Source organism: Streptococcaceae bacterium ESL0729 (assembly GCA_029391995.1).
GTDB lineage: Bacteria > Bacillota > Bacilli > Lactobacillales > Streptococcaceae > Floricoccus.
Window position 1 is genome coordinate 926,374 of sequence record CP113924.1, and the last position, 230,686, is coordinate 1,157,059.

Below are 230,686 nucleotides of genomic sequence, written 5' to 3' on the forward strand. Positions count from 1 at the left end.
ACCACCTTTAAGGTAAGGGGCAAGAAGGTCGATAACTTTGATACCAGTTTCTAGGATATCATTTGAAGTTGATAGTTCATCGAAGGCTGGTGCTTTTTTATGGATTGGATTTCTCTTAACGTCTGAAAGGTCAGCTTCAAGGTCAATTGTATCACCTAGGACATTGAAAACACGCCCTAAAGTTTCAGTACCAACTGGCACGCTGATTGGTTTACCAGTATCTACTACTTCTAAACCACGTGTAAGTCCATCTGTTGATTCCATAGCAATGGTCCTTACAACGTTATCTCCAAGTTCCAAAGCAACTTCAAGAACTATTTTTTGTTTTTCGCCGTTATTGTCACGGTAGACAACTAAGGCACTATTAATATCAGGTAGGGCTTGTGTTGACGCAAACTCAACGTCAACGACCGGTCCAATTACCTGAGAAATTTTCCCAGAACTCATTTATTTCCTCCTATTGATTATTTGGAGTTTGGATAATAATGTTAATCTAAAGCAGCTGCTCCAGTAACAACCTCAATAATCTCTTGAGTTATTCTTCCTTGGCGGGCCCTATTATATTGAATAGTAAGGTCACCAATTACATTTTTAGCATTGTCGGTTGCAGTCTTCATGGCACTCATCCCCGCAGCATGTTCAGCTGTTTTAGCATCAATAATTGATCCATAAATCATGCTTTCAGCGTACTGGGGTAAAAGTGTCTCTAAAATAGCATCGCGGTCTGGCTCAAGCTCAAACTGCTTGTGGTGAGCCTGGGCTTCATTACTATCAATATCACTAATTGGTAGCATTTTTTCCACCCGAACCTGACTTGTAATACTATTTATATGGTGGGTATAACATACATAGAGCTCATCAAAAATTTCATTTTGATACATGCCGACAGCTGTAGACACAATGCTTCTAACCTCATCAAATGATGGTTGGTCTGAAAGACCACGAAGCTCGTAAGCCACATCAATCCCACGTGCCTTGAAAAAGTCAGCTCCTGTTCCACCTAAGGCTAAAATTGAATATTCATTTTGGCTATCGTGATCATCATTTAGCATCTGCATTACTGTTTTAAGGATGGTTGAATTATAACCTCCAACAAGACCCTTATCACTGGTAATTACAATATATCCTGTACTTTTAACAGGACGACTAATCAACATTGGATTTTGACTGTCACTTATATGCTCACCAGCCAGTAAATCGGTAGTGATTGAGCGGACTTTTTGAGCATATATCTGGAAGTTTTTAGCACTTTCTTCTGACTTTGAAAGCTTGGCAGCTGATACCATCTGCATGGCACCAGTTATCTGGCTAGTCTTTTTTGTTGATTCAATTTTTGTTTTTATCTCATTAAGAGAAGCACCCATTGTCTGCCCTCCTATTTAAAGCTTGTAGTATTTTTAAATTCTTCAATTGCTCCATCAAGCAAGGCTTGATCTGGTAAATCTTTTGTTTCAACAATTGTTTGTAAAAGATCTGCATGCTTGGTATCAAAGAAATCAAATAATTGATCTTGGAATTCTAGAATGTTATCCACTGGGATGCTGTCTAAGAAACCATGAGTTAAAGCATAAAGAACTAAAACTTCTTTTTCAACTGGTAGTGGCTCATGAAGTGGTTGCTTCAAGATTTCAATTGTGCGGCGTCCACGGCTTAATTTAGCCTGAGTTGCAGCATCGAGGTCACTACCAAACTGAGTGAAGGCCTCTAACTCCCTGTAACTTGCAAGGTCAAGACGTAAGGTACCTGATACCTTCTTCATTGCCTTAATTTGGGCACTACCACCAACACGAGATACAGAAGATCCTGCATCAATGGCTGGACGAATACCTGAGTAGAATAAATCTGTTTCTAGGAAGATTTGTCCATCAGTGATTGAGATTACGTTTGTCGCAATATATCCTGAAATGTCCCCTGCTTGAGTTTCAATAAATGGAAGGGCAGTCATTGAACCACCACCAAGTTCATCAGAAAGTTGAGCAGCACGCTCTAAAAGACGTGAATGCAAGTAGAATACATCCCCTGGGTAGGCCTCACGACCTGGAGGACGGCGAAGAAGAAGTGACAATTCACGGTAGGCAACGGCTTGTTTTGTTAAGTCATCATAAACGATTAAAACATGTTTTCCGTTGTACATGAATTCCTCACCCATAGCAGCTCCAGAGTAAGGAGCTAGATATAGAAGGGGAGCTGGTTGACTAGCACCAGCTGTCATTACGATTGTGTAATCCATAGCACCGTATTTTTTAAGGGTCTCAACCTGGTTACGGACAGTTGATTCTTTTTGACCGATGGCTACGTAGATACAAATCATATCCTTACCTTTTTGGTTAAGGATTGTATCGATTGCGATACTTGTTTTACCAGTTTGACGGTCACCAATGATAAGTTCACGTTGACCACGTCCAATTGGAACAAGGGCATCAATCGCCTTGATACCAGTTTGAAGTGGTTGGTTAACTGATTTACGTTGCATTACACCCGGTGCTGGGTATTCAACGGGACGAGATTTATCAGTCTTAATATCACCAAGACCATCGATTGGTTGTCCAAGTGGATTTACAACACGTCCAATCAGTGCTTCTCCAACTGGAACTTCCATGATTTTACCAGTTCTTTTGACAGTATCACCCTCACGAATAGAGCTGTAATCACCAAGGATAATGATACCGATATCAGTTGACTCCAAATTTTGAGCCATTCCGTAAGAACCATTTGAAAACTCAAGAAGTTCTCCACTCATCGCATTTTCAAGACCATGCGCACGAGCAATACCATCCCCAATATATGTGATTATACCTGTCTCAGCAACTGAAAAATCTGGAGTAAAATTTTCAATTTGCTCTTTTAAGAGCGAGCTGATTTCATTAGCATTAATAGCCAAATTTTTCACCGCCTCCTACATTATTTCCTGTGTTAATTTTAATAATTGTGCCTTAATACTTGAATCAATTATCTTACCACGGCTTTTTAAAACCATGCCACCGATAATCTTTTGATCCAAGCTATTAACAATTTCGACATCTTTTAAGTTGAATTTTTTAATGGCAATAGCCCTTACTTTTTCAAGCTGCCCACTTGTTAGTGGCACGGCTGAAATAACTTCAACTTCTGCAATTCCCTTAAGATCATCAATTTTTAAAAGGGTCTGTTTTAAAATTTCTTCTAATGAAGAGATTCTTTTATTTACTATTAATAGTTTAAGAAAATTAGCTAATTCCTTAGAAAAATTCTCACCAAGGCTATTAATAAGTGCTTCCTTTTTCGATTGTGCATATGAATTATCGAGGATGAAGGTCATTAGATTTGTTTGATCAATGATCTCAATTAAAGCTTCTACTTCCTCGGTAAGTTCATCAATTTTTCCAGCATCAGCAAAAGCTTCCAGCAAGGCCTTACTGTACCTATTTGATACAATTAAACTCATAAGCTCTCCTACTCATTGCCTAGTTTTTCAAGGTAGGCATCAATCAATCCTGATTGTGACTTCTCATCAAGTGAATTCCCAATTAATTTTTCAGCAAGTTTAACTGAAATATCAGCAATCTCACCTTTAACATTTAAGAGGGCTTCATCATGTTCTCTTGAAATTTCCTCTGCCGCACGTTTTTTAAGGATAATAGCTTCCTCACGTGCTTCTGTAATTATTTTATCACTACTTGTATTTGCAGTAGCTGTCGCGTCCTTTAAAATTTGACTAGCTTCTTTACGGCTAGTTGAAAGTTCAGCTTCACGACGCTTAGCAAGCTCTTCAGCCTTTGCTCTAGCTGCTTCTGCACCATCAATATCATCTGATATTTTTTTAGCCCTTTGCTCAAAGATGTTTGTAATTGCACCCCAAGCAAACTTCTTAATAAGGACCATCAAGATTAAGACAGCCCCAGTAGCTACAAAGATATCTCCAAGCATGGTGCTTTTTTCAGTAGCTTCCAACATTATAAACATTTTACCTACCCCTTAATCTTTTAGCTCTATTTTATGTGAAATGTAAACCATTGTTAGCGTTACAAAGATGTATGCCTGCAAGCATGAAATAAAGATTGAAAAAGCAGTCCATAGAACTTCCAAAACAAGGGCAAGTCCTAACATGATTGGGTTTCCGTGTCCCATGCTGGTTAAGAGTCCAAGTAAAATTTCACCCGCAAAGATATTACCATATAGACGCAATCCAAGGGTTAAGAAATTTGTGAATTCTTCTAAGACATTAAAAGGTGATGTAACAATCGGAGTTAGGAAACTGTTTTTAATATATTTCTTAAATCCAAAATGCTCAACACCCATAAAGTTACTTAAAAGAACAACCATCAAAGCTAGACCTAGGGTAATACCTGGGTCAGCTGTTGGGCTCTTCCAAAGAGAAATTCCATCTTTTGTAACTAATTTTGTGACCAAACCAATGTTATTTGCGACCAACAAGAAGGTAAAAAGAACAAAAGCCAGGGGACCAAATTTATTAATTTCGCCAGCTCCAGCATTATCTCTTACTATCTTATTAGTGAAATCAACAACCCATTCAAGGACATTTTGCTTGCCCTTGGGCTTGATTTGCATGTTGCGGCTGGCCCAAAAGACCAAACCAAATACAATTGTACATGCCAAGACGGTCATCAAAAGAACGGTACCATCAAAATAAATAGGGCCAATATTAAAGACGAGGTCTTTTTCGTCACCCATTATTGTACCTCCAGTTATACTTGACTACTAAAATTTACCTAGAAGTAAGAATGCAATAACGATTGCAATGATTGCAAGTCCTTCAACAAGGGCTGCTCCAATAAACATTGCTCCACGAAGCTTATCTTCCATTTCTGGTTGACGCGCTGCTGATTGTATAAAGCTTGATGCAATCAATCCATTCCCAATAGCTGCTCCAAGAGCTGCAAGTCCAGCAACTAAGCCGACACCAATTCCTACCATGTGTAAAAACCTCTTTCTTTTATTTTTGATATAAGCGTAAGATATCAATTGAACAATGAAATTCTAGTCCTTTTTTTCCCTTTTGTCAAATAGTTTTCGAGCTTTTATTGAAAATAATTCGGCACTTGCTGAAAGTTATTTTTTTAGCCCATAATCCCCTTTATTTCATCTTTTTAATGGAAAAATGCTTCCCCTGTCCCTTAATTATTATCTGCCCATCTAAATCTGTCCTAAATGTAGCTATACCATTTTTTTCAAACCTGTCCAAGGTCTCCTGATTGGGATGTTTGTAGATATTTTTTTGCCCACAAGATATAAGGGCAATTTGAGGATTGATATGCTTTAAGAAGGCTTCTGAGGAGCTAGTTTTACTACCATGATGACCAGCCTTTAGTACATCAACAGGGAGTTTGGGATAGGTTGCCATCAAAAGCTCCTCCCCTTCTTCTTCTAAATCCCCCGTAAATAAGAAATTCTTGGTAAAAAGTTGCCCGTAAAGGACTAGGGAGTCATTATTGGTCCCAAACTCCTTTGCCAGTCCTTCCTTGGGTGGTGAAAGAACCTGTAATTTAGAATTAAATATTTTCAGCTCCTCACCCGGTCTTGCTAAATGAATTTTTGTTTTTCCATCAATTTTCCTTAATTTTTCAAGTAAGACATTATTCTTCAAAGCTCCTTTAGTTAACCAAATCTCCTTAAGCTTAAAGTTTTTTGCAAGCTCCAAAAGGTCTCCCATATGATCTTCGTGGGCATGGGTTATAACTAAGGTATCAATCTTTCCAACTCCCTTACTCTTTAAATAAGGAATTAAGGTTCTTTTAGCATTTGCCTGCTTTTTTCGATTAGACCACTTTTCCTTGGAAGGTAAAGCAAGACTCCCTCCAAGATCAATTAGGACATTATTTTGGTTGTATTTGTCCCTTAAAAAGATACTATCCCCTTGACCAACATCGACAAGTGACAGGTAGGTAGCTTGCGAAAATTTATTTAAAAATAGGAGGGCAAGTAAGAGCGGAGCTAAGATAATCATTCTTTTTTTGCTAAAATTATCTATTAAATAAAAGAGACCCAAGAAAACTAAGATGAGGATAAAAAGTGCTGGTTTTCCAAAAACTATGGCTTTGATTGACCTGCTATCAAGCCCTGTAGCCAAAGCTTCTAGGTAGATAAAAAGATGGTTACAGGGAGCTAAAAGAATAGGAAAAATAAAGCTTACAAGAAGACAAAAAACAAGGACTGGAAGCAAGAGACTGGTAAAAAGAAAACCAAAAATAGGGGTTAAGACAATGGTCAGGGGTTGAAAACTATAGAAAAAGTAAATCGTCAGGGGAGCTGCTAGCAGGGAGAGGACGGCTGACTTTACAAGTTGATCCCACATTTTACTTTGAAGATTTATTTTTTGGCCCACAAGACTTATGGCAAATGACAGGAAGAAGGACAGGACACCAGCTTCAGTCAAAAGAAAACTGGGCCTTACAAGGAGGAAAACCATAAGGGTTAAGGAAAAATTTTCCAGGCCCTTTACTCCATAATTTGATAGATTTTTTTGCAGTAAGCTCCGGCTAACAGATATGGAAAAGCCAGCTAGGCCACCATATATTATGGATAAGAGCAAAAGAGCGATATTACTTACCTGGGTACTTAGACCAAGCCTTAAAAAGAGCCATCTTAGCTTTTTGAGAAAAAAATTAACATGGACACCACTTAGGGCAAAAAGATGGACTATGCCAAGACCCGTATATAAATCACGCACCTCGGAAAATTCCCGGCTGTAAAAACCTAAAATCAGGCTCAGCATATACTTATCCATGGGCTTTGGTATTACCTGTTCAATATAGTCAATTAATCTTTTCCTTAAAGACTCCAGTAATTTCAAAGGATTAACGGTCCTTTGAACCCTTACCTGCCTTATCTCTTCTATATTAAGGAGCTGATAGATTCCCCTTGTTGCCAGATACTTTCGGTAGTCAAAACCATTTTCATTTCGCCTTTTTTCAGGCCGACTAAGGCTTGCTGAAACGTCAAAAATAAGATTAGCTTGCAGGCCCTTTAGCTTTTTTTGCTCCTCCTTCGATTTAATTTTATAAAAGGATTGGTAGTTACCCGCCTTATTTCGCCCAATAAATGATAGTTGATCACCATTAATATCGATACTATCAACCTTGACAGTCAAACTACTTACAGGGCTATCACTAAGTTTAATTCGTCTTTCCTGCCACAAATTAACCAGGAAAAAATAGGCCAGAAAGAACAGAACAATTAAAGGATAGCGATAATCAAAATTTTTAAAAAGCAGGATGAAGGCAATAAGTAAGAAGCTTAAATTTAAGAAATTAAAGCAAAAAACACTATAGTAGGCTAAAACTAGGGGACAAATTAGGTACATTTTTTTCATAGGCTATCTCTTATTCTTATCTCTTATTCTTATTTAATAAGAATGCTATCTTTTAATTTTTCAAGGGATTTACTGCCAAAACCGCCAACCTTCTTTAGATCATCTGCACTTTTAAAATTGCCATTTTCCTGGCGGTAGCTAAGAATATCTTGGGCTTTTTTAAGGCCTACGCCAGGCAAAGTCTGAAGTTCTGCCAAATCAGCTGTATTAATGTTTACCTTATTGACTTGGTCTTCCTTACTAGAAGCAAGGTTTGGTTGATTTTTTTCACTGCCTGTAGGAGCTGATTCATCACCAATTTTCGCCACATAAACAACCATCTCATCGCTCAATTTTTGGGCTAGATTGATAGATTTGGGATCACCATCCTGGCTGATACCACCTGCAAGTTTTAGGGCATCGTCAACCCTTGAATCAAGCTTTAGCTTGTAAATCCCAGGATTCATAACTTCACCCTTGACATCAACCATTAAAAATTCTTGCCTTCCTTTACTACCATCATCACTATCAGCTTCTTGATTTTCTTGTTCCTTTTGTTCAAATTCCTTTAAAAGGCTACTACTGTCCATCTCCTGGTCTTTTCTACTTACTCCTTTTTCATTTACTAGTAGGAAGGCAAAAATACTTAAACTTAGAACGACGACTGCCAGTGAGCCTGATAAAAAATATTTATTTTTCCTTAATGTCTTGAGATAATCTTTCATTTCCATCTTACATAACTCCTTTATAAGTCTATACGAAAAAATCCCCAATTTTACTCGGGGATTTTAGTTTATCGGTTTTTAAAATTGTTTATTAGCTGGCGAATAATCTTATCATCGCTATAACTTAAGACATTTCTAGCATATATTTTTTCAGCTCCCTTGGTAACCAAAAAGACAGTAAAAATTTCAATTACAAGGGCAATAATCGCTTCCTTCATGCTAGCATACTGAATGGCAAGCCTTGTTGGCATGAGGGATTGCGAGATAAAGGGCACATAGGACAGGATTTTGATAATTAAGTTTCCAGGAGAGCCAGAAACTCCAAATCCAATGAGGTATCCGACCATTGAAAGATAGGTAACTGGAGCTACAGCTTGCTGAACTTGACTTTGATCATTAACTAAAGAGGCCACAATTGATGCTAGAACCAAATAACCAAAGAGGGCAACTAGTACCATAACAATTGTAATGGCTATAAAAGATAGGTCGACACCTGAAATAAAGGATAGACCAATGGCCACCAGCTCATTTTTCCTAAGGAAGAAATAGGCTACTAGACCACTAGCAAGGTAAATCAGTATCTGAGTGCAGGCTAGGGCAAAGATACCAAATAGTTTTCCGTAGTACTGGACTTTAGCACTAGTTGCTGCTAGAAGAATTTCCATGATTCTTGAAGATTTTTCATTGGCGATTTCCTGGGCAATCATTCCCACATAGATGGTTAAAAGGGTAAAGATAAAAATACCTGTAATGGTACTTACCAAGGAATTAGCCGCATTAGCTACGACTCCTCCCACCTTGTCATCACCTTTTTTATCAACACTTTTAACGGTCAGATCAGCATTTTTTTCAAGGGCTGCAATTTGATCACTGGTCAAATTGAGTTTTTGAGCCTGGGCTAAAAATTGATATTGGTTTAAAATTTTCCTGATTGAACTTTCATCTACCTTGGCATTGGCTTGACTTGAAACGATTAGACTATATTTGCCATCTGTATCCTCAAGGTAGCCGTCAATCTCTTCCTTATCAAGTTGCTCTTGAGCAGCCTGGGCATTTGCCACATCTGAAAGCTCAAGCTTTTGAGCACCTTCACCTTCAATGAACTTACTTAGGGCAGGTTCATTGACAATGGCTAGTTTTGGAGCACCTGAATCTTGAAGATTCATAAATAAGAAGGTTAGACCAATCCCAATTAGGGCAACTGTCAAAGGAGATAAAACAATGCCCCAGTAACCAATGGACTTAATTCTTGACTTGTAGACCTGTCTTGCGACAATAAATGTTTCTCTAATCATTTACAGCAACCTCCCTTCTGAAAATTTCATCAAGACTTGGAGGTGACTGGACAAAGGACTGAACATAGCCATTTCGACTAACATAGCTAAAGACCCCATGCCCTGCTTCAGCATCCCTAAGCTTCAAAAGTCGTCCTTGACCGCTTTTATTAAGGCTTAAAACTCCATCAAGAGCTAGGAGGCTCTCATCAGAATCTGGAGATTCCAAGTAAATTTCTGTCCGGCCGAATTGATTTCTAATGTGGCCGATATCTCCTTGAAGGACAGCCCGCCCCTGCTTCAGCATGGTTAGATTATCTGATAGTCGCTCGACCCCATCCATATTATGACTTGAAAAAATAATGGCTGCTCCCTTATCCTTTAGACGGTTAATCTCCTGCATCATAAGGGCAGTATTGACGGGATCAAGACCTGTAAAGGGCTCGTCTAATATTAAAAATTCAGGTTCATGAATAATTGTTGCAATCAACTGGATTTTTTGGGCATTCCCCTTGGAAAGGCTTTGAACCTTGTCGGTAACCTTACCTACAACCTCAAGGGTGTCCATCCACTTTAATAATTTTTCCTTGGCGTCAGCTCTCTTCATCCCATGAAGTTCTGCAAAATAGATAATTTGATCTTCCACAGTTACCTTCTGATAAAGACCACGCTCCTCTGGTAAAAATCCAATCTTCTTTTTAAGACTTCCTGTGATTTTTTGACCCTGCCAGCTGATTTTTGAACCCTTGTCAGCATTTATAAAATCTAAAATCATCCTAAAGGTAGTCGTCTTACCGGCTCCATTTTGTCCAATCAGCCCCATGACCTCACCAGGCCTTACTGTCATATTTAAATTATCAACAGCTTTTTTGGTGCCAAAGGTCTTGCTGACATTTTCTAACTCTAAAGTCATTAATACTCCTCTCTTGGTTTAATTTTCCTTAGTTTAACTTCTTTTCTTATTCATTTTCCTACAAATTACAAAGATTTTTTAGCTTAGGTTTTGGCCCAAGCTTTGGGTTATTGTAACATATAATATAAAAAAAAGAACACCCTAAAGTGTTTTAGGTGTGTTCTTTAAAAATTATTATTTATCAACTTCTTCGAAGTCACCATCAACTACATCATCATTTGATGAAGCTTGTGATGCATCTCCACTAGCCGCTTGTTGCTCAGCTGCTGCTTGTTCATAAAGTTTCACAGAAAGCTCTTGGACAACTTCATTAAGGCTAGCTGTCTTAGCTTTGATATCTTCAATATTATCACCTTCGAGGGCTTTGGTTAGTTCTTCACGAGCATCTTCTGCTTTCTTAACAAGAGCTTCGTCAAGTTTACCCTCAAGGTCTTGAAGAGTTTTACCAACTTGGAAGACAAGTGAATCTGCTTCATTACGAGCATCTACTTCTTCCTTACGTTTAGCATCAGCTTCAGCATTAGCTTCAGCTTCCTTCATCATCTTATCGATTTCTTCATCAGTAAGTCCTGAATTAGATTGGATAACGATTGTTTGCTCTTTTTCAGTTCCTAAATCTTTAGCCTTAACTGATACGATACCATTTTTATCAATATCAAATGTTACTTCGATTTGTGGGATACCACGAGGAGCTGCTGGAATGTCTGTAAGCTGGAAACGACCTAAAGTTTTATTGTCAGCTGCCATTGGACGTTCACCTTGAAGTACGTGAATATCTACTGCTGGTTGGTTGTCAGCTGCAGTTGAGAACACTTGTGACTTACTTGTTGGGATAGTAGTGTTACGATCAATAAGTTTAGTCATAACTCCACCCATTGTTTCAATACCAAGTGAAAGTGGTGTTACATCAAGAAGAACTACGTCTTTAACATCACCTGTGATGACTCCACCTTGGATAGCAGCACCCATAGCTACCACTTCATCAGGGTTAACAGATTTGTTTGGTTCTTTACCAGTTTCTTTCTTAACAGCTTCAACTACCGCAGGAATACGAGTTGATCCACCAACTAGGATAACTTCATCGATATCTGAAGCCTTAAGTCCAGCGTCAGAAAGGGCACGGCGAACAGGTTCTTTAGTACGTTCTACTAAATCACTTGTAAGTTCATCGAATTTAGCACGAGTAAGAGTTAACTCTAAGTGAAGAGGTCCAGCTTCTCCTGCAGTGATGAATGGTAGGCTGATTTGAGTTGAGCTTACACCTGATAAATCTTTTTTAGCCTTTTCAGCTGAATCTTTCAGACGTTGCATAGCCATTTTATCTTTAGAAAGGTCAATTCCGTTTTCTTTCTTGAATTCAGCAACCATCCAGTCGATAATCTTGTTATCAAAGTCATCCCCACCTAGGTGGTTGTCTCCAGCTGTTGAAAGTACGTCGAATACTCCGTCTCCAAGTTCAAGGATAGATACGTCAAATGTACCACCACCAAGGTCAAATACAAGAACTTTTTCGTCAGTATCTTCTGCCTTATCAAGACCGTAAGCAAGGGCTGCTGCTGTTGGTTCATTTACGATACGTTCCACTTCAAGACCTGCAATTTTACCAGCATCTTTAGTAGCTTGACGCTGAGCATCATTGAAGTAAGCTGGTACTGTAATTACCGCTTTATCAACTTTTTCTCCAAGGTAGTCTTCAGCAAAACCTTTAAGGTATTGAAGAATCATAGCTGAGATTTCTTGTGGAGTGTAAGATTTACCATTTGCTTCAACCTTGTAATCTTCACCCATGTGACGTTTGATTGATGCAATTGTATCTGGATTTGTTACAGCTTGACGTTTAGCAACTTCACCAACTTGGATTTCTCCGTTTTTGAAGGCTACAACTGATGGAGTTGTACGGTTTCCTTCTGGATTTGGAATAATTTTAGCGTCGCCACCTTCAAGGACTGCTACTGCTGAGTTTGTTGTTCCAAGGTCAATACCAATAATTTTAGACATATTACTTTCCCCTTTTTTATTTTTACTTTTATTATTTTATTTCGTTTTTATTTTATAGTTTAAAGACATTTCAGTCAAAAATTTTGTTGATTACTGAGCTACTACAACCATGCTTGGTCTTAAAACTCGGTCATGAAGTTTGTAACCCTTTTGGAAGACTTGCACAATTGTATCAGCCGGATGTTCATCATCTGCTGGAACAGTCTGGACTGCCATATGGAAGTTAGGATCAAAAGCTCCTTCAGTTGAAATTTCTTCAACTCCCTCTTCTTTTAGGGCATTTGATAGGCTCTCTTGAACCATCTCAATTCCTTTTTTAACTGACTCATCCATTCCTTCGACAAGGAGAGCACGCTCTAAGTTATCAAGACTTGGGATAATTTTTTTAGCCAAATCCTGTGAACGATACTTTTGGATACTTTGGCGTTCTTCAACTCCGCGACGCTGAATGTTTTGCATTTCAGCTGCCGTACGAAGGTACTTATCTTCAAGCTCATCAGCCTTCTTCTGAAGAAGTTCAAGCTCACTTAACTCTTCGACAAGCTCCTTGGCTTCTTCAACCAAATTTTCTTCAACTTCTTCTGCTCGTTCTTCTTTTTTTAAATCTTCCTTAGACACATTTTTCTCCTTATCTTTTCAACTACTTTTGGACCTCGTAGTGATTACCATCTAGGTACCTATAGTAGTCAGCCAGCTTCATTGATAGAATTTTTGCTATCAAATCAACGAGACCAACCACCCGGTCATAATCTATATCAATCGGTGCTATAACAAGGGCCGTACCAATCCCCCGATAGGGGATAATAAACCTCTGAGCTATGAGGGTCAAATCCTTAAAAAGATCATCCTCCCCTAGCTTAATGGTTCGTGCATTATTAGCATCAACCATCCCCCTAAGATTTTGAGCCAACTCATCTCGGTCACTCAATAAGCGGTACAAGTAATCATTATGCTGGGCATAGTCAAGCAACCTGTATTCATCAACCATCTGAATATCTTCCTCGTACAAGACTGAAAAAATATAATCAAAAAGTTCAGATACATCAATTGTTACTTGAAAGAACTTAGCCAGAATCTGAGGAATCTCAGTCCTTAAAGCATAGTGGATATCAAGAACCCTCTTACCGACCAGCCTAGACTTAACAAGAGCCGAAATTTTCTCAACATCATCAACTGCCATACTACTTGGTAGGATAAACTGATTGGTCTTAACACTTCCGGTACTTAAGGTCATAACAGCAAGGGCTGAATGACTGTCAAGAATTACAATATCAAAATTTGTTAGCCTCTGCTCAAGCGGCGGAATACCCAAGACAAAACTTGTGAGCCCCGTCCTACTTGCAAGTAAGCCAGCTGCTGTTTCAAAAATATCATTCAACCTATAAAAATCATGGTCAAACGAGTTCATAATCTCAAAGATTGCATCCCGGTCCAACTGACTGGGCTGTAAAAAGTTATCGACAAAGTACTTGTAGCCATCGATTGATGGTACCCGACCACTAGAAAGATGCTCCTTCTTTAAAAAACCAGCATCCTCAAGCACCTTCATATCATTTCTGATGGTGGCACTTGATGCCTTGATTGAATCCATTAAAACTTTGGAACCAACAGGTATGTGAGTTGATCCGTACCTAATTACAATCAGGCTCAAAATATCTTCTTGTCTTTTTGTTAACATTAGCACTCACACCTCCTGACTGCTAACTATATGTACATGATACACCCTATTTTATATAAAGTCAAGAAAAAAGCATAAAAATTAGCACTTGATTTATTCAAGTGCTAATTAAAGAAATTAATTGTCATATTGATATAATTTATACTGCTCGATTAACTCAATTAACTTACTGGCATAGGTAGGATCAGTTGCATAGCCTGCATCTTGAATGGCCTGGGCCGCTTCCTTGTAGTCACCTGCGGCAACAACAGCTGCATACTTGCTCTTGTCCCAATCAACTCCCTCACGCATAAGCCTTGCATGGGCTATGATTGAATCCCTCCAAGAGTCATACCAGGCAAAATCACCAGTAGCTGTAATCCACTCTCCGTCCAGGTATTCCTTGGTTTCAAGTTTAATATGTTTCCCGCTACTATCTGCCTTTACGCCAAATAAGTTTTTATACTTGCTGGCAAGTTCACTCTGGCCAAAGTTTGATTCAAGACTTGCCTGAGCTATGATTAAAGAAGCTCTTATTCCGTAGGCTTCTTGAACCTCCTCAGCAGCAGGAGCTATCTCTTTGATAAACTCCTTACGATCAATTTTTACTATCGTTTCCTCAAGCTTACTTGAACTTTGGTCGGTATGCTCCAGGGAAAAGTTACCAATAAAGAGAGTTACCAAAAGCTCAATTAAGATAAAAAAGATAAAAAATGGTAGCTTTAACTTTCGTCTCACCCGTATCCTCCGTGACTAATCTTCTTTCAACTCCTAAAATTTATGTTAAGTCATCCATCAATTTTCGACCCGTCATCCTGTAAGACATGTCACCAACTGCTTCAACCTTAAATTCACCGTCATAGGTAAGCTCAGTAACACTTCCATTGTCAAGCTCTTGAACTCTTGGTTGGTCTGGGTTAATTAAGTGGATAAAAGTTGCAATAGTTAATCCGTGGCTAACGATTACAATATTTTTGGCACCCGTGTCAACGGCCTCCCTTGCTATATCCTCAAAACCTGTTAGGATTCGGTCCCTCAAAACTTCCCAAGGTTCAGCCCAACCTGCTGTATCAACTTCCATGATACCACGGGCCATGTCCTCATAGCTTAATTTTTCAATATCCTGCCCCTTATAGGCATCAGTCCTTGGTAGAACACCACCAAATAACTCACCATCATAGGCCCCGTCCATAGATCCAAAACACCATTCACGGATTCTTGGATCCATGGTATAAGGAATGTCTTGATTGTCAGACTGACTCAAGATTAAATTCATGGTCTGAAGGGTTCTCCCGCTGTCTGATGAGTAGGCCCTGTCAAACTTAAGCCCCCTATCCTTAAAACCAAGTCCAAGTTCAATAATACCAATTTCTCCTGTCTTAGTTAGGGGAGTATCTGACCAACCTTGAGCCCGACCAATTGTATTAAACATGGTTTTACCATGCCTTACCAAGTAAATTTTAACCATTATCTATCTTCCTTTCATAAAACCACAATTTAAACGCTTTATTTGAGCCATTATAGCATATTTTTAAGGTCTTGTTAATTTGACGCTTGTTCCACTAAAAAAAGCATCCAAAAGGATGCCTTCTTAAAACCAACTCATAAATCGTACAAGGTATAAATTAATCCTTACCTCCCAAGCATAGAAGATGTTACCGCCATTGACGTATAACTTTCCACCATTAAAAAAGAAGGAAATAGGTGTTAGATGCTTGTAAGTAGCCGCATCCTCATTGCCCAAAGACTTGGCAAGAACATCTGCTGAGTAACTTTCACTAAGCTTGAGGGTATTTTTCTTCCCCCTTTGGGCCACGTAATCAATGTAGGCCTCACCAAAATTATAGGCCTGAACTCCTGTCCAAATATCAACACCTGCTAAAGATGCCGCCTGAAGTCGTTCTGATAGGGTAATGATACCCTGCTTTATGCTATCTTCCTGACTGGAAATAGCATTAGGCTCATAACCCAAGCTTTCGCTAGACTGCATGACGTCAGCTGCCTGACCCTTAGTTTCTGTATAAATTATGGCCAAGGCAAGCTCGGTGTCATTATTACCTGCCACCCCGTGATTCTTCAAGCTTTCCTCAATATAAGGCTTGTAGGACAAGACTTGCTTGACATTTTTATGGACATTAAAAAGATACAAACCTGCAAAAAGCAAGGCAGCAAGGATAATTAACCTTCGAATTAGTTTAAACATATATCACCTGCCCTCTAATTAGCAGTTTTACCACTTATTTTTTATTTCTTCAATATTTTTAATCAAAATCGAATAGCTCCCGTCCTCTTCCTGGATGAATTCGACAGAATCAACATCATCGTAGAGGCTTTGGGGCACCATGAGTTCAATCCCGTTTGAGAGGGAAAGTTTTTGATTGGATAATTTCTTTTCAAGTCCCTGACTGGAAATCTCTGAAAAATCCACCTTCTGGGGTAAAAGTTCCTTAAGATTATCCTTGAATTCAAGGCGGGCAGTCAGATTATCTGAGAAGAATTGATCAGCCAGGCTATCTGGATCAAGGGACTGATGTTCTTCAATCGATGCATGGACAATATTTTGAACCTTGGAAGAAAATTCAAAATCATCCCTATTAAAGTCACCAGCAACTGACTCGGCAGTCTTTTTGATGGCCTTCACAGCATGGTCAATTGACATATGGGGCTTATGAGCCAGAATATTTTCTGACAGGTAGTTATAAGTTTTTCCATTATGTTTGATTCTCTTTTCGATTAAATGATAGCTCCCTGACATCATGTTGATAACAAGAGCCTCATCGGCTGGACTACCTGCACCAGGTAGACTCTTTTGAGTTCTTTTAATCGTAATTGATTGATTTTCAACCAGGTGGGAAAAATTTTCCCGCAAAGCCATCCTCATAAAGGCAAAATGGCTGACTGCATCTTTTTCAAATTCAACAAAGAGTAGGTCACTTAGTTTGGGACTTTCAGCTAGGCAATATTCTTTTTGCCAAAGCCTTGCAATCTCCTTACTTGTTGCAAGAAAATCAGGCCCAATAAGGGCTAGAAAATTATTTTCAGCAGATAATTCACCCCTTTTGGCCTTGTCGGTGTAGACTTTTTCAAGCTTTTTACTGACATAGTCTAAAAGAGCAGGACTCAAATCAAGTAGATTTTCTGAAAAATCCAATTCTTCTTGGCCTGGGTCAAAAGAGTGAATGATTGCTTTTTTTACATATATGTCTAACATTTACTTATTATTTATACAGGGGGAACTTATCAGTTAGGTTTTTAACCTCAACCTTTACTTGATCAAGAACTTGAGGATTATTCTTATTCTTGAAAGCCTTAATGATAAGTCTTGCGACCTCCCTTGATTCTTCTTCCTTAAAACCGCGGCTAGTGATAGCTGGAGTTCCAATCCTTACACCACTTGTAATAAAAGGGCTTAGGGGTTCAAAGGGAATTGAATTTTTATTGAGGGTAATGCTCACCTCATCTAAAAGATTTTGAGCTTCCTTACCATTGATATCAAGACCTGTAACATCCAGCATGAATAAGTGATTGTCGGTACCACCACTTATGACACGAAGACCTTCTTCTTGGTCAAAAACCTCAACCATAGCCTGGGCATTTTTAATTACCTGACTTTGATAGTCAATAAAGTCTTGCCCCATCGCTTCTTTAAAGGCAACAGCCTTGGCTGCGATGACATGCTCTAAAGGTCCCCCTTGAATACCTGGAAAGATGCTGCTATTTATCTTCTTGGCTAAATCCTCATCATTGGTAAGAATCATTCCTCCGCGAGGTCCCCTTAGGGTTTTATGGGTTGTAGTTGTTACAAGGTCAGCATATTCCATAGGATTTTGGTGGAGACCAGCTGCTACAAGACCTGCGATGTGAGCCATATCGACCATCAGTTTTGCCCCAACCTCATCAGCGATTTTACGAAATTCGGCAAAATCAATGGCTTTTGAGTAGGCTGATGCTCCAGCTACGATAAGTTTAGGTTGAACCTCACGGGCCAAGTCTAAAATAGCCTCATAGTCAAGCTCTTCTGTTGTTGAATCAACTCCGTAAGGTGTAAAATCATAGGTCTTTCCTGAGAAGCTTACTGCTGCCCCGTGGGTTAAGTGTCCTCCAGCTGCAAGGTCCATTCCCATTACCTTGTCACCTGGTTGAATCAAGCTCATATAAGCTGCCTGGTTGGCCTGGCTACCTGAATGAGGCTGAACATTTGCAAACTTAGCTCCAAAAAGTTCCTTGGCCCTTTCAATGGCTAAATTTTCAACCACATCGACAGCCTCAGTTCCGCCGTAATAACGACGTCCTGGATATCCTTCAGCATATTTATTTGTTAAAAGACTTCCTTGAGCAGCCATTACAGCAGGACTGGCCACATTTTCACTGGCAATTAACTCGATGTTTTGTTGCTGGCGATTTTCTTCTGCACGCACAGCTGCCCATAATTCAGGGTCTTGTAAGATGTAATCTTCTTCCTTAAAAATCATAATAGCTCCTCAATACTTTCTAATTTCACTGCCCCCTGCCTTAAAATACGCGGGTTTCCCTTTGAAAAATCGACAATGGTTGAATCAAGTCCGCTGATACTTTGATCATCCTCCTTAAGGGCCCTAATCTTGCCTTTAAAATCTTGCAAAACTTGGATAGCCTTTCTTGGACTGGCTTGACCCGTAAGATTGGCACTTGGTCCCACAAGAACCCCTACTTTTTTTATAACCTCTAAGGTAAAGGCATTGTCTGGCATCCTAAAGCCTACAGTATCCTTTCCTTGATTAATGTAGGGCGGAACCAAATCACTTGCCTCAAGAATAATTGTTAGAGGACCCGGCCAAAATTTTTCAATTACCTGCTCAAGATTTGCAGGCTGATTTTTAGAGTACTTGTAAAGATCAGAAAGACCTGAAATATTCAGATTTAATGCATGATCAAGATTTCTTCCTTTTACAGCAAACACCTGTCTGACAGCTGCTTCATTAAGAGCATCCGCAAATAATCCGTAGACTGTTTCAGTTGGCATGGCGACGAGCTCCCCTTCTTTTAAGAAGTTTGCCGCTAAATCAAGTTGATTATCTGCTAAAATTTCAGTTTTCATCTACTGCCACCATCCTATCAAGTCCAGCCAAGTCCTTAAAAACTCTAATTCTTTTAGCTGGAAAGGCTTTTAAAAATATTCCCTCAACCTGGCTGGCCTGCTTGAAACCGATTTCCAAATAAATCTTTCCCTGCTCCCTTAAAAATTGAGGGGCACCCTGGGCGATTTTTTCATAAATCAAAAGACCTGAGTTTTCAGCATAAAGGGCCAAATCTGGCTCATACTTAATGACCGACTCATCCATATATACTTCTTCATCAAAGGAAATATAAGGTGGGTTGGACACAATTATATCAAAATTTCCCCAAAGATTCGAATAGACGTCACTTTGGACAAAGTCCACCTGGAGCCCTTTATCAAGGGCATTTTTTGAGGCCAAATCAAGGGCGTCTTGGGAGATGTCAGCAAGAACCAAGTCCCAGTCTGGGCGGGCTTTTTTAAGAGATAAGCCAATGGCTCCAGAACCTGTACCCAAATCAAGCACCCGGAGCTTGGTCTCTTGATTTTCTTTGAGGATTAAATCAACTAATTCTTCCGTTTCAGGTCGGGGAATTAAAACCCTTTGATCGACCTCTAAATTTAGGTCATAAAAATCAGTATTACCCACTATATACTGAGCAGGCTCCATCTTTTCAAGCCGCTGTGATATTTCTTCTAAAAGAAGGAGGTTATCTTCTGTAACCTCCTCATTAAGCAATTTTACATAATCCAAGGTATCAAGTTTTTTGAGATGGCGAAAAACATAGGCCAGGTCCTCCTGATTACTTGCTTCGATTAATTTTTGTTCAAAGAATTCCCTATATTTCATCCTTACTTCCTTAGACTATCTAGCCCTCTTACATCCTTTTATTTATTCAGCTCTTCTAGTTTTTGAGTTTGGTCATAAATCACTAGAGCGTCAACAACCTCATCAAGCTTACCAGCAATAATCTGGTCAAGTTTTTGAACAGTAAGACCAATACGGTGGTCAGTCACGCGGTTTTGCGGGAAGTTGTAGGTTCTGATACGCTCAGAACGATCCCCTGTACCGACTGCTGACTTACGGGTAGCGTCATACTCGCTTTGGGCCTCTTGGGCATAGTGGTCGTAAACGCGGGCACGGATAATTTTCATGGCCTTTTCCCGGTTCTTTTGTTGGCTACGCTCATCCTGCATTTCAACCTTGATACCAGTTGGAAGGTGGACAATACGGACTGCTGAGGCAGTCTTGTTGACGTGCTGACCTCCGGCACCTGACGCGTGGTAGATGTCTGTACGTAAATCTGAATCTGGGATGTCGATTTGCACATCTTCAGCCTCTGGTAGGACTACTACTGTGGCAGTTGAAGTGTGGACACGTCCTTGGGATTCCGTTGAAGGGATACGCTGCACACGGTGGGCACCTGACTCATACTTAAGTTTTGAGTAAACAGAGTCACCTGAAACCATGGCGATAACTTCCTTATATCCCCCAACTCCAGTGATGTTTGCTTCCATGACTTCAAACTTCCAACCTTGACCTTCAGCATAGCGTTGGTACATGTTTAGAAGGTCTCCTGCAAAGAGGGCCGCTTCGTCACCACCTGCTGCTCCTCGGATTTCCATGATGATGTTTTTATCATCGTTAGGGTCTTTTGGTAGGAGAAGAATCTTGATTTCTTCTTCTAGTTCTTCCTTGTGGGCCTTGGCTTCTTTAAGCTCTTCTTTGGCAAGTTCAACCATTTCATCGTCAAGACCGCTTTCTCCCAGTAATTCCTCACTGTCAGAGATTGTCTCAAGGGTTTTCTTGTAGTCGCGGTAGGCTGCGACAGTTTGGCGGATGCTTGCCTCCTCCTTAGAAAGAGCCATAAAGCGTTTGGTATCACTTACTACTTCTGGGTCACTTAAAAGCTCTCCAAGTTCTTCGTAGCGGTCTTCTACCGCCTGAAGTTGATCATACATTAGTTGTTCTCCTTAATATCTGGTTTAAAATAGTGCTTGCGGCAAACCGGAAGATAAGACTCATTGCCTCCAATTTGGATGGGTTCTCCTTCATAGATAGGACTTCCATCTACAAAATGGAGAATCATGATTGCCTTTTTACTACAGTACCAGCAGATTGTTTTTATTTCTTCAATTTTATCAGCCAAGAGTAGAAGATGTTTTGATCCCTCAAACATTTCATTTCTAAAGTCATTTTTTAGGCCAAAGGCCATGACTGGTACATTCAAATCATCTACAATTTTTGCTAAGTCATAAACATTTTTCTTACTCAGGAATTGACATTCATCAACAAGAATACAGTAAGGTTTTTCTTCCATCTGATTGATATAAGCAAAAAGATCCATATCATCCGTTACTGGAAGGGCTGGACGACTCATGCCAATCCGTGATGAAATTACCCCCACACCGTCCCGGGTATCTAGGGCACTGGTCATCAGAACCACTTTTTTTCCTTGCTCCTCATAATTATGAGCAACCTTTAAAATTTCAATCGTTTTGCCGGCATTCATTGAACCGTAGCGAAAAAATAACTGTGCCATTTGTTAAAAACATCCTTCCCAATCATTCAAAGCCCTCAAAGGCTAAATGAATTCCTAAATGATTTTACCATAGAAGGGACTTTTTTTCTAGCCAGGCTTTTTTCAATTTCTAAGCTAACTTTCACTATTTTCAGAAATATGTTATAATTTTTTTAAAAATTTGAGGAGAATCTTATGCCCTTTGTCCGTATTGACCTTTTTGAAGGCCGCACTGAAGAACAAAAAATAAATTTAGCCCGTGAAATTACAGAAGTTGTCACCAAAAATACCGGTGCTCCAGCTGAAGCCATCCACGTTTTTATTAATGATATGCCTGAAGGTACTTACTACCCACATGGCCAAATGAAGAAAAAGTAATATGACCTTGGGTCATATTACTTTTTTTAATGTATATAGGAGGAAAGATGTCACTTTTACTACAAGTTTTAATCATTTTATCAAGCCTTTTTCTAGCAAGTTTGTTGGCCCAAAGATTAGGGATACCAGTTGTTGTTGGCCAACTTTTAATGGCCCTGATTATAGGTCCTGTCCTAGGACTCATTAAAGAGGGAGAGGTTTTGGACTTTTTAGCTGAGATTGGGGTTATTTTCCTAATGTTTCTGGCGGGATTTGAAGCCAATCTTACCCTCCTCAAAAAATACATCAGACCAAGTATATTAGTGGCCATTTTGGGAGTTATCTTCCCAGTCATTATTTTTTCAGGCTACGGGGCAGGCCTTTTAGGACTTAATGCTCAAAAATCGCTATTTCTAGGTCTTATTTTTGCTGCAACAAGTGTCTCCATTACCATTGAAGTCCTGCAAGAATATAAGAAGATGCATACTCGATTTGCTGCCATAATCCTTGGAGCTGCCATCCTCGATGACATCCTGGCTGTCCTCTCTCTAAGCCTACTTTCACCAGGCAATCAGATCAATCTCTACCAACAGATGCTTGGTCCCCTTTTATTTGTTGCTCTTCTCTACCCCCTAGCCACCTATCTTTTGCCCTTAATTTTTAAATTAGGTCAAAACAAGCAATTTTTTGCTGGTGACCTGACCCTATCTCTGATTACCTGTCTGGCTCTTGCTGCTTTAGCTCAAACCCTTGGCATGTCAGACGTTCTTGGTGCCTTCTTTGCAGGCCTTATCCTGGGTCAAAAAAGGGATCTTTTCTATAGTGATGCCCATCTGGTTGAAAGTCAAATGGCAAGTATGGCCCAAAGTTTTTTCATTCCCATTTTTTTAAGCTCCATTGCAACACCCCTAATATTTGCGGGTCTTGGCCAAAAGATCATGGCAATTTTGATTCTTACAGGCCTTGCCCTTGTATCAAAAATCTTGCCAGCCTATGTAGCCGCAAGAAGCTTTAGAATCACAAGGGTTGAGTCCCTAATAATTGGTACAGGAATGGTCAGTCGGGGGGAAATGGCCCTAATCATTGCAAAAATCGGCCTAACGAATGGCCTTCTGGCAGCTAGTTTTTATTCCCAAGTGGTCTTGGTCATTATTGCTACAACAATTTTAGCTCCCCTCATGCTCAGGCTTCTCTTTAAGTTTTCTCGTGCAGGTGCTTGAAATAATTTAGCTTAATTGCTAATTTAGCAAATTTTTAATATAATTGGCTGACATCATCACAAGTTACAAGTTAAAGGAGATTTTGATGAGAGTTCTCATTACATCAGGTGGCACTACAGAAAACATAGACCAGGTTAGGGGGATTACAAACTTTGCAAGCGGAAGTCTTGGCAAAATACTTTGTGAAAAATTTTTAGATGAATCCTGGCAGGTTATTCTTCTGGCTGGTAAAAATGCCGTCCTGCCCCCAGATCACGACAATCTTCAAATAATTACCATCACTGACACTTACAATCTTGATCAGCATATGAAAAAATTAGTTCCCACAGTCCAGGCCGTAATCCATACCATGGCCGTAAGCGACTACAAACCTCTTTATATGACTGATTTTTACGAACTTGAAGAGGCTAGCAATCTTGCTGATTTTCTGGACCTTAAAAATACTGACAAAAAAATCTCATCTAGCTCTGACTATCAGGTTCTTTTTCTCAAGAAAAACCCTAAAATAATCAGTAAAATCAAGGATTATAAGGAGGATGTCATCCTAATTGGCTTCAAGCTTCTTGTTGGTGTCTCCAAGGAAGAACTCCTAAGAGTCGCTCGGATGAGTCTTAAAAAAAATCGGGCCAACTATATTTTTGCTAATGACCTGGACCATATTTACGGAGATAGGCACATGGGTTACCTCCTTGATGACAAGAATGAATATCCAGCTACTAGTAAAAAGGAAATCGCAGACCTCATCTTTGATAAGGTAAGTGACCAAGTAAGGCAACTTGTGAAAGGAGACCATAAATAATGGCGAATATAACCCTTGCTGTGACAGGTAGTATCTCGGCCTATAAGGCTGCTGATTTGATTTCCTCCCTGAAAAAGGCGGGTCATGATATTACCGTTCTTATGACCCAAAGTGCCCAGCAGTTTATCACTCCTTTGACCCTACAAGTCCTTTCTAAAAATGCTGTTCACACGGATATTATGAATGAAGAGTCACCTAGTGTGGTAAATCATATCGAGCTTGCTAAAAGGTGTGACCTCTTTGTTGTAGTCCCTGCTAGTGCTGACACCATAAGCCGTCTGTCCCAAGGACGAGCCCAAGATATTGTAAGCTCTGTTGCCCTGGCCCTTGATGGTTCAGTCAAAAAGTTACTTGCCCCAGCCATGAATACAAAAATGTATGAAAATCCTTTGACCCAAAGAAATATGGATATCTTAAGGTCGGTCGATTTTGAAATTATAGAACCCAAGGTCTCTTTACTAGCCTGTGGGGATTACGGTAGGGGGGCACTTGCTGACCTATCTGACATTGAAAATAAAATTAAGGAGTTGTTAACTGATGAAAAAAAATAAGGCTTCCGATATAGCAATTTTATCCATCCTACTAGCTGCCATGCTGGTAATTAATGTCCTAGCTCAGGTAATTTTTACCCTTTGGCCTTTTCCTATCAGACCTACCCTGGTTCATATCCCAGTTATCGTCGGCTCAATTATCCTAGGCCCTAAAAAAGGAGCCTTCCTAGGATTTTCCATGGGAGTGATGAGTAGTCTGACCATGACCCTTCTTACAAGTCCCACAAGCTTCTTATTCACCCCTCTACAGCCCCTACCAGGTACCAACCATGGTGACTTACGCTCCCTTCTAATTGCCTTTGTCCCAAGAATTTTAATTGGGATTATCCCCTACTATGTCTTTAAGGCCCTTAAGTCATATCCCAGAATTGGAGCAGGCCTTGCAGGTCTTGCAGGGAGTCTGACTAATACTATTTTAGTCCTTTCAGCTATTTACTTTATTTTTGGGGATGTTCTTGGTTGGTCCCTTAAAACAGTTCTTACTACAATTGTGGGCACCAACTCAATTGCTGAAGCCATTTGCTCAACCGTCCTTGTGGCAGCAATTATCCCCATCTTAATAAAAATCAAAGATTGAAGATAAAGCGTGTAAAAACGCTTTTTTTATGCTAGAATGTAAATGTTTACATACAGTCTGTAAAAAGGAAAAGGAGAATTACATGAGTTACAAGGACACCTATCAAGTATGGCTAAATAATGAAGAGCTTGATTCACATTTGAAGAAGGAATTAAAAAATCTTACTGATGAACAAATTGAAGACGCTTTTTATACCAACCTTGAGTTTGGTACTGCGGGGCAACGTGGTCTGATTGGAGTTGGGACCAATAGGATGAATATCTACACAGTCCGCTTGACTACTGAAGGACTAGCTCGTCTAATGGACAGTAAGGGTGAGGCTGAGAAAAAACGTGGAGTAGCTATCGCCTACGATTCACGTCATTTTTCATCTGAATTTGCCATGGAGGCAGCAAGTGTTTTGGCTTCACACGGCATTCCTTCATATGTTTTTGAATCCCTAAGACCAACACCTGAGCTATCTTTTGCCGTGCGTGACCTTAACGCCTTAAATGGAATCATGATTACAGCTAGCCACAATCCTGCACCATATAATGGTTACAAGGTTTACGGTGAGGACGGTGGACAAATGCCTCCACATGATGCCGATGCCTTAACTAAATATGTTGATGAAATTGATGATATCTTCTCTATCAATCCAGGTAACACTAATGACTACCTAAGGGAGGGACTAATTACAATCATCGGAAAAAACATCGATGACAAATACCTAGCAAACCTTAAGTCAGTTACCATCAATCAAAAGCTAATTGATGACTTTGGACGTGACCTTAATATCGTATTCACACCACTTCACGGGACTGGTGAGATGCTTGGTCGTGCAGGTCTTGCTCAGGCTGGTTTTGATAAGATTGCGGTCGTTGAAGAGCAGGCCATTCCTGATGGCGACTTCCCAACTGTTAAATCACCAAACCCAGAAAGCCAAGCAGCATTCGCTCTTTCTGAAGAGTTGGGCCGCGAAGTGGGAGCTGAGATGCTTGTAGCAACTGACCCAGATGCTGACCGTATCGGAGTTGAGGTTCTTCTTCCAAACGGAAACTACCAACCACTTTCAGGAAATCAAATCGGTGCTATCTTAGCCAAATACATCCTTGAAGCTCATAAGCAGGCTGGCACTCTACCAGAAAATGCTGCTGTCCTAAAATCAATCGTCTCAACTGACCTTGTTGCCCGCATTGCTGAAAGCTACGGGGTTGAGATGATGAACGTCCTTACAGGATTCAAATTTATCGCTGAAAAAATCCAAGAATTTGAAGATACTCACAGCCATACCTACATGTTTGGTTTTGAAGAAAGCTTTGGTTATCTAATTAAACCTTTCGTTCGTGACAAGGATGCCATCCAAGCTCTTGTGCTCATTTGTGAGGTTGCAGCCTACTATAAATCTCTTGGTAAGACCCTCTACGATGGTATTCAAGATATTTACGCTGAATATGGCTACTTCATGGAAAAAACAATCTCTGTAACCCTTGAAGGAATCAACGGAAGCGAGCAAATCAAAGAAATCATGACCAAGTTCCGCACATCTGCTCCAAAAGAATTTGACGGAATGAGCGTTGTCTTGACTGAAGACTTCAAGGAACTTACTGCCACTTCTAAGGACGGAGCGGTTGAAAAACTTACAACTCCACCAAGTGATGTTCTTAAATACCACCTTGAAGATGGTAGCTGGATTGCTGTTCGCCCAAGTGGAACTGAGCCAAAAATTAAATTCTACCTGGCTGTTGTTGCTGATACTGAAGCTGCTGCCCAAGCAAAACTTAACAACATTGAAACAGAAATCAACAACTTTCTAGCATAAAAATAACCCCCTACTAACCTAGGGGGCTTTATTTAGATGGTAAAACAGGAAAACCACCCGAGACTGGGTGGTTTTTACTTACTTATAAAATAGCTGACAAAGCTGCTCCAAGAGCTCCTGCAAGGGTTAAGATAAGCATAATCCATGCCACAGCTATTACCATTTTTTGAAAGGGAGTTTTCCCCTTACTACGTTCCTGATATGCCATAACTACCTCATTTCTTGGCTAGTTTATCAAAATTTTTCCCCTTTTGCAAGTTGACCTAAATGGCTAGGTTCAAAAAGCAATCTTAGGCTTCAAGTTCCTTAACAATGGCAAGAATTTGATCCTTAGTATGAACACCTGCAACCTGCTTAACAACTTCACCGTCTTTTTTGAAAAGAAGGGTAGGAATACTCATAACACCAAATTGTGAAGGTGTAGTAGGATTTTCATCTACATCCATCTTAACGATTTTAAGTTCACTTTCATCGATTTCATCTGAAAGTTGATCAAGGATAGGACCTTGCATACGACATGGACCACACCAAGTTGCCCAAAAATCAACAAGGACTAAACCTTCTTTTGTTTCTTCTACGAAATCTTTATCTGTAACTGCTACTACCATTTTAATTTCCTCCTGTTTACTTTTCTTTGTGTTTATGGATAGCTTTCCATCTGCTTTTATTCTACTAAATTTTCTTAAAAATTGCTTGCTATAAGGCTTACTTTAAGATAGCAATGGTTGCACCACTTCCGCCAGCATTTTGCGGAGCATAGTCATAGGACTTGATATGAGGATTTCTTCTCAAATACTTCTGCACCATCTCCCGAATAACTCCTGTACCGATACCATGGACAATGGTAATTTGCCCCATATTGTTTAAGAGGGCTTGGTCGATGTATTCTTCAAGGTCACGCTCAGCCTCCTCATAACGCATTCCCCTTAGATCAAGTTGACCCTTGAGGGTTTTACCCTGACTCCTTTTAACAACGTTAACCTTCTTCGAAGCCTTCTGCTCCTCTTTTTTGATGGGTTCAAATTCGTCTTCCCCTAGGCGGGTGTTAATAAGTCCCATCTGTACCTGCCAGCGGCCATCTTTTTCAAGCTTAACAAGGGTTGCCTTTTGGCCGTATTCATTAACAATAACCTCAGCTCCAGGCTTAAGACCACGAGCCTTCTTGGCCTTCTTAAGTACCTTATTTTTTGACAAATCGACTGTTTGTGGGGCAAGTTTTGAAAGTTCAGCCTTGGCATTTATAATCTCATGTGGCTTAAGTTGTGACCTTTCATTTAGATCCTTAAGGATTAAATCAGCTTCTTCTGTTGCAAGCTTGATAATATCTTGAGCTTCAACCCGTGCCTTATTTAGCTCCTGCTCCCTATCCCTATTAAAGGCCTTATACATCTTGCTTAAATCATTGTGGAGCTTCAGGTTTTCAGCTTCAAGCTTTTTGATGTTGGTCAGGCTTTCACTCAGGGAATAATTTTTTTCTTCAAGATTTGCAATCATAAGGTTTACATCTTGATCATTTTGGTCAATCAAAGACTCTGCCTGCTCAATAATCTTATCAAAAAGTCCCAGGCGTTTTGAAATTTCAAGGGCATTAGACCGCCCCGGAACGCCCATAATTAGACGGTAGGTTGGTCTAAAATTATCCAGGTCAAACTCCATGCTGGCATTGATTACACCAGGATTTTCGACCCCGTAAGCCTTAAGTTCAGGATAGTGGGTGGTGGCCATGGTTTTGGTCTTAGACAGGCGGAGGAAATCAAGAATGGAAATGGCAAGGACTGCCCCCTCCTTGGGATCGGTACCAGCTCCTAACTCATCTAAAAGAACCAAACTATCCTTGTCTACATGATTTAGAATATCAATGATATTTGTCATGTGACTTGAAAATGTCGACAGGCTTTGTTCAACAGATTGTCCGTCACCAATGTCTGCAAAAATTTCGTTAAAGATACCAATCCTACTTCCCTCTTCAGCAAGAATAGGAAGCCCTGATTGCCCCATAAGTTGGGCTAGACCAAGGGTTTTTAAGCTGATGGTCTTCCCACCAGTATTTGGACCTGTAATAACGATGGTATTAATGCTTGCATCAAATTTTAAGGTATTAGGAACAGACATGGAATCATCGATTAGGGGATGGCGGACCTCATACAGGCTAATATCCTTATCAAGACTTAGCTCAGGAATCACGCCCTTTCTTTCAAGCTTGTAGCCATACTTGGCATTGATTAAGTCAAAGTGACCTAAAAGCCAGTTATTCTGCCTTAAATCCTGGCTGTGAGGTCTTAGGGCATCAGATACCAGACTTAAGATTCTTTCAATCTCATTTCGTTCTTCAAGCTTGTTTTGAGAAAGTTTATTATTTAAAGACAGGGCTTGCTTGGGCTCAATGTAGACCGTCTGGCCACTTGCACTCATGTCATGAACCACTCCAGGTACCTTGTTTTTGCTTTCAACCTTGACAGGTAGAACTTGGCGATCATTTCTGATGGTGATGATTGACTCACTTAGATTGCTGGCATTTTTAGATAGACTTTCCTGCATGATTTGTCTGATATCTGCCTCAAGTTTCTTAGAAGACATCCTAAGCTCAAAAAGCCTATCACTTGCTGTATCAAGAATGTGGCCTGTTTCATCAACAATTTGCAAGAGACCATTTAACTTTGGTAGGTCCTTAAACTTATCAAGGAGATTTTTTAGGCTATCAAAGGTTACATTTTGGCAGTCATAAAAATAATTTAAGAGCTCACTTACGACTCTAGTGACCCGCTTAATCTTAGCAAGCTCAACCCCATTCAGATTGGCTTCAAGATCAAGCCTTCTTAAAATATCGGTTAAATTTTCAGTTTGGCCAATTTTTAAGGGACCATTTTCTTGGATGGCACTTGTAAGCTCAGAAAGCTCCTTAAACCACTCTAAGATTTTGTCCTCCCTGGTCGTGGGTAGAAGGTTTGCGAGCTCCTCTAGCCCCTGGGCTGTATTTAAAAAGGGGATAAATTGCTCCTTAACCTTTTGAAATTCAAGGGTTGTTAGTATTTTTTTATTCATTAGTTCTCCTGCTATCTAAAAAAGGGCATAGGCCCTATTTAATTGGATTCAAATGGATGATATTTTCAAAGAAACTGGTTAGTAAAAATTTTGAAAAAATCGGAGTATCAGTAATCATAAATTTTACCAAGCCACTTGAAAATAACTTGTCCTGAATACTATTGATGGGCATCATGGCAAGAATGGTAAGGCCTGTTTCCAGCATAAAGTAGGTAGTTAAAAGGGCTAGAAAGCCTGATATGATAGACCCTGCTAGACCAAGGGGCTGGGAATTTGATAAAAAGCCCAAAAAGACACCAACTAGTCTTGCTGCAAGGTAAGCTCCCACTAAAATTATTAAAAAGGCGATTCCTGCATAGTAGGTCTTATCAAGTTGGAAGATTATATCCTGATTAAAAAATTTAAGTTTACTGTCTACACCTGCATTGGCAAAGGGAATCCACATAGAAATCTTTGCTGCAAGGGTTTGATAATTTTTTAGGGCAAAGGCTCCTGCCACAAGTATAGCCAGGCTGTAAAATAGCTGAAGGTACAAGCCCCTCAAATACCCCACATAAAAGGCCCAAGCCAAAAGTATCATAATTATAATTGAAATCATAGTATACTCATTTCCTATAGTTTAAGTGACCAGCACTTCTAGTCCATTATATCGCAAAACTTGTTTTTTTTAAACTTTTGTTAATTTATGATAAAATTAAGACCATGAATATAGTTATCAAATCAAATCCTAAGGAAATAAGTGCTATCAAGGATCACTATAAAAAGTATCTTGTCCCCCCAAAAAATCCCTATGTTAGCTTTATGGCCAAGATGCCAGGGCTTGTAGTTACAGCTTACACATCCCATAAGCTTATGTTCCAAGGTAGTCTGGCAGACCAGGCTGTCACATCCCTTGGCCTTCACAAGACAACAGGAGCTAAGGCAGTAAAATCAAGTGGAGGAGCTGTTCGGCCTAAGTCTAACACCCAAGCTCACAGTCAGGCCAATATAATTGGAACAGACGAGGTTGGTAACGGGAGCTACTTTGGTGGCCTTGCTGTTGTGGCAAGCTATGTGGCTGAAAGGGATGTTCCTGAGCTTAAAAGGCTTGGAGTTGATGACTCTAAAAACCTTAAGGACCAGCAGATTTTAAGGCTTGCTCCCATCCTTGAGGGCATGCTCAAACACACATCCATCCTGCTAAGTCCAAGCAAGTACAACCAAGCCATTGATGCAGGTTATAATGCTGTAAGCATCAAGGTCCACCTGCACAATCAGGCCATCTTCCTTCTGGAGAAGAAACTAGCTGATGATGACCACATCAACCAACTGGTGATTGATGCCTTTACCACCCCCAACAACTACCAAAAATATGCTAGAAAGGAAAGAAATCATCCCCAGACCGAGCCCAGCCTTATTCAAAAGGCCGAGGGCCAATTCCTAGCTGTTGCTGCAAGTTCTATTATCGCTAGAAGCCTTTTTCTAAAAAATCTTCGCGACCTATCAGATGATCTGTCCCTTGGACTTCCTAGCGGAGCCGGTAGTAAAAGTGATTTGGTGGCAGCACAAATCATTACCCAAAAAGGCATGGCCACTCTTGAAAAAACGGCCAAAATGCACTTTAAAAATACGGAAAAGGCCAAAAAGCTTGCTGGCTTAAAATAATAATAAAGGAGCACAATTATGAAATTTATACGAGAATGGGGATTTGTAATCTTTATAGGACTTGTTATGCTACTATCAAGAATCTATCTGTGGGCACCAGTAAGTGTCTCGGGGCATTCAATGGACCCAACCCTTGCTGACAAGCAGTATCTGATTATGATTCGCTCAAAGGATTTTAAACGCTCAGATATCGTTGTTGCCAAAGAAACAGATAATGGCGAGACCAAGGATATCATCAAGCGAGTTATCGGTCTTCCTGGAGATAAGGTTGTCTTTAAGGACGATGTCTTAACCATCAACGGAGAAGTCATCAAGGAAGACTATCTTGATGACTACAAGGCCAAGTTTAAGGAAGACAAACTTCAAGCAACCTATGCCTTTGACTCTTTCTTCCAGGAGCGAGCTGCAAATTCTAAGGCCTTTACAGTTGACGCTCAGGGAAATCCCGACTTTGAAATCGATTTGGCTGACGACCAGTATCTTCTTCTAGGAGACAATAGGATTGTCTCAAAAGATAGTCGCCAGGTAGGAAGCTTTACCAAGGAAGAAATCCTAGGCAAGGCTAAATTTAGACTTTTCCCCCTAAAAACACTTGGACCAATTAAATAAAATAAAAACTCTAATAGTAACTATTAGAGTTTTTTTCTTATATTTTAAGGAATTTCCTCATTGAGATGACAGACCCAAGTGAGCCGATAACGGCACCTGTTGCTACCATGAGAATTATAATCTGTGGGATAAAGGCGTCAGCCTTTAGCATGCTTAGTCCCTGAGAGATAAGAGATGGTGTGAAGCTCTTATAGACTATCCTATAAAGGTAGTGGATAAGCACACTTGGTAGAATTGCCCCAAGCATTCCCACCCAAGCTCCTTCTAGGAAGAAGGGCCAGCGGATGTAGGATTTTTTAGCTCCAACCAAACTCATGATTTGGATTTCCCGGCTCCTTGACATGATTGTAATCCTGATTGTGTTTGAAATCAAGAAGACAGCTACAAATAGGAGGAGGGCTGCTCCACCAAAGCCCCAAGTCCTGATTGTACTTGCAAGCTTAAAGATACGGTCTGTATTTATTCCACCGTACTCGGTCTTTTCAACCCCGTCAATCTCCTTGATTGTTGTAGCTAGTTCCTTAACGTTTTCTGGCTTGTCAGCTTCGACAATGTAAACATCATAAAGGGGATTTGCATCACCTTGGAATAATTTCCATGTGTCTCCTAGAGTATCAGTCAACTTGGCCAGTTGATCTTCCTTACTTGAAAATGTTATCCCATCAACATGTCCAAGGGCAGAAATCTGATTGTAGATTTGATGGTAGTTGGTATTTTCAATCATCTTGGTCTTGTCTTGCGGGTCAGCATATTCCTTGTCATTGTCATGACGGTCAAGTTTAACATAGGTCATGACACGGACATTGTTTTCAATATCAGTCGCAAGTTTTGCCGTATTCATAATGACCGATAAAAAGATACCAAGTAGGGTTAGGGTAATGGTTACAGAACTTACCGCTGCAATCGTCATCCATCCATTACGGCGAAGATTTTTGATGGAATCAAGAAGGTGCCTAAAGAAATTTCTAATCATCATAGCCATATTCTCCTTCCTGTTGGTCCCTTACAATTCGTCCATTTTCAATGGCAATAACCCTGTGTCTAAGGGTATTTACAATCTGACTATTGTGGGTGGCCATAAGGATTGTTGTCCCTTGAAGATTAATCTTTTCTAAAAGATTCATAATTCCCCAAGAATTTTCAGGGTCAAGGTTTCCTGTCGGCTCATCAGCGATTAAAACCTTGGGTGAGTTGGCAATAGATCTTGCAATGGCAACCCGCTGCTGCTCCCCTCCTGATAATTCATTAGGAAATGATCTAACCTTGTGCTTTAGTCCGACTAGGTCTAAAACTTCCATGACACGTTTTTTAATCTCCCGGGGCGGGCGACCGACTACCTGCATGGCATAGGCTACATTTTCATATACATTCTTCTTAGGTAAAAGTTTGTAGTCCTGAAAAACGACCCCAACTGACCTACGAAGCATGGGAACATCATGTCCCTTAATTTTTCCTAGGCTAAAGCCTGCAACACGGGCTTCACCTGCATCAATCCCAATCTCCCGGTAAAGAAGTCTGATAAAGGTTGATTTTCCAGCTCCAGAAGGTCCAACGATATAGGCAAATTCCCCTGCTTCAACGCTTAGGGAAACATTTCTAAGAGCTGTCGTTCCATTGCTGTATTTCTTGGTAACATTTTTTAATTCAATTATACTCATAAATGTGCTCTGTATGGACAGATACTCCTTTCATTCATTTCGATTATAACATTTTGATATCTAGTAATTATTATCCTCTTTTACAAATAATTACAATTTGATGATATTAACTTACTTTTTCATGATAAATTATAGACATTTACATGCTCCATTTGAGGTAGCTGTCGATAAAACCATCCAAATCTCCATCCATAACTGCCTGAATGGCACCTGTTTCATAGTTGGTCCTGTGGTCTTTGACCATATTATAGGGGTGGAAGACGTAAGAACGAATCTGACTACCCCAGGCAATTTCCTTCTGGTCTCCCTTAAGCTCATCAACCTCCGCCTGCTTCTTCTGCATTTCAAGGGCGTAAAGTTTAGATTTAAGCATGCCCATGGCTTCTTCCCTATTCTTAAGCTGGCTTCTTTGGGTTTGACTGGCTACGACAACTCCTGTAGGAAGGTGGGTAATCCGGACAGCTGACTCGGTCTTATTAATGTGCTGACCACCAGCACCACTGGCTCTATAGGTATCAATCCTTAAGTCATCTGAGTTAATCTCAAGCTCCACTGTTCCGTCAAGTTCAGGTAGAACCTCGACTGAGCAAAATGATGTATGACGACGCTTGGCTGAATCAAAGGGCGAAATACGCACCAAACGGTGAACCCCCATCTCACTTCTTAAGAAACCGTAAGCATTGTGGCCTGAAAACTTAAAGGTAACACTCTTAATTCCAGCCTCATCCCCTGCCTGGTAGTCGAGAATCTCCACCTTAAAATCATGGGCATTCCCCCAGCGTTCATACATTCGCATGAGCATGTTGCCCCAGTCTTGGGACTCAGTTCCTCCAGCTCCTGGATGAATCTCAAGGATGGCATTCATGTGGTCATAGGGTTGATTTAAGAGCATCTCAAGCTCATAGGTCTGCATGCGGGCATTAAGAGCAGTAAGTCCCTCCTCAAGTTCTTCCTTCATCATGGCATCATCTTCTTCTGCAAGCATCTCAAGCATGACACAAAGTTCATCAAAGAGATTTTGAATACTCATAAAGTCATCATACTTGGCCTTGAGGGCATTACTTTCATTGATGACCTTTTGGGCTGCTACATTATCATCCCAAAAACCAGGGGCTGCCATATCATTTTCAAACATAGCAATCTCTTCTTCCAGTCTTTCTAGGTCAAGATTGGCACGAAAACTATCAATCTTGGTCTGGTTGTCATCCACTTGTTTTTTTATTTCAAATAGTTCCATTTTTTACCTTTTACTCCTTAGCTTATCTACCTAACTATACCATATTTCAAGGAGTTTTTCACGTTCGCTCGCACTGGCCTCATTGGTCAACTTCCTTTTAGAAACAAGGTTTACCATCTCCTGATTGGGCTCCTTAACAAGCTTACCCAGGCTCCAGAAGGCTGAGGCTACAAAAATTTCATTTTGACTTTTTTCAATAATTTCTAAAAGCTTAGGAATGCTTGATTTATCTCTTGCATTAGCTAGGGCGTAGATGGCATTTCTTTGAAGAACATTCCTACCTCGCCAGCTACCGGCAAGTGTGCCGAATTTTTCCTTAAATTCCTTGTTGGTCAAATCCAAAAAGGGTAAAAGTTCTGGTTGAACGAGTTCTGGATTTCCTTCCATCTGAGGATGGAAGTGAGAATCTATCCCCTTATTGTAGGGACAAACCATCTGGCAGATATCACAGCCATAGATAACTGTCTTCATCTTCTCCCTGTATTCTTCAAGCAAAATCCCCTTATTTTGAGTCTGAAAGGACAGGCACCTTTGGGCATTCATCCGGCCATCACCCAAAAGAGCCTTGGTTGGACAAAAGTCCAGGCAGCGGGTGCAGTCCCCGCAACCATAATCCACCGGACTATCTGGAGCTAACTCAAGATCTGTTATAATTTCGCCCAAATAAACATAGCTGCCATATTCACGGGTGACTAAAAGCCCATTTTTTCCAATAAAACCAAGGCCTGCCCGAGCAGCCACAGCGACATCTATTAAGGGACCTGTATCCACGAAGGCCTTGTAGTCAAGGCCACTTATCAAGTCCTTTATGCCCGTAATAAGTAGGTCAAGCTTGCCCTGCATGATTGTGTGGTAGTCAATGCCCCAACTGGCTCTGGCAAAAGAACCCCTACGGTAGTTGGTCTTTTCAGGTTTTTCAAGGAGCTTGTTGGGATAGGCCAAGGCAACTGAGATAATGGTTCTCGCTCCCTTTAGGGTCAAATCTGGATTTAGTCTTTCATCTAAATTTTTGTGTTCAAAACCAGATGTATGCCCCTTGGCCTTTTGCTCCTCAAGACTTGCCCTCATCGTTTCAAAGTTATCAGCCCTTGCAAAGCCAATTTTTTGAATGTTTAAATCATTAGCCAATCTGATTATTTCCTTTTTTAAGTCCATTTTACTAGCACCTGCCTTTATTTCTTAGGTCTATTATACCCTATTTGCTCCCCAAGTTTTTTCATAATTGGTACAGACAATTTTATAACGGTATGGTATAATGTAAAGCGAGATCTTTGAATTTTAGAAAGTTGGTATTACTATGAAAGCTCTACGAGAGGGCGACTTTATTACGATTCAAAGCTATAAACATGACGGAAGCTTGCATCGTACTTGGCGTGATACGATGGTGCTAAAAACAAATGAAAATTCTATAATCGGAGTTAACGATCATACCCTTGTTACTGAGGCTGATGAAAGACGATGGGTTACCCGTGAGCCTGCTATCGTCTACTTTCACAAGAAATATTGGTTTAATATCATCGCCATGATTCGTGACAATGGTGTTTCCTACTACTGCAATCTAGCCAGTCCCTATACTCTGGATGATGAAGCCCTAAAGTATATTGACTACGACTTAGATATAAAGGTATTTCCTGATGGCGAAAAGCGTCTCCTTGATGTTGAGGAGTATGAACGCCATAAAAAACAAATGGGGTATTCCCCTCAAATTGACTATGTTCTTAAGGAAAATGTCAAGATTTTAGTTGATTGGATAAAAAATGAGCGTGGTCCCTTCTCTGAAGAATACATTAAAATTTGGTACGATCGCTACAACCAATTAAGGCAGTAATCCTGCCTTTTTCTTTTGGAATCATGCCCCAGGTATTCTTTAATTTCCAAGTCCCCTAAAAAAGCAAAGCAAAAAAACTATCACCTAGTGATAGTTTTTTTGTTTCCTACATGATGGCAAGAATTCCGAAGTTAGCAATGAATAGTGCTACAACAATCCAAACAATTGGATGGATTTCAGAGAATTTACCACGGATAATTTTAATAAGGGTGAACATGATGAATCCTGCTGCAATCCCGTATGAGATGCTGTAGGCTAGACCCATGAAAACACTTGTGAAGAAGGCAGGAATGGCCTCATCAAGGTCTGTCCAGTCAATGTCAGTAAAGCTTGAGAGCATCATCATCCCAACAATGATTAAAACAGGTGCTGTTGCTTGGGTAGGTACAATGGCAAGGATTGGTGAGAAAAGGCTTGATACCATGAATAAGATGGCAACAACTACAGCTGTAAGACCTGTACGTCCACCAGCACCAATACCAGCTGCTGATTCCACGTAGGTAGTTGTATTTGAAGTACCAAATACTGCACCAATTGATGTTGCTACAGCATCAGAGATAAGGGCACGGTCCATCTTAGATGAAACACCACTTCCTTCTTCAAGGGCTTTTTCATCCTCTTCAGAGAAGATACCAGTTTTGCGTCCTGTACCAATAAAGGTTCCAAGGGTATCAAAGGTATCAGATAGACTGAAAGCAAGAATTGTCATCAAGACCTGAGGAATTTTTGAGCTGTCAGAGAAAAGTGAACCCATTCCCTCATGCCCAAAGGCTGCACCAAAGGTTGTACCAAGTTCCTTAAAGGCTACACCAATGTTGTTTTCCTTAAGCAGGGTTGATAGATCAACTTTAACAACTCCTGTTACAATAGCAAGAACTGTCGTTACAAGGATTGAAAGAAGAACTCCTCCCTTGATATTTTTTAGGACAAAGAACATGGTGATAACAATACCAGCTAGAGCTAGAAGAACCGCTGGATTATTGAATTTAACAAGTTCAGGCACAATTCCGCTGTTTGAGATAATACTTGCCTTACCCTCGTCAGCTCCTTTACCAAGAACTGTATAGGTACCTGGGTCACTTAAAAATTGCAGAAGGCCTGCATTTTTAATCCCAACATAGGCAATGAAGATTCCGATACCACCACCAATGGCATGTTGGAGGCTGATTGGGATAGCTTTCATGATGGCCTTACGGATACGGGTTACTGTGATTATAATATTTACCAGTCCACAGATGAAAACCATGGCTAGGGCTTGTTGCCAGCTGTAGCCTAGGGCTGAAACAACGGTAAAGGTAAAGAAGGCATTAAGTCCCATTCCTGGTGCTTGAGCGTAAGGTAGGTTGGCATAAAGACCCATGATTAAGGTCCCAATGACACTTGCAATAATTGTTGCTAAGAATACTGCCTGGGTCGGCATGCCTGTTTGCCCTAGAACGCTAGGGTTAACAAAGAGGATATAACTCATGGCAAAGAAGGTTGTCATCCCAGCCATAACTTCAGTACCAACAGTGGTACCATTTTCTTTTAGCTTGAAAAATTTTTCTAACATAGGTCTCCTTAAAAATAAACATTTATAAACTATAATATTCATTTTACGTTATTTTTTATAAATTTCAAGATATTTCTTAAAATTAACCTATATTTTTTTGAGTATTGTTCGCCTTTTACCAGTTGATATTTATAAATACCAGCTAATATGGTATAATTACCGATAAAAATTAATAATATAATAGGAGTTAGGCATGAATAAAAAATTAATCGCCATCGACTTAGATGGTACCACCTTAAAATCTGATAATACCATTAGCGACTATACCAAGGATGTTTTTAAAAGAGTCCAAGATGCAGGACATGACATCGTTATTGCTACGGGACGCCCCTACAGGATGGCAATCGATATCTATAGGGAGCTTGAACTTACAACTCCCATGATTAACTTCAATGGATCAATGACCATCAAACCTAATGATAAAAACTGGAAGTACAAGAAGGAAAGCCAGATTGAAAAAGGTATCGTCCACAGCATCCTTGAAAATCAAAAGAGCTTCCAGCTGGATTTTTTAGCGACTGAATACCGTAAAAAATTCTTTGTCAACAGCTTTGAAGCAGTAACACCTGAACTTTTTGGGATTGAAAAATTCTATCCCTACCACAAGCTAGAAATAAGCAAGCTTACCAACAATCCCAATGCCCTTCTTTTACAAACAACAGCTGAGGACAAGGAGGAGGTAGCCCGTGAAATCAATGATTTTTATGACAACCAAATCAGCGTGGCTGCCTGGGGTGGACCCAATTCCATCCTTGAGATTGTTCCCAAGGGAATTAGCAAGGCAAGTGGTCTTAAGCACCTTCTTGAGGTCTATAATACAGATAAAAAAGACCTTATGGCCTTTGGTGATGAGCAAAATGATGTTGAAATGTTCAAGCTGGCAGGAGATAGCTATGCCATGAAGAATGCCAATCCCCTCCTCTTAGAATACGCTAGAAATCAGACGGAGTGGACCAATAATGAGGACGGTGTAGCTCGAACTCTTGAAAAAATTCTTTTATAAAATATTGATAAAAATAAAAAACCAGGGATAAACATCCTTGGTTTTTATTTGCTTTTAAGCTGTAAGCTTGCGAGCCTTAACTTCGATAAAGTTTACCACATCGTCAATTGACATACCCGTTGTATCCAGGTAGATGGCATCTTCTGCTTGAACAAGTGGTGAAGTTTTTCTGGTACTATCCTTGTAGTCACGCTCAGATATCTCAATTTTCAAGCTTTCAAGGTCTGATGGAATCCCCATCTCAAGGTTTTGCTTGTGACGACGCTCTGCCCTTTCATCAACACTTGCCACCAAAAAGATTTTAAGCTCAGAATCAGGTAGAACAACGGTCCCAATGTCACGACCATCCATGACAATCCCTCCGTGGCTGGCAATAAACCTTTGGGCTTCAACCAGGTACTTGCGAATTTCTGGCATGGCCGCAATTTTTGAGACAGATGCTGTAACATCTTTTTGCCTGATGGCATCAGTCACATCGACCTCACCCAAATAAACCAGCTGCTGGTCAGAGCCATCACTTCCAAAACTTATGGGATTTTCTTCTAGCAGGCGGATGATTTGATCGACATCTTCTGTCTGATTATTTAAGGCTAGATAGGTGGCAGCCCTGTACATGGCTCCTGTATCTAGGTAAATCAGACCAAGCTTGCGGCCAATAATCTTTGCGACAGTGCTTTTACCACTTGAGGCAGGGCCATCAATGGCAATTCGTATATCTCTCATTGTTACTTGTTACTCCTATTTAAGCTTGATTACTTGACCTGGGTAGGCAAACCAACTATCCACTGTCATCCCGTTTGCAGCAGCAATTTGACTTGCTGGTACACCTGTACGGGCTGCAATCTGGTTAATCCCTTCACCAGCTACAACCTCTGTTGTATTGCCACTTGCGACTTCACTTGAGCTTGAGGTCACCTCAGTATCAGTCGATTCTGCTGGTTGGGCTGAGCTTGGTGTGGCTTGACTTTCAGCTGTGCTTGAAGCTTGAGGCTCTTCTGCAGGAGCTTGACTTGACTCAACTGTCGTTGATGGTGCCTGTTGTGAGCTTGCGACCAATTCACTTGAGTCACTGGTATAGAAGGAATTTGAAATTTTTGAGTTATCAGTTACCTGATTACTCCATAAAAGAGTTGCAATGATTATCCCAATAATCATAAAGAGACCAATTACCAAGAAGGTAAGGAATCTAGTACTTGCTGTTTTCTTTGAGCCAGTTTTTGCTCCCTTTCCTCCTCTTTGTCCCCTTTCTTCCTTGTCATTTTGATACACTTTTTTGTTCCATGGTTCTTTGTTGTCAGCCATTATGCCCATCCTCTCTTTGATTTGACTTTTTACATCATTACTATTACTATTCTTATATTATGAAAATTAAAATACTACCCGATAAGTGCATAGCTTGTGGCCTCTGCCACAGCCTAGCTCCTACCATTTTTGACTACCATGATAATGGCATTGTTAAATTTTATGAAAGCGAGGCAGACCTTATTGACCTGCAAAAAGGGTCTGAAGAAAGCGAGGCTAAAGCAGCCATCAAAGAATGCCCAACTCATGCAATCATTAGGCCTTAGGGCCTTTTTTTTTGGCAATTCTTGCCTCTTCATCCTTATAAGCCGTAAAATAATCCCGAGCATCCCCAATTAAGTAAGCTTCACCCTTAAAAAATGGATTAGAAACCAAGGCATCTAAAAAATATTTTTTGGTCCACTTTCTCATGTAGAAAACTCGCCCGCTGGGCCAACGACCACAATATATTTTTATCCGGTGCTTAGAGACTGCAATCTTTGAAATGCTCGTAATCCTAATCCTCTTAGGCAGACCAGGAATGCTTGAAAAAATCAAGAGCTCATCCTTACCATCCACAATCTCAAAATACCTATGAAGGCCTGCTACAATCAAAATCAAAAAGGCCAGGAAAAATAAGAGGGAAGGCTCAGCACTTGTCGTATCCTCATAGAGGAGGGCCATACTCAAAAAGACTGGGATAAAGGCCAGGCTCCAGTAGATAATTAAAAGGCTTAGTTCAGGTTGCCAGTGGTACCTTAATTTTCCAAAAATTTTTATCATTAATAAATAAAATCTCCTAAACTTATAATTAAGTTTATAATAACACAAAGTTTATCCTCAGGTTATTATAAACTTTAATTATTCAGCATTTAATTTTGCAATCTCAACGATGGTCGCAACTGCTTGCTCCATGGTTTCAAGACTAACAAATTCAAAACGCCCATGCATGTTTTCCCCACCAGCAAAGATATTTGGTGTTGGAATTCCCATGAAGGAGATTTTACTGCCATCAGTTCCGCCGCGGACTGCTTCAATCAAAGGCTTAATTCCAAGATTTTCCATGGCCCTTTGAGCCAGCTCAATAATTGACATATCTTGTTCAATGATTTCAGCCATATTGTAGTACTGGTCACTTAGCTCAACAGAAACACGAGGTGTCTCATAGACTTCATTCATCTTCTCAGCCAGATCAAGCATCTCTTGCTTCATATTTTCAAAAGTTTTACGGTCGTGATCACGGATGATGTAGACGCTAGTTGCTTCCTCGGGTGCACCAGACATATCTGCTAGGTGGAAGAAACCTTCACGCCCTTCTGTAAGTTCAGGACGAGCTCCTTTTGGTAGGGCATTGTGAAAGTCAATGGCCAGCTGAAGGGCATTAACCATTTGATTTTTGGCAGTTCCTGGGTGGACATTTTTACCTTGGAAGTGAACCTTTGCTCCTGCAGCATTGAAGGTTTCATATTGGAGTTCTCCAAGAGGTCCCCCGTCAATGGTATATGCAAAATCAACATCAAAATCAGCCACATCAAATTTATTAGCCCCAATCCCAATCTCTTCATCTGGACCAAAACCAACGCGAATCTCCCCGTGTTTTACCTCAGGATGCTTAACCAAATAGTCAATTGCTGTCATAATCTCAGCAATCCCACTCTTATCGTCAGCCCCTAAAAGAGTAGTTCCATCAGTTGTAATCAGCGTTTGACCCTCATAATTATTTAGGTTTGGAAACTCCTTTGGATCAAGTTTAAAGCCGCTATCACCAAGGTCAATCACGCTCAAGTCATAGTCTTCAATAATCTGAGGCTTAACATCTTCTGCATTGAAGTCAGCTGTATCCATGTGGGCGATAAAGCCAATCTTTCGGCTTTTCTTGTCCGTGTTTGCTGGGAGGGTCCCTACAACGTAACCATTACTTTCCAAATAATGAACATCCTTTAGACCAACCTCCTTCATTTCTTCTAAAAGGACCTGGGCAAATTCGACCTGGCTTTTAGTGCTTGGGGTTGTTTGACTAGTCTCATCTGAGCGAGTATGAACTTTTACATAAGAGATAAAACGGTCTAATAACTTTTCATATTTCATATTTGATGGCTCCCTTTTCTATATTTATACTTTAGGCACAAGGCCTAAAAATCTCAAAAACACTTATAATTCACTTACCTATTTTAGCAAAAAAATTCTATAAATACCTGAAACTTTTGTCAGATTTTGTATTTTTTTAAAGGTCAATAAAAGGATTGGTCAAGACCTTACTTTCAAAAATCTCAACCCCTCTTGTAAGCTCACTTAGCTTCTTGGCTACTAAGGGAATAAAGGCTTTTTCAATGTAGTGACCTGGATCTAGGGCCAAAAGCCCCTGACTCAGCATGTCTTGGCCTGTATGATAGTAGACGTCGCCTGTAATGTAAAGGTCTGCTCCCTTTTTAAGGGCATCCTTATAAAAGCTACCCCCACTACCTCCACAGATAGCAACCCTTCTTATCCTTGTTGATGGGTCTCTTTTATAAGAAACCAGGCGGATAGTCTCAAGGTCAAAGGCTTTTTTAGCTCTTTCGATGAAGGAGCTAAGACTTTCTGCCTCAATATCACCAATCCGACCAATACCATGATTTTCTGAGGTTTCAGCCAAATAAGTAGTATTTTTAATGCCTAAAAGCTCACAAAAATAGTCATTTAAACCACCATCCACAATGTCAATATTAGTATGGCTTACATAGACAGAAATTCCAGCCCTGACAAGATCTAAAATCATTTTTTCTTGAAGATTTTTAGCATTAAGGCTTGTCAGGGGTCTAAAAATTATGGCATGTTTAGCTAAAATACAGTCAACCTTAAGATCAATGGCCTCCTGGACGGTCTCTTCTCTAATATCTAAAGTTACAAGAACCCTTTTAAGATCACCATCAAGACTTCCCACTTGAAGGCCACAGGCATCATCTTTCATGGAAAGCTCCTGAGGGCAGAAGCTCTCATAGGCCTTAAAAAAATCGCTAGCTATCATCTTACAAGCTCCTCAAGTTGCTTAATCTGACCTTCAATTATTTTAAGCTTGTCCTGGTCCTTGCTATTTTCCTTAAGGTTTTTTAAGATTTTTTGATTTTTGTCAAGTTCCTTCAACCATTTTTTCTTGAAAATAGGCGATTTTTCCTGGAGCAAGTAGGGACCAAATTTGATTTCCTGAGGACTTAGACTAGATTTTCCGTGACCTGCTACAAGAACCTCATAGATTTTATCATTTTCTTCAAGGATTACCTCCTGTTCAATGGTAAAATCATTGGCTACAAGCCAGGCCCTAAGATTATTCTCGCTATTGTTGGGCTGGAGGACAAGTTTTGTAACTCCTGAAAGCTTTTCTTTGCCGCCTTCAAGAATTTGAGCAATCAAGCTCCCCCCCATACCAGCAATACTTATGGCAGTGACTTCGTCCTGAGAATCAAAGGCCGCAAGTCCATTAGCCAGTCTGACCTCGATTTGATCACTCAAGCCTTCTTTTTTAACATTGTTAAGGGCACTCTCGTAAGGACCTTCTACTACCTCTCCTGCAAGGGCTCTCTTGATTTTACCCCTTTTAATCAGGTTAATGGGCAGGTAGGCATGGTCACTTCCCACATCCAAAAGGTGGGCATCTTGGGGAACAAAGTCTCCCACTACTTGTAATCTATAAGATAATCTATCCTTGTTCATTTAATTCTTTCTTTCCGTAAGCACAATAAGGGTAAACAGGGCAATTCAAGCACTTGGGCTTTCTTGCTGTACAGTGGTATCTTCCAAAGAAGATTAGCCTGTGGTGGTCAACGACCCACTCATCTTCAGGTAAAAATTCCATTAGTTTTTTTTCAACTTCAAGAACACTAGCCGACTGCTTGATAATGGGCAGTCTCTTTGAAATCCGCTCCACGTGGGTATCAACAGCAATGCCAGGAACACCAAAAGCATCACCTAAAACGACATTTGCAGTCTTTCTTCCAACGCCAGGCAGGCTTTCAAGCTTCTTTTTATCAAGAGGAATTTCCCCGCCAAAGTCGGCTATTAATTTTTTAGAGGCAGCGACAATATTCTTGGCCTTGGTCCTGTAAAGACCAATTGTTTTAATCAAGGCTTCAACATCAGAAACATCAGCTGCTGCAAGGGATTTGGCGTCAGGGTATTTAGCAAAGAGAGCTGGTGTCGCCTTGTTAACTCCCTTATCTGTTGCCTGGGCTGATAGGATGGTTGCAATTAAAAGTTGAAAGGGAGTATCTGCTACGAGTTCCCCGTGAGCCTCGGGATACATTTGAGCGATGATGTCCATCACTTCACGAAATTTTCTCTTGCCGATTGGTCTTGCCATGAATTCTCTCCTTTCAAGATTTAATCATCTTTTTTCCACTGATTAATGGGAATGGGCATGCCTGGAGCCAGCTTTTGATTATTTTGCTTGCTTGCTTCAAGTGCTCTTGCCTCCTGCTTTCGCCCGATGTCCCCTTCTGTTTTAATGCCCTCACTTCGCCAGTTTCGAAGAATGGCCCTGATATAATTCAGGCTGGTCTTCCTATTTAAGACGGCCTCCCTGAGGGCCAGCTTGATAATTCCAGCGTCATAGCCATCTTCAACCAACCACCTTCTTATTTCTTCTGCCTGAAAGGGGGTAATTGAGCCAATCTCACTTTCAAAATTTTGCAGGAGGTCCTTAAGGCTTGTGTCATCAGACTTGCCTTGACTAGCTTTTTTTCCTGAATTTTCAGCTGAAAGCTCTATTTTTTCTGAAAGATTTTCAGGCTCGACCTCTTCCTTTTGACTGGCCGCCAAAATTTGGTCGAGTTTTTGGAAGGCAAAGCTTGCATCAAACATGCTGTCAATGACACCTCCAGTTTCAAAGATAGCAACCTTCAAACAACCTCCTTCTTGGAGATTTTTAATGGCACAGTTTACCTCTGAGGTTTTTTTACCAAGGGCCTTTGCGATAACGCTTGGGGCAATCTCAGCGTTTTCATAGAAAAACAGCCAGACAGCAAAGTCTAATTCATTTGCAAACAGCTGGTGAAAATTACTTAAGAGCTCATAGGGGAGGACGATATGTCCAGCCCGGTACTTATTGAAATATGACATCCTGCCTCCTTACCATATCAAAAGTGAAAACACTGCCTTATAAGTTTTAGGGCATGTTATAGCAAAAAAAATCGCCATTACAGCGACTTATTATTAATAGTGCATGAGAACCTTGTAGTCGTAGTCTCCAATTGCATCACGTCCCTTAAGGTCGTCAAGTTCAATTAGGAAGGCACATCCTGCAACGATTCCACCAAGAGATTCAATCATCTCGATTGTAGCCTTAACAGTACCACCAGTAGCAAGCAGGTCATCAACGATTAGAACACGTTGGCCAGGCTTGATTGCATCCTTGTGCATTGTTAAAGTATCCACACCGTACTCTTTTTCGTAGTCAGCACTGATTACTTCGCGAGGAAGTTTACCAGGTTTACGAACTGGGGCAAAACCGATTCCAAGCTCTACAGCCACGGGACATCCAACGATAAATCCACGTGCTTCAGGTCCTACAATCATATCAATTTTTTTATCAGTCGCATATTGTACAATTTCACGCACTGCGTAGCTATAAGCATTCCCATCAGCCATAAGAGGTGAAATATCACGGAAGGTAATACCTTCTTGAGGGTAATTTGGGATACTTGCTATATAATCTTTAAGATTCATTTTTTTCTTCCTTTAATTCTTTATAAATTTCCTTAACAGGGCTTAGGGCAAACAATTCCTGCACCTTAACCTTTGCCTGTAAATCCTGGTAGATTTTACTTTCAGAAATTTCCTTTTTCTCTGCTTCCTTATTAACAGTCATGATACCATCAGATATGTCCACAAAACCAAGCTCCTCAAAAATCTTAACCATCTTAATTAAAAGAATATTTGGGATTTTTAGGTAAGAGGCAAGGGCTGGAATTTTATGGCGAACATCAAACTCAGGATACTGATAAATTGTTTTATAGAGTCTAGCAAACTGCCCCCGCGAGCCTGCTCCTGTCAAATAAAACTCATCTTTAATCCGATTTTCAAAGTAGATGGCCTTAAAATCATGGCTACTTATGAGCTCACTCAAGGCCTTAGGATTATCTGGTGCTGACTGTACATGTAAGACCCTGTCTATTATACCACTATTATCCGATTTTTCATCAAATAAATAAGCATTTGCTGGAATTTTTATTTTTTTAGAGCGGAGGTCAAAAAGTTGGACACCTTTGGCTCTTGCGTCAATAACCATCAGCTGGACACTACTTACCCCGTTCCACTTGTTTAAGGATAGAGTAAAGGCAAGCTCACTATTTACCTGCTCAAATTCAACCTTCTCTTGGCCATGGCCAAAGAAGACCGCATCGACCATCTTTTTATCTTGCTCAAGCTTAAGCTTGAGATGACTACCATCTTGACCCATGGACCTTGCATCCTTAACACTATAGTCAGTCAGTAAAAATCTTGGACGAGGATTATCCATCCCGTAGGGGCCAAAAAGGTCAAGGGCTTTGACCAAATCAAGGGAAATCTCTGAAAGACTGAGAGTACCGTCTAGTCTAAGAATGTCCTTGCGGCTTAAATCAACATCATTTTCACTTATAAAATCGACCATGCCCTCCTTGATTTTTGAAAGATTGTCAAGGGAGAAGGTCATCCCAGCAGCCTGGGCGTGACCGCCAAAGCTAATGAATAAGTCCCGCATGGGATCTAGGGCCTCAAAAATGTTATAGGCTAGAGGACTACGGGCACTTCCCTTAAGGATTCCTTCTTCATTATTTAAAATAATGATTGGCTTGCCTGTTTTTTCAAGCAAGCGACCAGCAACAATACCCAAGACTCCCTGATGCCAATTTTCCTTATAAAGGATTTGAACGGGCGAGTCATCCATCATGTCCAAGGCTTCTTTGGTAATTCTTTCTACCAAGGCCTTACGTTCAGTATTCTTGTCGTCGATTTCTTTAGCAATTTGGCTGATCAACTCATCGTCCCAGCCGATTAAAAGCTCGATGGCAGGATTTGGATCATCCAAACGACCCAGGGCATTAAGCCTTGGGGCCAGCTGAAAACCTACCGTGTCTTCATTGACATCAGCTAGGTCTACCCCTGAGAGATTCATCAACTCAAGGAGGCCAAAGCGTTCTGTTTGAGCCAAAATCTGAAGGCCGTACTTGACTAAAATCCTATTTTCACCAGTCAGGCTGACCATGTCAGCAATGGTTCCAATAGCAACAAGATCAAGCATCTCCGTTGGAATATATTCAAGAAGGGCACAGGCTAGCTTAAAGGCCACCCCCACTCCTGCTAGGTGCCTAAAGGGATAACAAGCTCCCTTGTGCTCTGGATGGATAATGGCATAGGCACTAGGCAAAACTTCTGGCATGGCATGGTGGTCGGTCACAATAACATCAACCCCACGCTCCTGGGCATAATCGATAGCTTCAAGGCCTGCCACCCCGTTATCAACTGTGATAATAAGACTTATGGCCTCATTATCAATATAGTACTGGTAGACGTCACGGTTGGGCCCGTAGCCGTCGGTAAAGCGGTTGGGCAGGTAGACAAGGGACTCAGCCCCAAGCTCATCAAGGGCTGTTTTAAGAACAGAGGCCGCAGTCATCCCGTCAGCGTCATAATCCCCGTAGATTAAAATATTTTCACCTGCCTCAATGGCTGCCAAAATCCGCTCAACAGCTGGCCTCATATCATTAAGTAAAAAGGGATCGTGAAGGCCATCAAGACTTGGATTTAAAAAATCAGCCACCTTTTCTTGGTCATCAATTCCCCTATTCCAAAGAATTTGACCGCTCAGGGCATTAAGCTTGCTATCCTTGATTACTTGCTCAAAGCCTGCATCATAGGGCTTGTCATCAAGAATCCAGTCCTTACTAGCTTCTATCATAAAAATCTCCTCCTTATAGATATCGATTATTTAAGGTTAAAAAGGCCTCCGGCCAAAAAATCACCAAACCTTGGAAAAAGGTTGTAGGCGTAAGCTCCAAGAGCCATGATTTTAGGAAGATTAATCTCCCTTTTATTTTTACCAATATTTTTAACAATCTTTTGAGCCACCTTATTGGGGTCAAGAACAATGAAGCCCACCTTTTTCAGGTAGTCTCCTCCCTCATTTGCCCTTTCAAAAAACTTAGTATTAATGGGCCCAGGATTAACTGTTGTAACAATGATATTTGAATCCTTAAGCTCAAGCCTTAGGGCATTTGAAAAGCCTATGACCGCAAATTTTGTCGCCGAGTAAATGGTCGAGTTGGCTGTCGCCATCTTACCAGCCATTGAGGCAATATTTATGATTTGCCCTGATTTTTGCTGCTTCATCCCGGGTAAAAACTTACTGGTAACATTCATAAGGGCCAAGACATTGACCTCAAACATGGCTCTAATCTCAGCAGGAGAATAAGACATAAAATCCTTAAAGTCCCCGTAGCCTGCATTATTAATCAAAAGATCGACTGGACCAAAGTCCCTACTTATTTGGCTAGAGACAAGGCTTACTTCCTTGTCATCTGTAATATCACATTCGTATAAGTGAATATCAGACCTACCCTGATAAGACTCTAAGAGGGGCTTGATATTACGAGACAAAAGAATAATATTTGAGGCCTTGATTTGGTCTACAAGTGCACTTGCAAGCCCACCAGATGCCCCGGTAATTACTACTGTTGCGACTTTCATTAAACTAACCTCTCCCTTAAATTCTATTCCTTAAATCTCTATTTCCTCAAGGTCTTTGACCACATGGCTATTAGCAAAATACTTTTTAGCCTCTCCTTCAAGCCTTTTGGCCTCAGGGCCTACATAGCGGGCTGAAATATGGGTCAAAAGTAATTTTTTAACCTGAGCTGCTGCCGCAATTTCTGCCGCCTGCTTGGTGGTTGAGTGGGCATGATTCCTTGCAATCCTTGCTTCTCTCTCTTCATAAGTCGCCTCATGGACTAAAACATCTGAACCCACAGCCAGGCGAATGGTCGCATCACACCTTCTGGTGTCACCCAAGATGGTCACAATCTTTCCAGGCTTGTCAGCTCCGATAAAGTCTGCTGCTATGATTTTTGTCCCATCAGAAAGGACGACATCCTCACCCTTTTTAATTTTCCCAAAAAGTGGGCCAAAGGGAACCCCAGCTTCACGGAGGGCATTAGCGTCTAACTCACCCACCTTATCCTTTTCGACCACCCGGTAGCCGTAAGAAATAATCCCGTGGTCAAGAGGTGCCATGTAGACCTCAAAGGTCGCATCCTCAAATATCTTCCCCTCATCTTTGGGTGTCAGCTCATGGAAGTTGATGTGATAAGGTAGCTTGGTCTGTGACAGCCTAAGACTTGTCATCACATAGTCCTTAATACCCACTGGCCCATAAAGGTCAAGGTCAACCTGCTCGTCACCACTTAAGAAGCCACGGCTTGACAAAAAACCAGGTAGGCCGTAGATGTGATCCCCGTGCATGTGGGTAATAAAGATTTTATTGATTTTACGTGGTTTTAGGGGAGTTTCTAAAATTTGGTGCTGGCTGGCCTCCCCGCAGTCAAACATCCACATTTCATTGCGTTCATCTAAAAGCTTCAAGACCATGCTTGTTACATTACGCTGCCTTGAGGGCATTCCTGCCCCTGTACCTAAAAACTGTAATTCCATTTCATCCTCTATTCCTATCAAATACCTATTTTCAAACAAAAAGGTAAACAAATCGTCCATAAATACCCAAGAAAATAAAAGCACCTAGCCTGTAAGCATGGCTAAAGTCTTCCTTAAGCCAGGATAATCCAGGCCTTAATAAGGCTTATGACTTATAGCTAGAGTTCCAAGGTATTTCCTCCTGCCTACAACTAAGTTCTTCATTTATGTGACGGGCTAGCCCTAAAGCTTGACCAGTAAAAATGTCTACGATCTTGTTTGATCTAATTCGTTTTCTTATCCACCCTAACGGAGTCGAACCGCTGTCTCAAGAACCGGAATCTTGCGTGATATCCATTACACTAAGGGTGGATGATTTTTTCTGTTACCTGATAATTTTACTAAAAATTAGGGGCAAAAGCAAGGTTGATTGAATTTTTTTAAGGCCCTCTTAAAATCATCTTGTATATTTAAAAGTTAAGTAGGTTTATTTATGCTCTTTTTCTAAGATAATGCTAGAATTAGGACATGAATAATATTAATAGAAGAACAATCCAAGCACTAGCTCGTATTTTGCTTGAAGACCTTCCTTCTGTGAGTATTTTAAGGCTCATGGAAGAGGGTAATTTTACCAGTTACTCAGGCCAAGAAAGAAGACTTACCAGTAATAGACAAAGGAGACTGGAAGAGGCCATTATTGACATTTGCGACTATAGTAAATCCCCCTATCCTGTCCTTAAACTAATTGAGCAGGCCAACTACCCTGGCCTTTATGCCCTCAAGGAAGCAAGCTATCTTGAAGACCGCTTGGATAGGATTAATGAAATCCTGGCCCTTGAAGGCTACCTTTTAAGGGTAGACGGAAGGATTTCAGGCCCAGAGCTAAAAAGGGAAAGAAGGAACAGTAAGCTTCGCCTCGAAAAACTTAAAGAGGCCCTAAACACCCACATAATCAATCAAAGGGTTGAAGAGAGGTTGACAAAAGACTACCTCCTCTACAACTACTACGGCCTAGTCTCAAGTCTTGGGGCAGACCTTTTTGACCACCTAAGAGAGATAAGTCAAAGTAAGCTTTATGACCAAGCTCTGATAAACCTACTTTTAAATCCAGAAAACCCTGTCCTTGTCTTAAAGGAGACAGGAGCTCTCGGCACAAGTAAGCTAAATAAAGAATTAATTAAAGAGCTTGCAGGAGATCTAAAACAGGTCCAAAAAATCTACCGACCAAGTCCCAACTTTAAAGAAGATAGGTATTTTGACTTTTCAAACAGGCAGGATACCATAAATATTTTACTGGTCATCTCAAACATCCATGATCAGCTAGATCAGGCCTACATCCTTGAAAAATTAGTTACTGGGGATCTTTTTTCACAAGCAAATGAGACCAAAATTTAGAAAGGAAGGATATGGTGGAAAATAAGGAAAACAAGCAGTATTTCTCCCTGGAAAAGACAATTAAATTAGCCCTTGTGGCAACAGCCCTAGTCCTCCCCCTCATCTTCTTTCTTAGCCCAGGCCTTAAAAGGTCAGAAGCCAGCCAAAAGGAGTCTGAGGATGCTAAAAAGACTACAAGCTCTAATCAAAAGGAGAAAAAGACGGCTAATTCTGTCAAAAGGGCTAAGATTACAGCAAGTGGTGACATGCTCTATCACAACATCGTCTATGGAAGTGCCTGGGACGGGAATAGGTACGACTTTGACAATGACTATGACCTGGTTAAACCTCTCATTTCATCAGCTGATTTGGCCCTCGGAGACTTTGAAGGGACTATCAATCCCCAGAGGGAGCTTGCAGGCTATTCCATCTTTAATGCTCCTGAGGAAGTCCTTACAAGCATCAAAAGTGCTGGCTTTGACGTCCTAGACCTGGCACACAACCATATCCTTGATACGGGCTTGTCTGGTCTGAGCTATACGGCACACGCCATTAAAAATGCCGGCATGGACTATATAGGAGTGAGCCCTGATGAAGACCAGATTCTTGTAAAAGATGTAAATGGTATCAAAATCGCCCTTTTAGCCTACAGCTATGGCTTTAATGGCATTGAACAATCCTTAAGTTCTGAGGACTATAACAAGTACCTCAAGGATTTGAATCCTGAAAAAATCCAGGCTGACATCAAAAAAGCCAAGGGTATGTCTGATGTCGTAATTATCATGCCCCAAATGGGGGAAGAATATCGTCTTAGTCCAACAGATGAGCAGGTTCAGCTCTACCATCAGATGATTGATTGGGGGGCAGATATTATTTTTGGTGGCCACCCCCACGTAATGGAGCCAACTGAAACCATTGATAAGGATGGCGACAAAAAATTCATCATCTACTCCATGGGAAATCTTCTGTCCAATCAGCGTTATGAAACCCTTGAAAATTACTGGACAGAACGGGGAGTTATCATGGATCTTGACCTTGAGAAAAAAGGCGACAAGACTCAGATAGTAAGCATCAAGGCTCACCCGACCTGGGTATCAAGGGAGCCCATTCCTGGCAGGTATTTTGAAGGTTATCAGGCCTATGACTATCAGGTTCTTCTAGCTGAGGACTACCTTCCTGGTGGTAAGTATGCTCTAAGTGTTTCTGAGGAAAAAAGAAGCCGGATTGAGACCGCCTACCATGAAAGTATGGAGCTTCTAAAGCTTGAAGGCTCTAATTAGAGGCTAAGAAAGTCAGTCAGATAGATAAATCCAACTAAGACAAAACAAACAAAAAAACCGAGAAGATTTCTCGGCTTTTTTGCTATTTAGGAGTATAAGTACTAGCACTTGGCTACGGTCTTATCTTATCATAAGGCAATAATTAATCCATCAGACTTTAGACTGATATTTCACAAAATATTTTTGGGAATCAAAAAAAGCCAAGGAAAACTTGGCTGTAATTATATGTAGCGATTATTTACTAGCTTGGCTTTCTTCAAGGCTTTGACCATCCTTGTCCTTCCACTCTCTTGGCCCATCATAGGGGCTTCCAGCAATAATCTCTGCTGCCTCACTTGGTGACTTAAAGGTATAATCCTTTAAGAAGACAAGGCCAGGCTTATCAATGACACCAACCTCAATCAGCTCATCAAGAAGCTCATACTTGCTAAAGCTTGCACTGGTAGGCTTAGGTGTCCTTCTTGAACCCTCAAGAACAATCATCCTCTTGTCCTCTTTTGAGTAGGTCGCCTCAGCGTCTGAACCACGCACCTTGAGATAGAAAAGCTCGCTATCTGTTGGTTTTTCCTGCTTAACAATTAACTTATCGTGTGTCATCTTATTTTCTCCTTTAAGCCTAAAGCTCACTTGTAAGCTTGAAACTTCCGTGATAGTAGACTAGACCACGCCCTCCGTAGGACTTGTCATCTGGCCAGTTGACAAAGGACCAGACCCGTCCCTCTTTGAGGTTGATGGTGTGGGATACACTGGCTCCTGCCTTTTCAATCCAGTTGACCGCAATAATGCCCTCACTGATATCTGCTGGATAAATCTTGACCAGCTCAGTATTGCCCTTATCTTGATCAAGGGCTGTAAAACGCATGGAATCCTCAGTCAAATATTCTAGCTTGAAGGCGATATGTGTGTCATCAAATCTGACTTCAGCAGTCTTCCCCAGTAAATCCTTAAAGCTCTTTAGCATGTAAAGTCCCCCTTAGAATTCTTAGTCCCACTTCATCTCGCCAGTCACAACCTTGGCACTCATGTCAAGACTTCCTTCAGGCAGACTTGGATAGATGGCCTTCATTTTATCAATAATCTCTTGGCTGGTATGACTTTCTTCCTCCACCTTGATGAATTTTTCAATGTAGTCGCGAGTGGCCTTGATATTGGCCTTAGTAAAGTCAGCACCTGACTTAAAGTGACCAGGAATAACAATCTCAGGTTCAAGGGACAACAAGCCATCCAAGTCCTTAATCCAAGCCTTTTGGCTGTCAATGGTCTTGGTATCAGCCATCCACAAATGACTACCCACAGCAACTAAAATCCCGCCTAAAAGAAGCTTGTCCTTTCTTTCATAAAGGGTTTGTTTCTTAGGATCTGCCCCGTAGATTTCAAAATCAAGCCCTTCAAGGCTAATCTTGTCCTTGACCTCACTTGGAATAATAATCTCATCTGGTGCCCCCTTACCCAAGGTGTCAGCCCAGACAGCAAGCTTATTCTTGTAAGAATCCTCAATCCGCTCAATGTTTGCGGCAGTCGCAAGAACACGAGCCTGAGGATAGGCCTTCTTAATCTCAGAAGTACCAAAATAATAATCTGGATCACTGTATGAGATGTAGATGGTCTCAATATCAATCCCGCGGTCGCGAGCCACAGCCACAATTTTTTCTGCATCATGCTTTGAAAACTGAGTATCGACCAAAAGCCCCTTACCAGAACGCTCAACAAGAACAGCCGCCGCCCCAAAAACAGGGTCTGGGTTCATCACATAGTAAGTAGCTTCCTTACCTTTTATTTCCTTGTACATAACTTCTCCTTCCCATTTACCTAACATAAGTATACAGTTACACGGTCATTACACACTAGTCGCTAAGAAACAAGAAAGATTCCTATGAAAACACAGATATATTTTCATAAGAATAAATCTTCTTAACAACTAAATCTTATACTCTTATAGATTATAAGTCAAATAAGAAAGCCCTAACATAAGGGAGCCACCCGTCCTAGGAAGCAGTCACAAGCCTAGTAAAATAAGCCTTCAAAGCCTCATTTTCAGTCTCCGAAAGATTGAGATAGTTGTCCTCATTCCCCTGGTTTTGCATGGTCACAAAAACCTTAGGCACTCCCTCCTCCACGGTAAAGAAGTAGACATGCTTTTTCAGATAAGGCATGGTAGCCGCATCAGAATAGACAGCAACAAGGGCGTAGCTATCACCCGCATGACCATCTGTAGACCACTTAAGATTTAGAGGTTCGTTATTGAGTGCTGCCTTCCAAGTACTATCACTACTTATGACATCATCAGGCAGCTTGAGACCATAGAGGTCAACATCATTACCAGGCCCATATTCCTGGTAGGTCTGATTCATCTCCTGCCCCCAAGTTACCATAAAGTCCCGTAAGTCTTGAGCCTTGCCCTCATTCCACAAGTCCTTATCTTCTGTCCTAGCTGTAGACTGGCTAGATGATACCTCCTTAGTTGATTCAGTAAACGGCTCAGAAGATATTTGACTGGACGACTGAATTTCACTACTTGAACTAGTTTTATTAAGCCCAACAGTTGAACGCCCGCACCCTGTTAAAAGGGCAAAAGTAAGCAGCCCCGAACTATAAAGACCAACCCTTAAAAATCTTTTCATACACATCATACACACACTTCCTTTATAACTTGTTAGGTTAATTCTAGCAGAGGAGGGGGTAAATACAAGAAAAAGCACGTGGGTGCGTGCTTTTTATTGTGAACATAATTAAAAAACTATATCAAGGACTTAGTAAATTACTTCTAAAAGTACTATTTTGGATGCTAAAACATTCTCTATTTTTAAACAAGATTTTTTAGAGAATACCATATCTATATTTAAAATTATATAATGACAGTCATCCATAACCACCGTTATAGTTATTAAATATATAACACTAACATAGTATTTTTTATATGTAATAATCTAAAATTATACTCATCGCTGTTGCAAAATTATTACCAATTTCTTTATAATCTTTATTAAAACCAACATTTAAAACTTTAACAAAATTATCAAAACTATATATAGTATTAATATGTTTATCCGTAATACTGTTTTGAATAGTATCAGCTTTCGCCTTAAGTAAAAGTTCTTGATAAAATAAATCTATTTCACTAGTTCTATTGTTAGGATGAGCCTTATTAAAATGTTGCGTCGGTGTCAAAGCAATAATATTTTCATAAAATGCAGAAATCTCTGGATATTTATGTTGTGGAAAAATATGATGCATTTGTGTAGCTCCACCAGCACTGAATAAATCATGCATCTCTGAAACACCCCTATTATACTTATCATTAAACCTTCGTACGATTCTCTTAGCTTTTGCTGATTCATATTTGAGACTAGAATTTTTAGTATTTTGTACTCTTTTCTCCCAATCACTACGAGTCATATCTTTAGGTTTAGAGCTAGTAGAATCACGAAAATTAACTTTATTATACATTAATTCAGAATAGGTAATAACATTTTTAGAAATTCTACCTCTACTAGTTCCTAATTTTTTAAATTTATAAGCTAAAGGATTCAAAATTTTAGTAAAAATTCTTCCAATTTCAATACGTCCATTAATTGGTGTATTTTTTATAATAAATGTTCCATATTTATCTTTCAATAAAGAATATGATTCTTGAGTTTGATTTTTGAAAAATTTCGAAAATGAATTCCAAATCTCACTATCTTTCAAAACTTTTCTACAATATTCAACAATAAAATTAGTTGAAAATTTTTCTTTAGCAGCAATATATTCTAAAATATCAACATCATTGACACTATAAACATTCAAATTCTTGTTTTTACTTTTATGTAAAATATTTGCATTAGCTAACATTTCCAAAGGTTGTGCAAAAAATTTATCATATTCATGTTTAGACTTTTCATTACTAATTTCAGGTTTATTAAACGTATCAATTACATACTCATTTGCATAATCTGATTTTCTAATATCAGAAGCTGAAAATTCGAAACCATCCTCTTTTCCATCAATAAAATTTATCACACAATCTGCAACTGCACATACAACATCAGGTGTACATTTTTGATCAATCCAACGACCATTTTTATTTAATCTTATATCATAATTTTGAGAGTTTAAAAATTTAATCAAATAATCTTCACTAAACACAGGCATCCTCCAGATGAATTTTACACGATTATATCATTATTTTAAAAAAAAATCATCAACCTCACCATTGTAGAGACCAAAAAACTTAACAGAATTTGAATCTATATTTAAACTTCTCGTACTTAAATTTCGAGCAATACTATAAAATTTCGAAAACACTTCACTACTAAGAAATTTCAAATGCTTATCTGTAATTTCATATTCAGATATATTTTCTAAAATTGCTACAGATCCATTAACAATAACATCCTTAGGTTTTCTTATAACCCTTGGATAATAGGTCATATTAGGACTTAAAAAAACATCATCCCTTTCATAATAATTACCAACGGAAAACCTGTTTAAATCATCTTTATCAATATATTTATCATAGCCACTTATCGAAATAATTGACTTACCATCTCTAGCAATATTTTTACTTTTTAAAACACGAATATCTCCAGCATCTTGCAATACACTATTTGTCAATTGTCTATCACGAAAAACCTTAAATACAGAGAATATCATATTCGAATAAATTTTATCAAAAAAATCATTTCTATATATTAACCAAGTAGAAAATTCATTAGTCACTAATTTTTCTTGTTTTTGCTCATTATAAAAATCATTAGTTACCGAATAACTTATAGTTAAATCTGGTTTCTCAATTGTATTAATTAAAACTGCTATAGTTTCAATCAACACACCTTTAAATCCTTTTTCTCCAAAATCTATAATCTTTTCAATCGCATAAGTTGCGATCCTATTTCTAGTCTCTACAAAATCTGGATTACTTAAAAAATATTTAGGTAAAACAAAAGATACATAATTTGACATTGAAATAGCTTTTTGAACAAAAAAACCAGACATATTATTTGTAGTCATATCATCAAACATAATCGAGTAATCAAGTAAACCATTTTTTTTATTTAATTTTAAAAATGGAGGATTTCCAATAATTAAATCATATCTATCAAATTTAGAAGAAAAAAATGGACTCAGAAAATCGCCGTCATTGTAAACTATCTCTACATTATCTGGAATGTTTCTATATGTATTTAGAAGCTTCAATAACTCAATACTTTCAATGTCAATATCGTTAACTTCAATAATTAATTTATCAGCATATTTATACTTATCAATTATTAATTGTAAAAAATTACCTACTCCAACAGACGGTTCTAAAATATGTATTTCTTTCTTATCAATATACGGAAGAAATACATCTAGCGAATTTAAAATAGATTCACTAGTATAATACGCTGCCGTGTCACTTCTCATATTATTAACTAATTCAGCAATTCTTGATAATTCACTTATTGATAATGATTCTGGATTTTCTTTTACAAATTTCAAAACATCTTTTCTATTTTGAAGATTATTCTCATCTATAAGCTGATTTATTTTTCTGTCATTTAATCCCATCTAACGTCTTCCTAATATTTTTAGCTATTTTTTGCATTATAACTGTAGGAACTGCTTCTCCAATGCTCTGCCTAATATTAATTTCATGTTCTTTTAAATAATTCTCTTTCTCCTCCAAACTTAATTTATTTAGCACACTTTCTGAAACTTCACTCCACTTAAATTCATCTGGAATATTCATCATAATCATTAACTCTCTAATACTAAAAACTCTATCATCAGTTGGATGTACGGTATTTTGACTGGCCATTATATCATTTCTTGTATGAATACAAGGAGCAACATTATTCCAATTTTGTCTCATATACTTTCCACCATTCTTCTGAACATTTGGAACTATATTTCCATTTATAATCCTATGAGGACGCTGTAAAATATCATCATTTTCAAAAGCAGAATGTCCTTGTTCGACATCATGAATCCAAGAACGCATATCTTCTCTATATTTCTTGAAATTATGATATATATCAGATTCACAGATTTCACCCATAATATTCAAACTAGGTAAATAGCCAATAATTTCTTTCAAAGACTTTGATTTTTCCTCTGATGGGAATAGTGAATATAAATCCACAAAATCTGCCAAATCATTTCTAACACCAATAACTAAAGTACGAGTACGACTGCTATTAGCTCCAAAATCTTTAAAATTTATAATCTTAAAATCATAAAAATAATCTTCACCCAACCAATCATAAAAAGCCTCTGAAATATTTTTTTCAACATCATGATCAATACACTTAGTTTTCATGAAAGACCTAACATTTTCTGCAATAAAAAATTTAGGTCTAATTTCTTTTACAATTTCTAATGCCTCAACCACTAACGAATTACGTTCAATAGTTCCGTCATTTTTTTTATGATTTGCAACCGACATACCTTGACATGGTGCAGTAAAAATTATCACATCAACATCATCAACTTTATTTTTTGTTTTATAATTATTCGTAACGGAAAACAATTTATCTTTAATATCTTGTTCCGTAATATCTCCTAAAATATATCCCTCTGCAGATTTAACTTTACCATTAACTTTTTGTACATTTAAACGTCTTTCAATCAGTTCTGACGTAGCTATACAATCAAACATTTCCTGCTTGAAGCCAAAACAACCTACTCCCGAAGAACTAAATAAACTAATATAATTCATTATAATTACCTCTCACACTATCCTAGCCATTAATACTTCTAAATGACATGTGCTTCCCATTTTATCATACTTAACCTTCATTTTGAAGGATCTAAATTCCTTTTTTAAAATTAGCACAACAACAAATTGCAATACAATATAATTCTTAATTATATTGTAAATGTTTTTATAAATTTTATAATATAACACTTTGTGATAATTATTTAATCAAAATTTGGTCAAACTAATATATTTTCGTTTAAATATCTATAAACAAAAAAACTATAAATCACTGATTTATAAACATTTAAATTTTTTCAAAGTTATTTAATTTATTGTTATTTAATTCGTTTAATTTGCCACTTAAAAGCGAAATCCTTATTGAATTTATCAGCTGGAGCATTGGCCATGTACTTGATACTATTAGGAGTTAAGGCTACAAGAATCTGTAGGGTCGAAAAAATATCGCCATATTGACCCTCATAGGCGTACTGGTGCATCTGGTTGAGGGCCTCATTAGCGTCATGGGACGCCACCTTCTCCTCAATCTGAATAATCGGAAGCCCGTTAATCAAAAGAGTGGTATCAAACCGCCTCTGCTGCTTACCGATAAGAACTGGCTCCCGCCTGATTTGATTGACCACCTGATAGATGGTATTTCCCGCTCCAATCTCCCTTTGGTCAAAGACCGTAAGAAAAACCAAGTCGCCCTTATCAAGGGTTATCTCAAGCTGGGAAACCCCATTTAGGCCGTAAAGGAACTGGCCTGCCTGATAGGGTGACTCAAGGGAAGATATCCTATCCTTGACCTGGGCAAATTCCAGATCACTTAGGGGATTTTCCAACTTATCCTGATTGTGCTGATTAAGAATATTTCTAAAGTTTTGCCAAAGTCCTGCCGTGTCCTTGATATCTTCTTCATAGGACCACTGCTTACTACCATTAATCTCAGTTATGTATTTAATTAACTCTTTTTCAAAGATATCCTCATTCATGGCTTGCCCTTTCTAAAAATCTGCCTGCTAGGTCTATGTAAGCTAAAATTTACGCACTTATTTAATTCATTATAGCAGAAATCGTTTTATTAGAAGGCATCAAAAGAAAAAAAGCGGAAGTTACTTCCGCTTTTTTTATGACCATGTGGTTGTCTTATCCTCAAGGATGCCACTTTCTTGTAGGTAGTCTAAGAAAGGCTTGAGGGGGCTTGCAAAGTCAATGTCTTTAAGGTCTGAGACAAATTGAACCCCTTTAATCTTGCCTGGCTCATTAATGGTCACCTTCCCGCAAGCCTTACCTGCAAAGAAAAAGTGAGCCTTCCACTCTAAATTATCAAAGAGGAAGGTATCTGTGTAGACTTCTTCAAGCTCTGAGACCTCAAGATTTAACTCCTCCTTTAGTTCACGTTTGGCACAGTCTTCTGGAAACTCCCCAGCTTCCTGCTTACCCCCTGGAAAATTCCAAGGCCTTTCCCTATCCAAGGAGATTAGATAATCCCCGTCTGCATCTTTTATAATAACCCTTGAAAATTCTCTAATCATAAGTCCATCCTTTCGATTTTACTATCATTATACAAATTTTTAAAAATTTAGCCAAAAATAAAAAGATGAGACTAGATGTCCATCTTTTTATGAGCTAGCTAACTAGCTTTCTTTTCTTCTTCCTTGGCTTCAACCTGGATGATCTCGTCTCCAACGGCTACCTGACCAGTCGCAACTGGTGTAATTGCTTCATATTCCATGAAGTTTGTAACAATGATTGGAGTTTCAAGGGAGTAACCACGTTTTGAAATCTCGTCCATATCAAAGCTTACTAGAAGGTCGCCTTGTTTGACTTCTTGATTTTGAACTACCTTAAGGTCAAAGAATTCACCATTTAGGTTAACTGTGTCCATACCAATGTGGATTAGAATTTCAGCACCGTTAACTGACGTGATACCGATAGCGTGTTTGCTTGGGAAAATGGCTGTTATTTTACCGTCACATGGTGCGTGGGCCTCACCCTTGCTTGGTTTGATTGCAATCCCTTTACCCATGATTTCCTTAGCGAAGGCTTCATCTGATACTTGGCTCAAAGGAATGGCTTGACCTTCCATTGGGCTAACGATTTCTTCTGATGTGAAAGGTGTGATTTCATCAGCGAAGGCTACATCTGATGGTGCTTGTTCAAGTGTATCTTTTGCTACTTCATTTGTTACTTCATCAGAAGGTTTGTAGGCAATGTAGGCTAGGACAAAGGCAATAACTGTAGAAGCTACGATTGCGATAAGTGCGTTAATCACGTTTTGTAGGCTGCTTGATGCGGGATTTAGGAATCCTGGTAGGGCAAAGACTCCAAGTCCTGCTTGATTATAAACTTTAACATTCATAAGACCCATAAGTCCACCACCAATGGCACCACCGATACATGAAATAACAAACATTTTAATCCTTGGAAGAGTTACCCCGTAAATGGCTGGCTCAGTTACCCCAAAGATACCTGAAATCCACGCTGGGAAAGAAATTTCCTTAAGTTTTCTGTCCTTAGTTTTAAGCCAGATAGCAAATACTGTTGCTGTTTGGGCAAATGATACTCCGGCCATGAAGGCAAAGAGTGAATCTGGTGTTCCTTGAGCTAGACTTTGCATTGAAGGAGTAAGGATTACCACATGAACTCCAAACATTACAAATATCTGCCACATAGCCCCAAAGACTGCTCCTGCAAGTGGAAGGCTGACGTTTACAATTGAGTTGATTCCTTGTTCAAGAAGGCTTCCAATCCAGTTGGCAAAAGGTCCAATCAAGGTAAATCCAATTGGCACTGTAATTAAAAGAGTAAACATAGGAACCATGAAGGCCTTAACTACATCAGGAATAATCTTATTAAAGAAACGCTCAATTGGTGCTGCAAGAATTGCAATAAGCATTACTGGTAAAACTGTTGTGGTATAGGTTGCATTCATTGTGTAACCAAAAAAGGTTAAATCAACTCCATTAATGGCTGGGTAACATAAAATAAGACCCAAAAGCATCCCCACATAAGGATTTGTTTTTAGTTTCTTGGCTGCATTGAAACCAATCAATACTGGGAAGAAGTAAAAAATTGCATCCCCGATAGCATTTAATAGTAAATAATAAGAACTTTCAGCATTGTAAACATTGGCAAAGACAAACATGGCATTGATACCCTTGATAATCCCTGACGCTGACAAGAGGGAAATCATTGGCATCATTGTTCCTGAAATAAAATCAAGAACACGGTTAAGCGGGTTCATGTGAACCTCAGACGCTCCTTCTGAGCTTGCGGAACCATCTCCAATCCCAGCCACTTCAAGGACTGTGCTATAGACATCAGGCACGTGGTTTCCAATAACCACCTGGTACTGGCCTCCCGCCTTCATGACCGTTACCACACCATCCATATTTTTCAAGACATCATCATGAGCCTTTGACTCATCTTTTAAGACAAAGCGAAGTCTAGTAACACAGTGGGTCAAGGTCTGGATATTATCAGCTCCACCCACATTTTCAACAATTTTTTTTGCTAAATCTTTGTACTTTTCCATTCATACCTCCAATATATGCCCACCCTTAGGGCCACTAGTTTGGCTAGCACCGCTGCCATCAATTACTGGTACAATAAGCTACCTCCTTCACATCATTTACCAAATTTTGATACATAAGTTACTATTACCATGTGATTATTATATATTGTTCTGAAAACGTTTGCAAGAATAAGCTAAGATTATTGCAAAAAAATATCATTTTACCTTTTTAAATGATAATTACAGCTGAAATTTGCCTGTTTTTCCATAAAATAAGCTTTTATTTTCTGTTTATTTCATAATAAAATATGGTTCGTTTAAAATATTAGATTGACCAAGATATTTGTTTTTTAATGTTCTTAATCAATTTTTTCATATTTAATCAACTGATAATGTAATAATATTAACAAGTTCTTGTAGCACTAGGTATGCTAAGGATGGATTTATGAAAAAAATTACAGGTTTTCTTTTAGCCGTAAGTTTTTTAATGCTATAATAGCCAGTAAAATTAATGAGCTGCTAATGCCTATAGCCAGTAAAAAAGCAAATTAAGAAGGGAGCAAGCAGATGATTAAGGCAAAGAGATGGAGAGAAGGAGATAAGGTGGCTATTGTGAGCCTTTCGCGGGGGATTCTTGGCGAGGAGTTTGTCAGCCATAATCTTGAGATTGGCTGTGCGAGACTTAGGGCCATGGGACTTGAGCCTGTATTTATGGCTAACACCCTCAAGGGAATTGACTACCTAAGAGAGCATCCTGAAAAGCGGGCCCAGGATCTGATTGACGCCTTTTCGGACGCGAGCATTAAGGGGATTATTTGTGCCATCGGAGGGGACGATACCTACAAAACCCTACCCTACTTACTTGATAAGCCTGATTTTAAGGAGCTGGTCCGCAAGAATCCTAAGATTTTTACAGGCTTTTCGGACACAACTACCAACCACCTCATGCTTTACAAGCTAGGCCTTGTAAGCTACTACGGAATGGCCTTTATCACCGATCTGGGTGAGATTAGTGAGTCCATGCTGCCTTACACGGAGGAGTACTTCAACTACTACTTAGATAATGCTTACGATTTTCAAAAAATTAAGGCAAGCCCCGTCTGGTATGAAGAGAGGACCGATTTTTCTAAGGCTGCCTGTGGTCAGGAGCGGATTTGTCATGAAGATTCTAAGGGCTTTGAGCTCCTTCAAGGTCGACCAATATTTGAGGGTAAGCTTCTAGGCGGCTGCCTTGATAGCCTTTATGACATGCTTGTTCCCTACAGCCACCCTAACCAACCTCAAGTCATTAAAAAATACGAAATCTTTCCAAGTCTCAAGGATTGGCAGGATAAAATCCTCTTTTTAGAGACATCAGAGGTCAAGGAAAAGCCAGCCATGATCAAAAAAATGCTCCTTAAGCTAAAGGAGCAGGGCATTTTTGAGGTTCTTGAAGGGATAATCTTTGGTAAACCCCAAGACGAAGCTTATTATGATGAATATAAAGAAGTAATCAAGGAGGTCATAGCTAACCCCGACCTTCCTGTTCTCTACAATGTCAACTTTGGTCACGCAACCCCACGCACCATCATCCCCCTAGGTATCAAGGCCCGGGTCGATTTCCCCAGGCAGGAGATTGTGTTTTTAGAGGAAGTTTTTGAGAAATAATAAAAAACCAGTCTCTAGGGATTCGTTTTAATGATGCGGCGTCACAAGCTCACTGATTGAGTCGCAGATTATCAGGATGTAAAGGGTGGTGCAAAGGAAGATTGCACAGCTTTCAAGGGTCAGGTTGTTTTCAAAAACTGTCGAAAAAATATTTGACGGGAGCTCTGGCCTGCTATTTATAAGGAGTCCAGCCCCAAAGACGAGAAACATGAGACGGCAAACATTCCGAATAACATTCCAAACCTTTGATTTTTTCTTAAGTAAAAAGCTAATGACGATGTAGATAAAGGAAATGACGGCTAAGATTGGCCCATTCATAGGAGATTTTCCTTCCTTTCAGGTGGATTTGTAGGATTGATAAGATGTTTATAAATAAATGCTAGTTTTTCTAGCCTACAGGAGAAATTCTACACTAAGTTAGTGAATAGTTCAATATTTTTTTGATAATGATTTATCTAAGTTGCATGATGGTAAGGAAATAGCCTTGATCAAATAGAAGATTTTGTATAGAAAAAAAAGAGGTTTTTACACCTCTCTTCTTTTATTTATAAAATGAAACAAATCTAATTTCATAGGCTTTCATTAGACAGAAAATCTAACTAAATCAGATTTTAATAACAACATTACTTTTATAGTCCAATTTTTTCAATCAAGGCTCGTTTTATTAAGGTTTCCGACGATATCATTAACTATCAAATCAAGTTAATAAGAGTTTTTCTAGTAATTTAAAGAGCCAAGTTTACAAATGATTATTAGATTAAAATTGTCAAATATGAACAGCAATAGTATATTTTTGAAACAATGAAAAGGTCTAGATAACTAATTATTTTTTCTATCTAACATTGATATAAACACATTTTATTTAGGCAAACTTTTTTCAACGAAAGAAAGTAACCAATCTGTTGTTTCCTTTCTCTCAAAAAGTTTCCTGTCTTTCAAAATTTCATCTATATCAATACCCCCGTATTGTTCTTTAAGACAGGAATTTATTATTTCTATCGCTTCATCAAAAACTTTATTCGCTTGATTTTCTTTCAACATTATTTTTTCAATAATTTCACTATTTTTATTATTATTCTTATCTATTTTGTTACTAAGATTAATTTGTTTACAGCAAATATACTTAGCCAACATGATTATATGCCATCTAGCTCTTCTATATGCCCGATCATGATTGTTCAATACATATCGTTCTGCTCTATACCAAGTTAAGCCACTAGTGTAGTAAACATTTAACAAACCGAAATCTTTGCTATCGTCGAACAACAGCCCTCTAGTTTTCTTTTCTACTTTACCATATTGCCCTGATACTTCATGGGGTAAATTCAAAAACATAGCTGAAGTCGATTTTATCTGAAGTGGAATATTTATTATTTTAGTTTTAGGAATATTTTCATCTCTATATTGTTCTGTTCTTCTTTCATAAAATAACTCAAAATTATTTTCTATTTTCTTAGATTTATAGCATTCTTCAATGGCCTTTTGTATTGGTGCTAGTGCAGCTAACTGTTCAGGTTTTAATGTTGTTTGACTATTGGTTGCCTTGATAATACTATTTTTTGTTTCTTCATCATCAGTAGCAATAAATCTTGCCGGAATATAAACATCTTCCTTGTTTTCCAATTCATCAATTAATTCAAAAATTACATTACTTGTTTGACAACCATTTACCACCTGATAATTTATTAAAGTTAATTCTTCTGAGTTCAAATTTATTTCATCACTAATAATTGTTATTCCATTGTTTAATATCCCAAATAGGTAGCTATCTGTGCCAAGTAATTGCTCTCTCATACTATGATTAACTTCTATTTTTTCTTCTGAACCTAAATAATAACGTATATTATCATCAAATATACCTTTTCTTAAAATACGCTTTCCAGAAACTTCATCAGTTAAAATGTTAATAAAATCTTCCAACTTTATTAATCCATAGTATCCATTTTTAATTTTGCCTCTTTTATCTTTAGGATATGTAACTGGAGTTTTAGTCATGTTAACAACAATTTCAAGGTCTGAATTACTTTTTTTATGTAAATTCATAATTTCTTTTAAGCCCCAAAATTGTGGATGCGATACTTTACTAAACATAGCTAAATTCTCTAAATCTTCTATCTTTAAATCTATTTCTGATTTTAAGTGAATATCTTCAGAATTTATTTCTTTGGGAGATAAACTAGCAAAAATAGCATTTAATTTAGGATTTTCTTTAAACCTAATTGCTTTTGTATAGATATATTTAGCAGTTTCCCAAAATTCTTTCAATTCAGGTATTTCGCATTTTTCAAAATTGAAAAAGCGTCGAATACCTATTAAAAAATCGCTTATCTCAATCCTATTGAAACTATTTTCAGTTTTTGATTGGCTAAAATAAAATTCAACATCAATTTTTTTCAATCCCTCCAATACGTCATCCACGTCCTCTGGACTTTTAACAAATCTATCAGCAACAAAAATTGCTATCCCATCGATACCGAAAGCTGTTTTTGTTTCCATATCATAAAAATTTGCACTTGGATCATTTCCATATAAAGTTAGAATCATATCATTTATATATTTTTCAAATAGACCATGTTTATCTTTAGCTTTAGAATTAGATATTTCATATTTATCAATAAAATCATCTAAATAAGTGTTAATAATTGGATTCTTAATCTCTGTCTTTTTCCCCATCTAAAATTGAACTCCCTATCATTATTTTCATTCAACTTCGATTGTATCAAAGAAATATATTTATTTCAATTAAGATTGATAACACAATCTAAACTATGTGAAATATTTGTAGAGTTGTTTCATATGCAATAACCCCCCTCAACTATGTAATAATTTACAGCCAAAAAATATTTTTCGTTCCATTTACATATGAAACACAGAAATCCCAGTATATCAATACTAAATATACGTTTAATTTCTTTTCACATATCAAAATTTATTAACCATTTGCAAATTATAAAAGGGTTCTCTAAGTGAGCATTCTCTTCTATCTAAAAATATCTTTAGAATAATCAAATAACAACAAGGCGAAACCGCTATCCTATTCAATTAAATTACTTGTATAATTCTATAAATAGTATAATTATATTTAGTTAGTTGTTCATCAATTAAAACTGATTATTTATACTGTCATACATAGCAAAATAAAAAAGCCAGAACCCTCACATATCAAGGGTCCTAGCTATTATAACAGTTCTATCCGACACTACCTTCCATTTCGTAGCTGATCAGGCGGTTAAGCTCGACTGCGTACTCCATTGGAAGTTCTTTGGTGAAGGGTTCCACAAATCCCATGACGATCATCTCTGTTGCTTCTCCTTCACTAAGCCCGCGGCTCATGAGGTAGTAGAGTTGTTCTTCTGAAATTTTTGAAACCTTAGCCTCATGCTCAAGGGCAACTTGGCTATTATGGATTTCATTAAATGGTACAGTATCTGATTTTGAAATGTCATCCATGATGATAGTGTCACATTCAATGTGGGATACTGATTTTTTACTTGGCTTACCAAAAGTTACCTGGCCTCGGTAGTTAACCTCACCACCACCTTTAGCAATTGATTTTGAAACAATTGATGAAGATGTATGTGGGGCATTGTGAATCATCTTGGCTCCAGTGTCCTGGATTTGTCCTTCGTTAGCGAAGGCAATTGAAAGCATGGTACCACGAGCTCCAGGTCCATCAAGATAAACAGCTGGATACTTCATAGTTTTTTTAGCACCAAGGTTTCCGTCAATCCACTCAACTGTTGCATTATCAAGGGCACGGGCACGTTTGGTAACTAGGTTGAAGACGTTGTCTGACCAGTTTTGGATGGTCGAATAACGAACATAGGCACCTTCAAGGGCAAAGATTTCAACAACCGCCGCATGGAGGCTGTTTGATGAGTAAGTTGGTGCTGTACATCCTTCAACATAGTGAACGCTTGCTCCCTCGTCAACAACGATAAGGGTACGCTCAAACTGACCAGTATTTTCATTGTTGATACGGAAGTAAGTTTGAAGAGGTACATCGACCTTAACACCTTTTGGTACATAGATGAAGGTTCCACCTGACCAAACGGCAGAGTTTAGGGCTGCAAGCTTGTTGTCTGATGGTGGTACAAGTTTTGCGAAGTATTTTTTAAAGATTTCAGGATATTCTTTAAGGGCTGAGTCAGTATCTGTAAAGATAATTCCAAGCTTTGTAAACTCATCCTTCATGTTGTGGTAAACCACTTCACTCTCATACTGGGCACTTGCTCCGGCAAGATAGGCACGCTCTGCTTCAGGGATACCGATTTTCTCGAATGTTTCCTTGATTTTTTCTGGAACGTCATCCCAGTCACGAGCTGGCTTGTCAGATGGTTTTTGGTAGTAGATAATATCGTCGAAATCAACATCATCTAATCCTGGTCCCCAATCTGGAAGGCTCATTTTATTAAAGGCCTCAAAAGATTTCAAACGGAAGTCAAGCATCCATTCAGGTTCATTTTTTTCTGCGGAAATTTGGCGGACAATCTCTTCTGTTAGTCCTTTTCCTGTTGAATAAATCGGGTTTACGTCATCGTGAAAGCCGTATTTATACTCTTGTAGTTCAGGTACTCCTGCCATACAAATCCTTTCTATTTACATCCTGTAAATTATAAATTTTACTATATGATAGTTTTTAATGTTCGTCTAAGTTTACTGCTAGGGCTTCTTGATTATCAAGGGCCTTTTTAAGGGCATTCCAAGCAAGGGTTGCACACTTTATCCTTTGAGGGAATTTGGCAACACCTGCTAGAAGTTTGGCTTCGCCTAATTTATCCTGATCTGGGTCATCTTTACCTTGAACCATATCTGAAAAAATATCAGCCAAAGCCCTGGCCTCGTCTCTTGTTTTACCAAGAACAGCTTCTGTCATCATTGAAGCACTGGCTGTTGAAATAGTACAGCCGTTTCCTTCAAAGGCAATTTGAGAGATTTTATCATCTTCAAAGTCAACTGAAAGCTTGATTACATCCCCACAAGTTGGATTATTCAAATCAATCTGTGTGGCTGATTCAAGAACTCCCCTATTATGTGGATGGCTTGAATGGTCTAAAATCACTGCCCGGTATAGATTATCTAGTCTAGAAAGTGCCATTGAAAAACTCCTTTGTCTTTAAGAGGGCGTCGACAAGTTTGTCACAGTCCTCCTTGGTATTGTAAAAATAAAGGCTGGCTCTTGCAGTTGCAGCTACATTTAGGTAGTTGTTTAAAGGCTGGGCACAGTGGTGGCCTGCCCTTACTGCAACTCCTTCCATATCAAGGGCTGTAGCTACATCATGGGGGTGGATGTTATCAAGATTAAAGGCAATAACGCCACTTCTCTTTGATAGATCACGGGGTCCATAGATGGTAAGTCCTGAAATCTCATGGAGCTTGGGCATCAGATAGCTTACAAGCTCTGCCTCATAGGCATGAATTTCGTCCATACCGATGTTTTCCAAGTAGTCAATGGCTGCACCAAGACCGATAGCTCCAGAGATATTAGGGGTACCAGCTTCAAACTTCCAAGGTAAATCCTTAAAGCTTGAGCTTTGTTCATAGACAAAGTCAATCATCTCCCCACCAAATTCAAGAGGGGTCATCTCCTTTAGAAGACTTTCCTTCCCGTAAAGGACGCCAATTCCTGTCGGTGCAATCATCTTATGACCTGAGAAGGCAAAGAAGTCACAATCCAAATCCCTAACATCAATCTTCATATGAGGGACAGATTGGGCTCCATCAACGACCATCAAGGCCCCATGTTTATGAGCATGACTGGCTATTTCCTTGACAGGATTGATTACTCCTAGAAGGTTTGAGGCATGGGTGATGGATACAAATTTTGTCTTATCACCGATGGCATCATAAAGTCCTGCCATGTCAAGTTCTCCCTTGTCATCAAGGTAGACATACTTGAGGATGGCTCCTGTTTTTTTAGCAGCCTCCTGCCAGGGAACAATATTTGAATGATGCTCCATGATAGAGATTACAATCTCGTCTCCCTCTTGAAGAACCTGACCAGCATAAGTAGCAATCCAGTTAAGGGAGGTTGTTGTCCCCCTAGTAAAGATGACTTCTTTGGTTGACCCAGCTCCAATAAAGCTTCTAACCTTCTCTCTTGCAGCTTCATAATCATGGGTCGCACGCTCAGCTAAAGTATGAACACCCCTGTGAACATTGGCATTATCATGTTCATAGTAGGCTCTAAGCTTGTCTAAAACAGCCTTGGGTTTTTGGGTGGTTGCTGCATTATCCAGATAGATTAAGGGCTCATCATTAACGATTTGATCTAGGATGGGAAAATCCTTGCGAATTTGATGGGCATCAATCATCTCTTGTCCAGCTTCCTATCAATAACTTGAACCATCTCAGCTTGTACTTCTTTTAGAGGAATTTCTGTGATAACAGAACCTAGGAAGCCACGGATGACAAGTCTTTCTGCTGTATCAGTATCAAGTCCACGACTTTGAAGGTAGTACATATCCTCTGGGTCAACCTGCCCGATTGAGGCAGCATGTCCTGCTGTTACATCATTTTCATCAATTAGAAGAATTGGGTTGGCATCACTACGAGCCTTGTCTGAAAGCATAAGAACACGGCTCTCTTGTTGAGCGTCAGCACCCTTGGCACCACGAATAATATGACCAATTCCGTTGAATGTTAGAGTTCCAGCTTCAAGGATTACACCGTGTTGGAGGATGTGTCCGACTGAATTTTTACCGTAGTTGGTAACGCGGGTATCAATCCCTTGGATTTGCTTACCAGTCGATACAGCCACAGCCTTAATTCTTGCATGACTTCCGTCTCCCATAAGGTCTGAATCAAAGTCTGCAACAACATTTCCCTCATTCATGACACCAATGGCCCAGTCAATTGATGCATCACGGTCTAGGTGACCACGACGGTTCATATAGCTTGTATAGTTGGCTCCAAGCTGGTCAATGGCTGAGAATTTAATCTGAGCTCCCGCTTCAGCAATAACCTCAACAATGATATTAGCCGCAGTTTTTGGTCCCTGTCCTTCAGGAACTTCTTGGAAACGTTCAAGGTATGAGAATTTACTATTTGCTCCCGCTACAATCAAAACGTGTCTAAAGTCACGGTCATTTGTAGAACCTCCGTAGAAAAGTGACTCAAGGGGTTCTTTAATAACAACATCCTTTGGTACGTAAAGGAAGGCTCCTCCGTTCATAAAGGCTGCGTGAGCTGCTGTCATCTTGTCTTCATCAACCTTAACTGCACGAGTCATGTAGTATTTTTGAACTAAATCAGGATATTCCTTCATGGCTTCAAATAAGTCCATGAAGATAACACCAGCTTGGGTTAATTCTTCTGTTAGGTGAACAGATGCCTTAGCAGTTGCCTTTTGAATCAGGGTTCCATGGCTAAATTCCTCAGTTGCAGCATCCATCTCAAGCTCATCACTTTGACAAAGGTTAGTTTTATCAAAGTCAAAAAGTGGCCAGCGTTCATACTTAACACGCTCAATAAGTGGAAGCTTAAGCTCGTCTGCCTTATCAAGAGCATCTAAACGGAGCTCAGTCATCCAAGCAGGTTCATTCTTAAATTTAGAGAATTTTTCAACCGAAGTCTTGTATTCCTTATATTTTTCCTTCATTGGGACCTCCTTAAGCTTCGTCTTCTTTGTAGTCAATACCTAATTCACGGCTGATTCCTGAGTATCCTTCAGCTTCAAGACGGCGGGCTAAGTCAGCTGTTCCTGTCATTACAACACGACCTTCCATCATGATGTGGACAACATCAGGTGTGATGTAGTTAAGTAGACGTTGGTAGTGGGTGATGATAAGGGCACCAAAATCTTCTCCACGCATGGCATTGATTCCTTTTGATACAACCTTTAGGGCATCGATATCAAGACCTGAGTCAATCTCATCAAGGATGGCAAATGTTGGCTCAAGCATTAGAAGTTGAAGGATTTCATTACGTTTTTTCTCACCACCTGAGAATCCTTCGTTAAGGTAACGCTCAGCCATATCCTCATGCATGTTTAACAGATCCATGTTTTTATCAAGTTTTTTGATAAAGTCTAAAACTGAAATTTTATCATCTTCATCACGGCGGGCATTCATGGCTGCACGCATGAATTCAGCATTTGTGATTCCTGGGATTTCACTTGGATACTGCATGGCTAGGAAAAGTCCAAGGCGGGCTCTTTCATCAACTTCAAGTTCAAGGATATTCTCTCCATCAAACAGGATTTCCCCTTGGGTTACCTCATAGTTTGGATTACCCATAATGGCTGCTGAAAGGGTTGATTTCCCTGTTCCATTTGGTCCCATGATGGCATGGATTTCATTTGTATTGATTACAAGGTTAACTCCCTTTAAGATTTCCTTGTCCTCAATTCTCACGTGTAAATCTTTAATTTCTAAAACTGACATAATTTTCCTCTCTTAATAAATACTTAGTAAATACATTGTAAACACATTAACTTAATAAATATACTTGCAAAATGGCTTATAACCATCAAGCTTTATTATAAATAAATTCGGACAGGCTTTCAAAAAATCTGTCCGAACATTTTTATTCACTCTTATTGTTTTTTTCCTCTTTCTTGGGCTGGTCATGGGGCCCTTCAACATAGGTAAACAGGTTGAGAAGGGGCTGCCTTTTCTCTCCCCAGACACCCAGGGATTCAAGAAGGATTTCAAGACCTAAAAGACTAGCTACTAGAAGGAGGATTCCTCCAATTCTGCTCGAAAAGTTTAAGATAATTGAAATGATTGAAAAGATCAGAGCGATACCATAAATCACAAGGACAGCTGCCCTATGGCTAAGACCAATTCCCAAAAGCCTATGGTGCAGATGCATCTTATCAGCTTCGGATACCTTCTGGTTGTTAAGCTTTCTTCTGATGATGGCTGCCAAAGTATCTGTAACAGGCACTCCAAGGATAATCATTGGAGTCAAAACAGCCACTGCTGTCGCGTTTTTAAGACCCTGAAGGCTTAGAACAGAAATCATAAAACCCAGGTACAAGGCTCCTGTATCTCCCAGGTAAACCTTAGCTGGATTAAAGTTATAGGGCAAGAAGCCTGCGATGGCTGCGACCAGAATAAAGATGGTAATAGGCAAGTAAACATTGATATTACCAAGAAAGGCATAGGCAACAATTCCCATGGTTAAAAGGCTGATTAAAGACACGCCACTTGCCAGACCGTCCAAGCCATCAATAATATTTACGGCATTGGTAATTGATGCAATCCAAATAATGGTTAAAATTAAGGACAACCACCAGGGAAATTCAAGAAGGGGGCCACCAAAGGGAATTTTAAAGTTATCAAAACGAAACTTTGAAAAGGTCCAAATACTGATGGATGCAAGAACAATGCCAAACATCTTCCACTTGGGCGAAAGCTCCTTCACATCATCAATAAGCCCCGTAACTATAATAATCAAACTCGATAAAATAAGGGGGATGACATAGGTCAGGTAGGTCAAAAAGCCGTGGGGGCCTTCAATATTTCCGACAATTTGTGGCAGGATAAAGAGGCTTGTAAAGCTAAAGGAAATAAAAATAGCAAGACCACCAGCACTGGGCATGGGTACCTTATTAATTCTTCTAGCATTAGGGTTATCAACGGCACCAATTTTTTTGGCAAATTTTATTACAAAGGGGGTTACGACTAAACTTATCAAAAAAGTTGAGCCTAAAACGATTAAATATTTCAAAATAAAGGGCATATTCTCACTCAAATCTATCACTTGTTATTGTTTATTTAATTATCAATTTTCATTATAACAAAAAAAAGGCAGGAAGACCCCACCAATTTAATAAAATTACATCTGCCTTAGTAGTTCTAGGGCATCATACTCAAAGATAGGCCTACCATATTCAACCAAAGTCTCCCTTGGAGTCTTTTCATCCTGGCCAAATTCAAGCATCTGAGCATAGACACCCTTGACAAAATCACGCCCCTTAAGCTTTTGATTTTGCAAAATTGTCATATAATACTTGTCGGCGTACTTATAAAGCTCACTCTCTTCAACCTCTTGATTAACGGCCTTTGCCATATCAATGGCATCATCAAGCTGCCTAAATTTCAAGGTAAAATAGGTAAATTCAGGTAGTTCCTTCTCTTCAGGCTCTTCTTCCTTCTTATGACTACCATCAGGGCCAAACATGAATTCAGCGGCCTGGCTAATCTCTGGAAATTCTGGATGATCGCCACCTTCAGTGCGGTTTTTAATCATATTTTCAATGGCTTTTGTGAACTCTTCAGGATCTGATGGAAATTCTATCTCATCCATATCAACCTTTTCACCTCTTACCATCAAGTCAATTCCCTTAGAATTTGGTCTTACCTGAAAGCTTACAACGTCACTTTCTAAAAATTGCTCTGTTATATCAAGCTCAGATGAGATGTCATAAAACAACTCCTCAACAGCGTCTTGATTGGTTAGAAACTCAGAAAGATTTATTCCCCGCTCACGTAGGTCGTCAAATGTCATCTTTATTTTGATTGTATTTTCATTAATGTTTTCTAATTCCATAATGACCTCACTTTACTATAAGACTAATATTAGTAGTATACCACAATTTTTTTAGACTAGCTGATTCTTAACATCACTTAGGCTTGCAAACAGTCTTGTGGCCTTGTCTTGATTCATACCAAATCTCTCGTCCTTTATGGCCCAGACACTGGCACCTGCTGCAACTCCTGCCTCAATTCCCTTTTGGCTGTCCTCAATAATTAAAACCTCACTGGGCTTAAGACCTAGCTTGTCCATGGTTACCTGGTAGATTTCAGGATTGGGTTTAGTTTCCTTGAAATCTTCCCCACTTGAGATGACCTCAAAATAATCAAACAAATCATTATCAGAAAGCATGGTTCTTATATCATGATTGGTAGAGCTTGATGCTAGAGCAAGCCTGTAGCCGGCTGCCTTCAAAGCCTCTAAAACCTCCCTTGTATCAGGGAAAAGAAGGTCCTTATAAGGCAGGGGATTGTTATTTTTGTGGGCCAAATAATCTGCCTGTAGTTTATCCAAATCCCATTTATCATAGTCGTCTAAAAGGATTTTTGACCAGACATTTTTCATATTTCCTCCGATGAAAAATGAAGGTGGTAAATGGCTAATACTAATACCTTGTGAAGTCATAAATTCTTCACGCCTGTCATAATAAAATTGCTCTGTATCTACAAGGACACCGTCCATATCGAAAATAATCGCTTTATATTTATTCATAATTTATAATTATATCACAAATAACAACACATAAAAATAATATTGATTAATAGCAGTAAATCCTTTAAAACAAGGAAATATTAAAAATCACTAGGTATCTAATATATACTTAACCTATTTATAATTCTTTATTTTTGATACCCAACTCTTATAAAATATTTAACCATAAAAAAGATGACTGATAGTCACCTTTTTTATTTTTCAATACTAATATCACTCAAAAACTCAATAATCTTAAATATTTAAAGACCATAAAAGTACCCATATTAGGTAAAATAACTGTGATTAAAAAAACAGTCGACACAAATTTCATTTAAAAATTTTTTTACCTAACAGATATAGCATAAACACTAAAACGATGTAAATTATTGTCCATAACCAAAGTAATTTAGGTTCTTTATCAATCAATATCCTCAAGGGAATCATAGCGATAAAAACAGGAACAAGTATATAAAGAAGATCTTTTTTCATATCAATTTCCTCAAGTTATTTTTCATTGAGCCTATCCAGTACTAGGATTGTGGCGGTAATGAATTTCAACCTACCATTATTATTTGTATTTAGCCTATCAGCCAGCAATTGTCCTGGACTTTTAATTACTGCTAAATACCCAATATCTCTACCCGCAGTAAAACTAACGAATCATCCACTGGCAATAACCAAATACTCCATTTCTATAACAATTGCTCTGTAGTCTAACCAACTATCATAGATAAATTACAAATATTATCTAAATGTAAAATGCTAATTCCAGATATTCTAAAATATTATAATTATTTTGTCAAATAGCTATTCCAGTTTCATCTTCTACACCATATCTTTTTACTTTACTCATTTAGTAATTATTTATAACAAAATACATGTAACAATATTTTAAAAGCGGACTTAAAAAGTACCAACCTTAGTAATATTAAAATACAATCCTTCAAAAGCTTGAAAATGTTCTGAATTTTGCTATAATTCTTCTTAATATATTTGTTTTGGAGGAATTATGAAGGTAGTTAAATTTGGAGGTTCATCAGTTGCTAGTGGAAGTCAGATTAAGAAGATTTTCAACATTGTTAAAAGCGACCCACAGCGTAAGTTTGTTGTAGTCAGTGCACCAGGAAAAAGATTTCCTGAGGATACCAAGGTAACTGATGCCTTGATTAAGTACTACAACAGTGTTAAGGCTCAAGACGGGATTTTAGAAAGCCAAGAATGGCTAATAAACAGATATAAGGAAATCATCGAGGAACTTAAGCTACCTGAGACTACCCTTCTTACCATCAAGAAAAATATCACAGACCTTGCTGATTTAGACCTTGAAAATAATAAGTTTGCTTACGATAGCTTCTTGGCCGCTGGTGAAAATAATAATGCCATTTTAATTGCCCAGTATTTCAACCAAGAGGGCTTAAAAGCAAGCTATATCAATCCCAAGGAGGCAGGAATTATTGTCAGTAAGGAGCCTGGCAATGCCCGCCTCCTTGAATCAAGCTCTGATAAGATTAAAAAAATTAGAGATTACGAGGGGATTTTGGTCATTCCAGGTTTCTTTGGGGTAACTGAAGATGATCAGATTTGTACCTTCTCCCGTGGGGGGAGTGACATTACCGGAAGCCTTATTGCAGCAGGTGTTGGAGCAAGTATCTATGAGAACTTCACCGACGTTGACGGTATCTTTTCAGCCCATCCTGGTATCATAGAAAATCCCAACTCAATTGAGGAGCTGACCTATACTGAGATGCGAGAGTTATCCTACGCTGGCTTTTCTGTCCTACATGATGAAGCTCTTATTCCAGCCTACCGTGCGGGTATCCCAATCGTTATCAAGAACACCAACAACCCAGATCATCCTGGAACAAAGATTACCACCAAAAGGGAGGTCAGTAAGACTCCTGTTATTGGAATAGCTGCTGAAGGCGACTTCCTAAGTATCAATATTGAAAAGTACCTCATGAATAGGGAGGTGGGCTTTGGACGCAAGGTTTTACAAAGTTTAGAAGACTTAAATATCCGCTTTGAGCATATGCCAACTGGGATTGATAACCTCTCGGTCATTGTTAGAAACCGCTTTTTAACGACTGATTTTGAGGACACAATCATCACCAGCCTGAGTCAGGAATTACAGCCAGACACAATCAGCATTGAAAAGGATCTTTCCATCATTGTAATCGTTGGTGAGGACATGAAGGAGCACATTGGGGTAACCTCTACTGCTACCAAGGCCCTGTCTGATGCTGGTATCAACTTAGAGATGCTTAGCCAAGGGTCAAGTGAGGTATCTGTCATGTTTGTTGTCAAAGGTGAGCAGGAACAAGAAGCTATCACAGCCTTATATAATGCCTTCTTTAAATAATAAAAAAACTTTGCCTAGGCAAAGTTTTTTTATTTACAATTATTTGTCGTCTTCACTGTCTTCGTCATCATCTTCATCGTCAGTATCTTCACCGATGTACTCACCGTCTTCGTCATCATCTTCAACGACAACCTCAGCAAGTTCTGAATCATAAGCTTCAACTTCAGTCTTCTCATCATCAGGATTTTCATCATCATAATGAATGTCTTCTTCAGTGTAGTCATCATCTTCAGGATCATCATCAGAGTAGTCAATAACATCATCGATGTCAGCAAAGGCATTAACCTTCTTGCGTTTTTTCTTCGGACGATCTTCATCATCAACTTCATCAAGGGCGATTACTTCCTCATTGATTTCGTCAATTGCGTACCAAGCACGAAGGGCCCAAACATTTCCACCTAGTGGAATGAAGCTTCCGTCAGTGTTTAGGTCAGTGTAAAAGGTTGAAAGGTTAGCACGGATGTCAGCATCGCTACGTCCAAGATAATCTTGAATGGCATTTACAAGAACAGAAAACTCCATCTCTTTTCCGTGTTGCTCAAGCATGGCATGAGCTACTTCAATCATTGAAAGTTCGTTCTTATTTTGTCCTTCAAATACTTTTATTTTCAAATCTATTTCCCCTACAATTTTTAATTATGGTTTTCTGATATACCTCATGTGAATTTTGCATATCATTCAAAAACAGGCTAGGAGTTCCTAGCCTATCTGAAATTATTTAACTACTGCAGTTTCAGTAATTGCATTTACTGCTTTCTTCATAGCGATATCGTGTTTAAGCATATCAGCTGAAAGAAGTGATGCAACTTGCTCTTTAGGCATGTTGTATTGGTCAGCAAGTGATGAGATTTCTTCTTCGATTTCTTCATCAGTTGTTTGGTAACCTTCAGCCTCAGCAACTGCTTCGATTACAAGACCTGTACGAACGCGTGCGTCAGCATCTGATTCGTATTGTTTGTGAAGATCTTCTTCTGTAGTACCAGTGATTTGGTAGTACATTTCAGGCGAGATACCTTGTTGTTGCATGTTGTTGAAGAAGTCATTCATTGCACGGTGTACATCTTCTTCAATCATTTCAGCTGGAAGTTCAACGATTTCAGCGTTTTCAACTGCAAGCTCGATTGCTGCATTTTCAACTGCTTCCTTGTAAGCTGCTTCTTTAGACTCAGTTAATTGAGTTTTGTATTTAGCTTTAAGCTCGTCAAGGCTTGATACTTCATCATCGATGTCTTTAGCAAGTTCATCGTCAAGAGCTGGTACTTCTTTAGCTTTAACTTCGTGGATAGTTGTAACGAATACTGCATCTTTACCTGCAAGGTCTTCAGCTTGGTATTCAGCTGGGAAAGTAACCTCAACATTTACAGTTTCACCAGCCTTGTGGCCAACTAGTTGCTCTTCGTAACCTGGGATGAATTGTCCGCTACCAAGCTCTAGTGAGAAGTTGTCTGCAGATCCACCTTCGAATTCAACACCGTCAACTGAACCAACAAAGTCGATTACAACAGTATCGCCTTCTTTAGCAGCGTCTTCAGTTACTACTAATTCTGCAAGGTTGTTACGGGCAGCTTCGATTTTAGCTTCAACTTCAGCGTCAGTTACTTCTGTATCAAAATCAACAGCTACTTCAAGGTTTTTGTAGTCACCAAGTTTAACTTCAGGTTTTACGACAACTTCAGCAGTGATAACCCAGTCAGCACCTTTATCCATTGATTTAACATCAATTTTTGGTTGAGCAACTGGATCAATTCCAGCTTCATCAATTGCTTTAGTGTAAGCTTCAGGAAGAACAGCGTTTAAAGCTTCTTCGTAAAGAGCTTCTTCTCCGTACATTTTATCAAATACTGAACGAGATACTTTACCCTTACGGAATCCAGGTACGTTAAGGTTTTTCTTAACTTTGTTGAAAGCTTTGTCTAACCCTTTGTTGATTGTTTCTTGATCAATTGAAAATGTTACAACACCGTTATTAGTGCCAGTTTTTTCAAAACTTGCAGTCATTATATATTTTCTCCTTTATTATAAAATCCATGCCTAGACACAGAGATATTAGTATAGCTTCTATTATAGCATAGAAAGCCTACTGCCACAATATTTTTCCTTGAATTGCTACTTAAGTTTATCAATTATACTCATCCATTTTGAGGGCTCTAATATATCTTTAGCAGCCCCGCCACCGATAAGCCCGTAGCCGACCATTAAGCCTGCTGCTACGGCAACGATTGATAAAACAACGACCAGAAGAATAATATTTATTCTCCATCCCAAATATCTTATTACTTGCATATGAGCTCCTAAGAAATTGTTATTCTTTCAATATCTGCACCCAGTGATTTTAACTTGCCGTGGAAATTATAGTAGCCTCGGTCCAAATGCTTTAATTCACCAACCAAGGTTTCACCGTGGGCAACCATTCCAAGAAGGATGAGGGCAGCTGATGCTCTAAGGTCAGTTGATTTGACCTCGGCTCCTTGAAGGAGGCCTCCCCCTTGAATAAGGGCAGTATTCCTTGAAATCTCAACGTCAAGTCCCATCCTACGCATCTCTTCCAGGTGCTGGAAGCGATTTTCAAAGACAGTCTCAACTGTTGTGCTCTCCCCTTGGGCGATAGCCTGGAGGGCAGTCATTTGAGCCTGCATGTCTGTTGGAAATCCTGGGTGGGGGATGGTTTTAACATTGGTAGCCTTGATTTTTTCAGGCCCAATTACCCTAACACCCTCTTCCTCATCAAGAACCTCAACTCCCATTTCAAGTAGTTTGGCAATTAAAGGGCGATTGTGTTCGCGAATGGCATCCTTAATCAATACATTTCCCTGGGTCATGGCTGCTGCAATCATAAAGGTTCCTGCCTCAATGCGGTCTTGGATGACTGAGTGACTAGCACCATGCATTTTTTCAACACCCTTGATAACTAAGGTATCTGTTCCTGCACCTTGCACCTTGGCCCCCATCTTGTTTAAAAGGTTAGCAAGGTCAACAATCTCAGGTTCCCTGGCAGCATTTTCAATGGTTGTAACGCCTTCAGCAAGGGTTGCAGCCATCATCAGGTTTTGCGTTGCTCCAACGCTTGGAAAATCAAGGTAAATATCTGCTCCCACTAATTTTTCAGCATGGGCTTCAATGTAGCCAGCATTCTGAATAATCTTAGCTCCCATGGCTTCAAAGCCACGTAGGTGGAGGTCAATCGGACGACTTCCAATTGAGCAGCCCCCTGGCATGGAAACGCGAGCTCGACCGTTACGGGCTAAAATAGGTCCCATAACAACGATTGATGCTCGCATTTTACTAACGTATTCATAAGGGGCCTCAATGGCAACTTGGTCTGCGGCCTGACTTCTAACAATCTTATTAACCTCATCAAAGGCCACATCAACATTCAGGTGACGAATCACTTCATTCATGGTATAGACGTCTGATAAGATGGGAACATTGGTAAGCTCAGTCTCACCCTCACTAGCCAAAATTAAGGCAGCAAGTAAGGGAAGGACGGCATTTTTTGCCCCTTCAATCTCAACAATTCCTTCAAGGCGTGTATTGCCTCCACGAACTTTTATTTTATCCATTTAGACAAAAATCCTCCAACAAGTAGTTTATTATCCGATTATACCATAATAAAAATTTTCATTAAGTGTTTTTGTTTTATTTGATAAATTCCCTGACCAAGGGAAGGTGTTCTTTTGCTACCGTAAAGACCTTCTCCCGGCCCTCGTAGCTTGGAAGTCCGCCATCCATTTTTTCCGTCACATAACCAAAGGCTGATAAAATGATTGTCCCAGCAGCATAATCCCAAGGAGAAAGATTAGAAAAATACCCACTAATCTTGCCTTCAATAAGTTTTACATAGTCGATTCCCGCACTACCAAAAACCCTGATACCAAGTGTCTTTCTTGAGTAGTCATAAAGACCATGATCATTAGTACGGTACATAATTGAATTAACCCCAATCAGGGAATGCTTTAGATCAAGCCGCGGCTTTTCAAGCTTGTGGGCATTCTTATAGACCGATTTACCGTCTCCCCAGTAAAGATTATCATTCATAACATCAAGGATTAGACCAAACTGTCCTTGACCCTCTTCAAAATAGGCCAAAAGAACCGCAAAATCATCTCCTTGGGCAACAAAATTTGCTGTCCCATCAATGGGATCAATCACCCAAACATTTCCTTGATCAATGGGAGCCTTTAGGTCATCTTCTTCCGCCAAAATATTGTCTTTAGGGAAATTTTTTCTGATGTGTTTGACAAGCCTTGCCTGTACTGCTCGGTCCATGTTGGTTACAAGGTCTGTTTGGCAGCTTTTTTCATCAATTTCAAGCTCCTTATTTAGGCTCTCTTTAACAAAAGTCCCTGCCTCTAAAATCCACTCACGTGCAAGATTAAACTTATTTTGAACTGCTGATAAATTTTCTATCACTTTTCTTTGCCTCCTGTACGGCCCTGTAGGTTGAATAGCCGCTAATTATCTCAAATTCTCGGTCCAATTGCTTTTCCTGCATTTTACTGGGCACAATTTTTTTAAAGTTGTTGTAGGACTTTAAAAAGTCTTCCCTTAAAGTCTTGCTTTCATAATATTTTTCCACCTGATTAAAAAAAGAGAGCACGTCGGTCATTTCCTGCGTGCTCCACGAATAATCAATCGGATAGCTGTAATTTGAATTCATCTTATCCTCTTATTATTTATATTAACTTTCCATCTCCGCACGATACTGGGCATCACGCATCTCTGCACGACGGTACTCACGCGGGAGAAAGGCTCTTATTTCATCTTCATTGAATCCGATTTGCATCTTCTTGTCATCAACGATTATCGGACGCCTTAAAAGACTTGGATATTCGCTAATTAGTTTGATTAATTGGTTTAAGGTAAGTTCATCAATATCAACATTTAATTTTTGGAAAATTTTAGAACGAGTTGAAATAATATCTTCTGTTCCATTTTCTGTTTTTGCAAGTATTGCCTTTAAATCATCTGCCGTCATGGGCTGAGTCATGATATTGTGCTCCCTGCTTTCAACATTATGTGCAGCTAGCCACGCTTTTGCCTTACGACAACTAGTACAACTTGGGGAAATATATAAATCTATCACACAAAGTCCTACTTTCTATCCTTTAATACTATTTTAACAAAATTAATACATAAAAAAAAGACCTTATTAAATCTTTTTTTTAGGGCTTCCTACTCACTTAAATTAATTCTTTTAGAAATGGCATCAATAATTAAAGAACCAACAAGAAGGGATAGGAATTCTCCAAGACCCACTGTCAACCAAGTGAAAAAGAAGGGAAGGTCAAAGAGGATTTTAAGCTCAAGGGCAATGGTAAACATGCTTAATGAAAAGAAGATTGAAAAGTAAAAGAAAGCCTTATTAAAGAGTCCTTTAAGGATTCTATCTTTCATGTAGCCTGAAAAAAGCTTGGTCCCAAGACTTACAAAGATGAAGGTTGACAAAGATCCAACCACCGCATCAACTGGACCTGACACCATCCAGTTTGCGATTATACATCCTAGGGTTACAGAGTAAATATATCTCTTGTTATAAAAGGCTAGGAAATTAAAAAGTTCACTCAACCTAAATTGGATGGCTCCACTTCCAAGAGGTCCTAAGACTACCGTGATTGCTACGTACATTGCAGTTACAAGTGCCATCTTTGTAAAAGATAGGACACTATTTTTATTATCTTCCATGATTTCTCCTTTGTTACGCCTAAACTTTTATCTTAGGACATAAGTATAATATGCTTGCCCAAAGTGAGTAAGTGGCAAGGGGTCAAAGACCAACTTGTATATTAACATAAATTAATAACTTTTGGTATAGTATATCTATGAAATCACTTAAAAAATTATTCCAAGGGGAAGTCTTCTCCTACTTATTCTTTGGCGTCCTTACTACCCTTATCTTTATCATGGCCAAAATGCTTGCCTACAAGCTTCTCAAAAGTGGTTTAATGAGTGAGATTATCGCTCAAGCTTTAGCCATTATCTTTGCCTTTTTGACCAACAAATTTTTTGTCTTTAAGACCTCCCAAAAGAAAAAGACCTATGTTGAATTTTTTGAATTTTTAGCTACAAGGCTTCTTCTAACCTTTCTAGCCTCTCTTGCCAACTGGTACTTTATCGATCAAAATCCTCATTTACTAGGCAAAATTTTTGCAACAAACAAGGAAGCGACAGTCCTTCTTCTAACCATTATCCTCCAGGTTTTTACAATCGTAAGTAACTATCTTTTTAGTAAATTTTTAATCTTTAAGAAAAAATAAAAGGAAATCAAGTGATTTCCTTTTATTTTCTTCTGATAAATTTTTTTGGCTTCCTTACGGCCTTACGCTCACCCTGACCAAAGCTCCTTATGATGGACACAAATTCACCGCGTCTGGTCTCAAATTCATCAACATAAAGACTTTGAACGGAAGCGTTAATGATTGCTCCAAAAATGAGAATTTTTGCGATGAAGATGAACCACAGCATAAGAGCAAAGGTAAGTAAGCTCCCAACCATTCGAAAGTCCATCATCTTGTTGACATACCGGTTAACATAATCTCCAAAAAGTTTGGTTAGAAAAACCAAAACAAAGGTCGAAAATGAGGCTCCAGCAAGCACATAACGCCACTTCTTTATTTTTACATTGGGAAGTAAAAAATAAAGCAGGGATAGGGCTGCGAAGACCAAAAGGGTAATGACCGGAAGGGTCATATTATAAAGGGCCTCATAAATCCCTGAATCAAAGCTGATATTGTTATAAACAAGGGTTAGGGCAGTCTTTCCAAAGGTTAAAACCATAATTGCAAGAGTTATTAAGATTATAATCCCAAAACTACTGGCTAGACCAATCAATCTGCTTAGAATAAAATCCCTGTGCTTGTCTACCTTGTAGGCCTTGTTCATAGCCTTTTGCAGGGCTGAAAGTCCCTTGGAGAAGGTCCAAAGTCCTGAAACAACCGCAATCCCCAAAAGTCCAGGAGAGGGTTTGTCAAGGAAACTTTTAATCAAAACTTCTAAAATGCTGTAAAGCTGCTCGGGCAAAACATCATGAAAGAGCTTGAGGACGTAGCTACTATCTAGCTTAAGATAGGGCAGGATATTTGCAAAGGTCATCAGGATGGGAAATGTCGACAAAAGAAAGTAGTAGGCAACTGCAATACTTGAAAGATCAATTTCTGAACTCTTGTAAAAATTCACCAGGGGATTGATGAGAGGAATTTTTTTAATTCCTCCAAATATTTTCTCTAACTTTTTCATAATATCATTAGCGGAGTAATTACTAGTACCTTTTAGGTAGGTCATAGGTAAAACAAAGATTAAATAGACCTAGTAAGTTCCTTCTTCTCCCTGACTTGTCATGATGACAGGTCCATCTTTTGTGATAACAAACTGGTGTTCATACTGGCAAGATAAACCACCATCAAGGGTTTTATGCATCCAACCAGTCTTAAAGTCGGTATCAATTTCCCAGGTACCTGTACTGATCATAGGCTCAATTGTGAGAACCATTCCTTCACGCAGGCGAATACCCTTGCCTCTTGTTCCGTAGTGGGGAACCATTGGCTCCTCGTGGAAGGTAGGTCCTACCCCGTGACCAACTAGGTCACGAACAACCCCGTAACCATGCGATTCTGCATATTCCTGGATGGCAGCACCAATATCTCCCATCCGGTTACCAACGCGAGCTTCTTTAATCCCGCGGTAAAGACATTCACGGGTAACATCCATCAGGTTTTTAACCTCATCAGATGGAGTTCCTACAGCATAAGCCCAGCATGAGTCAGCAATATAGCCTGAAAAACCTTCAGTAAGTTTTTTCATGGCCTTAACATTATTAAAATCAAGTTTAGCAACATTTAAAGATTCAGGTGCTTTACCTAAAACCATATCAACCTTGATTAGGTCACCATCTTTAAGGGTTAGATGGCGTGGGAAGGCGTGAGCTACCTCATCATTAAGGGAGCAACAAGTAGCATACGGATAATCCATAAGTTCACCATCTACTCCAATTTGAAGGGGCAGGTAATTAGCTTCCTTACAACGTTTTCTCACATATTCTTCAATATCCCACATGTCAATTCCTGGTTTAATCACATCACGTAAACCAATGTGAACGCTGGCTAGAAAGCTTCCAGCCTCATCCATCATGTCTACTTCCCTTTGACTTTTTAAAGTAATCATTTATTTTTTCCTCTTCTATTGTATTATATATGCTTTATCAAACTTTTCTTATTTTACCACGCTTGATAAGATTTTTCAAAAAGGGCTCCCTAAAGGGAACCCTTTTACTAGGAAAGCTCTTATCTGACGCTTCCCATTAATTTTTCAATCTTCTTAGAGATGGCAAGAACGATTACACCAAAGACTAGGGTAATGGCTCCAAGGATGATGAAGTACATAACCTCAGTATCTGCTGTATAAAGTTGAACCACCTGTGCATTAAGGGCTGATCCAACTGCACTTGATAGGAACCACATTCCCATCATTTGAGCTGTAAAGGCCTTAGGTGCAAGCTTGGTTGTTACTGACAGACCAATCGGTGAGATGAGCATTTCACCAACAATAATTAGAGCCCATGAAGCTACGAGCCACCAAGGTCCAACCTTAACGCTTGTTCCGTGCATAAGTCCAGGAACTGCCATGATTAAGAATGATACGGCTGTAAAGAATAGACCGATGGCAAACTTAACTGGTGAGCTTGGTTGCTTTTTACCAAGTTTAGTCCAAAGGACAGCAAATAATGGCACATAAAGCATGATAAATAAAGGGTTTAAACTCTGGAAGTATGATGCTTGGAACCAAGATGGATAGTTAACACGATCAGCAGCAAAGGTTGCAAGAACGATTGATCCCTGCTCCTCAAGAGCCCAAAAGATTACGGCTGAAAGGAAAAGAGGAATGTAAGCTAGGACGTGTGATTTTTCTTCCTTGCTTGTCTTATCAGAGCGGTACATCTTAACAAAATAGTAGACTGGTGCAAGGACCGCAAAGACTGTAAGAAGGTTGATGAATAGGCTAAGGGTCAAGACCTTAAGGGCTGCAAGCACACCAAAGGCAAGAATCAAGGCTACACTTATTACCACTGTCTTGATGTAGAAGCTTTTCTTCTCATCTGCTGATAATGGATTTACTGGCTCAAGGCCTTCTTCTGGCAAGTATTTTTTGCCATCAAGGGTATATTGAACAAGACCTAGGAACATTCCAACGGCCGCGATTGAAAAGGCCACATGATAGTTCCACTGAGCCTGAGCCCAACCTACTACTAGAGGGGCAATAAAGCTTCCAAGGTTGATTCCAAAGACAAAGATTGAAAAACCTGAGTCACGGCGTGGGTCTTCGGCTGAGTAAAGCTCACCAACCAGACTTGAAACATTAGGTTTTAAAAGTCCTGTACCAATAATGATAAGAGCCATTGATACAAAAAGGGCAGGTGCTCCAAAAGGTGTAGCAAGAGCGATATGACCCAACATAATTAGGACACCACCTAGGAAAACAGCCCTTCTTTGCCCGATAAGGCGGTCAGCGATGAAACCACCACCCATACCAGTAAGGTAGACTAAACTTGAATAGATGGCCATAATTGAAGCCGCCGTTGTTTTAGGAACATTCAGCTCTCCATTATCAATCATAAACCACATGTAAAAGAGCAAGATGGCTCTCATACCATAGTAAGAGAATCGCTCCCACATTTCTGTAAAAAATAGGGTCTGTAAGCCACGTGGCTGCCCTAAAAATTCTTTTTTAGAATTCATTAAATAATACCTTCCAATCTGAAATATCTTGTATATTTTACCATATTATTCTGAAAGTTTCAAAATTATTTTTAAATAAAAATTATTTAAAAGATTTATATTCTTTTATTTCACAAAGACTTAGCTCCTTTATACAAGAATATGCAAAAAAATATCAATTTATATTATTTGTATATTTTTTCATTAATTAGCATAAAAATTACTTTTTCATAATCTATCTAAAAAGTAGGATAGTTAGCTTTAGTAAACTTAAACTAAGTATTTTTTTCTTTTATTTTGCCAAAAAGCTTGCTATAATTCGCTTATAGACTTAGAGGAGGTTTTTATTTTGGCAACAGCTAAGATTGTATATGCAAGTATGACAGGTAACACAGAGGAGATCGCTGATATCGTTTGTGAAGCCTTAGAAAATAAAGGTATTGAAGTTGAGATGGATGAGTGTACATCTGTTGACGCTGAGGATCTACTAGATTTTGACATTAACATTGTCGCTACCTACACTTATGGTGATGGTGAATTACCTGATGAAATCGTTGACTTTTATGATGACCTAAAAGACCTTGATTTAGACGGTAAAATTTACGGGGTAGTTGGATCAGGTGATACCTTCTACGATGAATTCTGTAAATCAGTTGATGACTTTGACAGAGCCTTTGCTTCTACTGGAGCAACAAAGGGTGCTGACAATGTTAAGGTTGATTTAGCTGCTGAAGAAGACGACATTCAAGCCCTTGAAAAATTTGCTGACGAACTTGTCGCAAAGCTTGGATAAAGCATATTAGTAATAAGTAAAAGGAGGCTTGTGGCCTCCTTTTACTAACTCTAAAATTCATAGAAAAAACCAGGACATGTGTCCTGGTTTTATACTTCTTAATCCTTATTACCAAAGATTCTTACAAGATAGATGAAGAGGTTGATGAAGTCTAGGTAAAGACTTAGGGCAAGACTAATAGCTTGTCCATCAGTTACATCTCCCTGCATGCTATTGTAAACATTTTTAATGGTTTGATTATCATAAGCGATAAGGCCTGAGAAGATTAGAACCCCCGCAAAGCTAATTAAAAGGTTAAAGACTTGTCCTCCAGTAAAGATAAAGACGATACCTGAAAGGATAAGACCAATTAATCCAGCACGGGCAGCCTTACCAACTCCTGTTAGACTTTGTTTGGTACGACTTCCGTAAAGAGCCAGGGCAAAGAACATAACAGCAGCTACCACGAAAGCTTGAGTCACTGAACCTAGTTTATAATAGGCTAGGGTAAAGCTTAGGGTAAAGCCATTAAGGGCTGAGTAGAAGATAAAGCCAGGTAGGGCTAAACTACTATCACGCCTTGTACTAGAACTTAGGGCAAAAACAACTGCCAGCTCAAGAACCCAAGTAACTGGAAGAATCCAGAAATGGTTATTTAAGATATTGACCATGTTGGCCTGGAAGACCGTTAAGGTCAAAAATGATACAACAGCACTAACTGTAATACCCATACCCATCAAGGCATAGATACGTGCGTAAAAATCGTTTAAAGTAAACTTTCTTTCATTAATTATTTGGTTATTCATATAAACCCTCCTATTTGCTCATTAACTAGGACTATAGATTTTAAATTATACATTTTTCTAAAACCTAGTGAAACTTCTTTCCCATAAGGATACAATAAATCCTTAAATTTTTCATCCGCCCCGGGACCTAAATTCTTTGTAGCTGTTATACTTAAGAATCAATACCAATCTTCTTTGAAGAACCTCTAAATTCACGCCACTTATTGGCTAGGGGGATATACCTTTCTTTAACAGCACAATACTTGTCAATAAAGGTTACAACAAAACTTTCCTTGTATTTAGGTGGGGCAATGGTTGCTCCCCACATGTGCTTAATGATAATATCACGCTCAAGATCAGAGAGCTCTGTTAATTTGAGGGCATTTCCATAGGCAATCCTTGGATGAACGTAGGCATGGCTCCCCTCAGCAAACTTGGTGTCTCGCCAATCATAATAAAAAAGGTCATGTAAGAGACCAGCTCGGGCAATCTCCCTGGTCTTCCAACCAAACTTTCTTGCCACCCTAAAGCTTTGGTAGCTAACATTTAGAGAATGGATGAGCCTTGTTGTATGGTGGTGGTGGACATGCTCATTGAGCCTTTGGACTTCAGGTCTTACAAGCAAGTCTTCAATCAAGGCCATATATTCTGGATCATCTTCCCAAGGTTTATCGTAAAATGTCATCTAGCTTCCTCTTCTTTGGTCATATCAAGCGATATGTAATAATTGCGGTATGAACCCAATTATACCACTATTTTTTTATTTTTCTTTCTTTTATGATTGTATTTTATTATCTTTTCCTAAAAGAAGACTAAAAGCTAGCCATCTTTTTCTTTTTATTTGTTTTTATTCGCTTTTAAGGGAAGCAAAGATTAAAATCCCACCAGCTACAGCTACGTTTAAGGACTCTGCCAAACCTGGCATGTCGATATGTACAATTTGATCGGCACAATCCTTACTCAAAGCTGACACACCTTGACCTTCATTTCCAAGAACAAGGGCAAAGTTATGGTCAAAGTCCACTTCCTTATAGGACACAGAATTCTTTTCAAGGCTTGTGACAAGGATATTAAGTCCTTGATTTTTCAAAAAGTCATAGATTAACTCAAGCTCCATTGAAAAAATTGGCAAATGAAAATTACTGCCCTGCATGCTTCTTAAAACCTTGGGGCTGTATAAGTCAGCACAGGCCTTTGATAAAAAGACCGCATCATAAGCAGCTGCATCAGCCGTCCTAATCAGGGTACCAACATTGCCTGGGTCCTGGACTCCGTCAAGGACCAACACCTGCTTAAGCTTAGAACAATCTGCCAAAAGGCTGCTGTCTTTTTTTACTACTGCCACCAAGCCTTGAGGGGTCTTACTGTCTGTCATGGACCTTAAAACTTCCTCAGATACAGGACTTGCCTCTGGGTATTCTTCCTGGTAATTTTCAAGGACAAAAACGTCCTCAATCTGAGCCTTAGATTTTTTAGCCTCCTCATAGAGGTGGAAGCCTTCAATCAGGTAGGAGTCCTTCCGATGTTTTTTTTGTAATAATTTTCTAGCTGCCTTAACGGCCTTATTATCCTTTGATTTTATAGTATTCATAAGAAAGATTATAAGTAAAAATCAAAATATTTACAATCACTTTTTGATACTCCTGACATTAAAATACGAGATATCTGCGGCACAATGTAAAAATTATAGATATAAAAGCCTTTGTGCTAAAATGATAAAAAAGGAGGTCGTTATGATTAAATTAAGATTTATTGTTACAGGTAAGGTTCAAGGGGTTGGTTTTCGCTGGAGCACCCAAAGTCTTGCCATGGAGCTTGGGATTTGCGGGCAGGTTTGGAATAATGATGATGGTAGTGTCGAAATTTTGGCTCAATCAGACTCAGCTACAAGGCTCCTACTCTTTGAAAAGAAACTCAGGCAGGGGGTCAACTCCCTTGCTCGAGTTGATTATTTAGAAAAAAGTCCAGCTGACTTTAAAAACTTCAATAACTTTAGCGTTCGCTTATAATCTAGTCCCTGGGACTTATTGAATAAACCACTGTTTTAATATATAATTAAGCGGTCTATAAAAATTAGGAGAATGGATCGAAATTGAAAAAAAATATTAAAAGAATCATGTATTCAGGATTTGCCCTAACAGCGTTACTTATGCTAACGGGTTGTGTCCAAACAAAAAATGGTGAGCCAACTGGTAGTGGTTGGGTTTACAACCTACTGGTAAAACCCATGTCATCAGTCATTGAATACTTTGTAAACAACTGGGGTTGGAGCTACGGACTTGCTATTATTGGTGTAACCATCATCGTCCGCCTTCTAATCCTTCCCCTTGGACTTAACCAGGCCTATAAATCAAGCTACCAGCAGGAAAAAATGGCCTACCTAAAACCAATCCTTGGTCCCATCCAAGATAAACTTAAGAATGCTGCTACACCTGAAGCTAAGATGGCTGCCCAACAGGAGTTGATGCAGGTTCAAAAGGATAACGGCATTAATATGTTTGGTGGAATTGGGTGTCTACCCCTTCTAATCCAAATGCCCTTCTTCTCAGCCCTCTTCTACGCAGCTCGTTACACACCAGGGATTGACGGAAGTACCTTCTTTGGGATGAACCTTGGCCAAAGGAGTATTCCCTTTGTAATTATCGCAGGTATCCTCTACTTCGCTCAATCATGGCTTTCAACCTATGGAATGTCTGAGGAACAAAAGGCACAGATGAAATCAATGCTTATTATAAGTCCTTTGATGATCGTCTTCATGTCTTGGTCTTCTCCTGCTGGAGTTACCCTTTACTGGGTTGTCGGTGGAGCTTTTGGAATCATCCAACAGTTGATTACAACCTTCATGATTAAGCCTCATCTTAAGAAGAAAATTGACGCAGAATTTGAAGCTAACCCACCAAAGGTTAACACTAAGGACATTAAAGATGTTACCCAAAGTGCTGCTCAAGCTCAAGTTGAAGCTAATATCAAGCGTGATCTTAAGTCTAGCAAAAAAGGACGCAACTCAGGCAAGCAAAAGAAAAAATAAGTTTTTAAATTCCTTCAAGCAATTGGGGGAGTTTTTTTGTGGCTTGAGGTTACAAAAAAGGAAGCAGCTGCTTCCTTTTTATTTTATAGATTATTAAATTTATCTACGATATTTTCAACAGTAAAGCCGTATTCTGCAAATACCTTTGTACCTGGAGCACTTGCCCCCCACTTGTCAATGGTTACAGTGTCACCATCAAGGCCGACATATTTTGCCCAACCAAAGCTTGATCCAGCTTCGATGGCAATACGTTTACGAACTGCTGCTGGAAGAATCTCTTCACGGTATGAAGCATCTTGTTCATCAAAGATATTTTGTGAAGGCATTGATACCACACGGACTGATTTTCCTGCTTTTTCAAGTTCTTTTTGGGCTTCAATGGCAAGGGCCACTTCGCTACCTGTAGCAATAAGAATTCCATCAAGATTTCCTGATTCTTTTGCGATAATGTAAGCACCACGGCTTAAACCTTCTTCAGCAAGTTCTTTGGTATAAGGAATTACAGGTAGGTTTTGACGGGTAAGAACAAGAGCTGTTGGGCGAGTTTTACTGTTAACAGCGTGTCTCCAAGCTGCAATTACCTCATTGCCGTCAGCTGGACGAATGACATCGATGTTTGGCATTGAACGAAGGCTTGCTAGCTGTTCAACTGGCTCATGGGTTGGACCATCTTCACCAACAGCAATTGAGTCGTGCGTTAGAACGTAAGTTACAGGTAAATCCTGGATGGCAGCCATACGAATAGCTGGTAGCATGTAGTTTGAGAAGACAAAGAAGGTACCACCGTAAACACGAGTTCCTCCGTGGAGGGCAATCCCATTCATGGCAGCAGTCATAGCAAACTCACGAACACCAAACCAGATGTTACGTCCCTTATAGTTTCCTGCCTCAAAGTCTTCGTAAGCCTTCATCATAGTGTTGTTTGAAGCAGAAAGGTCAGCAGAGCCACCCCAAAGATCAGGCATTTGAGCGGCTAGTTGTTGGATGACTTCCTGGCTAGTCACACGGCTAGCAGCTGAGCTTCCTTCTTCATATTTTTTGATTTCAAGTTCAGGAGTTAGACCATCAAAGGCATGAGCGTATTGTTCAGCTAAATCAGGATATTCTTCTGAGTATTTTGCAAAAAGTTCATTCCATTCAGACTCAAGTTTTGCTCCGCGTGCCTTAAGGTCTTCTGCAAAGCGAGTCTTAACTTGCTCAGGAACTGTAAAGTCTGGATACTCCCAGCCGTAAGCTTTTTTGGCAAAATCATTTCCTTCTTTTCCAAGGGGAGCTCCGTGAACACCTGATGTTCCTTGTTTTTCAGCTCCAAAACCAATGATTGTCTTAACTTCAATGATTGTAGGTTTTGTACTTTCAGCACGAGCTGCTTCAAGGGAACTTGCAATCTCTTCTAGGTCATTTCCATCCTTTACAAGAATGTGCTGCCAACCATAAGACTCAAAACGCATCTTAACGTCATCTGAAAATGACTTGTCAAGTGGTCCGTCAAGGGAGATATCATTTGAATCATATAAGAGGACTAATTTTCCTAATTTAAGTTGACCGGCAAGACTTGCTGCCTCCTGAGAAACACCTTCCATTAAATCCCCATCTCCATTTAGGGCATAAGTATAATGGTCGACAATATCAAAACCTGGTTTATTGTAAGTTGCAGCCAGGTGAGCTTCAGCCATAGCCATACCTACAGCATTGGCAATCCCTTGTCCTAGAGGACCAGTTGTTGCTTCCACACCGTCAGTCCAGTCCACTTCTGGATGACCTGGGGTTTTAGATTGCCACTGGCGGAAGTTTTTAAGGTCTTCAATTGTTAAGTTATAGCCAGCTGTATGTAAAAGGCTGTAAAGAAGGGCTGAACCATGACCTGCTGAAAGGACAAAACGGTCACGATTTGACCACTTACGGCCAGTATTAGGGTTAACATTTAAAAATTTATTCCAAAGCACATAAGCCATAGGAGCTGCACCCATTGGAAGCCCTGGATGACCACTATTAGCCTTTTGAATGGTATCAATAGATAAGGTTCTAAGCGTATCTACTGCAAGTTGATCGGTACTGTCAAATTTCATGATTTATTCTCCATCCTTTTATCAAAATAACCAAAAATTTTAGTTAAATTCCCTTTCATTATACCATACATTTAAAAAAATAATCCCCTGGAGCAAACCAGGGAATCATAAAAAATCTATTTGTTGTCGTCAATATCTTCAAGGGTTCTTCCGTGGATTCCCTTTTCAGCCTGAACTTGTTTTAGTTTTTCAGGGGTTACATCATTGCCTTCTTCATCGACAACCTTAACACCTTCAATTTGTGAACGCAGACTACCTTTAATACCCTCAATGTATTGTTTACGTAGTTTAGCCTGCTCCTCAGTCTCTTCAGGAGTAAGACCTTCAGCCTTTTTCTTACGGGCTAACTCGTTAATGCGGTTAATATGTTCATCAGTAATTGCCATAATATTTATCTCCTTTAGTAAATTCTACGACCAGTATAGCGGACTTATAAACTTCCTGCAAAGATTTAAGACTATTTGGTATTAATCTTTGTAAAATCTGCAATTGTTGAAGCTTTTGCAGCAAGAGTCGCTAGGATACTTAGACGATTATTACGAACACCTTCATCTTCGGCCATAACCATTGTGTTGTCAAAGAAGTCTGCAATGACCTCTTCAAGGGCAAATAGGCTTGCGATACTTGCAGCTACGTCATCAGATAATTCAAGCTTGTGAACGGCTGTATAAAGGGCACGCTCACTATCGTTTTCAAGAAGCTCTTCTGATACTAAAAGCTCAGTTTCAAGTTTGGCAGCTATATTTGCCACACGGGCCAAAGCTTCAACAGAAGTTTTAAATCCTTCTTCATTTGCACGCTCTGTTAGAACTTTTGCGGCCTGAGAAATTGCTGAAACATCAAGGTTAGTTGACTCGATTGCAGCCTCAATAAGGTCACGACGGGCACTTCCTTCAAGGATTTTAGCAACACGGGCACGGATAAATTCAACAACAGCTGCTTGATTTTCATAGCTAAAGCCATTGATGTCAAGCTTGTAAAGAGTATTAAGAAGCTCATCAAGTTTAAGGTCAAGGTTCTTGTCCTCAATAATACGAACTAGCCCTTGGGTTGCACGGCGGAGGGCATAAGGATCATTTGATCCACTTGGCGTAAGCCCTACTGTGATGAAGCTTAGAAGGGTATCAAGCTTGTCAGCAATTGAAAGGACTGCTCCTTCCATTGTTTGTGGAAGAACTCCGTCTGCTGAAAGTGGTAGGTACTGCTCGCGAATGGCTGCAGCAACTTCCTTGTTTTCGCCAGCAAGAAGGGCATATTTCTCACCCATAATCCCTTGAAGTTCAGGAAATTCACCAACCATGTTTGTTAGGAGGTCAAACTTATAGATCTCGCTCGCACGGGCAATGTTCTTGCGTGCATTGTCGTCAAGACCAAGTTTTTCAGCGATGATGTCAGCGATAAGCTGAGTACGCATCATGTGCTCATAGATTGAACCAATTTTTTCATGGAAGGTTACCTTCTTAAGTTTTTCCACAAGTTCAGGGATCGAAAGTTTTTGGTCTTCACGCCAGAAGAATTCCCCATCTTCAAGACGGGCTACAAGCACTTTCTCATTCCCTGAGATGACATTCTCCAGGTGTTCAGCGTTACCATTACGGACTGCAACGAAGTTTGGTAGGAGGTTTCCTCCTGCGTCACGAACCTCAAAGTAACGTTGGTGCTCACGCATGCTGGTTACAAGGACTTCGTCTGGTACCTCAAGGTACTTGTCTTCAAAGCTTCCAACAAAGGCTGTTGGGTACTCAACGATATTGTTAACCTCTTCAAGGAGACCTGGTTCAAGGTACATGGTCCAGTCGTTCTTCTTAGCCAGCTCGTCAATTTGACCAGTGATAAGGTCGCGACGGCTTGTAGCGTCCGCAATAACAAAGTTATCAAGTAGTGCTTTTTCATAGTCTGAAGCACTTTCAATGACAATATCGTTGTTTGCTAGGAAGCGGTGGCCACGGCTAGTGCGTCCAGCCTGGTCCTCAAGGATTGAGAATGGGACAACTACTTCATTGTAAAGGGAGATGAGCCACTGGATTGGACGGACAAACAAGAGGGTATTGTTCCCCCACTTCATATAGGTCGAGAAGTTCATTTTTTCGATAACTTCGCGTCCTACCTGTTCAAGAACCTCGCTTGATTTAACTCCTGGCGTGTGCTTGTCGGCATAGAGGTAGCCGTTTTCTTCGATTAGGGTTTCAGGATCAACACCTTGACCACGTGAGAAACCAAGAACGGCCTTCGACCAATTTCCTTGGTCGTCACGGGCAATCTTGCTTGAAGGACCCTTAACGCGTTCAGTCACAGCCTCAGTTGACTCGCTCATTCCCTCAACAAGGACCGCTAGGCGGCGTGGTGTTGAGAATTTCTTAATTGTGTTAAATTTGATGCGGTTTTCTGAAAGGAATTTTTCCATCCTTTCTGCTAGTTGATTGATTGAAGGAGTAACCAGGTGTGCTGGCATTTCCTCAAGACCAATTTCAAGTAAATATTCTGCCATTATTTTTCTCCCTCAGCTGTTTTTTCTGCGTATTTTCCATTTTCTCCCAGATACTTGTCGCGAAGCTTTTGATCCTTAAGAAGAGGGAAGCCAAGTTTTGCACGCTCTTCGATAAAGGTTCTTGCAACCTTTCTTGCCATTGCACGAACGCGGTGGAGGTAACCTGCACGCTCCGTTACTGATACAGCTCCGCGGGCATCAAGAAGGTTGAAGGTGTGTGATGACTTAAGGATATAGTCGTAGGCTGGGTGGACAAGGCCTAGGTCAAGAAGTTTTGTTGCTTCACGCTCATAGGTGTCAAAAAGAGTTAGGAGCATCTCTTGGTCACTTTCTTCAAAGGCAAATTTTGAATGCTCATACTCAGGCTCGGTAAAGATGTCCCCGTAGAGTACGCCATTTCCCCACTCAAGGTCGTAGACGCTATCTGTTTTTTGGATGTAGCTTGCTAAGCGTTCAAGACCGTAGGTAATCTCAGATGTTACTGAGTCAACCTCAATTCCTCCAACCTGCTGGAAGTAGGTAAACTGGGTAACTTCCATGCCGTCAAGCCAAACTTCCCAGCCGATTCCTGCACACCCCATTGAAGGGTTTTCCCAGTTGTCTTCAACAAAACGAATGTCATGTTCAAGTGGATTGATTCCAAGAGCTTCAAGAGACTGAAGATACAATTCCTGGATATTCTTTGGACTTGGTTTCATGATAACCTGGAACTGATGGTGTTGGAAAAGACGGTTTGGGTTTTCCCCGTAACGCCCGTCAGCTGGACGACGACTTGGTTGCACGTAGGCCGCATTCCATGGCTCTGGACCATTTGCACGCAGGAAGGTATAGGGACTCATGGTTCCTGCCCCTACCTCATTGTCATAGGCCTGCATTAGGTTGGCACCTTGGTTGCTCCAGAATTCCTGGAGGGTTAAGATGATATCTTGAAAACTTAATTGTTCACTCATAGTTTCTCCCTTGTCGTATTTACTATATCTATTTTTACATATAAAAATCGCCCACTGTGCCTAAGCACAGGGACGATAATATCGCGGTTCCACCCTGATTTACAGATTTCTCTGCCTTCATTCGTGTGATTTTTCAAAGTTGTGAAAACAGCCTCGTTGTACCTTGTACGCTTTCACTGGCCGTACTCGCTTGTGTGGTCAACTTCTATTGTCTTCTAATAATTAACAGTTTAACAAAATTTGTTAGATTGTCAAATCAAATTTGCTCAAAAAGTAATTTATCTTCCTAAGCTATGAATAAATATAGGTCTATGATTTATTTTTTCTTGCGACCTTTTTTCATCTTCTTCTGAGCTCGCTTCATGGCAGCATTCATGGCCATCTTACCCATTTTACCCTTGATTCCACCACCAAAAAGTTGAGACATGTCAGGCATACTTCCTTGACCCATCATTCCTTCAAGTTCAGACATGTCGGGCATGCCAGCCATATTTTTAGGCATGCCCTTCATGTTTGGCATCTGATTACCACCCATGCCCATCTGGCTCATCATGGCATTCATGTCGCCATTCATGATACCCTGCATCATCTGCTTAGACTGGTTGAATTGCTTGATTAATTTATTAACTTCAACAAAAGTATTTCCACTTCCTGCTGCAATCCGACGCCTGCGGCTTGGACTTAGGATGTCTGGATTCTCACGCTCCTCAGGAGTCATTGAAAGTACCATGGCACGTTTTCTAGCGATTTCCTTAGGGTCAACCTTAACATCAGAAAGACCTGGAACCTGGTTCATTCCTGGAATCATCTTAAGGATTTCATCAAGTGGGCCCATGTTGGTCACCTGGTCAAGCTGTTCAATGAAATCATTAAAGTCAAAGGTATTCTCCTTCATCTTCTTGGCCAGTTCAAGGCTCTTTTCTTCATCAAAGTCCTTTTGGGCTTTCTCAATCAGTGTTAGAAGGTCACCCATCCCAAGAATCCGGCTACTCATGCGGTCTGGATAAAAGACTTCAACGTCAGTTAATTTTTCCCCAGTACTTGCAAACTTGATTGGCTTTCCAGTAATCTCACGAATGGAAAGGGCTGCTCCTCCGCGGGTATCACCATCAAGTTTTGTAAGAATAACCCCTGTAATATCAAGGCGGTCATTGAAGGTTTTAGCCACTTGGGCTGCAACTTGACCTGTCATTGAATCGACAACCAAAAGGATTTCCGTTGGCTGAGCAAGCTCTTTAATTTCTTCAAGCTCATTCATGAGGCGGTCATCAATCTCAAGGCGACCTGCCGTATCAATCAGGACATAGTCATTCTTGTTGGTGCGAGCAAGGTCGAGACCGTGTCTTACAATCTCAACTGGACTAACCTCTGTCCCCTCTTCAAAGACTGGGACATCAATTTGAGAACCTAAAACCTTAAGTTGTTCAATGGCTGCTGGACGGTAGATATCCGCTGCAATCATTAAGGGTCTTGCGTTTTCTTCAGTTTTTAAGCGGTTGGCAAGTTTCCCGGCAAAGGTTGTTTTACCAGCCCCTTGAAGACCTGCCATCATGATGATGGTTGGAATTTTTGGAGACTTCTGAAGCTCTGACTCTCCACCACCTAAGATTTCAGTCAATTCGTCATCGACAATCTTTAGGACTTGTTGGGCTGGATCTAGGGCCTCACTGACCTCAACGCCTTGGGCTCGGGTGCGAATTTGCCTTACAAAGCTTTTTACGACCGGTAGGGCAACGTCGGCTTCAAGGAGGGCCAGGCGGATTTCCTTGGTAACCTGAGCAATATCGTCCTCGGTTAGTTTTCTTTTGCCGCGTAGTCCCTTAAAGACATTCTGCATGCGTTCTGTTAAATTTTCAAATGCCATTTCTTTTCCTATCTGTTACTTAATTTATTTGTTACTCTTCATCAATGAGTTGAAGCTCTTGAAGTTTTTCCTTCAGATGGTCATCGCCTCTATACTCCTCTAAAAGTTCATCAATCAGTTGACCCCGAACGATGTAGTTAGAATAAAGGTGAAGCTTTTGCTCATAGCCTTCAAGAACCTTCTCAGTCCTCTTAATATTATCATAGACAGCCTGGCGGCTGATGTTATACTCCTCTGCAATCTCTGCTAGGGAATAATTATCAGCATAGTAAAGCTCAATGTAGTTCATCTGTTTTTCAGTCAAAAGAGCTGCGTAGAATTCAAAGAGGGAATTCATTCGGTTGGTTTTTTCGATTTCCAAGATTCGCTCCTTTTGTAAAATAATTAAAAATAAATATTTTCAATTTCCCTTTCCATTATAGCAAAATTTTGATTATAATAAGAAGCATAAAATTAAAAAATTAAGGGCAAATTATGAAAACCAGAGTAAAGAACCTCTTAACCTATGCTATCCTCTATTTTTTGTCAGTTTTATTGGTCGTAGTCATTACCAATAACTACTATCTGGCTAAGGATACTGATAATCTCGCTGATGTGGCCTACAAGATTGATGAAGACCTAAATTCAGGTATCACCAGTCGCTTTGATGACATATCTGTTGAGACCTTTTCCAAGAGTGAGAATACAGCTTCTGATATTAAAATCCTAAGTCAGGGTGCACAAACTGCTCGGACGGTTAACGGTAAAAATATCTCCGTAGCCATTCCCCGCTATGAAAATAGCCAGCTTATAGGTTATTTGAGGGTGACAGGACACAAGACTGATACTTTTTTTATTAAGGCTATTTTTGTTATCTTTGCAAGCTTCTTCTATCTCTTATGGATTGTGCAATACTTTATCAAGGCCAGGCGTTATCAGATCTATCAGGAGGCTATTGTGGCTAAAATCAAGGCCATCTCCCGCAATCCCCTTGAGCAAAGTTACATCATCACAGAGGAGACTGACCCAATAACTAAGGAGCTTAACCGTTTGGGAGAAAAGATTCAGCAGCGGGCTGAGTCAACCAAGCCCAAGAAGGAAAATCTCTATGAATTTATAGAGCTATTTAACTTTCCCATCTTCATCTACAATGGTAAGGGAGCAATTAAGCGTTATAATAAAGCCTTTGCCCAGGACTTTTCAAAGAGCGAAAGCATTGATATGTTCTCATCAGATAGCGACTTTCTTGGTTTTTTAGTTGCCAAACTAGTTGACCCCAAGGCCTCAAAGCAGGAATTTCACTTTGGTTATAAAAAAGCTGACTACCTGGTTCATTTAGCACCCATTCCTGATTTAACCAATAATATCTTGGTTAGCATGGAAGAGGTAACCAGCTATAAAAAATAAGTTAAGAATGTTCTTAGCTTATTTTTTGATATTTTTAAGTTTTTTATATACAATGTGGGACAAAAGGGAGGATGCAGATGAAAAAAGCACTTGATACGACAGGAAAAATTATTGGCTTGGTTGTTCTAATCCTATCCATTCTAATTATTGCAGCAAACTCAAAAGATGTTCTAGTTTCACTACTTGCCTGGTCAATAAAAACACCTCTGGCCCTTTTAATGGGAGTTGTCTTTACCTTGGGTCTAATTATTGGTTGGATTTTTAAGCTAGGAGATATCAGCCGCAGGTCAGAGAGAGTTCAAACAAGCATTGATGAAGCCATCAAAAATATCAAAGACTTAATTGATGACTAACATGTGACCAACAAAAAACAGCCTTCTGGGCTGCTTTTTTGTTTTATCGTTCTAAAAAGAATTCAAAGCGGTCACCAACATATTGGCTGAGGACAAATTCAAAGGGTCTACCATCTGAAAAATGAGAGGTTTGAGTCAGGCTTAAAATGGCCTGACCTCTTTTTATTTGTAAGTGCTCTGCTATCTTGCTACTTGCATTTTTAGCTGAGATTACCTGTTCACTTTTACCAATCTCAAAGCCATTATCCTCTAAGGTTTTGAAGAAATGATGGGTAATATCCTGCTTGTCAAAGTTTGCAATCAAAAGATAGGGGATACTTGCCACCTCATAGCAGATGGGAAGATTATCAGCATAGCGAATTCGCTCCATCCGTATGATTTGAGACCCTGGCTTAAGCTTTAATTTTTCAAGCTCAATTTCATTTGCAAGAGTCTTAGTATAGGCAAGGACGATACTTTTAGGCGTCTTTCCCTGTTTTTCTATAATCTCTGTAAAACTCGTTGTGCCCCGCATTTTTTCTCTGACACGCTTACTGGATACGTAGGTACCACTACCTGCCCTGCGTTCCAAAATCCCTTCATCAACAAGGGCTGTCACGGCCTGTCTAAGGGTCATCCGACTGACATTGAATCTCTCAGACAAGGTTCGCTCACTTGGAATCCGAGCTCCAAGCTCCCAACTTTCATTTTCAATTTCCTTTTTGATGGCATCATGGATTTTTATATAAACAGGTTTCATTTTTTCTCCTTGTTGATCCTCTTAGGCTCCTTTTCTTCAACAACTTCTACTAAATCAACCTCAAGTTCCTTGTTTTTACCAAGTCGTATAATTCTTTCCTTAACAATCCGAGCTGGAGCATCATGGGTTCCAACCAGATTAACAACGATGGCAAAACCTACTCCAATAAAGGTATCAAGCACACGATTTATAACGTACAAGACTGTCTCTCCATCAGGAGTTCCCAAAGAAATAATTAAAAATGATGAACATGCTCCAACAAGACCTGTATTTAGGTTATAACCATCCATAATTACAATGATGATTAAAAGGGCTAAAGGAACCATAACAAGCTTAATCCAGAAGCTGTGATCAAAATGCGAATAGGTCATGTAAAAGATGGTCGATAAAATCCCCCCGAGGGCCGCTCCTGCAAACCTTGCTCCTGAAACACTAATGGTTGTCCTAAAGTCTCCTCGAACAGCGACCACAGCAGATACTCCTGCTGCCATCACCCCTTGGGGTCTATTAGTAATTTGGAAGAAAATTATAATTAATGCTATTGCAACTGCTGTCTTTATTGTTCTCAAACCTAGCCTAAAACGGCCAATCTGTATACTCATACTACCTTACCTTTAATTTTTTCTTCATTGTAACATATTTTTACTGATAAGTTTAGACTAGATTGGCTTTTCCCTGCATATTTATTTATCCTAAATGCATAAATCCTGGCTATTTTTAAGCTTATTAATCCATTTATAAGATATTGTGTATTTTTTATCATATTTTCCATGAATAAGACTTTTTTGGGCAAGGTAAAGAAAAAAACTTGACAGGTCTTGTCAAACATAATTTTTTTCTGTATAATTGGCAAGTAATATTAATAATTGGAGGAAAATATGGCTAATATTAAATCTGCTATCAAACGTGCTGAATTAAACGTTAAAGCAAATGAATTAAACTCAAAACAAAAATCAGCAATGCGTACTGCAATCAAGAAATTTGATGCTGCTGTGGCTGCAGGAGCTGACGATGCTCAAGAGCTTTTCCAAAAAGCATCTGCTGCAATCGATAAAGCTGCAACTAAAGGTTTAATCCACAAAAATAAAGCAGGCCGTGACAAATCTCGTCTAGCTGCTAAACTTGCAAAATAATTCGGTTTACCGACTTATTTTTTTATGAAAAAGGTTTGGGAATATCCCAAACCTTTTTTGTCTTTAATTTTTCGAAAAAATCGCTAAATCCTCTGGACTGAGACCAATCAAGGGATCTATTTTATGCTCTTCTACAAGCATTGCTGTCAAAATTTTCCCTGCCTTCTCATCTTCCTTGTGATCAGTAAAGGACGGCGTAGCCTCCCTTACCTCCTGGCCAGATAAGTCCTTAGCCTCTAAAGGGTAAGAAGCTTGATAGGTCTTAAATTGCTCTAAAAGATAGGTTCTTCGATTGCAACCAACCCTCATAACAGCCTGATGAAAGGCCTGGTACTCTCCGACCAAAATCAAGCTCTTTTTGGCCCGGGTGATGGCTGTATATAAGAGATTACGCTCGAGCATGCGGCTATAGCTTGCAATCATGGGTACTAAAACGGTAGCAAACTCGCTTCCCTGGGACTTGTGAATGCTCATGGCATAGGCAAGGGTTATCTTATACCACTCACTTCTTGGGTAGGAAATCTCAGAGCCATCAAAATTCATCAAAATTTCATCCTGCTTGCTATCGCTATCCTTGGCAGGAATTAGGTCGATAATATAGCCCAAATCCCCATTAAAGACGTTCAAGCTGGTCTCATTAACCAGATGTAAAATCTTGTCTCCTCGCCTGAAGAGCTTGTCCTGAAATTCAAACTGGAGCCCTCCGTCTAGGGGATTAAATATATCTTGGAGGATGGTATTGATATTAATAATCCCAGCAAGGCCCTTATACATAGGAATTAAAACCTGAAATTCAAAGGGATCATTACCCTTATTCTTCCAAGACCAGGCAATTTGTCTAATAATTTCTGGAATCTGATTACCAAAGGCTTCAAAATAACTACGGTCGGCCTTCCTGTCCCTAAAATCAGCAGGTAAGTCACCGTCCTTTATCGCATGGGCAAGACTTGTAATGGTCGAACTTTCATCCTGGCGAAAGATTCGTTCAAGCTTAATTGAAGGAAGGTCAGCCACCTTCAAAAGATCAGCTAAAACCTGACCAGGACCTACTGAAGGAAGCTGGTCAGCGTCTCCAACAATAATGACCTTCATGTCCTTAGGGATACTATCAAAAAGCCTATTGGCCAGCCAAGTATCCACCATGGAAAACTCATCAACAATCAACAGCCTACCGGCTAGTTGATCAGAGCCTTCATCCAGGTTGGTATCCTCATCCGTTCCGATTTTTAAGTGCCTATGTAAGGTAGCACTAGCTAGACCAGTGAGCTCATTCATCCGCCTTGCAGCTCGCCCTGTCGGAGCTCCCAAGAGAATGGGGAAGACCTCCTCATCATAGGAAGTTGGATCAAGATCTAGGCCATTAATCCTTGCAAAAGTATGGATAATCCCATTTAAAACAGTTGTTTTACCCGTTCCAGGGCCTCCTGTTAGGACAAAAAATTGGCTATTAAGAGCCTCCTTGATGGCTTGTTTTTGTAAGTCATCATAGCTGATTAAAAACTCTTCTTCAACATCCCTAATTACTTGGTCAAGTTTTTTAGGTTTAATTTTTTCTGCCTGCTTCCCTAGCAATCTTTCGATATTTTTAGCAATCCCCGCTTCAGCAAAAAACAAGGAATTCTCAAATAATTTTGTCCCCTCTTGCTGAATTTTACCCTCCTCAACTAATTCAAGGATGGTTTGGGCCAAGTCATCGTAGGAAACCTCAATATTTCTTGCATCTTCTAGTAAATTAACCGTCTTATCAAGTAACTCCTTGGCTTCAATGTAGGTATCCCCCGTCTCCTGGGCACTTTCAAAAATAAGGTGGAGGAGACAGGCCCTGTAGCGAGCCCTTGAATCAGCCTCAATGCCAATTTTTTCTGCCATCCTATCAGCTGTCTTAAAGCCGACACCCTTTATATCCTCCACCAGTTGGTAAGGATTTTGGTTGATGACACTTAGGGCCTCCTCCTTGTAATAATCATAGATTTGGAAGTTAATCTTGGTTGAAAGCCCATAATCACTTAGCTGGGCAAGTATCTTTTCCATGCCATGATTTTCAGACAGACGTCTTAAAAGGCTTGTTTTTTTGGCCTGAGATAAGATTGAATCAAGCTTACTACTATCACTTAAGATGCTATCAATGGTATCTTCTGGATAGCTTGCGACAATCTTTTCGGCCGTTTTTTTACCAATCCCTGGAAAATGCTCACTGGAAAGATAGTTTATGAGGCCAAGACTATCAGACGGGGCATCTTTTTCATAACTTGTAACCTTCAGCTGCTCCCCGTACTTGGGGTGATTGGTCAGCTGGCCAAAGAAAGTATAGGAGCTACCCTCAATCACATCTCCAATGATCCCATTTACAACAATCTCCGTCCCAAGATAGTCAGAATTTGTATCCCTTATATCTATAAGAAGAACCTTGTAAAAATTACTTGGATTTTCAAAGAAAACTGCCTCTATGGTTCCTGTAAAAAATATTTTATCCATCATCTTTCTTCCTATATTTATTTTAACTATTTTGGTTGCAAACAATCTACCTAGACGGTCTTATTCCATTCAACAAGTTCGATTTGATCTTGGCTCTTAACATCAAGAATGGTCAAGCTTGAATTTGATAAAATTCCATCTTTACGAAGCCTATCATGGGGTACCCGTAAAAGACTTTGAAGGGCAGAGGTTAAGGCTGCACCGTGACCAACCAAGAGAAGCTTGTCATCATCTTTAAGGTCCTCATTTTCAGCCAACTCTTTTACGAGTTGGCTAATTCTTGCAATCACATCATCCACATTTTCAGCATCAAAGGGCTTACCGTCAAAGGCTTGAGGATTATTTCTAAAGGCATGGAGGGCCTGAGGGAACTCTTGACCGACAAGCTCTATCTCACGTCCCTCAAGGCTTCCTAGATTCCACTCATAGAGGCGGGAATCAAGCTCTATCTCCTTAGGAGAGGAATTAACAGCAATAATACCCTTGGCCGTATCGTGGGCCCTTTTTGAAGGACTTGACAGGACTTGTTTGAAGTCAACATCTGATAGATATTGACCCAGGGCCTTAATTTCTTCATGACTTTCTTTCAAAAGGGGTGAATCTCCTGTCATCCCTTGAAAGCGTCTTTCCAAATTCCAGACGGTTTTTCCGTGTCTTACAAAATATAATTTCATTTTAATTTATCTCCTTCATAGGTATGGCTCAGCTCAAGATTTGGAAAACCTTGCTGCCTCAAGCAGTCATAAATTAAGATGGCTGCCGCATTTGAAAGATTGATACTTCTTACATGCTCGTCATTCATGGGTATTCTTAGGGCCTTGTCAGGATTTTCCCGCATGAAATCTTCTGGTAGCCCCGTATCCTCACGGCCAAAGAGAAAGTAATGGTCAAGCTCTTGGCTGGAAAGGTCGGCATCTGAGTAGATCCTTTCAGCAAACTTGGTTATTAGATGAAGCCTTCCATCAACCTGGGCCAAAAAATCCCCTAAATTTTTGTGATATCTAATATCAACCTTGTCCCAGTAGTCAAGCCCGGCCCTTTTTAGATTCTTATCAGTGATTTCAAAACCATAGGGCTCAATTAAATGTAGGACGGTGTTAGTTGCAGCACAAGTCCTTGCAATATTACCCGTATTAAAGTGAATTCTTGGCTCAAATAAAACAATATGATTCACAACAAGTCTCCTTAAAAATTTATATAATAAAAAAACTAGGATGCTCGGAGTCAGTCTCGGCAAGCACCCTAGTTACGTGTTAATTTGCTTTAATCATAACAGGAAAGATTGAAACAAACTAATTCATTGGTAATGATAACACAGCACATAAGCCTTGTAAAGGGACAGTTAATTACAATATTATTTCAAAATGTTTTTTTGTGTTCTTTAGAAATCTTTTTTAACAAAAAAATCTAGGCTTTTCACTTTGAAAGCGTTTTAAAATAAGGCTGTATAGACCATAAAAAAATATTTGAAACCGATTTTATATCCTTTGCATGTCTCAGACTTTAGTTGTATAATGGCAATGTAGTTAGTATGTCACTGGTTTTATTAGGATTGTTTTTTTATGAAGAAGTCTTTATTATTAGGCCATGTGGCATACGCCAATATATTTTTAGGAGGAAACACAATTGAGTATCGGAATTGTTATTGCGAGCCACGGTGAATTTGCTGATGGAATCAAACAATCTGGTTCTATGATATTTGGTGATCAAGAAAAAGTTCAATCTGTAACTTTTATGCCAAATGAAGGACCTGATGACTTGTACCAAAAGTTAACTAATGCTGTCGCAACTTTCGAGGCTAGTGATGAGGTTTTATTCTTAGTTGACCTATGGGGAGGTTCTCCCTTCAACCAAGCAAACCGCATCTTTGAAGAAAGTAAGGACAGAATGGCTATTATTGCAGGTCTCAACCTGCCTATGTTAATTCAAGCCTACACTGAACGTTTTAATCCAGATGCTAAGCTTCATGATGTTGTAGGAAACATTATGAAAGAGGCAACCGGTGGTGTTCGTGTTCGCCCAGAAGACCTTCAACCGGCTGAGACTTCAACTGAAGCAAAAGAGGTTCAAAAGGCCAGCGGTCCTATCCCTGAAGGCACAGTCCTTGGCGATGGAAAAATTAAGATTCCACTCGCTCGTATCGACTCTCGTCTCCTGCACGGACAGGTGGCAACAGGATGGACTCCAGCTGTTAAACCAGACCGTATCATTGTTGTTTCCGACAAGGTTTCTAAGGATAATCTGCGTAAGAAGTTGATTGAACAAGCTGCTCCATCAGGAGTTAAGGCAAATATTGTTCCTATTCAGAAGATGATTGAGGTTGCCAAGGATCCACGTTTTGGAAATACCAAGGCCCTTCTATTGTTTGAAACACCAGAGGATGCCCTTAAGGCAATTGAAGGTGGCGTGCCAATTACTGAACTTAATGTTGGTTCAATGGCCCACTCAACTGGTAAAACAATGGTTAACAATGTTCTTTCAATGGATAAAGAAGATGTTAAAACCTATGAGAAACTTAAAGATTTAGGAATTAAATTTGACGTCCGTAAGGTGCCAAATGATTCTAAAGCTGATCTATTTGCCCTTATTAAAAAGGCAAACGTTAAATAATTTTAAAGGAGAAACTAAAAATGACATATGGTTTGATTAGTGTAATCCTGGTTCTTCTCTTCGCCTTCTTTGCAGGTCTTGAGGGGATTCTTGATTCATTCCAACTTCACCAGCCTATTATTGCCTGTTCTTTAATCGGTATTGCTACAGGACATGTTGCACCTTGTGTAATCTTAGGTGGAACCCTACAGATTCTTGCTGCTGGTTGGGCTAATATCGGAGCGGCCGTAGCACCTGATGCTGCTCTTGCTTCAGTTGCCTCAGCAATTATCCTAGTTCAATCACATGACTGGGCTGAATCTAATACAGTATCTCTTGGAGAAATCAACTCAATCATCGGTATTGCTGTTCTTCTTGCTACTGCTGGACTTATCCTTACAACCCTAGTCCGTCTTCTATCAGTTGCCATCATCCACAGGGCTGATGCTGCTGCTGAACTTGGAAGCTACCGTGGTGTTGAATTTTGGCACGTTGTTGCCCTAATGATGCAAGGACTACGTATTGCTATTCCTGCAGGACTTCTTTTGGTTATCGAGCCTGAAATCCTTACTAACGCCCTTCAATCACTACCAACTTGGTTTACTGATGGTATGGCTATCGGTGGAGGAATGGTAGTTGCTGTAGGTTATGCTATGGTTATCAACCTTATGGCTAGCCGTGAAGTTTGGCCTTTCTTCTTCCTAGGTTTCGCCCTTGCCCCAATTAAAGAACTTACTCTGATTGCAATGGGAATTATCGGCCTATCTATGGCCTTCATCTACCTTGCTCTTCAATCATCAGGTGGTTCAAATAATGACTCAAATGGCGGTGGATCAGGTGATCCAATCGGCGACATCTTAAATGATTACTAGAAAGGGGAAAATCATGACTGAACACAAAATAGATAAAGCGACTCGTCGTAATGTTTTAATTCGCTCATTCTTCCTACAAGGTTCTTGGAACTATGAACGTATGCAAAATGCTGGTTGGGCCTTCTCAATGATTCCAGCCCTCAAAAAACTTTACCCAGGTAAAGAAGAGGCTGCATCTGCCCTTAAACGTCACCTTGAGTTTTTCAACACTCACCCATACGTGGCATCACCTATTCTTGGTGTAACTCTTGCCCTTGAGGAAGAACGTGCTAATGGTGCTCCAATTGATGATGCTGCCATCCAAGGGGTTAAAATTGGTATGATGGGACCTCTTGCTGGTATTGGAGATCCAGTCTTCTGGTTTACAGTTCGTCCAATCCTTGGAGCCATTGCTGCAAGTCTTGCTGTTAGTGGTTCTCTAATCGCCCCTATCTTCTTCTTCCTAGCTTGGAATATCATCAGGATTGCCTTCCAGTGGTACACACAAGAGCTTGGTTACAAACAAGGTAGCAAGATTACAGAAGACCTCTCTGGTGGACTCCTACAAAAATTAACCAAGGGAGCTTCAATCCTTGGAATGTTTGTTCTTGGTGTTCTGATTCAACGTTGGGTAAATATCAGCTTTGATGCCGTTAAAGTATCTGAGATTAAACTTCAAGATGGGGCTTACATCAACTGGAAGGAAATTCCTGCTGGAGCTGAAGGAATCAAAGAAGCCCTTCAACTTCAATCAGGTGGACTTGCCCTTGACCAAACCAAGGTTACAAGCCTTCAAGACAACCTTAACCAATTGGTTCCAGGTCTTATGGCCCTACTACTTACCTTCCTATGTATGTGGCTTCTTAAGAAAAAAGTTTCTCCAATTGCCATTATCTTCGGTCTATTTGCTGTAGGTATCATTGGAAAATACTTTGGTTTCATGTAATAAGAGCGCTTTGGCGCTTTTTTACTTATTATAAAAATTGATTGGAGAAAGTAAGTAAAATGGTTCAATCCCTAAATACGAAGGCTGAATATTCAGGTCCTGCTATTGCTTATCTGGGTTTTGCAAAATATGGCAAGGTGCTTCTTGGCGACCAAGCCTTTGAATTCTTTAATGACCGAAGACTCAAGGATAATATTGTCCTACCTTGGGCTCAAATCAAAAAAATTGAAGGTTATGTTTCTAGGGGTAAGGTTGATAGGCGTTTTAACATTATTTTAAACAATAATTCAAGTATCAGCTTCTCCTCTAAGGATAGCGGTCATATCCTAAAAATTGCCAGAGAGCATCTGGGTAACGATAAGGTAGTTAGGGGGCAAACTTTCTTAGCTACAATCTTATCTGCCTTCAAGCGAAAAAATAGATAATTGACAAGCAAAATAAATCTGTTACAATTTACCTAGATAAGATTTTATAAACTTAAAAATCAGCGAAAAAAATATTAGGGGAAACCTTTAGAGAGCTTGCGGTTGGTGGGAGCAGGTGGTGAAACCTAAGATATCTACTTCGTTAACTTGTTTTGCAAAACAAAACCGCTAGCTTACGTTACAGCTTTTAAGGCCTACTTTTTGTAGGTGAAGATAGGTGGAATCGCGACAGATCGCCCTGTTATTACAGGGGGACTGTCGTTTTTTATATAAAATGAAGGAGCTATTATGTTAGACATTAAAAAAATTCGTCAAGACCGTGAAGAGGTCGCCCGCAAACTTCAAACAAGGGGAGTTGATAGCAACATCCTTACTGAACTTGAAGATCTTGATTTAAACCGCCGTGAGCTTATCATCAAGACTGAAGAGCTTAAGAAACAAAGAAATGAAGAAAGTGAAGCCATCGCCCAGGCTAAACGCAACAAGGAAGACGCAAGTGAGATCATCAAAAAAATGCAGGCTGTGTCTGGTGAGATCAAACAACTTGATGCTTCCCTTCTTCAGGTAGAAGAAAAAATCAACGACATCATCACAATTCTTCCTAACCTGCCGCATGATGATGTGCCTGTTGGGGCTGATGAGGATGACAATGTTGAGGTCCGCACTTGGGGAACTGCTCCAGAATTCTCTTTTGAACCAAGACCTCACTGGGAAATTGGTGAAGACCTTGGGATTCTTGACTGGGAACGTGGAGCCAAGGTTACTGGAAGCCGCTTCCTTTTCTACAAGGGTCTTGGAGCACGCCTAGAACGTGCCCTTTACAACTTCATGCTTGATGAGCATGCAAGCGAAGGCTACACAGAGGTAATCCCCCCTTACATGGTAAACCACGATTCAATGTTTGGTACTGGTCAGTACCCTAAATTCAAGGAAGATACCTTTGAACTTGCGGACTCTGACTATGTTCTTATCCCAACAGCTGAAGTTCCCCTAACTAACTACTACCGCGGGGAAATTCTTGACGGGAAAGACCTACCAATCTACTTCACAGCCCTTAGCCCATCATTCCGTAGTGAGGCTGGTTCTGCGGGACGTGATACACGTGGATTAATCCGCCTCCACCAGTTCAATAAGGTTGAGATGGTTAAATTTGCCCGTCCAGAAGAGTCATACGCAGAACTTGAAAAAATGACAGCAAACGCTGAAAACATCCTCCAAAAACTTGGACTTGCCTACCGCGTTGTTGCCCTTTCAACTGGGGACATGGGATTCTCTGCTGCCAAAACTTATGACCTAGAAGTTTGGATTCCAGCCCAAAATACCTACCGCGAAATCTCAAGCTGTTCAAACACAGAAGACTTCCAGGCACGCCGTGCCCAAATCCGCTACCGTGACGAAGACGGGAAGGCTAAACTCCTTCACACCCTAAACGGTTCAGGGCTTGCAGTTGGACGCACTGTTGCAGCTATCCTTGAAAACTACCAACAAGAAGATGGGTCAGTCCTTGTCCCAGAAGCCCTTCGTCCATACATGGGTGGGGTTGAATTCATCAAATAATAGCAAAAAAATAGACCAGCGGTCTATTTTTTTTTGATAAAAACACGAGTGCCCTGATCAACCTGAGAACTTACTGAAATGCCTAGTTCAAGTTTATCAAGAATCGTTTTTGATAGATAGAGTCCAAGGCCTGTTGATTTCTTACCCAAACGACCATTATAGCCTGTAAATCCATGTTCAAAGAGCCTTGGAATATCTTCTGAAAGAATACCAATCCCTGTATCTTCAATCAAAAGGGAATTTTTTTCCAAAATAAATTTAACACTTCCCTGATTGGTGTATTTAACAGCATTGTTGATTATCTGCTCAAGAGCTACCGATAGCCACCGCTTATCCGTCACAAGAACCCAGGAGCCAGTAATTTCAACTGTTAAATCCTTAGCGATAAACTGATTGGCATATTTTTTGACCAACTTGACCACAAGATCTTTCACATCAAACTTATCAAAGCGAAAGTCAGTTGAGACATTATTTAATCTTAAGTATTCAAGTAGGATTCCCAAATAGTTATCAATCTGAAAGGCCTGATTCTTAAGAACCAGGGGATCAATTTGACCAGTTTGAACCATTAGATCAATTGAGGCAAGGGGCACCTTCATCTGATGGCTCCAGATTCTTACAATATCAGTTAGATTTTTATCAAAGAGAATTGTTTCATCCAACTTATCAGAAATATTCCTAAGTTCTTCTAAAAGGGCTTCTTCTTCAAGCTTCTTTTTACGCCAGCGTCTAAAATCAAAGATGAAATAAAGGCTAAAGGTCAAAAGGGCTATCAGGCTGGCACTGACTAGAGGCTCCGAATCAAGATTCCAAATGGTAAAAAAGGTCAGATAGATTAGGAAAATAAAGAGTAAAACCCAAATTAAGGGAAATTTTTCCTTTAAATAATCTTTTAAGTGTCTTCTCATTTTAAAACATACCCCACTCCCCTCACCGTATGAATGTAGTTGAAGTCTATTTCAGCAAGTTTTTTTCTAAGCCTTGCGATATTGACCTGGAGGGTATTGGCATCAAAAAAGTCATCCCCCTCCCAAAGTTTGGCCAAAAGAGCTTCCTTGGTCACAACTGAACCTGCCTTTTCAAATAAAAGACGCATGATTCTGTTTTCTGTTGCCGTTAGATTGATTTTTTTATCATCCTTTTTTACCTGGCCATCAAAGGACAGGTTGAAACCTAAGAAGTTCAAAGAAGAGCTTGAAAAATCAGAGCTCCTTCGAAGGAGGGCATGAATTTTAGCCCTTAAAACCTCCAAGGAAAAAGGTTTCGACACAAAATCATCTGCACCCATATCCATAGCCATGATGGCATTCATTTCATCAGTGGCACTTGATATAAAAATAATCGGCACCTTACTGTTTTTTCTGACCTCTGTCGTCCAGTAAAAGCCATTAAAATAAGGCAGGGTCATGTCCATCAATATCAAATCAGGAGCGTATTCCTTAATTTCCTGGCTAACACTCCTAAAATTTTTGACACTTTGAGAGTCAAATTCACCATCAAGGGATAGCTTGAGACTTTTGACAATTGACTCGTCATCTTCAACAATAAAAATTTTTTTCTTGGTCATCTTACTTACCTACCAGTCTAGTATGGCTTATCCGCTCAAACCACAATCTTTTAGAGCCATTGATAAAGGCCAAAATTACATCCAAAATTTCAATTAAAAATAAGGATAGACTCATTACAAGTTCCAGATAAATTTCTGATATATTTTCCCCACTACTAATGGCTAAAAGATTGCTTGCATGGATAAATAAGGCTAGGGGGATCAGATTACAGGTCATTAATATTAATCTCAAGAAAATCCTCCCCCTATTTTTCCCCTCAATCTGGACTTTAACGACATACTGTCCAGGACTTGCCTTAAATATTAGAGGAATAAGGACAAAAATCAAAGCATAGGCCAGATAGTCCTTAGTAAAAAGACTAAGGAGAGCTAAGATTGCAAGATCGACAAAGAAGGCGGTAAACCTTCGAGTCAAACTAACCCTTGAGCTGTCAAAATTATTTTTATCAAGGCTGGGCAAAAGAGGCATGATAAGCCTACTTAGACCGTAACCAATCATGGAACCTACAGTATTTAAGAGGAGGTCATCGACATCAAAGAGCCTGTACGGCCTTGGATAATAACCAAATAGGGCTGACCTTTGAATTAATTCAAAGGACAAGGTTAAAAGGAAACTATAAAGGAGACTGGTCCAAAAACGCTTCTTAAAGAGGTAGGCCAGATAAAAGCCAAAGGGAAGGGTTAAAAGAACATTAAAGAAGGGTTGGAAGAAGGTCCAGTGCTTTAGGGCAGGAAGCCAGGTCGATTTGTCTGATAGAACTAAAGGATTATACTCCCTAAAATATTTGACAAAGGCAAACAGATGGAGGTTTTCCGTGGGGCCTGTCATCTTTTTCACCGCATCAATCGATGGGAGGGGGAAGATGGTCAGGGCATAGGAGCAAAGGATGTAGAGGATAAAGGAAAAACTAACCAAAAGCTTCCAGGAACCAACTCCACCATTTTTGCGGTATTGAATAATAAAATAAGGCAAGATTGCTAGTAGGGCCACCCCAAAAAAAGCCATGGCCCCAATCTGAATGGGTTCTATGTAAATTCTCATCTGTCCTCCTACTTATAATTGATGATAACTGAAAGCTTAAGGACACTAGCCCCTAGATTAGTATAGGTATGCTCCTCCTTAGCATCAAAGGAGATTACATCATCCTGAGAAAGCAGGTAATTTTCTCCGCCAACGGTCATTTGAAGCTCTCCTTCAAGAACCATCAGATACTCCTCAGTATTCAGCGAATGACCAACTGAGGTATGGCTGATGCCAGGTTCAATCTCCATTTGAAAATAATCAAAACTTCGTTCAGCACTCTCTCCGTAGTAAAAAAAGAGGGAAATCTTATCATTAATATTTTGAGTAGAAGCTTCTGACTTTCGAATAACCCTGACCTGATCTCCTTGTTTTTCTTCCAAAAGGGCAGTGTAGGGGATATTTAGGCCGCTACAAATCTTCCAAATGGTATTTATGGTCGGATTGGTCTCCCCATTTTCAATTTGAGACAGCATCCCCTTACTGATAGATGACAGCTCAGATAAGCTGGCAAGAGACATCCCCTTACTGGCTCTAATTCTCTTTAAATTTTTACCTATGATGCGATTAATATCCACGAAACTCTCCTAGCACATGTATTGACAATGCTTTTATTTTTAATATAATAAACTTAAAGTTTTGTTTATTAAACAAACACCTTATACATTTAATCGGTCTTATTTACTTTAATTATAGAGCTTTAAGCCCTAATAAGCAAATTACTCCTAGGAAAGCTTGAAAATAATCCTAGGAAAATCACACGGAAGGGATTAATATAATGAATAATAGTCTTGATTTTAAATCAGGAATAAAGGAAACCCTGCCAACTATTTTTGGTTTTATCGGAGTTGGCCTTGCCTTTGGGATTATTGGTCATGCGGCCAATTTGTCAGTCCTTCTTATCGGGCTTATGTCGGCTTTGGTCTATGCAGGAGGAGCCCAGTTTATTGCCGTTAGTATGCTTGCGGCAGCTAGTCCAATCCTTCCAATCATTCTTTCAACCTTTTTAATTAATTCAAGGATGATTTTAATGAGCATGACCCTTGCCCCTTATTTTAAGGGAGAAAGCTTGACTAAAAATATAATCATTGGTAGTTTTTTAACTGATGAAAGCTTTGCCCTTGCCATCAACAAGCTCAATTTTACTGGTAACAAGCTAAGCTTCAGCTGGCTTAATGCTTCCAATGTAATTGCCTATCTCGTCTGGTTTTTATCAAGTGTCGCAGGTGGTATTCTAGGAGGATTTATTGAAAATCCTGACAAATTGGGCCTTGATTTTGCCATTGTTGCCATGTTCATTGGCCTTTTGTATCTGCAAGTAATCTTTGATCAAAGCATGGCCAAAAGCCTGCAGGTGATTGTTATCCTCATTACCTTAATGCTTGTTTATCTGGGCCTTATCTTCCTACCAGCCTCTATTTTAATCATCTTTGTAACAGTAATTTCATGTGGAATTGGAGTTTTCATAAAAAATGCCTTCTTTTAATTATGTCATCTTAACCATTCTGGGCTGTACCTTGGTGACCTGGTTGTCACGGGTCCTTCCCTTTATTTTATTAAAGCACTTTGATCTACCCAAGGCTGTTAGTGAATACCTGGCCTTTGTTCCTACCGTAATCATGTCAGCCCTTTGGTTTAATAGTCTTTTTGTTCAAAGACTTGGCCACCTGCCAGGACTTAATCAAGAAAATTTACTTGCATCCCTACCGACCGTACTTGCTGCAGCCATTAGTAAAAGTCTTCTAGTAACTGTTCTTATTGGAGTCCTATCCCTTGCCCTTATTCGTATGACCATGTAAAAAATCCCATCTCTTGGAGATGGGATTTTTTCTTTAATTTCTTTCAACAATATTGTAGTAAACTTTTGATGTTAACTTATAGATTAGGTAGTAGATTAGGGCTACAACGAAAATTGTAAGCAAGCTAACCATTAAAATAAGACCACCATTGGTTACTCCAAAAATTGCTAAGAGCTTCTTAATCATGACAAAGGCAAAGGTAAAGTGCATGATAGCAAGGGCGATTGGCATGAAGAAGACCATGACAACCTGGCTCTTAATGGTTGAGGCAACTTCATCTTTTGAAAGACCAACCTCTTGAAGAATCTTGTAGTTACGCTTGTCCTGAGCTCCTTCTGATACCTGCTTGTAGTAGATAATGAGGGCTGCTCCCAGGATAAAGGTCACACCAAGGGTAAAGCCGATAAAGAGGAAGCTTCCAGTAAATTCATTCATGGTTGACTTAAGATCAGACTTGTAAAGCATGGTAAAGTTACTTGGACCAAAACCTTCTTGAACAGTCCCTACATTCCTAGTAAATTCCTCTTGGAATTTTTCTTGGTCAGAAGATGAAATATTTGTAAATCCTTGCATGCTTGTAAGCATAGTTTCATAAGAGATTCCATCCCCTGCTCCTGCTGCTTGATTGCTTGCATTAGAAGCTGCAACAAAGTTTTTAAGAGCAACTTCTGTCGGGAAAATAACATAAAAGCTATTCACACCAGACATTTCATTTGAAACATTTTTAATGTCAGTTACTAAATCCTTAACGACAAGTTTTTGACCATACCAATCAATGCTCTTAAGTTGTGTTTTACCAACAACCGAAGCTAGTAGGACCTGGTTCCCAGAAATTTCAGGAAGGTCTTCATTACCTATTTTGACTAGGTCCTCGCGGGCCAAGAACTTGATACTTGCAAAATTATTAATACTTACATCGTTAGATGCACTACCAACGACTAAATCAGACTGGTCAGGGGCAATATTTGCTGAAGAATTTGCTTCCATATACTTAACATTAAGCTTGGGTGCAGCACTTGTAGCTTGGACAAGGAGGTCAAACTCATCTGCTGAAACGCCTGATGCTCCCACATGAGTGTTGGTGTCTTGCGGAAAGGCTTGATTTACAACATCCTTAACCCCGGTATGAAGACCTACAGTTACAGCCAAGGTCACAAAGGTCATGGCAACTAGGACAGTAATATTTGCAAGTCCCACAGCATTTTGCTTCATCCGGTAAAGCATAGAGCTTACTGTGATAAAATGCTTGGGCTGGTAGTAATATTTTTTATTGGCCTTCTGGCGTCTTAAAAGCCAGATGGTAAAACTAAGGTAAAATAGATAGGTTCCCACAATAACAAGAACTACTGCAATAAAGAAGTTGGTTAGGGCAGCCATCGGATTTTTTACTGTGACTGCAATATAGTAGCCTGCACCGATTAGGATAAGACTTAGGATAGCAAAGATAAAGTTAGCCTTAGGCTCTTTCTCACCGCGACTTTCTTCTTTTAGTAGGTTGAGGGAAGAATTATTTTGGATGGTCAAACTGCTGATGATTATCAGGAGGAAGAAAATGGCCAAAAAGATTAGACTTACCACTAAAAAGGCCTGACCTGAAAATGCAAGGCCAAAATTACTTCCATCAATCAGACTAACCAAAATCAAAAAGAGGAATTTGGCTAAGATTAAACCAATAATAGTACCAGCAAAGACAGTTAGTAAAAATAGGATAATCAGCTCATCTAAGGAAACATGGGCAATTTGAGTCTTACTAAGCCCTAAAATCTCATAGAGACCAAACTCCTTGGTCCGCCTCTTGATGAGGAAGCGGTAGCCGTAAACCATGATGATTAGGGCAAAGGCTGAGATTATGACCAGCCCCATCCCCATCAAGGTTCTTACCGTATTAGCCCCACTTTTCATATTGTCAATACTTGGGCTAAATAGGATGGTCGCAATGATTAAGTTCATCACATACATAACAGTTGATGCTAGAAGGAAGGGGGCAAAGTTTGCAAAGGACCTCCTGATATTATTTACAGCAAGTTTTAGATAAAACATTTACTCACCTCCTAGTAAAACGCTCATTGTAAGGTTGATTTCCTTATTAAATTCAGCAGCTGACTTATCTGACTTATAAAGCTGGTGGAAGATTTGACCATCTTTAATGAAAAGAACACGCTTGGCATGGCTGGCCGCAAGGCTTGAATGGGTTACCATAAGAATTGTTTGCCCCTCATTGTTGATTTCTTCAAATAAATCAAGCAGGTCTTCACTGTTTTTAAAGTCAAGGGCAGCAGTCGGCTCATCAGCTAGAATTATTTCAGGCTGGGTAATTAGGGCACGGGCTACAGCCACCCTCTGCTTTTGTCCACCAGACAATTCAAAGGGTTGTTTGTTAAGTAGCTCTTTAATATTTAGCTTGGGTGCTAAGATATCAAGACGACGCTCCATCTCTTTAACCTTGGCCCTTGAAAGAACCATTGGTAGGTAGATATTGTCACGGACTGATAGGGTATCAAGTAGATTGAAGTCTTGGAAGACAAAACCTAGGTGTTTACGCCTAAATTTGGCTAAGTCCTTTTCCTTAATCTTTGTAATATCCTCACCATTTAGGGCAACACGACCGCCACTTGGCTTCTCAAGCGTAGCCATAATATTTAAAAGGGTTGTCTTACCTGATCCAGATTCACCCATGATGGCAATATATTCACCCTCTTCGACTGTAAAATTAACATCGCGAAGGGCAGTTGTCTCCTCTTTTGAAAAACGAGTTTTAAAAACTTTTTGTAGGTGATTTACTTCTAATAACATACGATAGCTCCTTTTCTTGCTTATTATTTGGCCTTGTCAGGTACTTGACTAGGAGAAACTTCATTCCAGCTGGTTACTCCCTTATCCTTGTTGTAGGTAATCTTGAGCCAAGCATCTTGCTTCATTGGCCTGTCTTCAATGTTTCTAAAGGTTAAACTTTTACTATTACCAGACTTATCTTTTCCATCAAGAGTATATTCATAAGAACCATAAACCTTACCCTTAGAGTCAGTGTCAGTCTTTCTTTGACCTTCACCCTTGATTTGAACATAGTAGGTTTGTCCGCCGTAACTTGCTTGATACCAAGCACGCCCCCCAACAAAGATTAGGGCAAAAATTACAACTAAACTAGCTAAAAATTTTTTCATATATATAATTTCTCTCTTTCTTACACTTTTATGTAGCCATTATATACCAAAAAAAGGTATCAAAACTTACATGATACCTTTTTTTCCTTACAAATTTGTCAGACTAAATACTTACAAGAGATTATCCATAGAAAGATTATAGACCTGATAACTTCCCAAATCCTTAACTCTTGCACCTCCCTGGCTTATAGCCCCTATGACCTGATCTGCCTCTTCTTTTTGACTAATAAAGTCAATCAAGAAAAAATATTCGCCAAGTACTGTCTTTAAGGGTCTTGATTCAATCTTTGATAGGTTAATTTTTTTATCGGCAAATATTTTTAAGACCTGATACAAGGCACCTGGATTATTATTTGGCAAGGTAAAGGCAATGGACGATTTAACCTCGCTACTTGCAAGCTCAAACTCTGGAGCCTGATCTCCAAGAACCCAAAAGCGGGTATTGTTATCTTCCATTTCCTGAATGTCCCTAGCTATAATCTCAAGGCCATAGGTCCTCGCAGAAAGTTTGGGAGCAATGGCTGCAATTTTTAGCCCTGGATTTTCAGAAACATATTTGGCAGCAAGGGCTGTACTTTCAGTTATTTCAAGGCTGGCCTTGGGATAATTTTCCTGGATAAATTTCTCACTTTGGGCTAGAGCCTGAGGGTGAGAATAAATTTTTTCGATATCTTTTACCTGTCCCTTAACCATCAGCTGCTGCCTAATAGGTAGGACCAGCTCAGCCACTGTTTTTAAGTCACCCTGGTGAAAAAGATAATCGACCGTTTGATGGACACTACCTTCTATCGAATTTTCAAGGGGAACAACGGCATAGTCAAGAAGACCTGCCTCATACTCCTTGATAAGGCTTGTAATACTCGCTAGGGGGACTAATTCAGCCTGGGGGAAGGTTAGGTGGCTAGCCATATAAGTAAATGATCCCTTGGGACCTAAAAAACCTACTTTCATCATCTACTCCTTCCTTAGATAAGTTAATAGCTCTTGGGTAATCTCCTCCAAAGGACGATTGACATCAATCTTTAGGTGGGCAAGATCTTGATAAAAAGGACGCCTTCTTTGGTAAATTTTCTCCAAATCAGCCCGACTATTATTCAGGAAGAGGGGGCGAACATTTTTTTCATCATTTTCAATCCGCTCATAAAGCTTGGAAAAATCAGCCGATAGATAAATATTCTGCCCATTGTCTGCTAGAATATCACGATTATGAGGAAGCTCAACAATCCCACCACCTGTAGCAAGAATGGCCTCCTGGGCTGATAAGTCCTTTAAGACCTCCCCTTCTATCTTTCGAAAGGCTGCCTCCCCCTCTTGATCAAAGTATTGGGAGATACTAGTTCCAAGAACCCTTTCAATCTCCTGATCAAGATCAATATAGGGCAGGTCAACTTCCTTGGCTAATTTCCTTCCAAGGCTTGATTTTCCACTAGCCATAAAGCCTAAAAGAATAATTGCCATCTATCTTTCCTCTAAGCTTGTAAGGTCTTCAAAAAAGTTGGGATAACTTACAGGAATTGCTTCTGCACCTTCAAGATCAACTGAATCATCTTCAACCATTAAAGCTGCAATGGCACCCATCATTCCAATCCTGTGGTCATGGTAGCTTAAAAGATTGGCTGCTCCCTTAAGCTTGGTTGGACCTGTGATAATAAGACCATCATCAGTTGGTTTTATATTAGCCCCAAGTTTAGTAAGTTCAGTCGCAACGGCATCTATCCGGTTGGTTTCCTTAACCTTAAGCTCTGCCGCATCCTTTATGACTGTAACTCCCTCAGCTTGAGTTGCCAAAAGGGCGATGATAGGTAATTCATCAATTAATCTTGGAATGATATCTCCTCCAATCTCAACTCCTTTAAGCTTACTGCTTTCAACAGTAATTGTAGCTGAAAGATTGGCCTTGGATGGATTTTCCTTGATATCAATTTTTCCACCCATCTTTTTAATAACATCAAGGATTCCAGTCCTTGTTGGATTGATTCCGACATTTTCAAGCTCAATCTTACTATTTGGGATAATTAGACCTGCGACCAGGAAGAAGGCTGCACTTGAGATGTCACCAGGAACTGTAATTTCTTGGCCTACAAGCTTTTGACCTCCCTTGACCTTGATGGTCTTACCATCAATATCAATCTGACCACCAAATTGGATAATCATATCCTCCGTATGGTTACGGGTCAATTTTTTCTCAATAATCGTTGACTCCCCGTCAGCCTGGAGGGCAGCAAAAATCAAGGCTGATTTTACCTGGGCACTGGCCACAGGAAGCTTATAATTAATGGCCTTAAGACTTGAAGTTCCTTTTTCAACCAAAGGAGGAAAGGCTTTTTCAGTCTGACCATGAATGTCAACTCCCATTTCACTTAATGGGTCGACCACACGGTCCATGGGTCTTTTAGAAAGGGAGCTGTCACCAAACATTTCAACTTCAAAGTCACTTCCCGCAAGAACGCCTGAAATAAGCCTAATACTTGTACCAGAATTCCCCATGTCTAGTGCCTTATTAGGCTTTTTAAAAGCACCAAAGCCCCTACCTGTGATTGTTACCACCTGACCATCATCTTCAATCGGAACACCCAAGTCCCGAAAGACTCCGATGGTGCTTAAAACATCCTCTCCCCTTAGAATGTCATAAACCTTGGTCTCACCTTCTGCAATTGATCCGAAAATAATCGATCTGTGCGATATGGACTTATCTCCAGGAACCTTAATTGTCCCCTTAAGTCCCTTACTATTTGTCTTAAGCTTCATATACCTTGTAACCTGTCCTCTCCTTAATAATTGTCTGAGCCATAGCTAAATCCTTGGAGCTTCTAAAAGATATCCTCAAGCCCCCCATGATTTCCTCCCTATTCTCAATAATTCTGATATTGATGATAGAGATACCAGCATCGGTTAAATAACCCAAAATTTCATGAATAACCCCCGTCTTATCTGGAACATTAACATAAAGATCATAAAAATTAGGGATGACTCCATTATGGATTTGCATGGTTTTTCTTTGCTTACGAGCCCCATCAAAAAAATCGTATAGGGCTTTTTGATCGTCAGTAATAATCTTACCTTTTAAATCTTCCAAGAGGCCTGTAAAATCATCAATTCTCTCAGCCACGTACTCCTTGTTGGTCATTAAAATATCCGTCCACATCTGGGCATCACTTGAGGCAATCCGTGTCATATCCCTAAAACCTCCAGCAGCTAAAAATTCAGTTGCAGGATGGTCCTTGGAATAATTATTTGCCTGCCTAACCAGCATGGCTGCTAAAACATGAGGGAAATGACTTAATTGACTGGTTACCTGGTCATGCTCTGGGGCAGCTAATTCAATAAAGCTTGCCCCACTCCCTACAAGAAGGGCCTTGATTTCTTCAAGGTCCTCCTGGCTGGCCAAATTACTTTTTGATAAAACATAGTAGGCATTTTCAAAAAGACTTAGGTTGGCGGCAAGAACGCCTGATTTATGACTTCCAGCCATGGGGTGACCTCCGACAAAGCTTACATCTTTTCCTGCAAATAAAGCTTCTGCCCGCTTGACAATTAGAGCCTTGGTTGAAGATACATCTGTAATGATAAGACCAGCTTTAAGCTTGTAGTGGCTAATAAATTCCATAAATTCAATTGATTTTTCAACCGGTAGGGCTAAAATAATGTAATCAAAAGTTGCTAGTTGAAGGGGCAACTCCTCCTTGGCTACAGAAGCATCAATCATGGCTAACTCTTTAGCTGCCTTGAGTGATTTTTGATTAGAATCAAAGGCCACCAGCTGGTAATCAGGATGATTTTTCTTGATAGCAAGAGCCAGGGAGCCACCAATTAAGCCAAGACCTGCAATTAGGACTTTTTTATTCATTTTAAAAGTCCTTTAGATCTGCCTTATAGGCCTCAAAACTTGCCCTTAAGTCAGAAAAGTTATCACTAGTGAATTTATCTAAAATTTCTCCTGCAAGCACTGTCGCTACAACATTTTCCATGACAAGACCCGCTGCTGGAAGAGCCGTTGGGTCACTTCTTTCTACCTGGGCCTTGTAAGGCTCATGTGTTTCCATATCAACACTCATCAAAGGCTTATAAAGGGTAGGAATAGGCTTCATCACCCCTCTAACAATGATGTCCTCACCATTGGTCATCCCGCCTTCAAAGCCACCAAGCTTATTAGAAGAACGAGAATAGCCCGCTTCTTTGGACCAGACTATCTCATCCATAACCTGGCTACCAGGCCTTTTACCACTTTCAAAACCTAGGCCAAATTCAACACCTTTGAAGGCATTGATTGAAAGAACAGCCTGAGCGATTTTTCCATCAAGCTTTCTGTCCCACTGGACGTATGAGCCAAGACCTGCTGGTAAATTCTCTGCCCTAACCTCAATGACTCCGCCAATGGTATCCCCATTCTTTTTAATCTCATCAATATAGGCCTTAATCTCAGCCTCATGAGCAGGGTTTACAATCCTAACCTCGGATTTTTCAGTCTCCCTTTTAATATCAGCTACCGTAAGCACCTCTGGTAGGTCAACCTCAATACCCCCGAAGTTTACCACGTGAGAGGCGATATTTATCCCAAGCTCAGCAAGAAGCTTCTTGGCTACCGCCCCAATAGCCACCCTCATAGTTGTCTCCCTGGCACTTGATCTTTCAAGGACATTTCTCAAGTCATCAAACTTGTACTTCATACCACCTACAAGGTCTGCATGCCCGGGTCTTGGCTTAGTAAGCCTTCTTTGTCTCTTAATCTTATCATCAACCTCATAGGAAGCCATAATCTCAGTCCAATTTTTAAAGTCCTTGTTTTCAACCACCATCGTCAGAGGACTTCCCAAGGTTTTACCATGACGAAGGCCACTCGTAAAGCGTACCTTATCGCTTTCAATCTTCATCCGACCACCACGACCATAGCCGCCCTGTCTTTTCTTTAATTCAACATTGATGTCCTCATCAGTCAGGCTAAGCCCTGCTGGCAGTCCTTCAATAATTGCTGTAAGTTCTGGTCCGTGGGATTCACCCGCCGTAAAATATCTCATGTCTTCCTCCGCTTTATTTATTTTTTGTGGCCTGTAAAAAATACTCACGCCTGTATTTTCTAGTAAAAGTAAAAGGATAGAAAATAAATTTATCCTTTTACAAGCCTGTCCATTTAATCTTTTATTTCTTTAGGTAATCCTTCATCTGGCTAAGATCAATGACGTTGATTTTAGCTTGGCCAATCTCTGGCACAATGATGGTCTTAATCTTGCTACCACGTGCCTTTTTATCAAGGGTCAAGGCTTCATATAAAACTTCTTCATTCCAATCATCCTTACTGGTAGGAAGGTTGAATTTTTCAAGCATGTCGGTAATCTTTTGGGTGATTCCTTGAGCCATAAGTCCCTTTTCTTCAGCAACCTTACTCATCTGGCTCATACCAAGGGCCACGCCCTCCCCGTGGGTCACAACCCCGTAGCCTGACGTTGCTTCAATGGCATGACCGATAGTATGGCCAAAGTTTAGGGTCAGGCGTTGGCCGTTATCAAATTCATCTTCAATTACAGCTGCCCTTTTAACCTCACAAGCTGCAAGAATCACTTCCTCTGCATGGTTGTTCAAAAGGTCATGTTCATCGGTCATAGCAAGAAGTTTTTGCCAAAGGTCTTCATCGGCTATCAGAGCTGCCTTTACAATCTCTGCAATTCCCTCTCTGATTCTTCGATCATCCAAGCTTTTTAAAAGATTGGGATCAATTAAAACCCCATCAGGCTGGGCAAAGGCTCCAACTAAATTTTTGGCCTTCTTGGTATTAACCCCCGTTTTGCCCCCAACAGAGCTATCAACCTGGGCTAAAAGGGTTGTTGGAACCTGCAAAAAGTGAATCCCCCTCATGTAAGAAGAGGCTACAAAACCTGCCAAGTCACCAACAACTCCACCACCTAGGGCAATAATTCCATCTGAGCGGGTCATCCCAAAGTCTGCTAGAAAATCATAGGCAAGGCTTACTGTAGTAAGATTCTTGCTGGCTTCTCCTTGCAGAAAACAGAAAACTTCCGTCTCAAACCCTGCTTCTTCTAAAAGTAATTTGGCCTTTTCAGCGTACAGGTCACCGACATTATTATCAGTGATAATGACTATTTTTTGTGGTTGCCAAAGGCTTTTAACCCACTTTCCTAGACTGTCAAATGACCCTCTTTCAATCAGGATTTCATAGGGATGGGTCTTTAAATTAACTTGTAATTTCATAAATTTTTTTCTCCAGTTCTTCTCTTATAAGTTCACTAGGCATCACTTGATTTGTCCACAGTTCAAAACTTTCAGCTGCCTGATAAACAAGCATACCTAGACCATTTACAGTTCTTACACCCTGCTTTTTCGCCCAGGCAAGAAAGGCTGTTTCAGCCGGTTCATAGATAATATCAGCCACAAGTATGTTAGAAGCCAGCTTTATTTTTTCAGAAAGGGGCAAGGTCTTATCCTTCATGCCAATACTTGTTGTATTGACTAAAAGACTTGAGTTACTAATGGACCCTTGCAAATTAGCTTGATCAGCCAAATCCCCTAGAACAATTTGACAGTCGCTTCTTTGGGCGATTTGGTCTAATTTTTCCTTCAAGGGAAGAAAATTTTGTGATTTCCTATTGAAAACATTAATTTTTTGGGCACCCTGAAGGCAGGCTTCAGCAATTATGGCAAGCCCTGCTCCTCCACCACCTAAAACAGTTATTTCCTGATTTTTAACCTGATAGTCACCCAGGCTTTTGAAAAAGCCAATCCCATCAGTGCTGTGACCATAGAAGCTCCCATCTTCCCTTAAGACAATGGTATTTATGGCACCAATCAAGGAGGCTACCGGACTCAGTTCATCAACATGACTGAGGGCTGCTTTTTTGTAGGGCATGGACAGGTTAACCCCGTACATATTTAAGGTCTTAATATTTGAAATAAGGCCAGCAAGCTCATCTTCTTCTATCTCAAAGGCCACATAGACCCCATTGACGCAAGTTTCTTCAAAGGCCCTATTGTGGATAAAGGGAGAATTACTGTGTTTTATAGGCTTTGCGACAACTGCCGCAAGTCTTGTATAACCATTTATTTCCATCTCATCTACCTACCTAAGATATCAAGCATTTTTCTGGCATCATTCAAGGGAATTTGTCCTGGAGCTGTCTCCTTACCAAGGTTAACAAAGGTCCAAGCACTACCAGTTAGATAACCTGAAACCCTTGAAAGTTTCCCAAGGTCACCCATGGCAATGGTCGCAAGTCTCTTGCTGGGACGATTTCTGGTCAATTCTTCTGTCAGACTCATCAAATCAAGGACATCTTTTTTAGAGGTAGGCATGCCAGCAAACTTACTTAAATAACAGTCTTCTGCAAGCATTTTATCAAGCATGCTTGCTAAATCACGGGGAATTTTAACGAAGTCATGGCAGCTTAGGACAATCTGATCCTTATAGTCAGAAAGGGCACTTAGGGCTTCTGGATAAGAAAAATATTCAATATCAATAAAGCTTGGCGAATAGGCCATGATTTTCCTTAAGATGTCTATGTATTCCTCACTGGAAACATTCATCAGTCCCCCTTCGTGGATGGTCCTTAGGGTAAAGAGGATATTTAGGCCACTAAATTTTTCAAAAATAATGGGTGCCAGCTCAAATATCTCCTCCTGGCTACTCAAGTAGTCAGCCCTCCACTCAATCACGTCAGCTCCTGTAAGACTTTTTACCTGGATGGAGTTAATATCTTGGATATTTCTTGGGTTAATGGATACAACTATCTCTGTCATTTGGCTACCTCTAATAAATAAACTTTCAAATAGTCACTGAATTTATCATGCTGGTTGATGGCAAAATCAGCTGGTAGGGACATCCTTTCAAGAATTTTAAAGGGTTTGTTCCCAAAACCAAGCTGCAACTGTTCCTCAAATTTTTTAGGGGTCAGATTTTGAGCATTGGTGCTTGCAATAATCTTTCCACCCTTATTTAAAAGGGCTAGAGACTCAGAAATCAGCTTGTGATAGTCCTTGGCTACTGAAAATACCTGCTTTTTATTCCTTGCAAAACTTGGCGGATCTAAAATAATCAAGTCAAATTTTAGGTCATGTCTCTTAGCATATTTGAAATATTCAAAAATGTCCATGACAACAAACTTGTTGTCCTCCAGGCTAAAACCATTGGCCAAAAAATTATCTTTCGATAGTTCAATACTTCTTTTGGCCAAGTCCACACTAACAGTTGACCTTGCTCCACCAGCTGCTGCTGCTACTGAAAAGGCTGCCGTATAACTAAAGGTATTTAAAACATCAAGCCCTGCAGCAAATCCTTCAACCAGCTGATTTCTCACCTCATGTTGGTCCAAGAAAATCCCTGTCATAAGACCATCGTTCAAAAAGACCGAATAGCTAACGCCATTTTCAAGGATGGTAAATTTATCCTCTTTCTTCTCCCCGTAAAGATGGGCCGATTCAAAGTTTGCTGGCTTAAATCTTAACTTTTCATAGGCTCCTGCAAGTTCTGGAAATACTTGCCTAAAGGCCTTAACAATAATCTCCTTTTGACTGTAGATAAAGGGATTGTACCAAGAGAAAAGTGCAAAATCATCATAGAGGTCAATGGTTAGACCACCAAGATGGTCACCATCTTGATTAAAAAGGCGAAAGGCTGTGGTTAAATTGTCCCTAAAATAGTGACTTCTCCTGTCCTTAGCCCTTATAAAATTTTCCTTAAGCAGGTCTAGGGACATATCTTTTTCTGTCCTACTTACAATCCACCCAATCCCCTTATTTTGGGGAGAAAAATAGGCCAAGGCCGTAAATTTTCCGTCAAAACTTAAACTAGCATAGCCATCAGCTGGTTGATGACCAAGATCACGCTCATCAATCAGCTCCACACCGGATTTAATCTTTTGATTAAATTTTTTACTTATTTGTAAATCTATCATATAAAAAGTTCACTCCTCAACTCCAAAAAGCTTCTTTTTGCTTTAATTAGTTAACATTATAACATAAAAATCAGCGAGCTTCCTTAATAATCAACTAGTCTGGGCCTAGCCAAAAAAGCACCTACCTCCTCGATTTTTTAAGAAAATTTTAAGGAAACTTTATGGATACAGGACTAATATGTAGGTCGCATCCGTAATTTACTTTGCTTTTTGTGAAGGTAAATAGTAAAATAAGGGGTGACTGTGTCCTTGAGACATAAATGTTCATGACAGAAATATTTTATAGAATTCAGGTGTTAATTTTGTTGAAAAAAATAAGAAACATTATCGGAACGCGTCTTGGTTTTGTTCTTTTACTAGTTATTTTATTGTGGCTAAAATCAATGTTTGCATACTTTGTTGATTTTGACCTTGACCTTGAAAATTCCTACCAAACACTTTTGGCTATCTTTAATCCCCTACCAACGGCCCTCTTTCTTTTGGCCATTCCCCTATATTTTAAGAATTCAAAAGTTTTTTATAGCCTGGAGTGGATAATCTTCATAGCCCTATCCCTTTGGCTCTTCTCTAATTCTGTATACTTCAGGGAATTTTCGGATTTCATCACCTTAAATACCATCAAGGGGTCAAGCAAGGTGTCTGCAGGACTTGGTCAGTCAGCTGTTAATCTATTTCGCCCTTGGGATTTACTCTATATTATCGACTTTCCCATCCTGGCCTTTTTATGTAAAACAAAATTTATAAAAAGTGACCCCCGTCCCATCAAGAAAAAAGCAAGTGTGGCCATTTCTATTTTCTCAATCCTTCTTTTTTCAATGAACTTAGCCCTAGCGGAAATTGATCGACCAGAACTTCTAACCAGGGGATTTTCAAATACCTATATTGTTAGGTATCTGGGTCTTCAACCATTCATTACCTATGACGCCATCAATACCTATAAGATTAATCAAATCAGGAATGTGGCCACCCCAGAAGATTTGAATTCCGTTGAAGAATACGTTAATAAACACTATGCTAGTCCCAATCCCGACTACTACGGCTTAGCCAAGGGACGCAATGTTATCTATATCCACCTAGAAAGCTTCCAGCAATTTTTAATTGACTACAAGCTAAAGGATGAGGCGGGTGTTGAGCACGAGGTTACTCCCTTTTTAAACTCCCTCTTCCACGGCAAGGAAACCTTTGCCTTTGATAATTTCTTCCATCAAGTAAAGGCAGGTAAAACGTCAGATGCCGAAACCCTCATGGAAAATTCCTTCTTTGGTCTAACCCAAGGGTCTCTCTTCGTCCAAAATGGAGGCAAGAATACCTTCCAAGCAGCTCCTGCCATCCTTGGTCAGACAGCAGGCTACACTAGTGCCGTTTTTCACGGAAATGCTGGAACCTTCTGGAATCGTAATGAGACCTACAAGCATTTAGGCTACGACTACTTCTTTGATCAAAGCTACTTTGATGTAACCAAAGACAACTCCTTCCAGTACGGTCTTCACGACAAGTACTTCTTTAGCCAGTCCATTCAGTATCTGGAGCACCTCCAACAGCCTTTTTATACAAAATTCATCACCGTAAGTAACCACTATCCTTACTCACAGTTTAAAAACGAGGATGAGGGCTTCCCACTTGCTAAGACAGAAGATGATACCATCAATGGATATTTTGCTACAGCCAACTACCTAGATCAAGCTGTTAAGGAATTCTTTGATTATTTAAAGGCCACAGGTGTTTATGAAAATTCAATGATTGTTCTTTACGGAGACCACTACGGAATATCAAATTCAAGAAACCCTGACCTTGCAGCCCTCCTTGGTAAGAAAAAAGAAACCTGGTCATCTTATGACAATGCCATGCTTCAAAGGGTTCCTTACATGATTGTCCTACCTGGACAAGACAAGGGCTATATCAACCACACCTTTGGTGGCGAAGTCGACAATCTTCCTACCATGCTCCACCTTCTTGGAATTGATACAAGTAAGTACCTCCAGCTAGGTCAAGATCTACTGAGTCCGGATCATGAAAATCTTGTAGCCTTCAGGGACAATGGGAATTTTGTTGCTCGTGACTACAGCGTTTATAATGACCGGATTTATAAGACTGACACAGGAGAGGAGATTACAAACCCGACCCCTGAGACTAAAAATCTGATTGACAGCTATGCAAGTAAGGCCAGTGAACAATTGTCCATTAGCGACAAACTAACTCGAGGGGACCTTTTAAGATTTTATGACAAGGATAATCTAAAGGCCGTTGACCCTGATGATTATGCCTACAACCACGGTTACAAGAAAGAGCTTGAAATCGAGGACAAGCTGGGAAGTCAGTCAACAAGTATCTTTAGTAAAAATAATAATACTTCGACTGTTGAACTCTTTAAAAACTATAGTTATAAGGAACTTCACCCAGAACTTAATGTAAATCAAGCTACATCAGGTAGTGAGAGCAGCCAAAATCAAGAAACAGCCCCAGTTGAGGGCAAATAAAAAACCTAGAATATTCTAGGTTTTTTATTTGTATCCTGTTTTAAATATCAATGGTACTGTATTTAGCATTAGCTTCAATGAAATCACGGCGGGGTTCAACTCGGTCCCCCATCAGCATGTCAAAAATCATATCAGCTTCCGCAGCATCTTCAACGGTCACACGGGCCATGGTCCTATGCTCTGGATCCATGGTTGTTTCCCACAATTGATGGTCATCCATCTCTCCAAGTCCCTTATACCTTTGAACAACTGGCTTGGTACGGCCATTTGACATCTCTTCAATCATCTTTTGGAGCTCAATTTCCTGGTTTTCACCTGGTTGGATGTAGTTGATGGTCTTACCAGACTTAACCCCGTAGATTGGAGGTTGGGCAATGTAGACATAGCCAGCCTCAACTATCGGACGCATGTAACGGTAGAAAAGAGTTAAAAGAAGGGTCCTAATGTGGGCTCCGTCAACGTCAGCATCAGTCATGATGACTAACTTTTGATAGCGGGCCTTCTCAACATCAAAGTCCCCGCCAAAGCCAGTTCCCATGGCCGTAAAGAGGGAGCGAATCTCCTCATTGGCTAAAATTTTATCCATCGTAGCCTTTTCCACATTCAAAATCTTACCACGAATGGGTAAAATGGCCTGGAATTCTCGGTTTCGTCCTGATTTAGCAGAACCTCCGGCTGAGTCCCCTTCGACAATGAATAACTCAGTCTGTTTGGGATCATTTGAAGAACAGTCAGCAAGTTTCCCTGGTAGATTTGATATTTCAAGGCCTGACTTCTTGCGGGTCACTTCACGAGCTCTTTTGGCAGCTATTCTAGCCTTAGAAGCAAGGATTCCCTTGTCAACAATCTTTCTAGCAACCTGTGGATTTTCCAGGAGAAAACGCTCCAAGGCCTCAGAAAAGAGGCGGTTTACAATTCTTGAAACCTCACTATTACCAAGCTTTGTCTTGGTTTGTCCCTCAAACTGTGGGTTGGGATGCTTAACTGAAATTACAGCCGTAAGACCTTCTCTGATATCATCTCCTGTCAGATTGTCTTCATTATCCTTAAGCAGCTTGTTCTTACGCCCATAATCATTCACAACCCGGGTCAGTGCTGTTCTAAAGCCCTGCTCATGTGTTCCACCCTCATGGGTATTGATATTGTTGGCAAAGCTTAAAACAGTTGAGCTGTAGTCGCTGGTATACTGCATAGCAACTTCAACTGAAATATTCTCCATCTCCCCTTCAGTGTAGATTGGTGGGTCAAAAAGAACTGTCTTCTTCTCATCGATGAAGGATACATAGGACTGGATTCCACCTTCATAGTGGTAGCTTAAAATCTTCCCATCCTTATTCCTTTTGTCTTCAATCGAAATCCTAAGTCCACGATTCAAGAAGGCCAGCTCACGTACCCTGGTTGCCAACTTATTGAAGTCAAATTCAGTTGTTTCCTTAAAAATCTCAGCATCAGGAGTGAAGTGGACTGTTGTCCCTTGAAGGTCTGTTTGACCGATAATCCTTAAATCATCGCCTACAACTCCTCGGTGGTATTCCTGATAGTATTTCTGTCCATTTTTATGGACTGTAACATCAAGCTGGGTTGAAAGGGCATTAACAACACTTGACCCTACTCCGTGGAGACCGCCTGAAACCTTATAGCCGCCTCCGCCAAATTTCCCTCCAGCATGAAGGACCGTAAAGACTGTTTCAACAGCCGGACGTCCTGTTTTTTCCTGGATATCAACTGGGATACCACGCCCATCATCAATAACTGTGATGGAGTTATCCTCTTCAATTATAACCTCAATGTGACTTGCAAAACCTGCAAGAGCCTCATCAATTGAATTATCTACAATCTCCCAAACTAAATGATGGAGACCTTCCTTACTGGTTGATCCAATATACATGCCTGGACGCATCCTAACTGCTTCAAGACCTTCCAAAACCTGTATTTGGCTAGCATCATATTCCTGTGCTTTTGCTTTTAAATCTTTGATTTCATCAGCCAATTTACTTACTCCTGTGTTCACTTTATTAGTCCCATTATACCATATTATTGAAATTTTTTCTTGGCTCTGGTTTTCCATGAACTGGCTATCAAGCAAGAAAAAAGAAATCCTTCACAGGGAAAGGATTTCCTTTAAATTTTTAACATTATAGCTTGCGTCCGTGTCTTCTTGGTCAGAAGAAAAGAAAATGGTTGGGACTGACGCATTCTTACCCGCCTCAATGTCTAACTTCCGGTCGCCAATCATTACAGGCCTTGTCATCTCATACTTATCAACCAGATAGAGAATTGACTTGGGATCTGGTTTTCTTGGAAATCCATTGTCACTGGTAACCACTTCCGTAAAAAATTTATCTATACCGGCCGCCTTTAAAATATCCAAAACATGATTATTCCGGTGACTAATCATAAAATTCTTGCCGCCAGCTGCCTTAATGGCTGCTAGCACCTGGCTTGCACCATCAAAAAGAACAGGCTTTTCAAGGGAAAGTCGCTCTTCTTCCTTGTAGCTTGCCAAAAATCCAGGAACAGAGCCTGCAAATTTGTCCACTGCATAATCAGTTGATTTTCTTAAGGCATCATAAATTTCCTGATGACTTACACTTATTCCAAATTTTTTTAAGGTTCTTTCGAATGCTTGAGCTGATGTTTCATAGTTATCTAAAAGCGTTCCGCCCAAATCCCATATATAATCATCATATTTCATGTGCTCATTATATCACAAAAAAGATTTTAAGGAAGGGATATTTCCTTAAAATCTTTTTTATCAACTTATTTAGCTTCTAAAAGCTCAATGGCAAAGTCAAGACCCTTGTCACCTTGCATTAAACCGTACATTTGCATAGGAATATCCTTGACTGGAATTTCTGGGAATTTTTTAGCAACATCATCAAGAATGTAGCGAGCTTGCGGGCCAATCATGATGACATCAGCTTCTTGTCCCCTATCATCAACCTCAGCAAGTCCATAAGCTGTAACCTTATAGTCAAGACCACGTGTGTTGGCCTCATCTTGCATTTTTTTAGCAAACATTGATGTACTCATCCCCGCTGAACAAAATAAATTAACAATCGTAGACATTTCTTTTTCCTCCTTATTTCCCCTGGGAAATATTTAATAAGCTTTACCTATAATCTACCACTTTGATAAAAGATTATCAAATATTTATCTATAAAAATCACTTATTTTTTTATAATAAGGCTTGAAAAAGACTTATAAAAAGAGGACAAGCTACTTGCTTATCCTACTTCTACGATATATCTTCTTCCCGCTAGCATCAGCTTCTACGGGAATATCTATACTTTCATCAGTTTGATTAAAGGTCATGGACATGACTAGTCCCACACCGATTAAATTACTAATTAAACTTGATCCACCTTGTGATATAAAGGGAAGGGGGATTCCTGTAAGGGGTAAGACTCCAATTGTTGCCCCGATATTTTCAAAAACGTGAAAGAGAATCATCATAATAATTCCCGTTGAAATATAGGTATAAAACTGGTTATTTGACTTGTAAGTTGCCCGAAGCATTTGGTAAATAAGGAAAAAGTAGAGAAGAATCAAAAGAGTCCCCCCAACAAAACCAAAATTTTCAGCAATTACCGTAAAAATCATGTCACTTTCCCGTACAGGAACGGGGATGGTTGCCACATTAAAGCCGTAACCAAGAAGGCCACCGATACCAATTGATATCTGTCCCTGGGCCTGTTGGTAGGTTATACTTTGGGCACTTTCAAAGGGATGGAACCAGGCATCAATCCTTTGGAGTTGATATTTTTCAAAACCGATGGACATCAGGAAGCTTCGGCCCCAATCAACTGTTGTCAAATAAAGGATACCACCACCCAGTAAAATCACCGTAAGGGCCACAGGTACAATAATTTTCCAGGGAATACCTGAAACAAAAATAACACCTGCATAAATAGCCAGAAAGACCAAGAGGGTCCCAAAGTCATTTTGGAGCTTCAAGAGGATAATGACCGGTAGGGTCACTAGAAAAAGCCTAAAAATCAGATTGAAGGAATCCTTTATATTGTCCAAATCAAGCCTTGACTGCATGCTAGTCACAACCCTTGCCATCATCAAAATATAGGATATTTTCATCAACTCCGATGGTTGGAAGTAGGTCTTTCCGTGGTAGGATACCCAGTTCTTTGCCCCGGTGCTCGCAACTATTTGGTTGTCATAGAAAACAAGGGGAAGAATCATCAAAATAATCCCTAGGATATAAAATAAGGGGGTCATCTTCCACAGGTACTTGGAATTAAAGTGCATGACCACCACTGCGACCAAGACGCCAAGGAGGGCCCAGATACCCTGCTGGCTAACAAGCCTTATGGCCTGGCTTGGATGGTCGTGACTTATGGCTATATAGATTGAGCCAAGTCCTATAATTAAAAGAAGAAGGACTGGTAGTATTAGGGCGTAATCAATTCGCAAATCCCAAGATTTTTTATTATTTTTCATGAATAATCCTTTCAACTTAAAATATTATACACTATTTTGGCCACAAAGAAAAAGGCAATCTGCCTTTTACCTTAGTCTTTTAAAACAATTTTTGTAGCCACTCAAGACCTGAGGTCCAAACGTAACTATAGATACCCACACCAAATATCTTACCAATCAGGATTGAGCGGATAAAAAATTTATAGGACATCCTTGTTTGGCTGGCAACTAAGACTAGGACATCATCAGGTGCCAGGGGAGCAAAGATTGCCCAGAAGAAAAACCAATCGAATTTCCTTCCCTGATCAACCTTTGATAAATACTTATTGTAGGTTTTATCTGGCACAAAGGTCTGAACAAAGGGCTTACCAAACTCCCGTCCCAGATAAAATAAAATGATACTTCCAATAACAATGCCCAAGTAATTGTATAAAAAACCTTGGATGGGACCATAAATGAGGACGGCAGAAGCACACAGGATACCTGAAGGGAGAAATGATACCACCACTTGGATAATTTGTAGGCCAATTATCAACAAGGCCCCTAAAAATGGATGCTCAGCAGCTGTTGATTTAATGATATTATCATCGTTAAATATTCCCAGTCGGTACAAATAATACCCCAAAACGAGGGAGCCCAAAATAGCTAAGATTGAAATCACCTTAACAAGATGTTGCCTGTACTCTATACTTTTCAAACTATCCTCCAAATGCTTTTATTGATTATTGACCTTACCCTGCCCCTTTAAGTATTCTGTATTTTCCTCAACCCACTTGTCCAGTTGATTGGCAAGGCTCGTAAAGCCGGGTTGATTATACTTTTGCTTATAGCGTCTCTTTTTTTTATTGTGGTGCAGCTGGGGTTTGTCTTCCATGGTGCGAAGGGAGAGACTTATTTTCCCAGTGTACTCATCAATATCAATGATTTGAGCCTCAACCTCCTGGCCCAAACTTACGGTATCCATGATATTTTTTGTATAACCAGATTTAATCTCCGAAATATGGATTAGCCCGTGGCAGTTATTTGCAAACTTTACAAAGGCTCCGTAGGTCTGAACACCAGTAATGGTCGCATCAACAATGTCACCTATCTTTAGTTTTTTTTTACTTTTGAGCTGTCGATGAATTTGCCGTCTGAATCATTAACGATTTCAATTTTAGTGATGACAACATCATCAACTGGCTTGTCTTGGAAGCCTGTAGGAACTTTTGCAATCTTATCAAGGGTCTTGTAAGAAGCTTCATCATAGAGGTGACCAAAAACTGTGTGACGGCCATCCAGATGAGGAGTTCCTCCGCCAGTGTAAAGTTCAGCGATTTCCTCAGGCCAGCCACCATTAACAAGAACATCTTTAGAATAAGCCATGTGTTCATTTTGAACGATGAAGAATTGACTACCGTTAGTATTAGGACCAGCATTAGCCATTGAAAGGGCACCGCGGATGTTAAAGACCTTGTTTGAGAATTCATCCTCAAATTTTGTCCCGTAGATGCTTTCACCACCCATACCAGTACCAGTTGGGTCACCACCTTGAATCATAAAATCTGAAATAATACGGTGGAAGATGATTCCATCATAATAGCCTTCTTTTGCTAGTTCAACGAAGTTTTTAACTGTTTTGGGTGCAAGGTCTGTAAATAATTTGACCTTCATGTCACCATGATTTGTTTTAATAATTGCGATTTGTCCAGGTGCATTTTGGATGTCAACCTGTGGATAATTTGTATTTGTCATTTTACTTCCTTCTTAAATAATTTTTAATTGCTCAAGGGCCTTTTTGATGCCATCAGCTTCAACAGTCTCAGTCACCAAGCTGGCCCTTTTTTTAAGGTCTGGATGGGATACTTCCATGGCCACAGAAATTCCAGCATAATCAAAAATTTCTCGGTCATTCAGGCCATCACCAAAAACTAACAGATTTTCCCTCGTAAGGCCTAAGCTTTCAAGAACCTTAGAAACTCCCAAGGCCTTACTCCCAAGATAAGGGACGACGTCACTGCTATATTCATGCCACCTAACCAGGCGAATCTGATCCTTAAGTTTATCAGGTAGGCTGTCGTCTACATCACGCTCCGTAATGGTCAGCATTTGATAGATGTCGTCTTCCTCGTAGTAATTTTCATCCTCGTTAATTTTACCATAAATTGGCGTAATTGCCTCCTTGGCCAAATCACCCCATTTATTAATAACAACTTGATTACTTGCAACAAAGGCATAGTCAATCCGTTCACCCTTGGCCCAAGCGATAATATCTTCAATCAACTCCCTTGAAAGAGGATTTTTATAGATAAGCTTCTGATCTTTATCTTGAGCATGACTACCATTAATTGTAACAAAAAAATCTGGTTTGAGGGCACGAATTTCTGGCACTACACCTGAAAAATTTCGGCCCGTTGCGATTCCTGTTAAAATACCTTTTTCTCGCAAGCGGAAAAATACTTCCTTGATTGATGGTGGAATAAATCCACTATCTTTAACCCTTAAGGTATCATCAATATCAAAGAAAATTATCTTTATATCCTGAGCCCGCTTCAATAAGTCTTCCATAAGTATCCACCTTTTCCTATATAATAAAAACTACTTTCATGCTTTAATTATAGAAAAAAAGCCAAATAAAATAAAGAATCTAGCCAGCTAGACCATGCTGGAGGGCATAAATTACAGCTTGTGTCCTATCATCAACCTCAAGTTTTGCTAAGATATTTGAAACATGAGTTTTAACTGTCTTTAGGCTGATGAAGAGACTGTCCGCAATCTCCTGATTGCTAAGTCCCTTACTAAGCTCACGAAGTACCTCAAGTTCCCTTGCTGTCAGATCATCATAAAGTTCAGGGGCCCGGTGATTTTTTTCATAAATTTTTTGGCGGACACTGTCACTTAAAACATCCTCGCCAGAATATATTTTCCTGATGGCCTCAGCTATCTCATCAGCCTGAGAAGTTTTTAAGATATAACCCTTGGCTCCAGCCGCAAGGGCTGGAAAGACTTTTTCATCATCCAAGAAACTGGTTAAAATCAAAATTTTTGCCTGGGGGTTTTCTGCTAGGATGGTCTGACTGGCTTCAATCCCATCCATCTGATTCATGACAAGATCCATTAGGATAACATCTGGATTATATTTTTTGGCGTATTCAACACCGATATTGCCATCAGAAGCTTCTGCCACCACCTCGATGTCCTCTTGAATATTTAAAAAACTTGAAAGTCCAAGCCTGACCATCTCATGGTCATCAACTATCACTACTTTTATGCTCATTTTGTGGAATCCTTATTTCTATGCTTGTGCCTTGATTGGGTGCACTAACAATTTTTACATCTCCTCCAAGAAGGACTGATCTCTCTCTTATATTTTTTAGGCCGTAACTTGCCGTCTTTGTTTCCTTGGTATCAAAACCAACTCCATCATCCTCAACCCTTAAAATAACTGACCTTCCACTTGCAAGCAGTGAAATATCAATATTTTGAGCCTTAGAGTGCCTTAAGGCGTTACTTAAAAGCTCCTGCATGATTCTAAAAATATTATCCTCAACAGTTTTTGAAAGCTTAATATTGGTGTCATAAACCCAGCTTATTTTTCCAGATATTTTGGCCTGAAGCTCATCAACAAGACTTGTAATACCGTCAATTAAGGACTTCCCGTTAAGCTCAACTGGCCTTAAATGAAGGAGGAGGGCCCGCATTTCATTTTGAGCCTCATGAAGAATTTTAAGGACAAGCCTGGCCTGGGTGGTCATCTGCTCCGTGTCCAAATTCTTATTGCTGACTACCCCTGACAAAATCATGGTTGCCGCAAAAAGCTGCTGGCTAACTGAATCATGGAGTTCCCGTGAAATACGCTTACGTTCTTCTGTTACAATATCAACCTGCCTTACAGTATCTTCCCTGCTTGCTTCTTGGAGCTGTTGGGTAAGATTTCTAATCCTTAGGACAAGCTTATTAAGGTCCTGATTGTTGGTCAAATCACCCTTTAAGGAAAGATTTGTCGCCCAATTAAACTGACGAATAAGCCGCCTTTGACTCAAATAAGTAAGAACAGTGAAGGCTAAACTTAGGAGGGCACTTACGGAAAAAATAATCCATGAAGCTCGCCAGTGACTCATAAGAACCTGATAAAAACCTCTTGAACTTACAGCCAGAGTATAGATAACAACTAAAATTGAAATTAAGCTCGCCAAAAAGCCATAAAGAAAGGTCTTAAAAATCGACTGTTTTATCATAGGCAAACCACCGTCAAATCACCCATAAAAGTATCAACATAAATCTTAAGGCGGCGGGGATTTTCAGTGAAATCATCTGAATAATATTTAATTCGCTCCTTGCTCAGATTGGACCTTTCTCCAAATAGGTTGACGCCTCCTCTTAAAGAGGCATAGTCAACTGAGACAGCCATTCCCTTAGGAACAATTATCTTGGTATCACCAATGAATTTTCTCAACATGATTATATTTTCATCCTGCCTAAAATTTGTCTGCTCAAGATCGATAACATCATCGCTAATAACCTTAATAATATTTATATCATCAAAGCGGTACAACTCTTGTCCTGAAATTCTTGAAAAATCCAAATTTTCCTTGATAAAAACGCGGTCATCCCACTCATCATAGTAGGTTTCAATCATATCAAAATTTTGTTGCTTCTTAGGCAGCCTTACAAAGTAAACAATGGCAATTACAGCCAGGATAAGGGCCAACCAAAAGAAGAAGTTTTCAAAGACAAAAATAGCCATGACAAGACCTAGTACTGTCAGGATTAATTTGAAAATAAACCAGTCAAATTTTGATAACAGCATCCCGATTACGACAGTCAAAATTAGGCAGGCAGCAAAAATGGGCTCCCCAATCAAGGTTACCAAGCTAGCAATTAAAAATATTAGTTCTAAAATTATAAATAATCTGGTCTTCATACAATCATTCTACCAAAAATACTTTCCCTTTTCCTAAGGCTCCCGGCCGATATTTAGCTGTTGCCGGGAAGAATTTTACTTTTAAAAAAAGCCCGCTAGTAAAGCGAGCCCTCAACTACTGGACATTATTGGTCAATTGACCCAATAATTTTTCAAAGGCATATTCATACTTTTGAATGTCCCCTGCTCCCATGAAAACATAAACGGCATTTTCATGATTAAGGAGGGGTGAAACATTATCAACTGAGATAACTTGAGCTGGCTTGTCAATCTTTGCAGCAAGGTCTGCCACCTTAACATCTCCGTGGTCAGCCTCCCTAGCACTTCCGTAAATCTCAGCCAGATAGACTGAATCAGCCAGATTTAAGCTCTTAGCAAAATCATCAATCAAGGCGATGGTTCTTGTAAAAGTGTGGGGCTGGAAGACAGCAACAATCTCACGATCTGGATATTTTTGACGGGCTGCATCAATTGTCGCTTCAATCTCGGTTGGATGGTGGGCAAAATCATCAATAATTATGTGCTCATTGACCATCTTTTCTGTAAATCTGCGTTTAACCCCTGTAAAGGTCTTCATGTCCTTTTTGACCTCTTCAAGATCAAGTCCTAGATCATGGCAGACAGCAACTACTGCTAAGGCATTTAAGATATTGTGCTTACCGTAGGTTGGTACCTCAAAGGTTCCAAGAAATTCTCCCCTGAAGTAGGCATCAAAGGTTGAACCATCAGTCGCCCTTTTTACATTCTTAGCCAAGTAGTCATCATTTTCCTCAAAACCATAGAAATAAAGAGGTGCCTTAGTCTTAAGTCTTCTTAGGTATTCATCTTCACCATAGGCAAAGACACCTTTTGTTACCTGATTGGCATAGTCCTCAAAGGCAGAGTAAACATCCTCAACACCTGTAAAGTAGTCTGGATGGTCAAAGTCTACATTGGTAATAATTGAGTACTCAGGATGGTAAGGCATGAAATGACGTTCATACTCATCACTTTCAAAGACAAAATACTCGCTAGAAGCATTCCCGTAGCCTGTCCCATCACCAATTAAATAACTGGCATCACTTATATTCTTTAAAACGTGCGACAAAAGGCCAGTTGTGCTAGTTTTACCATGGGCTCCAGCTACACCGATACTTGTGAAGCGTCTCATAAATTCTCCTAGAAATTCATGATACCTCTTGTATTTAAAGCCATTTTTCTCAGCATAGGCAACTTCGACATTATTACTAGCATGAAAGGCATTTCCTGCGATAAGTTCAGTATCAACTGTAATATTTTCTTCATCAAAGGGTAGAATCTTTATATCAGCTAATTCTAGCCCACGTTGGGTGAAGTAATAATCAGTGCTATCGCTTCCTTGGACACTTTCTCCTAGTTGATTCAATAATAATGCAAGTGCACTCATACCTGCACCCTTAATTCCAATAAAGTGATATGTTTTCGACATCTTTTTTCCTTCTTACTTAATACTTTTGCTTGTCATTTTTGTCGTTATCTCATGGTCAGTGATAATAATTTTATAATAATTGCTTTTAATGACCTATTTAATAACTTCCTCTTTCAAAAAGAGTATTTCTTTTTCTTTCAAAGTAATCACTGCCAAGATTCTTACTCTCGGATGATTTTTGCTTCTTTTCCTCTTGTATTTCACGCGATTCCTTGGCTAAGGCATCAAAATTTCTAGGACTTTTGGTATGTTTGTTGGGAGAAACATTTGATGATAAAATTCGTGAACTTATGGCCTCAGGTCGCTCAAACTTTCCCTCCTGATGGTCTTTGACCTCCACCGTGACAGGTAAGGGCAGCTGGGTCCAAGCCTTGCTTGATCCCGTGACCTTATTTCCTCCAAGAGGACGCTGGTTAAAGTTTGAATTTCCAAGATTTGACATCCGCTCAGTTGGATAAACATAGCCCTTGGGCCTTTCTGGGGCCCGGTAGGTCTTCTTCCGAGGCTTTGTAGTCGGAAGCTTTACTTCTCCTTTTTTGGCCTGCTCCTTTTGCGGAACCTGGGTAAAAACACCAGCCTTCTCATAAGGACTTTTTTTATCTGGCCTGGGAAAGGGGGCGGTTTCTAAAAGCTCAAGCTCAGCCCTCCTAACATTTCTTTTGGTTAAAAGTTCGTCATTTGTATATAAGACTCTGTCATCAACTTCTAAATGGATTCCATCTGGAATACAGGGAAATTGAACCTTATTTATTTTCTCTTTCATACCATTATTCCTTCTCTATCCTTTCATTATAGCTTAAAATAGACCTTATTTAAAGCTGTAAACCAAGAATCTCCATAATCTCATCTTCTGTGATATTGCGATTTGAAACGCCTCCATCAAGGACGGTTGTTATCAAATCCTGCTTCTTACTTTGGATTTCTTGAATTTTTTCTTCAATTGTGCCTCTTGTGACCAATCTTATAACTTCAACAGTTCGCTTTTGTCCCATTCTATGAGCACGCGAGATGGCCTGCTCCTCAACTGATGGATTCCACCATAAATCGACTAAGATTACAACATCGGCACTTGTTAGATTAAGGCCTGTTCCTCCTGCCTTAAGGGAGATCAAGAAGGCATCTCGGCTGCCTGCATTAAAGGCTTCAACCATGTGAAGGCGATCTTTTGCAGGGGTTGCACCTGTCAGCTTGTAGCTTGAAAGCCCCACTTTTTTCATGCCTTCTTCAATGTAGTCAAACATCTTAGTAAACTGTGAAAAGATTAAAGGTCTGTGGCCATTTTCCTTGATTTGCTCCAAAAGATTGGTCAAGAGCTCAAGTTTTCCACTACTTCCTTCATAATCAGGCATAAAGAGGGCTGGGGTATCACAAATCTGTCTGAGGCGTGTAATTCCCGATAAAATTTCAATCTTATTCCGGTTAAACTCACCCTTGTCCATCGATTTAATCTTATCCTGCATGGTTTGCAGCTGGGCCAAGTAAATTACCTTCTGCTCTTCAGTTAATTCACTGTAGTGAACAATTTCAAGCTTTTCAGGTAATTCCTTAAGAACCTCATCTTTTTTCCGCCTCATAATAAAAGGTTTTATAATCCGGGCAATGCTTTCAGAAGGGGTCTTAATGAATTTCTTCTTGTCACCAAATAGGCCAGGCATGACAATGTTGAAGAGGGCCCACATCTCATCAAGTCGATTTTCAATGGGGGTACCACTAATGGCAAAGACCGTGTCGACCTTCAACTGGGCAAGGGCCTTGTTGGTCTTACTTTGGGCATTCTTAACAGTCTGAGCCTCGTCCATCAAAAGGAAGTTAAGCTCCCTTTCCTGGTAGGCATCCAAGTCTTTTAAGAATGAGCCGTAACTTGTAACATAAATCTGGTGGTCATCAGATATTATCTGCTCCCGTAACTTTTTACTGCCCTCAACCACTACAAGATTCATCTGGGGGGCAAACTTCTTAAATTCGCTCTCCCAGTTGTAAATAAGACTTGACGGTGCTACAATCAGGGACTTGTCACAATCTTTCATGCTAGATACCAAAAAGGTAATCGACTGCAAGGTTTTCCCAAGCCCCATATCATCAGCAAGAATCCCTCCCATATGGTGACTGGTCAGCATCTTCATCCACTTAACACCATCAACCTGATAATGTCTAAGATCTGCCTTAATTTCCTCAGGCTGGCTGAAGGGAAACTCCTCTGGATGGGTTAAATCCTTGTAAAGATTCTTAAATTCCTGGGAATATCTTACTGACTTGACTCCCTCAAAAATCCTAGCTATCTGGAAGGTGCGGTAAACTGGAAGGGTTAATTTGCCATCCTTGGTCGCAACAGAATCCCCAAGCTCACTTAGAACCTCCCTAATAGGTTTGAAATTCTTTTTATTAAAGAGGAGAATCTTTCCAGAGTCGGTCACATAGTGGTCTTCATTATTCCTAAGCCTTTTAATGACCTTCTCAAGCTCACTATCGTCAATATCTGAAAAATCAAATTTGATATCAAGCAGATTTCCGCTGGTTGATATCTCTAAATCATCGCTAGCCTCAACCCGAAGGTTTTTAAGACTTGGTGATAAAACAACCTCTCCTAAAAGCTCAAATTCAGGAATTACCTTGGTGAAAAATTCATATAATTTATCATTAAGGGGTCGAATTTGAGATGACTTAAAGCCTCTTGGAAAGCCAAGGCTTGTCATACAGGTAAAAATCTTCTTCTCCATCAAAAGGTCCCTTGAAAAATCAAGTTCTTCAAGCTCCTTAAGGCTTGTTACCTCAAAGTCACCATAGTCAAAGACGATGGATAAATCAAGCCTGGTTGACAAATCAAAGTAGAAAATCGGCTTAAACTTATGAATCCTAAATGATTTATTAGCCTCGACTTGTCCGATAGTTTCAAGGCGTTCAAGGGCCATGGAAAGTTGATCCTTCTCCTTGTAGTCAAAAATCATCTTGGGCTCAAGATTCATCTTCACATCTTCATCAATTATTTTATTGATCCGCTCAAGAAGTTTGGCCTGCTCGATACTTAAAAGATAGAAATAATTTTCAAAATTAATAATTTTTCCCGCGTAAAATTCCTTAAAAGCCTTCCTGAATAATTTAAGGCTTATGTTATCATCTTGGGGCTCAACCTTAAAGGTGAAAAGTCCTGCCTCTGAATCAAGGTCAAGGAAGGAGAAAAAGGTAAGATCTCGAGAGCCTATGGTCAACTTAAAATCATCCAAAAGGTAGGCTTCTTCAAGAATGGGCTCAAGGCTACTTAGGGGGATAACTAGAAAGCGACCGTTTTTTTGGTAGGTTTCATTTTCAACCAGGACTTCTCCTGGCAAAAGCTTAATGAGTAGGCGGATAAAATTCTGCGAATTTTCATCAAAATTACTGATATTAAGCCTTACCAAATAGTCCTTGCCTAATTGATAAAGTTCATTTTTTTCAATGATGCCTAAAAAATGCGGAATATCTTTGACGATATAAGACCTACTAGCCTTGGCTGCCCTAATTTTGATGGTCAAAGCCAGATTGTCCCCATGGTGGAAGAGATGGCCAGAGGATGCTGTATCAAATATTTCAACTCCAAGACTTAGACTATCCTCATAGTCGTCATCAATTTCATTGATTTCCTTCAAGAAATTAGAACCAAAACTAAGTTCCTGATTGAACTTTTGAGTCCTCTCTGCTATTTCTAAAATTTGGTTGGAGCTATTTGACTTTTGATCTTGTTTTAGATACTCCTCAATGGCAGCTATGTGCTGGCAGTATTTTTTGCTGGCAAAAACCTGGCAGCTACAAAAGTCATTCTCCCCGTCCAAATCATAGCTTACAAGCTCTCCGTCAACATTGGCCGACAAAACCATGTCACCCAGGTTGACATCAGTCACCTTATGATTTTCGTATAATTCTATTCCTTCTGCTCTAATATAAGCAGGCATCATTCTACTCATGTTATACACCCTTTGAAAAACCCCGTTTTAATTGTGGATATTATACCATATACCAAGGAAAGTTACCATCATTAGCTTGCTGCAAGCTCAGTCTACAATTTTTCAACTTTTTTGAATGCAAAAAGGAAGGCTAGTAGCCTTCCTTGGGATCTTATTTATTTACTGGAAATAGAACTCGCGAGCAGGGTCAATTCACCTGATATCTGCCAGCTCTTAATGTCATTTGCTAGGATAAAGCTTTGGCCTTTAGCTAGCGGATAGCTGGTTCCTGACACTTGAAGCTTGCCTACTCCTTCAAGAACTGTGACTAGACTATAGGGACTCTTTTGAACAAAGGACATGTCACCTTTAATCACCCATTTTTCAATATTAAAAAATTCTGATTCCAAAAGGCTTGTAATCTGGCCATCAGGATAGGTTGAAATATTGCTTTGAAGGGAATTTTCAAGGGCTGGAACTGTTATAACGTCAAGAGCCTTATCCAGATGGAGTTCCCTTAGATTACCACTGTCATCAGGGCGATCAAAATCATACAGGCGGTAGGTAGTATCACTTGATTGCTGGGTTTCAAGAATTAAAATTCCTGGCCCTATAGCATGGACGGTACCCGATGGAACAAAGAAAAAGTCCCCCTTCTTGACAGGTATCCGCTCAAGGAGGTCGTCCCATCTACCCGCATCCATCATAGCCTTTAATTCTTCCCTTGATTTAGCCTTATGACCATAGATAATCTCAGCTCCTGGGCTAGCATCAATAATATACCAACATTCTGTCTTACCAAGTTCCCCTTCAACCCGTAAACCATAGTCATCGTCTGGATGAACCTGGACACTCAGCCATTCATTGGCATCTAAAATCTTAGTTAAAAGGGGGAAAACAGGGTCTTTGGGATGGCCAAAAAGATCGGGCCTTTTTTTATACAAGACATCTAGGCTAAGTCCTTTAAATTCACCATTTTCGATTACTGATAGGCCATTTTGGTGGGCTGATATGGACCAAGCTTCACCGACCTTCCTAGATGGCAGGTTAAAGCCAAATTCCTCAAGCCTTGCACCTCCCCAAATTTTTTCCTGGAGGGCAGCCCTTAAAAATAACGGTTGTGACATAGTAAACTCCTTTAATTTTGTTAGTGCTTACATTATAACACTTGTTTGAAAGAGTTTACAAAATCTATACCATCTTCTGGACTTTTTCGTAAAGAAGCTGGCAAAAAGCTAGTCCCATGGGAACTAGCTTTTTTATTTTTTATCCACGAAGTAATTTTTTTCTGATTTTTGATGAGAAAATTTCGACTAGGAAAATGAGGAGGAAGAGTCCAATCAAGATTGAACCAACCTGCTTCCAGCGGTAGGCATTCATGGCAAAGATAAGCGGAGCTCCGATACCACCTGCCCCTACTAGACCAAGGATGGTCGCATCCCTTAGGTTCATATCAAAGCGATATAAAAGAAGGGATAGGAAGTCTGGCATAAGTTGTGGGATAACTCCAAAGCGAATTTTTTGGAAGGTAGAGGCACCTGAAGCTTCAAGAGACTCAAGAATTCCCTGGTCCAAATCCTCGATTGTTTCAGTAAACATCTTGGCAATCATTCCGATTGATACAAGGGCTAGGGTCAAAACACCAGCTGACGCCCCAGGACCTGTAACGCGGATGAACATTAGACCGTAGACAAATGATGGGATGGTCCGAATGGCCATATTAAGACCACGCATGACAAAGGCCAAGGGTTTTGGAACGATATTTTTAGCCGAAAGAAAGGCAATCGGTAGGGCTAAAAGTGACCCAAAGAAGGTCCCAAGAACTGCGATGGCAATAGTCTCAACCAAGAGGTAGGGAACCCCTTTTTTGGTGAAATTAATCAAGAAGTCAAGGTCTGGATTAATGATTCCTGAAAAAATATTCTTGGCAATAACTACCCCTTCTTTTGATAAAGGTTTAATCTGGATAACTGATAGAGACCAAACAAAGAGGGCAACAACTATTAATAAAATTAGTAGAAGGTATTTCTTTGAACTTTTTTCCTGGCTTAACACAGCGCTAATTGAATTATTTTTTTTATTTGTTTCCATTTTTTCTCCTTCAACCAACCTATGTTAATTTTTTTCGAACAAGTTGACTTACTTGCTCAATAATGGCAACAGTCACAAAGAGGACGATTAAAATCATACCCACATTGCTGTATTCACGCCATCCAATGTTTTCATTCAAGATGACACCAATACCACCAGCTCCCACATATCCAAGGATGGCTGCATAACGAACGTTACCTTCAAAGTTATAGAGGGCTGTTGAAATGTAGATGGGCATCAGTTGTGGGAAGATTGTTGCTACAACAGCCTTACTCCTACTGCTTCCAAGGGCTTCAAGAGCCTCAAAGGCTCCCATATCAACCGTTTCAATCTGCTCAAATAATTGTTTTCCAATATAGCTGAAAGAAAAGAGGAAGATGGCCACTGTCCCAGCAAAAGTTCCAAGACCCCAAATATAGGTGGCAATTAGAGCCGTTACAAGAGATGGAAGGGTACGAAGGGCTGTAAAGACCATTCTTACTAGGCTGTTGATTATTTTGTTTTCCACAATGTTGCTGGCTGCTAAGAAGGCAAAGGGTACAGCTAGAAGGCTTCCTAGAAGTGAGCCTACAAAACTCATTTTAATGGTATCAGCCAGAGGTTTCATAACGGCTGAAAAATAAGTCCACTTAGGTGGGAACATGGCTAGTAGGATATCAACAAATTTATAAAGATTTTTAAAAACCTTTGAAAAATTAAAATTTACAATCTGAACTGAAAATAAGAGGAGGGCTAGAAAGAGGATAACATATAAGAAGGTGTAGGATCTTTTTTCAACAACTACACTTCCATCCTCAAGAAGCCACTTCTTTTCAGGAAGGATACTTTTATGCTTGGCCATTTTTCACTTCCTCTTTTTGGTAGATTTCGTCTAGGATATCTTGGGTAACCTCAGAACTTGGACCATCAAAGACAATTCTCCCCTTACGAATGGCAATAATCCTATCCGCATACTTAAGGGCTAAATCCACGTGGTGGATATTAATTAGGACTGTCTTATTAAGTTCTTGATTAATCTTTCTAAAATTATCCATAACTTCGTTTGCAGTTACTGGATCAAGAGCTGCTACAGGCTCATCTGCTAGAAGAATTTGAGAATCTTGGGCTAGAGTTCTTGCAAGGGATACACGTTGCTGTTGTCCCCCTGAAAGCTCGTCAGTCCTAACAAAGGCCTTGTCAAGGATACCAACACGGCTAAGGGACTCAAGGGCAAGTTCCTTGTCTTTTTTTGAAAATCTTGCAAAAAGGACATTCAAGAAGCTCATATCAGCGACACGGGCATTCAAGACATTTTTAATAACAGAAATCCTTGGAACCAAGTTGTATGATTGGAAGATCATCCCAACAGACCTTCTAAATTTCCTCAATTCTTTTCTTTTAAGTTTTGAAATATCAACTCCGTTGACTGTTAAACTTCCATCTGTTATGTCAGTCAATCTATTGATGGTTCTGATTAAAGTTGATTTACCAGCACCACTTGTCCCGATAATAGCAACAAATTCACCCTGTTCAATCTCAAGGTTAATATTATCTAAACCAACTGTCCCATTTGGATAAACCTTTGAGACATTCTTCATTTCAATCATTTATGATTACTCACTCTCTTATTTAATTCCCTAAAAAATAGGCTAAGCATATGCTTGGGCCCTATTTTTTATTACTTACTTATTTTTCAGCCTTTAGTAGACTTTGGATTTTGATGTCGCTTTGGTAGTCAGCATCAGTTGCTTTTTCATAACCTTCGTGTGAATAGATTTTAATTATTTTCTTACCTTCATCAGTTTTTGCAAGGTTGATTAGGGCATTTTGAAGGGCTTCTTTAACTTTATCAGTCATCTTGTCTGATTTTTTAGAAACAATAATTGCATCATTGTAGATAGGTGCTGTTACACCGATAACATTTGTTTCAGTCCAGATATCTGATTTTCCGTATTCTTCTGTCCAAGCTTTAGCAAAGTCACGTCTTGCATCAGCATAGATTGGTAGAACATCGATTTGACCAGATGCTAGGCGGGCAAGTCCTGATCCGTATGAATCATTTTGAACTTTTGAAGTCAAATCGCTGATGCTGTGTTTAACATTGTCATTTAACCATAGTGATGGGTAGATGTATCCAGCAGATGAAGTTGTTGATGAAACTCCCCAGTTGGCACTGTTTAAATCATCCCAAGTTAATTTTTCACCACTATTAACTTTTTTAGCAAGCTCTTGTCCTTTTTTAGATGGACCAGCAATGATAAGTGAGCGGTATGACTTAGCCTGTTTATCAGTTGCTTCAGTTGGTTTTCCGTCATTCCAGTCTTTTGCATTATCGCTATCTTTACTTAGACCAGCACGAGTTGCAGTAAGGATTACATCTGTATCGTCCTTATAAAGAGCATAAGTTCCACCTGAAACTCCAAAACCAACGTCCGCAGTTCCTGCACTTAGAGCTTCTCCGACAGCTTCGTAACTTGTTCCAACGGCTATGTCAACGTTTTTTACTTCAACACCTTCCTTAGCAAGTTCTTCTTTAAGAAGACCACTTAAGGGACCAGTAGCTGCAACAATGTCATCAGGATTTTTTGACGGTACAAACATCAATGATAAATCATCAATTTTTGATTCATCTTTTGAACTGTCAGATGACTTTGATCCACAACCAACTAGTAGTGATGCTGCTAGGGCAAAAACGGCACCCGTTGTAAACAATTTTTTAGCTTTCATTTTAAAAAACTTTCTCCTATTTCCTCTTAAAAAAAATTTGCTAGTTAAGTTAATTTAGTATTAAAAATTACATTTGGGCTTGCTTAAATTAAACTTATTATTCGGCTATTACATTTTACTATTATATTAGAATTTATACAACCATCTATTTTCAGAAATATTTCCATACATTCTTACAAAATAATTACATAATTTACATTTTTTTAAAAATATTTTACCTAAATTTTTACAGGCTCAAATGATTATTTTATTCGGCTATTGGCTATTTAAGAAGCCATCCTCCGTCAATTGGAATAATTGACCCGTGCATGTAGGAAGCCTTGCCTGAGGCTAAAAACATGGTTAAATCAGCCACTTCACTGGCCTCTGCCCAGCGACCAACAGGAGTCTCCTCTGCCACCCACTTGGCCATCTTACCATCGCCTTCAAAGTCTCCTACTGTCATTCCAGTCCTTATGGCACCTGGAGCCAGGGCAAAAATTTGGACACAAGACCTTGCATAATCAAGGGCAAGCTGCTTGGTAAAGCCTGCAACAGCGTGCTTACTAGAAGTATAGGCAGCACCACCTCCTCCTGCGACAAGACTTGCAATGCTTGCCATGTTGATGATGATTCCTGATTTTTTAGCAATCATCTTGGGCAGAATAAGCCTCGTTAATTTGACCATGCCAAAAAAGTTAACGGCAAAGGTCTCTTCAAACTCAAGCTCCGTCTGCTCAAGTAGGGGCCTATAGCCATCAAGAATACCTGCTGTATTACAGAGAATATCAGGGGCAGGAAGCTTGTCGACCACTAGCTCAAGCTCAGAACTTGTCACATCGACTTGGTAGAAGCTAAAATCTTCATGGGTTAGGTCAGTTGGATTTTTATCCAATCCGTAAACCTTATAACCATCAGCAAGAAAGGCAGCAGCTTGCGCCCTGCCTATTCCACTTGCCACACCCGTTATGAGTACATTTTTTTGAATCTTTTTAGTCATTAACAAGAACCCAGTCAGTTGCGAGGACGTCACAAGGAGTTGGTGACCACATGGAATAGCCTTCACCCTCGCCACTTACATTGATGAGAAAATACGGGGTAACTGTAAGTTTCTCCCCAGTTTCCAAAGTGATACTGTCATAGAGCTTGACAAAATTTTCAGCCCCACCCCAATTCTTGCGGACATATTTTTTACCAGCCTTTAAGCCTGGTAAAATCTCTTCAAAAGTCATGACTTCTCCTAACCTATAATTGATCCATTAGTAACGTCTGGAGCTTCAAGAAGGCGAAGGCTACCATCAGCGTCCTCAGCTGAAAGAATCATCCCTTGAGATACATGCCCCATCATCTTACGTGGTTTAAGATTAGCTACGATTTGTAGCTTCTTACCAACTAATTCTTCTGGATTGGGATAGTATTTGGCAATTCCTGAAAGGATTTGACGATGTCCCTCGTCACCTGCATCCAGGCGGAATTTAAGGAGTTTGTCAGAACCTTCAACAGCTTCGACTGCAATAACTTCAGCTGTCTTGATTTCTACGGCATCAAAGTCTTCAAACTTAATTTTCTTCTCTTTGGCTGAAACAAGTTTTGTGTCCTCAGGCACGAAAACTTCTTCTTCAGTTTTTGCTGGCAGACCTGCACGCATTTGCTCCTTGATATACTCAACCTCTTCAGCCGCATCAAGACGTGGGAAGATTGGTGTTCCCTTGGCTACAACAGTAGTGTTGGCAGGAATTTTACCAAATTCTAGGTTTTCATAAGTCTCTTCAAAGTCAAGTCCAAGTTGCTCGTAGATTTTAAGTGGAGCCTGTGTCAGGATTGGTTGAAGGAGAAGGGCTGCTAGACGGAGGCTTTCAGCCAGGTGAACCATTACTGAATCAAGTTGGTCTTTTTTCGATTCATCTTTGGCAAGAATCCAAGGGGCAGTTTCATCGATGTACTTGTTGGCACGGCTAATAAGAACCCAAACAGCATCAAGGGCTTGAGAGAACTCGTTTTTGTCCATGGCTGCATGGTAGTCGGCAACGGCTTGGGTTGCTACCTCGCGAAGAGATCCGTCAAAGTCAGTAACATCTCCCTTGTATTCAGGAATTACTCCACCGTCATACTTGTTAATCATAGCGATTGTACGGTTAAGGAGGTTTCCAAGGTCATTAGCCAGATCATAGTTGATACGGTCGATGAAGTCTTCTGGTGTGAATTGTCCGTCGTTTTCAAGGGTGATGGCACGGGCCAAATAATAACGTAAGGCGTCTAAACCGTAACGCTCAACAAGCATTTCAGGGTAGACAACATTTCCCTTAGACTTAGACATCTTCCCGTCCTTCATGACTAGCCAGCCGTGGGCTAGGACCATTTTTGGAAGAGGAAGGTCTAGGGCCATAAGCATAATTGGCCAGTAAATAGTATGGAAACGGGCAATTTCTTTAGCAATCATATGGACATCTGCTGGCCAGAATTTCTTGAAGTTTTCGTCGTTTTCAGTACCGTAGCCAAGAACAGTGATGTAGTTTAAGAGGGCATCAATCCACACGTAAACCACGTGTTTAGGATTGCTTGGTACCTTAACTCCCCATGAGTAAGATGTACGGGTAACGGCAAGGTCCTCAAGTCCTGGTTTGATGAAGTTGTTAATCATCTCATTCTTACGGAATTCTGGTGTGATGAAGTTAGGATTTTCCTCATAGTATTCAAGAAGGCGGTCAGCATACTTGCTCATCTTGAAGAAGTAAGACTCTTCCTTAACTAGCTCAACTTCGTTTCCGCTTGGGGCAATCCCTCCGATAACTTTTCCATTCTCATCGCGGAAGACTTCAGCCAGCTGGCTTTCAGTGAAGTACTCTTCGTCTGATACTGAGTACCATCCCTCGTATTCACCCAGGTAGATATCGCCTTGGGCTAGAAGTTGTTCAAAGACTTTCCCTACTACTTCTTCGTGGTCAGCGTCAGTTGTACGGATGAAACGGTCGTTGGTGATTTCAAGGAGCTTCCAAAGATCTTTCATTCCCTGAGCCATTCCGTCCACATATTCCTGAGGCGAAATCCCTTGTTCAAGGGCCTTTTGTTCAATTTTTTGCCCGTGCTCATCTGTCCCTGTCGAATAAAAGACATCAAAGCCCATGAGACGTTTGTAGCGAGCCAAAATGTCGCAAAGTACAGTTGAACAAGCATTCCCAATGTGTAACTTACCTGATGGGTAGTAAATAGGAGTTGTTATGTAGTATGTTTTGTTTGTCATGTTCCCTCCAAAAAAATCATTTTGAATCCATTATAACACAATCCCAGTCTAATTTTTGCTATAATTGTGGGGATATTAAAAATGAATGGATGACAATAAATGAAACTTATATCATGGAATATTGATTCCTTAAATGCAGGCCTTACTGCTACTTCTGATCGCGGAAAAATGACCTTTGGTGTCCTGGAAGAAATCGCTGGTATGAAGCCTGATGTTTTAGGACTTCAAGAAACCAAACTAAAGGATACTGGCCCTACCAAGCAACACCTTAAAATTTTAAACGACCTTTTCCCAGACTATGAAATTGTCTGGTCATCTAGCCAGGAACCTGCCCGCAAGGGATACTCTGGTACCATGTTCCTTTATAAAAAAGAGCTTCAACCAAAGGCTCATTTTCCAAGAATTGGTGCTCCTTCAACCATGGATGATGAAGGGCGAATTATCACCCTTGAGTTTGATAACTTCTATCTAACAGAGGTCTACACGCCCAATGCTGGAACTGACCTTAAGCGTCTACCTGAACGCGAAATTTGGGATGACCACTACAGGGCCTACCTTCAGGGACTGGACAAGGATAAACCAGTCCTAGCCTGTGGGGACTTTAATGTGGCCCATGAGGAGATTGACCTTAAAAATCCTGCCAGCAATAGAAAATCTGCCGGCTTCACAATTGAAGAAAGGACTAAATTTACCAGTCTTTTAGCTGCTGGTTTCACCGATACCTTCAGATACCTCCACGGAAATATTCCGGACCAATACACCTGGTGGGCTCAAAGGAGCAAGACCAGCAAAATTAATAATTCTGGTTGGAGAATCGACTACTGGCTTGTCAGCAGCCGTCTGGCTGATAAGGTCGAAGAATCTGCCATGATTAATAGTGGTGACAGGCAGGATCACACTCCAGTAATCCTTGAAATTAATCTTTAATAAAGACCTTAATAAAAGAAAAAAAGCTAGGACATGTCCTAGCTTTTTTTTATAATTCATAGGCCTTGCGGTAGCCAATTTGTTTGACCTTATCTCCCTCAAGAAGGATTGGCCTTTTAATAAGCATCCCGTCACTGGCAAGAAGTTTACTAGCTTCCTCAATAGACATGGCGTCTACCTTGTCTTTAAGCCCAAGTTCCCGGTACTTCATTCCGCTGGTATTGAAAAACTTTTTCTTATCAAGACCACTATTATTAATCCAAGTTTCAATGGTCTCACTAGTTGGTGGATTTTCCTTAAGGTCTATCTTCTGATAGTCAACACCTAAATCCTTAAGGTCTTTTTCGGCCTTTTTGCAGGTCGAACACTTGCTGTAGCAGTAAAATGTATACATGTCTTCTCCTATCAGCCAGCCTATCAAGCCATCTACTATGACCTGTATTCTAGCCAGGTTTTCTTTAAAAATTCTAAGTTTAAGTCGCTTGTACTTGCGACAATAGGAATATCATACCCTAAATTTTTAGAATTTCCAACACCCAAAGGAAGAGCACCTGATTTTTTGATGGCTTCAATTCCTGCCTTAGCATCTTCAATACCAATGGCCTGACTTGCTTTGATTCCAAGATCTCTTGCTGCCGCAAGGAAAATGTCAGGGGCAGGCTTTCCACAAGCAATTTTATTCGGGTCTGCAATGGCATCAAAATAAGAAAGAAGATTCATTTTTTCAAGTAAGAGGGGGCCGTTCTTGCTGGCAGAAGCTAAAGCAATCTTAAAATTATCTTTCTTTAAATCCTTTAAAAGGGAGAGAATACCAGGATAGACATCTTTTGGACTAATTTCTTCAATCAGGCCGACATATATATCATTCTTCTTTCGAGTAAGCTTTTTAAATTCCTCAGGAGAAAGGGAATTTTCAAGGCCAGCTTTTTTTAAGATAAGCCTTAGGGAGTCTTCCCTTGAAATGCCCTTTAATTCTTCATTAAAGTCCTCACTTATCTCAATCCCAAGACCTGAAGCAAGCTCCTTCCAGGCCAGGTAATGGTAATGGGCTGTGTCAGTGATGACTCCGTCTAAATCAAATAAAACACCTTCAAACATAATTTTAACCCTCTTTATTAACCCTCTTTATTCAAATTTTCTCTTAGCTCAGTCTTATAATAATCCTCAAGGAAAATCTTCTGGCCATATAATTCAAGCTCCAGAGCTTCACCACTTAAGAGGCTAAGACTTAGATTTTTTTCCACATCAACCTTCAAAAGACGTCCTCTGTAGTTGATATGGAAGGTGTAGCCCTCCCAACCAGCTGGCAAGAAAGGAGCAAAGGATAATTTTCCCTCCCAGGTCTTCATTTGGGCAAAACCTTGTACAATGGCCAACCAAGAACCGGTCATAGAGGTTATATGAAGGCCATCTTCTGTATCATTATTAAAATTATCAAGGTCAAGTCTTGCTGTCCGCTCGTACATTTGAAGGGCTTTTTCTTCCATGCCAAGCTCAGCTGCTAGAATGCTGTGGATGGACGGACTCAAGGAGCTCTCGTGGACTGTCATGGGCTCATAAAAATTAAAATTCCTTCTCTTCTCCTCCAGGCTATATTTATTACCAAAGAAGTAAATTCCCTGCAATACATCGGCTTGCTTGATAAAGGGACTCCTTAATATCTTGTCCCAAGACCAGTTTTGATTAAGGGGTAAATCAGCTGGATCTAGGGCTGATACGGGACGCAGGTCCTTGTCTAAAAAAGTATCATGCTGCACAAAAATACCTAAATCTTCATCAAAGGGTAGATACATTTTTTCAATTATATCCTGCCACCTTTCAAGCTCAGAAGGAGTTACCTCAAGCTCTGGCCTTGGATATTTACTAAGAGCTTCCATGGTATAGCTTAATACCCAACGGGCCAGGGTATTGGTATACCAGTTGTTATTGATATTATTTTCATATTCATTGGGTCCTGTTACCCCGTGAATCATATATTTTTCCTGTCTTTTAGAATAATGAACCCTATCAGCCCAAAAGCGGGATATTTCAACCAAAACCTCAAGACCTTCATGGGCCAGATAGCTTTCATCACCCGTATAATTGCTGTAATTATAGATGGCATAGGCAATGGCTCCATTCCGGTGAATTTCTTCAAAGGTTATCTCCCACTCATTGTGGCACTCGACCCCATTAAAGGTAACCATGGGATAAAGGGCTCCATTAAGCCCCTGCATGCGGGCATTGTGCCTAGCTTCCTCAAGCTGCCTCCTGCGATATTTTAAAAGATTAAGACTCACCTTCTCATCTGCTAGTGAAAGGTAGAGGGGAATGGCATAGGCCTCGGTATCCCAGTAGGTCGCACCCCCATATTTTTCACCGGTAAAGCCCTTGGGACCAATGTTTAACCTATCATCTTCCCCGTAGTAGGTAGAAAAAAGCTGAAAAAGATTAAAACGAATACCTTGTTGGGCCCTGTCATCACTTGCTCTAATACACACATCCGCATGCTGCCAACGCTCACCCCAAGCCTTGACTTGATCATCATAGTGGTCTTCGTAGCTGATTTGATTGACCCTTTGGCTAATTTCTCTATTGGCTGATAGATTATCATTAAAGTCCTTATAATCCCTACTGGTTGTCACAACAACCCTTTTTTCAAAATTAAGGCTTTCTGTCGGAATAATTGTCCGAGCAAAATAATCAACCACTTCTTTGTCCTTGCTTGCTTGCTTGACCAAAGGAAAGTCCCCCTGATAGTTTTGACTGGCAATCACAGTAAACTGCTCAATACCAAAGGGATTACTCTTAGTCTCCGTTGCCAACCAAGAGCTTAATTCCTCACTTCCAAGACCAAGAATCTGCCAAAAACCTTCTTCATAGTTTGAATCCTCATTTGTAACATCACCATCAATTGAGCTTTCAAGCCTTATGTCATGCCTTCTAGCATCAACCACCTCAAAATTAAGGGCAAAACTTGCAAATTCCTTGGTTTTCAGAGAAAAGAAGCGTTCCGCACTAACCCTAACTCCTGAAAAAACATAAGTATAGGTCAAAATTCCCTTCTTTAGGTCAAGATTCAAGTAAAAATCTGCCACTTGGTCCTCATAAAGGTCAAGCTCATGGCCATCAATAAGAATATTTATTTTTCCAAAATTTAAGGCATTGATGGCCTTACCAAAGTACTCGGGATAGCCATTTTTCCACCAACCAACCCGGGTCTTATCCGGAAACCAAACTCCTCCAATATAAGTACCCTGGTGCATGTCGCCTGAATACTTTTCTGAGAAATTCCCCCTCATACCCATGTAACCGTTACCAATTGAGGTCAAACTTTCCTGTAGTCTCCTTTGATTTTTCTCAATCCTCTTTGAGCTTACATCCCAGGGACCAACCTCCATTATTGCCTTCTTCTCTTCCATAAAAGCCTCCTTCAATCTTGTCATAAGCCTATCCTATCAATTAGCACATTAAGTTGTCAAAAAATATCTAACTAAATAAAAAAAGATGACCTGGGTCATCTTTCATATAGGCGGTAGTCAAAGGCTTCAAGCTCCATATCCTTAGCCAAAGCCTTGGAATTTTTTTGGTCAAGTAAGAGCTCCTTGAAGCCCTCAATATCAGCCAGGCTAGTAGTTTTACGGCTGTCAGATAAATTGACAAGAACTAAAATTTCCCTGCCCTCAAAGCTTCTTTTATAAGAAAAAACAAAGGGATTTTCCCTATCATAAAATTCAATCTGACCATCTGAAATCTCCCTGCGATCATGCCTAAGGGCAATCAATCTCTTATAGAGATTTAAAAGGGAGCTTGGGTCAGCTTCATTTTCAGCCACATTAATTTTTTTATAATTTGGATTTACAGGAAACCACGGTGTTACCGAAGTGAAACCAGCCTCCATTTGGCCTGTCCACTGCATGGGTGTCCTTGAGTTATCTCTGCTAACTAGGGCAACACGAGTCAGGGCATCCTTGGGACTTAAGCCTTCTTTTAGTAAAAGGTCATAATAATTGTGCGATTCGGGTACCTCAAACTGGCTAATGTCCTTAAAAGGGAAGTTGGTCATCCCAATTTCTTGCCCCTGGTAGATAAAGGGCGTTCCCCTTAAAAGCATGTAGTGAACAGCCAAGGCCTTGGCTGACTTTATACTTCCATCACCAAAGACATCAATGGACCTTGGATTATCATGATTTTCGATATAAAGGGCATTCCAGCCTTCCTCTGACAGGTCCTCCTGCCAGCGAATGATGGTCTCCTTATAGACTTTAAGGTCTATTTTGTTATTGGAATTATTTTCTTCCTTGGCATTATGTTCCAGCTCAAAAATCATATCAATGTAGCCCTTTGAACCCGTCCAAATCCTTGCGTTTTTACTGGTCACCCCACTTGCCTCACCAACAGTAAGGGCTCCGTAGTCATCAAAGATTTCCTTAATCTTAAGCATGTACTCTTCAATCCCACGCACATTCATAAAGGGTTCCCAGGGGTCATTCCCGTGAGGGCCTTTTATCTCAAAGCCCCAATCCTCTTTTTGAATGTGACTTATGGCATCAAGCCTAAAGCCATCAATCCCAAGCTCCAGCCACCAGCGAATCATCTGGTAGATTTCCTCCCTTAATCTAGGATTTTTCCAGTTGAGATCAGGTTGTTCCTTGGCAAAAACATGAAAATAGGCCTGCTTAGTCTGGTCATCATAGGTCCAGGTACTACCACCAAAGAAGGACTTCCAGTCATTTGGCATCTTATCAGGCTCTGCATCCTCCCAGTGGTAATAGTCCCTGTAAGGATTGTCCTTTGACTTTTTACTTTCAAGAAACCAAGGATGCTGGTCAGAGGTATGATTAATGACAAGATCCATAATTAGCTTGATTCCAAACGCGTGGGCTTCTTTTATCAGCTTCTTTAAATCATCCAAGGTCCCAAACATCTGGTCAACCTGGTAAAAATCAGATATATCATAGCCCCCATCTACCTGCGGGCTCTTATAAAGGGGATTAAGCCAGATAAAATCAACACCCAAATCACTCAGATAGGGAAGTTTTTCGATAATTCCTAAAATATCCCCCATCCCGTCTGCATTGCTATCCTTGAAGGATTTTGGATAAATCTGATAGCCGACCATGGGTCTAAAGTCATCCTTTGTTTTGTTCATGATAATCCCTCTCTTTTTTCTCCCAGAATTCCTGGTCCTCCTCAGTCAACTCTCTAAGAACCCTAGCAGGATTTCCTACAGCAATCACATTATCTGGGATATCTCTTGTTACAACAGAACCTGATCCGATGATGGTATTTTTACCAATTTTTACACCAGGATTTACGGTAACGTTTGCCCCAAGCCAAGAACCATCACCAACTTCTATTGAATGAGCCAGTTCAAGGTGGCGGTTGCGAACACCTGCATCAAGGGGATGGGTTGCTGTAATCAGGCTGACCCTTGGGCCAAACATCACATTTTTTCCAATCTTAATCGGTGCAACATCAAGAAAAACACAGTCCAGATTGGCATAAAAACCTTCTCCGATGTGGATATTAAAACCATAGTCCACATAAAGGGGAGGATTGACATAAAGTTTTTCCCCAGTTGATCCAAAAAGCTCCTTTTCTAGGCGGATAATCTCCTCAGTATCAAGGATAGAAGTTTGATTTATCTGCTGGGCTAGAGCACGCCCTGGTGCAGACGAATACTCAGGCTCCAAGTTCCTTCCATGGTAAAGCTGGCCCGTGATCATCTTTTCATATTCCGTTTTCATCTTATCTCCTTAAAAGTCATCATATAGTTATTCTAAATTTCCTCTAATGGTATCATGTAAACGCTTGCCGTTCAAGTAAAATATTAGGTGCAAATTGGAGGAATTTAGATATTTTTGAAATATGTAACAACCCTAACACCTCAATATAAGTTATTCAAAAAACACTCACTTTCTTTGCCCAAGATAACTTTATAGCCTTCTTGCAGGTTAATAATTACTACAAAAAAGCATACATATATGGTTCATTTATAATTTTTCTTACTTTTTTTAGTACTTTTTTGGTACTATCATGGTATAATATTCTAGTCCGAAAATAAAAATAGGGGAGTTAAAATGAATTATTATCAAGCTAGAATATCGATTGAAACAGCAAGACTTTTAGAAAAAATGAGAATTGACTATGAAAAGAAAATCGGAGGAAATGTCACCAAGGGAGATTGCCTTATCAGGGCATTTGAAGATGCACGCTGGACTGATAACTACGACTATGATTTCATTTGGAAGAAGATTCATAGCACCCAAATGCCTGTAATCCCAAAAGCTGAATACGAGGTAAGTCCCAGTGCCCAAATGCTAAAAATTCAGATTACAGATGATGTAAAAGATGGAATCCAAAAATTAAAGGAACACCTTCCATCAATCATTGGAACACGTTCAGTTACTGTTGGTGTTTGTATTCGCGAGATTTTAAAGGCCGCTTACATAAAAGAAAATAACTTTTATATTGATGATGAAAATAAGACCGCACAAGCTTCCACAATTAATCTTCCTGACACTATCCTCTCTTCAAGTAATTTAAATACTGATACAAAGGATACAATGATAGCCCTACTAGAAGATAGTCAAAAGCAAATGAATGCCTTATTTGATAATCTAAAAAACGAACTTTCAAAACTTCAATAAATCGAGAAAAATATTCTCGGTTTTTTTATTACAAAATTAACTTAAAATTTTCTTACATTTATTCTTGAATATAAGAATTAATCGTGCTATACTATTTTTGTACTAATGATTGTACTAATAATCAAAAGAAAACGAAAGAGGTTCCCAAATGAAAAAATATTTATTATTAGATGTCGATGATACTATTGCACCCCTTATGTACATGGGATCTGATGCTATCGAAATAGAAACTTGGGGGCGTGGACATTTGGCCATCCCAAGGTACCTGGTTGATTGGCTAAAGGCTTTCTCAAAAAAAGAAAATAACAGTATCTGGTGGTGCACCGATAGAACCAGTGAAACCACCCAAATCGAGAGACAAGTCAATCTCAAAATAGATGGGAAATTAAATTTTACGGGAGCCCCTAAGGGTACCTGGAAAAAATTCCCAACAATCCTTAAATTTGCACTAGACCATCCTGAAAGCCTGGTAATCTGTGCTGATAATGATGCTTATCGTGAATATTCTAGGACAGATTTACCTAGTAATTTACACTTTATTGTTCCCTCTGGAAAAATTGGAGCTCTATCAAAAGAAGACCTAGAGGTCATAGATAACATCAGGGAATAATACATATGAAAACATTACTAGTGGGTGATATGCACCTAAAAATGACCCTCATACTTCCGCTTGTAGAAGATAAAGTTAAGGAATTAGACTGTCAGCAAGTCATATTATTAGGGGATTACATGGACGAGAGGGGTCAGCAAGACAACTCTCGCCTTTACGCCCAAGAGCTTCAATACCTTCTAAATTGGAAACATAAAATGGTTACTAAGGGAATAAAAGTTATTTCTCTTATTGGAAATCATGATGCACCTTATCTAATTGAAATGCCCGCTTCCTATTCTTGTTCTAATATCGATTTATTTTGGGCAATAAACGAAAGTCTTTTAGAATTAGGTGTGCAAATTGCCTATAAACTTGATGACTTTATCGTTAGTCATGCTGGATATGCTCTAGGTTATGAACCTCAAGATTGGCACTTTAAGGAATTTAAAAATGAAAATATCAATGACCTTACTAATCTCGCAGGTCAGGTTGGAAAACTAAGAGGGGGACAAAAAAATTTAGGTTCCCCAATCTGGGCTGACTTTTTAGAACTATCCCTTTTTCCAAACCCCGATTATTTAAAACAAATCGTAGGCCATACACCACAAGAACAAATTTCGCATAGATTACCCATAATAAATATTGACACATTCTCTCTTAGCTCGAGTAAGGAATTCCTAGGAAATGGGGACCTCCTCCTTTATAATTCTAGTAAGAAAGAATTGGCAGTTGTTCCAACAGATTGGAAGAGCTCTTTAGACAAAATCAGTAATCACTTTTATAAAAATAACAAATAAATTGGGAGAAAAAAATGACTAATTATTATAACTACTTAAACTTAACTAAGGGTAAAAATTCTCAAACATTCCCGCAGGGCTTTAATATGGATAAAGGATCATATTTTGATCCTGATAGTGCAAGTAAGGAACTATATGAAGATCTAGCTGATGCTATTTTTAAGAATAATGGAATTTTACCTAGTGGAAATTTAATTGAAATTGATAGAGTAGGCAAGGCAAAAAAAGCTGATTATTATGAAATTCAAGCGACCATATTTTCTCCAACCAAAGAAAAACTTTATACCGTCTATTTAGGCTCAGATTATATCGGCCCTTCTAGGTTTTGGGCCAATCCAAAAATATTTGGAAACCAAAGTTCCAAATTACAATCTCCAAATTTAAGTGACCTTGAAATTATAGATTTTCTTAAAACCACAAGGACCTTAGGGGGACATATGCTCTTCCCACGCTCAATTGAGCTTCCTGATAGAGGCTGGATAAGTGATATTACCTTAAATTATAGTAGGGGAGGAGATAGAAAAGTAGGAAAAAGAAGTGGATTATTTGATCGATTTGATTTGACCCTCCTAGATCTTAAAAATTGGTATTCTGATTCTGGACAAAGAGTACACCTCTTTAACACCTTCTACTTATATCAACTTTGGTTTAATGAATTTGTTGACTTCAAACATTTTGCAAAGTTTTTTGCCCTAGAAGACTTCCTATCCGAGGACTTAGAAAGTATAAAAGATATAACAAGTTTCAACGGATCAGAATTTGAATACTTTTCACCCACTGCTCAGGTTGATCAATCCAATAGAACAATCCCAACTTCACGTGATGGTTACCTCCAATACGCCAAGGGATCTTCACACATTATTGAAAAAAGAACCAAAAGATTACTTGATTAATGACCCTAAAAATATCAAAGAAGTCAAGGATAAAAAGGTTACCTGGTTACTAATTAGAGCGACTGAGTAAATCCTTGACTACAAAACAAGGGCCAAAAATGATATAATTAACGGTGTTGAATTAGACGATATTACTTTTTTAGAAGAATCATCTACCTAGTAATAGCAAAGAATAAGAATTGATTTTAAATCATAAACCAAAGGAGAAAAACTATCATGATGAACATGCAAAAGATGATGAAGGAAGCTCAAAAGCTTCAAAAGCAAATGCAAGTATCGCAAGAGGAGCTTGCTAAAACAACATTTACAGGAAGTTCAGCTCAAGAGCTTGTTGTGGTTGAGTTTACTGGTGACAAGGTTCTTAAAAATATCGCAATCAAGGAAGAGTTGGTTGACCCTGAAGATGTAGATACTCTTGAAGCCATGATTGCTGATGCCATCAATAAGGCCCTAACTGAAGTGGACAAGGCTACTGAAAGCAAGATGGGCAAATTCGCAAAAAACCTTCCATTCTAACTAATTAAACTAAGAAAATCGCACCCGCTACATCCCTAGGGGTGCTTTTTTGTACACAAAAAAACTGCCCGTAAGCAGTTTTAATAATTTTAATCCTTAAAAGTCATGATAGTCCTTGTAGACCTCTTGCTTGGAAAGGCCACGTCTTTTAGCCGTTTTTTTAATGGCTTCCTTACTTTTAAGGCCTTCTTCCATGTAGCCTTCAACCTCTTCTTTAATGCTTAAACCTTCAAGATCAGCTTTGACTGCAGGTTGACCTGAAAAACCTTCAACAATTATCAGGCATTCACCCTTGATGGGCTGGTCTTCTAAAGATGCTAGAACCTCAGTAATTGGGCCACGGCGGTACTCTTCATAGATTTTTGTCAGCTCACGAACTAGAGCAATGTCACGGTCCCCGTAAACTTCAAGCATATTTTCTAGGGTATCAGCCACCCTAAAAGGAGACTCATAAAAAATTTGGCTTTCAGGATACTCTTTTTTTTCTTCGAAAAAGGCAAGCTGCCCACTTCTTTTGCGAGCTAGGAAACCATAAAAAATGTGGGGTTGCGGGCTAATACCACTTGCAATCAGGGCTGTAATTCCAGCACTTGCCCCTGGAAGGGCTACAACAGGAATATTTTCAGCAATAGCAGCCCTTACCAAATCATGACCAGGGTCACTAATTGAGGGAAGCCCCGCATCACTAACCTGTGCGATATTAAGACCATCCTTTAATTTTTCAAGGAGGCCTGGAATTTTAGCCGGGGCATTGTGTTCATGAAAACTTTCCTGGTGGGTATCGATATCAAAGAAATTAAGCAATTTCTTAGTATTTCTTGTGTCCTCACTGGCTACTAGATCCACTTCCTTTAAGGTAGCAACAGCCCTAAAGGTCATATCCTGCATGTTTCCGATGGGAGTTGGTACCAGATAAAAGGTACCAAAACCACTTGTATCTTTAAAAGATTTTTGAATTCCCATATTATTACCTATAGATTAACTCGGTACAAAAGGCACAAGCCTCATCCTGACCACGTCTTTGCCCGTAAAAGATTGTACAGATGTGAAAGCCCTCATCGTATATCTTTTCAAGATTTAATTGCGACTTAGAAATCGGTGTCTTTTCCTTGCTGTCAAGCTCTCCCAGGCGGTCCCTTAAGCGGCTATTTTCAACCTTTAAAATGGCATTTTCTTCAAGGGTCGCTTGAAGTTCAGCCTTGATTAGACTGACATCTGCCAGTGTCTTTGATAAAACATGTTCTAGTTCATCAAATTTATCGAATAAATCACCCTTATCCATTTACAACCTCCACCTCTGTTAAGAGATAATCCTTCACAGTAGCAACTGTTTTTGTTTGCATTCTTAATTTTACTGTATTATTTAAAATGTTCATCCCAACGACCTTACCTGAACCATCCTCAGTCCTTAAGACATCCCCGTAGTCAGGGAAATTGGCCTTGGCTTCCCGGTAAAATTCGTCCTCGTAAGACAGGCAACATAAGAGACGACCACAAAGGCCTGAAAGCTTACTTTGATTGAGGGACAGGGCCTGATTTTTAGCCATCTTAATTGAAACGACTGGAAAATCACCTATGAAATTTGAGCAGCAAAGGGGCCGACCACATGGTCCCAGGCCACCAAAACTTTTAGCTGCATCCCTTACACCAATTTGCCTAAGCTCTATTCTCACCCGAAACTCTTCAGCCAGGTCCTTTAAAAGTCGCCTAAAATCAACCCGGTGCTCGGCCACAAAGGAGATAAAAAGCTGCTTGCGGTCAAAGGTGTAGGAAACGCCAACCACCTTCATCCCAAGATTATGGCTGCTGACTAATTTTTTCACCTTTTTGCGAGCCATTAGGGAATCCGCCTTAATCAGCTCAAATTCTGCTTCATCTTGAGGCGAAAGCTTTGATATAATCCGCCCGTCAACGGTAAGATCTAAAGAATCCTGTTCTAGTTTTCTAACGATTCGACCAACCACCTTATTTGACTTTGTCTTAGCAAGAACCAAATCCTTGCAGTCATAGTCCCTATTAGCTGAAAAGAACATATTTGCCTGACCGTAGTCAAATTTTAATTCATATATCATACATTTACCATTTCATCTAATATTATATATTCCAAACAACTTTGAAATTTAACATTGCTTTTCCACATACTAGAAGCCTTAAAAGTCATCTCAAGTAGGCGGCTTGCGGCCCTTTGAGGAAGCAAGTCAGCCAGGTAGATTTGAATGAGATTAAAGGCCATCTCCTCCTGCTTTTTATCCTTAAATTTTTCAAGCAGGTTGGGGATAAATAAGAAGGCATCAACCTTATTTTCCATTAAAAGGTCAGTGAATTTTTTCAAAAGCTTCAGGGCTTCATCAAACCAAGCATCTGATGCTAAGATTTGTGCTTCCTGTGGATTTTTAGCCACCTTGGCAACCAGACCAGCAAGCTTGGGTAAAACACCCCTTTGAATCAGGTACTCCTTTAGATAGGCTTCCTGCCTTGGAAAAACGACAATCTGACTCCTACTTTTTATGGTATCAAGAACTAGATTTTCATTTTCCGTAATCAAAAAGATGTAAACATGACCTTCAGGCTCTTCGATTGACTTTAAAAGAGCATTGGCAGCACTAGGATTCATCTTATCAGCTCCCTTAATAATAATAACCTGGGCATCTGATTCAAAACCAGTCTGGCTAAAAGTCTCCTGAAGTCCCTTGACCTGCTCCTTTTTGATACTTTGACCGTCTGGCTCTACTAGGTGGAGGTCTGCAAAATCGCCCTCCTTGATAAGCCTACAGTTACGACAGCTTCCACAAGGCAAGGCTCCTTTAGGCTCTTCGCAAAAAAGGGCCTGGCTAAGCCAGATGGCCACTTCTAATGAGCCAAATCCGCCAGAAAACAAGTAGGCATGGCTAAGTCTATCCTTTTGTAAAATAAGCTCAAAACGCCTGTAAATTTCTGGTTGAATCTCTCTTATATCCATTTTGATTACCCAAACTACCTCTAATTCCTAAAAATTATCTGGAAAGCGTGTTTTTATAAGTTCTAAAACAGCAGAGCTTACCTCTTCAAAGGATTTTGAGGCGTCAATAGTGACTATCCGTTGAGGATTTTCACTAGCTATCTTCAAGTAACCCTTGCGAACTTTTTCGTGCATCTCTTCCCGCTCTAAATCAAGCCTATTGACCTCACGGTCTCCAGACATGACCCTTTGAAGGCCTGTCCTACTATCCACATCCAAATAGATTGTTAAATCTGGTTTTAAGCCATCTGTAGCAAAATCATTGAGCCAGTCAATGGCCTCAATATCAATGCCCCGGCCATATCCCTGATAGGCAACTGAGCTATCGATAAAGCGGTCAACTAGGACCATATCCCCTTGAGCAAGAGCTGGCTTGACCTTTTCATTCAAATGCTGCCTACGGGCTGCAATGTATAAAAGTAACTCAGTCGGCCCATCTATGGAAGTATTTTGAGGATCAAGTATGATTTCTCTAATATCTTCTGCAACCTTACTACCACCAGGTTCGCGGGTGGTAACTACCTTCCTTTTACCTCTTTTAAGGTCTTCTAATATATGTTGTAATACTGTTGTTTTACCGGCCCCATCAGGACCTTCCAGTGAGATAAATATTCCATTCATGCTTCTAATTCTACCCTAAATTTTATTTTATTTCAATTTTATCAAGAACCCGAGTCTTTCTTAAAGTCCTTTAATAATCCTTCTTTTAATCAGAAATTTCTCCCTTACTTATAAGAACCTTCCTTGGTTTTGTCCCTTCAGCAGGCCCTATAATACCTGCTTCTTCAAGCTCATCCATAATCCTTGTTGCTCGGTTAAATCCCGTTGATAAACGCCTTTGAATCATCGATGCACTAGCCTTTTGAGTTTCAATAACCAAATTTTTCGCTTCATTAAAGAGGGGGTCACCTTGACTAGACGCGGCCTGGCTAGAGGAGTCGCTATCACTGACCTCACCTGGGTCAAACTCCTCCTTGTACTCAACCTCTTCCTGGTCCTTAACAAAGGTCACCACTCGCTCAACATCATCATCACTTAGGAAGGCACCCTGAAGTCTAACCGGATGGTTTTCATCAATGGGCTTAAAGAGCATGTCCCCTCGTCCAAGAAGCTTTTCAGCCCCATTACTATCAAGGATGGTTCTTGAGTCAGTCCCGCTTGAGACGGCAAAGGCTATCCGGCTTGGAACATTGGCCTTAATTAGACCACTGATAACATCAACAGAGGGCCTTTGGGTAGCAAGAATCATATGAATACCTGCGGCACGTGCCTTTTGTCCCAGACGAATAATGGCATCCTCAACTTCTTTGCTGGCAACCATCATAAGGTCAGCAAGTTCATCAACAATAACAACGATTAAAGGCAGGGTCAACTCCTTGGTATCACTTGTTGCATTGAAGGCTTCAACCTTATTGTTATAGCCTTCAATATTTCTAACCCCAAATCTAGAAAATAATTCATACCTATTTTCCATCTCGTCAACAACCTTTTGAAGGGCTCGACTGGCCTTTCTTGGATCAGTTACGACAGGTATCAAAAGATGGGGAATATCATTGTAAACTGACAGTTCAACCATCTTTGGATCAACCATCAAAAATTTTACCTCAGAAGGACGAGCCTTCATCAAGATACTTGTAATAAGCCCATTTACGGCAACGGATTTACCTGAACCAGTTGAACCTGCCACAAGCAGGTGAGGCATCTTGGCCAAATCAAAGGTTCTAATCGAGCCATCAACGGCCTTACCTAGGGGAAGTTCTAAGAGTTTTTCAGGATTAGTCCTTCCATTATCCCACATCTCCCTAAAGCTTACGGTCGCAACTTCCCCATTTGGAACCTCAATTCCAATCAAAGACTTACCAGGGATGGGAGCTTCTATGCGGACATCCTTAGCTGCTAAGGCTAGGGCCAAATCATCTGATAGATTAGCAATTTTATTTACCCTAACTCCTGTTGCAGGTTTTATTTCATACTTGGTAACGCTTGGTCCCACAACAGCAGATTCAACAGAAGCATTAATGCCAAAACTCTTGAAGGTTTCCTCCAAGATTTTAATATTATCCCTGACAATCTTTCTTTCATTGGACTGATTTTTTACAGGAATCCTTGCCAGTAGGTCAATTGATGGTAGCTTGTAAGACATGTTTTTGGGGCTACTTGCCGCAAAATCAAGAGCTTCCTCGTCAGCATCTTTTACTAAAGGCTTATTAATTACTTGGAAGTCATCTGTTATCTCACCTGTTTCAGGATCGAAATTTGGCAGGTCAATCTTTTGGTCATAGTCATAATCTTCACTGATAAAGACCTGATCATCCAAAGTATTTTCCTGCTCATCAGTTGGAATATCCATCTCTTCCAACTTATTTTCCTGGCTATTTTCCTGACTTAATCTTTCAAGCCTTCTAGCTTCCTTGTCTTCAAGTCGCTTCTTCTTTTGAAGTTCTAGCCCTTCTTTTAGCTGCTCAAACTTAGCCTTTAAGCCTTCATAAGTCTTATGGCTGTATTTTCTAGCAATAAGGCCTAGATTTGGCACCAGCAAATAAAGGCTAATGATTTCAAAAATTATGGCAATAAGATTGACCCCAAGCTTTGAAAAAAGCAACTTGGCAGGGTCATACAGGAGGGCTCCAATCATGCCTCCACCGGCAAAATTACTGACCCTCATCTGCCTAAAATCTGTCGCTAAAATATTCCATAAATTTTGGCTGCTAAAGAGGGTATCAAACCTTGACTGGAAAAGTAAAAGGAGGCCTATAAAAGCAAGGGCCAAGGCCCACTTCTTCTTACCATCCAAACTTATAAAAGTTTGCCCCTTTATCCTTGAAAACATGACAAGGATTATCAAAATCAAAAAGATATAGGCCAGTGAACCCACTAAAATCCTAGTCAGATTATAAAGGACAATACCTGCCATTCCCCATCTGAGCATGGTTAAAAAAATCAAAAATAGGCTAATAATAAAAATTACCATCCTCTTGATTGCCTGCTTTCTCGTAAGTTCAGCCTTACTTACCTTTTTAGTTTTTGTTCGTCTTTGACTTGCCATTTTATAACCTACCTACTTTATCTAAAGGACTATTATAACATATTAAAAAGTATTCCCCAAAAGGCCTTATTTGCTAATAAAAAGAATCGACTAATCTTAGATTAATCGATTTTTCCATATATTTTTATTTAGCTGGTTGACTAGCTGCCTTGTTCAGGCTCTTAATGAGGCCACTTGTATAAACTCTTCTTAGGTTTTTACCGTAAACCAGATGGATTCCATCTTCAAGCTCATTAATATAATTTTTAGCATCATCTGGCCAGTCATAAATAGTTACAAAATCATACTTTTCAGGTAGGCTCCTCAAATAGTTTTGCGTATTAATCAAAACATCTGTTGGATTTTTGGCATTGTAGGGAATAATGAAGACCAGGCGACTACCTTCAGGTAGGGCATCAATAATCTTGTTGATGTATTCAGGTTCACTACCGCCCATGGGATTGGTTCCAAGACCAATAACAACGTACTTACCGAGCTTACCTTCCTTAAGGAGGCTCTCAAAGAGCTCCTCTCCTGCCTTGTAATTCCTACTTACCCTGGCATCAACCAGGGCACCAGGTATGTTGTCGCTTAACTCCTGGGCATCTCCAAGCATAACCGAGTCCCCAATGAGGGTCACACCACCCTTGATATCACTACTTGCAATCGCATAGTCAGAATACTTAGCATTCTTTTCAACAATCTCCGTATCTGAAATAAGGCCACTTGCTGGGTTATTAAAGTCACTGGTCTGGTAGATACTTGAAAAAATCGTGTCAAGCTGGATACCAGCCCGTCCAATATCCTTAATTTTATTGGTTGTTTGGACAAGCTCACCTGCATTAACGGAAGCCTCAAGGTCTGATATTGGCTTGGCTGTTACAGCTGTAAAGACATCTCCCACAAGGATGAGGGTCAAGGAAGCTAGGCTCACATACCTAAGGACTGGCTTCTTCCATAGGCTTAAAAACTGCTCAAGCTTCTTACCGTGAATCCAAGCTTCAACAAAGTAGTAAACAAAGGTTGAAATAGCAACCGTCACAAGTAAGCTCACAAGTCCTGCCAGAAGCTCACTTTTAAGGAAATAAGATATTACAATCCATAGGGGCCAGTGCCATAAGTAGACTGAGTAAGAAATATCTGCCAGGTAGCTAAAGAAGGTAAACTTCCGCTCCTTGCCTAAAAGATTTAGAATCCTTGTTGTGATAATCAAAAGTGCCGTTAAAAATGAAGTAAGGATCAATCCACCCCTAAAGGTAAAGGTTGTCGCAAATGTTAAGGTCTTGGCTAGGATTATCAGGCCACCAATAGATGCAAGCATAAGAAGGAAGACTTTCTTCCTATTGAATTTTGCAATGCTCTTCTTTTGGCCTTCAGTCAGATGGATACCGTAGAAAACGGCAGTCAAAGACCCAATAAAGAAGGGATAAAAATGACTAAGCCCCCCGTAGTAAGTTGCACTTGGGTTGGCTGGATCATAAGAAACTTGCAAGCTTATGATACTTACTAAAATACCGATAATCGATACCAGTAGAATCATAAACTTCATTTCATTAAGAATTTTTCCGCCCTTTTTCTTCTTCTTTAAAAGAGATGTTAGGAACCAAAAACCTAGACCAAAGGTCAGGTAAAATAAAAATTCAAGGGATAGGGTCCAGGTATGGACGTAAAAATGAGGGAAAAATTGGCTTTCATAGGAAGAACCTGATTTTATCTCAAAAATATTAGTTACAAATCCCAGGGCAGCCATGGCCTGGTTACCAATATTTGCCCGGTACTCACCAGGAAGCAGAAGACTTAAGGGTAAGGTCGTCACAACCATTAACAATAATGGAGGATAAATCCTTAAAAATCGCCGCTTCAGGTAGCTTACAAGCTGGAAATTATTATCTTCTAAAAGTTCCCTCAGGGCCAAACAAGTTATCAAATATCCCGAGAAGACAAAGAAGATGTCAACCCCTATAAATCCACCCGGTAGAAGATTCTTAAAAAAATGGTAAAAAAGGACCATTACAAGGCCCAAAACCCTGATTAAAGAAAACCAACTTATTTTATTATTTTTCATGCCAACATTCCATTATCTATAATTAAATTAACCCATATTCGTATCCTTTATCGGACACACACCAGTTTATTATAATTTTTATAAAATGGCTTGTCAAATTGAGATTATAAGCCCTAATTAAGGACCTCTTCAAAGTCAAAATCTGTCCAGGGCTTTAGATATTCAAGGAGAAAGAGGTCATCCTTATAAATATGGCCGACAATATTCTTCTCGCCACTATTATCCATGGGAGCTAGGGCAATCTGAGTTTCCCCCTTATATTGACCAAAAAGATCATTACCGATAAGTATATCTCCCCTTTTAATATCACGCCCATTATCATGGGGATAAAAGGCTGAATCCCTAAAGATAATCCTAGTCAGGGTGCTTCTTAGCATGTAGGCACTCCTATCCCCCCTATAGTTATGATCAATCTCAAAAAGGCATTTTCTCTCATTTTCAGTGATTTCAGCACCTGTCACCACCCTCAAGGTTGGCTTAAGCTGATTGAAAACCCTTGAAGCCTCTATAAGCTCCTCCTCACTGGCATAGCAATTGGCAATGATGATATCATCAATCCCTCCTAAAAGCTTCAAGTGCTGAATCTGATTGGCCAGGCTCAAATCCCTATGCATCTCAAGGGTCACTAGACCATCATTATAGGGCCAGGGACCAAACTCAGCCCCTTGAGAATTGATAAAGGCCATAGTATTGATATTATTTTGAGTGAATTTTTCAGTGGTTTGAAGAAAATGATCCAGGCTAAGCCCTGAGTATCTCATGGGATAAAAATTATGGCTTCCCAGTAAATTTTCTGGATTTGGCGAATAACTCATTATATTATCAAGATAGTTGGTCCCTGAACTCATGTTTATCTCAATTTTAAGGCCATAAGGATTTCTAGTCATTCTAGCTTCTTCAATCCCTGTAAAACCAAGGTCAAGCCTTATGCCCCAAGCACCAAGGTCTGCAAAGAAGGACAGGTCATCATAGGAGATACCTAGCCTACCAAATAAATTGGGATTGATATCAACCATGACCTCCATCCCCAGGCTATTTGCATGCTTGATAATGCCCTTAAAATTATCAAGCACCTCCTTTTGATCACCTTCAATCTCTAAAAGAGAGGTGAAAACCCTCTTGAAACCGTAAGAATGAGCCAAATCCAAGTAAGCCTTGTCCTGATCAAATTTAGTCAAATCTGGATAGATGGATATACCTAATTTCCCCATAATATCTCCTTTTTCTTTTTACTTATTTTTCTTTCTCTTTGTTTCAATATAGCAAAAAAATTGGCCTATGCCAATTTTTTACTGGTGCTTAATTTTTTAGAAAAGACCGCTAATATTTCCTTCTGAATCAACATCCATCTTAAGGGCTGCAGGCTTTTTAGGAAGGCCTGGCATGGTCATGATTGCACCCGTTAGAGCTACAATAAATCCTGCTCCAAGTTTTGGAATAAGTTCACGAATGGTAATCTCAAAGTCACTAGGTGCCCCTAATAGATTTGGATTGTCAGAGAATGAATACTGGGTCTTGGCCATACAGATAGGCATTTTATCCCAACCATTTTTCTCAAAATCACGGATTTGATTGAGAGCTTTTTTATCAAAGTTAACTGATTTTGCCCCGTAGATATTTTTAGCAATCCTTTCAATCTTCTCCTTGATGGGAAGGTCTAGGTCGTAAAGATAGCTAAAATCACTTTCACTTTGGCTGGCCTGGGCTACCTTAGTGGCAAGATCAAGACCACCTGCTCCTCCATTAGCCCAAACGCTAGTCAAGCTTGATGGAACTCCCTTTTGATCAAGAAGTTCAGTCAGAGCCTTAATTTCACCTTCTGTATCTGTTACAAATTCATTGATGGCAACGACAACTGGTAGACCGTAAGATGAAATATTATCAATATGTTTATTTAGGTTGGCAAATCCTGCTTTTAGGGCTTCAATATTTTCTTCAGAAAGCTTGTCCTTGGCCACACCCCCGTGCATTTTAAGGGCACGAACAGTAGCTACAATTACGACTGCATCAGGGTTTTTTGGAAGCTCACGACTGGTAATGTCAAGGAATTTTTCCCCGCCAAGGTCTGCTCCAAAACCTGCTTCAGTCACAACATAATCAGCAGCCTTAAGGGCCAAACGAGTTGCAAGAACTGAGTTACAGCCGTGGGCAATATTAGCAAATGGTCCCCCGTGAATTAAGGCTGGTGTTTTCTCAATGGTCTGAACCAGATTAGGTTTAATGGCATCCTTTAGAAGAACTGTGATTGCTCCTTCAATTTGAAGGTCACCGACAAATATCGGTTTCCTGTCATAGGTATAGGCAACAACAATCCTTGAAAGACGTTCTTTCAAATCATCGATACTTGTCGCAAGGCAAAGAACAGCCATAATCTCACTGGCAACTGTAATATCAAAGCCGTCCTCACGAGGCACCCCATTAATTGGACTGCCAAGGCCTGCGATAATATGACGAAGCTCACGGTCATTAAGGTCAACAACACGCTTCCAGATAACCCGTCTAGCATCAATATTTAGCTCATTTCCCTGGTGGATGTGATTGTCTAAAAGGGCCGCAATAGCGTTGTTTGCTGTTGTGATGGCATGAATGTCCCCTGTAAAGTGAAGGTTAATATCTTCCATGGGTAGAACCTGGGCATACCCACCTCCGGCAGCTCCCCCCTTAATTCCCATAACAGGGCCAAGAGACGGCTCACGTAGGGCAATCATGGTTGAATGGCCATTACGGTTCAAGGCATCAGCCAGACCAATGGTAACTGTTGACTTTCCTTCACCAGCAGGAGTCGGACTGATGGCTGTAATCAAAATTAGCTTCCCATCTTCCTTGTCAGACATGCGTTTTAAGGCAGCCAAAGAAACCTTAGCCTTATACTTACCATACTGCTCGATTTCCTCATCTAGGAAACCAGCCCTTTCTGAAATCTCCATAATTGGAGCTAAATCCTGCTCCTGAGCAATCTCAATATCTGTCTTTACCATTACCATCTCCTTAATCTTTTTCCTTATTTTACCAAAAAAATTAGTATTTTTCCCTAAAAAATAGCTATTTACTGTAATAAAGAGCTTTAACGTTCGTTTTTATCTTTCCATGATTTTATTCAAAATCCACAAGAGGGCAAACCATACACCAATGCTAATCCCTATGGTTATAAGCCAGCCCATAGGATTATCCTCAAGAGGCAGGGGCATGTTCATCCCAAAAAAGCCTGTAATAATGGTTGGAATAGTTAAAAGAATCGATAAGATTGTCAAAATCTTCATGGTATCATTCAGATTATTATTCAAGATATTATTGTAGGTACCTGAAAGCTGCCGCAAAATCTCAGAAATAATCTTGGTCATCTCAACCAGTTGCTTAGCCTCAATTAGGGCATCTTCAAATTGCTCCTTTTCAAATTCATTGAGGGTTCTAAAAACCGCATGGGCCCTTAACTGCTCCAAGAGGACAACATTCTGCCTTGATGCTGACATCAAATAAACCAAACTTGTTTCCAAGTCAGATAGGGCAAAAAGATTTCTTTTGGTTGTTTTCTCCCTGATCTTATCATTCAGCCGCCTGCGGTCATTATCCATCTCTTCAATTAAGGGGAAAAAGGCCTCAGATACCATAAAAAGACTGGCAAAAAGGAATTTAAAGAGGGAAACGTGAGGGTAATCCTCAAGATACATGTTCATCCTTCGCCCAATGTACTTATTTTTTAGATTAGAAAGGGTCACAAGACTATTATTTTTAACCAAAAAGACCATGGGGATAGTTTCATAATGGTTGTCTGTCTTATCAGAATTGATGACATTATAGATGAGAACAAGCGTCTTTGTCTTATCATTATACTCAATACGGGCTCGTTCATTCTTATCCAAGGAGTACATAAGAATCTCCTCATCAATATCATATTCCTTGTAGAGCTTAGCCATAAGCCCCTCATCCATCCCGTCAGCCTGAATATCAATCCAGGTGGCCCTATTGTCGTTAAATAAAGTCCTTTTAATCATCTACTATCTCCTTTGTGCTATCTCCCATTATACCTAAAAGACTGGCTTTTTTATACTTTAATCGCATTCTTTTATAAAAGAAAAAAGCCTGGACCATAAGGTCCCAAGCTCATTCATTTTATTCTGCAATTAAGGTTTCAAGACCTACAGTCATCATGTTAGTAAATGTTGTTTCACGCTCACTTGCAGTTGTATCAGGCTCATCGTTAACTAAGCTATCAGAAATAGTCATAATTCCGAGGGTCTGAACCCCGTACTTAGCTCCCAAATAGTAAAGAGCTGCAGCTTCCATCTCAACTGCCTTAACACCCATGGTACCAAGCTTAACATTCTTTTCATAGAAGTCGCTATAAAACATGTCTGTTGAAAGGACAGATCCAACGTGAGTTGTCATGTCTAGGTCACGAGCAATGTGGTAGGCCTTATCGAGGAGGTCAAAGTCTGCGATTTGCGGGAAATCGTACTCAGGCCAATCATTTCTGACAAAGCTTGACATGGTAGCAGCAGCTTGGGCTAAGACCATATCACGGATGTGAACTTCTTTTGAAAGAGCTCCAGCCGTTCCCACACGAATAAGTTTTTTCACATCATACTCGGTAATTAACTCATGAGCATAGATTGAAATTGATGGAATCCCCATCCCTGTTCCCATAACACTTACACGGTGACCCTTGTAAGTTCCAGTGAAACCAAGCATTCCACGGACATTGTTAAATTGAACCACGTCTTCAAGGAAGTTTTCGGCTATAAATTTGGCACGAAGTGGGTCCCCTGGAAGAAGGATTTTGTCAGCGATTTCGCCTTTTTTAGCTTCAATATGAATTGACATTATTTAACTCCTCCGATTAAAGGGCTGCAAGGATTGACTTAACAAATTCCTGGAAGTCAGCTTTAATACGAGTGGTAACCTCTACTACTTCCTCGTGGTTAAGTTCTGCCTGTTTACCAGCAGCATGGTTAGTAATGGCTGAAATTCCAAGAACATTCATACCAGAATGTTTGGCAACAATTACCTCTGGTACTGTTGACATACCAACAGCGTCAGCTCCAATTACTTCTGCCATACGGATTTCAGCTGGAGTTTCATAGGTTGGACCAGAGAATCCCATGTATACTCCTTCAGAAAGAGTAATGCCACGCTCTGCTCCAATTTTTTTAGCAACTTCGCGGTAGGCCCTAGAATAAGCTTCTGACATGTCAGGGAAGCGTGGGCCAAACTCATCAAGGTTTTCTCCAATTAGTGGATTGTCACCTGTAAAGTTGATGTGGTCGCTAATCAGCATAAGTGTTCCAGGACCAAAGCTCACTCCACCAGCAGCATTGGTAACGATTAAGTTGTCAGCTCCAAAAGATTTCATAACACGTACTGGTAAAGTTACTGTTTGCATGGTATGACCTTCGTAGAAGTGGAAACGCCCTTGCATGGCGATAACTTTTTTACCAGCTAAAGTCCCGTAAACTAGTTTTCCAGCATGACCTGCAACCTTAGATGACGGGAAGTTTGGGATATCAGCGTAGTCTGCAACGACTGGGTTTTCAATTTCGTTAGCAAGGTCACCAAGGCCAGATCCAAGGATTAGGCCAAAGTCAGCTTGGCCAAAGCCAATTCCCTTAAGGTAGTCAACAGTTTCTTTAATTTGTTCAGCAACAGTTTTAGTCAATTTTTTCCCCTTCAATTATTCAGTTAAATTAGATAATTAGCTCGTGTAAGTTTATTAGTTAAGCTCGCCTAAGAAGCTTTTTCCGTTTTCAGTTTGTTCCACACCAAAGTTTTCAGCAACAGTTGCTGAGATATCAGCGTAGTTTCCGACTGGAAGAACGCCTGAACCCTTGAAGGCCTTGCTGTAGGCAAGAAGTGGCACGTACTCACGTGTGTGGTCAGTTCCTGCGTAGCTTGGGTCGTTCCCGTGGTCAGCTGTGATAAGAAGAAGGTCGTCTTCAAGCATGGCATCCATGATTTCAGGTAGGCGGGCGTCAAAGTCATTGATGGCCTGACCATAACCTTCGATGTCACGGCGGTGGCCGTAAAGGGCATCAAAGTCAACAAGGTTGGTAAATGAGAACCCTTCCTTAAATTCAGGTAATTTAATGGTATCTAAAAGAAGATCAACACCTGCCATATTATGGGCAGTGTGTCCCATGTCGTGGTTGATTCCTGCTCCGTTGAAAATATCATTGATTTTACCTACTGAGTAAGTGTGAACCTCGTTTTTATCAAGGATATCAAGGACTGTTTCTCCAAATGGGCTAAGAGCATAGTCATGGCGTCCAGCTGTACGAGTGAAGTTTCCAGGCTCTCCTACATATGGACGGGCAATGATACGACCAATCATATAAGGATCGTCCAGAGTGATTTCACGGACGTACTCACAGATCTTGTAAAGTTCATCAAGAGGGATAACGTCTTCGTGGGCAGCGATTTGAAGTACTGGGTCAGCACTTGTGTAGATGATAAGCTCACCTGTTTCCATCTGACGTGGTCCAAAGTCTTCAATAACTTGTGTTCCAGAATAAGGAAGGTTGGCCTCACGAATGACCTTGCGTCCAGAGAATTCTTCGATTTTCTCTAAAAGATCTTCAGGGTATCCTTCAGGGAAAACACGGAAGGGTGTTTGGATGTTTAGACCCATAATCTCCCAGTGGCCAGTCATAGTGTCTTTTCCACGTGAGATTTCTTCAAGCTTTGTCGCATATCCAATTGGATCTTTTACTGCATGAACGCCTTTTAAAGGAGTATCACGCGGGATATTTCCAAGCCCGATTTTTTCCATGTTTGGAACCTTTAAATCAAAGTTTTCAGCAATGTGACCAAGTGTATCACTTTCAGTATCATTTTGATCGTGGTTAAAGAATTCATGGGCATCTGGTGCTGCACCAATACCGACTGAATCCATTACCACTAGGTGAATACGATTAAATTTCATATTATCTCCCTTGCTATTTTTTCTAGCCCTATTTTACCATATTTAGCCTGCAATTAGTATCAATCTAGGTAAAAAAAGAAGACCCAGGGGCCTTCTTGTCGATTATTTTTTAAGGTGATAACTGTAGGTTGAGACCACAATATTATCACGGAAGCCAAGATAATAACGAATCCTGATACTCATCTGATTATGAAGGATATTCTTCCAACGTTTATTAGGCACAAACTGAGGAACAATAACAGTCACTGTATTTCCCTTTTTCTGAGCGGCCTTACTTACCAAATCAACATAACGAACGACAGGTTTTACAACGTCCCTGTAACTTGATTCAACAACTGAAAAACGCATGTCTGGGAAGTATTCCCTGAATTCAGCCTTAATCTCTTCATCCTTTTCTTTAGTTTCCTTGGTCGATACGTGCATGGCAACAACTTCATCCCCAATAGACTGGGCGTAAGAAATAGCACCAACAGCTACACGAGTTACATTCCCGACAAGGACAATTACTGTATTTCCATTGAACTCTTCAACCTTAATATCTTCTGTTAGACGAAGCTCGTCTGCCACATGGACATAGTGCCTCTTAATTCTATAGAACATATAGATCAGAGCAGGAAGAATAAGGAAGAAGGGCCAGATATCATTAAATCTTAGGGCCACAAGGATTAGTACGATGGCATAAGAGATGGTTGACCCAATGATATTTGAAAGGGAATGCTTAAGGAATTTATTTCCATATTCCTTACGCCATTTAACAACCATACCTGTTTGCGAAAGAGCAAATGGTACGAAGACTCCAATCGAATAAAGTGGAATCAAACGTTCAGTATTACCATCAAAGATCATAAGAAGAACAATGGCACCAATAGCTAGGCTTAAAATACCATTTGAGTAACCCAGACGGTCACCTTTTTCCATGTACATATGAGGCATGTACTTGTTTTTAGCCAAGTTATAAGCAAGCATTGGGAAGGCAGAAAATCCAGTATTGGCCGCGACTGCCAAAATCATGGCTGTAGCAATCTGGAAAATATAATAAAGGATGTTTCCACCTGTGAAATCAAAGACCTGTTTGGCCACTTGTGAAAGGACAGTTGTTCCAACCTTAGGCGTAACTCCTAGCCAATAGTTTAAAAATGTAATTCCTGAGAAGAAAACACCAAGAATTAATGACATAATGGCAAGGGTTGCTGCTGCATTCTTGGCCTTAGGCTTTTTAAAGAAGGGAACGGCATTAGAGATGGCCTCAACTCCTGTTAAGGAAGCTGACCCACTTGAGAAGGCCTTAAGCAAGATAACAATTGAAATTCCTGAGACGGCTGTTCCAATCTGAGCTGTAGCATGATATGGAAGACCACCTGTAAAGATTCGGAAGACTCCAACAGCAATCAAAACAATGGTTGATGCAACGAAGGTATAAACAGGGATTAATAAAAATCCTGCCGACTCCCTAAGTCCCCTTAGATTCATGACCGTAAGGATTAAAACTAGGGCAATTGAAATCAAAAGATTGTACTGGTGCAAGAAGGGGATGGTAGCTGTAATGGCGTCAGCTCCAGCCGAAACAGAAACCGCAACTGTCAGCATGTAGTCAATTAAGAGACTTCCACCTGCTACAAGACCTGCATTATTACCCAGATTCTCAGACGATACAACATAAGCTCCCCCACCATGTGGATAGGCTTTTATTATCTGCCTGTAAGATAAGGTAAGGCTGGCTAAAAGCACCAAGACCAAAAGAGCAATCGGAATACTGTACCAAATGGCTGCTGATGATAGGGTAATCAGAACAAGAACAATCTGTTCAGTACCGTAGGCTATTGATGACAAAGCGTCACTAGATAGCATGGCGAGAGCCTGCAGCTTGGTGAGCAGATGACTGTCATCATCAGTAGATTTTAGGGGCTCTCCAACTAAAACCTTTTTTATTTTTTTCATTGTAATTAACTCCTAAAGTTTGAAATTTAGATACAGGATATATGATAACATTTTAAAAGAAAAAAACCATAATTTTTATGGTTTTTTTTACTTGTTTTTGATTATACGTGGATAAAGGCAATTACAGAACTTGCTGGAATTTCCCTTGTATGCCAAGCTGGTGAACCTAGGTAGTTAGTTTCTCCAATTGTAATTGTTCCACCATTTACAGCTAGAACAACTGAAACGTGTCCATATCCCATATCCCAAGCAGGATTACTTGTTACAGCAATTGTTGAACCTGCAACTGGGTTTCCATCAACTAAGTGTCCTAGAGCTGCTGCCGTACCAGGCCAGTTAATAGCATTACCCCAGTTGTTACCAACACGACTTCCAAAGAAGCCCTTAACTCCCCATGTACATTGACCGTATGGGTATGTATTGGCTGATGAGTATTTGTTTGGTGTTGATACTGCAGGTGTTGTTGGTGCAGGATTTGATGGTGTTGTATCTACAGGCGTTGTTGCTGCTGGTGTAGACGGTGCTGTTGCAGCTGGCGTACTTGTGCTGTTTGAGCTAGAAGCCGCTGAGCTTGAGCTTGTTGAGTTAGAAGCTTGAGGTTTCTTAGCTTCACTTGCTGCTGCCGCTTGAGCCTCTTTTTGAGCTTGAGCTGCCTGGGCTGCTTGAGCTGCTGCCTCCTCAACACGAGCTTTTTCAGCTGCCGCTGCTTCTGCTGCTGCACGTTCTGCTTCTGCTTTTTCAGCTAGAAGGCTTTCTTTTTCACCTTCAGCAGTTGCACGTTCAGCTGCTAGATTTAGTTGAGCAACCTTAAGTTCTGCCTGTTGAGTTGTCAGAGTTTTAGCAGTTGTTTCAAGTTCTGCTTGGTTCTTACGAGCCTGCTCGCTCTTTTCAACGTTTTCTGCTAGTTTTTCTTCAACAGACTTCTTGTCAGCTTGTTGCTGTTTCATCATCTGATCGTTTGCACCCATAACTTGACGCATAGCCGTTACACGACTAACAGCATCAGAAATAGACTTAGAGTTTACAACTGCAGAAATATAGCTGGTTGCACTGCTATCTGTTTGTGCACTACGTGCTTGCTCTTGAAGAGCTTTTTCACGTTCTGCGATATCTTTTTGTAGCTGGGCAATCTCCTTGTTAAGTTGTTGAGATTCAGCTAATAATTTATCATTTTCTTTTTGTAGGGCATCACGTTTTTCGTTGATTGATGCGATATTTTTTTCAATTGATGTCACCTGAGCTGCTGCTGCATCTTCTTGTGACTTTATATTATTTATTTTACTGTCTTGTTGTTGGATCTTGGAATCGATGTCGTCTGCTGACGCACTTGATGAACAAGTAGCTAGAGCCACCGAACTTAATAATGCGATTGATAAAATTGTCTTCTTCATGTCTAATTGATGTCCTCCTTTTAGACCTACCCCCAAATTATACGAAAATAAAAGTTGGCTTATGTTACATTTGTGTTACATAAGATGTCATTTTGTAATTTACTTTACTAGCTAATTTTAATTTTCAGATAATTTAACCCTATTCTCTTACTATTATTGATGTTATCTCATTACTAAAATATTTCAACAAAAATAAATTATTTATTTTTTTGGATAAAAATCCGCTCAAGGGGAAACTGGAGGATATACCAAAGGAAAATATTAAGGACAAGAGTTGGGGCAAGGGTTTGAGTAATAAAGCCAATCAAATCCAAATCCCCCAGACCAAACAAGTAGACAATCAAATTGCTTACAATCTCAAAAATCGTAATAATTATAATCAGGGTAAAAAGTCTGGTCAATCTATTGGTATGAACAACTGCCCTAATATGATAGATAAAGAGTGCAATCAAAGGAAAGACTAAGGCTGCAATCCCAATAATTCCAATAAAATAACTATCATAGATAATTCCCAAAATCAGACTGACTAATACATTGTACAGGTAGGAATTTTTAAGGACAACATACATGAGGAGAATCAAAAAGATGTGAGAGGCTGGATAGATAGTCGACTTAAAAAGGGTAAGAAGGAGATTTGAAAATTGGCCATCAAATAAAATGGTCAAAAGAAGAATAAGGGGAATGAAAAATTGAATAATTCTTTCCTTGATCATCTAGTCAGCCTCTTTATTTCTTTCAACAATGTTTACCACCCTAATATCATAAAAATCAGTGAGGGGCTCAACATAGATTTCCTGGCTAAGTCCATCAGAGCTACTTCTCTTACCTGCCACCTTACCTATTGGTAAATCTTGCGGTGAGTCTCCACCAAGTCCACTGGTTACGACTAAATCCCCGTCCTTGATTTCATTATTTCCCGTAACCTGGCTCATGATATAGGCTTTTTTGCTATCATCATAAGATGAGATTAGGCCGTAAGAAGCCTGATTTTCACTGCCAATTCGTACAGGTATCTTGTTTTCAAGACCTTGCTTACTAATCAAGAGGGAAACCTTTGAGCTAGTATTATTAACCTGGCTAACTCGTCCAATAACCGCCTTATCAGCCATAACAACCATGTTTTCCTTGATTCCATCAACCTCGCCTACGTTAACAATCAAGGTATCATTCCAAGAAGATGGATTACGATTTATAACATTGGCTGTCTTTTCCTGATAGCCAACCAAGCTTGTCTTAAGGTCTAAGGCCTCTCTTAGGGCCTTGTTTTCAGCCATCAGACTATCATTTTCAGCCACCTTACTGTTCAAGCTATAATTTTCCTTTTTGAGGGCCTGATTTTCTTCATAGGTTGCTAAAAAACTTTGCAATCTAACATACTGATCCCTTAAAAATTTACCGGGAGATGAAAGAAGCATATCAAATTCGCCCGTCGTGTCATTAACAACCTGAGTCATCTGACTTGGTCTAACATTACTCTTATAATTTTTTGCAGATATTATTATCGAACCCATGGCAATAATAACGATTAAAAGGCTTATAATTATTAATTTACTTATGTTTAATTTTTTCATCTATTTTCTCCACATCTGTCCATTATTTTATCAAATTTCATAGGCAATTTATAGTGTTTATTTGGGTATTTATCTGATAATTTTGGTAAAATTATGACAGTTACATATGACTCATATTTAAGGAGAAAGTTTATGAATCCAACTTTTGGAGATAAATTACCAGGCAAGACTTATGAGACTCGTTTAGGAGTTTACGGAATTGTAAGTCGCTTTAAGGGACAGGAAGAAATTTGCCTGGTTCAAGCACCCAACGGGGCATTTTTTTTACCTGGTGGCGAAATTGAAGCAGGGGAAGATCACAAGGAAGCTCTATTGCGAGAACTTCACGAGGAACTAGGTGGCAAGGCTCTTTTAGGAGAATACTTGGGTCAGGCTGATGAGTATTTTTATTCTAGCCATAGGGACACCTACTACTACAATCCTGCCTTCATCTATGATGTTTCAAACTTTGAAATCATTAGTGCACCCCTAGAAGACTTCAATCAGGTTTACTGGTTCCCCCTTGAAACAGCCATTGAAAAATTAAAAAGGGGTAGCCACAAATGGGGGCTTTATGAATGGCGAGAACGTAATCAAGAAAAGAACATGTAAAAAGAGCCCTCAGGCTCTTTTATTTTTTCTTGTATCCCAAGCTATAGAAGAAGGCAACAAAGATTGCACCCCCGACCACATTTCCCAAATAAACGGGCACAAAATTACCGATAAAATCAAGCCAGCTGGCCTCATGATTCATAATGGCAAAAGGAATAATAAAGGAATTTGCGATACTGTGCTGAAAGCCAATAATAACAAAGGTTGAGATGATAAACCAGATGGCTAAAATCTTTCCGCTAGCCTCCTTGATTCCAAAGGAAACTAAAGCTGCCATACCAACAAGTACACTACAGCCGATACCTGAAAGAAAGGCCGCAGTAGGTGTAGCCGTAAGCTTGGAATCTGCCACATGAAGGGCAATGTCATAGACCCTATCTGCCATCATAACTCCTGCTCCAATCCCAAAAACACCCGCAACAAAGATTGCACCAATAATATTACCAAGAGTTATGATAAGCCAATTAGCAAAAAGCTCCCTTAGACCAACTTTTTTGATAATAAAACCATAGGCCACAACCATGATGTTACTGGTTGTAAGCTCAAGACCACCCAGTAAGATAATAATTAGACCAACTGGAAAGAAGAGAGAGGCTAGCAAAGTACCTGCACCACCTTCAACCAGGGACTCAATCCTGATATAAGACATATAGCCTAGAGCAATCATCATGCCTCCCATGAAGGCTAAGATAAACTTTGATAAAAGTGGTTTTTCCACCTTTTTTACTGACAAATCAGCCATGTATCCTAAAATTTCTTCGGGGGATTTCATTCTTCAACCTCTTCCTTCTTTTCCTATCTCAGCTAGGAAAAATACAAGTGCTTCTAGTAAAATAGCGATAGTTTAGGCCTTAAGGATTTTTACTCCTTCCCTACTCCCAACAATGACCTGGTCAATCATATTGATAAAAAGGCCATGTTCAACCACACCAACAGTTGCATCCAAAAGACTAGCAAGCTCCTTGGGGTTTGAAATCTCCTCCAAATAAAGATCAATTATGTAGTGTCCTGTATCTGTGATTAAAAATTCTCCGTCTATATTTAGCCTTATTTTGGGCTCATAACCGAGTTTTTTAAATCGCCTCATGAGCTGGTCATGGCCATATGGAATGACCTCGACTGGCAGTGGGAATTTTCCAAGCTTATTAACAAGCTTTTGCTCATCAACAATCCACAGGCAATTTTTGGAATAGCTGGCTACAATTTTTTCCATCAACAGGGCAGCTCCTCCACCTTTAATCCCATTAAAATTGCTGTCAACCTCATCTGCACCATCAACAGTCAGGTCAACATATTCTACATCGTCAATAGATTTTAAGGGAATATCTAGCTCCTTGGCCAAACGGTGGGTAAGATTAGAGGTTGTAACTCCTGTGATATCAAGGCCCTCCTCCTTAATCCTTCGACCAAGTTCCTCCACAAAAAACTTAGCCGTACTTCCTGTACCAAGGCCTACAACCATTCCCGATTCAACAAATTTTGCGGCCTCAATGCCGACTTGTTTTTTTAATTCGTCCATAAAAATATTTTATCACATAATCAGGGCTAAAGTTTGACTTAGCCTGTTCTTTTAAGTTAAATTTTCACTTTTTAAACTTATTATTAACAGTCATGGTTACCCCGTCAACAATCCTAACATACTGCTCAGTTACAAATTGAGATAAAATATAGCCCAGAGCAATTGAGCCTGCATACATAACAACTAAAAAAAGTTTGTTAAGGGCTGCGATGGTTTGCCCTGATATTTGAAACATCAGAGACTGATAGGCCGTAGCTCCAGGGACTAGAGGAATAAGGGCTGGTATTGCGAAAATAATTGACGAAATTCCAGTTTTTCTTGAGAAGATTAGGGCCACTATTCCCACCATAAGCCCCCCTGTAAAATTGGCCAAAAGACCATTATCAAGGGCTAATTTAACCAGCCAGTAGGAAAGCCAGCCAATCATGCCAGTAATTGAAGTCAAATTAAGCATCTTCCTTGGAACATTTAAAACGAAGGCCGCACTGAAGGTTGCGATATATGAAAAAACGATTTGAACTAAAAAACTATTCATGTAAGTAAGCTCCTTTTGGCTAGATTATTAAAAGTTAACATGTTGCAAAACTAAGGCTAGGGCTGAGACAATGGCAAAAATAGTCAAGGTAGCTTCTACCCCTCGCTCAATGCCTGATATCAGATTTCCTTCAATCAAGTCCCTGATTGAATTGGTAATAGAAACCCCTGGTACAAGAGGCATTACAGCCCCAATAATTACATCATTAATGCTAGAAGCAAGATTCAGCCTGACCCCGATTAGGGCAATGTAGCCCAGAAGCAAGGAACCCAAAAACTCCCTAATAAAAGGAATGTTGGTATACTTGTGCAAGGTGATAGCCAAGGCATAGCCACACGCTCCAGTTAAAGCCGTCCAAAACATGTCCAGATAGGCCGATGATTGGGTAAAAATAATCATCAAAAAAGCACTTTGGACTGCCGCAGCAAGTACCTTAGTTGCAAAAGAAAAGTCAATAATATTTTTCTCCAGATACTTTAGCTTCTTATATAAGTCATCAAGACTTATCTCATCGTTAAGGTAGCTTTTGACTAAAAGATCGACCTGGTAAATTTTTTCAAGATTAATTCCCCGGCCTTCAACCTGCTCAAACATCATGGTTGATGAATCTTGTACCCCAACCATGATGGCCGTTAAACTTGTGAAGACTTGACTCTCCTTATCACTTGCTTTATTAACAATCTCTTTTATTGTTTTGTTAATTCGCTCCATCTCAGAGCCACCCTCAATTAAAATTCTTCCCGCAATCAGACCCGTATTAACAGCAAGGGTATCTTTTTTATTCATCCTATCTCCTTTTTCAGCTTTTATTTTCCTTGCATTTCTGTACATTTTTTTCACAAAAAAAGCAAATTTTAAACAAAAAGTCATTTGACTTTGTTAAGGTATTAATTTATAATATCATTATTCTAGCAATTTTTTTAATTTATTAACTTATGGATGGGGTTCAATTATATATTATAATCGTTCGAATTAGGGTTAAGCAAGATAATAAATTCTCGCTGGAAACTACTATCATATGCCGTGACCAAATGGTTACGGTTTTAATATACACTTAATCAGATACTTGAGGCAAGTATATAGAAAAATTATTCAAAAGAAGGTACAATTGACCTACTGCGGATTTCTAAGCAAGTAAGATTTAGAAAATCCACCTACAAAATAAATAAAGGGAAAATGTATGCTAACAAAAGAATTTGATACCATAGCAGCCATCTCAACTCCTATGGGTGAAGGTGCTATTGGAATTGTCAGAATGTCAGGGTCTGATGCCCTTAACATCATAAGTAAAGTTTTTAAAGGAAGTGACCTCAAAGAAGCGGCCAGCCATACCCTGAACTATGGTCACATCATAGAACAAGATAGGGTTCTTGATGAAGTCATCGTTGGTCTTATGAAGGCTCCACGCACCTTCACTAGAGAAGATGTAGTTGAGATTAACACCCACGGGGGAATTGCCGTTGTTAACGAAATTCTCCAAGCCCTCTTAAGAAACGGAGCCCGCATGGCTGAACCTGGTGAGTTTACTAAAAGGGCCTTCTTGAATGGTCGAGTGGACTTGTCTCAAGCTGAGGCCGTTATGGATGTTATCAGGGCCAAGACTGATAAGGCTATGGATCTTGCCATCAGACAGCTTGACGGAAGTCTCTCAAATCTCATCAATAATACCCGCCAGGAAATCCTTGAGGTTCTAGCTCAGGTCGAGGTTAACATTGACTACCCTGAGTATGATGACGTTGAGGAATTAACCTCAAAAATGCTGCGAGAAAAGACCTTGGAATTTGAAAGTCTCCTAAACAATCTACTTAAAACAGCTAAAAGAGGTAAAATCCTTCGTGAAGGAATCAAGACTGCCATCATCGGCCGTCCTAATGTTGGAAAATCAAGCCTTCTAAATCATCTCCTTCAAGAAGAAAAAGCCATTGTTACCGATATTGCAGGTACCACCCGTGACGTAATTGAAGAGTATGCCAATATCAACGGAGTTCCCCTAAAGCTTATTGATACAGCAGGGATTAGGGAAACAGAAGATATCGTCGAAAAAATTGGTGTTGAAAAGTCGAAAAAGGCTTTGGAAGAAGCTGATCTGGTCCTTTTAATTTTAAACGCCAGTGAACCCCTAAGTGATCAGGACAAACAACTCCTTGACCTTAGCCAAGAGAGCAATCGTATTGTTATCCTAAATAAGACTGACCTTCCAGGACAAATCGAGAAGGAACAACTTCCACAAGATTTCATTGAAATATCAGTCCTTAAGGATGAAAATATTGACAAGATTGAAGACAAGATCAACCAGCTCTTCTTTGAGAACTCAGGACTTGCTGAATATGATTCAACCTATCTTTCAAATACCCGTCATATTTCACTAATTGAGCAGGCCCTTGAAGCCCTTCAAGCTGTGAATGAAGGACTTGATATGGGACTTCCTGTTGATCTGGTCCAAGTTGACATGACTAGAACCTGGGAAATTCTTGGGGAAATTACAGGTGACTCTGCCCCTGATGAGTTGATCACAGCCCTCTTTAGTCAATTCTGCCTAGGCAAATAGTAAACAAAAGTAAAAACCGAGGATTATTCCCCCGGTTTTTTTGCTGCCTTCATTGGAGTAACCTTGGTTGGACAAGAGCATTTACAGTCCTCACAAGCACCCTTTGATTTGATAATTTTTCTAAGAGCATGGGCAAAAACAGCTAAGATTAGTACAAGTAAAATTAAAGTTGACATATTCATCTTACACCCTCCAGACTTGGTGTGCCTCCAAAGTACTTGGGTTTACGTACCAAGAGGTAGATAAAGACTACAATTATTAGAAGGGCTAAGACTACTCCTCCTGTTAAGTGACCTACAAGTAAACTTGTCCCCACCTGATAGATTACAAAGCTTGTCAAATAGGCAAGGCAAGTCTGATAAAAGATGGCTCTAAGGGTCCATTTCATGTCCCCCATCTCCCTGTAAATAGCTCCAATGGCCGCAAAACACGGAGCACAAAGGAGATTAAAGGCAAGGAAGGAATAGGCTGCAAGAGGGGTAAACTGCTCCCTCATGGCTACCCAGTATTCCTGACCATTTTCACTGGTCTCCTTGGCCCCTGTATAAAGGACTCCAAGGGTCCCAACAACCGTTTCCTTGGCAACAAGCCCTGTAATAGTAGCCACAGTCGCCTGCCAATTCCCCCAGCCTAATGGTGCAAAAAGAGGGGAGAAGATACTTCCAAGGCTAGCAAGGATTGACTCATTCTCTTCACTGGCCTCAAAATGCCAATTGTAGCTTGAGGTAAACCAGATAATAATATTCATAACAAAAATAATGGTACCAGCCCGCTTAACAAAGCTTAGAGATCTTTCAAAACTATACTGAAGGACTGACTTAATCCTTGGAAAGTGATAGTTTGGAAGCTCCATGATAAAGGGAGCTGATTTTCCTGAAAGCATCTTGGTCTTTTTAAGGAGAATACCTGACAAAATAATCATGAGCATGCCTAAAAAGTAGGCACTGGGAGCAACCCAAGAAGCACTTGGGAAGAAGGCACCAGCAATCAAAGCTATGATTGGAAGCTTGGCCGAACAGGGCATGAAGGTTGTGACCATGATGGTAATCCTGCGGTCACTTTCACTTTCAATGGTTCTTGAAGCCATAATCCCAGGAACCCCGCACCCTGTTGAGATAAGCATAGGAATAAAAGATTTTCCAGAGAGGCCAAAGTTCCTAAAGATTCGGTCCATGACAAAGGCCACACGTGACATGTAGCCGCAATCTTCAAGAAGTCCCAAACACAAGAAAAGAACTGCAATCTGGGGCAAGAAACCAAGAACGGCACCAATACCTGCCACAATCCCATTTAGGACCAAGTCCTGAAGCCAGTCGGCAATTTGCAGGTAGCCCATAAAGGCTTCTAAGTGGCTGGGAATAATCTCGCCAAATAGATTATCATTTATCCAGTCCGTACCCATGGTTCCAACAGTCTGGATAGAAAGGTAGTAAACACCCCACATGACTAGAGCAAAGATTGGTAGACCCAAGAAGCGATTGGTTACAAATTTGTCAATCTTATCGGATAGATTAAAGCGAATGTCATCAGACTTGTTGCTTGTAGCAAGCTCTGTTATCTGATTAATTAGGGCATAGCGTTCATTAATTACAATACTTTCAGCATCTTCCTGGAAAATTTTCTCAGTTATTGCAATAATTTCAGCAATTTCCTCCCCCTGCTCCCTGGTAAGTTTCAAAGATTCAATAAGCTCCTGGTCTCCCTCAAAAATCTTGATTAAATACCACTTGCGTCCCTTTAAAGGAAGCAAGTCACCGAGGATTAAGTCAAGCTCGGCAAGTGAACTTTCAAGTCTTGCATCATAGGTCAAGCTACTCTCACAAGCCTCTGCCTTCTTACTAACCTCAAGAGCCTCAAAAACTCCACGCCCCTTGATGGCTGTCATGGGAACAACCTTAACACCTAGACCATAAGACAATTTTTCAAGGTCAATTTCCTTTTTCTCCCTTTTAAGGGCGTCCATCATATTAAGTCCCAAGACCAAGGGAATCTCTGTTTCCAGAAGCTGAAGGGTCAAATAAAGATTCCGCTCCAAATTTGTTGCATCAACAATGTTTAAGATAGCATCCGGTCTATCCTTTAAAAGATAGTCCCTTGAGACAATCTCCTCAGGCGTATAAGGACTTAGGGAGTAAATTCCTGGCAAGTCCTGAATTTGCGTTACCTTGTCCTTTTTATAGGTCCCGCTTTTTTTATCAACTGTAACTCCAGGCCAGTTTCCCACCCTTTGGCTTGAGCCAGTTAAAATGTTAAAAACGCTTGTCTTCCCACTATTGGGATTTCCAGCAAGTGCTATGGTTGTCATTATTTTACCTCACTAGATTCATCAAGAACCTTTACTCTTACCAAATGAGCCTCTGACTTTCTAAGACTTAGGGCATAGCCCCTTAAATGAACCTCAATCGGGTCTCCTAAGGGTGCAATCTTTCTAACGTAAATCTTAACCCCCCTAGTAATTCCCATATCCATAAGCCTTCTTCTAAGCTCTCCAATTGAATCAACCCGCTCAACGATCCCCTGCATGCCAGGTTCTAACTCATCCAAGGTCGCAAGCTCGTAATCCTTATTCAAACTATCACTAACAACAATCTGACTTAAAATCTTCTTATCAAGGGCCAGCCTGTGGTTCTGTAAAAGCACAATGGCATTTTCTCCCTCAATCTTTGAAATTTTAATCTGTTTGTCCTTAATAAGGCCTAAGTTTTGTAGCTGCTTACTTTGACTGGTAACTTTTAAATGGTCAATGTAATAAGTTTGACCAACTATACAATTATCTAAAGTTTTCATATTTTCATCCTTCATTTCATAATAAGTAAATCACATTTCACAAAAAATGTAAATATAATTTTACATTTGTCAAGAAAAAAGCTCAGGATTTGTAAAAAACTACAAAAAAAGAGGGATCAGTAACCCCTCCTGCTTATTTATCTGGCATGGGCTCATAGGCAAAGAGTCTTACCTCCTTTGACACATACTCCCCCAGATAAATTTCATTAATTCTTGTATAACCTTGAGTTTTAACCTCGGCTTCCAGCCAGTCCTGGTCCTTATGAATAAGCTCCAAGACGTCCATATTGGCCTGACCATCAACAATTATCGGATAGCGAACATTATCATCACCAATCTCTGTGATGGTCAGCTGACCGTTTTGCTCAAGGACTGCCCTTTTTACATTTTCGACCTCATAGATACCGTTTGACCTTAGCTTAAACATAAGCTCATTGGCTGAAATCCCCTTCTTCAAGCATTCGGTCACATCAACCTTACCATTATGGATAAGGCTGACTGGTCTTCCATCAATAATATATTTAACATAACGATTGTACTCTTTGGCAAATTTCAAAATAAAAACCAAAAGGGTCCAAATAATCAAAACCATAACAAACTGTAGAACAGTTATTGACTCATTGTAGATGACCCCTCCAATAATTCCCCCCAGAACATAGTTTTGTACCTGGTCAAGGGCTGATGAGGGAGCGAGATTTCCCTTGCCCATCATATTTATTTGGGCCACCAAACAAATAATTCCTAGCGAAAGTTTGATGATAATTGGAATGTAAAGTTGCATATTTCCCCCTAGTCCTTGATTATAATATTGGTATTAGTAGCTTCAACCTCAGTCAGACTGTAAAACTTTTGACTAGCAGCCAGGCTAACCTTATAGTAGATATCGTCAATTCTTACAATTACCCCATCAGTAAGTTGAGTTGCATTAACATATATTTTACTGGTGCTGACCTTCTTGTTTTGCGATACATCCTGGACGAATTTCACCATCTGCGGATACTGTGCATGTTTGAGCTGATTGGACTGGTAATCAGAATACTGAACCCCTAGAGAGAATAAAAGTGTTAGAAAAAAAATAATACCCAAATCCCTGTACTTGGTTTGAATCCTGTGACGCATATAAAGCACAAACACGACAACCATCAAAATCAAGGAACCAAAAACTAAAAAATACTTAAGATAATAATTAATACCGGATTGTGATTCTAAAAAATTTATCCCGTAAAAGACCATACAAACCCCTCCTCTAAAAGGCTCAATTACCATTATTTTACTAAAAAAATATCCAAAATGGTTTAATAAGAACAAGTCTATTATACCATTTTGAATTATTTAATACCTATTTTTAGGCCGCATCGTCTTCGTTTTCGTCTTTATCCTTGTCTCTCTTCTTGATAATAAAGAGAATAATGCTTAGGACGATAAGCAGACCAAGAAGAATCAAGAAGTATTTAAGGTATGGATTTTGTCCAGTATTAGTAATAATTACCTTATCATTGATTTTTTTAGCTTCTTTTTTGGTAATAGTGAAATCTTTGTTGAATTTCCATTCATTACCCTTGTCATCTGATACAACCATATCTAGGTTATAATCACCTGCAACTAGAGGTTTATTATCCCAGTCAATGGCAAAATCATAAGTTGAGTTTGGAGCCATTTGCATATCATTATCATATGAAACTTCTTTTTCAACTGCCCCGTCCTTCTTATTGGTAACCTTGGCAGTATACTTAAGGTGACCCATTGGAGTCATGACTGGATTTTGAAGCTCAGCTACAACACTTGTCCTATTAAAGGCAGAGTCGGCCCTAACATTAAGGAGATTAAGTTGTCTAGGTAACTCTGTATCAGTTTCAGTTAACTGTAGTCCTAAAATATAACCATATTGGTTACTGATTCCTTGTTTTTTAGCTTCTTCTTCTGATTTTTCCTTAACAACCTGAATCCCAGCTAAAATAGTTCCATCGTACTGCTCAGCAGGCATCTTAAGGGTGATGGGTAAATTCATGCTTGTATTGGCCTGAACAGTTATTTCATGCTCATAATTTGCAATGTCAGAAATCTTATACTTTAAGCTTGAATCAGGTTTGACGTCTGTCTCAGAGTAATCAATAAAGCCTGACTTATTAGTATAAGCTTGGTTGACGTTAACCTTAAACTTACTGTCTTCATTTGAAGTGTTAATAACTTGGACAATAATTTCTTGTTCTTGTCCAGGTGTCATTCTAAGGTCAAAATACGATTGTTCTTTGTCAATCTGATTGGATGGAATAACGGAGTTGATTGTAAAACCAACGTTATTCTCCCCTTCAGCAAGAACTCCTAGGGGACCTGCAATCAAACTAAAAAGAAAGACTGCAAGCATTAAAACTCTTTTTTTCATCTCTACTCCTTCTAACTAAAAAGCAAAGAGAAGTTTAACTTCTCCTTACTTAACTAGTAATTACAACTTAAACTTTCTATATTATATACTAATAGGCCGCAACTATATATAGCTGATAATCAATCTGACCTGTCATCACATCGTCAACCTTAAGAAGTTTCCCTCCATCGGTAAAACTTACGCTTGCCGCAGTGACTGGAGTTGCTATAACACCTGTATTGACCGCAATATTATCTGTAATGTCACTTCCTGCAGGAGTGGGTAAACCCTTAAGGGTTGAATTTTGGGCTACGATAACCTCAGTCCCCGTTCCCATCGTTTTTGAAGTCGGATTACCTGAGCGGCTACTATCCGTTGTCATCGAAAAACTAACATTTGTCATTATCTTATTATCAACAGTGGTTAAGGTATTAGCATGAAGCTGTGCCTTAACATTCCACTTCCTCTTTGACCGGTCATTGAAGACCTTGATAGCAGGGGTTGGATCGCTGTCTCCTGAATCGATATAGGTTGTAGCATTAATTGTATAGAGCCCGTTCCTATTCAAGCTAGTTTGAAAACCGTAAGTATCAGGAACTGTTTGAAGTTGCAGGTAAAGCTGCCCCGGTTGATTAGGATTTCCCGGAGGAGAATCACTTGGATCAAGTGGGTCAGGACCAGTTGCATCGATAACAGTAACTAAAGTATTCGTATTGGCAGTAGTGTCAGCAGTGGCCACATTGGCACCAAACCCAAGTAAAATAGAGCTAGCTACCATAAGGCCCATCAATTTATTAATCTTCACCGTGTGTTCCTCCTAGCTTATAGTTTAATCTACGTAGACGTTGGATACAGGGGCGAAAATCACAGACATTCTCATGTGTAAAAGCACAAATCCATCCTCTATAGTCAAGCCATAGCCTTTGTTTAATAGTATCATTAATACATATATTTATCAATATTTTTAAACTTTTTGATACCAATATATTATTTTATTGTTAAATTTTTATTAGTAATTTGCACCCACATTGTAAAGGCTCCACTGGATGGTCAATTGACCGCTATAATCCCCAATGGGCAGATAGCTTGTCGACCTTAGAAGAACGCCCGTACTTTCGTCCCAAGTCTTGGTATAAGTATCATTTTCATCTTTGGATACATCACTCGTTCTTAAAAGCTCCCGACCACTTAGACTCACTGGTGTAGATTGACTATCCTTTTTCCAGACTAGAGAAAAAGGAGCAATTCCTGTCACATTGGCAGTTAAAACCCAATTTTGCGGGGTCGGTCTAGTATCAGTAACCCTAACTTCAAAAGTATTTCCAGCATCTCTTGAAAGACTACCTTTGGTTTGTGATAAGGTTCGATTGGTCCAAGATAAATTTTCACTCACATAGGTAAGTTCTAATTTAGGTGCGGTAACGACTGCCGTTAGAGTTAGAGTATCCTTTAAGGCCTCCGAATTATCATCCTCCCGCCTAAAAACCTTAATGGTAAAATTATTGGTTCCTTCAGGCATATCAGCACTAGAGATATAGTAGTCAACCTCATGGTAGCTGTCATCACCCGCACTTACCACCTCACCAAGGTCCGTACTTATTTGATTGTTATTACCGTCATAAATCTTAAAAATAAGCTGGTCATCACCATCAGGATCTGAGTAGTAAAACTTGTCTCCAAAATCCCCCGGTGCTAAATTTTCTTCCTTAGCCTTTATAAGATCTGTTGGCGACCAAGATAGACTAACAGCTGTATCCCGTTCAATAGCAAGCCTTTTGGTCGAAGCCAAACTAGTCTTCTCATCATTAGTAAAATCTGTTCCAGACCTTGAAAAGGCTCCGCCTGAAACCACCCAAGGACTGTGGGAATTATCCGTTTCCGTAAGTAAGAGCTGACTTTGATTGTTATTACCGTCTACATAAGCCCCGTACCCATGTGTTTCTGATTCAAAAGGTGAAAAATTAATGGTGGCATTTCCTTGAATGGGGCCAGCTTGACCTCCTGCAAAAATAAGCCTTGAAGCGTTATTGAGGTTAAAGACCCCAGTTCCACTACCAAAAAATGTTCCTGTTGTAGATTGCAGGTTAGTGGCTGAATTTTCAGCAAGATTCATTGTCAGATTCCTAAATGACGAAGAATTCTTAGTTTTAGTGGTAAACTCAGCTCCATCACCAACATTGATTGTAAAATTCACATCGTCTTGAGTAATAAATCTTCCTAGCCTTGCAGTAGACGATCCTGATGCTAACGTATCTGACTGAATAATCTTAAGACTTCCACCAGGAGCTATATCAATTTCGTTTTCTCCCTTCCCTGCAGAATAATCGATCCAAAAAATATCACGGTGGGTGGTAATATCAACTAAAGCGTTAGCTTCAACCTTAAATTTTAAAGGGGCATAATGGGCCCAGATAAATTCCGTTAGACCAGTAAGCATATTATCGTCTCGGATAACCGTTGAACTCCCTTCCTCAAAAGTCAAATTAGCTGCTTCAGCAAATTCACCTGAAGTTATGTCACTACCCTGCATATAAAACTCATTATTACCCCTAAAAAGTATCAGGTCGTAAGCCCCATTGACATAAAAAGGCTGCGCTCCATAATCTGAGTAATAATTAACATTTTCGATAATTAGGGTTTCATTATTATTGGAGGCAGAGCCGGGTGGAGCTATACCAAAATAATTTCCTGCATTTGTCCGATCGTTTCGTCCCAATGCTGATTCTTTACCAAAATTCAAATTTTTGTAGTGGATAGTAATATCACTTTTATTAAAGTGTATACCAGCAAAACGGCTAGTCGACCATCCATAGGTAATGGTAAAGTTGTCGTCGTCTCCATTACTTCCATCTATGGTAATATTGTGATTTACCGGAAGGCTAGCATTTCCAAGACTTATATCATCAGTTAAATATATATAGTCGACACTACCGTCATCTACCGCATCCTTAAGGGCTTGAAGGGTTCCAACCCACCTCACATTACTTGGAGGATCATCCATGGTTGACACTTGATTAGCCGCCTGCTCATTATTGGTAGTATCAGCTGGTTCAGAGCTTGAAAATTCTTCCGATGAAGACGCTTCAAGGCTTGCCTGACTAGCTGTACTTGATTCATCAGCTGAAGCACTTGAAGCAAGGGACTCAGACACTTGATTTGACTGGTCAGAATTTGAGTTACTAGGGCTTGAAGATTCTACATTGCTACTAGTAGTTTGTGAAGACACATCTGATTCATCAGCATAGGTCAGAGGCAAACTTGAAAAGGCTATAATGATGAGGGTAAATAACCATAATTTCTTTTTTAATCCATCTATTTTCAATCATTTTCCTTTCTATAAAAACATATCTTATCTATTTATCAATAAGTAAATTGAATAAGCTTATCAATAAATTTATCTATATTTTTGCAAATTTTCACAGACTCCTTACCTTATTATAGCATTCTTGAGCTCAACTTTCCTAGCAATTCAACTAAATTTTTGTTTCATGGAAGAATTAATCAAATCCCCTCCTTTTTTCATAAAATGTAAAAAACTATTTACATTTTTACAACAAATGGATATACTTAGATAGTCAAATTACGCTTTTAAAGTAAAAATTTACCAATAAAAATATATTTAGGAGATTCCATGAAAAAATTATTCACTCTTAGTGCCCTAGGTCTTACCATCCTTCTTGCTGGATGCAGTCAAAATAAAGCTACTTCCTCTAGTGAAGAAAGTGCCACTTCCGCACAAAGTCAAATTCAGGCCAAGGAAGGTACAATCACCTATCTGGGGCAGGACTATACCCTTAAGTTTCCAACAACAAAGATTGTAACTGCAAGCTTTGAGTCAATGGAGGATGCAGCTGCACTTTCTGTCGAACCACTTGGCGGAGTTACTGTTGGAGGAGAGATGCCTGACTACCTTAAGGGAAAATTAGGTGATAAGATGGTTAATATTGGTGACAAATTTGGACCAAATGTTGAAGCTGTAGCTGCCCTTCAACCTGATCTAATCCTTGGATCAACTAAATTTGATAAGGATGTTACAAATAATCTAAGTAAGATTGCACCAACAATCAATGTATCCCACAAGTCTGACGATTGGACCAACAACCTAAGCCTAATGGGTACAGTTTCAGGTAAGGATGAGCTGGCTAAAAAGTTAATCACAGACTACCAAAATGACCTTGAAAGTTTCAAAAAGGATAAGAGTGATTTGGCAGATAAGAAAATCTTAATTGTCCGCATTCGCGAAGGTGAACTATGTATTTACGGGCCAGATTTCTACTACAATCCAATGCTTTACAAGGACCTTGGCTTCCAAATTCCAAGTGAAGTTTCAGCCATTAAGGGACAGACAACCATCTCTAAGGAGCAGCTGGCTAAAATTGATACAGATATCATCCTGGTCCAATTTATGCCTTCAGAAAACAAGAGCTTCCCAAATGCTCTGAATGATTTAAAGGAAGATGCCATCTGGAATAGTATCCCTGCCGTTTCAAGCAAGCAGGTATTTTACAATATTGTTGACGGGGGCTACCAAGGAGGTACCTACCTAAGTAAGGAAGTTATGCTTAAGGCCCTTAATGAAAATAAAATTGGATAGGACAGCTTGAGATGAAAGCCAAATATGTGCTGGGAAGTCTACTGATACTAGCTTTATTTCTAGGTCTAAGCTTCCTTTCCCTAAGCTTTGAAATGGATCATACCCTGGAAACTTTACAGGGTATGATTTTTGCCTATAACCCTCAAAACCAAAATCAGCTAATCATCCTTGCAAGGATTGCAAGATTACTTGTGGCCTTTTTGGTTGGAGCAAGTCTAGCTCTTGCTGGCTTTATCATGCAGGTTCAGTATCAAAATGATTTGGCTGATCCAAGTCTCATGGGAGTAAGTGATGGTTCAGCCCTAGCCATTGTTATCGGCATGATTTTCTTTCCCCAGCAGGCAATCTTAATGCGAATTATTTTTTCAATTTTGGGATCCTTTATGAGCTACTTTTTTATCTCCTACCTATACAAGGCTTTATTTTGGGGAAAATCAAGGCTCAATCTACCCCTAATTGGAATCGCTACAAGCATGCTCTTAAGTAGTCTGACAAGCTTTCTTGTTGCCTATTTTCACCTTGCCCAATCAGTCAGTTCCTGGTATACAAGTAGACTTTACCGGGTGTCATTTTTTGATGTCATCTACTTTTTACCAGTCCTTCTTCTAGCCTTGCTTTTAACTATTGCCTTTAGAAGGCAGATAGATATCTACGCCTACGGACCACAGGTAACCACTAGCCTGGGAATGAATAGGAAATTTTGGGACAAATTCTTCTCCTTACTTGTCGTTATTTTGACTGGGGTAAGTATTGCTATTGTTGGTCGAATTGCCTTTGTGGGGCTTATTATTCCTCATATGGTCAAACTTCTATTTGGAAGAAAATATAGTCAAACTGTACTATTCGTTCCTGCTACAGGAGGAATTTTCCTTCTAACCTGCGACTACCTGTCAAGATATATCAACTACCCCTTTGAAACTCCAATTGGCCTAGTTTTGGCCTTGATTGGAGTTCCTGTCTTTTTATACTTAATTCGAAGGAGGACTAGCTAGCAATGAAAAACAATTTCCCTATATTTATCGTCATCCTCATCTTCTTTTTTGCCGCTTGCTACTCTCTTCTCTCGGGTACCTACCCCATTAGTACTGCAAAATTAGTTGAACTTTTACTTCATCCAGGAGCAGATAATCAGGCTGGACTCATCCTTTGGCAGTTTAGGATTCCAAGATTTATACTGGGAGCCCTGGCAGGAGCAAGTCTTGCCCTTGCTGGATATATCTTACAGACAATTACCCGAAATCCCATAGCAGATTCTGGACTTCTGGGCGTGAGCTCTGGAGCATCATTTGGAAGTGTTTTCTATTATTTTTTAATTGGAAGCTACCTGACAAATATCAAACAAATCCAGTCCCTGTCTCTAATTTTATTCGGTTTGGCTGGAGCTCTTCTGGCACTTCTTTTAAACTTCCTTCTCTCCTTTAGCTTTGGAGGAATAAGCATGCCAAGATTTATTCTAAACGGCATTGCCCTCAATACTGGATTTTCTGCCCTAACCGCATACTTTTCCCTAAAAATTAACAGCGATGACTACACAAGGATAAATAATTGGTTGGAAGGGTCTATCAGTCAAGGAAATTGGCCCCTCATTAGGCAAGTGGCCCCCCTTGTCATTATTCTCATTCCTCTTCTGCTAACTTTTGAGGGACAACTAAGACTTCTTAGATATTCTGATTTACAGCTTAAAAATATTGGCTTTAAGATGGGCTACTGGAGAATCTTCTTTGTCCTCCTCGCAGCGGCCTTGGTCTGCTCAAGTGTTCTCATCGCAGGAAATGTAGCCTTTGTGGGATTACTTGTCCCCCACCTGACTGCTAAATTTTTTAAGGGTCATTCAAAACTTTTACTTGTAGGAATCACCATCAATGGTGGGAGCCTACTTGTTATCTGCGACACCTTCGCCAAAACAGCCTTTACCCCCAATGAGTTACCCCTAAATGCCATGATGGGCCTTCTTGGAATTCCCTATATCCTTATCACGTTCATCCAAAAAAACAGACAAAAATAAAGGAGAAAATTTGAAAGTAAGCTATAAAAAAGTAGGTAAGTACTACCTTGATATCTATCTACCAGAAGATCATGACTCAAAAGAAGCCATCCCCCTCCTTTATGTTTTAGACGGGGATGCCTTTGCTGCAAGTCTAGCTCAAGCTGTAAAACTACAGGCACGGAACGCACAAAAAACAGGGGTTGTTACCATGATTGTTGTTGGTATCTCCTACCATGCAGCTAGCCCCTTTAACAAGGAAGAAAGATTCAAGGATTTCACTCCCCCCAGGATACACCCAATGAATCCAAAAGACAAAAGATTTGATATGCCTCAAGGTGGCGAAATAGATACCTTCTTTAAGAGCCTTAAAACAATCCACAAAGAATTGACAAGGGAGCTGGCAAGGGATTTTATTCTCAATCAAGAAAAAATTGGCCTCTTTGGTCATTCCTTGGGCGGACTTTGTGTCCTTGAAGCCCTTTTAAGACCTGACCTAGCCTTCATCAACACCTTTTTGGCACTTAGTCCTTCTCTATGGTGGGATAGGGAAGCCTACTATGAACGGCTAAAAGAATATGAACACAAAAGTTCCAACCACCAAAAGAAGAGAGTAATCATCACTGTAGGTGGCCTGGAAGGCGAGATGGTAACCTTGGCTCAGCGGGCATTTGATTCTTTTAAAAATTCAACTGTTGTCAACTCTTGTGACTATTATCAAGCTCCTGATGAAAATCATATGTCAGTTGTTTTTACAGTCATGAGCCGCTGCTTAAGATGGCTTTCAAATACACCCATTAAAATTGAAAAGAGGAGTTAAGGCACTTGAAAGACGATATTTTACGAGCTCAAAATATTGATTTGAGCTACCAAAAAAAGAAAATCATCAGCTCCCTCAATGTGAATTTTTTTAAAAATAAGATAACTGTCATCATTGGCCAAAATGGTTGTGGCAAATCAACACTTTTAAAGGGACTAGGACGGATTATAGAGCATGACCAGGGAGCTATTTACCTCAATGATAAAAATTTAAAATCCATGCCTACCAAGGAAATAGCTAGAGTTCTAGCCTTTTTATCCCAGGAAAGCAGCCAGCCTGAAGAAGTTACAGTTAGGGAGCTTGTAGCTGTTGGACGCTATCCTCACCAGGGAATTTTTCAAAAAAGGAGCTCGCAAGATGAGGAGATAATTGATCAAGTCTTATCTGATACTGGTCTTATCGAACTTGCCCATGAAAATATCAACTTTCTATCAGGAGGACAAAAGCAAAGGGTCTCTATTGCCATGGCCCTTGCCCAAAAAACACCTCTCATCCTCCTTGATGAACCAACCACTTATCTTGATATGGGACATCAAATTGAACTTTTAAATTTAATCCAAAATTTAAAGGAGAAAAATAATTTAACTGTCATTATGGTTCTTCATGACTTAAATCTAGCTGCCCGGTACGGAGACCATTTGATTGGTATGAAAGATGGAAGAATTATATATGAAGGTGAACCTAGGCAAGTAATGACCGAGGATATTTTAAAGGATTTATTCAATGTTAAGGTCTATCTGGGTCAAGATCCAGTTGATGGAAGGCCAATCTGCTTAAGATTTGAGCAAATCTATGATTGAAACTAAAAAAATCCCCTCCCTTAAGGGAGAGGATTTTTTCTGACCTTAGTTTAAGCATAGGCTTAAATCAAGGTATTTCCTTAAAAATTATTTGTTTTTAAGGTTGTAGAAGCTTGCAAGTCCACCGTAGATAGCAGCTTCACCAAGTTGATCTTCGATACGAAGAAGTTGGTTGTATTTAGCAATACGGTCAGTACGGCTAAGTGAACCAGTTTTGATTTGTCCAGCGTTAGTTGCAACAGCGATATCAGAGATTGTTGAATCTTCTGTTTCACCTGAACGGTGAGATACAACTGCAGTGTAACCAGCTTCTTTAGCCATTTCGATAGCTTCGAAAGTTTCAGTAAGAGTACCGATTTGGTTAACTTTGATAAGGATTGAGTTCGCAACGTCTTCTTTGATACCACGAGCTAGGTAGTCAGTGTTTGTAACGAATAGGTCGTCACCAACAAGTTGTACACGTTCGCCTAGACGTTCAGTAAGAACTTTCCATCCATCCCAGTCGTTTTCATCCATACCATCTTCGATAGTGATGATTGGGTATTTGTTAACAAGTTCTTCAAGGTAGTCAACTTGCTCAGCAGCAGTACGTTTAGCTCCACCTTCACCTTCGAATTTAGAGTAGTCATAAACTCCATTTTCGTAGAATTCTGATGATGCACAGTCAAATCCGATGAATACGTCTTTACCTGGTACATAACCAGCAGCTTCGATAGCTTTAAGGATAGTTTCAACACCGTCTTCAGTTCCTTCAAACTTAGGAGCGAATCCACCTTCGTCACCAACAGCTGTTTCAAGACCACGGTCTTTAAGGATTTTCTTAAGAGCATGGAAGATTTCAGCACCGTAACGTAGAGCTTCTTTGAAAGTTGGAGCTCCAGCAGGGATGATCATGAACTCTTGGAATGCGATTGGAGCATCAGAGTGAGATCCACCGTTGATGATGTTCATCATTGGAGTTGGAAGAACTTTAGCGTTGAATCCGCCAAGGTAGTTGTAAAGAGGAACTTCTAGGTAGTCAGCAGCAGCACGAGCAGCAGCGATAGAAACACCAAGAATAGCGTTAGCTCCTAGTTTACCTTTGTTTGGAGTACCATCAAGAGCGATCATAGCACGGTCGATTCCAAGTTGGTCACGAACGTCCATTCCGATGATAGCATCAGCAATAACATTGTTTACGTTGTCAACAGCTTTTTGAGTTCCAAGACCGTTGTAGCGAGATTTATCTCCATCACGAAGTTCAACTGCTTCGTGTTCACCAGTAGAAGCTCCTGAAGGAACCATACCACGACCGAAAGCACCTGATTCAGTGTAAATTTCAACTTCAAGAGTTGGGTTACCGCGTGAGTCTAAGACTTCGCGTGCGTAAACATCAGTAATTAATGACATTTGAGAATTCTCCTTTATTTTTAAAGTGCCGAAGCACTGTTTGTGAATAGTATAATCATAACCCAATTATCGATTATTTTCAAGAACTATTACTTATAATCTAAAATGAAAACGTATACAAATTGAGCTTTATTTAGACTCAATTAAGCCATAATCTCCATCTTCACGACGGTAAACAATACTTGCTGAATCTGTATCTGCATCTGTAAACAAGTAGAAATCATGCCCAAGCATTTCCATTTGTAGGACAGCTTCCTCAGCATCCATCGGTTTTAGTCCAACTTCTTTGGTACGAACAATCTTAGTTGGAGCTTCTTCTTCCTCAGAAATAGTAAAGTCTGAAAAATCTTCAAGTGGTAAATCCTTGAGACCTTTGACATTTTTTCGACGGTTAGTTTTTGTCTTATATTTCCTAATCTGACGCTCTAGTTTATCAACAACCAAATCAATTGAGCCATACATATCTTGAGAGGTATCTTCTGCTCTTAGAGTGAGATGCTTCATGGGAATAGTAACCTCAACCTTGGCATTTTTATTTGAGTAGACCTTAAGGTTAACATGAGCTGTAAAATCTTCGCTGTCCTTAAAGTATTTTTCAATCTTACCAATTTTATTTTCTACATATTCACGAAGAGCTGTTGTTACTTCACTGTTTTCACCACGAATGTTAAAGCTAATCATAATGAGTACCTCTTTTCTTTTGATAAATCAATTATACCTCTTATTTAAACCCTTTTCAAAACATAGCTATAGCAAATTGAAATTATTTCAAATAAGCAATAACTTCAATCTCAACCAGTACATCCTTTGGAAGTCTTGAAACCTCAACAGCACTACGAGCTGGAAGACTTTCTTTAAAGGCTGTTTTATAGATTTCATTGAAGGCGGTGAAGTCATCCATATTCTTTAAAAAGCAGGTTGTTTTTACTACATGATTGAAATCACTAGCTGCTTCTAATAAAATGGCTTCAATATTTTTCAAAACTTGTGCTGTCTGCTCCTTGATGTCTTCTCCTACTATTTGACCACTTTTAGGATCTAGAGCAATCTGGCCTGAAGCAAATAATAAATTTCCAGCAATCTTTCCCTGAACATAGGGCCCAATAGCTTGCGGAGCTTGGTCTGTTTTAATAGTTTTCATATGGTCCTCCTCTTTCTTGTTGGTTTATTCTAAAAAAAAAGCCCCGCTTTTTCAAGCGGGAACCTTTTTGGTCATTACTATAAATATTGATTTTTCTTTAGGAACTTATAATCATTTTGCCTTATTTAATAGATTACTCCACCCTTCCAAACAAGTATTCCTGCTTGTCCGTCTGGGTTTTTCAATGAAGGCCAAATGGTATTGTTGATATAGTTTTGGGCATCATCGCGACTGTTGAAATAATGAGCTGTGTTTCCACCTGGATATACATCCTGTGAGTGATCTTCGTTACCAACATAGAAAGGTGCATAAAGGGTTTGGCTACTTTCTCCATCAGCTTCTGAAGGCCACTGAGCAGTTGCTCCAACACCTGGTGTTCCAGCTAGATTTCCATTGGCATTAAGCCAATTTTGAGCTTCCTCAAAGCTTGCAAAAACGTGGCTTCCTGGAACAATGGCATTTCCGACTTGACTTCCGTTACTTCCATTCCATTTAACCCACCACCAAACAGTCCACCTTCTAGCTGTTGAAGGGGTTGGCGTATCAGGTTGACTAGGTGTAGAAGAATTATCTCCAGCTGATGACCCTGTACCTGATGAGTCCTTATCTCCTGATCCTGATGTCGAAGACCCATCATTACTTGATGGATTTGTAGTTGAATTATCAGTACCAGAACCTAGATCGATTGTTCCATATGCTCCATCAACTGAATGATTTTTTTGGATGTCGGCATGGTAATTTTTAATCCAAGCTAGGGCAGCATCTGCACTGGTAAAACGATGAACCCCAGAAGCCAAATCATAGCTTGAATTGTCATACCCCTTGTACCAGACCGTCCAACGCCCATCAGAATTTAATCCTTGGTCAGTCGGTTTTGAGCCGTTATCAGATGAGTCATTTGACTTGTCTGAACTTGTACCTGACGATGAGTTACCACCGGTAGATGACCCGCCGGACTTATCTGAGCTTGTACCTGATGTTGAGTTATCACCGGTAGATGACTCACCTGACTTATCTGAACTTGAGCCTGACGATGAGTTATCACTTGCAGAGGGGTTTTTAGAGGCTGAGCTGGCTGGAACATCAACCTTACTTGTCTTATTGGCTGATTCACTTGTAGAGGCTGTAGAATTACTATTTCCACCGTTTCCAGCCTTGGGACTTCCTCCAATTGGTGCCTGTGGATTAATTCTATCTGTTTTAGCCACAGGTACATCTGCTAGTTTTTCCTTGTTTTCACCATAAATCTGTACGGATTCCCCGCAGAATACAAGGGTATTACCAGCATAAATTAAATTAACATTTTTAATGTTATTAATTGAAGCTAGCTTTTCAACCGTAATATTAGTCGCTTGAGAGATTGTTCCTAGGGTATCTCCCCAAACAATCAAATAAACAGTTCCTCCATTTGAAAGCTCCCTGTGGAGGTCATTTTGAATCTGATCAACTGTCCGTGCCTCCCAGATACCGTCATATTCATTAGCCTTAACCTCAGTTGCCAGAGTAAATGATGCCAGTAAAAGACCTGTTGCTGCTGCCTTCCATGCTACATTTTTAAACCTTTTAAAATCTTTTTCTTCGTCTACCATAATACACTCCTAACTTTTGACAATGGTTGAGAATTTCCAACAGATTATATTAAAGTAAATCCTATAAATTAATATAATACCTAAACATTATCAAATTTCATGAAAATTTCATAATGTTTTCACTTGTGATGTTTACAGAAATATTCGTGATAATTAAGGGGAGTTTTTAAGAATTACTCCACAAAAAAACCCCTATAAGGGGCTCTTTACTTATGGTTTAATACGGTGAAGCATACGTGGGAATGGAATAGCCTCACGGATGTGGGCAGTTCCAGCAACAAATGTTACCATACGCTCAAGTCCTAGACCAAATCCTGCGTGGGGCACTGAACCGTATTTACGGAGGTCAAGGTACCAGTCGTAGTCTTTTGGATCAAGACCGAAGTCGATGATTTTTTGGGTAAGCTTGTCGTAGTCTGTTTCACGCTCAGATCCACCCACGATTTCCCCGTACCCTTCTGGAGCCAGAAGGTCTGCACAAAGAACACGGTCAGGGTTTCCTGGTACTTCTTTCATGTAGAAGGCCTTGAAACTTGTTGGGTAGTTCATGATGAAGGTTGGAAGACCGTAGTAATTTGAAATCCAAGTTTCATGAGGTGATCCAAAGTCGTCACCGTGGTTAAGGTGCTCGTAGTCAGCCCCTTCTTTTCCTTCGTTGGCTTGCAGCAGGTCAATGGCTTCATCGTAAGAGATACGTTTGAAAGGCTCAGCCACATATTTCTTAAGGAGATCAGTATCACGCTCAAGTGTTTGAAGGGCATAATCTGCCGTATCAAGAACATACTGAATTAAATGCTTGATATAAGCTTCTTGAAGGTCTAAAGACTCATCGTGGGTCATGTTAGTATACTCAGCATCCATCATCCAGAACTCAGTCAGGTGACGGCGAGTTTTTGATTTTTCCGCACGGAAAACAGGACCGAAGTCGAATACGCGACCAAAGGCCATAGCTCCTGCCTCAAGGTAAAGTTGCCCTGATTGCGAGAGATAGGCTGGTTGACCGAAGTAGTCTGTTTCAAAGAGGTCAGTTGTATTTTCAGCCGCATTTCCTGAAAGGATTGGTGAATCAAATTTAATGAAACCATTCTTTTGGAAGAAGTCGTAAGTTCCATAGGTTAGGGCGTTACGAACCTGCATGATAGCGTGCTGCTTAGATGAACGAAGCCATAGGTGGCGGTTGTCCATCAAAAAGTCAGTTCCATGCTCTTTTGGTGTGATTGGGTAGTCGCTTGATTCACCAACAACTTCAATGTCAGTAAGGTCAAGCTCATAACCAAACTTAGAACGCTCGTCTTCTTTTACAAGACCTGTTACGATAACTGAAGTTTCTTGAGTAAGGCGTTTAATAATATCAAATTTCTCAAGTCCAGCTTCTTCCCCGTATTTCTCAATAAAATTAGGTTTGAAGGCTACAGCTTGGAAACGGGCTGATCCGTCACGGAGTTGCAGGAAGGCAATTTTCCCCTTACCTGACTTGTTTGCAACCCAGGCTGCAATTTTAACTGTCTCCCCAACATGCTCGGGTACGTCAATAATAGAAATTAAGTCTTTCATTTTCTACCTTTCTTATTTTGTATTATTTTTTATAAATCTTTTAATTCTTTCAACAGCCGCAAGGAGGGTATCCATATCGGTTGCATAGCTTAACCTTAGATTATCTGGTGCCCCAAAACCTGCTCCAGTTACTAGGGCTACACCTTCCTCCTTGAGAATGGCATCGGTAAATTCCGTAACATCACTAAAGCCAGTTAAATTCATGGCCTCTCGAACATTTGGAAAAAGATAGAAGGCTCCATCAGGTTTTACAAGCTTAAAGCCAGGTACTTCTGCCAAAAGTGGGTAAACCTTATTAAGGCGTTTTTCAAACTCTAAACGCATTTCCTCAACAGCCTCTTGACTACCAGTGAGTGCTTCAATGGCAGCATACTGAGAAACAGCCACAGGATTTGAGGTTGTTTGACTGGCAATCTTTGCCATGGCAGCAATTATCTGGGGGTCACCAACTGCGAACCCCAACCGCCAACCAGTCATCGAATAGGTCTTACTTACTCCGTTAATGACAAGGGTTTGCTTGCGAATCCGTTCTGAAATACTTGAAATCATAGTTGCTTGATGGCCATTATAAACCAGGCGGTGGTAAATATCATCAGACAAGATAAGGATGTTGTTATCAACGGCCCAATTTCCCAAGGCTTCTAACTCATCCCTTGAATAAATCATTCCTGTCGGATTGGACGGAGAATTAAGTAATAATACCTTGGTTCTATCAGTTTTTGCAGCGACTACCTGCTCCAGGCTAACCTTAAAGTCATTATCTTGATGTCCTTCAACAAAAACTGGCACTCCTCCTGCCATCTTGACCTGATCAGCATAACTTACCCAATAAGGGGTTGGAATAATTACCTGATCCCCTTGATTTAAGACACTCATAAAGAAGGCATAGATAGCAAATTTAGCTCCTGAGGTTGCTACAATCTCAGTATTTTGAGGTTCATAGCCATAATAGTTTTTAAAGTATGAGGCAATAGCTGATTTTAACTCCTTTGTACCACCAGCTGGAGTATAGAAGCTAGCTAGGCCATTATCAATAGCCTCCTTAGCCTTTTTGTCAATATTTTCAGGAGTAGTGAAGTCTGGCTGACCAACTGTCAGAGTTAAGATATCCTGACCCTCCTCCTTTAGCTTCCGAGCCTTGGCAGCAGAAGCTAAAGTCACGCTCTCTTCAATCTCACTTACAAATTTTGACAATATCATACTTCTTCTCCCGTTTTAAAATCATACAACCTATAGTTGTTAAGTGAATCCCTAAGCTCCCAAACTTCCTTATCCTGATAAAGGCCCAATCTAATATATTTGGCCTTTGAAGCATCAGGAAGCTTATCTGGGTCAAAACCTTCCGCAAGCTTAATTGTCCGTATATCTAAAGGATCCTTATCTTTAGAGCCAGCTGTTATCAAAACAGCCACATCTTCATTTGACTCTGTCTTCCCCCGAACCGAATAAACCGTTTGGTCCGTATTAACTATGTCAAAAACCTTAGCTTCCTTCATTGAGGAATTGGCCCTAGCAAGGCTAATAGCTTCTCTTCTAGCCTGACTATAAGGACTCATTGATGTTTTAGTAAAGATGATTATAGCTAGCATTAAAACAGCTAGCAGGGAGAGGATGCCGATTGTTATTTGACTACCCAAGGACTCATTACTTTTTTTCATAAAATTTACCTGAAATTAATCTATTATTTTCAAAACTTTCTAATCAAATTATAACAGATTTTTTTTAATTTTACCCTCTAATCCCGCAATTTCCTCAAAATTAATGGGGGCAAGCTGACTTAAATTAGCACAAATCTTTTTACCGTAATTTTTTCCAGCAAGACGCCTATCCAAAATAAGGACAACAGATTTTTGATCATTCCTTCTATTAACTCGTCCAAGAGCCTGTCTGAGCCTTAAAGTCGTAAGTGGCAGATTAAAATCATAAAAGGGATTGGCAAATTTTTCTGCATACTTTTTCATTAGGATATCTTCTGGAGTTGAAAAGGGTAATCTTGGAATTAAAAGGATTATCTTATCCTGCTCAGAAAAATCAATTCCCTCCCAAAAGCTTGCAAGTCCCAGTAAAACCTGAGCACGACCTTCATCAAAACGTTTTTTTAACTGCATAGGGTTTCCGTGGAGTCCTTGAGCCAGGAAGGAACAATCATCCTCAGCCAGAAGGTCAGAAAGAGAATGAAGTAAGTCCTTTGAGGTCAAAAGGACCAAAATAGGCTGACCAAGGGGTATAAGCCTTGTGATATTTTCAAAGGTATAGGCTGCTAGATTAGCGTTTGACAGATTTCCAATATTAGGTCCATCTGTCACCACATAAATTTCTTGATTGTTTGCCCTTTGCGGCATAAGTTCATCATAGCTATAATCAGTAAAGCCCAAGAGTTCTGGCAGTTTATGATTTTTTTGGCTGATACTTAGGGTGGCACCAATTAGATAAACCTTGAGTTCATCAGGTAGAAGGCCCTTAAAATTAAGGAAATCCTTGGGACTCTTGTAAAGATAGTCCCCCTGCTTCCAAATATAGGAGTCATCCACGGAAGCATCTACAGGACCAAAGAAGTCAAGCAAGTTCTTAAGGCCAAATTCCCTGGCATCGACTAAAATTTTATCCCTTGCCTGGGGCAGATGATTAATGTGAAAGTTTAGGCTTGAAATAACCCGCCTAAGCAGATTAGGGTCAGAATTATCCTTGTTTATATGAAGCTTCAAATCCTCTTCAACAGTCGTCCAATCAAAGGTCTGCCTTTGAGAATTTTCAAGATTTTTAAAAAGCTCCTGGGCCTCATCAACAACTAAGACACGTCCCTTAAAGAAGGCTTGATTTGTCCTGAGTTTTTCAATCATAAGGGCTTGGTTGATGACAAGGACTGATGAAAATTCAGTTTTTTCATAGGCCTTCCTTAGAAAATCTTGCTGGTAGAAGGCTGATTTTTTGTCTAGACTTCCATCATGGGCTATTTCTTTCAAGTAATCATCAGCCGTCATAATTTTACTTAATTCATCAAGCTCCCCCGTTTCAGTTTGGCACAACCAAACCAAGACCTTCATCTTAAAAATTTCATGATTGGCTCCTGAATTAGTCGCTTTTAGCAGGGGCTTAAATTTTTCGAGCTTTATATAGTTTTTATGGCCTAAAAGTTTTGAAATATTTACCCCAAAGTGCTCAGAAAATTCTTCTTGATAGTCGGCTACTAGCTGCTCCTGCAAGGTCTTGGTTGGTGTCGCAACAATTATTTTTTCACCCCTTGATAAGATAGGCAGCAGGTAAGCATAGGTTTTCCCCATTCCAGTTTGTGCTTGAATAAAGGACGGTCTTTTTTCAAGCAAGTCCGACTCAACGATTGAAGCAAGCTCTGCTTGATTTTTTCTGGGAGCTAAACCAAGCTCATTCATATTTTTATCATATGATGAAACTAGATTTAAGCTTTCCTTAGCTTGTGGTAAAATCCTTGTAGCTAGGGCTCCTTCGAGCATAAAATGATTAGTTTTTATGGCATCATCGGCTGACATTTCATTGAAAACATCCTTAATGACCAGCTGACTCTCATAGATTAAATTTCCCGCATGCCTTAAAATTTCTTCTACCACAGGCTTTGGCAGGCTCTTAATTTTATCCTGAATAAGCTGCAGTAATTTTGCTGTCGCAAGGGCATCACTTAGGGCATTATGAGGATTATCATGACCTAAATCTAATTTTTGTCCCAAATACTCCAGGGAGTATTTTTCAAAATCTGGGAAAAAGACCCTGGAAAGCTCCACTGTATCAGCACTTGGCAGCTCAAAATCAATCCCTAGTTCCCTGAAAGATTTTTTCATAAGGCTGTAGTCAAATTTTACATTATGGGCCACAAAAATTGAATCTTTTAGAAGGTCATAAACTTCTTGAGCAACCTCTGAAAAATCGACAGCCTGACTCAAAATATCATCAGTAAGCCCTGTCAAACTACTAATATGGGGAGTTAACTCCTCATGGGGATTTATATTTTTTGAATAGCTTTCTTTAATTTGACCATCTTCTAAAATGACTAGGCCTATTTGAATTATTTTATTCTGTGAAAGGTGGGCATCTGTTGCCTCCAAATCCACAATCGCAAACTTGGTCACTTTCTTTCTCCGTAACATTTGTATTTGTTCTATCAATTATAGCATAAATTACTAATTTAATTTATTGGGCTAATTCATTTTTTCTGCTAGAATATAGACATGAAAATAGAAAAAATTATTAATGAGGTCATGAATGAAAATACCTATTTTCTGATCAATGACCAGGGTCTTCTTCTTGTTGATCCAGGGAGCAATACTCCCAAAATACTAGAGAAACTTGCTCAGCTCAATCTACCCCTTAAGGGAATCCTTCTAACCCACGCCCACTATGACCACATCATTGGTATTCCTGCTGTCAAAGAAATTTATCCAGATGTCCCTGTCTATGTGGCAAGCCCTGAGGTTACCTGGCTTTATACACCAGAGTACAATTTATCCCGCCAGTTTGGCTACAAAAATGACCTAGAGGATGTAGTTGTTGACCCAGCTGACCATGAGTATAAAATTAATGGCTACTATGACATAGATGGTTTTAAATTCAAGGTTGTAGCGACACCAGGACATTCAATTGGTGGCGTTAGCTTAATCTTTGAAGATGAAAATCTTGTCCTAACAGGAGATGCTCTCTTCAAGGGAACAGTCGGAGTTACTAACCTTTACACAGGTAACTATGATCAGCTTCTCGCTGGAATTAAAAAAGAGCTTTTCAGCTTGGATGAAGCTTATGAGGTTTACCCAGGACATGGTCCTAAGACCACTATTGGTCAAGAAAAAAGAGAAAATCCCCACTTCCAAAAATAAATTAAAGGAGTAAGAATGACAATGAAAATGATTCACACCTGTATCAGGGTTCAAGACCTTGATAAATCCCTAAAATTTTATGAAGATTCACTTGGTTTCACTGAGAAAAGACGCCTTGATTTTCCAGAATACAAATTTACTTTAGTTTATTTGACCCTGCCTGGTGATGACTATGAGCTTGAGCTTACCTACAACTATGACTCACTCCCATATGACTTAGGAAATGGCTATGGTCACATTGCCCTATCAAGCAGTGACTTTGACAACCTTTATAAAAAGCATGTTGAGGCTGGTTTTGAGGTCACAGATATCAAGGGACTTCCAGAAGGAGACACAAGCTACTACTTCGTAAGCGACCCAGATGGCTACAAGATTGAAATCATTAAAGAATAAAAAATAGGAGTTTAGCTCCTATTTTCTTTATCCAAAAAAGTTAGAATGATTTGATAAACTACTTCTTTTTCCAGCTCATTAATAACCTCATGCTTCATTTGAGGCATAGTGATGAAGTCCAAATTTTCATATCCCCTAACTTCCAAAAATCTTTTAGAAGCTAAGAGGCCTTTACTGCCCCCTGTCACAATATCTTCTTGGCCGTTGATACTTAAAATGGGAAGCTTTTTATTTACCAGGTTTTTACCAGCTTTTTTACTCATATATTTTATCCGATGATTTGCCTCAAGAATGGCCAAAAGACCGTAGTCATCATAACTTTCAACCCACAGCCTATCTTTTTCAATCAAATCAAGCACTGTTTGATCTGATGTTATCCAGTCCTTAGAGCTAGCCCCAGGAGCTACCAAGCTGTTTAAAAACTTAGAGGTTTTGGGATTTTTTAGGGCCTTGATCCTTAAATCAAGTATTATTTTTCCAATTTTTGATGCAAATTGATATTTGACAGTTCCTGTTAGAATAAGTCCAGCAAGCATGGAATCATCATAATCTAAATAAGCCCTAGCAATCATGGAACCAAAGGAGTGACCATAGAGGGTCAAGGGAAGCCTTGGATAGGCTTTCTTGATTAGACCACTTATTTGAAGCTGATCTTCAATCATCTGATCAAGGCTTGATATGTGACTCAGAGGATTTTTATTGTCAAAAGATAAACCATGCCCCCGATTATCGCTAGTAAAGACAGCATAACCATGGCCTGCTAGATACCTGGCCAAATCCCCATATCTTAGGGCATGTTCATTCATCCCGTGAATTATCTGTAAGGTCCCCTTGACCTCTTCGTCCTTGATTGGTCTGATAAGTTTCAAGCTCAATTTTAAGCCATCACGAGCTTGAAAACTTTTTTCCTGCTCTATTATTTCAAGTGGAATTTTATCACTCATCCTTTTGATCCCTTCATCTGGTATTGATTTAATCTTAGCCCAGTCAAGCTTTAAAAACAAGCAAAAAAGCCAGACCTAGGTCTAGCTTTTTCTTTTCACCTATTATAGTGAAGCAGGATCTACGTGTACACCAGGTCCCATAGTTGTTGTAACTGAAAGGTTAGTGATGTAAGTTCCCTTAGCTGATGATGGTTTAGCAGCAGCGATAACGTTGTTGATAGCTTTGAAGTTTTCAACAAGTTTAGCGTCATCAAATGATACTTTACCGATTGGAACGTGAACGTTACCAGCTTTGTCAGCACGGTAAGTTACTTTACCAGCTTTAACTTCTTCGATTGCTTTAGTTACATCCATAGTAACTGTTCCTGTTTTAGGGTTTGGCATAAGGTTACGAGGTCCAAGGACACGTCCAAGGCGACCTACAACAGCCATCATATCAGGAGTAGCAACTACTACGTCGAAGTCGAACCATCCACCGTTGATTTTAGCAACTAATTCGTCGTCACCAACGTAGTCAGCTCCAGCAGCTTCAGCTTCTTTAGCTTTTTCACCTTTAGCGAAAACTAAAACTTTTTGAGTTTTACCAGTTCCGTTTGGAAGCACAAGAGCTCCACGGATTTGTTGGTCAGCTTTCTTAACGTCGATGTTAAGGTTGTAAGCAACTTCAACAGTTGCGTCAAATTTTGCAAAGTTAGTTTCTTTTGCAAGAGCTACAGCTTCTTCAGCGCTGTAAACTTTTGTGCTGTCGATTTTTTCAAGAGCAGCAGTCATTTGTTTGCTTTTTTTAGCCATTTTTTTCTCCTCTGTGGTATTTACGGGTTTTTAATCCTCCCACCCGAACTTCGTGGGAAAATTTTTCAAAAATTATCCGGCAATAGGTAATTTCTTGAAATTTTCTCTTAGTCTTCTACAACGAAGCCCATTGAGCGTGCTGTACCTTCGATCATACGCATTGCAGCTTCTAGGCTACCAGCGTTAAGGTCAGGCATTTTAGTTTCAGCGATTTCTTGAACTTGTGCACGAGTTACAGTTGCAACTTTAACTGTGTTTGGAGTTCCAGAACCTTTTTCAACTCCTGCAGCTTTCTTAAGAAGCACAGCAGCTGGAGGTGTTTTAGTAATGAATGTGAATGATTTGTCTTCATAAACACTGATTACAACTGGGATGATCATACCAGCTTGGTCAGCTGTACGAGCGTTGAATTCTTTAGTGAATCCCATGATGTTGATTCCCGCTTGACCTAGTGCTGGTCCAACTGGTGGAGCTGGTGTTGCTTTACCGGCAGGAATTTGTAATTTTACAAGTTTTTCTACTTTTTTAGCCACGATAAATTTCCTCCTATTTTATATGACGAGTAAGAACAAGCCTTACACGTTCATCGTGATGTGGTTTAATGGTGAACATGCCACCTCCCACGCAAGTGTGAGTAAACACACCCATTAATTCTACTAAATCTTAAATAAATTGTCAAACAAAATACTAATAAATATTAATCTCAAATAAGTTCGTTATCAAGAAGCTACTCTTTCCTTCTCGTATAGATACTTCATAAATAAGGCAAGAATCAACAAAAGAATTACCAAAATGACATAGCCATAAATGCTAAAGGACAGTCTTTCAATGTTCAAAAAGTCCATCATCTGAGTCAGAGTAAAACTCAAGCAAGCAACTAGGGCAAAAACCTTCCACATATCAAGCTTGGTTTCCTTTAGTACATTGATGGAAATAATGGTTGTAAGAATTATTATGGCATCTGAGTAAAGATAAATAAATTCCTGTCTCCTCAATATGATTTGATCAATTCCCCAAACAATCCAACTTAACAAAGCTATCTCTAAATTAGATTTCGTCACCTTATAATAAGATAATTTATTCACAAATGCACAACTTCCTCCTATCCTAGTATTCATCTATAATATAACATTTATATATGTTTTAGTGATTTCAGAAATGTGTTAAATCTATTACACGATAGTTTGAAAACGGATTTATCGCTTATTTATTTAATCAAGGTAACATGGTTTTATTGTGATTTTATTATTAAACTTTGAAATTTTATCCTTCTTCTGGATAAAAAAGCTGCCAATCCTGCCTTAGGGAAGTCATGATGTCCATTACATCCTCTGTATAGTCAAGGTACATCATATTTTTAGCAAGTTCTACGCTTCTTTCCATATCCTCAAACTCATAAAAGAGGGCCAGATCATAGCTACCAACTTCTATCTGCTCATAAGTTCCATCAAGATAGGTTATTTTTGCCTGGGTACCACGAGGATACTCATAGATTTCAACATAGGCTTTCTCAAAGGATAAAAGACCACGCTTGGGCTGCTTGGCATGAAGGGATAGACTGACTGTTGCCATCTGATCCTCCTGATTTTTAAGGATGATACTCACCTTCTCATCAACACCACTTTCAGCCAACTTGACCTGGGATGAAAGCTCTGATTCTTTTAACTCCATAAACCAACGAACAAAGGATAGGGCATAGACTCCGATATCAAGTAGGGCACCTCCTGCAAGATTTTTGCTATAAAAACGGCTATTTGGATCATATTCCTTAAAGCTTCCAAAGTTCATCTGAACGAGCTCAAGCTTACCAAAATCACCTTTAACAATTCTTTCATGAAGATTCCTATAAAGGGGCATGTGATAGATGGTCATGGCCTCAGCCAGAATTAGATTCTTATCTTTTGCAAGCTGGATAGCCTCTGCAAGCTCGCTTGAATTAAGGGTTATGGCCTTCTCACATAGGACATGCTTTCCTGCCTCAAGGGCTTTTTTGATGTAGCTAATGTGAGTATTATGGGGACTTGCAATGTAAACTACATCAACCTGATCATCCAAGAAAAGGTCATCCACATTTTGATAAACCTTGTTAATTCCAAAATTTTCCGCTAACTTGCAGGCATTCTCATAGGTTCTATTGGCAACTGAGTAAATATCCCTTTTATTAGCCTTCATGGTCTCAGCAAAACGGTTGGCAATGGCCCCGCTCCCAAGAATTGCCCAATTATATGTTTTCATGTACACTCCTTCACTTATCGCTTTCTGTAAGCATTATAGTAAAAAAAAGACCCGGGGACAAATATCTTTCTCGGAATCTTTCTTGTATTACTCTATCGCACTTCTTCTATCGATGCAGGTAGTTATCAAAAATCTCATCAAACTGGGCTAGATTAAAATAAAATGGTGCTTCCTTTTCCAAATAATCGCTTATCTCATTAAAGTTTGAGCTGTGTCTTGGAAAGGTCGAATCATTAAAGGCCTCACTTGCTAAGATTGTCAGTGCACAATCCATTTTTGGTCCCCTATGGGACATTAAATAGTTGTAAAAACTAGGCATCCTTCCACTTATCCTCGATAAATTTATGTCTCAGCCCACTTGAAAGAGAGTAGCGAAGGGGATTAGTCTTATAAAAGGCTTGGTGGTAGTCCTCAGCTGGGTAAAAAGTTTGTGCTTTTTCAATTGAGGTTACAATGGGTTCTGTGAAACGACCAGATTCTTGAAGTCTCTTTTTGCTTGCTTCAGCAATCTCTTTTTGTCTTTCATCTTCATAAAAGATTACCGGACGGTAGTTGTCACCTCGGTCTTGGAACTGACCAAAAGCATCAGTTGGATCGGTCTGCTTCCAGTAAAGTTCAACCAAATCCTCATAACTTATTTTGTCATTATCAAAGATAATTTCGACTGCTTCTGTATGACCAGTCTTGTGGGTTAGTATATCTTCATAGGTTGGATTTACAGTATGACCGCCTGTGTAGCCACTTAAGACACTAATTACACCATCTTGTTCTTCAAAGGGTTCAACCATACACCAAAAACAACCGCCAGCAAAAATCGCACGTTCCATCATAAGCCATTCTCCTTAATTATGAGCTTAAACTCACTAGTCTTTCTTAATTAAGTCAGTCCCAAATTCATCTTGCTTTACTTTACCGGCCTTCATGAGACCACCTAAAGCCTTTTTAAATTGGCCCTTGCTGATTCCAAAGGTAGCCTTGATGTCATCAGGGCTGCTCTTGTCATTTAATGACATAAAACCACCTGCCCCTTCAAGATAGGCTAAAATCATCTGGCCATCATTATCAAGCATCTCGTGTGACCTTGGTTTCAAACTTAAATTAAGCGTCTTATCAACATCACGATATCCAATCACTCGGACATCAACTTCCTCACCCAAACGAGGTTCTGAAAAACGCTCACTCGGATGAATAAATCCTAACATATTATTGTCAGGAATAAAAACAAAAGTACCTGACATTTTCAACCTATAAACAATGGCTTTTAGATTTTGATCCTGCATGTTATTGTAAGCACGCCCAGCTAAATCTTTAAAGACCTCATTGTCTGCCACAGTAGCCCAAATCCTATCCTTTGGATCGACCTCAAGGGTTACATAAAGCTTGTCTCCCTCCTTGGGCCATAAGTTTTTAAGCTCAGGGAGATTGTCCATGGAAATAACGACATCTTTTCCGGGTAGGCCGATGTCAACAAAGACTCCAAGATCGCGTCTAACCTCTGTTACTGTCCCCCAGCCGTAGTTGTCACGCCCTGCTGTTGGAAAAATGGTTGTTGCCTTTGGCTTTCCTTTTTTGTCGGTATAAACAAAGACCTTGACCGTATCTCCAAGGGCATGTTCACCCTCAGACTTATCGAGGATTAAAGTGTGTCCATTTTTTTGTAGAAAATAACTGTTGTCATTTTCATCTGTAACAATGGCGGTTATATATTTTGCTAATAAATCGTTCATAGCATGTCCTTTCCTGTGAAAAAAAGCTGGGTAAGCCCCAGTCTTCTTTTCGAGACGTTTAAACGTCTAATAATTCTGTTTCCTTATCTTTTGTGAGCTTGTCAATATGTTTAACAGATTCATCTGTAATGTTTTGAATCTCTTTTTCAAGTCCACGTAGTTCATCTTCAGTAATTTCACTATTTTTTTCTTGCTTTTTAGCCGTATCCATAGCATCGCGACGGATATTTCTAATGGCTACTTTTGAACCTTCAGCGACCTTCTTAACTTCCTTAGCAAGTTCCTTACGACGTTCTTCAGTTAATTGAGGAATCACCAGGCGGATAATTGTTCCATCTGATTGAGGGGTAATCCCTAAATCACTTGCATTAATAGCATGCTCGATATCCTTGATTGATGATTTATCAAATGGTGTAATCAAAAGGACACGTGCTTCAGGAATTGCAATTGAAGCTAATTGGTTAAGGGGAGTTGGTGCCCCGTAATATTCAACCTGAATACGGTCTAAAAGACTTGCATTAGCACGTCCAGCACGAATGCTTCCAAATTCACGAAGCAAGCTTGCTTGTGATTGTTCCATTCTCTCTTTTGCATTTTTTAAAATTTCGTTTGTCATTTTTCTCTCCTATTCTATCTAGCTAGCTTAATCGACTGTTGTCCCGATATTTTCACCAAGAACCGCACGGCGGATATTTCCTGCTTCATTCAGATTAAATACTACTAGTGGGATATCATTATCCATTGAAAGGGTGCTTGCTGTAGTATCCATAACTTGCAAGCCTTGAGAGATTACATCCATGTGAGTCAAGTGCTCAAATTTAGTAGCATTTTCATCCTTATTAGGGTCAGCGTCATAGATTCCATCCACCCCATTTTTAGCCATAAGAATTACATCAGCATTGATTTCTGCAGCCCTTAAGGCACTTGTCGTATCTGTTGAGAAGTAAGGGTTCCCTGTTCCCCCTGCAAAAATAACCACACGATTTTTTTCCAGATGGCGTTCAGCCTTACGACGAATATAAGGTTCTGCAATTTGACGCATGTCGATTGATGATTGAACACGAGTTGGCACGTCTTCATTTTCAAGGGTATCTTGAAGGGCTAGGGCATTCATAATAGTTGCAAGCATACCCATATAATCAGCCTGAGCACGTTCCATTCCAAGGCTTGCTCCAGTTTGCCCACGCCAGATGTTTCCGCCACCTACAACGATTGCAATCTCAACACCTAAATCATGGACTTCCCTTAATTCCTGGGCAATTCCCTTAACAACGATTGGATTAATCCCAAATCCTTCATCTCCTGCTAGAGCTTCTCCGCTTAATTTCAGTACCACGCGCTTATATTTTGGTTCTATCATTATCGTCTCCCATACAAAATTTATCACCCTATAATAACATATTTTTTCAAAAAAATCCCACCAAAATAAACTTTAGTGGGATTGATCCTTTCCTATTTGCTGAAAATAGCAAGGCTTTGGTAAGGTTTAAGTTTTTCAAGATTGTTATCTTCATAGTTTGAAATAAGAAGCTCTCCAGCCTTAAATTCACTAGGTAAATCAAGAGCTACTTCCTCAGCTGAAAAATTATTGGCAACAAATAATTTTTTGCCATCAAATTCCCTGATGAAAGCATAGATTTCCTTGCTATCTACAAGGGCTTTTTTATAGCTTCCTTCTGAAATAATTTTATGGGTCTTCCTAAGTTTAATTAAATCCTTATAAAAATTAATAATGGCACCATTTTTCTCAGCTTCAAGATTTATCTGTGGATGATTTCCGCTAGAAAGCCAAGGAGTACCTATAGAGAATCCTCCATTTTTACTATCATCCCACTGCATAGGAATCCTTGAATTATCACGAGATTTGATTTGAATAATCTCAAAGGCTTCCTCAGGTGATTTACCACTAGCCTTCATCTCCTCATAGGCATTTAGGGACTCGACATCCACATAATCAGCCATTGAAGTGAAATCTGGGTCAATCATTCCAATCTCTTCTCCCATGTAAATATAAGGTGTCCCGCGGCTTAAGTGAATTGAAGCCGCAAGCATCATAGCTCCCTTAACCCTGAAGTTTTTAACATCAACAAATCGATTCAAAGCCCGCGGTTGGTCATGGTTATTCCAGAATAATGCATTCCAACCATTTCCTTCTGACATGTCCTCACCCCAGTTGTGGAAAAGATTTTTTAATTCTTCAAAGTCAAAGGCCTGCTTGCTCCATTTTTTCCCGTCCTTGTAGTCAACCTTCAAATGGTGGAAATTAAAGGTCATTGATAGCTCATGACGGTCTGGTCTGGTATAAAGAATGCAATTTTCAATGGTTGTTGAAGACATTTCACCTACTGTAATACTTTCTAAATCATGGCCAAAAGTCGCTTCATTTAATTCTCTTAGGTATTCATGGGTCAATGGTTTATCAGTGTACTCAGCCTTACCTTCATTTTCTGGATTATTTTTTAAGACTTCATCCTTACCAATCAGGTTAATAACGTCAAATCTAAAGCCATGAACTCCCTTGTCCATCCAGAATTTAACTACATTAAATAACTCTTCCCTTACATGAGGATTACGCCAGTTTAAGTCAGCCTGAGTTTTATCAAAAAGGTGCAGGTAGTATTTTCCAGTGTCACCAAAAGGTGCCCAGGCATTTCCTCCAAATTTACTAATCCAATCCGTTGGCTCATCCCTTAGAATAAAGAAATCTTGGTAGTACTTATCTCCTGCCAAGGCTTTTTTAAACCATTCATGCTCAGTTGAAACATGGTTTAAAACCATGTCAAGCATGAAGCCAATATTACGTTTTTTACCTTCTTTTACCAGCTCCTCAAAATCTTCCATACTACCAAAATCAGGATTAATGGCAACATAGTCTGAAATATCATAGCCATTATCTTTTTGTGGACTTGGGTAAATTGGATTAAGCCAAATCATGTCAACCCCAAGGTCTTCTAAGTAATCAAGTTTCTTGATAATCCCCCTAAGGTCACCGACACCTGAGCCTGTTGTATCCAAATACGATTTTGGATAAATTTGGTAAATTACTTTATCTTTAAAAGTCATCTTCATCTCCATTCTTCTAACATAAAAGTAGGGCCTCATCAGCCCTATTTTTAATTTAATTATTAATACTTGTTGCTGTGAATAGTTTGTCGCCAATTACAGCTTGACCACTTGTTTTCACATCATCAACTTGGAATCTATCTTGGTTGGTTACAATTACTGGAGTCTTTGTAACATAGCCTTCTTTTTTAAGGGCCGCTAGATCAAACTTAATAAGTTCATCTCCTGCCTTAATTCTTTGTCCACTTTCAACTAAACCTTCAAAGTATTTACCTTGCAAGTTAACTGTATCAAGCCCGATGTGGATTAAAAGTTCAACCCCATCATTTGAAATAAGACCAATAGCGTGGTTGGTTGGGAAGACCATCTGAACAATACCATCAAATGGTGCCACTAAAACTCCTGCATCTGGATCAATTAATGCCCCATCACCAATAAGTTTTTCGGCAAACATAGGGTCAGGTGTTTCACTTAGAGGTAAAATTTGTCCTGAAAGAGGAACCTTGACATCTTGACTTACTGGACCTTGTTCAACAATTGGGTGTGCCTTGTATTCTTCTTCGTCAACATAAGGAACTTCAACCTTGTTAAGGGCTGGAATTTTGCGGAATACAAAGACAAGCACTAGGGGTACTGCGATTGCAATAATCATAGAGATTGCAAAGTTAATCATTGAGTTGTACTGGATGGCTAAAATTCCTGGTAGACCACCAACACCAACAGAGTTGGCACGTACACTTGTCAAAGTAGCATACATTGATGCAAGACCAGCTCCGGCCATTCCGGCTACAAATGGATACATGAATTTAAGGTTGATACCAAACATGGCTGGCTCAGTTACCCCCAACCAAGCAGAAATTAGGGCTGGAATTGAAACCTGCTCCTCACGCTCAAGTTCTTCCTTGTTGTTACGCATGGTGCGTTTGTGAAGTAAAATTAATCCTGCTACTGCTGCACCTTGGGCAATATTTGAAAGACAGATCATTGGCCATAGGTTAGTGTAGCCTAAGTCTCCGATTAGCTGGAAGTCAATTGCTAGTAAGGTATGGTGAAGTCCCGTAATTACAAGTGGTGCATAAAGGGCTCCAAATACTAGGGCGAAAAGCCAGTTTACTGAGCTTGATAGACCCGCATTAACAACTGTTGATAGGGCCTGACCAATTTTCCAACCGATTGGCCCAATAATTGTATGAGCTGCAATAATTGCTGGAAGTAAGCTAAAGAGGGGAACGAAAATCATTGATACCGCTTCAGGGATGACCTTTCTCAGTTGTTTTTCAAGGAAAACAAAGAGTAGGGCTGTAAAGATAGCTGGAATAACCTGAGCCTGGTAACCGATTTTTTCAATTTGGAAGGAACCAAAATTCCAAACCCACTCGGCAATTGATCCATCAGCACGTGCATCATTTACTGAATAGGCATTTAAAAGCTGTGGACTAACTAGAGTAATCCCAAGGACAATCCCAAGAATCTGAGTTCCACCGAAACGTTTAACAACACTCCATACTACTCCGACTGGTAGGAAGTGGAAGATCGCTTCTGCAGGTAGCCATAAGAAGGAATTCACTCCATCCCAAAATGGCGATACATCAACAACTGTATTATAAATCTTTGTTCCATCTGGATTTAGAGCAGCAACACCGTCAACTATTTTTTGTCCTAAGGCTTGAATTTGCACTCCTTCAAGGATATTTCTTAGACCAAGAATCAATCCCCCAACGATGATAGCTGGAAGTAAAGGTGTGAAAATTTCAGCAAGAGTTGTAACTCCCCTTTGCAACCAAGATTGATTTTGCTTGGCTTTTGATTTGGCTGCCTCCTTAGACATCCCTTCAATTCCTGATACAGCTAGAAAATCTTGGTAGAAGGTCGATACATCATTTCCGATAATGACCTGAAATTGACCGGCATTTGTAAAGGTTCCCTTAACTGTCGAAATTTTTTCTATTTCCTTAACATTTGCCTTTTTGTCATCATTTAAGACAAAACGCATCCTAGTCGCACAGTGTGATACACCAGCAATATTCTCCTTGCCTCCTATTGCAACAAGAAGATTCTGGGCATCTTTTTCATACTTACTCATCTTTTTCTCCTATTTTCTTTTTACAACCTGTACATACAAGTTTATATTTTGATTATAGCTTATATTTTTATAAAGTGCAACCGTTTTCAATTTATTTTTTCACATTTTTTTGATAAAATTGTCACATATGAATAAATATGAATTGATTGCTCAAGATTTAAAGGAGCAAATATTAAATAATACCTATCCTTCAGGGAGCTTTTTACCCAGTGAAAGCATCCTATCAAATCACTATCAGGCCAGTCGTTCAACCATTCGCCAGGCCCTAAATATCCTAGAAACCAGGGGCTACATTCAAAAGCAAATGGGCAAGGGAAGCCTTGTAATCTCATCTGATAAATTGCAGTTCCCCCTATCTGGACTTACCAGCTACAAGGAATTACAACAAAATTTAGACTTTAAAAGCCTAACCACAGTTATTGACCTTAAAAAGATTAAAATTGATAGCAAATTATCAGCCCTTACTCGTTTCCCACTCAACCAGGAGGTGTGGTCAATCCTTCGATTAAGGACAATCAATGGTAAATCAGTTGTTCTTGACCAGGACTACCTCCTATGTAGTATAATCCCTCATATGACAGAAGATATTGCCCAAAATTCCCTTTATGAATACCTGGAGGGAACTTTAAACTTGGATATTTCTTATGCCCAAAAAGAAGTCACCATTGATTTTTTAAATGATTTTGACAAAGAATACATTGATTTATCAGCTGACGACCATCATGTGGTAAATGTAAAAAGTCATGTCTTCCTTTCAAATGCTCAACTTTTTCAGTATACAGAAAGCCACCACCAGGTTGATACCTTTAGATTTAGTGAGTTTGCCAGACGCGAAAAAATATAATCAAAAAACTACCAACATTAATTGGTAGTTTTTTTGATTATAGCTTACATGATAACAAAAGCAGGTCTTCCTTGATCCCAGTCAAGGGAATCATTTGATGGATTTTGCCAAAGACTGTAAGTTGAAGTCCAGCCATCAGGATAAAACATCCTATCATAGGGATCATAAACTTTAGTAAGACCATTACTGTAGCCGTGAACAACAACAGCATGACCAATTCCAACATTTTGAAACAAGATTACTGGATAACCTTGTGAGAGGTAATAATTTAGCTGATCTAGGGTATCGGCCTTCCTAACTGTTCGACCAAAAGCCTGAGCCGTTAGGACCAAATCTGTTCCACTAGCCCCCCTGTAGCGTTGATTAAAACCACCCAAGCGGGCCATTTGACTGGCTACAAAGAATGGATTTGCTTCTGTTCCATAAGAACCCTTTAAAATCATACTTAAACTTGTTGGGACGCAGCCTGTTGGTCCCATCTGATAATTACCAACATAGGCGTACCTCCACCTAGGGTCTCTTTGCGAATAATAATAAGGGACGGCCTTCATCCTCTCAACAATAGGATCCTTAGGAGCCTGTCCAGCTATAAAGGCCACTTGTCCGTTTGATGGTGGTCCCTGATCAGACTTACTGATAATGACAATTTGAAGGGCCTCTAGCCGCTTAGACATAGCACTAGTACCTGCCGGATTATCATTCTTAGTCCAATTTAGCCAACCGTAGTCTTGGACATGGACTCGGTAGTAGATATCAAAATAATTAGCCAAATCTCCTGTTAAACGAATCTTTAAGGCTTCCATCCGAAGACTACGCCCCACGGTACCAGATATATTATCATTTGAAACATATCCCTGCCAGCCAATGTCTTGTACATGAGCTGAGTATTCTACAGCCCCTGATAAACGAGCATTTGCCAAGCTAACCTTCAAGGCTTCAACCCTCAAAGATTGGCCAACGGTTCCAGCAATACTACCATTACTAACCTTATCCTGCCAACCAATATTTTGAACATGCGTTTGATAGTTGACGCTAGGAACTATCTCTTGTGGAAGTCTTGCTTCATCACCAACCAAATAGGATTTACCCTCTCCACTAGGTGCTTGTTCCCCCTTGGGAACCAATTTTATTTGAATGGCTTCCATTCTTTTTCCAGCAGATGAACTCCCAACAGGCTGGTCATTTTTAGCCCAATTAAGCCATCCCTTATCCTGAATGTGGGCTCTGTAATAGATATCATAGCGATTAGCCAAGTCTCCTGTTAAACGGATTTTTAAAGCTTCCATTCGGAGACTTCGTCCCACAGTACCTGCCACCTGATTATTTGAAACATATTCCTGCCAGCCAATATCTTGCACATGGGCTGAATACTCAATCTTACCAGATATTCCACTTACAGGAAAATTAATCCTTAGTGCCTCCATTCGAAGACTTCGTCCCACGGTACCTGCCACCTGATTATCGGAAACATACCCCTGCCAGCCAATATCTTGCACATGGGCCGAGTAATCCACTTTTGCAACTTCATCAACCATGGTTGTCGGATTAGTTGCTTGATTTGTACTAGTATCCTCGCTAGTTACTGGTCCACCAGAAGATTCATCCCCTGTTGTAAACTCAGAATAGCTGGATTCCAAACTCAAAGAACTTTCACCTGTACTTGCAGATATTACATCAGTACTCATTTCTGAGCTTACTTCTGAAATTACTTCTGTAGATGAAACAGAATTTTTAGGGGAGTCATCTGCTAAAGCTCCATTAGTTACTGCCCCCATGGTAAGTAAGGTCGCAACTAGCATGTATAATTTTTTCATATGAATATTCTCCTAATTATCAATTAGTCTTAAGAAGGTAAAAATATTAATTTAAAATATTTTCGCTAATAAAGGTTACTAGGTCAATATGTTTAAGCTTGGCATCATTTATATAGCCTTTTAACTCACTATCATTTATGGAAGCAGAATTTATCCCCGCATCATAAAGTTCAACTCTAGCCTCTGCTAACTCATCTTTAAAAAGTAAATCATGATAACCAGTATCTGATAGGGAAACGGAAGGCTCCCCTTGGTCACTTGTAACTTGCTCTTGACTAGACTTATTAGTAGTACCTTCATCGCTAACTGAAATAAGTTCCTCTGATTTACTATTTTTTCCCTTTTCGCATGCACTCAGTGGCAATAAAACTATTATAAATACCAATAAGACTCCAACCTTTTTCACCTCTAAACTCCCTTCAAAACACTTCATTATAAATATTGTACTATAAAATACTATCAGTGGCTAGGAAACAAAAAAGCCCAACATAATGTTGGACTCTTTTTCTACCTTACCTCAAAACCAGCTTCTTCTAGTTTCTTAGTAATTTTCTTCATGTATGAAGTAATATCTTCGTCAGTAAGGGTTTGTTCAGGGTTTTGGAAGATCAGGCTGTAGGCCATTGACTTCTTGTCTTCACTTACATTTTCCCCAGTGTAGACGTCAAAGATTGAAACGTCCTTAAGCATCTTAACCTTAGCTGAATCGATGATGTCAAGAATCTCCTGGTTTTCTGTCAGGCGGTCAACAAGGAGGGCTAAGTCACGCTTAACTGCTGGGAATTTTGGAATTTCCGCAAAGACTACTTGCTCTGGCTTGTTGTCAAGGATTCCAGTTAAATCAAGGCTTGCTACGTAAGTTGCTGGGACGTCGTAGGCTTTTGCTGTTGCAGGGTGGACCTGACCAACAAAACCAATCTCGCTGTCGTTTACGATAACGCGGGCTGTGCGTCCTGGGTGCATTTCCTTGATTTCTTCCTCACGCTCGAAACGAACATTTTGGTCACGAAGGAGGGTTTCAACAACACCTTTAGCAGCGTAGAAGTCTGTCTTACCAGTGAAGGCCATACCAACCTGTGGAAGTTCAGTTGGACGTTCGTCTGATTCAGTACCAAACTTGAAGAAGACATTTCCTATCTCATAGATTGAAAGTTCCTGATTACCACGTGAGTTGTTGTAACGGACGATATCAAGCATGCCTGGAATGATTGAGTTACGAAGGGTTTGACGGTCCTCACTCATTGGCATAGCAAGGCTTACAAGGTCAGTCTTAAGTTTTGTGAACTGGCTTGCCTTTTCTGGAGTTGTTAAGGCGTAGCCGATAACCTCAGTTAGGCCAGCTCCCTCAAGGACTGTACGTGTGTTACGGCGAAGGGCCTGCATTGGTGTAAGTTCACCAATTGTGCTTCCAGCTGCTGGAAGAGTTGAAGGAAGGTTGTCGTAACCATAGATGCGGGCTACTTCTTCAACAAGGTCAGCTTCGATTGAGATATCCCAGCGGCGTGGCGGAATTGAAACAGTAAAGTTTCCATCTGCCTCACTTGCTGCAAAACCAAGTTGCGTGAAGATTTCAAGGACACGTTCAGCTGTAAGGCTTGTTCCAAGTGAACGGTTGATCTTATCAAGGGTGATTGAAACCTCAACTGGGTTAGGTAGGTAGTTGTTGCTCTCAACGATTCCGTTAAGAACCACACCACCAGAAAGCTCAGCAATCATAGCAGCTGCAGCGTCAAGGGCAAGAGCCACGTCAGCTTCGTTGATTCCCTTTTCAAAGCGGGCACTTGCTTCACTGCGAAGGTTGAATTTTTGGCTTGTCTTACGAATTGATCCACCGTCAAAGAGGGCAGACTCAAGAACCACGCGAGTTGACTCAGGAGTGATCTCAGTATCAAGACCACCCATAACCCCAGCTAGGGCCACTGGCTCGTTAGCTACAGTGATTACAAGGTCGTCTGCAGAAAGATCGCGTTCAACACCGTCAAGGGTTGTAAGTTTTTCACCGTTTGAAGCATCGCGGACTACAATCTTCGAATCCTTAAATGTGTCAAGGTCAAAGGCGTGCAGAGGTTGTCCAAAGTACATAAGAATGTAGTTAGTCACGTCAACTACATTATTGATTGGACGGATTCCTTCGTTCATAAGAAGGTTCTGAAGCCAAACTGGACTTGGGGCAACAGTTACGTTTTCAATAACGCGGGCCTTGTAAGTTTTAGACTTGTCAGTTGAAACCTCAACCTGGATTTCTTCACTTGCTGCCCTGTCTGTTTCAGTAAGGACTACTTCAGGGAAGTTAACTGGTTTGTTGTAGATGGCACCAACTTCGTGGGCAACACCACACATTGAAAGGGCGTCAGCACGGTTAGGAGTGATTGAAAGTTCAAGAACCTGGTCGTCCATTCCGATGTAAGGGAATACCGCTTCACCAACAACTGCATCTTCAGGCATAAGGTAGATTCCATCAGCGTATTCCTTTGGAACTACTGAGTCAGGGAAGCCAAGTTCGCCTAGGGAACAAAGCATTCCAAGCGACTCATATCCACGCATTTTGCCCTTCTTGATCTTATAGTTACCAGCAATACGGGCACCTGGAAGGGCAACGATTACCTTAACACCTTCACGGACATTTGGGGCACCGCAAACGATTTGACGGGGCTCGTCGTCACCTGTGTCAATCTGGCAAAGTGAAAGGTGAGTTTCAGGGATCTTTTCACATGAAACAACTAGACCTGTCACGATGTTTTTTAGTCCGTCCATGCGAGATTCAACACCTTCAACCTCGATCCCACTTGTCGACATTTTCTCTGAAAGTTCTTCAGCTGTAGCGTCGAAGTCTACATATTCTTTTAACCATTTATATGAAACTAACATTTTCTATACCTCTAATTCTATTTGAACTGTTCTGTGAAACGTTGGTCGCCCAGGTAGAATCCGCGGATGTCGTTAATCCCGTAGCGAAGCATTGCAATACGCTCTTGACCAAGTCCGAAGGCGAATGCTGAGTATTTTTGAGAGTCGATTCCGCTCATTTCAAGTACGCGTGGGTGAACCATTCCAGCTCCAAGGATTTCAATCCATCCTGTTTGCTTACATACGTTACATCCTTTTCCTCCACACTTGAAGCATGATACGTCAACCTCAACTGATGGCTCAGTGAATGGGAAGTAGCTTGGACGAAGGCGGATTTCGCGGTCCTCACCAAACATTTTCTTCATTAGTGTTTCAAGAGTTCCCTTAAGGTCACCCATTGAGATGTTTTCGTCAACCACAAGTCCTTCAATTTGGTGGAACTGGTGTGAGTGAGTCGCATCATCAGTATCACGGCGGTAAACACGTCCTGGACTGATCATCTTAAGAGGACCTTTTGTGAAGTCGTGTTTATCCATTGTGCGGGCCTGAACTGGACTTGTGTGGGTACGTAGAAGGATTTCTGGTGTGATATAGAAGGTATCCTGCATGTCACGAGCTGGGTGGTTCTTAGGCAGGTTCATACGTT

230 protein-coding genes, 1 tRNA gene, 1 pseudogene and 1 riboswitch (2 of these 233 running past the window's edge) are annotated in these 230,686 nt (G+C 39.8%); of the genes and pseudogenes, 46 read left to right on the forward strand and 186 right to left on the reverse strand.

Annotation, left to right across the window (positions count from 1 at the left end):
• From atpD to OZX68_04740, 23 genes are all read right to left on the reverse strand, one after another.
• Positions 1 to 447, reverse strand: the 5' portion of a protein-coding gene (atpD, locus tag OZX68_04630) for a F0F1 ATP synthase subunit beta (GenBank protein WEV60215.1). The gene continues 960 nt to the left of window position 1, outside the view; 447 of the gene's 1,407 nt are visible here — the first part of the coding sequence; the start codon lies at positions 445 to 447; the stop codon falls past the left edge of the window.
• A 41-nt stretch (positions 448 to 488) separates the two neighbouring features.
• Complete coding sequence (locus OZX68_04635) at positions 489 to 1,364, reverse strand: F0F1 ATP synthase subunit gamma (protein ID WEV60216.1); 876 nt, start codon at positions 1,362 to 1,364, stop codon at positions 489 to 491.
• 11 nt (positions 1,365 to 1,375) lie between these two features.
• A complete protein-coding gene (gene atpA, locus OZX68_04640) occupies positions 1,376 to 2,881 on the reverse strand; it encodes a F0F1 ATP synthase subunit alpha (GenBank protein ID WEV60217.1) in 1,506 nt (501 codons plus the stop codon).
• A gap of 15 nt (positions 2,882 to 2,896) precedes the next feature.
• Positions 2,897 to 3,424 (reverse strand): F0F1 ATP synthase subunit delta, encoded by a 528-nt coding sequence (locus tag OZX68_04645; protein ID WEV60218.1) that lies wholly within the window; start codon positions 3,422 to 3,424, stop codon positions 2,897 to 2,899.
• A gap of 8 nt (positions 3,425 to 3,432) precedes the next feature.
• Positions 3,433 to 3,942 carry a F0F1 ATP synthase subunit B gene (gene atpF / locus OZX68_04650; GenBank protein WEV60219.1) on the reverse strand — a complete coding sequence of 170 codons (510 nt, stop codon included), beginning with the start codon at positions 3,940 to 3,942 and terminating at the stop codon, positions 3,433 to 3,435.
• Between the two features lie 12 nt (positions 3,943 to 3,954).
• Positions 3,955 to 4,671, reverse strand: a complete 717-nt coding sequence (gene atpB, locus OZX68_04655; GenBank protein ID WEV60220.1) for a F0F1 ATP synthase subunit A — start codon at positions 4,669 to 4,671, stop codon at positions 3,955 to 3,957.
• A 27-nt stretch (positions 4,672 to 4,698) separates the two neighbouring features.
• Positions 4,699 to 4,914, reverse strand: a complete 216-nt coding sequence (gene atpE / locus OZX68_04660) for a F0F1 ATP synthase subunit C (protein ID WEV60221.1) — start codon at positions 4,912 to 4,914, stop codon at positions 4,699 to 4,701.
• A gap of 160 nt (positions 4,915 to 5,074) precedes the next feature.
• Positions 5,075 to 7,309 carry a DNA internalization-related competence protein ComEC/Rec2 gene (locus tag OZX68_04665; protein ID WEV60222.1) on the reverse strand — a complete coding sequence of 745 codons (2,235 nt, stop codon included), beginning with the start codon at positions 7,307 to 7,309 and terminating at the stop codon, positions 5,075 to 5,077.
• Positions 7,310 to 7,338: 29 nt separating this feature from the next.
• Positions 7,339 to 8,019 carry a helix-hairpin-helix domain-containing protein gene (locus OZX68_04670; GenBank protein WEV60223.1) on the reverse strand — a complete coding sequence of 227 codons (681 nt, stop codon included), beginning with the start codon at positions 8,017 to 8,019 and terminating at the stop codon, positions 7,339 to 7,341.
• 62 nt (positions 8,020 to 8,081) lie between these two features.
• On the reverse strand, positions 8,082 to 9,308 hold the full coding sequence (locus OZX68_04675; protein ID WEV60224.1) for an ABC transporter permease: 1,227 nt from the start codon (positions 9,306 to 9,308) through the stop codon (positions 8,082 to 8,084).
• On the reverse strand, positions 9,301 to 10,200 hold the full coding sequence (locus OZX68_04680) for an ABC transporter ATP-binding protein (GenBank protein ID WEV60225.1): 900 nt from the start codon (positions 10,198 to 10,200) through the stop codon (positions 9,301 to 9,303). The genes OZX68_04675 and OZX68_04680 overlap by 8 nt, the downstream gene beginning before the upstream one ends.
• Positions 10,201 to 10,374: 174 nt before the next feature.
• Positions 10,375 to 12,198: a molecular chaperone DnaK gene (dnaK, locus tag OZX68_04685; protein ID WEV60226.1), complete on the reverse strand. Its 1,824-nt coding sequence runs from the start codon at positions 12,196 to 12,198 to the stop codon at positions 10,375 to 10,377.
• 90 nt (positions 12,199 to 12,288) lie between these two features.
• Entirely contained in the window at positions 12,289 to 12,816 is a 528-nt protein-coding gene (gene grpE, locus OZX68_04690; GenBank protein WEV60227.1) for a nucleotide exchange factor GrpE, read from the reverse strand.
• Positions 12,817 to 12,838: 22 nt separating this feature from the next.
• A complete protein-coding gene (gene hrcA, locus OZX68_04695) occupies positions 12,839 to 13,876 on the reverse strand; it encodes a heat-inducible transcriptional repressor HrcA (GenBank protein WEV60228.1) in 1,038 nt (345 codons plus the stop codon).
• 117 nt (positions 13,877 to 13,993) lie between these two features.
• A complete protein-coding gene (locus tag OZX68_04700) occupies positions 13,994 to 14,593 on the reverse strand; it encodes a glycoside hydrolase family 73 protein (protein ID WEV60229.1) in 600 nt (199 codons plus the stop codon).
• Positions 14,594 to 14,633: 40 nt separating this feature from the next.
• On the reverse strand, positions 14,634 to 15,323 hold the full coding sequence (locus OZX68_04705) for a phosphoglycerate mutase family protein (GenBank protein WEV60230.1): 690 nt from the start codon (positions 15,321 to 15,323) through the stop codon (positions 14,634 to 14,636).
• A gap of 123 nt (positions 15,324 to 15,446) precedes the next feature.
• Positions 15,447 to 16,058, reverse strand: a complete 612-nt coding sequence (locus OZX68_04710) for a lysozyme family protein (GenBank protein WEV60231.1) — start codon at positions 16,056 to 16,058, stop codon at positions 15,447 to 15,449.
• A gap of 27 nt (positions 16,059 to 16,085) precedes the next feature.
• The gene (locus OZX68_04715; GenBank protein WEV60232.1) at positions 16,086 to 17,066 is read right to left on the reverse strand and encodes a nucleoid-associated protein; all 981 of its coding nucleotides are present in this window, start codon (positions 17,064 to 17,066) and stop codon (positions 16,086 to 16,088) included.
• A gap of 7 nt (positions 17,067 to 17,073) precedes the next feature.
• Positions 17,074 to 18,327, reverse strand: a complete 1,254-nt coding sequence (locus tag OZX68_04720; protein ID WEV60233.1) for a serine hydroxymethyltransferase — start codon at positions 18,325 to 18,327, stop codon at positions 17,074 to 17,076.
• Positions 18,324 to 18,932: an L-threonylcarbamoyladenylate synthase gene (locus OZX68_04725; GenBank protein ID WEV60234.1), complete on the reverse strand. Its 609-nt coding sequence runs from the start codon at positions 18,930 to 18,932 to the stop codon at positions 18,324 to 18,326. Before OZX68_04725 ends, OZX68_04720 begins: the two co-directional genes overlap by 4 nt.
• The gene (gene prmC / locus OZX68_04730; GenBank protein WEV60235.1) at positions 18,922 to 19,740 is read right to left on the reverse strand and encodes a peptide chain release factor N(5)-glutamine methyltransferase; all 819 of its coding nucleotides are present in this window, start codon (positions 19,738 to 19,740) and stop codon (positions 18,922 to 18,924) included. Before prmC ends, OZX68_04725 begins: the two co-directional genes overlap by 11 nt.
• Before the next feature lie 38 nt (positions 19,741 to 19,778).
• Positions 19,779 to 20,852: a peptide chain release factor 1 gene (gene prfA / locus OZX68_04735; GenBank protein ID WEV60236.1), complete on the reverse strand. Its 1,074-nt coding sequence runs from the start codon at positions 20,850 to 20,852 to the stop codon at positions 19,779 to 19,781.
• Positions 20,852 to 21,433 (reverse strand): thymidine kinase, encoded by a 582-nt coding sequence (locus OZX68_04740; GenBank protein WEV60237.1) that lies wholly within the window; start codon positions 21,431 to 21,433, stop codon positions 20,852 to 20,854. Before OZX68_04740 ends, prfA begins: the two co-directional genes overlap by 1 nt.
• Positions 21,434 to 21,607: 174 nt before the next feature.
• Between OZX68_04740 and OZX68_04745 the strand changes: the two genes are divergently transcribed.
• The 6 genes from OZX68_04745 to OZX68_04770 all read left to right on the forward strand — a co-directional run bounded on the left by OZX68_04745 (position 21,608) and on the right by OZX68_04770 (position 26,717).
• Entirely contained in the window at positions 21,608 to 21,790 is a 183-nt protein-coding gene (locus OZX68_04745; protein WEV60238.1) for a 4-oxalocrotonate tautomerase, read from the forward strand.
• Between the two features lie 47 nt (positions 21,791 to 21,837).
• The gene (locus OZX68_04750) at positions 21,838 to 22,989 is read left to right on the forward strand and encodes a cation:proton antiporter (protein WEV60239.1); all 1,152 of its coding nucleotides are present in this window, start codon (positions 21,838 to 21,840) and stop codon (positions 22,987 to 22,989) included.
• Positions 22,990 to 23,074: 85 nt separating this feature from the next.
• A complete protein-coding gene (locus OZX68_04755) occupies positions 23,075 to 23,788 on the forward strand; it encodes a phosphopantothenate--cysteine ligase (GenBank protein ID WEV60240.1) in 714 nt (237 codons plus the stop codon).
• On the forward strand, positions 23,788 to 24,339 hold the full coding sequence (coaC, locus tag OZX68_04760; GenBank protein ID WEV60241.1) for a phosphopantothenoylcysteine decarboxylase: 552 nt from the start codon (positions 23,788 to 23,790) through the stop codon (positions 24,337 to 24,339). The genes OZX68_04755 and coaC overlap by 1 nt, the downstream gene beginning before the upstream one ends.
• Positions 24,326 to 24,916, forward strand: coding sequence for an ECF transporter S component (locus OZX68_04765; GenBank protein ID WEV60242.1), 591 nt, complete (start codon positions 24,326 to 24,328; stop codon positions 24,914 to 24,916). The genes coaC and OZX68_04765 overlap by 14 nt, the downstream gene beginning before the upstream one ends.
• 82 nt (positions 24,917 to 24,998) lie before the next feature.
• Positions 24,999 to 26,717, forward strand: coding sequence for a phospho-sugar mutase (locus OZX68_04770; GenBank protein WEV60243.1), 1,719 nt, complete (start codon positions 24,999 to 25,001; stop codon positions 26,715 to 26,717).
• A gap of 82 nt (positions 26,718 to 26,799) precedes the next feature.
• On the opposite strand, the gene OZX68_04775 is transcribed toward OZX68_04770, so the two are convergent.
• From OZX68_04775 to OZX68_04790, 4 genes are all read right to left on the reverse strand, one after another.
• Entirely contained in the window at positions 26,800 to 26,925 is a 126-nt protein-coding gene (locus OZX68_04775) for a DUF4044 domain-containing protein (GenBank protein ID WEV60244.1), read from the reverse strand.
• Between the two features lie 82 nt (positions 26,926 to 27,007).
• Positions 27,008 to 27,325 (reverse strand): thioredoxin, encoded by a 318-nt coding sequence (gene trxA / locus OZX68_04780; GenBank protein ID WEV60245.1) that lies wholly within the window; start codon positions 27,323 to 27,325, stop codon positions 27,008 to 27,010.
• Between the two features lie 97 nt (positions 27,326 to 27,422).
• Positions 27,423 to 29,759, reverse strand: coding sequence for an endonuclease MutS2 (locus OZX68_04785; GenBank protein ID WEV60246.1), 2,337 nt, complete (start codon positions 29,757 to 29,759; stop codon positions 27,423 to 27,425).
• 34 nt (positions 29,760 to 29,793) lie between these two features.
• The gene (locus tag OZX68_04790; protein WEV60247.1) at positions 29,794 to 30,357 is read right to left on the reverse strand and encodes a CvpA family protein; all 564 of its coding nucleotides are present in this window, start codon (positions 30,355 to 30,357) and stop codon (positions 29,794 to 29,796) included.
• A 104-nt stretch (positions 30,358 to 30,461) separates the two neighbouring features.
• Here OZX68_04790 and rnhC point away from each other — a divergent pair, with 104 nt between their 5' ends.
• On the forward strand, positions 30,462 to 31,403 hold the full coding sequence (gene rnhC, locus OZX68_04795; protein ID WEV60248.1) for a ribonuclease HIII: 942 nt from the start codon (positions 30,462 to 30,464) through the stop codon (positions 31,401 to 31,403).
• Positions 31,404 to 31,421: 18 nt separating this feature from the next.
• Positions 31,422 to 32,012, forward strand: a complete 591-nt coding sequence (lepB, locus tag OZX68_04800; GenBank protein ID WEV60249.1) for a signal peptidase I — start codon at positions 31,422 to 31,424, stop codon at positions 32,010 to 32,012.
• Positions 32,013 to 32,049: 37 nt separating this feature from the next.
• Here the strand turns inward: lepB and ftsX are convergent, their stop codons facing one another.
• The 4 genes from ftsX to queG form a co-directional block, all read right to left on the reverse strand.
• On the reverse strand, positions 32,050 to 32,985 hold the full coding sequence (gene ftsX, locus OZX68_04805; GenBank protein WEV61377.1) for a permease-like cell division protein FtsX: 936 nt from the start codon (positions 32,983 to 32,985) through the stop codon (positions 32,050 to 32,052).
• Complete coding sequence (gene ftsE / locus OZX68_04810) at positions 32,978 to 33,670, reverse strand: cell division ATP-binding protein FtsE (protein WEV60250.1); 693 nt, start codon at positions 33,668 to 33,670, stop codon at positions 32,978 to 32,980. The genes ftsX and ftsE overlap by 8 nt, the downstream gene beginning before the upstream one ends.
• A 139-nt stretch (positions 33,671 to 33,809) precedes the next feature.
• A complete protein-coding gene (gene prfB, locus OZX68_04815) occupies positions 33,810 to 34,907 on the reverse strand; it encodes a peptide chain release factor 2 (GenBank protein ID WEV60251.1) in 1,098 nt (365 codons plus the stop codon).
• 30 nt (positions 34,908 to 34,937) lie between these two features.
• Positions 34,938 to 36,062 carry a tRNA epoxyqueuosine(34) reductase QueG gene (queG, locus tag OZX68_04820; protein WEV60252.1) on the reverse strand — a complete coding sequence of 375 codons (1,125 nt, stop codon included), beginning with the start codon at positions 36,060 to 36,062 and terminating at the stop codon, positions 34,938 to 34,940.
• A gap of 142 nt (positions 36,063 to 36,204) precedes the next feature.
• Here queG and OZX68_04825 point away from each other — a divergent pair, with 142 nt between their 5' ends.
• The gene (locus OZX68_04825; protein ID WEV60253.1) at positions 36,205 to 36,735 is read left to right on the forward strand and encodes a DUF402 domain-containing protein; all 531 of its coding nucleotides are present in this window, start codon (positions 36,205 to 36,207) and stop codon (positions 36,733 to 36,735) included.
• A gap of 106 nt (positions 36,736 to 36,841) precedes the next feature.
• Here OZX68_04825 and OZX68_04830 read toward each other — a convergent pair whose 3' ends face one another.
• Positions 36,842 to 38,287, reverse strand: a complete 1,446-nt coding sequence (locus OZX68_04830; GenBank protein ID WEV60254.1) for an NCS2 family permease — start codon at positions 38,285 to 38,287, stop codon at positions 36,842 to 36,844.
• Positions 38,288 to 38,480: 193 nt separating this feature from the next.
• On the opposite strand from OZX68_04830, the gene OZX68_04835 reads away from it, so the two are divergent.
• Positions 38,481 to 39,290, forward strand: a complete 810-nt coding sequence (locus OZX68_04835; protein ID WEV60255.1) for a Cof-type HAD-IIB family hydrolase — start codon at positions 38,481 to 38,483, stop codon at positions 39,288 to 39,290.
• 54 nt (positions 39,291 to 39,344) lie between these two features.
• Here the strand turns inward: OZX68_04835 and cmk are convergent, their stop codons facing one another.
• A complete protein-coding gene (gene cmk / locus OZX68_04840; GenBank protein WEV60256.1) occupies positions 39,345 to 40,013 on the reverse strand; it encodes a (d)CMP kinase in 669 nt (222 codons plus the stop codon).
• Between the two features lie 15 nt (positions 40,014 to 40,028).
• A complete protein-coding gene (locus tag OZX68_04845) occupies positions 40,029 to 40,592 on the reverse strand; it encodes a LysM peptidoglycan-binding domain-containing protein (protein ID WEV60257.1) in 564 nt (187 codons plus the stop codon).
• Between the two features lie 59 nt (positions 40,593 to 40,651).
• Here OZX68_04845 and OZX68_04850 point away from each other — a divergent pair, with 59 nt between their 5' ends.
• A complete protein-coding gene (locus OZX68_04850) occupies positions 40,652 to 40,858 on the forward strand; it encodes a ferredoxin (GenBank protein ID WEV60258.1) in 207 nt (68 codons plus the stop codon).
• On the opposite strand, the gene OZX68_04855 is transcribed toward OZX68_04850, so the two are convergent.
• The 11 genes from OZX68_04855 to OZX68_04905 form a co-directional block, all read right to left on the reverse strand.
• On the reverse strand, positions 40,848 to 41,354 hold the full coding sequence (locus tag OZX68_04855; GenBank protein ID WEV60259.1) for an EbsA protein: 507 nt from the start codon (positions 41,352 to 41,354) through the stop codon (positions 40,848 to 40,850). The two genes, OZX68_04850 and OZX68_04855, sit on opposite strands and share 11 nt — an antisense overlap.
• Before the next feature lie 78 nt (positions 41,355 to 41,432).
• On the reverse strand, positions 41,433 to 42,659 hold the full coding sequence (pepT, locus tag OZX68_04860; GenBank protein ID WEV60260.1) for a peptidase T: 1,227 nt from the start codon (positions 42,657 to 42,659) through the stop codon (positions 41,433 to 41,435).
• Between the two features lie 136 nt (positions 42,660 to 42,795).
• Positions 42,796 to 43,578 carry a Nif3-like dinuclear metal center hexameric protein gene (locus OZX68_04865; protein WEV60261.1) on the reverse strand — a complete coding sequence of 261 codons (783 nt, stop codon included), beginning with the start codon at positions 43,576 to 43,578 and terminating at the stop codon, positions 42,796 to 42,798.
• Positions 43,575 to 44,261 carry a tRNA (adenine(22)-N(1))-methyltransferase TrmK gene (locus OZX68_04870; protein ID WEV60262.1) on the reverse strand — a complete coding sequence of 229 codons (687 nt, stop codon included), beginning with the start codon at positions 44,259 to 44,261 and terminating at the stop codon, positions 43,575 to 43,577. The genes OZX68_04865 and OZX68_04870 overlap by 4 nt, the downstream gene beginning before the upstream one ends.
• A complete protein-coding gene (nth, locus tag OZX68_04875) occupies positions 44,248 to 44,907 on the reverse strand; it encodes an endonuclease III (GenBank protein ID WEV60263.1) in 660 nt (219 codons plus the stop codon). Before nth ends, OZX68_04870 begins: the two co-directional genes overlap by 14 nt.
• Before the next feature lie 20 nt (positions 44,908 to 44,927).
• Entirely contained in the window at positions 44,928 to 45,665 is a 738-nt protein-coding gene (locus OZX68_04880) for a DnaD domain protein (GenBank protein WEV60264.1), read from the reverse strand.
• 93 nt (positions 45,666 to 45,758) lie between these two features.
• Positions 45,759 to 46,271, reverse strand: coding sequence for an adenine phosphoribosyltransferase (locus tag OZX68_04885; protein WEV60265.1), 513 nt, complete (start codon positions 46,269 to 46,271; stop codon positions 45,759 to 45,761).
• A complete protein-coding gene (gene recJ, locus OZX68_04890) occupies positions 46,261 to 48,483 on the reverse strand; it encodes a single-stranded-DNA-specific exonuclease RecJ (GenBank protein WEV60266.1) in 2,223 nt (740 codons plus the stop codon). Before recJ ends, OZX68_04885 begins: the two co-directional genes overlap by 11 nt.
• Before the next feature lie 26 nt (positions 48,484 to 48,509).
• Positions 48,510 to 49,271 carry an SDR family oxidoreductase gene (locus OZX68_04895; protein ID WEV60267.1) on the reverse strand — a complete coding sequence of 254 codons (762 nt, stop codon included), beginning with the start codon at positions 49,269 to 49,271 and terminating at the stop codon, positions 48,510 to 48,512.
• Between the two features lie 30 nt (positions 49,272 to 49,301).
• Positions 49,302 to 50,231 (reverse strand): ribonuclease Z, encoded by a 930-nt coding sequence (rnz, locus tag OZX68_04900; GenBank protein WEV60268.1) that lies wholly within the window; start codon positions 50,229 to 50,231, stop codon positions 49,302 to 49,304.
• 279 nt (positions 50,232 to 50,510) lie between these two features.
• Positions 50,511 to 50,582, reverse strand: a tRNA-Arg gene (locus OZX68_04905).
• 156 nt (positions 50,583 to 50,738) lie between these two features.
• Between OZX68_04905 and OZX68_04910 the strand changes: the two genes are divergently transcribed.
• Both OZX68_04910 and OZX68_04915 read left to right on the forward strand, forming a co-directional pair.
• Positions 50,739 to 51,605 carry a hypothetical protein gene (locus OZX68_04910; protein WEV60269.1) on the forward strand — a complete coding sequence of 289 codons (867 nt, stop codon included), beginning with the start codon at positions 50,739 to 50,741 and terminating at the stop codon, positions 51,603 to 51,605.
• Between the two features lie 11 nt (positions 51,606 to 51,616).
• Positions 51,617 to 52,864: a CapA family protein gene (locus tag OZX68_04915; protein WEV60270.1), complete on the forward strand. Its 1,248-nt coding sequence runs from the start codon at positions 51,617 to 51,619 to the stop codon at positions 52,862 to 52,864.
• 234 nt (positions 52,865 to 53,098) lie between these two features.
• Here the strand turns inward: OZX68_04915 and OZX68_04920 are convergent, their stop codons facing one another.
• The 10 genes and pseudogenes from OZX68_04920 to OZX68_04965 all read right to left on the reverse strand — a co-directional run bounded on the left by OZX68_04920 (position 53,099) and on the right by OZX68_04965 (position 63,063).
• Entirely contained in the window at positions 53,099 to 53,461 is a 363-nt protein-coding gene (locus tag OZX68_04920) for a DUF4357 domain-containing protein (GenBank protein ID WEV60271.1), read from the reverse strand.
• A gap of 19 nt (positions 53,462 to 53,480) precedes the next feature.
• Positions 53,481 to 53,825 carry a hypothetical protein gene (locus OZX68_04925; protein WEV60272.1) on the reverse strand — a complete coding sequence of 115 codons (345 nt, stop codon included), beginning with the start codon at positions 53,823 to 53,825 and terminating at the stop codon, positions 53,481 to 53,483.
• A gap of 21 nt (positions 53,826 to 53,846) precedes the next feature.
• Positions 53,847 to 54,653, reverse strand: coding sequence for an MBL fold hydrolase (locus OZX68_04930; GenBank protein WEV60273.1), 807 nt, complete (start codon positions 54,651 to 54,653; stop codon positions 53,847 to 53,849).
• Positions 54,654 to 54,849: 196 nt separating this feature from the next.
• Positions 54,850 to 55,494 carry a DUF4767 domain-containing protein gene (locus OZX68_04935; GenBank protein ID WEV60274.1) on the reverse strand — a complete coding sequence of 215 codons (645 nt, stop codon included), beginning with the start codon at positions 55,492 to 55,494 and terminating at the stop codon, positions 54,850 to 54,852.
• Between the two features lie 283 nt (positions 55,495 to 55,777).
• Complete coding sequence (locus tag OZX68_04940; GenBank protein ID WEV60275.1) at positions 55,778 to 56,989, reverse strand: restriction endonuclease; 1,212 nt, start codon at positions 56,987 to 56,989, stop codon at positions 55,778 to 55,780.
• 36 nt (positions 56,990 to 57,025) lie between these two features.
• Positions 57,026 to 58,393: an Eco57I restriction-modification methylase domain-containing protein gene (locus tag OZX68_04945; protein WEV60276.1), complete on the reverse strand. Its 1,368-nt coding sequence runs from the start codon at positions 58,391 to 58,393 to the stop codon at positions 57,026 to 57,028.
• Positions 58,380 to 59,543: a DNA cytosine methyltransferase gene (locus OZX68_04950; protein WEV60277.1), complete on the reverse strand. Its 1,164-nt coding sequence runs from the start codon at positions 59,541 to 59,543 to the stop codon at positions 58,380 to 58,382. Before OZX68_04950 ends, OZX68_04945 begins: the two co-directional genes overlap by 14 nt.
• A 329-nt stretch (positions 59,544 to 59,872) precedes the next feature.
• Positions 59,873 to 60,517 (reverse strand): annotated as a pseudogene (locus OZX68_04955) (type I restriction endonuclease).
• Positions 60,518 to 60,652: 135 nt separating this feature from the next.
• Complete coding sequence (locus OZX68_04960; GenBank protein WEV60278.1) at positions 60,653 to 61,060, reverse strand: NUDIX hydrolase; 408 nt, start codon at positions 61,058 to 61,060, stop codon at positions 60,653 to 60,655.
• 98 nt (positions 61,061 to 61,158) lie between these two features.
• Positions 61,159 to 63,063 (reverse strand): beta-glucoside-specific PTS transporter subunit IIABC, encoded by a 1,905-nt coding sequence (locus OZX68_04965; protein WEV60279.1) that lies wholly within the window; start codon positions 63,061 to 63,063, stop codon positions 61,159 to 61,161.
• A gap of 546 nt (positions 63,064 to 63,609) precedes the next feature.
• Here OZX68_04965 and OZX68_04970 point away from each other — a divergent pair.
• Positions 63,610 to 64,689: an LD-carboxypeptidase gene (locus tag OZX68_04970; protein ID WEV60280.1), complete on the forward strand. Its 1,080-nt coding sequence runs from the start codon at positions 63,610 to 63,612 to the stop codon at positions 64,687 to 64,689.
• Between the two features lie 27 nt (positions 64,690 to 64,716).
• Here OZX68_04970 and OZX68_04975 read toward each other — a convergent pair whose 3' ends face one another.
• The 10 genes from OZX68_04975 to OZX68_05020 form a co-directional block, all read right to left on the reverse strand.
• Entirely contained in the window at positions 64,717 to 65,007 is a 291-nt protein-coding gene (locus OZX68_04975) for a hypothetical protein (protein ID WEV60281.1), read from the reverse strand.
• A 540-nt stretch (positions 65,008 to 65,547) separates the two neighbouring features.
• Positions 65,548 to 67,362 carry an AIPR family protein gene (locus tag OZX68_04980; protein ID WEV60282.1) on the reverse strand — a complete coding sequence of 605 codons (1,815 nt, stop codon included), beginning with the start codon at positions 67,360 to 67,362 and terminating at the stop codon, positions 65,548 to 65,550.
• A gap of 516 nt (positions 67,363 to 67,878) precedes the next feature.
• Entirely contained in the window at positions 67,879 to 69,273 is a 1,395-nt protein-coding gene (sufB, locus tag OZX68_04985; protein WEV60283.1) for a Fe-S cluster assembly protein SufB, read from the reverse strand.
• A 55-nt stretch (positions 69,274 to 69,328) separates the two neighbouring features.
• On the reverse strand, positions 69,329 to 69,787 hold the full coding sequence (locus OZX68_04990; protein ID WEV60284.1) for an SUF system NifU family Fe-S cluster assembly protein: 459 nt from the start codon (positions 69,785 to 69,787) through the stop codon (positions 69,329 to 69,331).
• Positions 69,774 to 71,003 carry a cysteine desulfurase gene (locus OZX68_04995; GenBank protein WEV60285.1) on the reverse strand — a complete coding sequence of 410 codons (1,230 nt, stop codon included), beginning with the start codon at positions 71,001 to 71,003 and terminating at the stop codon, positions 69,774 to 69,776. Before OZX68_04995 ends, OZX68_04990 begins: the two co-directional genes overlap by 14 nt.
• Positions 71,000 to 72,289, reverse strand: coding sequence for a Fe-S cluster assembly protein SufD (gene sufD / locus OZX68_05000; protein ID WEV60286.1), 1,290 nt, complete (start codon positions 72,287 to 72,289; stop codon positions 71,000 to 71,002). Before sufD ends, OZX68_04995 begins: the two co-directional genes overlap by 4 nt.
• A 10-nt stretch (positions 72,290 to 72,299) precedes the next feature.
• Positions 72,300 to 73,073 carry a Fe-S cluster assembly ATPase SufC gene (sufC, locus tag OZX68_05005; protein WEV60287.1) on the reverse strand — a complete coding sequence of 258 codons (774 nt, stop codon included), beginning with the start codon at positions 73,071 to 73,073 and terminating at the stop codon, positions 72,300 to 72,302.
• A 142-nt stretch (positions 73,074 to 73,215) separates the two neighbouring features.
• Positions 73,216 to 74,376 carry an MraY family glycosyltransferase gene (locus OZX68_05010; protein WEV61378.1) on the reverse strand — a complete coding sequence of 387 codons (1,161 nt, stop codon included), beginning with the start codon at positions 74,374 to 74,376 and terminating at the stop codon, positions 73,216 to 73,218.
• Positions 74,377 to 74,472: 96 nt separating this feature from the next.
• Positions 74,473 to 75,186, reverse strand: coding sequence for an adaptor protein MecA (locus OZX68_05015; protein ID WEV60288.1), 714 nt, complete (start codon positions 75,184 to 75,186; stop codon positions 74,473 to 74,475).
• 51 nt (positions 75,187 to 75,237) lie between these two features.
• On the reverse strand, positions 75,238 to 75,882 hold the full coding sequence (locus tag OZX68_05020; GenBank protein WEV60289.1) for an HAD family phosphatase: 645 nt from the start codon (positions 75,880 to 75,882) through the stop codon (positions 75,238 to 75,240).
• A gap of 991 nt (positions 75,883 to 76,873) precedes the next feature.
• Here OZX68_05020 and OZX68_05025 point away from each other — a divergent pair.
• Positions 76,874 to 78,223, forward strand: coding sequence for an aspartate kinase (locus OZX68_05025; GenBank protein WEV60290.1), 1,350 nt, complete (start codon positions 76,874 to 76,876; stop codon positions 78,221 to 78,223).
• 39 nt (positions 78,224 to 78,262) lie between these two features.
• On the opposite strand, the gene rpoE is transcribed toward OZX68_05025, so the two are convergent.
• The 8 genes from rpoE to OZX68_05065 all read right to left on the reverse strand — a co-directional run bounded on the left by rpoE (position 78,263) and on the right by OZX68_05065 (position 83,905).
• Positions 78,263 to 78,835, reverse strand: a complete 573-nt coding sequence (gene rpoE / locus OZX68_05030) for a DNA-directed RNA polymerase subunit delta (protein WEV60291.1) — start codon at positions 78,833 to 78,835, stop codon at positions 78,263 to 78,265.
• A 102-nt stretch (positions 78,836 to 78,937) separates the two neighbouring features.
• A complete protein-coding gene (tig, locus tag OZX68_05035; protein WEV60292.1) occupies positions 78,938 to 80,221 on the reverse strand; it encodes a trigger factor in 1,284 nt (427 codons plus the stop codon).
• A 108-nt stretch (positions 80,222 to 80,329) separates the two neighbouring features.
• Positions 80,330 to 80,506 carry a DNA-directed RNA polymerase subunit beta gene (locus OZX68_05040; protein WEV60293.1) on the reverse strand — a complete coding sequence of 59 codons (177 nt, stop codon included), beginning with the start codon at positions 80,504 to 80,506 and terminating at the stop codon, positions 80,330 to 80,332.
• Positions 80,507 to 80,514: 8 nt separating this feature from the next.
• Positions 80,515 to 81,783 (reverse strand): UDP-N-acetylglucosamine 1-carboxyvinyltransferase, encoded by a 1,269-nt coding sequence (gene murA / locus OZX68_05045; protein WEV60294.1) that lies wholly within the window; start codon positions 81,781 to 81,783, stop codon positions 80,515 to 80,517.
• Between the two features lie 76 nt (positions 81,784 to 81,859).
• Positions 81,860 to 82,630: an inositol monophosphatase family protein gene (locus OZX68_05050; GenBank protein WEV61379.1), complete on the reverse strand. Its 771-nt coding sequence runs from the start codon at positions 82,628 to 82,630 to the stop codon at positions 81,860 to 81,862.
• A complete protein-coding gene (locus OZX68_05055; GenBank protein WEV60295.1) occupies positions 82,602 to 82,880 on the reverse strand; it encodes a UPF0223 family protein in 279 nt (92 codons plus the stop codon). Before OZX68_05055 ends, OZX68_05050 begins: the two co-directional genes overlap by 29 nt.
• A gap of 21 nt (positions 82,881 to 82,901) precedes the next feature.
• The gene (gene spxA / locus OZX68_05060; protein ID WEV60296.1) at positions 82,902 to 83,306 is read right to left on the reverse strand and encodes a transcriptional regulator SpxA; all 405 of its coding nucleotides are present in this window, start codon (positions 83,304 to 83,306) and stop codon (positions 82,902 to 82,904) included.
• An 89-nt stretch (positions 83,307 to 83,395) separates the two neighbouring features.
• Positions 83,396 to 83,905, reverse strand: coding sequence for a QueT transporter family protein (locus OZX68_05065; GenBank protein WEV60297.1), 510 nt, complete (start codon positions 83,903 to 83,905; stop codon positions 83,396 to 83,398).
• A riboswitch (PreQ1 riboswitch) is annotated at positions 83,903 to 84,014 on the reverse strand. It overlaps the preceding gene by 3 nt.
• A gap of 28 nt (positions 84,015 to 84,042) precedes the next feature.
• On the opposite strand from OZX68_05065, the gene OZX68_05070 reads away from it, so the two are divergent.
• The gene (locus tag OZX68_05070) at positions 84,043 to 84,477 is read left to right on the forward strand and encodes a GtrA family protein (GenBank protein ID WEV60298.1); all 435 of its coding nucleotides are present in this window, start codon (positions 84,043 to 84,045) and stop codon (positions 84,475 to 84,477) included.
• Between the two features lie 22 nt (positions 84,478 to 84,499).
• On the opposite strand, the gene OZX68_05075 is transcribed toward OZX68_05070, so the two are convergent.
• From OZX68_05075 to OZX68_05085, 3 genes are all read right to left on the reverse strand, one after another.
• On the reverse strand, positions 84,500 to 85,456 hold the full coding sequence (locus tag OZX68_05075; protein ID WEV60299.1) for a YihY/virulence factor BrkB family protein: 957 nt from the start codon (positions 85,454 to 85,456) through the stop codon (positions 84,500 to 84,502).
• A gap of 69 nt (positions 85,457 to 85,525) precedes the next feature.
• On the reverse strand, positions 85,526 to 86,380 hold the full coding sequence (locus tag OZX68_05080; protein ID WEV60300.1) for a methionyl aminopeptidase: 855 nt from the start codon (positions 86,378 to 86,380) through the stop codon (positions 85,526 to 85,528).
• Positions 86,381 to 86,499: 119 nt separating this feature from the next.
• Entirely contained in the window at positions 86,500 to 87,951 is a 1,452-nt protein-coding gene (locus OZX68_05085; GenBank protein ID WEV60301.1) for a peptide MFS transporter, read from the reverse strand.
• Positions 87,952 to 88,279: 328 nt separating this feature from the next.
• On the opposite strand from OZX68_05085, the gene OZX68_05090 reads away from it, so the two are divergent.
• On the forward strand, positions 88,280 to 88,723 hold the full coding sequence (locus OZX68_05090) for a flavodoxin (GenBank protein ID WEV60302.1): 444 nt from the start codon (positions 88,280 to 88,282) through the stop codon (positions 88,721 to 88,723).
• A 98-nt stretch (positions 88,724 to 88,821) separates the two neighbouring features.
• Here OZX68_05090 and OZX68_05095 read toward each other — a convergent pair whose 3' ends face one another.
• The 3 genes from OZX68_05095 to OZX68_05105 all read right to left on the reverse strand — a co-directional run bounded on the left by OZX68_05095 (position 88,822) and on the right by OZX68_05105 (position 91,078).
• A complete protein-coding gene (locus OZX68_05095) occupies positions 88,822 to 89,508 on the reverse strand; it encodes a Bax inhibitor-1/YccA family protein (GenBank protein ID WEV60303.1) in 687 nt (228 codons plus the stop codon).
• Between the two features lie 151 nt (positions 89,509 to 89,659).
• Positions 89,660 to 90,172, reverse strand: a complete 513-nt coding sequence (locus OZX68_05100; protein ID WEV60304.1) for a hypothetical protein — start codon at positions 90,170 to 90,172, stop codon at positions 89,660 to 89,662.
• Between the two features lie 162 nt (positions 90,173 to 90,334).
• Positions 90,335 to 91,078 (reverse strand): RNA methyltransferase, encoded by a 744-nt coding sequence (locus tag OZX68_05105; GenBank protein WEV60305.1) that lies wholly within the window; start codon positions 91,076 to 91,078, stop codon positions 90,335 to 90,337.
• 142 nt (positions 91,079 to 91,220) lie between these two features.
• On the opposite strand from OZX68_05105, the gene OZX68_05110 reads away from it, so the two are divergent.
• On the forward strand, positions 91,221 to 91,496 hold the full coding sequence (locus tag OZX68_05110) for an acylphosphatase (protein ID WEV60306.1): 276 nt from the start codon (positions 91,221 to 91,223) through the stop codon (positions 91,494 to 91,496).
• A gap of 83 nt (positions 91,497 to 91,579) precedes the next feature.
• Positions 91,580 to 92,515, forward strand: a complete 936-nt coding sequence (gene yidC, locus OZX68_05115) for a membrane protein insertase YidC (GenBank protein ID WEV60307.1) — start codon at positions 91,580 to 91,582, stop codon at positions 92,513 to 92,515.
• Positions 92,516 to 92,598: 83 nt separating this feature from the next.
• Here the strand turns inward: yidC and tkt are convergent, their stop codons facing one another.
• The 6 genes from tkt to OZX68_05145 form a co-directional block, all read right to left on the reverse strand.
• Complete coding sequence (gene tkt / locus OZX68_05120) at positions 92,599 to 94,584, reverse strand: transketolase (GenBank protein WEV60308.1); 1,986 nt, start codon at positions 94,582 to 94,584, stop codon at positions 92,599 to 92,601.
• Positions 94,585 to 94,700: 116 nt separating this feature from the next.
• A complete protein-coding gene (locus OZX68_05125) occupies positions 94,701 to 94,964 on the reverse strand; it encodes a DUF896 family protein (GenBank protein WEV61380.1) in 264 nt (87 codons plus the stop codon).
• Positions 94,965 to 95,041: 77 nt separating this feature from the next.
• Positions 95,042 to 97,075 carry a glycine--tRNA ligase subunit beta gene (gene glyS, locus OZX68_05130; GenBank protein ID WEV61381.1) on the reverse strand — a complete coding sequence of 678 codons (2,034 nt, stop codon included), beginning with the start codon at positions 97,073 to 97,075 and terminating at the stop codon, positions 95,042 to 95,044.
• A complete protein-coding gene (gene glyQ / locus OZX68_05135; GenBank protein WEV60309.1) occupies positions 97,072 to 98,022 on the reverse strand; it encodes a glycine--tRNA ligase subunit alpha in 951 nt (316 codons plus the stop codon). Before glyQ ends, glyS begins: the two co-directional genes overlap by 4 nt.
• Before the next feature lie 316 nt (positions 98,023 to 98,338).
• Complete coding sequence (ffh, locus tag OZX68_05140) at positions 98,339 to 99,886, reverse strand: signal recognition particle protein (GenBank protein WEV60310.1); 1,548 nt, start codon at positions 99,884 to 99,886, stop codon at positions 98,339 to 98,341.
• 31 nt (positions 99,887 to 99,917) lie between these two features.
• On the reverse strand, positions 99,918 to 100,247 hold the full coding sequence (locus tag OZX68_05145; GenBank protein WEV60311.1) for a putative DNA-binding protein: 330 nt from the start codon (positions 100,245 to 100,247) through the stop codon (positions 99,918 to 99,920).
• A 113-nt stretch (positions 100,248 to 100,360) separates the two neighbouring features.
• Between OZX68_05145 and OZX68_05150 the strand changes: the two genes are divergently transcribed.
• Positions 100,361 to 101,272 (forward strand): hypothetical protein, encoded by a 912-nt coding sequence (locus tag OZX68_05150; GenBank protein ID WEV60312.1) that lies wholly within the window; start codon positions 100,361 to 100,363, stop codon positions 101,270 to 101,272.
• A gap of 77 nt (positions 101,273 to 101,349) precedes the next feature.
• Entirely contained in the window at positions 101,350 to 101,625 is a 276-nt protein-coding gene (locus OZX68_05155; GenBank protein WEV60313.1) for a LapA family protein, read from the forward strand.
• A gap of 43 nt (positions 101,626 to 101,668) precedes the next feature.
• Here OZX68_05155 and OZX68_05160 read toward each other — a convergent pair whose 3' ends face one another.
• Complete coding sequence (locus OZX68_05160; protein WEV60314.1) at positions 101,669 to 102,364, reverse strand: GntR family transcriptional regulator; 696 nt, start codon at positions 102,362 to 102,364, stop codon at positions 101,669 to 101,671.
• A complete protein-coding gene (locus OZX68_05165) occupies positions 102,361 to 102,966 on the reverse strand; it encodes an aromatic acid exporter family protein (protein ID WEV60315.1) in 606 nt (201 codons plus the stop codon). Before OZX68_05165 ends, OZX68_05160 begins: the two co-directional genes overlap by 4 nt.
• 276 nt (positions 102,967 to 103,242) lie before the next feature.
• Here OZX68_05165 and rpsT point away from each other — a divergent pair, with 276 nt between their 5' ends.
• On the forward strand, positions 103,243 to 103,497 hold the full coding sequence (gene rpsT / locus OZX68_05170) for a 30S ribosomal protein S20 (GenBank protein ID WEV60316.1): 255 nt from the start codon (positions 103,243 to 103,245) through the stop codon (positions 103,495 to 103,497).
• A gap of 63 nt (positions 103,498 to 103,560) precedes the next feature.
• Here rpsT and OZX68_05175 read toward each other — a convergent pair whose 3' ends face one another.
• Genes OZX68_05175 through OZX68_05185 form a run of 3 tightly spaced genes read right to left on the reverse strand, consistent with a single transcriptional unit; the run spans position 103,561 to position 107,146 of the window.
• Complete coding sequence (locus OZX68_05175; GenBank protein WEV60317.1) at positions 103,561 to 105,975, reverse strand: ATP-dependent RecD-like DNA helicase; 2,415 nt, start codon at positions 105,973 to 105,975, stop codon at positions 103,561 to 103,563.
• A gap of 47 nt (positions 105,976 to 106,022) precedes the next feature.
• Complete coding sequence (locus OZX68_05180) at positions 106,023 to 106,646, reverse strand: histidine phosphatase family protein (GenBank protein ID WEV60318.1); 624 nt, start codon at positions 106,644 to 106,646, stop codon at positions 106,023 to 106,025.
• Positions 106,643 to 107,146 carry a tRNA (cytidine(34)-2'-O)-methyltransferase gene (locus tag OZX68_05185; protein ID WEV60319.1) on the reverse strand — a complete coding sequence of 168 codons (504 nt, stop codon included), beginning with the start codon at positions 107,144 to 107,146 and terminating at the stop codon, positions 106,643 to 106,645. The genes OZX68_05180 and OZX68_05185 overlap by 4 nt, the downstream gene beginning before the upstream one ends.
• Positions 107,147 to 107,598: 452 nt before the next feature.
• Between OZX68_05185 and OZX68_05190 the strand changes: the two genes are divergently transcribed.
• The 5 genes from OZX68_05190 to serS all read left to right on the forward strand — a co-directional run bounded on the left by OZX68_05190 (position 107,599) and on the right by serS (position 112,340).
• Positions 107,599 to 108,582: a mannose/fructose/sorbose PTS transporter subunit IIA gene (locus tag OZX68_05190; GenBank protein WEV60320.1), complete on the forward strand. Its 984-nt coding sequence runs from the start codon at positions 107,599 to 107,601 to the stop codon at positions 108,580 to 108,582.
• A gap of 20 nt (positions 108,583 to 108,602) precedes the next feature.
• A complete protein-coding gene (locus OZX68_05195) occupies positions 108,603 to 109,433 on the forward strand; it encodes a PTS mannose/fructose/sorbose transporter subunit IIC (GenBank protein WEV60321.1) in 831 nt (276 codons plus the stop codon).
• Between the two features lie 13 nt (positions 109,434 to 109,446).
• On the forward strand, positions 109,447 to 110,358 hold the full coding sequence (locus tag OZX68_05200; protein WEV60322.1) for a PTS system mannose/fructose/sorbose family transporter subunit IID: 912 nt from the start codon (positions 109,447 to 109,449) through the stop codon (positions 110,356 to 110,358).
• Positions 110,359 to 110,417: 59 nt separating this feature from the next.
• Positions 110,418 to 110,783 carry a DUF956 family protein gene (locus OZX68_05205; GenBank protein WEV60323.1) on the forward strand — a complete coding sequence of 122 codons (366 nt, stop codon included), beginning with the start codon at positions 110,418 to 110,420 and terminating at the stop codon, positions 110,781 to 110,783.
• Positions 110,784 to 111,071: 288 nt separating this feature from the next.
• On the forward strand, positions 111,072 to 112,340 hold the full coding sequence (serS, locus tag OZX68_05210) for a serine--tRNA ligase (protein WEV60324.1): 1,269 nt from the start codon (positions 111,072 to 111,074) through the stop codon (positions 112,338 to 112,340).
• Between the two features lie 23 nt (positions 112,341 to 112,363).
• On the opposite strand, the gene OZX68_05215 is transcribed toward serS, so the two are convergent.
• The 4 genes from OZX68_05215 to OZX68_05230 are packed head-to-tail and all read right to left on the reverse strand — an operon-like array spanning position 112,364 to position 115,506.
• Positions 112,364 to 113,248 carry a sensor histidine kinase gene (locus tag OZX68_05215; GenBank protein WEV60325.1) on the reverse strand — a complete coding sequence of 295 codons (885 nt, stop codon included), beginning with the start codon at positions 113,246 to 113,248 and terminating at the stop codon, positions 112,364 to 112,366.
• A complete protein-coding gene (locus tag OZX68_05220) occupies positions 113,245 to 113,907 on the reverse strand; it encodes a response regulator transcription factor (protein ID WEV60326.1) in 663 nt (220 codons plus the stop codon). The genes OZX68_05215 and OZX68_05220 overlap by 4 nt, the downstream gene beginning before the upstream one ends.
• A gap of 1 nt (position 113,908) precedes the next feature.
• Complete coding sequence (locus OZX68_05225) at positions 113,909 to 114,949, reverse strand: VanZ family protein (GenBank protein WEV60327.1); 1,041 nt, start codon at positions 114,947 to 114,949, stop codon at positions 113,909 to 113,911.
• 8 nt (positions 114,950 to 114,957) lie between these two features.
• Complete coding sequence (locus OZX68_05230) at positions 114,958 to 115,506, reverse strand: helix-turn-helix domain-containing protein (protein ID WEV60328.1); 549 nt, start codon at positions 115,504 to 115,506, stop codon at positions 114,958 to 114,960.
• 200 nt (positions 115,507 to 115,706) lie between these two features.
• Here OZX68_05230 and OZX68_05235 point away from each other — a divergent pair, with 200 nt between their 5' ends.
• Positions 115,707 to 116,414: an AzlC family ABC transporter permease gene (locus tag OZX68_05235; GenBank protein WEV60329.1), complete on the forward strand. Its 708-nt coding sequence runs from the start codon at positions 115,707 to 115,709 to the stop codon at positions 116,412 to 116,414.
• On the forward strand, positions 116,401 to 116,727 hold the full coding sequence (locus OZX68_05240) for an AzlD domain-containing protein (GenBank protein ID WEV60330.1): 327 nt from the start codon (positions 116,401 to 116,403) through the stop codon (positions 116,725 to 116,727). The genes OZX68_05235 and OZX68_05240 overlap by 14 nt, the downstream gene beginning before the upstream one ends.
• Positions 116,728 to 116,760: 33 nt before the next feature.
• Here OZX68_05240 and OZX68_05245 read toward each other — a convergent pair whose 3' ends face one another.
• The 12 genes from OZX68_05245 to OZX68_05300 form a co-directional block, all read right to left on the reverse strand.
• On the reverse strand, positions 116,761 to 118,767 hold the full coding sequence (locus OZX68_05245; protein WEV60331.1) for an ABC transporter permease: 2,007 nt from the start codon (positions 118,765 to 118,767) through the stop codon (positions 116,761 to 116,763).
• Entirely contained in the window at positions 118,768 to 119,520 is a 753-nt protein-coding gene (locus OZX68_05250; GenBank protein WEV60332.1) for an ABC transporter ATP-binding protein, read from the reverse strand. It abuts the gene before it with no gap.
• A gap of 23 nt (positions 119,521 to 119,543) precedes the next feature.
• A complete protein-coding gene (locus tag OZX68_05255; protein ID WEV60333.1) occupies positions 119,544 to 119,888 on the reverse strand; it encodes a YxeA family protein in 345 nt (114 codons plus the stop codon).
• Positions 119,889 to 119,999: 111 nt separating this feature from the next.
• On the reverse strand, positions 120,000 to 120,839 hold the full coding sequence (pheA, locus tag OZX68_05260) for a prephenate dehydratase (GenBank protein WEV61382.1): 840 nt from the start codon (positions 120,837 to 120,839) through the stop codon (positions 120,000 to 120,002).
• Between the two features lie 3 nt (positions 120,840 to 120,842).
• Positions 120,843 to 121,346 carry a shikimate kinase gene (locus OZX68_05265; GenBank protein ID WEV60334.1) on the reverse strand — a complete coding sequence of 168 codons (504 nt, stop codon included), beginning with the start codon at positions 121,344 to 121,346 and terminating at the stop codon, positions 120,843 to 120,845.
• On the reverse strand, positions 121,347 to 122,636 hold the full coding sequence (aroA, locus tag OZX68_05270) for a 3-phosphoshikimate 1-carboxyvinyltransferase (protein ID WEV60335.1): 1,290 nt from the start codon (positions 122,634 to 122,636) through the stop codon (positions 121,347 to 121,349).
• A complete protein-coding gene (locus tag OZX68_05275) occupies positions 122,626 to 123,735 on the reverse strand; it encodes a prephenate dehydrogenase (protein ID WEV60336.1) in 1,110 nt (369 codons plus the stop codon). Before OZX68_05275 ends, aroA begins: the two co-directional genes overlap by 11 nt.
• Position 123,736: 1 nt before the next feature.
• The gene (gene aroC, locus OZX68_05280) at positions 123,737 to 124,903 is read right to left on the reverse strand and encodes a chorismate synthase (protein ID WEV60337.1); all 1,167 of its coding nucleotides are present in this window, start codon (positions 124,901 to 124,903) and stop codon (positions 123,737 to 123,739) included.
• A gap of 121 nt (positions 124,904 to 125,024) precedes the next feature.
• Positions 125,025 to 126,092 (reverse strand): 3-dehydroquinate synthase, encoded by a 1,068-nt coding sequence (gene aroB / locus OZX68_05285; GenBank protein WEV60338.1) that lies wholly within the window; start codon positions 126,090 to 126,092, stop codon positions 125,025 to 125,027.
• The gene (aroE, locus tag OZX68_05290) at positions 126,076 to 126,948 is read right to left on the reverse strand and encodes a shikimate dehydrogenase (GenBank protein WEV60339.1); all 873 of its coding nucleotides are present in this window, start codon (positions 126,946 to 126,948) and stop codon (positions 126,076 to 126,078) included. The genes aroB and aroE overlap by 17 nt, the downstream gene beginning before the upstream one ends.
• 5 nt (positions 126,949 to 126,953) lie before the next feature.
• The gene (gene aroD / locus OZX68_05295) at positions 126,954 to 127,634 is read right to left on the reverse strand and encodes a type I 3-dehydroquinate dehydratase (protein WEV60340.1); all 681 of its coding nucleotides are present in this window, start codon (positions 127,632 to 127,634) and stop codon (positions 126,954 to 126,956) included.
• Entirely contained in the window at positions 127,631 to 128,788 is a 1,158-nt protein-coding gene (locus OZX68_05300) for a class I SAM-dependent rRNA methyltransferase (protein ID WEV60341.1), read from the reverse strand. The genes aroD and OZX68_05300 overlap by 4 nt, the downstream gene beginning before the upstream one ends.
• A 302-nt stretch (positions 128,789 to 129,090) precedes the next feature.
• Here OZX68_05300 and OZX68_05305 point away from each other — a divergent pair, with 302 nt between their 5' ends.
• Positions 129,091 to 131,265, forward strand: a complete 2,175-nt coding sequence (locus tag OZX68_05305; GenBank protein WEV60342.1) for an LTA synthase family protein — start codon at positions 129,091 to 129,093, stop codon at positions 131,263 to 131,265.
• Positions 131,266 to 131,305: 40 nt separating this feature from the next.
• Here OZX68_05305 and gyrB read toward each other — a convergent pair whose 3' ends face one another.
• The 22 genes from gyrB to metG all read right to left on the reverse strand — a co-directional run bounded on the left by gyrB (position 131,306) and on the right by metG (position 153,983).
• On the reverse strand, positions 131,306 to 133,255 hold the full coding sequence (gene gyrB / locus OZX68_05310) for a DNA topoisomerase (ATP-hydrolyzing) subunit B (GenBank protein WEV60343.1): 1,950 nt from the start codon (positions 133,253 to 133,255) through the stop codon (positions 131,306 to 131,308).
• A gap of 111 nt (positions 133,256 to 133,366) precedes the next feature.
• Complete coding sequence (locus tag OZX68_05315; protein ID WEV60344.1) at positions 133,367 to 133,960, reverse strand: HAD-IA family hydrolase; 594 nt, start codon at positions 133,958 to 133,960, stop codon at positions 133,367 to 133,369.
• Between the two features lie 65 nt (positions 133,961 to 134,025).
• Complete coding sequence (locus OZX68_05320; protein ID WEV60345.1) at positions 134,026 to 134,334, reverse strand: PTS sugar transporter subunit IIB; 309 nt, start codon at positions 134,332 to 134,334, stop codon at positions 134,026 to 134,028.
• A gap of 150 nt (positions 134,335 to 134,484) precedes the next feature.
• Entirely contained in the window at positions 134,485 to 135,720 is a 1,236-nt protein-coding gene (locus OZX68_05325) for an FtsW/RodA/SpoVE family cell cycle protein (protein ID WEV60346.1), read from the reverse strand.
• A 79-nt stretch (positions 135,721 to 135,799) separates the two neighbouring features.
• The gene (locus OZX68_05330; protein ID WEV60347.1) at positions 135,800 to 136,396 is read right to left on the reverse strand and encodes a TVP38/TMEM64 family protein; all 597 of its coding nucleotides are present in this window, start codon (positions 136,394 to 136,396) and stop codon (positions 135,800 to 135,802) included.
• Positions 136,397 to 136,414: 18 nt separating this feature from the next.
• Positions 136,415 to 136,825, reverse strand: a complete 411-nt coding sequence (locus OZX68_05335; protein ID WEV61383.1) for a CvfD/Ygs/GSP13 family RNA-binding post-transcriptional regulator — start codon at positions 136,823 to 136,825, stop codon at positions 136,415 to 136,417.
• On the reverse strand, positions 136,792 to 137,433 hold the full coding sequence (locus OZX68_05340) for a peptidylprolyl isomerase (protein ID WEV60348.1): 642 nt from the start codon (positions 137,431 to 137,433) through the stop codon (positions 136,792 to 136,794). Before OZX68_05340 ends, OZX68_05335 begins: the two co-directional genes overlap by 34 nt.
• Positions 137,434 to 137,445: 12 nt before the next feature.
• Entirely contained in the window at positions 137,446 to 138,246 is an 801-nt protein-coding gene (locus tag OZX68_05345) for a Cof-type HAD-IIB family hydrolase (protein WEV60349.1), read from the reverse strand.
• A 79-nt stretch (positions 138,247 to 138,325) separates the two neighbouring features.
• A complete protein-coding gene (locus tag OZX68_05350; protein WEV60350.1) occupies positions 138,326 to 138,955 on the reverse strand; it encodes a response regulator transcription factor in 630 nt (209 codons plus the stop codon).
• A complete protein-coding gene (locus OZX68_05355) occupies positions 138,930 to 139,916 on the reverse strand; it encodes a sensor histidine kinase (GenBank protein WEV60351.1) in 987 nt (328 codons plus the stop codon). The genes OZX68_05350 and OZX68_05355 overlap by 26 nt, the downstream gene beginning before the upstream one ends.
• The gene (gene liaF / locus OZX68_05360) at positions 139,913 to 140,602 is read right to left on the reverse strand and encodes a cell wall-active antibiotics response protein LiaF (GenBank protein WEV60352.1); all 690 of its coding nucleotides are present in this window, start codon (positions 140,600 to 140,602) and stop codon (positions 139,913 to 139,915) included. Before liaF ends, OZX68_05355 begins: the two co-directional genes overlap by 4 nt.
• Positions 140,603 to 140,717: 115 nt before the next feature.
• Positions 140,718 to 142,049, reverse strand: coding sequence for a UDP-N-acetylmuramate--L-alanine ligase (gene murC / locus OZX68_05365; GenBank protein WEV60353.1), 1,332 nt, complete (start codon positions 142,047 to 142,049; stop codon positions 140,718 to 140,720).
• 97 nt (positions 142,050 to 142,146) lie between these two features.
• A complete protein-coding gene (locus tag OZX68_05370; GenBank protein WEV60354.1) occupies positions 142,147 to 142,812 on the reverse strand; it encodes a hypothetical protein in 666 nt (221 codons plus the stop codon).
• 49 nt (positions 142,813 to 142,861) lie between these two features.
• On the reverse strand, positions 142,862 to 145,987 hold the full coding sequence (locus OZX68_05375; GenBank protein WEV60355.1) for a DEAD/DEAH box helicase: 3,126 nt from the start codon (positions 145,985 to 145,987) through the stop codon (positions 142,862 to 142,864).
• 155 nt (positions 145,988 to 146,142) lie between these two features.
• The gene (gene manA / locus OZX68_05380; protein ID WEV60356.1) at positions 146,143 to 147,093 is read right to left on the reverse strand and encodes a mannose-6-phosphate isomerase, class I; all 951 of its coding nucleotides are present in this window, start codon (positions 147,091 to 147,093) and stop codon (positions 146,143 to 146,145) included.
• Between the two features lie 139 nt (positions 147,094 to 147,232).
• Positions 147,233 to 148,057: a phosphonate ABC transporter, permease protein PhnE gene (phnE, locus tag OZX68_05385; protein ID WEV60357.1), complete on the reverse strand. Its 825-nt coding sequence runs from the start codon at positions 148,055 to 148,057 to the stop codon at positions 147,233 to 147,235.
• 19 nt (positions 148,058 to 148,076) lie between these two features.
• Complete coding sequence (phnE, locus tag OZX68_05390; protein WEV60358.1) at positions 148,077 to 148,898, reverse strand: phosphonate ABC transporter, permease protein PhnE; 822 nt, start codon at positions 148,896 to 148,898, stop codon at positions 148,077 to 148,079.
• Positions 148,885 to 149,643: a phosphonate ABC transporter ATP-binding protein gene (gene phnC / locus OZX68_05395; protein ID WEV60359.1), complete on the reverse strand. Its 759-nt coding sequence runs from the start codon at positions 149,641 to 149,643 to the stop codon at positions 148,885 to 148,887. Before phnC ends, phnE (OZX68_05390) begins: the two co-directional genes overlap by 14 nt.
• A gap of 79 nt (positions 149,644 to 149,722) precedes the next feature.
• Complete coding sequence (locus OZX68_05400) at positions 149,723 to 150,763, reverse strand: PhnD/SsuA/transferrin family substrate-binding protein (protein ID WEV60360.1); 1,041 nt, start codon at positions 150,761 to 150,763, stop codon at positions 149,723 to 149,725.
• Between the two features lie 262 nt (positions 150,764 to 151,025).
• On the reverse strand, positions 151,026 to 151,742 hold the full coding sequence (locus OZX68_05405; GenBank protein WEV60361.1) for a 3-oxoacyl-ACP reductase: 717 nt from the start codon (positions 151,740 to 151,742) through the stop codon (positions 151,026 to 151,028).
• A complete protein-coding gene (locus OZX68_05410) occupies positions 151,735 to 151,974 on the reverse strand; it encodes a DUF2829 domain-containing protein (GenBank protein ID WEV60362.1) in 240 nt (79 codons plus the stop codon). Before OZX68_05410 ends, OZX68_05405 begins: the two co-directional genes overlap by 8 nt.
• 8 nt (positions 151,975 to 151,982) lie before the next feature.
• Entirely contained in the window at positions 151,983 to 153,983 is a 2,001-nt protein-coding gene (metG, locus tag OZX68_05415) for a methionine--tRNA ligase (protein WEV60363.1), read from the reverse strand.
• A 99-nt stretch (positions 153,984 to 154,082) separates the two neighbouring features.
• Here metG and OZX68_05420 point away from each other — a divergent pair, with 99 nt between their 5' ends.
• Positions 154,083 to 154,910: an exodeoxyribonuclease III gene (locus OZX68_05420; GenBank protein ID WEV60364.1), complete on the forward strand. Its 828-nt coding sequence runs from the start codon at positions 154,083 to 154,085 to the stop codon at positions 154,908 to 154,910.
• A 49-nt stretch (positions 154,911 to 154,959) separates the two neighbouring features.
• Here the strand turns inward: OZX68_05420 and OZX68_05425 are convergent, their stop codons facing one another.
• From OZX68_05425 to OZX68_05445, 5 genes are all read right to left on the reverse strand, one after another.
• A complete protein-coding gene (locus tag OZX68_05425) occupies positions 154,960 to 155,304 on the reverse strand; it encodes an arsenate reductase family protein (GenBank protein ID WEV60365.1) in 345 nt (114 codons plus the stop codon).
• Positions 155,305 to 155,339: 35 nt separating this feature from the next.
• Positions 155,340 to 156,008: a beta-phosphoglucomutase gene (gene pgmB / locus OZX68_05430; protein ID WEV60366.1), complete on the reverse strand. Its 669-nt coding sequence runs from the start codon at positions 156,006 to 156,008 to the stop codon at positions 155,340 to 155,342.
• Positions 156,009 to 156,025: 17 nt separating this feature from the next.
• A complete protein-coding gene (locus OZX68_05435) occupies positions 156,026 to 158,311 on the reverse strand; it encodes a glycoside hydrolase family 65 protein (protein ID WEV60367.1) in 2,286 nt (761 codons plus the stop codon).
• Between the two features lie 95 nt (positions 158,312 to 158,406).
• On the reverse strand, positions 158,407 to 160,041 hold the full coding sequence (locus tag OZX68_05440) for an alpha-glucosidase (protein ID WEV60368.1): 1,635 nt from the start codon (positions 160,039 to 160,041) through the stop codon (positions 158,407 to 158,409).
• On the reverse strand, positions 160,022 to 160,639 hold the full coding sequence (locus OZX68_05445) for a sugar O-acetyltransferase (protein ID WEV60369.1): 618 nt from the start codon (positions 160,637 to 160,639) through the stop codon (positions 160,022 to 160,024). Before OZX68_05445 ends, OZX68_05440 begins: the two co-directional genes overlap by 20 nt.
• A gap of 333 nt (positions 160,640 to 160,972) precedes the next feature.
• Here OZX68_05445 and OZX68_05450 point away from each other — a divergent pair, with 333 nt between their 5' ends.
• From OZX68_05450 to OZX68_05470, 5 genes are all read left to right on the forward strand, one after another.
• Positions 160,973 to 161,542 carry a hypothetical protein gene (locus OZX68_05450; GenBank protein ID WEV60370.1) on the forward strand — a complete coding sequence of 190 codons (570 nt, stop codon included), beginning with the start codon at positions 160,973 to 160,975 and terminating at the stop codon, positions 161,540 to 161,542.
• Positions 161,543 to 161,690: 148 nt separating this feature from the next.
• Complete coding sequence (locus OZX68_05455; protein WEV60371.1) at positions 161,691 to 162,152, forward strand: hypothetical protein; 462 nt, start codon at positions 161,691 to 161,693, stop codon at positions 162,150 to 162,152.
• Between the two features lie 5 nt (positions 162,153 to 162,157).
• Positions 162,158 to 162,931, forward strand: coding sequence for a metallophosphoesterase (locus OZX68_05460; protein ID WEV60372.1), 774 nt, complete (start codon positions 162,158 to 162,160; stop codon positions 162,929 to 162,931).
• Positions 162,932 to 162,945: 14 nt separating this feature from the next.
• Positions 162,946 to 163,824, forward strand: coding sequence for a hypothetical protein (locus OZX68_05465; protein WEV60373.1), 879 nt, complete (start codon positions 162,946 to 162,948; stop codon positions 163,822 to 163,824).
• Between the two features lie 216 nt (positions 163,825 to 164,040).
• A complete protein-coding gene (locus OZX68_05470) occupies positions 164,041 to 164,340 on the forward strand; it encodes a YbaB/EbfC family nucleoid-associated protein (GenBank protein WEV60374.1) in 300 nt (99 codons plus the stop codon).
• 96 nt (positions 164,341 to 164,436) lie between these two features.
• Here OZX68_05470 and rsmI read toward each other — a convergent pair whose 3' ends face one another.
• The 17 genes from rsmI to mreC form a co-directional block, all read right to left on the reverse strand.
• Positions 164,437 to 165,303 carry a 16S rRNA (cytidine(1402)-2'-O)-methyltransferase gene (gene rsmI / locus OZX68_05475; GenBank protein WEV60375.1) on the reverse strand — a complete coding sequence of 289 codons (867 nt, stop codon included), beginning with the start codon at positions 165,301 to 165,303 and terminating at the stop codon, positions 164,437 to 164,439.
• 4 nt (positions 165,304 to 165,307) lie between these two features.
• On the reverse strand, positions 165,308 to 165,622 hold the full coding sequence (locus OZX68_05480) for a DNA replication initiation control protein YabA (GenBank protein WEV60376.1): 315 nt from the start codon (positions 165,620 to 165,622) through the stop codon (positions 165,308 to 165,310).
• Entirely contained in the window at positions 165,615 to 166,412 is a 798-nt protein-coding gene (gene ricT, locus OZX68_05485) for a regulatory iron-sulfur-containing complex subunit RicT (GenBank protein WEV60377.1), read from the reverse strand. Before ricT ends, OZX68_05480 begins: the two co-directional genes overlap by 8 nt.
• Positions 166,409 to 167,299 carry a DNA polymerase III subunit delta' gene (locus OZX68_05490; GenBank protein WEV60378.1) on the reverse strand — a complete coding sequence of 297 codons (891 nt, stop codon included), beginning with the start codon at positions 167,297 to 167,299 and terminating at the stop codon, positions 166,409 to 166,411. The genes ricT and OZX68_05490 overlap by 4 nt, the downstream gene beginning before the upstream one ends.
• 27 nt (positions 167,300 to 167,326) lie before the next feature.
• A complete protein-coding gene (gene tmk / locus OZX68_05495; protein WEV60379.1) occupies positions 167,327 to 167,959 on the reverse strand; it encodes a dTMP kinase in 633 nt (210 codons plus the stop codon).
• Positions 167,960 to 168,044: 85 nt separating this feature from the next.
• Positions 168,045 to 170,384 carry a DNA translocase FtsK gene (locus OZX68_05500; GenBank protein ID WEV60380.1) on the reverse strand — a complete coding sequence of 780 codons (2,340 nt, stop codon included), beginning with the start codon at positions 170,382 to 170,384 and terminating at the stop codon, positions 168,045 to 168,047.
• Between the two features lie 124 nt (positions 170,385 to 170,508).
• Entirely contained in the window at positions 170,509 to 172,428 is a 1,920-nt protein-coding gene (locus OZX68_05505) for an acyltransferase family protein (GenBank protein ID WEV60381.1), read from the reverse strand.
• Positions 172,429 to 172,541: 113 nt separating this feature from the next.
• The gene (locus OZX68_05510; GenBank protein WEV60382.1) at positions 172,542 to 173,639 is read right to left on the reverse strand and encodes a MupG family TIM beta-alpha barrel fold protein; all 1,098 of its coding nucleotides are present in this window, start codon (positions 173,637 to 173,639) and stop codon (positions 172,542 to 172,544) included.
• Between the two features lie 96 nt (positions 173,640 to 173,735).
• Positions 173,736 to 175,406, reverse strand: a complete 1,671-nt coding sequence (locus OZX68_05515; GenBank protein WEV60383.1) for a formate--tetrahydrofolate ligase — start codon at positions 175,404 to 175,406, stop codon at positions 173,736 to 173,738.
• 99 nt (positions 175,407 to 175,505) lie between these two features.
• Positions 175,506 to 176,420, reverse strand: coding sequence for a magnesium transporter CorA family protein (locus tag OZX68_05520; protein ID WEV60384.1), 915 nt, complete (start codon positions 176,418 to 176,420; stop codon positions 175,506 to 175,508).
• 118 nt (positions 176,421 to 176,538) lie between these two features.
• Positions 176,539 to 177,249 (reverse strand): purine-nucleoside phosphorylase, encoded by a 711-nt coding sequence (deoD, locus tag OZX68_05525; GenBank protein WEV60385.1) that lies wholly within the window; start codon positions 177,247 to 177,249, stop codon positions 176,539 to 176,541.
• Between the two features lie 16 nt (positions 177,250 to 177,265).
• Positions 177,266 to 178,081 (reverse strand): purine-nucleoside phosphorylase, encoded by an 816-nt coding sequence (locus OZX68_05530; GenBank protein ID WEV60386.1) that lies wholly within the window; start codon positions 178,079 to 178,081, stop codon positions 177,266 to 177,268.
• A 54-nt stretch (positions 178,082 to 178,135) separates the two neighbouring features.
• A complete protein-coding gene (locus OZX68_05535; protein WEV60387.1) occupies positions 178,136 to 179,344 on the reverse strand; it encodes a phosphopentomutase in 1,209 nt (402 codons plus the stop codon).
• Between the two features lie 102 nt (positions 179,345 to 179,446).
• The gene (locus OZX68_05540; GenBank protein WEV60388.1) at positions 179,447 to 181,282 is read right to left on the reverse strand and encodes an APC family permease; all 1,836 of its coding nucleotides are present in this window, start codon (positions 181,280 to 181,282) and stop codon (positions 179,447 to 179,449) included.
• 101 nt (positions 181,283 to 181,383) lie between these two features.
• Positions 181,384 to 182,673, reverse strand: a complete 1,290-nt coding sequence (locus OZX68_05545; protein ID WEV60389.1) for a CHAP domain-containing protein — start codon at positions 182,671 to 182,673, stop codon at positions 181,384 to 181,386.
• A 197-nt stretch (positions 182,674 to 182,870) separates the two neighbouring features.
• Positions 182,871 to 183,386, reverse strand: coding sequence for a rod shape-determining protein MreD (gene mreD, locus OZX68_05550; GenBank protein ID WEV60390.1), 516 nt, complete (start codon positions 183,384 to 183,386; stop codon positions 182,871 to 182,873).
• Positions 183,387 to 184,244, reverse strand: coding sequence for a rod shape-determining protein MreC (gene mreC / locus OZX68_05555; protein ID WEV60391.1), 858 nt, complete (start codon positions 184,242 to 184,244; stop codon positions 183,387 to 183,389).
• Positions 184,245 to 184,376: 132 nt separating this feature from the next.
• Between mreC and OZX68_05560 the strand changes: the two genes are divergently transcribed.
• Entirely contained in the window at positions 184,377 to 184,835 is a 459-nt protein-coding gene (locus OZX68_05560; protein ID WEV60392.1) for an NUDIX hydrolase, read from the forward strand.
• A 19-nt stretch (positions 184,836 to 184,854) separates the two neighbouring features.
• On the opposite strand, the gene OZX68_05565 is transcribed toward OZX68_05560, so the two are convergent.
• From OZX68_05565 to OZX68_05580, 4 genes are all read right to left on the reverse strand, one after another.
• The gene (locus tag OZX68_05565; GenBank protein WEV60393.1) at positions 184,855 to 185,607 is read right to left on the reverse strand and encodes a formate/nitrite transporter family protein; all 753 of its coding nucleotides are present in this window, start codon (positions 185,605 to 185,607) and stop codon (positions 184,855 to 184,857) included.
• A 72-nt stretch (positions 185,608 to 185,679) separates the two neighbouring features.
• Complete coding sequence (gene rpiA / locus OZX68_05570; GenBank protein WEV60394.1) at positions 185,680 to 186,354, reverse strand: ribose-5-phosphate isomerase RpiA; 675 nt, start codon at positions 186,352 to 186,354, stop codon at positions 185,680 to 185,682.
• A gap of 64 nt (positions 186,355 to 186,418) precedes the next feature.
• On the reverse strand, positions 186,419 to 186,889 hold the full coding sequence (locus OZX68_05575; protein WEV60395.1) for a threonine/serine exporter family protein: 471 nt from the start codon (positions 186,887 to 186,889) through the stop codon (positions 186,419 to 186,421).
• A gap of 27 nt (positions 186,890 to 186,916) precedes the next feature.
• Positions 186,917 to 187,675 (reverse strand): threonine/serine exporter family protein, encoded by a 759-nt coding sequence (locus OZX68_05580; protein WEV60396.1) that lies wholly within the window; start codon positions 187,673 to 187,675, stop codon positions 186,917 to 186,919.
• Positions 187,676 to 188,069: 394 nt separating this feature from the next.
• On the opposite strand from OZX68_05580, the gene mnmE reads away from it, so the two are divergent.
• Entirely contained in the window at positions 188,070 to 189,437 is a 1,368-nt protein-coding gene (gene mnmE / locus OZX68_05585) for a tRNA uridine-5-carboxymethylaminomethyl(34) synthesis GTPase MnmE (GenBank protein ID WEV60397.1), read from the forward strand.
• A 23-nt stretch (positions 189,438 to 189,460) separates the two neighbouring features.
• Here mnmE and OZX68_05590 read toward each other — a convergent pair whose 3' ends face one another.
• From OZX68_05590 to OZX68_05625, 8 genes are all read right to left on the reverse strand, one after another.
• Positions 189,461 to 189,613 carry a FeoB-associated Cys-rich membrane protein gene (locus OZX68_05590; GenBank protein WEV61384.1) on the reverse strand — a complete coding sequence of 51 codons (153 nt, stop codon included), beginning with the start codon at positions 189,611 to 189,613 and terminating at the stop codon, positions 189,461 to 189,463.
• A 2-nt stretch (positions 189,614 to 189,615) separates the two neighbouring features.
• Positions 189,616 to 191,742, reverse strand: coding sequence for a ferrous iron transport protein B (gene feoB / locus OZX68_05595; GenBank protein ID WEV60398.1), 2,127 nt, complete (start codon positions 191,740 to 191,742; stop codon positions 189,616 to 189,618).
• Positions 191,742 to 192,224, reverse strand: a complete 483-nt coding sequence (locus tag OZX68_05600) for a ferrous iron transport protein A (protein WEV60399.1) — start codon at positions 192,222 to 192,224, stop codon at positions 191,742 to 191,744. The genes feoB and OZX68_05600 overlap by 1 nt, the downstream gene beginning before the upstream one ends.
• Before the next feature lie 133 nt (positions 192,225 to 192,357).
• Positions 192,358 to 193,005, reverse strand: a complete 648-nt coding sequence (locus OZX68_05605; protein WEV60400.1) for a DUF421 domain-containing protein — start codon at positions 193,003 to 193,005, stop codon at positions 192,358 to 192,360.
• An 8-nt stretch (positions 193,006 to 193,013) separates the two neighbouring features.
• Positions 193,014 to 193,457, reverse strand: a complete 444-nt coding sequence (locus OZX68_05610) for a DUF3290 domain-containing protein (protein WEV60401.1) — start codon at positions 193,455 to 193,457, stop codon at positions 193,014 to 193,016.
• Between the two features lie 112 nt (positions 193,458 to 193,569).
• A complete protein-coding gene (locus OZX68_05615; GenBank protein ID WEV60402.1) occupies positions 193,570 to 194,607 on the reverse strand; it encodes a DUF916 and DUF3324 domain-containing protein in 1,038 nt (345 codons plus the stop codon).
• An 88-nt stretch (positions 194,608 to 194,695) separates the two neighbouring features.
• A complete protein-coding gene (locus OZX68_05620) occupies positions 194,696 to 195,391 on the reverse strand; it encodes a hypothetical protein (GenBank protein WEV60403.1) in 696 nt (231 codons plus the stop codon).
• Positions 195,392 to 195,595: 204 nt separating this feature from the next.
• Entirely contained in the window at positions 195,596 to 197,908 is a 2,313-nt protein-coding gene (locus OZX68_05625) for a hypothetical protein (protein WEV60404.1), read from the reverse strand.
• A gap of 309 nt (positions 197,909 to 198,217) precedes the next feature.
• Here OZX68_05625 and OZX68_05630 point away from each other — a divergent pair, with 309 nt between their 5' ends.
• Genes OZX68_05630 through OZX68_05650 form a run of 5 tightly spaced genes read left to right on the forward strand, consistent with a single transcriptional unit; the run spans position 198,218 to position 202,784 of the window.
• Positions 198,218 to 199,180, forward strand: coding sequence for an iron-siderophore ABC transporter substrate-binding protein (locus OZX68_05630; GenBank protein WEV60405.1), 963 nt, complete (start codon positions 198,218 to 198,220; stop codon positions 199,178 to 199,180).
• Between the two features lie 11 nt (positions 199,181 to 199,191).
• Complete coding sequence (locus OZX68_05635; protein ID WEV60406.1) at positions 199,192 to 200,172, forward strand: iron ABC transporter permease; 981 nt, start codon at positions 199,192 to 199,194, stop codon at positions 200,170 to 200,172.
• 2 nt (positions 200,173 to 200,174) lie between these two features.
• The gene (locus OZX68_05640; protein ID WEV60407.1) at positions 200,175 to 201,185 is read left to right on the forward strand and encodes an iron ABC transporter permease; all 1,011 of its coding nucleotides are present in this window, start codon (positions 200,175 to 200,177) and stop codon (positions 201,183 to 201,185) included.
• 10 nt (positions 201,186 to 201,195) lie between these two features.
• On the forward strand, positions 201,196 to 201,984 hold the full coding sequence (locus tag OZX68_05645; GenBank protein WEV60408.1) for an alpha/beta hydrolase-fold protein: 789 nt from the start codon (positions 201,196 to 201,198) through the stop codon (positions 201,982 to 201,984).
• 5 nt (positions 201,985 to 201,989) lie between these two features.
• On the forward strand, positions 201,990 to 202,784 hold the full coding sequence (locus OZX68_05650; protein WEV60409.1) for an ABC transporter ATP-binding protein: 795 nt from the start codon (positions 201,990 to 201,992) through the stop codon (positions 202,782 to 202,784).
• 87 nt (positions 202,785 to 202,871) lie between these two features.
• Here OZX68_05650 and eno read toward each other — a convergent pair whose 3' ends face one another.
• From eno to OZX68_05690, 8 genes are all read right to left on the reverse strand, one after another.
• Positions 202,872 to 204,173, reverse strand: coding sequence for a phosphopyruvate hydratase (gene eno, locus OZX68_05655; GenBank protein WEV60410.1), 1,302 nt, complete (start codon positions 204,171 to 204,173; stop codon positions 202,872 to 202,874).
• A 129-nt stretch (positions 204,174 to 204,302) separates the two neighbouring features.
• Positions 204,303 to 204,851, reverse strand: coding sequence for a ribosome-associated translation inhibitor RaiA (raiA, locus tag OZX68_05660; protein WEV61385.1), 549 nt, complete (start codon positions 204,849 to 204,851; stop codon positions 204,303 to 204,305).
• Positions 204,852 to 204,936: 85 nt separating this feature from the next.
• On the reverse strand, positions 204,937 to 205,314 hold the full coding sequence (locus OZX68_05665; protein WEV60411.1) for a RidA family protein: 378 nt from the start codon (positions 205,312 to 205,314) through the stop codon (positions 204,937 to 204,939).
• Positions 205,315 to 205,439: 125 nt separating this feature from the next.
• Positions 205,440 to 206,903, reverse strand: a complete 1,464-nt coding sequence (locus OZX68_05670; protein WEV60412.1) for a LysM domain-containing protein — start codon at positions 206,901 to 206,903, stop codon at positions 205,440 to 205,442.
• A gap of 210 nt (positions 206,904 to 207,113) precedes the next feature.
• Positions 207,114 to 208,457 (reverse strand): asparagine--tRNA ligase, encoded by a 1,344-nt coding sequence (gene asnS, locus OZX68_05675; protein ID WEV60413.1) that lies wholly within the window; start codon positions 208,455 to 208,457, stop codon positions 207,114 to 207,116.
• Between the two features lie 12 nt (positions 208,458 to 208,469).
• Complete coding sequence (locus tag OZX68_05680; GenBank protein WEV60414.1) at positions 208,470 to 209,657, reverse strand: pyridoxal phosphate-dependent aminotransferase; 1,188 nt, start codon at positions 209,655 to 209,657, stop codon at positions 208,470 to 208,472.
• The gene (locus OZX68_05685; protein WEV60415.1) at positions 209,654 to 210,115 is read right to left on the reverse strand and encodes a DUF5590 domain-containing protein; all 462 of its coding nucleotides are present in this window, start codon (positions 210,113 to 210,115) and stop codon (positions 209,654 to 209,656) included. The genes OZX68_05680 and OZX68_05685 overlap by 4 nt, the downstream gene beginning before the upstream one ends.
• 48 nt (positions 210,116 to 210,163) lie before the next feature.
• Positions 210,164 to 212,557 (reverse strand): exonuclease domain-containing protein, encoded by a 2,394-nt coding sequence (locus OZX68_05690; GenBank protein WEV60416.1) that lies wholly within the window; start codon positions 212,555 to 212,557, stop codon positions 210,164 to 210,166.
• Between the two features lie 99 nt (positions 212,558 to 212,656).
• On the opposite strand from OZX68_05690, the gene OZX68_05695 reads away from it, so the two are divergent.
• Positions 212,657 to 213,298 (forward strand): MBL fold metallo-hydrolase, encoded by a 642-nt coding sequence (locus OZX68_05695; GenBank protein WEV60417.1) that lies wholly within the window; start codon positions 212,657 to 212,659, stop codon positions 213,296 to 213,298.
• 21 nt (positions 213,299 to 213,319) lie between these two features.
• Complete coding sequence (locus OZX68_05700) at positions 213,320 to 213,691, forward strand: VOC family protein (GenBank protein WEV61386.1); 372 nt, start codon at positions 213,320 to 213,322, stop codon at positions 213,689 to 213,691.
• An 11-nt stretch (positions 213,692 to 213,702) separates the two neighbouring features.
• Here the strand turns inward: OZX68_05700 and OZX68_05705 are convergent, their stop codons facing one another.
• The 12 genes from OZX68_05705 to treP all read right to left on the reverse strand — a co-directional run bounded on the left by OZX68_05705 (position 213,703) and on the right by treP (position 224,535).
• Complete coding sequence (locus tag OZX68_05705) at positions 213,703 to 214,635, reverse strand: alpha/beta hydrolase (GenBank protein ID WEV60418.1); 933 nt, start codon at positions 214,633 to 214,635, stop codon at positions 213,703 to 213,705.
• Between the two features lie 102 nt (positions 214,636 to 214,737).
• Positions 214,738 to 215,427 carry a 50S ribosomal protein L1 gene (rplA, locus tag OZX68_05710; GenBank protein WEV60419.1) on the reverse strand — a complete coding sequence of 230 codons (690 nt, stop codon included), beginning with the start codon at positions 215,425 to 215,427 and terminating at the stop codon, positions 214,738 to 214,740.
• 107 nt (positions 215,428 to 215,534) lie between these two features.
• On the reverse strand, positions 215,535 to 215,960 hold the full coding sequence (gene rplK, locus OZX68_05715; protein ID WEV60420.1) for a 50S ribosomal protein L11: 426 nt from the start codon (positions 215,958 to 215,960) through the stop codon (positions 215,535 to 215,537).
• Positions 215,961 to 216,146: 186 nt separating this feature from the next.
• Entirely contained in the window at positions 216,147 to 216,461 is a 315-nt protein-coding gene (locus OZX68_05720; GenBank protein WEV60421.1) for a hypothetical protein, read from the reverse strand.
• A 229-nt stretch (positions 216,462 to 216,690) separates the two neighbouring features.
• Entirely contained in the window at positions 216,691 to 217,662 is a 972-nt protein-coding gene (locus OZX68_05725) for a Gfo/Idh/MocA family oxidoreductase (GenBank protein WEV60422.1), read from the reverse strand.
• Between the two features lie 106 nt (positions 217,663 to 217,768).
• Complete coding sequence (locus OZX68_05730; protein WEV60423.1) at positions 217,769 to 217,981, reverse strand: YozE family protein; 213 nt, start codon at positions 217,979 to 217,981, stop codon at positions 217,769 to 217,771.
• The gene (gene msrA / locus OZX68_05735) at positions 217,974 to 218,489 is read right to left on the reverse strand and encodes a peptide-methionine (S)-S-oxide reductase MsrA (GenBank protein ID WEV61387.1); all 516 of its coding nucleotides are present in this window, start codon (positions 218,487 to 218,489) and stop codon (positions 217,974 to 217,976) included. The genes OZX68_05730 and msrA overlap by 8 nt, the downstream gene beginning before the upstream one ends.
• Before the next feature lie 36 nt (positions 218,490 to 218,525).
• The gene (locus OZX68_05740; protein WEV60424.1) at positions 218,526 to 219,389 is read right to left on the reverse strand and encodes a S1 RNA-binding domain-containing protein; all 864 of its coding nucleotides are present in this window, start codon (positions 219,387 to 219,389) and stop codon (positions 218,526 to 218,528) included.
• A gap of 58 nt (positions 219,390 to 219,447) precedes the next feature.
• The gene (frr, locus tag OZX68_05745; protein WEV60425.1) at positions 219,448 to 220,005 is read right to left on the reverse strand and encodes a ribosome recycling factor; all 558 of its coding nucleotides are present in this window, start codon (positions 220,003 to 220,005) and stop codon (positions 219,448 to 219,450) included.
• Positions 220,006 to 220,032: 27 nt separating this feature from the next.
• Positions 220,033 to 220,749 (reverse strand): UMP kinase, encoded by a 717-nt coding sequence (gene pyrH / locus OZX68_05750; protein WEV60426.1) that lies wholly within the window; start codon positions 220,747 to 220,749, stop codon positions 220,033 to 220,035.
• A 92-nt stretch (positions 220,750 to 220,841) separates the two neighbouring features.
• Positions 220,842 to 222,452: an alpha,alpha-phosphotrehalase gene (gene treC, locus OZX68_05755; protein WEV60427.1), complete on the reverse strand. Its 1,611-nt coding sequence runs from the start codon at positions 222,450 to 222,452 to the stop codon at positions 220,842 to 220,844.
• Positions 222,453 to 222,507: 55 nt separating this feature from the next.
• The gene (treP, locus tag OZX68_05760) at positions 222,508 to 224,535 is read right to left on the reverse strand and encodes a PTS system trehalose-specific EIIBC component (GenBank protein WEV60428.1); all 2,028 of its coding nucleotides are present in this window, start codon (positions 224,533 to 224,535) and stop codon (positions 222,508 to 222,510) included.
• Between the two features lie 127 nt (positions 224,536 to 224,662).
• Here treP and treR point away from each other — a divergent pair, with 127 nt between their 5' ends.
• Positions 224,663 to 225,379, forward strand: coding sequence for a trehalose operon repressor (gene treR, locus OZX68_05765; protein WEV60429.1), 717 nt, complete (start codon positions 224,663 to 224,665; stop codon positions 225,377 to 225,379).
• 44 nt (positions 225,380 to 225,423) lie between these two features.
• Here the strand turns inward: treR and OZX68_05770 are convergent, their stop codons facing one another.
• The 4 genes from OZX68_05770 to pheS form a co-directional block, all read right to left on the reverse strand.
• Entirely contained in the window at positions 225,424 to 227,193 is a 1,770-nt protein-coding gene (locus tag OZX68_05770; GenBank protein WEV60430.1) for a C39 family peptidase, read from the reverse strand.
• Between the two features lie 46 nt (positions 227,194 to 227,239).
• Positions 227,240 to 227,599 (reverse strand): hypothetical protein, encoded by a 360-nt coding sequence (locus OZX68_05775; protein WEV60431.1) that lies wholly within the window; start codon positions 227,597 to 227,599, stop codon positions 227,240 to 227,242.
• Positions 227,600 to 227,700: 101 nt separating this feature from the next.
• Positions 227,701 to 230,061: a phenylalanine--tRNA ligase subunit beta gene (gene pheT, locus OZX68_05780; protein ID WEV60432.1), complete on the reverse strand. Its 2,361-nt coding sequence runs from the start codon at positions 230,059 to 230,061 to the stop codon at positions 227,701 to 227,703.
• A gap of 17 nt (positions 230,062 to 230,078) precedes the next feature.
• Positions 230,079 to 230,686, reverse strand: partial view of a phenylalanine--tRNA ligase subunit alpha gene (pheS, locus tag OZX68_05785; GenBank protein WEV60433.1) — the 3' portion only. 430 nt of this gene lie beyond the right edge of the window; only the last 608 of its 1,038 coding nucleotides appear in the window; its start codon lies beyond the right edge, outside the window; the stop codon is at positions 230,079 to 230,081.

What these genes read in the sequence shown, in the direction of transcription:
- OZX68_04635 (WEV60216.1), bottom strand. Translation starts at nt 1,364, where the DNA reads ATGGGTGCTTCTCTTAATGAGATAAAAACAAAAATTGAATCAACAAAA.
- OZX68_04645 (WEV60218.1), bottom strand. Translation starts at nt 3,424, where the DNA reads ATGAGTTTAATTGTATCAAATAGGTACAGTAAGGCCTTGCTGGAAGCT.
- atpF (WEV60219.1), bottom strand. Translation starts at nt 3,942, where the DNA reads ATGTTTATAATGTTGGAAGCTACTGAAAAAAGCACCATGCTTGGAGAT.
- atpB (WEV60220.1), bottom strand. Translation starts at nt 4,671, where the DNA reads ATGGGTGACGAAAAAGACCTCGTCTTTAATATTGGCCCTATTTATTTT.
- atpE (WEV60221.1), bottom strand. Translation starts at nt 4,914, where the DNA reads ATGGTAGGAATTGGTGTCGGCTTAGTTGCTGGACTTGCAGCTCTTGGA.
- OZX68_04665 (WEV60222.1), bottom strand. Translation starts at nt 7,309, where the DNA reads ATGAAAAAAATGTACCTAATTTGTCCCCTAGTTTTAGCCTACTATAGT.
- OZX68_04670 (WEV60223.1), bottom strand. Translation starts at nt 8,019, where the DNA reads ATGGAAATGAAAGATTATCTCAAGACATTAAGGAAAAATAAATATTTT.
- OZX68_04675 (WEV60224.1), bottom strand. Translation starts at nt 9,308, where the DNA reads ATGATTAGAGAAACATTTATTGTCGCAAGACAGGTCTACAAGTCAAGA.
- OZX68_04680 (WEV60225.1), bottom strand. Translation starts at nt 10,200, where the DNA reads ATGACTTTAGAGTTAGAAAATGTCAGCAAGACCTTTGGCACCAAAAAA.
- dnaK (WEV60226.1), bottom strand. Translation starts at nt 12,198, where the DNA reads ATGTCTAAAATTATTGGTATTGACCTTGGAACAACAAACTCAGCAGTA.
- hrcA (WEV60228.1), bottom strand. Translation starts at nt 13,876, where the DNA reads ATGTTAACAAAAAGACAAGAAGATATTTTGAGCCTGATTGTAATTAGG.
- OZX68_04705 (WEV60230.1), bottom strand. Translation starts at nt 15,323, where the DNA reads ATGGTTAAAATTTACTTGGTAAGGCATGGTAAAACCATGTTTAATACA.
- OZX68_04710 (WEV60231.1), bottom strand. Translation starts at nt 16,058, where the DNA reads ATGTTTAAACTAATTCGAAGGTTAATTATCCTTGCTGCCTTGCTTTTT.
- OZX68_04715 (WEV60232.1), bottom strand. Translation starts at nt 17,066, where the DNA reads ATGTTAGACATATATGTAAAAAAAGCAATCATTCACTCTTTTGACCCA.
- OZX68_04720 (WEV60233.1), bottom strand. Translation starts at nt 18,327, where the DNA reads ATGATTTTTAAGGAAGAAGATTACATCTTACAAGACCCTGAATTATGG.
- OZX68_04725 (WEV60234.1), bottom strand. Translation starts at nt 18,932, where the DNA reads ATGAAAACTGAAATTTTAGCAGATAATCAACTTGATTTAGCGGCAAAC.
- prmC (WEV60235.1), bottom strand. Translation starts at nt 19,740, where the DNA reads ATGAAATATAGGGAATTCTTTGAACAAAAATTAATCGAAGCAAGTAAT.
- prfA (WEV60236.1), bottom strand. Translation starts at nt 20,852, where the DNA reads ATGTATGATCAACTTCAGGCGGTAGAAGACCGCTACGAAGAACTTGGA.
- OZX68_04740 (WEV60237.1), bottom strand. Translation starts at nt 21,433, where the DNA reads ATGGCACAGTTATTTTTTCGCTACGGTTCAATGAATGCCGGCAAAACG.
- OZX68_04745 (WEV60238.1), top strand. Translation starts at nt 21,608, where the DNA reads ATGCCCTTTGTCCGTATTGACCTTTTTGAAGGCCGCACTGAAGAACAA.
- OZX68_04750 (WEV60239.1), top strand. Translation starts at nt 21,838, where the DNA reads ATGTCACTTTTACTACAAGTTTTAATCATTTTATCAAGCCTTTTTCTA.
- OZX68_04755 (WEV60240.1), top strand. Translation starts at nt 23,075, where the DNA reads ATGAGAGTTCTCATTACATCAGGTGGCACTACAGAAAACATAGACCAG.
- coaC (WEV60241.1), top strand. Translation starts at nt 23,788, where the DNA reads ATGGCGAATATAACCCTTGCTGTGACAGGTAGTATCTCGGCCTATAAG.
- OZX68_04765 (WEV60242.1), top strand. Translation starts at nt 24,326, where the DNA reads ATGAAAAAAAATAAGGCTTCCGATATAGCAATTTTATCCATCCTACTA.
- OZX68_04770 (WEV60243.1), top strand. Translation starts at nt 24,999, where the DNA reads ATGAGTTACAAGGACACCTATCAAGTATGGCTAAATAATGAAGAGCTT.
- OZX68_04775 (WEV60244.1), bottom strand. Translation starts at nt 26,925, where the DNA reads ATGGCATATCAGGAACGTAGTAAGGGGAAAACTCCCTTTCAAAAAATG.
- trxA (WEV60245.1), bottom strand. Translation starts at nt 27,325, where the DNA reads ATGGTAGTAGCAGTTACAGATAAAGATTTCGTAGAAGAAACAAAAGAA.
- OZX68_04785 (WEV60246.1), bottom strand. Translation starts at nt 29,759, where the DNA reads ATGAATAAAAAAATACTAACAACCCTTGAATTTCAAAAGGTTAAGGAG.
- OZX68_04790 (WEV60247.1), bottom strand. Translation starts at nt 30,357, where the DNA reads ATGATTTCAATTATAATTATGATACTTTTGGCTTGGGCCTTTTATGTG.
- rnhC (WEV60248.1), top strand. Translation starts at nt 30,462, where the DNA reads ATGAATATAGTTATCAAATCAAATCCTAAGGAAATAAGTGCTATCAAG.
- lepB (WEV60249.1), top strand. Translation starts at nt 31,422, where the DNA reads ATGAAATTTATACGAGAATGGGGATTTGTAATCTTTATAGGACTTGTT.
- ftsX (WEV61377.1), bottom strand. Translation starts at nt 32,985, where the DNA reads ATGATTAGAAATTTCTTTAGGCACCTTCTTGATTCCATCAAAAATCTT.
- ftsE (WEV60250.1), bottom strand. Translation starts at nt 33,670, where the DNA reads ATGAGTATAATTGAATTAAAAAATGTTACCAAGAAATACAGCAATGGA.
- prfB (WEV60251.1), bottom strand. Translation starts at nt 34,907, where the DNA reads ATGGAACTATTTGAAATAAAAAAACAAGTGGATGACAACCAGACCAAG.
- queG (WEV60252.1), bottom strand. Translation starts at nt 36,062, where the DNA reads ATGGACTTAAAAAAGGAAATAATCAGATTGGCTAATGATTTAAACATT.
- OZX68_04825 (WEV60253.1), top strand. Translation starts at nt 36,205, where the DNA reads ATGAAAGCTCTACGAGAGGGCGACTTTATTACGATTCAAAGCTATAAA.
- OZX68_04830 (WEV60254.1), bottom strand. Translation starts at nt 38,287, where the DNA reads ATGTTAGAAAAATTTTTCAAGCTAAAAGAAAATGGTACCACTGTTGGT.
- OZX68_04835 (WEV60255.1), top strand. Translation starts at nt 38,481, where the DNA reads ATGAATAAAAAATTAATCGCCATCGACTTAGATGGTACCACCTTAAAA.
- cmk (WEV60256.1), bottom strand. Translation starts at nt 40,013, where the DNA reads ATGAGAGATATACGAATTGCCATTGATGGCCCTGCCTCAAGTGGTAAA.
- OZX68_04845 (WEV60257.1), bottom strand. Translation starts at nt 40,592, where the DNA reads ATGGCTGACAACAAAGAACCATGGAACAAAAAAGTGTATCAAAATGAC.
- OZX68_04850 (WEV60258.1), top strand. Translation starts at nt 40,652, where the DNA reads ATGAAAATTAAAATACTACCCGATAAGTGCATAGCTTGTGGCCTCTGC.
- OZX68_04855 (WEV60259.1), bottom strand. Translation starts at nt 41,354, where the DNA reads ATGATAAAAATTTTTGGAAAATTAAGGTACCACTGGCAACCTGAACTA.
- pepT (WEV60260.1), bottom strand. Translation starts at nt 42,659, where the DNA reads ATGAAATATGAAAAGTTATTAGACCGTTTTATCTCTTATGTAAAAGTT.
- OZX68_04865 (WEV60261.1), bottom strand. Translation starts at nt 43,578, where the DNA reads ATGATAGCTAGCGATTTTTTTAAGGCCTATGAGAGCTTCTGCCCTCAG.
- OZX68_04870 (WEV60262.1), bottom strand. Translation starts at nt 44,261, where the DNA reads ATGAACAAGGATAGATTATCTTATAGATTACAAGTAGTGGGAGACTTT.
- nth (WEV60263.1), bottom strand. Translation starts at nt 44,907, where the DNA reads ATGGCAAGACCAATCGGCAAGAGAAAATTTCGTGAAGTGATGGACATC.
- OZX68_04880 (WEV60264.1), bottom strand. Translation starts at nt 45,665, where the DNA reads ATGTCATATTTCAATAAGTACCGGGCTGGACATATCGTCCTCCCCTAT.
- OZX68_04885 (WEV60265.1), bottom strand. Translation starts at nt 46,271, where the DNA reads ATGAATCTTAAAGATTATATAGCAAGTATCCCAAATTACCCTCAAGAA.
- recJ (WEV60266.1), bottom strand. Translation starts at nt 48,483, where the DNA reads ATGATAGAAGCTAGTAAGGACTGGATTCTTGATGACAAGCCCTATGAT.
- OZX68_04895 (WEV60267.1), bottom strand. Translation starts at nt 49,271, where the DNA reads ATGAAAGTCGCAACAGTAGTAATTACCGGGGCATCTGGTGGGCTTGCA.
- rnz (WEV60268.1), bottom strand. Translation starts at nt 50,231, where the DNA reads ATGGAATTACAGTTTTTAGGTACAGGGGCAGGAATGCCCTCAAGGCAG.
- OZX68_04910 (WEV60269.1), top strand. Translation starts at nt 50,739, where the DNA reads ATGAATAATATTAATAGAAGAACAATCCAAGCACTAGCTCGTATTTTG.
- OZX68_04915 (WEV60270.1), top strand. Translation starts at nt 51,617, where the DNA reads ATGGTGGAAAATAAGGAAAACAAGCAGTATTTCTCCCTGGAAAAGACA.
- OZX68_04920 (WEV60271.1), bottom strand. Translation starts at nt 53,461, where the DNA reads ATGACACACGATAAGTTAATTGTTAAGCAGGAAAAACCAACAGATAGC.
- OZX68_04925 (WEV60272.1), bottom strand. Translation starts at nt 53,825, where the DNA reads ATGCTAAAGAGCTTTAAGGATTTACTGGGGAAGACTGCTGAAGTCAGA.
- OZX68_04930 (WEV60273.1), bottom strand. Translation starts at nt 54,653, where the DNA reads ATGTACAAGGAAATAAAAGGTAAGGAAGCTACTTACTATGTGATGAAC.
- OZX68_04935 (WEV60274.1), bottom strand. Translation starts at nt 55,494, where the DNA reads ATGATGTGTATGAAAAGATTTTTAAGGGTTGGTCTTTATAGTTCGGGG.
- OZX68_04945 (WEV60276.1), bottom strand. Translation starts at nt 58,393, where the DNA reads ATGGGATTAAATGACAGAAAAATAAATCAGCTTATAGATGAGAATAAT.
- OZX68_04950 (WEV60277.1), bottom strand. Translation starts at nt 59,543, where the DNA reads ATGAATTATATTAGTTTATTTAGTTCTTCGGGAGTAGGTTGTTTTGGC.
- OZX68_04960 (WEV60278.1), bottom strand. Translation starts at nt 61,060, where the DNA reads ATGATTAGAGAATTTTCAAGGGTTATTATAAAAGATGCAGACGGGGAT.
- OZX68_04965 (WEV60279.1), bottom strand. Translation starts at nt 63,063, where the DNA reads ATGGAAAAGTACAAAGATTTAGCAAAAAAAATTGTTGAAAATGTGGGT.
- OZX68_04970 (WEV60280.1), top strand. Translation starts at nt 63,610, where the DNA reads ATGATTAAGGCAAAGAGATGGAGAGAAGGAGATAAGGTGGCTATTGTG.
- OZX68_04975 (WEV60281.1), bottom strand. Translation starts at nt 65,007, where the DNA reads ATGAATGGGCCAATCTTAGCCGTCATTTCCTTTATCTACATCGTCATT.
- OZX68_04980 (WEV60282.1), bottom strand. Translation starts at nt 67,362, where the DNA reads ATGGGGAAAAAGACAGAGATTAAGAATCCAATTATTAACACTTATTTA.
- sufB (WEV60283.1), bottom strand. Translation starts at nt 69,273, where the DNA reads ATGGCAGGAGTACCTGAACTACAAGAGTATAAATACGGCTTTCACGAT.
- OZX68_04990 (WEV60284.1), bottom strand. Translation starts at nt 69,787, where the DNA reads ATGGCACTTTCTAGACTAGATAATCTATACCGGGCAGTGATTTTAGAC.
- OZX68_04995 (WEV60285.1), bottom strand. Translation starts at nt 71,003, where the DNA reads ATGATTGATGCCCATCAAATTCGCAAGGATTTTCCCATCCTAGATCAA.
- sufD (WEV60286.1), bottom strand. Translation starts at nt 72,289, where the DNA reads ATGAAGGAAAAATATAAGGAATACAAGACTTCGGTTGAAAAATTCTCT.
- sufC (WEV60287.1), bottom strand. Translation starts at nt 73,073, where the DNA reads ATGTCAGTTTTAGAAATTAAAGATTTACACGTGAGAATTGAGGACAAG.
- OZX68_05010 (WEV61378.1), bottom strand. Translation starts at nt 74,376, where the DNA reads ATGCCCTTTATTTTGAAATATTTAATCGTTTTAGGCTCAACTTTTTTG.
- OZX68_05015 (WEV60288.1), bottom strand. Translation starts at nt 75,186, where the DNA reads ATGGAATTAGAAAACATTAATGAAAATACAATCAAAATAAAGATGACA.
- OZX68_05020 (WEV60289.1), bottom strand. Translation starts at nt 75,882, where the DNA reads ATGAATAAATATAAAGCGATTATTTTCGATATGGACGGTGTCCTTGTA.
- OZX68_05025 (WEV60290.1), top strand. Translation starts at nt 76,874, where the DNA reads ATGAAGGTAGTTAAATTTGGAGGTTCATCAGTTGCTAGTGGAAGTCAG.
- tig (WEV60292.1), bottom strand. Translation starts at nt 80,221, where the DNA reads ATGACTGCAAGTTTTGAAAAAACTGGCACTAATAACGGTGTTGTAACA.
- OZX68_05040 (WEV60293.1), bottom strand. Translation starts at nt 80,506, where the DNA reads ATGCAAGTAATAAGATATTTGGGATGGAGAATAAATATTATTCTTCTG.
- murA (WEV60294.1), bottom strand. Translation starts at nt 81,783, where the DNA reads ATGGATAAAATAAAAGTTCGTGGAGGCAATACACGCCTTGAAGGAATT.
- OZX68_05055 (WEV60295.1), bottom strand. Translation starts at nt 82,880, where the DNA reads ATGAATTCAAATTACAGCTATCCGATTGATTATTCGTGGAGCACGCAG.
- OZX68_05065 (WEV60297.1), bottom strand. Translation starts at nt 83,905, where the DNA reads ATGGAAGATAATAAAAATAGTGTCCTATCTTTTACAAAGATGGCACTT.
- OZX68_05070 (WEV60298.1), top strand. Translation starts at nt 84,043, where the DNA reads ATGAAATCACTTAAAAAATTATTCCAAGGGGAAGTCTTCTCCTACTTA.
- OZX68_05075 (WEV60299.1), bottom strand. Translation starts at nt 85,456, where the DNA reads ATGAAAAAGTTAGAGAAAATATTTGGAGGAATTAAAAAAATTCCTCTC.
- OZX68_05080 (WEV60300.1), bottom strand. Translation starts at nt 86,380, where the DNA reads ATGATTACTTTAAAAAGTCAAAGGGAAGTAGACATGATGGATGAGGCT.
- OZX68_05085 (WEV60301.1), bottom strand. Translation starts at nt 87,951, where the DNA reads ATGAATTCTAAAAAAGAATTTTTAGGGCAGCCACGTGGCTTACAGACC.
- OZX68_05095 (WEV60303.1), bottom strand. Translation starts at nt 89,508, where the DNA reads ATGAATAACCAAATAATTAATGAAAGAAAGTTTACTTTAAACGATTTT.
- OZX68_05100 (WEV60304.1), bottom strand. Translation starts at nt 90,172, where the DNA reads ATGACATTTTACGATAAACCTTGGGAAGATGATCCAGAATATATGGCC.
- OZX68_05105 (WEV60305.1), bottom strand. Translation starts at nt 91,078, where the DNA reads ATGAATACTATAAAATCAAAGGATAATAAGGCCGTTAAGGCAGCTAGA.
- OZX68_05110 (WEV60306.1), top strand. Translation starts at nt 91,221, where the DNA reads ATGATTAAATTAAGATTTATTGTTACAGGTAAGGTTCAAGGGGTTGGT.
- tkt (WEV60308.1), bottom strand. Translation starts at nt 94,584, where the DNA reads ATGAAATTTGACAGTACCGATCAACTTGCAGTAGATACGCTTAGAACC.
- glyQ (WEV60309.1), bottom strand. Translation starts at nt 98,022, where the DNA reads ATGAGTGAACAATTAAGTTTTCAAGATATCATCTTAACCCTCCAGGAA.
- ffh (WEV60310.1), bottom strand. Translation starts at nt 99,886, where the DNA reads ATGGCATTTGAAAATTTAACAGAACGCATGCAGAATGTCTTTAAGGGA.
- OZX68_05150 (WEV60312.1), top strand. Translation starts at nt 100,361, where the DNA reads ATGAAAACCAGAGTAAAGAACCTCTTAACCTATGCTATCCTCTATTTT.
- OZX68_05155 (WEV60313.1), top strand. Translation starts at nt 101,350, where the DNA reads ATGAAAAAAGCACTTGATACGACAGGAAAAATTATTGGCTTGGTTGTT.
- OZX68_05160 (WEV60314.1), bottom strand. Translation starts at nt 102,364, where the DNA reads ATGAAACCTGTTTATATAAAAATCCATGATGCCATCAAAAAGGAAATT.
- OZX68_05165 (WEV60315.1), bottom strand. Translation starts at nt 102,966, where the DNA reads ATGAGTATACAGATTGGCCGTTTTAGGCTAGGTTTGAGAACAATAAAG.
- rpsT (WEV60316.1), top strand. Translation starts at nt 103,243, where the DNA reads ATGGCTAATATTAAATCTGCTATCAAACGTGCTGAATTAAACGTTAAA.
- OZX68_05175 (WEV60317.1), bottom strand. Translation starts at nt 105,975, where the DNA reads ATGATGGATAAAATATTTTTTACAGGAACCATAGAGGCAGTTTTCTTT.
- OZX68_05180 (WEV60318.1), bottom strand. Translation starts at nt 106,646, where the DNA reads ATGAAATTATATTTTGTAAGACACGGAAAAACCGTCTGGAATTTGGAA.
- OZX68_05195 (WEV60321.1), top strand. Translation starts at nt 108,603, where the DNA reads ATGACATATGGTTTGATTAGTGTAATCCTGGTTCTTCTCTTCGCCTTC.
- OZX68_05200 (WEV60322.1), top strand. Translation starts at nt 109,447, where the DNA reads ATGACTGAACACAAAATAGATAAAGCGACTCGTCGTAATGTTTTAATT.
- OZX68_05205 (WEV60323.1), top strand. Translation starts at nt 110,418, where the DNA reads ATGGTTCAATCCCTAAATACGAAGGCTGAATATTCAGGTCCTGCTATT.
- serS (WEV60324.1), top strand. Translation starts at nt 111,072, where the DNA reads ATGTTAGACATTAAAAAAATTCGTCAAGACCGTGAAGAGGTCGCCCGC.
- OZX68_05215 (WEV60325.1), bottom strand. Translation starts at nt 113,248, where the DNA reads ATGAGAAGACACTTAAAAGATTATTTAAAGGAAAAATTTCCCTTAATT.
- OZX68_05220 (WEV60326.1), bottom strand. Translation starts at nt 113,907, where the DNA reads ATGACCAAGAAAAAAATTTTTATTGTTGAAGATGACGAGTCAATTGTC.
- OZX68_05225 (WEV60327.1), bottom strand. Translation starts at nt 114,949, where the DNA reads ATGAGAATTTACATAGAACCCATTCAGATTGGGGCCATGGCTTTTTTT.
- OZX68_05235 (WEV60329.1), top strand. Translation starts at nt 115,707, where the DNA reads ATGAATAATAGTCTTGATTTTAAATCAGGAATAAAGGAAACCCTGCCA.
- OZX68_05240 (WEV60330.1), top strand. Translation starts at nt 116,401, where the DNA reads ATGCCTTCTTTTAATTATGTCATCTTAACCATTCTGGGCTGTACCTTG.
- OZX68_05245 (WEV60331.1), bottom strand. Translation starts at nt 118,767, where the DNA reads ATGTTTTATCTAAAACTTGCTGTAAATAATATCAGGAGGTCCTTTGCA.
- OZX68_05250 (WEV60332.1), bottom strand. Translation starts at nt 119,520, where the DNA reads ATGTTATTAGAAGTAAATCACCTACAAAAAGTTTTTAAAACTCGTTTT.
- OZX68_05255 (WEV60333.1), bottom strand. Translation starts at nt 119,888, where the DNA reads ATGAAAAAATTTTTAGCTAGTTTAGTTGTAATTTTTGCCCTAATCTTT.
- pheA (WEV61382.1), bottom strand. Translation starts at nt 120,839, where the DNA reads ATGAAAGTAGGTTTTTTAGGTCCCAAGGGATCATTTACTTATATGGCT.
- OZX68_05265 (WEV60334.1), bottom strand. Translation starts at nt 121,346, where the DNA reads ATGGCAATTATTCTTTTAGGCTTTATGGCTAGTGGAAAATCAAGCCTT.
- aroA (WEV60335.1), bottom strand. Translation starts at nt 122,636, where the DNA reads ATGAAGCTTAAGACAAATAGTAAGGGACTTAAGGGGACAATTAAGGTT.
- OZX68_05275 (WEV60336.1), bottom strand. Translation starts at nt 123,735, where the DNA reads ATGAATAAAAAAGTCCTAATTGCAGGTCTTGGCTTAATTGGTGGCTCC.
- aroC (WEV60337.1), bottom strand. Translation starts at nt 124,903, where the DNA reads ATGAGATATTTTACGGCGGGTGAATCCCACGGACCAGAACTTACAGCA.
- aroB (WEV60338.1), bottom strand. Translation starts at nt 126,092, where the DNA reads ATGAAATTACAAGTTAATTTAAAGACCCATCCCTATGAAATCCTGATT.
- aroE (WEV60339.1), bottom strand. Translation starts at nt 126,948, where the DNA reads ATGGAAATAAATGGTTATACAAGACTTGCGGCAGTTGTCGCAAAGCCT.
- aroD (WEV60340.1), bottom strand. Translation starts at nt 127,634, where the DNA reads ATGACAGAGATAGTTGTATCCATTAACCCAAGAAATATCCAAGATATT.
- OZX68_05300 (WEV60341.1), bottom strand. Translation starts at nt 128,788, where the DNA reads ATGATAGATTTACAAATAAGTAAAAAATTTAATCAAAAGATTAAATCC.
- OZX68_05315 (WEV60344.1), bottom strand. Translation starts at nt 133,960, where the DNA reads ATGAAATATGATGATTATATATGGGATTTGGGCGGAACGCTTTTAGAT.
- OZX68_05320 (WEV60345.1), bottom strand. Translation starts at nt 134,334, where the DNA reads ATGTCTACGATTGTTAATTTATTTTGTTCAGCGGGGATGAGTACATCA.
- OZX68_05325 (WEV60346.1), bottom strand. Translation starts at nt 135,720, where the DNA reads ATGAAAAATAATAAAAAATCTTGGGATTTGCGAATTGATTACGCCCTA.
- OZX68_05340 (WEV60348.1), bottom strand. Translation starts at nt 137,433, where the DNA reads ATGACAAATACAAATTATCCACAGGTTGACATCCAAAATGCACCTGGA.
- OZX68_05345 (WEV60349.1), bottom strand. Translation starts at nt 138,246, where the DNA reads ATGGAAGACTTATTGAAGCGGGCTCAGGATATAAAGATAATTTTCTTT.
- OZX68_05350 (WEV60350.1), bottom strand. Translation starts at nt 138,955, where the DNA reads ATGAGCATAAAAGTAGTGATAGTTGATGACCATGAGATGGTCAGGCTT.
- OZX68_05355 (WEV60351.1), bottom strand. Translation starts at nt 139,916, where the DNA reads ATGATAAAACAGTCGATTTTTAAGACCTTTCTTTATGGCTTTTTGGCG.
- liaF (WEV60352.1), bottom strand. Translation starts at nt 140,602, where the DNA reads ATGAAGACCAGATTATTTATAATTTTAGAACTAATATTTTTAATTGCT.
- murC (WEV60353.1), bottom strand. Translation starts at nt 142,049, where the DNA reads ATGTCGAAAACATATCACTTTATTGGAATTAAGGGTGCAGGTATGAGT.
- OZX68_05370 (WEV60354.1), bottom strand. Translation starts at nt 142,812, where the DNA reads ATGAAAGAGAAAATAAATAAGGTTCAATTTCCCTGTATTCCAGATGGA.
- OZX68_05375 (WEV60355.1), bottom strand. Translation starts at nt 145,987, where the DNA reads ATGAGTAGAATGATGCCTGCTTATATTAGAGCAGAAGGAATAGAATTA.
- manA (WEV60356.1), bottom strand. Translation starts at nt 147,093, where the DNA reads ATGTCACAACCGTTATTTTTAAGGGCTGCCCTCCAGGAAAAAATTTGG.
- phnE (WEV60357.1), bottom strand. Translation starts at nt 148,057, where the DNA reads ATGGAAACAAATAAAAAAAATAATTCAATTAGCGCTGTGTTAAGCCAG.
- phnE (WEV60358.1), bottom strand. Translation starts at nt 148,898, where the DNA reads ATGGCCAAGCATAAAAGTATCCTTCCTGAAAAGAAGTGGCTTCTTGAG.
- phnC (WEV60359.1), bottom strand. Translation starts at nt 149,643, where the DNA reads ATGATTGAAATGAAGAATGTCTCAAAGGTTTATCCAAATGGGACAGTT.
- OZX68_05400 (WEV60360.1), bottom strand. Translation starts at nt 150,763, where the DNA reads ATGAAAGCTAAAAAATTGTTTACAACGGGTGCCGTTTTTGCCCTAGCA.
- OZX68_05405 (WEV60361.1), bottom strand. Translation starts at nt 151,742, where the DNA reads ATGACTAAAAAGATTCAAAAAAATGTACTCATAACGGGTGTGGCAAGT.
- OZX68_05410 (WEV60362.1), bottom strand. Translation starts at nt 151,974, where the DNA reads ATGACTTTTGAAGAGATTTTACCAGGCTTAAAGGCTGGTAAAAAATAT.
- metG (WEV60363.1), bottom strand. Translation starts at nt 153,983, where the DNA reads ATGACAAACAAAACATACTACATAACAACTCCTATTTACTACCCATCA.
- OZX68_05420 (WEV60364.1), top strand. Translation starts at nt 154,083, where the DNA reads ATGAAACTTATATCATGGAATATTGATTCCTTAAATGCAGGCCTTACT.
- OZX68_05425 (WEV60365.1), bottom strand. Translation starts at nt 155,304, where the DNA reads ATGTATACATTTTACTGCTACAGCAAGTGTTCGACCTGCAAAAAGGCC.
- pgmB (WEV60366.1), bottom strand. Translation starts at nt 156,008, where the DNA reads ATGTTTGAAGGTGTTTTATTTGATTTAGACGGAGTCATCACTGACACA.
- OZX68_05435 (WEV60367.1), bottom strand. Translation starts at nt 158,311, where the DNA reads ATGGAAGAGAAGAAGGCAATAATGGAGGTTGGTCCCTGGGATGTAAGC.
- OZX68_05440 (WEV60368.1), bottom strand. Translation starts at nt 160,041, where the DNA reads ATGAACAAAACAAAGGATGACTTTAGACCCATGGTCGGCTATCAGATT.
- OZX68_05445 (WEV60369.1), bottom strand. Translation starts at nt 160,639, where the DNA reads ATGAAAACGGAATATGAAAAGATGATCACGGGCCAGCTTTACCATGGA.
- OZX68_05450 (WEV60370.1), top strand. Translation starts at nt 160,973, where the DNA reads ATGAATTATTATCAAGCTAGAATATCGATTGAAACAGCAAGACTTTTA.
- OZX68_05455 (WEV60371.1), top strand. Translation starts at nt 161,691, where the DNA reads ATGAAAAAATATTTATTATTAGATGTCGATGATACTATTGCACCCCTT.
- OZX68_05460 (WEV60372.1), top strand. Translation starts at nt 162,158, where the DNA reads ATGAAAACATTACTAGTGGGTGATATGCACCTAAAAATGACCCTCATA.
- OZX68_05465 (WEV60373.1), top strand. Translation starts at nt 162,946, where the DNA reads ATGACTAATTATTATAACTACTTAAACTTAACTAAGGGTAAAAATTCT.
- OZX68_05470 (WEV60374.1), top strand. Translation starts at nt 164,041, where the DNA reads ATGATGAACATGCAAAAGATGATGAAGGAAGCTCAAAAGCTTCAAAAG.
- rsmI (WEV60375.1), bottom strand. Translation starts at nt 165,303, where the DNA reads ATGGGAATTCAAAAATCTTTTAAAGATACAAGTGGTTTTGGTACCTTT.
- OZX68_05480 (WEV60376.1), bottom strand. Translation starts at nt 165,622, where the DNA reads ATGGATAAGGGTGATTTATTCGATAAATTTGATGAACTAGAACATGTT.
- ricT (WEV60377.1), bottom strand. Translation starts at nt 166,412, where the DNA reads ATGATATATGAATTAAAATTTGACTACGGTCAGGCAAATATGTTCTTT.
- OZX68_05490 (WEV60378.1), bottom strand. Translation starts at nt 167,299, where the DNA reads ATGGATATAAGAGAGATTCAACCAGAAATTTACAGGCGTTTTGAGCTT.
- tmk (WEV60379.1), bottom strand. Translation starts at nt 167,959, where the DNA reads ATGAATGGAATATTTATCTCACTGGAAGGTCCTGATGGGGCCGGTAAA.
- OZX68_05500 (WEV60380.1), bottom strand. Translation starts at nt 170,384, where the DNA reads ATGGCAAGTCAAAGACGAACAAAAACTAAAAAGGTAAGTAAGGCTGAA.
- OZX68_05505 (WEV60381.1), bottom strand. Translation starts at nt 172,428, where the DNA reads ATGAAAAATAATAAAATAAGTTGGTTTTCTTTAATCAGGGTTTTGGGC.
- OZX68_05510 (WEV60382.1), bottom strand. Translation starts at nt 173,639, where the DNA reads ATGGGGAAATTAGGTATATCCATCTATCCAGATTTGACTAAATTTGAT.
- OZX68_05515 (WEV60383.1), bottom strand. Translation starts at nt 175,406, where the DNA reads ATGGTAAAGACAGATATTGAGATTGCTCAGGAGCAGGATTTAGCTCCA.
- OZX68_05520 (WEV60384.1), bottom strand. Translation starts at nt 176,420, where the DNA reads ATGATTAAAAGGACTTTATTTAACGACAATAGGGCCACCTGGATTGAT.
- deoD (WEV60385.1), bottom strand. Translation starts at nt 177,249, where the DNA reads ATGTCAATTCATATTGAAGCTAAAAAAGGCGAAATCGCTGACAAAATC.
- OZX68_05535 (WEV60387.1), bottom strand. Translation starts at nt 179,344, where the DNA reads ATGAAATTTAATCGTATTCACCTAGTGGTAATGGATTCAGTCGGTATT.
- OZX68_05540 (WEV60388.1), bottom strand. Translation starts at nt 181,282, where the DNA reads ATGAAAAAAATAAAAAAGGTTTTAGTTGGAGAGCCCCTAAAATCTACT.
- OZX68_05545 (WEV60389.1), bottom strand. Translation starts at nt 182,673, where the DNA reads ATGAAGAAGACAATTTTATCAATCGCATTATTAAGTTCGGTGGCTCTA.
- mreD (WEV60390.1), bottom strand. Translation starts at nt 183,386, where the DNA reads ATGATCAAGGAAAGAATTATTCAATTTTTCATTCCCCTTATTCTTCTT.
- mreC (WEV60391.1), bottom strand. Translation starts at nt 184,244, where the DNA reads ATGAAAAAATTAAACATAAGTAAATTAATAATTATAAGCCTTTTAATC.
- OZX68_05560 (WEV60392.1), top strand. Translation starts at nt 184,377, where the DNA reads ATGAATCCAACTTTTGGAGATAAATTACCAGGCAAGACTTATGAGACT.
- OZX68_05565 (WEV60393.1), bottom strand. Translation starts at nt 185,607, where the DNA reads ATGAAATCCCCCGAAGAAATTTTAGGATACATGGCTGATTTGTCAGTA.
- rpiA (WEV60394.1), bottom strand. Translation starts at nt 186,354, where the DNA reads ATGGACGAATTAAAAAAACAAGTCGGCATTGAGGCCGCAAAATTTGTT.
- OZX68_05575 (WEV60395.1), bottom strand. Translation starts at nt 186,889, where the DNA reads ATGAATAGTTTTTTAGTTCAAATCGTTTTTTCATATATCGCAACCTTC.
- OZX68_05580 (WEV60396.1), bottom strand. Translation starts at nt 187,675, where the DNA reads ATGAATAAAAAAGATACCCTTGCTGTTAATACGGGTCTGATTGCGGGA.
- mnmE (WEV60397.1), top strand. Translation starts at nt 188,070, where the DNA reads ATGCTAACAAAAGAATTTGATACCATAGCAGCCATCTCAACTCCTATG.
- OZX68_05590 (WEV61384.1), bottom strand. Translation starts at nt 189,613, where the DNA reads ATGTCAACTTTAATTTTACTTGTACTAATCTTAGCTGTTTTTGCCCAT.
- feoB (WEV60398.1), bottom strand. Translation starts at nt 191,742, where the DNA reads ATGACAACCATAGCACTTGCTGGAAATCCCAATAGTGGGAAGACAAGC.
- OZX68_05600 (WEV60399.1), bottom strand. Translation starts at nt 192,224, where the DNA reads ATGAAAACTTTAGATAATTGTATAGTTGGTCAAACTTATTACATTGAC.
- OZX68_05605 (WEV60400.1), bottom strand. Translation starts at nt 193,005, where the DNA reads ATGCAACTTTACATTCCAATTATCATCAAACTTTCGCTAGGAATTATT.
- OZX68_05610 (WEV60401.1), bottom strand. Translation starts at nt 193,457, where the DNA reads ATGGTCTTTTACGGGATAAATTTTTTAGAATCACAATCCGGTATTAAT.
- OZX68_05615 (WEV60402.1), bottom strand. Translation starts at nt 194,607, where the DNA reads ATGAAAAAAAGAGTTTTAATGCTTGCAGTCTTTCTTTTTAGTTTGATT.
- OZX68_05630 (WEV60405.1), top strand. Translation starts at nt 198,218, where the DNA reads ATGAAAAAATTATTCACTCTTAGTGCCCTAGGTCTTACCATCCTTCTT.
- OZX68_05635 (WEV60406.1), top strand. Translation starts at nt 199,192, where the DNA reads ATGAAAGCCAAATATGTGCTGGGAAGTCTACTGATACTAGCTTTATTT.
- OZX68_05640 (WEV60407.1), top strand. Translation starts at nt 200,175, where the DNA reads ATGAAAAACAATTTCCCTATATTTATCGTCATCCTCATCTTCTTTTTT.
- eno (WEV60410.1), bottom strand. Translation starts at nt 204,173, where the DNA reads ATGTCATTAATTACTGATGTTTACGCACGCGAAGTCTTAGACTCACGC.
- OZX68_05665 (WEV60411.1), bottom strand. Translation starts at nt 205,314, where the DNA reads ATGAAAACTATTAAAACAGACCAAGCTCCGCAAGCTATTGGGCCCTAT.
- OZX68_05670 (WEV60412.1), bottom strand. Translation starts at nt 206,903, where the DNA reads ATGGTAGACGAAGAAAAAGATTTTAAAAGGTTTAAAAATGTAGCATGG.
- asnS (WEV60413.1), bottom strand. Translation starts at nt 208,457, where the DNA reads ATGAAAGACTTAATTTCTATTATTGACGTACCCGAGCATGTTGGGGAG.
- OZX68_05680 (WEV60414.1), bottom strand. Translation starts at nt 209,657, where the DNA reads ATGATATTGTCAAAATTTGTAAGTGAGATTGAAGAGAGCGTGACTTTA.
- OZX68_05685 (WEV60415.1), bottom strand. Translation starts at nt 210,115, where the DNA reads ATGAAAAAAAGTAATGAGTCCTTGGGTAGTCAAATAACAATCGGCATC.
- OZX68_05695 (WEV60417.1), top strand. Translation starts at nt 212,657, where the DNA reads ATGAAAATAGAAAAAATTATTAATGAGGTCATGAATGAAAATACCTAT.
- OZX68_05700 (WEV61386.1), top strand. Translation starts at nt 213,320, where the DNA reads ATGAAAATGATTCACACCTGTATCAGGGTTCAAGACCTTGATAAATCC.
- OZX68_05705 (WEV60418.1), bottom strand. Translation starts at nt 214,635, where the DNA reads ATGAGTGATAAAATTCCACTTGAAATAATAGAGCAGGAAAAAAGTTTT.
- rplA (WEV60419.1), bottom strand. Translation starts at nt 215,427, where the DNA reads ATGGCTAAAAAAAGCAAACAAATGACTGCTGCTCTTGAAAAAATCGAC.
- OZX68_05725 (WEV60422.1), bottom strand. Translation starts at nt 217,662, where the DNA reads ATGAAAACATATAATTGGGCAATTCTTGGGAGCGGGGCCATTGCCAAC.
- OZX68_05730 (WEV60423.1), bottom strand. Translation starts at nt 217,981, where the DNA reads ATGCCTAGTTTTTACAACTATTTAATGTCCCATAGGGGACCAAAAATG.
- msrA (WEV61387.1), bottom strand. Translation starts at nt 218,489, where the DNA reads ATGGAACGTGCGATTTTTGCTGGCGGTTGTTTTTGGTGTATGGTTGAA.
- OZX68_05740 (WEV60424.1), bottom strand. Translation starts at nt 219,389, where the DNA reads ATGAACGATTTATTAGCAAAATATATAACCGCCATTGTTACAGATGAA.
- frr (WEV60425.1), bottom strand. Translation starts at nt 220,005, where the DNA reads ATGACAAACGAAATTTTAAAAAATGCAAAAGAGAGAATGGAACAATCA.
- pyrH (WEV60426.1), bottom strand. Translation starts at nt 220,749, where the DNA reads ATGATAGAACCAAAATATAAGCGCGTGGTACTGAAATTAAGCGGAGAA.
- treC (WEV60427.1), bottom strand. Translation starts at nt 222,452, where the DNA reads ATGACTTTTAAAGATAAAGTAATTTACCAAATTTATCCAAAATCGTAT.
- treP (WEV60428.1), bottom strand. Translation starts at nt 224,535, where the DNA reads ATGAGTAAGTATGAAAAAGATGCCCAGAATCTTCTTGTTGCAATAGGA.
- treR (WEV60429.1), top strand. Translation starts at nt 224,663, where the DNA reads ATGAATAAATATGAATTGATTGCTCAAGATTTAAAGGAGCAAATATTA.
- OZX68_05770 (WEV60430.1), bottom strand. Translation starts at nt 227,193, where the DNA reads ATGAAAAAATTATACATGCTAGTTGCGACCTTACTTACCATGGGGGCA.
- pheT (WEV60432.1), bottom strand. Translation starts at nt 230,061, where the DNA reads ATGTTAGTTTCATATAAATGGTTAAAAGAATATGTAGACTTCGACGCT.